Source organism: Methanothermus sociabilis, assembly GCF_055392295.1.
In genome coordinates, this window is the sequence record NZ_AP042467.1 from 57672 (window position 1) to 288357 (window position 230686).

Below are 230686 nucleotides of genomic sequence, written 5' to 3' on the forward strand. Positions count from 1 at the left end.
AAACACGCCATCTGCTCCTAATTGCATCATTAATGCAGCATCAGCTGGTGTAGCAATACCTCCAGCAGCAAAATTTACAACTGGTAATCTACCTAACTCAGCCGTCTCTTTTACTAACTCAAATGGGGCTTCAATTTTCCTACTGTATTCCCATAACTCTTCTTCATCTTTATTCATTATTTCTCTAATTTGTCCCATAATTATTCTCATATGTCTTACAGCTTCTACAACATTTCCTGTGCCTGCTTCACCTTTAGTTCTTATCATTGCAGCTCCTTCAGCTATACGTCTCAATGCTTCCCCAAGGTTTCTTGCACCACAAACAAAAGGTACTTTAAATTTTCTTTTATCTATATGGAATCTTTCATCAGCCGGTGTTAAAACTTCACTCTCATCGATCATGTCAACCCCTAATGCTTCCAGTATTTGTGCTTCAACAAAATGTCCAATTCTTACTTTTGCCATCACAGGAATTGAAACAGCATCCATTATTTCTTCAATTTTATTTGGATCTGCCATTCTTGCTACTCCTTTGCTAGCCCTTATGTCTGCAGGTACTTTTTCAAGTGCCATAACTGCAACTGCTCCGGCATCTTCGGCTATCATTGCTTGTTCTGCATTTACAACGTCCATTATCACTCCGCCTTTGACCATTTTTGCGAATCCTCTTTTGAGTCTCTCAGTTCCATATTTCATTTATTTACCTCCATCTTTGTTAAAAAGGGCCTAACTACAATAAAAATTTTATTTAATGGTTTTTATATATAATTTTCACAACAAAACATGTTTCTCATTTTGCATGCATGAAAGTTTATATAATGAATTTTCTGATACATAATTTGATAGCAAATTATTAAATTCATCTTCAATAGTGGTCTAAATGTTTGGAAAAAATGATAAAAAGAAAAAAGTTCCTGAACTCAAAAAAAGTGAAAAAAAGGAGGACAGCATTGTAAAGAGAATAAGAGGATTATTGAAACAAAGATCAAGTGAAGGAGCTGAAAAAAAGCCAAAAAGAACAATGCCCAAGCCAAAACCAAATAAAAAAGTAGATTTGAAGCCTAAACCATTACCACCAAGAAGACCACCAACAGGCATTCCTGAGGCAGATAAGAGGACATTAATCGGGGCTGCTGTAATAGCATGTATTATCATCTTTATTGCTGTATTAGGTTATTGGTTCTTATATTACCAACCATATCAGGAAGCATTGGAAAGTGCAAAAGCTCAAAAAATAGCTGAAGTTAATGCATATTATAAGGGACCATTAGCCACAGATCCTAGAAAACAGGCACTTCTTGCACAAATAGAAAGTGCTACTACACCTGAAGAAGTCCTGGCAATTGATGTACTTGGACCTGCTACCCAATCTTGGAGAACCTATCAACTTCAACAGATACAGGCAAAAAAAGATATGTTCAATAGAGTAATGATCGTGTATAGTGCAGGGAATCAGAGTACAACATTGCAAACAATACAAGGTGGAGAAGTTATTATGAGAGTCCCTGATGCGCAAAGATTTGTAAGTCAGGCAGATGCATCAGTATTATCAAATATAGAGATACAAACACCAGATACAGTTGCTATACCAATACTTATAAATCGTTTGCAAGCCGCTGGTGGACTTATAGGCGTTGGAAGCAGTGTTGATATATATCTAACAAATGTTACAAATATTAGCATGCCCGCAGGTAATGTGTCTGCACCAACTAACAGAACAGCAGGAGCAGAATATTCAAGTGATCTTCCTTTAGTTAGTGGAGCAACAGTTTTAGCTATATTGAGATCAGGAGAAAGTGGAAAATACGATGTAAATCTAACTAGTAGTAAATTTTTATCTTCTCCAGGTTCTTCTGTTGGTGTTTCAACTTCAAGAGGTGCAAGTGGTGATATTGAAAAGGCATTGCAAGCACTTTCAGCTGGAGGATTAAGTGAAAGTGATGTCTCACAAATATTACAACATTATGGAATTAGACTTTCTGAATATGAAAGAGTTTCAAACATAGGTGAATTTAATGCTACTTATTTATTGATTATAGAAGTTCCAAGAAAACATGCGCCTGTTATTATGATGAACATGGACAAAATTATGCTAGTGGTGCCAACACAAAAAGCTCCTGAATGGATGGCAGCTGAACTAAAAAAAGTATATAGTTAAATGTTATGGTTGTATCCACTTTAAGGGTCTATTACGCACCTCATTAATATCTTTTTCAGCATTTAATCCAGTTTTTATTGCATTTGCATATGAAACATAAACATATAGAGCAACAAGCACTACTGCAAGAGCTCCGCCAATCAATAGCATATATTCAGCTGCACCTTGACCTTTTTCATCTTTAAGGAATTTAAACATTAAATTCCACCTCCAAAAATTAAAAAAGGAAAAAACAAAACAACTGTATATAGTCATGATTTTATGGTACACCTGCCCATTGTTGGGTTTTATTACGTACAGTGTTTATGTCTTGACCACCCTGATTAGCTAATTGTCCTTTAGCACTGTTCATGTATTGAGCGTATATGAATAGAGCAACAAGCACTACTGCAAGAGCTCCGCCAATCAATAGCATATATTCAGCTGCACCTTGACCTTTTTCATCTTTAAGGAATTTAAGCATTAAATTCCACCTCCAAAAATTATTTACTAATAACAATTTTGTATAAATTCTATTTATAAATTTTTTGTTTTTAAACCTCAAACAAATTAATGGATTTTTTATTGGTGAGGTATAACAATGAAAATACTCATAGTCACAGGTAAGTTAGCTAGTGACGTAGTTAAATCAAATGTAAAAAATTCAAAACATCAGGTAGATGTTTATACTGTGAATACACCAATTGCAGCATTTTTAACTCCAGAGAGGATAGCAAAAGAAATAGAAGGTTTAAATTATGACATGGTAATAATTCCGGGATTAGTTAAAGGAAATGCAAAAAAAATAACTGAAAAAACAAATATTCCTGCATACAAAGGACCAACAGATGCTGCTGATTTAGGAATTTTATTAGATATAATTAATAAAGTAAAGCTTTCACCAAAAAAGCCTGCAAACAAGTTAATTGAAGAAGAACAGAAAAAAAGAGCATTGAATTTTATAAAAAAATTTGAAAAAAATGAAAAAATACGAAAGGAATTATTAAAAAAAGATGAAAACATTTTAGTTGGTAATCTTCCAGTAGGTAGAGATTTTCCAATGAGAGTTTTAGCAGAAATTGCAAATGCACCTTCGTTAACAAAAAACGAATTAAAAAGAAAAGTAGACTATTTTATAAAAAATGGAGCTGACATGATAGATATAGGGATGATTGCTGGTAAAGATTACTCTGATAAGATACCAACACTTATTGAAATTGTAAGAAAAAGGGCTAGAAAAGTTCCTATTAGCATAGATACATTAAATGTAAATGAAATTGAAACAGCGATAAAATGTGGTATAGATTTAGTACTAAGTCTTGATCATGGGAACTACAAAGATGTATTACCTCTTTTAGAGGATAATAACATACCTGCAGTGATATTACCTACAAACTACACTGAAGGATGGGTGCCTGAGAAGCCAGAAGAAAGAGTAAAATCCTTAGAAAATTTGAAAAAGAAATGTAAAGGTATAGATATCATTGCAGATCCAATACTTGATCCTATAAATAGTAAGAGCATTGTTGATTCTATATTAGCGTGTAAATTATATGCTGATAGAAATCCAGATCCTTTATTCTTTGGTGTTGGCAATGTAACAGAACTTCTAGATGCTGATTCTGTTGGTGTAAATGCACTTCTTGCTGGTATTGGCATGGAACTAGGAGCGAGTATTCTATTTACACCAGAAGAAAGCGAAAAAACAAGAGGAAGTGTATATGAGCTTGCTCTATCATCAATAATAATGTTTTTAGCAAAGAAGAGAAGGTCAATTCCTAAAGATTTAGGTGTCAATCTTTTAATTTTTAAAGATAAGCGAAGGTATGAGATGATAGATGAAAATGTAGATGTACCAGTAATAAAAGCAAAAGGAATGAAAAAATTCATCCCAGACAAAGCAGGAAGCTTTAAAATATCTGTTAAAGATGATCATATTGAAGTTATTCATTATAAATCTGGAAAACCCACAGTCAAATTTGTTGGAAAAAATTCAAAGAAAATATATGAAGAAATAATCAAAAGAGGATTAGTAAGTAGACTCGAACATGCAGCATATCTTGGTTCAGAATTACAAAAAGCAGAAATAGCCCTAATTACAGGGAAGAGTTATGTACAGGACAAAGATTTATTCAAAAAACCTTTGGATTTGAGGGAAAAAAGATGAGATGTATGAAGTGTGGATCCAAAGATGTAGTTTTTAGAAGGAGATATTCAAGCCAAAGATTATGTAAGGATTGTTTTATTGAATTTATACAAAGAAAAGTCCTCCGAAACATTAGATTAAATAAACTAATAGAGAAAGGTGATAGAGTTTTAGCAGGGGTTTCAGGTGGTAAAGATAGTGTAGCAATGCTAGATATTCTTAATATTTTGCATGAGAGAGGAATAATTGAATTAGAAGTTTTAACTGTAGATGAAGGCATTAAAAATTATAGAGAAAAAACATTGGAAATTGCAAAATATCATACTAAAAGACTTGGAATTCCACATCACATAGTTAAATTTAAAGATTGTTTTGGAATTACATTGGATGAGATAGTATCAAGTAATGTAGAGAGAGGTCCTTGCACATATTGTGGAGTATTCAGGCGTTGGATATTCAACAAAATTGGGAAAAAATTAGAAGCTGATAAAATAGCCATTGCTCACAATCTTGACGATGAAACAGAGGCAATCTTAATGAATTATCTTGAAGGGAATATAAAAAATTTAATAAGATTGGGCCCTATAAGTGAGAGTAAAGATTTTTTAACAAAAATAAAACCACTTAGAGAAATACCAGAAAATGAAATAATACTCTACACAAAATTTAAAGGATTGAAAACTTATCTAAAACCTTGCCCTTATGTGAGATATGCATTTAGGAGAGAAATATATAGGTTTATAAAGAGAATTTCCGCAAAACACCCAACAATCAGATATTCAATACTTAGAGGCTTTGAAAAAATAAAACCTATATTAAAAGAAAAATTTCAGGAAAAATATACATTTGATACATGTAAAATTTGTGGAGAGCCAGCATCAGGAAAAATATGTCAGGCATGCAAATTATGTAAAGAGTTAGGAATAAGCATGAGTTAAAATTTTTTAAGGTTTTTCCACAATTTTACATCCTAACTCCTTCATAACCTTTACAAAATCTGGAAATGAAATTTTATATGCCTCAGCATTTTTAATTTTAATACCTTTTTTTAAACCCAGGAGTGTTAAAGCCATCACTAAACGATGATCATTGTGTGAATCCACAATGCCACCTTTAATGTTTCCACCATTAATTATTAAGCCATCATCTAACTCCTTAACTTTTATTCCTAACTTAGACAATTCTTTTGCACACATAGCTATCCTATCAGTCTCTTTAAATCTTGCATGTCTGATTCCATATATTTTTGTTCTGCCTTTTGCTGCAGCCCCCAAAACTGCAACAGTTGGAAGAAGATCTGGAGAATTTTTTAAATTGACATCTATCCCATTAAGTTCTCCATCACTACAAACTATAATTTCATTTTTCTTAATTTTAATATCTACTCCCATTTCACTGATTATATCTAAAATTAATTTATCTGCTTGTTTTGAATCTTTAAATAAATTTTTTATACTTACTTTACCTCCTGCTATTGCAGTTGCACCTACAATATATGATGCTGAAGAAAAATCTCCTTCTATTGAATATTTACAAGATTTATAACCGTTAGGCTCCACATAATAAGTATTTTTTTCTCTTTCTATTTTAGCGTCAAACTTCTTCATAACTTCAACAGTCATGTCAACATATGGTTTTGATATTAATTCTCCAATAATTTTCAGTTTAAGAGGTTTAGATCCATATGGTCCTATAATTAAAAGTGCGGAGATGAATTGTGAACTTATATTTCCCGGTATTTCTGTATATCCACCTTCATACCCTCCTTTAACTATTATTGGTGCCCTACCATTATTTCTTGATGAAAAAGCAACTACACCTAAATCCCTAAGTGAATTAAGTAAAGGTTGCATAGGTCTAGATCTTATAGATTTATCCCCTGTAAGAATTGTATAATACTTTGCTAAACCTGCAACAGCTGTCATGATTCTCAAAGTAGTCCCAGAATTTCCAACATCTATAACATTCTCAGGAGTGATAACTTTACCATTAACACCTTTTACAATCCATGCATTTCTTTTTATATCTATTTTCGCTCCAAATGCCTCACATGCTTCAACAGAGGAACATGTATCCTTTGCAACTAATGGATTTTTAAGGTGAGATATGTTGTCAGCCAAAGAAGCTATTATTACTGCACGATGTGTATAACTTTTAGATGGAGGTGCTTTCACATTGCCTTCAATTCCTTCTGTTTTTTTAACTATTAAATCCATAAAATCATCCTACAGCAATCTCTAAAACAACGTCTACATTTTCAGGTTTTACTATTTCAACTTTTTCACCAGTCTCTCCTATAATTTCTTTTTCTACCCTTATATCATCCTTTGTTATAGTTTTACCATCAATTTCAATTCCTTCTTTCAATTTTTCAATTAATATTTCAGGATCTTCAGAATTTAGGTATTTAATCACTTTTGAAGTTTTATCTCTAAATTTAGGCCCTATTCTATCCATTAATGGCTCTATTCTAACTATTTTTTCTTTGACACTGGGCTTACCTGCCTTTATTTCTAAATCTTGAATTCTTATCGTACCCTTAATATCATCAAAAAATGGTTTTATTTTTTCAACGGTTTCTTCATCACCGTAAATTTTCACTTGCTTAATTTCTGCATTTAGAGGTATTCCCTTGTCTGATTTAAATCTACGTAACTCCCTAATTATTTCTACTGCAGTATCTCCACACTCCTCAATTTCTGGATCTATTAATTCATAATTAGTTGTAGGCCATGAAGTTAAATGTATACTTTTATCATCAAAATGTTGATACACTTCCTCTACAAAATGTGGCACAAATGGTGCAAGCAATTTTAAACAAGTTTTAAGGACTTTTTCCAGAGTTCTTTTAGCACCTTCTCTCATTTCTTTATTTTCGTCAGAATAAAGTCTATATTTCACAGCCTCTATATATTCATCACAGAAAACATGCCAAACAAACTGTTGAATATTTGTTATAGCATCTGCAAAATTATATTGATTTATGGATTTTGTAACATTCTCAACAAGACGATTTAATTTTGATAATATCCATCTGTCCATATAATTTAATTTAGCTTCAACTTCATTCTCTTCTTCCTTAAATATATGAATACTCATAAATCTAAATGCATTCCAAAACTTCCTTAAAAATTTATATCCATATTTCACATCTTTCCATGCAAAAGGCACATCTGAACCTGGGACACTATTTGCTGCCCATAATCTTAAAGCATCTGCACCATATTTTTCTAATACTTCCTCAGGTTCTATAACATTTCCTCGTGATTTACTCATTTTATGTCCATCTTCGCCAAAAACCATTCCATTTATCACAATTTCATCAAAAGGTTTTTCACCTGTTAATGCCTTACACCTTAATATTGTGTAGAACGCCCACGTACGTATTATGTCGTGTCCTTGTGGCCTTAAATTTGCTGGAAATAATTTTCTATAATTTTTTTGGGGCCATCCAGCTACAACAAGTGGTGAGATAGAACTATCCATCCAGGTATCCAATACATCTCTTTCTGGTATAAATTCATTGCAACCACATTCACATGTAAAATTAGGTTTTTCTTTTGTTGGATCTACAGGTAACATGTCTTCTGTTGCAACATGTGGTTTTCCACATTCTTTACAATACCAGACAGGTATTGGAGTACCAAAAATTCTTTGTCTAGATATACACCAATCCCATTCCATGGCATCTATCCAATTTAAAAGCCGAGTTTTCATATGTTCAGGATGCCATTTTATTTCATTTATAGTTTTTTTGACATCTTTTTTTAATTTATTTACATCTATAAACCACTGTTTTTTAACAAGGATTTCCACTGGTGTTTTACATCTCCAACATCTTCCCACATTTTGCTTTATTCTTTCTTTTTTGATTAAAAATCCTTTTTTATCCAAATCCTCTATAATTTTGTTTCTACACTCCTCTATAGACAAACCTTCATATTTCTTAGCTGCTTTAGTCATTCTACCTTTTTCATCTATAGCATTGATAATTTTTAGATTATGACGTTTAACCCATAAAACATCTGTTTTGTCACCGAAGGTACATACCATGACTGCTCCTGTACCAAACTTAGGATCTACATCTTCATCAGCTAATATTTCAACTTCTTGATTGAAAATAGGAACTTTAACTTTTTTTCCAACCATGTCTGTATATCTTTCGTCATCTGGATGTACTAAGACAGCAACACAAGCTGGTAACAATTCTGGACGTGTAGTTGCAATTACAATATCACTCTCTGATCCTTCAAACTTTATATAATTTAAATAAGTTTCTTTTTCTGAATATTCAACTTCTGCAAATGCTATAGCTGTTTCACATCTTGGACACCAATTCACAGGGTGAACACCACGATATATCAATCCTTCTTTATACATTTTTAAAAATGAGAGTTGAGTTTTCTTTATGTATTCAGGGTCCATAGTTATGTATTCTCTGTCCCAATCCTGACTAAATCCTAATGAAATCATTTGTCTTTTCATTCTTTTTATATTCTCAGTTGTAAGGTCAATACACATCTTCTTGAATTTTTCTCTAGGTACATCTCCTTTTTTGATGTTATGTATTTCCTCTACCTTAACTTCTGTTGGAAGTCCATGACAATCCCATCCCTGAGGAAACAAAACATTGAACCCATTCATTCTTTTGAATCTGGCAATTATATCCATATATACCCAATTTAATACATGACCCATATGTATAGAACCTGTAGGATAAGGTGGAGGTGTATCTATAACATAAGAAGGTCTTTTATCAGTTTCAAATGCATATATTTTGTCTTTTTGCCACTTTTTTTGCCATTTGCTTTCATTTTTTGGATCATAATCTTTTGGGATTTCAACACGCATGGTATCTCTCCATGGAAACCTTTTTATGTTACTGTATTCTATTAACATAAACATAAAATATGGTGTGTGGAAAATGGGCATCACATGGTTCTACATAGCAGTGTTTCTTGCAATTAGTGATGAAATACATACTAAAATAATGTGGGATATACTTTTAGACTTTTATATATTGTTAGCAGGCATTATAAAAGAAATTGTTTCATCAAACATACAAGTGTGGCTTATTCATGAAATTTTGGAAGCATTATTTCACTTCATAGTTTTATCATTGGTATTTTTTTCAGTAGAAATTGGTTTTTTGGCAGCTGTAGTGCACATGACTGTTGATATATTCCATGAATTGAGTGGTAGAGAATACAGCTGGTTACATCATAGAGCTTTACACTTCACAGTGGAGTCATTATTCTTTATAATGGTAGGTATTAGATAATTTATTTTTATATTTAAATAAAAACTTAAGCATGGTCATTTGCTTAAAGTAATTTTCATGAGGTGAATAATCATGCCAGTGATAACCATAAAATTTGATGAATTAAGAAAATTGGGAATTGAACTTAGCAATGAAGAAATCATTGAGACATTGCCTATGTTAGGTTGTGATATTGAAGATTATGATGATAATGTTCTTAAAGTAGAATTTTTCCCAAATCGTCCAGATAACTTTTCTGTTGAAGGTATTTCTAGAAGTTTAAAAGGATTTTTAGGGATGGAATTAGGCATACCTAAGTATACAATCAAAGATTCTGGTTTTAAAGTGTTTGTAGATGAAAAAATATCTAAAATTAGGCCATTTATCGCTGTCTGTATAGTGAAAAATTTAGAATTTAATGAAGACAAAGTAAAACAAATTATGGAGTTTCAAGAAGATCTACATTGGGTCATGGGTAGAGATAGAAAAAAAGTTGCTATAGGTCTCCATAATTATGATGTTGTCACGCCTCCCTTTTATTATAAGGCAGCTGACCCAGATAATGTAGCATTTGTTCCTCTTAACAGCCAGAAAAAGATGACACTTAGAGAAATACTTAATAAACATGAAACTGGTCGAAAATATGCGCATTTATTAAAACAATACAAAAAATATCCTCTAATTTTAGATGATGATGACAATGTCCTTTCAATGCCTCCAATAATAAATGCAGAACTAACAAAAATTGATGAAAATACGAAAAATGTACTTATAGATGTTACAGGTACAGATTTTAAAGCTGTAATGCAAACTGTCAATATATTATCAACCTCCTTTGCAGAAAGTGGTGGAAAAATTGAAACAGTTGAAATTATTTACCCTGATAAGAAAGTAAAGACTCCAGATTTAACTCCTAAAACCAAGTTGCTAAATGTAGAAAACGTTAAAAAAATTATAGGCCATGATATTAGTTTAGATGAAATAAAACATTCATTATTAAAGGCGAGAATGGATGTAGAAGAGATTTCAGATGATAAATTAAAAGTTTATATCCCTGCTTATAGGGTTGATATACTTCATGAAGTTGATATAATAGAAAATGTTGCGATACAATACCGTTTTAATAATATTAAGCCAAGATTACCAAAAGTTGCCACTGTTGGTGAAGAAGACCCATGGTATATTTCTGACAACGTATTAAGGAAAATTATGGTTGGTTTAGGTTTCCAGGAAATTATGAGTTTAATGTTGACAAATGAAGATACACATTACAAAAAAATGAGATTAAAGGAAGACGATAGGGTTCAGGTTTCTCAACCAATTTCAGAAGATAGAACCATGATAAGAAAAAGCCTTCTAGGAAATCTCATGGAATTTTTAAGGGACAATAGACATGCTGAATTGCCACAAAAAATATTTGAAGTTGGTGAAGCTGTATATATTGACAAAAAATCTGAAACAAAAGTAAAAAGTGTTAAAAAATTGGCAGGGGCAGTAATGCATTCAAATACTAATTTTACAGAAATAAAATCAATTGTAGCTACAATAATCAAAAACTTAGGTTATAAAATGGAGTTAGAGAAGACCAACCATCCTAGTTTTATCAAAGGTAGGGTAGCAAAGGTTAGAGCTAAAATGAAAGACAAGGCTTCAATAGATGGCGTTTTTGGTGAGATACATCCAGAAGTTATAATTAATTTTGATTTAGAGTATCCTGTTACAGCCTTTGAATTAGAATTTACTCACCAACAACCATAACATTTACAGTCCTTGTCCTTGGACCATCTAATTCCACGAAAAAAATTCTTTGCCAGGTCCCTAAATCTAATTTGCCATTTACAACTTGTAATGTTTTACTGGAATCTAGAAGAACTGACCTTTGATGAGAATCTGCATTATTATCTATTCTATTATGTTCATAGTTTCCATCAACAGGGACAATACGCTCCAATAATTTTTTAAAATCATTAATTAATCCTTTTTCATTTTCATTTATTAAAAGACCTGCAGTACTATGCCTGTTAAAAATGTTTACCAATCCTGTATCTATATCTAAGGAATTAACAAAATTTTCAACTTTTGAGGTAATATCAATGAATTCAACTCTCTCTTTTGTATTTATATTTATACTTTTCCTCCAAATATTCATATTTTAATCCTCCAAAAAAATTATACATAATAATTTTTGTTTCCAGGAGGTAAAATTTATGAAGAAATATGTAGTAATGATAATGTCCTTAATTTTAATTTCAAGCGTTAGTGCCCATATTTTAATTATAGCCGATACCCGTGGGGATTTTCCTGAAGCATATAATGAAGCGAAGGAAATTGCTAACAACCTTAAATCAAATGGATATAAAATTTTAGAATTATATAGGGAAAATGCCACACTAAAAAATGTGTTAAAAGGCATGTATCTTGCAGATGGAATTATATATATTGGGCATGGTGGATACATGGAAGGAAATTATGACAATGTTTCAAGAATTGCAAAACCACCATTTGGTTTAGTTTGCTATGATGGATTTATATTTGGAACTGATGACGGGAAATTAAAAATAAATGACACAAATATTACGTTTTATCCACCATTTAAGTCTGGCATACCTGTAATTTTAATCCATACTTGTTTTTCAACAGGTTGGGTTGATGATGTTGAATTAACAAATGCAATAGAAACCATATATCATTTTTCAAAAATGTTCACAAGTTCAGGAGCCAATTATTATGCCTCAGCATGGGAATATGGTGGTGGCATAATTGATGCATTTCTTCAAGGCGCAAGGACATTCAAAGAAGCAAATGAAATGAATTACGAACAGATAAAAGAATCACAAATATATAATGGAACTATAATTTGGAGAAACCAACATGGTTATGCATGTTTTGTTGGTAACTGGGATGGTAAATTCCCCATGCCCTCAGAAGTTACACCTTACAATGATATAGAAGCAGAAAAATGGTACAATAGATTGTTTAGTAACAGTAGCAATGAAAGTGTGGATTACCCATTATTCTCTATAATTTTGAGCAACGTTGGGAAGACAATACTTCCCATTAAATATTATGCAAGTGTTTATACAAATCCGGTTAATGGAGAAAAAGTGATGTATAGAGAGTATAGTTATACATTGCAACCGGGAAGTTATGTTAATATTACACTTGGAAGATTTCCAAAAAATTATGCAGTGAGTACAACAATTGTGACATACAATAAAAATACAAAAACTATAAATATGGAACTTCAGGAGAGGTTTGAAATTGAAGGAAGCAATGGTCAAAAAGTAGTTATAAGTAAATATTTAAGACCCAAATCTCTACTTACATATACCAGTAGATTTACAGATAAAGGCGGCATTGTTGATATATGGTAAACATAATTTTCCACTTAAATTATTTGTAAAAAAGTTAAATAATTCCTTACAAAATATTAAATATCTAAATGATCTACTAAAAAATAAGGTGATGGAAGTGAATAAACAAAAAAATATACAAAGACCATTAGACACGCTAGGTAAGTCTTTGAATTCTCCAGTTCTCATTAGATTAAAAGGTGAAAGAGAATTTAGAGGTATATTAAAAAGTTTTGATCTCCACATGAACCTTGTCTTAAATGACGCAGAAGAAATTGAAAATGGAGAAGTAACAAGGAAACTAGGAACTGTACTTATTCGTGGAGATAATATAGTTTACATCTCTCCATAGATACTTAAAAGTTAGTTGTTTTTTGGAGGTATCACAATGAAAGGTACGCCATCATTTGGAAAAAGGAATAAAACCTTACATATTCGTTGTAGAAGATGCGGACGTAAATCTTATCACGTAAAGAAAAAAGTGTGTGCAGCCTGTGGATTTGGTAGAACAAGAAAAATAAGAAGATATAGTTGGCAAAATAAAAAAGTTAATGGTCAAAGGTTGACATAAATGGAAGATAAACGTCCTATAGATGTAAGAATAATTGTAGAAGGGGCTTCTGATGTAGAGACAATTTCTAAAGCGTTACAAATGATTTCATTAGGTTCAGAATACCATGTAACTATTTCCTCAATAATACCAACGACAAGTGTAGAAATTGCACAAAGAGCTGTTGAAGGGGCAGACATAGTACTGATAGCAACTGATGTAGATCCTACAGGTAGAGAATTAGCAAAAAAATTTGAAAAATCTCTTAAAGACCATGTTGGACATGTGGAAAGAATAAAATTGCCTTATGGCCATGATGTGGAATATATAGATTCAGACCTCCTAAAAAAGGAAATAAAAAATGCGATTGTTAGATCAGGTTTATCTTCTCTACCCAACATTCGACATTGTAATCAATTAGAAGAAAAAATAGATGAACTTGAAAACCAAATAAAATCAATTTCTGAGGAAAATAAAAAATTAAAAAAGAGTAAAGATGAGCTAGAATCTGAACTAGAAAATTTTGAGAAAAAATATAAAGAATTAAAGGATAAATATAATGAATTAAAAGAAAGATATAAGAATATTGAAGAAAAATATAAGAGTGTTAAATCAAATTATGAGGAAATGAAAAAAAGAGGTTTATTAGAAGCTTTTTCTCTTAAAGAATTATGGGCAGAACTTTTTGGTGAAGAAGTAGACGAAGATAAAATTGTAAAAATCACGAACAATGTGAAGCCAAAGGATATCATTGTTGGTCAAGGATTAATTTGTGCCCCATCTAAGAAAAGGGCTATAGAATGGCTAAATATAATAAAGACAGCTTTGACAATTGTTGAATGATGGGGATCTATGTGAAAGACAAATGTGGGATTGTAGGTATCTACTCAGAAAAACCCGAGTCTGTACCATATTATCTATATTATTCTTTGTATGCTCTACAACATAGAGGGCAGGAATCTGCAGGAATGGCAACATACCAAGGCAAAATTGTAACTTATAAAAGTATGGGATTAGTATGTAATGTTTTTGATAAGAAAAAGCTTGATAGTCTCCGTAGTCATGTAGGAATAGGCCATGTACGATATTCCACTACTGGAAAATCAGAACCAAAAAATTCACAACCATTTACGATTGAATTTGAGGAAGGACAAATATCAGTGGCCCATAATGGAGATATAGTTAATTCAAGAGAACTGAGGAAAGATCTTAAATCAAGAGGATATAATTTTTATTCAACAACTGATTCTGAAATAATTGCTCATTTATTTTGTGATGAATATTCAAAAACTAATGATGTTTTGCAAGCAATAAAGGATGCATTGAAAAAAATTATAGGTTCATATTCACTTGTAATTCTTATAAATGATGATTTATATGCTATAAGAGATCCTTTTGGGATTAGACCTTTAGTATTTGGAAAAGATGATGAATCAAAAATTGTTGCATCTGAAACAGTTGCACTTGATGTTGTTAACATTGATTATAAAAGAGATATAAAGCCAGGAGAAATATTACATCTAAATACTGAAAAAAGTTATGAATTAGGAAAGGAAAAACGAAGAGCTCATTGTATATTTGAATATGTTTATTTTGCACGACCTGACAGTATCATAAATGGGAGAAAAGTATATAAAGTTCGTTTAAATATTGGCAAGGCTCTTTATAGGGAAGATCCTATTGATGCCGACATGGTTGCTCCTGTACCTGATTCAGCAATACCTGCAGCAATTGGATATTCAAGAGAATCTGGAATTCCTTATGGAGAAGCTTTCATAAAAAATCGTTACATAGGTAGAACATTTATAATGCCAACACAAAAAAGTAGAGAGTCAGCAGTGAAATTAAAGATGAATCCATTAAAAACTGAAGTTGAAGGAAAAAGAATAGTTCTTATTGATGATAGTATAGTTCGTGGGACCACCATCAAGCAATTAGTCAATGTTTTAAAAAATGCAAATGCAAAAGAGATTCATTTGAGGATAGGTTGCCCACCTATCAAACATCCATGTTATTATGGGATTGCAATAAGGTCTGAAGATGAATTGATAGCATCTAATAAGGATGTAGAAGAAATAAGAAAAATATTAGGTGTAAATTCGTTAAAATACCTCACAATCGAATCTCTAGTGAAATGTATTGGTATTAGTAAGAAAAATTTATGCACAGGTTGTCTTGATGGCGAATATCCAACTCTAACACCTGATGAAATAAGGAAGATAAAGCCAGATATATATCATTACTGATTTTTTGGTGAGAAGTATGGTAGAACTTTTAGCACCAGCTCGTGATTTTGCTTCATTATCAGCTGCAATAAAAAATGGTGCAGATGCTGTTTATATTGGCATGGAAGGATGTAATTTACGTTCAAATGTTTCTAATTTTACATTGGACGAAATAAATGATGCTACAAAATATGCTCACAAAAATAATGTTAAATTATATGTTTGTGCGAACACAATACTTTATGATTCAGATATATATGAATTGGAGAAAAAACTTCAAGAATTACATGAAAGTAATGTAGATGCAATTATAGTTTCAGATCTTGGTGGTATAGATTTGGCTGTTGAAAATGATTTACGAGTTCATGTTAGTGTTCAAGCTAATATATCCAATGTTAGAGCAATAAAGGTACTCAAGAAATTAGGAGCATCAAGAGTCATACTTTCAAGAGAACTCACATTAGACCAAATTAAAGATATAGCTTCAAAATCTCCACTTGAAACAGAAATTTTTATACATGGAGCTCAGTGTATGGCAATATCTGGAAGATGTTTATTGAGTTCTTACCTTACAGGGAAAAGTTCTAATAAAGGAGAGTGTTTACAACCTTGTAGAAAGGCTTGGAGAGTAATATCTGAAGATAATGAAGAATTTATAGTAGAAAGTGGTAATGGTAATATAAAAAGTTATATTTTTAGTCCTAAAGATTTGTGTATGATTGAGTACATTCCAGAGTTAATGGAATTAGGAGTTGATGCTTTTAAAATTGAAGGAAGAGCTAGATCAGCAGATTATGTTGCAACAGTTGTATCTGTTTATAGAGAAGCTATAGATAAATATTTAAATGGAAATTGGGAATTCAACAAAGAATGGTTAGAAGAGTTGAAAAAAGTCTTTAATAGAGGATTCGATCATGGATTTTATTTTGGACGCCCTAAACAAGGCAGTACTTATAATCAAGGATTAATAAAAAAAGATGTGGGTGAAGTTATAGAATATAACAATGAAAATAATTTGGCTAAACTAAGAATTTGGGATGAAATAAAAAAAGGCGATGAGTTAGTATTTCAAGGAAAGAAAACAGGTGCTATTATACAGCGAGCAAAGTCTATAAAATTAAAAGAAATAAAAGCAAAAAAAGGTAAATTGAGAAAAATAATAACTCTTAAAATGAAAAGTAAAGTAAATCCTGGAGATCTTGTCTATAAAAGGGTTAAAAGGTGCTAATTTTGAAAAAAAGGAAACAACGTAGAATAGCAATATATGGAAAAGGAGGGATTGGAAAATCAACCATAGTTTCAAACATTGCAGCTGCATATTCTGATAAGTATAAAGTTTTAGTAATTGGTTGTGATCCAAAATCTGATACAACACGGACATTGTATGGCTCCAGGATACCCACCGTACTACATATTTTAAAGGAAAAGAAAGAACCAAAAGTTGAAGATGTAGTGTATGTAGGATATAATGGTGTTAAATGTGTTGAATCTGGGGGTCCAGAACCTGGTGTTGGTTGTGCAGGTAGAGGAGTAATTGTAGCTATGAATTTACTTGAAAAACTCGGGGTATTTAGGGAATCTTTAGACATAATAATATATGATGTACTTGGAGATGTTGTTTGTGGAGGATTTGCTGTACCTTTACGTGAAGATTATGCAGATGAAGTTTATATAGTCACTTCGGGCGAATATATGTCATTATATGCCGCAAACAACATATGTAAAGGTATCAAAAGATTAAAAGGAAGACTTGGCGGTATCATTTGTAATTGTAGAGGTATAAAGAATGAAGTAGAAATTGTTGAAAAATTTGCAAAAAAAATAGGTAGTAAAGTTGTAGGTGTAATTCCTAGAAGTGATTTAGTCCAAAAAAGTGAAATAGAAGGAAAAACTGTAATCGAAAAGTTTCCAAAATCTGAACAAGCGAAAATATATAGAGATCTAGCGAAATCAATATATTTAAATAAAGATTTCGTTGAACCAAAACCTATGAGTATAGACGAGTTAGAAAAATTTATTAAAAATCTATATAATGTCTCATAGAGAAAGATTTTTTGCCTAAATTTTTAAATGCATTCTTAACACATGTTTTTGCTTTCTCAAAATTTTTAAAATAGAAAAGATGTGAAGGACAGTTACAATCAGAAGAACCAAAATTTTCAATGCTAACAGCATAGTTATTTAAATATTTAGCAATCTCACATTCTATTCTTTTATTGGAGATTGCAGCTATTATCTCTAATATTTTTGCATACATTAAAAAATAATCTATATGCCAATGTAATTTTTTATTGGAAGATAAATGTCTTTTCACTCTACTTTCTAAAGAATTAAGTGCTGAACCAACATACACATAATAACCTTTCTCAAAGTTTAACTTACCTAATTTTCCAACTTTTATTTTTGAATTATTTTTTAATTTCATTATTAGGCAATAACTACCTTTCATAATAAAAGGTGGAGATAATTATGAAATATGTTTTTTATGCACAAGGCCATCCAAATATAACATCAAAGCATAGAACAACATTTGAAATTACAAAAGACCCTGAAGTTAGTAAAACAGGAGATTGTATTGTAGGTGTCAAATCAACAAAAGCATTGAAAGATTTACCTGAAAATATAAAAAAAGCAATAGCAAATGAAAATTCTAAAATAAAAGTTATATTGGAAACCGAAAATGCTAAAGATGAAATAATTGGTTATGGACATCCTAATCTCACATTGAAACATCCTACAGATATTGTGTGTAGGAAAAGTAACTATATTTGCGATCGTACACTTATGATAAAAGCAAATAAAGCTGCCAAGGATCTTAATCCAAAACTCATAAAAGACTTAAAAAATGGGAAGAAACTGAAAATAAAATTAGTTGTTAAATGCAGGGGACGGGATTCGAACCCGCGAAGGGACTAACCCACCAGGCCCTCAACCTGGCGCCTTTGACCACTCGACCACCCCTGCATTTTCATTTACATGCTATAAATTCACTTTTATAAATAATTTTCGATTGGATAAATGGGCAGAAGGTGGAAGAATGGAAGCAATAATGAAAAAAGGTAGTGATGTATTGTTACAGATACATGTTATTCCATCTTCAAAAAAATTTGGTATAGAAAAATACGATTCATGGAGAAAAAGATTATATGTAACTGTTAAATCACCTGCAAGAAAAGGAAAAGCAAATAAAGAAATAATTGAAGAATTTTCTAAGCTTTTCAATAAAGAAGTTAAAATAGTTAAAGGCATAAAAAGTCGTGATAAAACTTTAGTTGTAAAAGATGTTGAATACAAAAAAATAATGGAAATTATAAGAGGAAAACTAAAATGACAGTAGTTATAGATCCTAGGACGGCAGGAATTAGCGGTAATATGGTAGTTGGGGCTTTAGTGGATATAGGAGCAAATAAGAAAAAAGTAATGAAAATAATGGAAGAAACAGGTTCTATTTTTGGTGATATTAATGTTGAAATAACTAAAACAACAAAGTCTGGAATTAAGTGTACTTATGTAAATGTGGAATCTAACGATTACAAAAAAATTAGTTATTTTGAGTTAATTGACAAATTAGAGAATTTAGAAATAAGTAAAAGAATATTAAAACTTGCAAAATCTATTTTTAAAGAAATAGCATTATGTGAGGCACGTATACATAACAAATCTATTAAAAATATAAAATTCCATAATGTTGGTGTTACAGATATTGTTGCAGATGTTTTTGGGGCTGTGTATTCTTATTTTTCTTTAGGTTTAGACAAAGAGAAAATATTTGGCCTCCCAGTGGCTTTAGGTACAAAAACTTCTTACCTTACTTTTGAATTATTAAAGAAGATCCCAACTTTTGAAAAATCTATAAATAATGAAATTTCAACGCCCACAGGTGTTGCATTGTTTAAAAAAATGTGTGATAACTTTAGAAAATCATTGCCATTAATAACTATAGATAAAATAGGTTATGGTGCTGGAAAACATGATCTAAAGGTTCCTAACATTCTAAAAATATTTAAAGGTAAAATGAATTATGAAGAAGATAATATTGCATTATTGGAAACAAACATCGATCATTTAAGTGGTGAGATTTTAGGAAATATTTTTGAAACATTGATAAATACTGGGGCTTTAGATGTTAGCATAATACCTTGTGTAATGAAAAAAAATCGTCCAGGACATATACTTAGAGTTTTATGTCGTCCAAAAGACGTGGATAAAATCTCTCAAAAAATTTTTGAAGAAACAGGAACATTGGGAATTAGAGTATTTCCTCATGTACATAGATATATAATTAAAAGAAAAAAGATTAATCTTGAAATTGATGTAAAAGGTAAAAGACAAGCTAATTTTAAGGTTAGCTTCTTAGGAAGCAAAATATTGGATGCAAGAATAGAATATGAGGATGCAAAACGTATTTCAAAAAAAACTGGCTTACCTTTAAAAGATGTGATGAGAATTGCAAATGAAGAATTTTATAGGAGGTATTCAAATGGTTAAAGCTCCAAGAGCAATTTCAATATTATCAGGAGGGTTAGATTCAGTTGTTGCACTTTTTGATTTTATCAAAAAAAATCCTAATGGAGAGGTACATGCTATAACATTTGACTATGGTCAAAAAAGTGCTGAAATGGAAATAAATGCATCAAAGAAAATATGTAAATATTTAGGAATTAAACATAGTGTTTTAAATGTAAAATGGTTAGGAAAGCTTGGAACTTCAGCATTAACAACTGATAAGGAAATACCAAAATTAAAAATATCTGATTTAGAAGATAAAGAAAAATGTGAAAAGACTGCAAAAATGGTATGGGTCCCTGCACGAAACATAGTATTTACAGCTATTGCATCAGCATTTGCAGAAGCTGAAAATGCTGAGAAAATAATAGTTGGATGGGATAGAGAAGAAGCATCCACATTCCCTGATAACTCTAAAGAATTTTTATCAGCTTTTAACAATCTTTTAGCTATAGGTACTATGAGCAATATAAATATTGAAGCTCCGCTGATTGATATGGATAAACATGAAATTGTTAAACTTGGTAAAAAATATGGTGTTCCATTTGAATTTACATATTCTTGTTATCAAGGCTTTGAAAAACATTGTGGTGTATGTGAATCATGTGTAAGGAGAAAAAGAGCATTTAAGTTGGCAAAAGTTGAAGATCCAACAGAATACATGAAATAAAATTATTTTATAGTCATTAAAGTGTCTCCTGGTTCAACATTGTCACCTTCTTCCACAAAAATTTTTTCTACAACTCCTGTACGTGGAGCTTGTATATCATTTTCCATTTTCATTGCCTCAATAACAGCAACTACATCTCCTTTTTTTACTTTATCCCCTTCTTTTACCTTTAATTTAGTTACCATACCTCGTACAGTGGAAACAACTCCTCCCTTAACCTTTTTAGGAGGCATTGGTTTTTCCAATTCTTCATGTGGTATATAACCTGTAGGAATAACTTTAACTTCATATTCATCTCCATCTATTTCTACATGGTAATGAGTAGGTATACTTAATTCTTTTTTCGGTGTTTTTTCTTCTTCTGGAGGTTCTAAAGGTTCTTCTTTTAATTCTCCTCTGAGAAATCTAGGAGCTATTGAAGGATATAAAGCAAATGTCAATACATCTTCCTCTTTTTTAATTATACCCATCTTTTCTCCATCTTTTTTATATTTTTCATATTGGGGCTCCAATAAATCTGCTGGACGGCAATCTATTGGTTTTTCATTGCCTATAACTTTTTTCTTAACTTTAGGATTTACAGGTGCTGGAGGTCTTCCATAAAATCCTCTGAAATATTCTTTTACTTCATTTGATACTAATTTATATCTTTCGCCACCAACTATATTCATAACTGCTTGTGTACCAACTATTTGGCTAGTTGGAGTAACTAATGGAGGGTAACCCATGTCTTTCCTAACTTTAGGTACTTCCTTCAACACTTCTTCAAATTTATCAAGCATATTTTGTTCTTTAAGTTGTGCAACAAGATTTGAAAGCATTCCCCCCGGTATTTGATATTTTAAAACATCTGTATCTATTCTCTCAGCGATTGGATCTATAAATTTTTTGTATTTGTCTCTGATTTTTTCAAAATACTTTTTTATTTCACTTAGGAGTTCCATATTCAATTTAGGGTCATATTTTGTATTTTTTAATGCTGCAGCGATACTTTCAGTTGGTGGTTGAGAAGCACCCCAAGATAATGGGGAAATTGCAGTATCTAATATATCCACACCTGCTTCACATGCAACATAATAACTTATTGGAGCCATTCCACTTGTACAATGACAATGCAAATTAACAAGTAAGTCTGTCTCTTCTTTTAAAGATTTAACTAATTTATATGTATCTTTTGGGGATATAAGTCCTGCCATGTCTTTTATAGCTATGGAGTCACATCCTAGGTCTTCTAACTTTTTTGCAAATTCAACATATTTATCTATAGTGTGATATGGGCTTATTGTGTAACATATTGTACCTTGTACATGCGCACCTTGTTCTTTAGCAACTTTTATTGCATGTTCCATATTACGAATATCATTAAGAGCATCAAATATTCTAAAAATATCAACACCATTTTCATATGCTTTCTCTATAAATTTTTCCACAATATCATCAGGATAATGCTTATAACCAACAAGGTTTTGTCCACGCAACAACATTTGAATTTTTGTCTTTTTTAAATTTTCCCGAATTTTTTTAAGTCTTTCCCACGGATCTTCATTTAAATATCTTATACAGACATCGAAGGTTGCTCCACCCCATGCTTCAAGTGCATAATACCCTACTTTATCCATTTTTTCAAGAATAGGTATCATGTCCCGCGTACGTAACCTGGTGGCCATAAGCGATTGGTGTGCATCTCTAAGCGCAGTTTCAACAATTTTGATACCCATGAGGATCCCTATCCTAACTTTTATTTCATGTATCTTTTCTTACTTCTTTAATAAATCTTGATAAGATTTTCTTTGGTGAAAGAGGTATAGTAGGCACTTTACTATTTCCAGGTTTCACTTTGATATGGACAAAAATTGGTCCATTACATTTTAGTACTTTTTTGAAATTTATCTCATCTTCAAAAAAGAATGTCTTTAATCCAACACTTTTTGCTATTTCACTAAGATTTACACACTTAGCATAAGTAGGTTGTGAACCAGTTGTTGAATAAGATTCATTGTCAAGGACTACAAGTATAAAATTACGTGGTTTTTGGCATGCAATAGTAACTAAACTATTTAAATTCATTAATATTGAACCATCACCATCCAATACAACAACCTTCTTATTAGGTTTTGCTAATGCTATTCCCAACCCTATTGAAGATGCCATCCCCATTGATCCAAGCATGTAAAAATTTTTACTTGAATCTTTAACATGATAAAGTTCCCTAGCAGGAAATCCTAAAGTACATACAACAATCTCATCTTTAATATCTTCCATTATTTTTTTAATGGCCTCTATTCTTTCCAAAATGACACCTCTAAAAGTATAGCTGTAGGTGTCTTATTTTCATATGCGATGTTCCAAGCCTCTACAATTTTATCTTTAGCTTCTGCAGCTGTTTCTGGTCTAAAAGTTGGAATTTTAAGAGAATGTAAAATTTTTGGTGTAGCATTTCCCATAGGCACTTGTGCTTCTATTTTTTCACCTTTTGTACCTCTATGACTTATAACCATCAATATAGGTATACCATAAAATAAATAAAGAGATGCAAGTACATTTACAGAGTTTCCCAGTCCAGAATTTTGCATCAGTATTGCAGTATTTTTTCCAGCAATGTAAGCTCCGGCAGCAATGCCAAATCCTTCTTCTTCTCTGTTTACCGGTATATGTGTTATATCTTTATCATTTTCTACTAATTCCAATACTTTAGATAAATATACACAAGGCACACTTACAACAAAGTCTATACCAGCATTTTTGATACCTTCATAGACAGCTCTACTAGGATTCAAAATTTTCACCATGTTAGTTCAATGTTGAGTTCGTCTGCTATTTCTTTCAACTTTTCAACAAGCTTTTTATCTAGCTCTATGCCTTCCTTCTCCCGTTTTTTGATATTCATTCGTTCTCGATCTCCAGGTATTAAAACATCTTTTCCTGTAGATTTTATTTCTTTAACAAATTCATCTACATTTCTTTTAAATTCTTCTATATCATAAAATTTTGAGGGATCTATAGCTATGAGTAAGTCTCCTTTTGTACACATTTGTGAAGGATCTACAGTACCTTTAACCTTAGATCCAAATTCTGCTTTAACAAGAGGACCTGCAAGAATTTCTATCATAAAACATAAAGCATATCCTTTGTGTCCTCCAAATGGTAAAATTGATCCATTTAACGCCTCATTTGGATCAGTAGTTGGATTTCCATTTTTGTCTACTGCAATACCCTCAGGTATTTTTTCATTTTTTCTTGCAGCTTCTAAAAGTTTACCTCTTGCAACCGCAGCAGTTGACATATCAACAGCAACATAATACTCATTTGATGGAATACTTATTGCTATAGGATTTGTACCTAATACTGGTATTTTACCTCCCAATGGAGCTACAGCTGGCTCTGTATTAGTCATAGTAATTCCAATCATGTCATTTTTCATTGCCATGTCTGAGTAATATCCTGCAATTCCAAAATGATTTGAATCATGTATGCCTACAATGCCGACACCAGTATTTTTAGCTTTCTCAATTGCTAATTTCATGCCTTTATATGCTACTACCTGTCCTAAGAGATGATTACCATTTATCAGTGCAACAGAGTCTGTTTCTTTTTCTATTTCAATGTTTCCTGATGTTTTTATAGTACCTAGCTTAATACCTTCAACATACTGTGGAAATCTTCCAATACCATGAGATGTAAATCCTTTCAGATCTGCATCAACAATTACATCTGCAGTTATTTTAGCATGTTCCTCAGATACTCCCAATGCATTTAGTATTTTTATTATGAGTGATCTTTCTTCTTCTGGACTTATTATCAATTTAACACCTCTTCTATACTATTGATAGCTCCAAATTAAATTGATATTATTTTGTCTTTAAATGTTTTTATTCTTAATATTTTATCTTCAGTGACTTTACCAATAATACTGGTATCTATATAATTGTTTAAAATGTTAAGAGCCTTAGAAGCATCCTTTTTCTTTACAATCACAATAAAACCTACTCCCATATTAAATACCTTATACATTTCATCCAATGGTACTCCTAATTTATAAATAGATTTAAAAATTGGTTGTGGTTCTGGTAAGTTGTCTAAATAATATCCAACATCTTCATTAAGCCTCTCTAGATTTTTAAAACCACCACCAGTTATATGCACAAGCCCATGGATCTCAACATCACTTTTTAATAATTTGAGTATTGGTTTTACGTAAATTCTTGTGGGTTTTAATAATTCATTTCCTATTTTGACATCAGGAAAACCAGGCAATGGATCATCAACATTTAAAGATTCTTCCTCAAAAAATACTTTTCTTGCCAAACTTAAACCATTACTATGAATACCATTACTTTTCATTCCAATTACAACATCGCCTACTTCTATTCTACTTCCATCAATAATCTCATTTTCGATTATTCCGATACCTGTTCCAGCAAGGTCAAACCCATTTATTATATCTGGTAAAGAAGCTGTTTCTCCACCAATTATGCCAATGTTTGACATTTTTGCTCCTTTTGCTAAACCTTTACCAATCTCTTCTGCAATTTTTGGGTCTGGTTTTTCAAATGCTAAATAATCGACCATGGCTACAGGTTTGGCTCCTACACATAGAAGGTCATTTACAATCATTGCAACACAATCTATGCCAATTGTATCATATTTTTTCATCATATTTGCAACAATGATTTTGCTACCAACACCATCCGTAGTCATTGCTATTTTTTTCTTATCAACTTCTATTACAGAAGCAAAATGACCATGTTTTCCTATAAATTTGACAAAATTAAATGTATCTTTAAGGTTTTTTGTCAATGCTAAAATTGTTTTTTCCTCTAGATTTATATCTACACCAGATTCTGAATATGTTACCACATTACCACCTCAACCAAAAACATAATTAAAACCAATTCGATTCAATATATACGTACAGCTTCTAAATTTAAAGGAGCTCTGGTTTCTATTCTGTATTTTTTGTAAATACTTGAGGCAAGATCTAATGATTTATAAGCATTGCCATGACACACTAGAATTTTCTCAGGCTTAGGTGAAAGATTATGTACATATTTCATCAATTGTTTTCTGTCAGAGTGACCACTGAATCCTTCAATTGTTTCTATTTGCATTTTGACTTTGTAAACCTTCATTTTACCATTTTCTTCAAAGGTGATATCTCTCCGATTTTTTTGTAGTCTTCTTCCTAACGAACCTTCAGCTTGATAACCAACAAAGACCAATGTATTCTTTTCATCTTCACATAACCATTTGAAATATTCTACAGAATTTCCTCCAGCTAACATTCCTGATGTTGACAATATAACACAAGGTTCTCCTTCTACGACATCTTTTCGTTCATCTGAACTACTTACCTTATTAAAAATCTCAGAAGTGAATGGATTGTATCCGTAATGAAATATTTGGTCGGAAAGAGTTTTACTGAGATATTCTGGCCTCGTTGTATGTATTGCAGTTGCTTCCCAAACCATGCCATCAACAAATATAGGTATCTCCTCTAATATTCCACTTTTAATATATTCATCAAGAACAACCATTAATTCTTGGGCTCTTCCTACAGCAAAAACAGGGATTAATACTTTACCTCCTCTTTTTATAGTATCATAAATAACTTTTATCAATCTTTTTTCTGCCATTTCTCTGCTTGGTTGAATATCTTCCTTTCCACCATATGTACTCTCCATCACAAGTGTTTCTAGTCTAGGAAAATCTGTTACTGCCGGTTCTAGTAATCTAGTTTTTTCATATTTAAAATCTCCAGTATATACAAGATTATGTTGTCCATCGCCAATATGTAAATGTAGAATTGCTGAACCTAATATATGCCCAGCATTATGCAATGTAAGTCTGATATCAGGAGTTATATCAGTAACTTCCCCATATTCAAGTGTTATAGTATGTTTCAAACATTTATTAACATCTTTGGCATTGAATGGTAATTCACGACCTTCTCTCTCAGCTATATCTATATGATCTAATTGTAGAAGAGCCATCAAATCTCGTGTTGGTGCACTACAGTATACTGGACCTCTATAACCATAATGATATAGATAAGGTACAAAACCTGAATGATCTAAATGTGCATGGGAAATTACAACGGCTTCTATTTCATCAAGAATGAACTCAGGGATATTTAAATAAGGATACGCATTTTTCTCATCATTTGCAGCTACATTGACGCCACAATCCAATAAAATTTTACTATTTGGGGTTTGTAAATATAGACAAGACCTTCCAACTTCTCTAAAACCTCCTAGAGCTGTTATTCGTGCCCAATCATTTTCATACTTGGGCTGTCTATGTATTCTACATCCTAAATTACGTAATATTTGTCTTCTTTTTTTACTTTCCCTTCTAAGTAATTTTCTAATTTTTTCAACAATTTTTGAAGGTATTGGAGGTGTTCTTAATATTTTTGGGACCCAACCAGTATGTTTTATTATACTTTTTGATGTTGAACCATGTTTGCCAATTACTAAACCAGGTTTCCTTGCTTCTACTATAACTTCACCAGTTACATCGTCAAAATATATGTTTGTAATTTTAGCTTCCTCTGGTACTATTTCTTTTATTTTTTCAATTGTCTTTTCAGGATCAAGAAGTGCTGATGCATCTGAACGTACAATTATTCTCTTTTTTAATTCTTTAGCCAATGTACGAATTAATCCACCATCTTCAGCTACTATCTCTGGATTTTTTGTGTAAACAACCAATTCAGGGCCTTCAAATTCAACTTTTGTAATTTCAACATTTTCAGGTATTTTACTTGCTATAACTTTTCTAATTTCTTTAAGAATCTCTGATGTCATAGAATCACTGGAAAATAAATTTTTAAAAAAAAGAAGAATTAGCAATCAATCTCCTTTATCTTAGATTTTATATATTTTTCATCAAACCTTTTGAATCCTTCCTTTTCAGTTACAACTGCTAATGAGATACCATCCCCAGAAAATGTATCTCTCTTTGTTGAAGATTTAATAGCACGTAAAGCAATGTTAATAGCATCTTCAACACTCATGTCTTTTTTATACCTATCTTCTAAAACCCCATAAGCTATTGGAGATCCAGAACCTGTTGAAACATATTTATCTTCAATTTTACCACCAGCAGGGTCGACAGAATAAATTTTAGGTCCGGTTTCATCTATTCCACCAATCAACATTTGAACAATAAATGGAAACATTCTACTTGCATGGAGAATATTAGATGCAATGCTTGCAGCTGCCCTAACAGTTGCAGGTTTTCCAGTCCTTAATTTATATAATCTTACTTCAGCTTTTAAATATTCTACTAATTTCTGGGCGTCGCCAACTGAACCAGCAACAGTAGTAGCAAGGTGCTCATCAATTTTAAAAATTTTATCTACAGCCTTATGGGCTATTAGGTTCCCCAAAGTTGCTCTTTTTTCACTGGCAAAAACAATGCCATCTTTGCATACTATTCCTACTGTTGTGGTGCCTTTAAAATTATTTCTATTACTCATATACACACCTCTTGATTCTATAAAAATAGAATACGCTGCATTAATTTTTTGGAAAATTCTTAACTTCTGACGCTCTCAGAATACCAATTTCCAAAATTTTAATCAGAAATGTTGTAGGTTTTTACAATAATATATATTTTATGTTTTCTTAGAGAATTGATGTTGACAACCTCCACAGAAAAAACTTTTCTGTTTCCAGCAATGAAACTACCTAACCATGTTTACAAAAATCTTATTCCAAATTAAAATTCTGTTCACAATAATAATTCTTTTAACAATTATAAAAAGTTTTCGGCTTTTTCCTTCGGAAATGAAATTCCTAATGAAATATTAAAAAAATTTGTAAAAAAAGCCTAAAAAAGATATTTTATGTGATCAATTCTGTTAGCATGTCTTTTTTCAATGCATTTTTAATTTCTCTAGCAATCCTTCGCCCCATGCTCATTCCTTCGCCATAAAGTAAGTAACTATATGGAGATCCATTCATAAATGTGTTTGTACCACCATCTGATCTTGCACTCATCTCAAAAGTTACTATTTCTAACTCATCAGTGCAAATCGTTTGAAGACAAAATGGTCCATTCATGCCAGGAGGCACAAGTTTTTTAGCAGCTTCTACAACTTTATCACCAATTTCAAATGCCTGAACTAATAAAGATTCCCTCATTACTACTGGATGGTTCCCTGTGATAACATAAGAAGGATTTATATCCATATCTAATTGATCTTTAGCAGGTATTCTCACAAGTCCATCAATATTTGATTCAAATCTTGAATCCATTCCTAATATTTCAACTTCATCTTTAAGTACGGAATAAAAATACTGAATACAAAAATTAGTACCTGTAACATATTCTTCAATGTGAGCTTTGGAAATATCGTCCTCACTAATCCAGTTTTTCTTTTTCATTATTTCTATTTTTTCATAAAATTCATCAGGTGAGGAAGCAATGAAATATCCTCTTCCTCCCCTAGCCCCTGGAAATTTAACTATCACAGGCCTATCTATTTTTTCTGGGTCATCGTATTTATATGGAATTCTTATTTTTGCTTCTTTCATCAATTTTCTTTCTAACTTTCTTTCTGATTCCCATCTTAATATCTTCCTATTTCCAAACATTGGTAAGTAAAAATCATTTTCAATGTTATCAAGGCCAGCATATGCAACAAAAGATCCATGTGGAATCACTATACTATTCATATCTCTCAATTTTTCCTGCACATTTTCATCATTTATTTCTTTAAATTCATTAACAATTATGAATTCATCTGCAACCCTAAATCTCTCATAAGGTACTTCACGACCTTTTTCACATACTACGGCAGTTCTAAATCCTTCTTTTTTTGCACCATGTAATATATGTAAAGCTGTGTGACTACCTAATGTAGCAATAGTTATTTTATCTTTCTCATATTCGTTTAATATTTCCACTATTTCCTCTTTTTTTATCATTCCTACCCAACCTAGTTTTTTAGGGTAGTTTTTTTATTTTTGATATAAAGATTATCTTTCTTGTTTATGAGAAGCAAAATTTAAATAATATATGTTACCATACTACTCATTTTGAATCCTAATTCACAATAAAATTGTTTTTACTCAACTATGAAATGGAAAAGAATTGGAGATATTTTAATATTAAACAAAAAGATTAATGATGTAGAATATTTTAAGAAAAAAGGCATTAAGACAATTGTAAAAATAGAAAAAATAGAAGGAAAAGTTAGAAAACCAGAAATAAAAATTTTATATGGCTCTGACACCGAAACTATACATAAAGAAAACAACTGTTTATTCAAACTAGATATTTCAAAAGTAATGTGGTCAAAAGGAAATACATATGAGAGAATGAGAATTGCAAAACTTGTTAATAAAGATGAGACAGTTGTAGACATGTTTGCAGGTATAGGTTACTTCTCAATACCTATAGCTGTTCATTCACAACCAAAGAAAGTATTTGCTATTGAAATAAATCCAACTGCATTTAAATATCTAAAAGAAAATATAAAACTTAATAAAGTTGAGAAGAAAGTATTTCCAATTCTTGGGGATTGCGGCAAAATAGCTCCAGAACTTGATGCAGACAGAGTAATAATGGGATATTTACCAGACCCATCCAAATATTTAGATTCTGCAATGCAATGCATATCTGATCGAGGAATTATACATTATCATGAAGCTGTACCAGATAAATTAGGTTTTAAACGCCCAATAAATAGAATAAAATCTGCAGCAAAAGATAAAGATGTTAAAATTTTACATAAGAGAGTTGTCAAGAAATATGCTCCAGGAGTTTCACATGTTGTTATTGATGCTTTAATTCATTGATTTTTTGTAGAATTTTTTTACTTAAAAATTCTTCTGAGATAAATTTAGGATAAACTGGTAATCTTTCTTTTAATTTAAATCCAGCCTCTTCAGTAAGGTTTTTTAGTTCATCAATTTCAGGCCATTTAGATTCTGGATTTACATAATCTTTTGTTATTGGTGATACACCTCCCCAATCGTCCGCACCAGCAAAAATGAATAATTGTGCAGTCTCCCTATTTAAATTTGGTGGTATTTGAACACTAACATCTGGGAAAATCAATTTTGTTACTGCAACGGTTCTTAACATTTCAATTAATGAAGGTTCTGGATAATTCTCCATCGGAGTTCCTGGTTTTGGTTTAAAATTTTGAATTATGATCTCTTGTATATGACCATATTTGTCATGAATCTTCCTTAATTTAAGCAATGATTCAATTCTTTCTTCAACTGTTTCACCAATTCCAATTAATAATCCGGTTGTAAACGGTATTTTTAATTTACCAGCATTTTCAATTGTTTTAAGTCTGAGTTTAGGATCTTTACCTGGACTATTTTTATGAGCAACAGTCTCCATTAATCTTTCACTGATATTTTCTAACATTAGACCCATCGATGCATTAACTTCTTTAAGTATTTTCAAATCTTTAAAGCTAAGTACGCCCATGTTTGTATGTGGGAGGAGAGATGTTTCTTCTAAAGTTTCATTGCATAAATAATATACATATTCCACCATGTTTTCATAACCTAGTCTATCAAGTATGTTATTCACAGGCTCAACAGAATCATCTATCTCACCCATTGTAAACAATGCTTCTTTACATCCATATTTTTCTGCTAATTTTAATTTTGACAGAACTTCTTTTGGCATCATCAAAGGTTTTTTATAATTTTCATTTCTAAAAATACAATACCCACACTTATTTCTACAAAAAGTAGTGACCGGTATAAAAACATTTTTAGAATAAGTTATGTATTTATCTTTTTTTAGAGAATAAGCTTTTCTCATTAGCTCTAATAAGTCTGAATAAAATAATTCTATTGCTTCCTTTTTATTCATGTTTTCATGCAAGGCTGGACACCACAACCTCTATGAAACATGGTCCTACATCTGCTTTATCTTTGTAGACAACAACAAATATACCTATATTATTTTTTCTTGCCAGCTTATATTCTACAATAAAATTCATTTGTTCAAAAGTCTCTTTAAGCTTTTCAATTCCCATAAAATCTGATTCAGCTTCTGGATCTATCTCTGATCTTATATTATTGTCCATCATAGCTAAAATATTTGAACCTTCTCCAGACATTAAATCTACTTCTTTAGCATCTAATTTTTCAAGTAATTTTTCTAACTCTTTTTTTATTTTTTCTCTATCCATTTTTTTACGAGATACCCCTCTGACAATTAAAATTTTTTGAGAATCAAAAAGTGGTTTTGAACCCTCAAAAGCATTGAAATGTAATAGTATCTCCTTTGCAACATTATGTATACCTATCACATAGACACCCATTAGTTATTGTTCTTTATTTTTGTTAATTTCATATCTCAATTCTTGCAATGTGGCAACTCTTTCTGCAAATGCATTGTGTTGATGTATACTTTCTTCATTTACTTGTCTAACTGTAACTATGGTATTATCTGGTAAATAGGAAAATTTTTCCACTATTTTATATAACATCTCCCTAACAGAATCCTCAACAAACATTGGTTTCTTATGTGCCATTTCTACAACTTTACTTTCATCAGGCCTTTTAAGTAACTCATAAACAGGTGAACTCATAGAACTCTCAATTATTTCTATTATGTCTTCTCCACGAACTTCATAATTTTCAGGGACTTCTATCATTATAGTGCCTCTACTTCTTTGGTTATGAGAAGCTACTGTAACATTCTTCATCACTTTTTCTACAGTATTTTCATCTAAAAACTTTAACAATCTCTGCTTATTTAATTCCTTTAGTAGTTCTTGTGCACATGGACAAACAGTTATTCCTGTTACTTCGGCACCTATCATTTTTCTTATTTTAACATCGTTTCCGTTTCTAAAACCAACAGCATTTGCTATTATTTTTACCATTTCTTGGCTCTTATTGTTTGTTACTGGTGTCCTTCTTACAATTGCAAAATCGCTTTCCATATTAACTTCTGCTCTTTGAGCATATTTGTGTTTTTTAAGTAATAAACTTGCAATTTTTGCACATAAAGACTCTAACTCTATATTTATACCATTTACAGCTTCTTCTATTACTTCACTGATTGCTTCTGGATTTCTAGACATATGAATTCCTCTTTTACTACTTGGAAGATCTACAAAAGCATTGAAAACTGGTAACATTATTATAGGTCTTTTATTTTTTCTTTCAATTTTTACAAGTTTTTTAACACCTGTAACCCCCACCCTTGTTAAAGATATGGGGATTTTGGGCAATTCGTTTTGTGTATCTGGGAAGCATGTGCTCAAAATTAACCACCCCAAAATTTAGATAATTTATGTAAGTCAATATCTTTAGGATCTTCACAGAACATGACTTCAGCATTGTATAATTCTTTAGCTCTCTTAGCTAAAAGTTTTCCACTTTTATCTTTCTGAACTACAACTAATATTTTTTCAAAATGTTTTATTTTACGTGATATTTCATTTTTAATGACTTTTATCCGTTTTTCAATATTTTTTAATGCATGTTCTGGGATGTTTGGATTTATTTCTTTCATGTCTTCTAAAGCTAAAGGTACTCCTGCAACTATTATTTGTCTTGGATCTACTCCAATATCTTGTAATCTTTTTTTAATTCTTGTATTTTGTGTAACTATCAAAATTTCTTTGGGTATTTCCTCTTCAACAGTTTTTATAACATCAAAATCTGATAATATTTTCTCTATTTTCTTTTTTACAAACATCAAATTATTACAAAATTCTTGAGCATCTTTACCTTTAATTTTTCTTGAAGGTAAAGTTTTATAAATAAAAGTTTCAGACTCTAACAACTTATTTATTGCATCATTGAGAGTTTCTATATCTATTTGACCTTCTTTAACTTTATTTATTGTGATTTTATCTTTGCTTTTTATTTTAGGTTTGGATTTGCTAGCTTTTTTAATTAATCTTTCGCATTGTTTTATTCTTATTCTATCCATCTTCATACCTCTATATTTTGAAAAAATTGGATATAATACTTTTTATTTCAGAATATAATTTTTTAACTCTTATTTTAACTTTTTTAGCTTCTTTAAATCCATCCAAAATTCTCAAATTTGAAAACTGATCCATCCCCAATAATTCAGGATTTGAATATAATATAAACATCAAATTTGAATATTTTAATGCTTTTAAATTATAGCCTCCCTCTAACACGCACATAATAGGTAAATTAAATTTTCTAAGGAATTTGGCGATCCATGCGTAAAATTTTTCAGTTAAATTAATACTACCTAAAGGATCCCTTTTGTGTGCATCAAAACCTGCCTCTATTAATATTATTTCTGGCTTAAAATCATCGATTATTGGTGGGATAATTTCACTTAATATCCATATGTAATCATTATCATCAGAGTTAGGAGGCATGGGGATATTTATATTATATCCCTCTCCTTCATTTTTACCAATTTCATCTATAAATCCGCAGCTAGGAAATATTGTTTTAGGATCTTGATGTATGGAAATGTATAAGACGCTAGGATCTTCATAATATATTTCTGCTGTTCCATTACCATAATGAAGGTCGAAATCCAATATTAAAAAATTTTTAAATTTATTTCTCAAATTTTCAAGTCCTATTGCCAAATTATTAAAAATACAAAAACCCATGGCCTTATTTTTTGTTGCATGGTGTCCCGGTGGTCTTGATATGGAATATACCCACTTTTTACCATTTATTATTAATTTTGATGCTTCTATTGCTCCACCAGCAGCCAGAGAAGCAACATCATATGTATAGGATGTGGCATATGTATCAAAGTCTAAATAGCCTCCTCCTTTCTTACAAAATTCCTTTATGTAATTAATATAATGAAGTTCGTGAACTTTTTTTAAGTCATCGATTTTTGCCCTTTTTGGTTTATATACTTCCAAATGCTTAATAATTCCCTTTTCATGTAAAATATTTAATATTGCCTCAGTTCTATTTTTATTTTCGATATGATTTGGATTGTTATGAAGATTATATTTTTTACTATATATTATTGACATTATGATCACTTAATTAAGACTATCAATCACTAACTATTGCCCTCCAATATTTCACATGAATTCATGTTTTCCTTTACAACATTTAGTACAATTTGTGTATATGTGCGTACAACTTTTGGCTCTTTAAGTAAATTTTTAATAAAATTATCTAATTCACTAGTATTTTTAAATCTAGCAATTATTACAACATCAAATTCTCCCGTGACATCATATATGCACAATATATTCTTATTAGATGAATATGATTTTAGATCCTCTAAAAACCCACTTTTTGCTTTTATACCTATAATCACTGTGAGATCATAACCTAATTTTGAATGATCAATAACTGGCATGAACTTCTTTATTACACCTTTATCCATCAGTTTTTTAATTCTGTTATGTACAGTGCCAACTGAAATATTTAATTTTCTTGATATTTCTCGGTAAGACATTCTTCCATCGTTATTTAGCAAATTTATTATTTTTTTATCTATCTCATCCAACATAACGTTGTTTTTATTTTTTGGAGACATTCCACCACTCTCTGAACAATTTATAAAATTATTTTTTATTTTATTTATTTGTTTAATTTAAGATAAATATTTAACATTATTTGTTTAAACAAAATATTGTTGTTTTTTATTTAATAATGAAAAATAGATAATAAAAATCTATATATAAAGTTAGCACAAAATATTCAACCAAGTCATAAGAACCACGGCTTTTTAAATATATTATTTTTTGTGGAGGAAAATGAATGCATGAAGTCTCAATGGCAAATGCTATTGTTGAAACTGTAATTAATTCTGCCAAAAAAAATAATGCTAATAAAATTTTAGAAGTGAAGATCGAAGTTGGTGAATTAACATTGTTAAATCCAGAACAGCTAAAATTTTGCCTTGAAACTTTAAGTAAGGATACTATTCTAGAAAATACAAAGTTTAAAATACAAAAAAATCCTGCAAGAATTTCTTGTAATTGCTGTGGTTATGAAGGTAAGGTAAAAATAGATGATAATTCAGATCACTATTTGGCATTTGTTTCCTGTCCTAAATGTGGATGTATGGATATAAAAATACTTTCAGGAAGAGAATGCAATGTAAAGAGTATAAAAATTGAGAAGGGGGATTAAATGCATAAAATAGCTGAGGTAGAGGTAGAAAAGGATATAATAATGGCAAATAAAAAATTAGCAAGGAAAAACCAACGTTTATTAAATCAAAAAAATGTTTTTGCCATCGATGTCCTAGGAGCCATTGGTTCTGGAAAAACAGCTCTAATTGAAAAATTGATAGAAAAAATGAACAAAAAAATCGCTGTTATAGCAGGAGATGTCGTAAGTAAATATGATGCCAAAAGAATTGAAAAACTTAATGTACCAGTAGTGGGTGTGAACACTGGTAAGGAGTGTCATTTAGATGCCCATTTAGTTGAACATGCACTAGAAGAAATACCTTTAGATGAAATTGAAGTATTGTTTATTGAAAATGTAGGAAACTTAATCTGTCCTGTAGATTTTGAATTGGGATCACATCTAAGAATGGTCGTGATAAGCACTTCTGAAGGAGATGACATAATAAAAAAACATCCTCATATATTTAAAGAGGCTGACATTGTAGTAATAAATAAGATAGATATCGCAGAATTTGTAGGTTCTGACATAAATAAGATGGTTAAAGATGTGAAAAAACTTAATCCTACTGCCAAAGTTATTAAAACTTCTGTAAAAACTGGTGAAGGTATAGATGATGTAAAGAATGCAATACTTGAATTTATGGGCAAATAATGGTGAAGAGATGAAAGTATGGATTGACATGACAAACACACCGCATGTAAGATTCTTCAAAAAAATAATAGAACATTTAGAAAAAAATGGAGAAGAAGTTATAATAACTACACGTAAACTTCATGGAATACATGAATTACTTAAAGAATTTGGCTTTGAATTTATATCAATAGGTAAACATAAAGCAACATTAAAAGATAAATTGATAGAAAGTACATATAGAGCTTATAGGTTATCAAAATTAATATCAAAATTAAAACCAGATGTAGCCGTGTCCAAACATTCTATAGAACTTCCAAGAGTTGCTTTTGGTCTTAAAATACCTATAGTATATGTACTAGATAACGAACATGCAATAAAAGCTAATAAACTTACTTTACCTCTTTGTGAAACTATAATACTACCTAAAGTAATAAATGTCTGGGATATAATAAAATGTGGAGCAGATCCTAATTCTTTAGTTAGATATAATGGAACTTCAGAAATTTTACATTTTGAAGATCATGAATATGATGAGAATATATTGGAAAAATTAGGAATAGAAAGAAATAAAGACCATATTATTTTAATGCGGCCAGAACCAATAAAAGCATCTTATTTTAAAGCTAGTCATGATACATCAATATTGATACCTGTAATTGAAAAATTAAGAGATTATGCTGACATACTTGTGTTGCCAAGATCTGAAAAACAAAAAAAGATGTTTGAAAAACAAGGCGTAGTGGTTTTAAAACCACCTATAGATACATTTAGTTTAATAAAAAAATGTGATCTGATGATCGGAGCAGGAGGCACTATGAACCGTGAAGCAGCTTTATTAGGTACTCCAGTAATTTCATGTTATCCAGGAAAAATATTAGCTGTAGATAAATTTTATATAGAAAAGGGGCTCATGTACCACTCTTTAGATCCTAAAAAAATTGTAGAGTTAGCATTAAAATTACTTGGTGACAAACCCAAAAAAATCAAATTGGAAACAGACAATCTCTTTAAAATAATAATAAATAAAATTTATGAAGCATGTGAAAATTAATGGACTGGCCGGGATTTGAACCCGGGGCCTTCGCCATGCCAAGGCGACGCTCTACCAAGCTGAGCTACCAGCCCATCAAAATATATGTAAATAAGACCTAAATATAAATATTACGTTTTTTTACTTTTAAATTTTTTGCGGTGTTTGTTGCTAAGATATGTGCCAATCTTACTGGTTCAGGTACTTTATACCTAATTAATTTTGAAATTATTTGTTCACAGGTCTTAAGAGACACTTTATGTCCTACACTCACATACACATCTCCTACTTTTACTCCTAAAACTTCACCTTGATAAAATATTTTATTATTCTTTACTTTTGCACCTCTTATCAATTTTTTTGCTACACCTATACTTGGGATATCTAATAAAACTCCAATATGAGAAGCAAGTCCAAAACGTCTTGGATGTAATATTCCATTTCCATCCACAACTAACGCATCAAAATTATTTTTTAATTTTTTAATTACAGATATTATAGCATCTGCCTCCCTAAATCCTAAAAAGCCAGAAATATATGGAAAAAATAAATTAGTTATTTCTGTCTTTTTTTCAATAATTTTTAAATCGTTAAAATCAACTATAACTGCAGCAGAAACTGCAAAATTATTTACAGGGAATGATACATCTACTCCGGCAACTGTATTAACTTCATCTAAATAATTTTTCCTTATAACCTTTTTTGAAAGATTGGACTGTATATTTGCTAACTCATCCAACAATCTATAACTTATCATCTTTAAGCTGCTTTCAGCCATTCTGAAGCTTTTCAACTATTTCTTCACAAGCAGGTACAAAAGGATCAACCACAGTTGACAATGGTGGTGCATAAGAAAATTCCATTTCACATAAATCGCTACATTTCAAATGTTGTGAAATTGCAATTGACATTGCATCTATTCTTTCTGAAACTCCCTCTTTTGCAATTACTTGGCATCCAATTATCTTTCCATCCTTATTACATACAATTTTTACATAAATCCTTTCAGCTCCTGGATAATATCTAGCCCTTGTAAGAGCTTTACTCATACCACATACAGTCTCTATATTATGATATTTAGCATTAATCTCTGTCATTCCAACTGATCCAAATTCTAGATTACCTATACGTGATACCATAGCATTCAATACTGGACGAAATCTACACTTCTTACCTATGATATTTTTGGCAGCTACTTTTGCTTGTCTAACTGCAGTTGATCCCAATGGAGATAATGTATTTTCACCTGTTATGAAATCTTTTACCTCAACACAATCTCCAACCGCATAAATATTTCTCACAGAAGTCTGCATTTTCTCATTTACTTTTATTCCCCATTTTCCTATTTTAATCCCTGCTTTTTTTGCTAAAGATATATTAGGTTTAACACCTGTTGCCAATAATACCATATCGGTATTAATTTTTTTATTATTTAATTTTACAGCGTTTACTCTTTTTTCACCTATTATTTTTTTTACGGTTTTACCAACTAATACATTTACTCCTAATTTCTCCAAATATTTTTGAATTATTTTTGCCATTTCAGGATCTAAAGATCTTGGAACAACTTGTGAAGCCATTTCTATAATATCAACTTCCGGTATTAAATGTTTTAATCCATATGCCATCTCTATTCCTATAAGACCAGCGCCAATTACTGTCGCATGTTCACAATTTTCTGCCCATTTTTTTATTTTAATTCCATCTTCAAGAGTTCTAACTGTAAAAACACCTTCTAGATTAACACCAGGTATTGGAGGGACTGCTGGAATTCCACCAGTAGCTATAACAAGATAATCATATTTTAGTTCTTTTATTTTTGTATCATCAAGTCTTTTATATTTAATTAAGTTCTTAGCAGGTGAAATTTCAATTACTTCTGTTTCAGTTAATATATTAATATCTTTATCCAAATAATATTCGATATCATGCATTATAATTTCATCAAAGCTTTTTATTTTCCCTGAGAGGACATAAGGTATTGCACAAGGAGAATAAGCAACATATTTATCTTTTGTGATAACTATTATTTCGATTTCTTTGTTGTATTTTCTTATATTAGAAGCTGTGGATAACCCACCTGCACCACTGCCAATTATGACCACTCTCATAACGTCACCTTACCTAAAAAATGATACCTTTTCCAATACTGAATGTAATATTTATAAGGACTATTAAAACCAATATTATGCCAATGCAATTTGTTATAGATTTTGCAACATCTTTTGAAATATTTAAATGTTTTAACAATTCTTCAAACATCAATCCACCATCTAAAGGCTTTATAGGTAGTAAGTTAAAAGATCCTATCCCTAAATTTAAAATTTGTATCCAAGAAAGTAATATACTAAACTCTAATAAAAATGAAAATAATGGTGCATAACTTTCAAGTCCTTTTTTAGGTACATAATTTTCCATACTTCTTATACCCATATATCCTCTTTTCGGATCTTCCGGTTTATGAGCCGTGACTAAAGTATATGTTCCTTTATCAGTCTGAATTTTTATTTTTTCACCTGGTTTTAATTTACTTACTACTGCAAAATAGCTTGAAAAATTATTTGTGGGGTGATCATTGATAGCATGTATAACCATCCCACTTTTTAAAACCTTCGATGCAGGGGATCCAGGTACAACATCTGTAATTTTCATTCCATCTGGATGAAGTGCTGCAGGAATTACAAAATTTCCAATTAAGAAGGCAATTGCTAAACATATTAATGCTAAAGTGATGTTTGCAACCGACCCTGCAGCATATATCCTAAGTTTAGATATTCTTTTAGCTTTTTTCATGTCATTTTCATCAGGCTCTACAAATGCTCCAGGAAGTATGGCTAAAAGCATTACTCCAATGGATTTTATTCTAACTCCTTCTACTCTGGCTAATATTCCATGTGCTAACTCATGCACTACTAAAACAGTTACTAATGCTATTATTCCATACCCTAAAGGCACATATATCTGTGATCCGGGCATGTCAACGCCAGGCACGACAACTGAAACTGCAGGTTTTTTAAATACTGTTTTTAATGAATAAAAAAGAAATACTGTTGTCACAACCATGGTAATAAATGCAACCACAATTCCAACATTCATATACCATTTCCAGAATTTTTTATGTCTTTTAGCGATTCTATCTATAAATTCTCTCATTCTTTTTGTTTTTCTCATCATTAATAATCCATGAATTTCAATTTTCAATTTGTCCCTAAAGATTATTCCAAATGTCCAAACAATGAGAAAAAATATCAGATAAAAATGCAAAGCATCCATTATTACACCCCTAATGTAAATGAATTAAATAATATTACATCACATTCTTCACCTTTATATATACCTTCAACATTTTCATCCACTACTATATAACAGTTTGCTTTCACCATAGATCTTATTATACCAGAGCCTTTACTTAAAATTGGTGTAACATATTTGTCATCTGCAATGCCTCTAACAAAAGTTGTTCTTCCCAGGCTTGATATTATCTTCTTCTTTGTTATTCTTTTAACTATTTGATGTTCAAAATCTATGCCTTGCATCCTAAGGAGGTAAGGTCTTACAAAAATATCAAATTGTACCATTGCAGCCACTGGATATCCTGAAAGCATGAAAATAGGTGTACCATCAATTTTTCCAAATGCCATGGCTTTTCCTGGTTGTATTGCAGTGCCATGGAAAAATACTTTACCAATCTCATCTACAGTGTCTACAACAATGTCACTTTCACTCACTGCGGTTCCACCAGTAGTTATTATTAAGTCATATTTTTCTTTAGCTTCTAAAAGCATTTCTTTAAGCTGGGTAGGGTTGTCATTACAGTGTTTAACATTTGGAATTGCATTAGTACTTTTTACCATTCCTAACATAATATACTTGTTGGAATTAATTATTTCTCCAAGTTTTAAACTCTCTTTGGGTTCTACTAATTCATCCCCAGTTACTATTATATTTACTTTGGGTCTTTTATATACCTCAATTTTAGAATAACCAGCAGATGCTAATGCTCCAAGTTCTTGAGATCTCAATATTTGCCCTTTTTTTATAACTTTATCACCACGTTTTATATCTTCTCCTTTCAAAGACACATTTTCTAAGGGTGTTACTCTTTTTGTGATGAGAATTTTATCATCATTTTTTTCTAAAACATATTCTTCCATTATCACTGCATTTGCACCAGGAGGTAGTGGTGCACCAGTATTAACTTTAATTGCTTCTCCAGAATTTATTTTTTTATTTGATGCACTTCCTGCAGATATTCTATCTATAACTTTCAATTCTACAGGATTATCTTCAGAAGCTTGAAAAGTATCTTCAGCTTTAACTGCATAACCATCCATTGCAGCTCTATCAAAAGGTGGTGAATCTAGTTTTGAGACAATGTCTTTAGCACAAATTCTCTTATATGCATTTTCTAATCTTACAACCTCCAAATCTAATATTTTTTGTTCTTTTTCTAGTATTTTATATACTTCATTAATTGAAAAAAGTTTTGTAAAAAACAATTAATCACCTCCATTAGTAAAAACTTTTTAACAAATTTAAAAATATTATTTTTGATGAAAGCTGTGGAACTTAAAGGCGTGAGTAAAAAATTTGGGGAAATTAATGCGCTTAATAATTTTACTTTAGAGATTGAAGAAGGAGAAATTATGGGAATAATAGGCCCCAATGGTGCTGGAAAAACAACGACTATAAGAATAATATCCGGTATATTACGTCCTGATGATGGAGAAGTACGTGTATATGGATATGATGTTACTAAAAATCCTTTAGAAGTTAAAAAACTGATTGGTTACTTACCTGAAGAACCAAATCTATATGAAAGATTTACAGTTTATGAGTTGCTTAAGTATTTTGGCGAACTTTATGATGTAGATAAGAAAAAATTAGAAATGCGGATAAAAAAACTTTTAAAATTAGTAAATATGGAAGATAGAGCAAATCATCGTATAAATACCTTATCTAAAGGAATGAGACAAAGAGTCGCGGTTGCAAGAGCATTAATACATGATCCAAAAATAGTAATATTTGATGAACCAACGATGGGTTTAGACCCTGGTACTGCACTTACAATAAGAAAATTCATTGCAAAACTTAGAGGTAAAAAAACTGTAATTTTATGTACACATTATATGGAAGAGGCAGAAATGTTATGTGATAGGGTTGCTATATTAAATAAAGGTAAAATTTTGGATATAGGAACTCCTGAAGAATTGAAATCTAAAATTCACAGTCCAATTGTCCTCCAAGTAAAATTGAATGACTTAAATGTATTAAGAAATTTAGAGATTCAAGGTATCAAAAAAATTGAAGTTAAAAAACACCACAATGTTGAGATTTTTCTAGAAAAAAGATCTGTAATCCCAAAAATAGTTGAAAAATTAGGAAAAAATATCCTATCTATCAATACAAAAGAAACATCATTACAAGACGTTTTTATAAAGATGGTTGGTGAGGATGAGTTTCATTAAACTTGCTAAATGGGAAATAAAAAATGTATTTAAAAGTAAAAAGTTTATGATTTTGTTTTTATTGCAGATTTTATCTCTTAGCATGATAATTTTTGTTTTCAGCATAGTATCACATAGTTTTGAAACTCGGGAAGTTACATTAAATCCTTCATTTACTTTTGTTACATTAGGTATAAATGATCCCACAGGGCTAATAATTAAAAATATTGATCAAAGTTGCTTAAAACTTGAAAAAAATAACTTATCAATAAATAACGTTAAAAACAATGATTTAACTGGAGTTTTAATTGTCAATTCTTCGTCTCCAATATCTCTGGATTTGTTTTTGAATGGAAAAGATCCAAAATCCATAGTTATTAAAGATGAAGTTTCAAAAGCATCGAACAGGACAGAAAGTATTATTTTAAATAAAATTGTAAATAAATTAGGAATTTCAAAAAAAATTCCAAATGCTCAAACCATATCAAGAGGAGAAGCTTTACCAGTAAAACTGATTAATAAATTTATGATCGCAATATTATTGTTCCTTCCAATTTTTCTTTTTGGAAATATTATAGTAGATAATATGGTGGGAGAAAAAGAAAGAAAAACAATAGAATTTCTTCTGGTTTTACCTACAACTAAAACATCAATAATTTTTTCAAAATCTCTTTCTGCTCTAATTGTAATTGGAATCCAGGTGTTTATATGGATAAATATATTATCACTCTTGGGCTTTAAAATTCCACAACCGCTGTTAGTTTATACCATAATTATTTTTACGGCGATTCCTATAGTTGGAGTAACAATGTTGATATCTGTTTTTGCTAAAAACTATGGAGAAGCTGGCATGGCAGTCACAATCACTTATATAATAATACTTGGAATATTAGTTATTCCCACAATTTTATACATAACAAATCCTAGGATAGTTATTTCACCAATGACGCTTGTGGTGAAATTACTTTCTTCTCAGTCCCTTACCTTAAGTGATTTAATCGTGCCTTTTTCTTTAATATTTTCCGTTGCTTTTATAAGTTATACATTGTCAATATACTTATTTGGAAAGGATGAAATAATATTTGGACCCAGACCTAGTGTATTTAAAATTATATGGGGGAGAAAATGAGCGTTATTCCTCTAATCAAAAAAGAAACAAAAGATATTATTTTTAATCGCCTTTATATTTTCATGGTGCTATTACAAATATTCATAATAGTAGGTGCCTTTCTACTTTCTCTTGCGTTTGCTGCAACTACTGATCCTCAAGTAATTGACAAAATAGGATTAAAAGATTTATTAAGCGTAGGATTAGCAGATTCATTACGTGGGTCTTCCTTAGATAATTATATTAAGTCACAAAATTTAAACACAATTTATTATAAGACATTAGAGGAAGGTAGAAAAGCATTAGGTTCTAAGATAATTGCATTTGTTTATGAAAAAAATGGTAACATTAATGTTGAATTGGATTACGGGAATGTATTTTCTCCTGTTGTGTCACAAAAAATCAATAAAGCAATAGAAAAATATAGAGTAGATGCAATGCTAAATAAATATAACATAAAATTAAAATCTGTAAGGCTAAACGAACATTATATTGACAATAATTCTTTACCTTTTTTACTACAAAGTCCAACTTTTGTTAAAATGATGTATGTTTTTATTATACCTTTAGTTCTTTTTCTTCCATATTTCATGGCATTAGATATTATAACTGACACGATAGTAGGTGAAAAAGAAAGAAAAACCTTTGAAATTTTACTGATGGCACCACTACCTGAATATAAAATTATTCTTGGAAAAATAACGCCAATATTATTATTTTCTACGGTCCAAGCATGTGCGTGGATGATTTTACTCCAAATTTTAAAACTTCCAATCTACAATCAATTTTATGTAATTACATTTTTGTTTATCTGTGGTATGGGACTTATAGGTGCTGGATTACTGATATCTATGGTTGTTGAAAGTACAAAGGAATCTAACACTGCCATGACATTATTATTATCTTTAATAACTTTTATATTTTTTATACCACTGTTTACAAAAGTGCCAGTTCTTTCTCAGTTTTCTGATTACATTCCTACAATAATTTTAATTAAAACTTTTTCAAATCCAACATTAAAAGAGGAAGTGATTTTTGATTCGATTCCAACTTTAATCTTTTCTCTTTTAATCATTATTATTTCAGTAGAAATTTTTAAACATCAAAAAGTAATAAGGTTGTGAGGTGATACTTTTGATAATAGGTGGTTCTGCATCACAAAAATTGGCTGCAGACATTGCAAACATTCTAAATGAAAAATTAGGTAACTTAGAGATTAAAAAATTCCCAGATGGTGAGAAGTACATACGATTTAATGATGATATTGAGGATGAGATAACAATTGTCCAATCTACAGGTTATCCTCAAGATGAAAACTTAATCGAATTATTTCTAATAGCAAAAAACCTTAAAAGTTTGGGTTGTAAAAAAGTTAGGGCAGTTATTCCATATTTGGCTTATAGTAGACAAGATAAAAGATTTAAGAAAGGAGAGGCCATTTCCATATCAATTATTGCAAACTTAATAGAATCATCAGGAATAGATGAAGTTATTACAGTAAATCTTCATGAAGAGAAAATAGTGGAATTCTTTAATATTCCAGTCAAAAATTTGTCTGCAATGCCTTTACTAGCTGAATATTTTAAAGATATTGTGAACAATCCTATTGTGGTTGCCCCTGATGAGGGCGCATTGCAACATGCCAAAGAAGTGGCTAAAATACTTGATTGCGAACATGATTATTTGAAAAAAAAGCGTATATCCCCGGATAAAGTTTCAACAGAAATTAAAGAAATAAATGTAAAAAATAAGGATGTGATATTAGTTGATGATATCATAAGTACTGGAGGTACTATTATCAATGCTTCAAAGATTTTAAAAAATGAAAAAGCTAAAAATATATTTGTTGGTTGTGTTCATCCTGTACTTGTTGGTGATGCATTGATGAAGATATATTTGAGTGGTGTAAAAGAAATTGTAGGTACTGATACGTTGTCATCCCCTATAAGTAAAGTATCAGTTGCTCCTCTTTTAGCTAATACATTAAAATAGTCAATGAGGGATAGCCTTTGTCATGTCTTTTGGAATAATACTACCAACTTTTTGCATTTTCTCTATTAATGTTTTTTTCTTTTTACCTACAAGCACATGTTCCAAGACTTCTCCAAGTGTCTCAACTGGTACAATTTCGACTTTATCTTCATAGTGTTTTTCAATCATTACATCTTTATAGTTAGATTTTGGAATTAATACTTTCTTAATACCAGCCTCAGCTGCAGCCTCTATTTTGCTAGTTACACCTCCAACAGGTAACACTTCCCCTCTAACACTTAATGATCCTGTAAGTGCAACTGACTGATCTACAGGTATATTTTCAAGAGCAGAAATCACTGCAGCTGCAACTGATACACTAGCACTATCACCTTCAACCCCTTCATAGGTTTGTAAGAATTGTATGTGAATATCATAGTTAGAAATATCTCTTCCTGTATATTTTTTGATGAGTGCACTAACATTTTGTACGGCTTCTTTTGCAATTTTGCCTAATTTACCAGTGGCAATTATTCTTCCTTCTTCTTTACTTTGTGATGGTACAGCTTCCGCAGCTATTGGTAATACTATTCCACTTCTATCACCTATTACAGCTAAACCATTTACACGACCTATTTCATAACCTTTAGATTTGAAAACACTGTATCTTTTTCTATTTTCTATGTATCTGTCAGCTATTTGCTGTTCTAATGTTCTGGCATGTTTTTTAGCTTTAATTACGTGTTCTCTTCTAACTAATTTTGAGTTTTCACTTCTAGCAACGTCTCCAGCTGCTCTTATTAAACCACCTAAATCTCTTAATTTAAGTGTTAGCATGCCTTTTTTACCTGCCCTTCTCCTTGCTTCTCTTATTATTTCATCAATTGCTCCTCTGTCAAAATGTGGAATTTTTCCATCTTTTTTAACTTCTTGAGCTATAAACTGAACGAGTTTTTTTCTATTTTCAGGAGTATCTGGCATTGTATTTCGCATATAAACTTCATATCCATATCCACGAATTCTTGAACGTAGGGCTGGATGCATTCCTTTTAATGCATCTAAATTACCTGCAGCAACTAACACAAAATCACAAGGTACTGCTTCTGATCTTACCATTGCACCACTACTGGTCTCACTTTGGCCAGTTATTGCATATTTTTTTTCTTGCATCGCTGTCAATAATTCTTGTTGTGTTTTCATTTTTAAAGTACTTATTTCATCAATGAAAAGAACTCCCTTATGTGCTCTATGAATCATTCCTGGTTCAACTCTTTCATGGGCTGGAGTACCTAAACCTCCGGATTGATATGGATCATGTCTTACATCACCTAACAATGCTCCAGCATGAGCACCCGTAGCATCTACAAATGGTGCTTTTTTTCTATTTTCATTATTAACCAATAATTTTGGCACTTGAACAGATTCTTTAGTTTTTATATGTTGCATGGCTAAAAATACTAATGCAGCAGCTATTATACTCGCTAAGAACTCTTTTGTTATTATACCCATGAATATGATTGTGATGATTAAAAATAACATGAGCGAGTTTTTCTTTTCTTCTTGAGCTCTTGCTCTTCTTTTATAATTCATTACAATCTTTTTTCCTTCACCAGCAGGTACCACGCTAACCTTTGGATTGTTTGGATCTTCGGGATTTGGATACACTAAAATGTCTTCTAATTGTTCACGTGGCAATAGTTCTGCCATGGCCTGCGCAAGCATTGATTTACCAGTTCCGGGCTCACCAATTAATAATACATTTCTTTTTTGTTTTGCAGCCTTTTTAATTGTCTCGACAGCTTCTTCTTGCCCTATAACCTGATCTATTAGCCTCTTAGGAACTTTAACATCTTTTGTTGTTTTATATTCAAATTCTGACATTTTTAGATCTATGCCTCCTACAATTTTTATCAAGTTTTATGGTGAGACAAATAAAAACTTAACATTAACTATAACTATTATGTAACATTCAAGTATTTATATATCATCTTTATGTTGGGGAGATATACAATGGCCAATAACCTTGCAAAGTGTTTAATGGTACAAGGCACATCATCAAATGCTGGAAAGAGCGTATTAGTTGCTGCATTATGTAGAATATTTGCAAGAAAAGGATATAGTGTTGCACCTTTTAAATCACAAAATATGTCACTCAATTCATATGCAACTGAAGAAAATTCAGAGATAGCAATGGCTCAAGCATTGCAAGCTGAAGCTGCCGGTGTGAAACCATCATATCATATGAATCCTATACTTTTAAAACCAAAAGGAGGTTTTATTTCACAAGTTATAGTGCATGGAAAACCTGTTGGAGATATGAGTTTTGATGAATACCAAAAAAAATTTCGAAAGAAAGCATTAGAGGCAATTAAAGAATCTTTGACATATCTAAGAAAACGTCATGACATAATAATAATAGAAGGAGCGGGTTCACCAGCTGAAATAAATATTCAAAAATATGATTTGGCAAACATGAAAGTTGCACAATTAGCAGACTCAAATGTTATTCTTGTGGCAGATATAGATAGGGGCGGAGTTTTTGCATCAATTGCAGGAACTTTTTTATTGCTGAATAAAGAAGATAGAAAAAGAATTAAAGGAATAATAATCAATAAATTTAGAGGAAATTTAGATATTTTAAAACCCGGAATAAAAAAAATTGAAAAAATTGTTAAAACACCAGTAATAGGAGTATTACCTTATAGTGAAGATTTGAGGTTACCTGAAGAAGATTCAGCATCCTTGGCTGAAAGAAAATATAAAAAGAAAGGTAAAATAAAAATAGGAGTCATTCATTTACCAAAGATATCTAATTTTACTGATGTAGATCCATTAGAATCAGAACCAGACGTTAGTTTAAAATTTATAGGTTTAGATGATTCTTTAGATAAATTAGATGCAGTGATATTACCTGGTACTAGAAACACTGCTAAAGATTTAATTAAAATTAGAGAACATGGATTGGATGAAGAAATTATAGAATTTTCTAAAGATTCTATAGTATTTGGAATTTGTGGCGGATTTCAAATGTTGGGTACAAAAATAATAGACAAATATCATAAGGAATCTAAATTTGAAGAGGTGGAAGGACTTGGACTCCTTGACTGTAAAACAAAATTTTCAATATCATCTAAAATAATATCTCAGAGCAAAGGTATAGTCCTTGGCGGCGGAATATTTAAAAATATGGAAAATGTCGTTGTTGAGGGTTATGAACTTCATGAGGGCACAACAATATTAAAAAATGTTAGGCCTTTTATCAAAATAATTAAAGGTCATGGGAATTTATTACATGGTAAATATGATGGTGCAGTTAATGAAAATGTAGCAGGTACATATTTTCATGGTATATTCCACAACCCGGAGTTTAGGACACAATTTGTAAATATATTGAGGAAAAAGAAAGGTTTAAAAACAAACAATCACATGAAAGATTACTACAAACAAAATAAAAAATATTCTCTAGATAAATTAGCAGATATTGTCCTTAAGCATGTAGATATTAATAAAATAGAAGAGATGTTAGGGTTGTAATAAAAAATTTCTTTTGATCAGGAATGGGAGGAACAATCTTGCATGAGAAAAGTAAGGAAATAGGGCTTAGGATAAAGGAATTAAGGAAATTATCAAACATTAGCGCAAAAGAAATGTCTAAATTTCTTGGCATACCTGTAGAATTATATAAAAAATATGAAAATGGAGAAGAAGACATTCCTGTAAGTTTACTTTTTGAAGTTGCACAAAAATTAAATGTAGATATGGGATTACTACTGACAGGTAAAGAAACAAGAATGCATATTTTTACAGTGACAAGAAAAGGTAAAGGTGTAAAAGTTAAAAGACGGGAAGATTATGAATATGAAAGCCTAGCTGAAAAATTTATCCATAAAAAAGCAGAGCCTTTTATTGTTACAGTTAAACCAGGGAAAGGAAAACCCAAAATGAATAGTCATCCTGGACAGGAATTTGATTATGTATTGAAAGGCACCCTTAAAGTTTATATTCACAATCATGAAATCATTTTAAATGAAGGAGATTCTATATTTTTTGATTCTTCCTACAAACATGCAATGGAAGCAGTTGGTGACAAAGAAGCAAAATTCTTGGCTATAATAATGTAAAGTGAGGTGTACTTATGGCATCTTTACTCAATGAATTTGTAAATAGAGTAAATTTTGAATCTTACGAAGATTTCAAGAAAAATTTTAAAATAATAGTTCCAGATAATTTCAATTTTGCATATGACGTAGTTGACAGATATGCTGAGGAAGTACCTGGAAAAAGGGCTCTTGTATGGTGCGATGACAACGGGAATGAAAAGATATTAAATTTTGCGGATATGAAATTACAATCAGACAAAGTTGCTAACTTTTTACGAAATTTAGGTGTGAAAAAAGGCGATAAAGTAATGCTAACTCTTAAAGGAAGATATGAATTTTGGTTTTCATTGTTAGCCTTACATAAAATAGGAGCTATAGCTGTACCTGCTACCCATATGCTCAGAGAAAAGGATATAGTATATCGTATAAAAAAAGCAGGTATAGACACAGTTATCTCTGTAGATGATAAAGACTTAATTGAGTCTTATGAAAGCGCTGAAAAAAAATTAGGTGTAGAACTCAAGAAAATTATAGTAGGAAATGAAAGAGATGGATGGTTAAACTTCAGGGAAGAAGTTAAGAAAACACCTTCAAACTTTAAAAAACCAGAAGGTGACAAGTATCCTTCAGGGAATGACATATCTCTTATCTATTTTTCTTCGGGTACTACTGGAATGCCAAAGATGATCCAACATGATTTCAACTATCCACTTGCACATATAATAACAGCAAAATATTGGCAAAATGTTCGTGAAGGTGGATTACATTATACATTGTCAGACACAGGTTGGGCAAAATCTGTCTGGGGACAAATATATGGTCAATGGATAGCCGGAAGTGCAGTATTTGTTTATGATTTTGATAGGTTTGATCCCCACAAAGTATTGAAGAAAATTGAAAAATATAAAATTAATACTTTTTGTGCACCTCCTACAGTATATAGATTCTTCATAAAGCAAGATTTATCCAAATATGATTTATCCAGTATAGAACATGCTGTAACTGCTGGTGAGCCTTTAAACCCAGAAGTATTTAAAAAATTTTATGAAGAGACTGGAATTAAAATCATGGAAGGGTTTGGACAGACAGAATGTACTTTATGTATAGCCAACTTCATTTGGATGGAACCAAAACCAGGATCTATGGGTAAGCCATCGCCACTTTACGATGTAAAAGTTGTTGACAAAGAAGGCAATGAAGTAGACATTGGAGAAGAAGGAGAAATAGCAATTGATACTTCTGATGGTAGGCCTTTAGGACTATTTCTAGGCTATTATAAAGATCCTGAAAAAACAAAAAAAGCATGGCATAATGATTTGTATCACACAGGAGATACAGCATGGGTAGATGAAGATGGATACTTTTGGTTTGTTGGAAGAAACGATGACGTAATAAATAGTTCAGGATATCGTATAGGTCCGTTTGAAGTAGAAAGTGCTATTATTTCACATCCTGCAGTTCTTGAATGTGCAGTGACTGGTTATCCAGATCCAATTAGAGGTCAGGTTGTAAAAGCAACTATAGTATTAACTGATGGATATGAACCATCTGAAAAACTAAAAAAGGAAATTCAAGAACATGTAAAGAAAGTTACAGCGCCATATAAATATCCAAGAATAATTGAGTTTGTCGATGAATTACCAAAGACTATTAGTGGTAAAATCAAGAGGGCCGAAATAAGGAAAAGAGACGAGATGAGATATAAAAAAGAACAACAAAAGAAATTATGATTTTGGGGATAGAGAATGGGTGTACAATTAGTTAGAGGGAATAGTGCAATAGTAATTGGAGCATTGTATGCTGGCTGTGATTGTTTTTTTGGATACCCTATTACACCTGCTAGTGAAATACTTCATGAGGCATCTAGATATTTCCCAATGCTTGGAAGAAAATTCGTTCAGGCAGAATCAGAGGAAGCTGCAATAAATATGGTTTATGGAGCAGCTGCCGCGGGACATAGAGCAATGACAGCGTCTTCAGGACCTGGAATGAGTTTAATGCAAGAAGGTATTTCATATTTAGCTGGGTCTGAACTCCCTGCAGTAATTGTAAATATTATGAGAGCAGGTCCTGGTTTAGGAAACATAGGACCTGAACAAGGTGACTATAATCAGATTGTAAAAGGCGGCGGACATGGTAATTATAAAAACATGGTTTTAGCTCCAAATAGTGTTCAAGAAATGTGCGATTTAACAATGGATGCATTTGACTTGGCAGAAAAATATAGAAATCCAGTTGTTATTCTTGCCGATGGTGTTTTAGGACAAATGGCAGAACCAATGAGATTTCCATCAAAAGCTATAAAACCAAATTTAAATAAAGATTGGGCAGTTCGTGGAACAAAAGACTCTCGAGGGAATCTTATAACATCTATACGTTTAGATTTTGACAAACTTGAAAAATTAAATAAAAAATTACAAAAAAAATACAAAAAAATGAAAGAAGATGTTAGATATGAAGAATATAAAACAGAAGATGCTGAAATTATTTTGGTTGCTTATGGCATAAGCAGTAGGATCTCTAAACATGCTGTAGATATAGCAAGAGATAAGGGAATTAAAGTTGGTTTATTGAGGCCTATAACTTTATTTCCATTTCCTGAAAATAAATTGAACAAGTTAAGTGAAGAAGGATGTAAGTTTGTAGCAGTGGAGATGAGCAATGGTCAAATGAAAGAAGAAATAGAAAGAATAACAAAGCAAAAGGTTCACATTGTCAGCAGAATGGGTGGAAACATTATAGAAGTAAGAGATATCCTTCAAAAACTTTATAAATTCTAGGAGGAGCAGCATGGGTAAAAAAATCTTAAAAAAACCAAATTCTCTTTACAATGTATTTCATAGAAAAGAATATGGGCCAAAAACTGCAACACATTATTGTCCTGGTTGTGGTCATGGGATTTTGCATAAGTTAATTGCTGAATGTATAGATGAACTTGGAATACAAGATCAAACTATTCTCATAAGTCCGGTAGGATGTGCAGTTTTTGCTTATTATTATTTTGATTGTGGTAATATACAAGCTGCACATGGTAGAGCTCCAGCTGTTGGTACAGGAGTGTCCCGAGCTGAAGATGATGCAATAGTGATACTATATCAAGGAGATGGAGATCTTGCATCTATAGGTTTGAATGAAACAATACAGGCTGCCAATAGAGGAGAAAGAATGGCTGTATTTTTTGTTAATAATACTGTTTATGGTATGACAGGTGGAGAAATGGCTCCAACAACATTAGTGGATGAAATCACGACAACAACACCCCAAGGTAGAGACCCAAAACTTACTGGTTATCCAATACATATATGTGAATTATTAAATAAACTTAAAGCTCCAGTTTTTATAGAAAGAGTCTCACTTTATGATGCAAAAAGTATAAGAAAAGCAAAAATTGCCATAAAAAAGGCTCTTAAAATACAAAAAGAAAGAAAAGGTTATGCATTTGTAGAGGTACTTTCACCATGCCCTACTAATTTTAACCATGAAATAACCGACGTTAAAAATTTCATGAAAAAAATGGAAGAAGAATTCGCTGTAAAAAATTTCAGAGATTTTAGTAAAGATGTTAAACCAATGCCAAAAATGAAAAGTGATTTTTCAAAAGAAAGTTTAGATAAAATCTTTAAAATAAATGAAAGATCTTTGCCATCTCCAAAACATGATAAAAGGTTTGAAGAAATTAAAATAAAGCTCGCAGGGTTTGGAGGTCAGGGAATTATCAGTATGGGATTCATTTTGGCTCAAGCAGGGTGCATTGAAAGAAAATATGTTACCTGGTATCCATCTTATGGTCCAGAACAAAGAGGAGGAATTTCTAGCTGTGATGTCGTTATTTCAGGAAGTGAAGTATCTTCTCCAGTTGTCCATGAACCTAATATATTGGTTGCATTTACTCAAAGTTCAATTGAAAAATTTAAAGATAAAGTAAAGGATGTTATTTTATATGATTCAACAACTTTCAGATTTGAAGAACCTACAGATTTAAACATTATAGCAGTTCCTGCATTAAAAATTGCAAAAAAAGAAGGTATTAAAAGGGCTGCCAACACTGCAATGTTAGGGGCTCTAACAGAATTAAATTTAATAAATATATCAAAAGATTCATTTAAATCAGCAATAAAAATGGCTTTTCAAGGAAAAGACAAAATAATCAACAAAAATTTAGAAATATTTGAAAAAGGTGCAAAATGGACAAGAGAAAATTTATCAGAAATTAATATCATCTAATAAAGAAAATTCATTTATATCCATTAATAATTCTGCAGACTTAATATTTACTTTAATTCCATTCTCTTTTAGGGCAGCAATTAAATTTAAACCACCAGGAGTAACAATTCCTACTCTATATCTTTCCACTTTTGCATTATATAAAATTTCATTCGTTTTGCCAACCTTCATAATTTGAAAATTGGCTTTTTTAAGTTTTTTAATTACCTTTAAAGCCTTGTTTCTTGCTAAGTATGGTATTTCTCTCAAACTTGCCAATATTGTGGAAGTTTTAGATGATCTATATATTTTTGTCATGTTCTTTGAAATATATATCTCATGAGGGTCAAAAGATGATCCACTATAATCAATAAGTTCTACAAATCTTTTTTTATTATTTTTTATTTCAAGTAAACCTCCATATCTTGGAACAGACATTATTCCATTGTTTATAAGTACGCCATCTATAGTCAAACTACATACAGTTGCTATATCTACTTTATTATCTCTTTCTTTTAATTTTATAGAAGGAAACACAGAATATTCTGGTTTTTCATCAATAATGGTTTGAAATATTTCCAATGCATCATTTAAGTATTTTTTATCTATAGTTGATAAATTTGCAATGACTTTTCCATCCAATTTTTTGATATCCAAGTCTACCTGTCCTATTAGATTCCACACTTTTGTTAATAAAGGCACGATTTTCTTACCTTTCTCTTTTTTACTCTTTTTTAGGATCGGATTTGTTTGTGTTATGGTTTTAAGATTTTTAAATTCTGTTAAATCCTCAGCAACTTTAATATCAATATCATATCCTGCTTCATGTACCGCACAAATTGGAGTAATGCCCCCAACTATTGCTATTCCAATCATTCCATCATCTACCGGTACTCCCAATACTTTTTTTTCTCCAATTTTTAGTAAACCATTTATACCTATTTTACGAAGTTTTTTAAATAGATTTATTGCTTTTTCTTTAGCAGACTTTGGTATAATACGAAAATTAGCAGGAATTTTCCCTTTACCTTCATTTACTACATCAAGAACTGAAGTTAATTCCTTTGTAGCAAATGCTTCTAATGGTGTCATCGAAGTTTTCTTATATTCAATCAACTCTGTAAACTTTATTGGACGGAAATCTTCAACTTCGACTAATCCTCCAAACTTAGGTATTACTGGAATTCCTTCATTTAAAAGCATTCCATCTACTGTGGTTCCACAAATAGTTTTTACTTCATATTTTCCATTTTTTTTATTTAATCCTACTTTAGGACTTACACACAACCCCATATGGAAAATCTTTTTCATCATGTTAAAAGCTTCAGATGGAATCACTGATATGTTTACAACAACTTTACCTTCACCTGTTTTTGGATTCAACGTTGTTTCATACATCATATTTTCGAATCTGGAAAATATGAAATCAACCTGATCATATACAAGGCCTCTTTCTACTTCTTTTAATCCTTTTTTTGTTATTTTCCTACCAGAATAACCTATACGTTTTGTAAGTCCTCTTTCGTCAAGTATACGCATGTGGTATCTTACAGCCCTTTCTCCAATATCATATCCTCTCTCTTTAAGTTCTCTTGCTACAGCTCTTGCCCCCAGAACTTCATTATGTTCGGCAAGAATTCTTAAAATTTCTAATAATTTTTTATCAAATTCTTTAAACATGAAAAACACCAACTGAAAAATTTAAAATTTAAAACTTATGATACACTAAAAACTTTTTTATTGAATCACTTAAAAAATTATATAGATAAATTATACTATTTGAGATTAACTATTTTTGCAAATTTTTATTAGAAGGAAGGAGGAGTAGTGTGAAAGTTAAAAAAGATGCAAAAAAAATATTAGATGAATTTTCTAAAGCATTGGAAAATATACCTAAATTAGATGAGACATACTACATTGTTGATAATACTAATAGAACACGCCCTGACGTTGTTTCAAAGACTAAAAATCCAACTAAACTTTTAAAAAATGCTAAAACTAATGAAAAAGGGGAAATAATAGTCGAAAGAGGTAAATGGGTCAAATGAAGGGAAAAATAATGCGAATGAATCTTGTTCTTGAGCTTCTAGATGTTCCAGGACAACTGTTTAATGCATTAAAACCTATAGCTTCTGCTGGTGCCAATATAGTAACAATAATACACGAAAGAGAAAAAAGCGCTAGAGGAAAAAAAGTACCAGTTTCAATAACAATTGAAGGTGATAAAAAAACTCTAGATTTAGCACTTGAAGGATTAAAAGCAGCAGGAATACCCATTGTCAAAATTGACGGTGTTACACAAAAAGAAGATACAACCTTAATATTCATTGGAAAAAACATGGATCAAAAAATCCAAGAAATTTTAAATAAAGTAGATTCTATTACTGAAACAAGAATTGTAGACTTATCTTTTAAAATTTCCCATAAACCAGGAACAGCTGCAGCAAAATTAGTTATAGAAACTCCAAAAAATAAAAAAGAAAGTGTAATAGGGAAAGTAAAGAAACTTGCATCGAAAAGAAATATTCTAGTGATATGTGAGGCAGGATAAGATGAGATTGTGTTTAGTGGGTTTTGGATCTGTAGGACAAGGAGTTGCAGAAGCATTGTTATTAAAAAATAAGTTTTTGAAAAAAAGATATGGTCTAAATGTTAAAGTTGTAGCAGTAGCCGATTCCTCAGGAGCTGCACTTAATCAAAATGGGTTAAATCTTGAAAAATTATTAAAAATAAAGCAAAAGACAGGGAAAGTATCAAATTATCCTAATTATGGCGTTGAAGGCGTTACTGCACTTGAAGTCCTAGATGAAATAGATTATGATTGCTTAGTTGAAATGACACCAACCAATATTACTGATGGTGAGCCAGCAAGAAAATTAACAATAAAAGCTATAAAAGATGGCAAAGATGTTGTGACCTCAAATAAAGGACATTTAGCTCTTTATTTCCCAAAACTTATGAAAATTGCCAAAAAGAATAATGTTAAATTTAAATTTGAGGCATCAGTAGGAGGGGCCATGCCAATCATAAATTTTGCAAAATATAATTTACCTTCATGTAGTATAGAATCTATCATAGGAATATTAAATGGAACAACAAATTTTATATTATCTAGAATGGCATCTGAAGGATCATCGTATGAACAGGCTTTAAAAGAAGCACAGGAACTAGGAATAGCAGAAACAGATCCAACATATGATGTTGAAGGTATAGATGCTGCTTGTAAATCTGTTATTTTGGCTAATTCAATTATGGAATTAAATTGTACTCTAGAAGATGTTGATATTACTGGGATAACAAATATAACCCCGGAAGCTATAGATTTAGCTAAAGATGAAGGATATTTAATAAAATTAATAGCAGAAATATCTAAAGATAGGATGGAAGTTTCACCAAGACTTGTAGATAAAAATTCACCATTAGCAGTCGATGGTACTTTAAATGTAGCAATGTTAAAAACAGATCTTGCAAAAAATATTACTGTTATGGGACGTGGAGCAGGTCCATTAGAAACTGCATCTGCAATACTTACAGACATCATAAATATATGGCGAGAAAAATGAAATATGTAATTCTAGTTGGCGACGGGATGGCTGATTATCCTATAGAGGATCTAGGTAATAAAACGCCACTACAAGTAGCAAATAAGCCTAATATGGATGAGCTAGCTAAAAAAGGTTGTAGTGGCCTTTTAAAAACTATACCTAAAGGTATGAATCCAGGTTCAGATGTAGCAAATTTATCTATTTTCGGATATAATCCCAAAAAATATTATACTGGAAGAGGTCCATTAGAAGCAGCAAGTCTTGGAATTAAATTGAAAAATGATGAAGTAGCATTTAGATGTAATTTTGTAACTGTAAATAATAATGTTATGGTAGATTTCAGTGCTGATCATATAACTACTGAAGAATCTAAAGAATTAATTAATGTTTTAAATAATAAAATAAAAAGTGGTAAGTTTTACGTTGGTGTAAGTTATAGAAATATATTCATATATCCTGATGGAAAAATCAATAAATTAAAAACTACTCCACCACATGACATAGTTGGTGAACGCATTGATAAATATTTACCAAAAGGTGAAAATTCGAAGAAGATTGTTGAGATAATGGAAAAATCTAGAGAGATTCTTAATAATCATCCAATCAACAAGCAGCGAGAAAAAAATGGTAAAAAGCCAGCGAACATGATATGGCTATGGGGACAAGGAAAAAGGCCAAAAATGGTACCATTCGAAAAGAGATTTAATATTAAAGGCGCAACGATAGCAGCAGTTGATTTAATAAAAGGGATTGGTAGTTATTTAGGTCTCAAAAATATAGAAGTCCCTGGTGCTACAGGCTATATTGATACAAATTATAAAGCTAAGGGTAAATATGCTATAAAAGCCTTAAATAATTATGATTTTGTTTATATACATGTTGAAGCTCCTGATGAAGCTGGTCATGCAGGTGATGTAGAAGAAAAAATTAAGGCAATTGAAAATATAGATTCTAAGATTTTAGGTCAAATTATTGACAATGTAAATATGGAAGAATTAACGATAGCAGTGCTCCCTGATCATTTCACCCCAGTTTCTGTGAAGACACATACATCAGAACCAGTACCGTATGTCCTTTATTCACCACGACTTAAACCTGATGACGTTTATAGCTATGATGAATTTTCTGCTAAAAATGGTTCACTTGGTATAGATAAAGGCTATAATTTAATAAAAAAGATGATGGGGTGATAAACTGGTAAAATATATCATTTTTACTGGTGGCGTAGTAAGTTCTGTAGGTAAAGGCATAACTTTAGCTTCAATTGGAAGAATACTTAGATCTTATGGTCTACGTGTAACAGCAATCAAAATAGATCCATATCTCAACTGGGATGCTGGAACCTTAAATCCATATCAACATGGGGAAGTATTTGTCACTGAAGATGGTATGGAAACAGATTTAGATATTGGACACTATGAACGATTTTTAGATGTGAATTTACCAGGTGAAGCAAATATCACAACTGGAAAAGTGTATCTATCTGTTATCAAAAAAGAAAGAGAAGGTAAATTTTTAGGATCATGTGTTCAAATTATACCTCATGTCACAGATGAAATAAAAAGAAGGATTAGGAATATATCAGAAAGAGATGATAATGACGTTGCATTAGTTGAAGTAGGTGGCACTGTAGGAGATATAGAAGGTCAACCATTTTTAGAAGCCTTAAGACAATTGAAAAATGAAGAAAATTATGAAAATGTGATGTTCATTCATGTAACTTATGTTCCTTATCTAAAGTCAGCTGGAGAACTTAAAACAAAACCTACACAACATAGTACAAAAGAGCTTAGAAGTATGGGTATAAATCCTGACATGATAATATGTAGAAGTGAAATTCCCATAGATGTTAACACAAAAAATAAAATTGCTCATTTTTGTGATGTAGAACCAAATGCCGTTATAAACGTTCCTGATGTAAGTTCGATATATGAAGTTCCACTAATTTTAAATAAACAAAACGTAGGGGAATATATAATAAATAGACTCAATCTAAAGCCAAGATCTCCTTTTGACATGTCTCGTTGGGAAAAAATTGTAAAAATGATGAAAGTAAAGAAACCTTCTGTTACTGTTGGCATAGTTGGAAAATATGTAGAACTAGAAGACTCATATATAAGTATAAGAGAAGCATTAAGGCACGCAGCCGCTAAAGTTGGTGTAAATGTTAATATTGAATGGATTAGCGCCGACAAAGATCTCAAGAAAGAAAATTTTGAAAATTTAGACTCTATACTAGTTCCAGGAGGCTTTGGTTCAAGAGGCGTTGAAGGGAAATTAAAGGTCATACGACATGCTATGAATAACAAAGTCCCAATTTTTGGAATATGTTTGGGCATGCAATGTATGGTTATTGAATTTGCTAGACAACATGGCCTCAAAAATGCTAACAGCACTGAATTTGACAAAAATACACCATATCCAGTTATAGATTTAATGGAAGAACAGAAAAAGATAAGAAAGATGGGAGGAACAATGCGACTTGGAGCTTATCCCTGTAAAATAAAGAAAGGCACAATTTCATATGATGCATATAAAAAAGATCTTGTATATGAAAGGCATAGACATAGATACGAAGTAAATAATGAATATAGAGACATTTTAGAAGAGGAAGGACTCGTAATAGCCGGAGTTTCTCCTGATAATTTTTTAGTTGAAATTATTGAACTAGAAGACCATCCATGGTTTTTAGGATGTCAATTTCATCCAGAATTTAAATCAAGACCCAACAGACCTCATCCATTGTTTGTTTCTTTCATTGAGGCATCATTGAATAATAAAAAATTAAGAGACAGGGATAAAAAATGATACCAACAATCTGCGTGATTATAGGTATAATCGTAACATTTTATGCAGCATATAGTGATTTTAAATGGGGTATTATTCCAAATAAATTAACATTTTCAACACTTCTCCTAGGATTGCTATTAAATACTGCTTGGGCAGTTATGATGTCTAATATTCCTTTTCTTACTAACATGCTTATATTTGTAGGTTCTGTATTTGCTATTTGCTATTTCTTCTATTGGATAGGGGCTTGGTCTGGGGGCGACGTAAAATTACTTACGGCATTGGCGGCATTGGTACCTTACAGATATTCTATAACAGATGTGACTGTAACAGCCCCATACCCTTTTCCATTTACAATTATAATAAATAGTATTATATCCCTTTTACCTTATTTAATGTTTTATACGACCTATATTGTTTTTAAAGAAAAAAAGCACTTGGTGAATGAATTATTAGAGCCAATACGGAATTATAAAAAAATTTTAGTAACATCTATAGTTTTGGTAGCTTCTATAAACTTTGCAAAATTTTTCACACATATATATCTTTATTCCATAGTCTTAACAGTCATATTTACATTTCTTATTTTTCTTTTCATTTCTAAGTTACAGAAATACATAAAGTTAGCTGTAATTCTATCAATAACCTTTTTAATTTTGTTTATACATCCTTACAATAATTTTATTTCCATTATTTCAATTTTTATAACATTATTAATTTTTAGCTTTCTCCTGAATTTTTTCACAAGAATTGTAACTGAGGCTTTGAGAGACGATGTGAAAGTTGAAGATCTTAAAGAAGGAATGATATTAGCATATGATCTTGTTGAGAAGAATGGAAAAATATTTTTTGATTCCAAACCTTTAAAAGAAAAAATAAAAGAATGTTTGAGAATGGGAAACATAGGTCCAATAATAAATCCTGGTAGAATATTGATAAAATCAATGGCGGCGGGTTTATCAGAAAAAGATATTAAACTCTTAGAAAAACTTGTAAAAGAAAAAAAATTAGAAAATAAAATAAAAATTAAAAAAGGCATTCCATTTGGGCCTGCAATATTTATTGGCTTCTTGATTTCTGTGTTATTTGGAGATATAATTTCTGCTATTTTAGAATTCGTGAACTACCCCTAACGAGTTAAAAATATCTATCTAAAATACCTTTTAGCATTTTAGCATGCCTAGCTTCATCTCTTGAACTTTCATCAAAAAAATCATGTGCTGGATCGATGCCAACTTCCTTTGCTTTGGTTGCAGCATCTTTTTTCTCTTTATTAGCTTTCAATTCTCCTTCTAACATCATTTCTATGTTTTTCTTTAGATCTTCATTAATTACACCATTCATTTCTGCGAAATGTGCTGCATGTTCTGCTTCTTCGAATGCAATTCTTTTAAAAACCTCTGCAACCTCTGGTAATCCTTCTCTTTGGGCTTGTCTAGCCATTGCTAAGTACATTCCTACCTCTTTGCATTCACCTTCAAAATTATTTTGAACTTCTTTTTCTATTTCTGTATTCTTGGTTATTCCAATTTTATGCTCATTAACAACTTTCATTTTTACATCTCCTTTACCTTTTTTGCCAGTTTTCTACCAATTTCGTAACACTTTTCTAATTCTTTTTCATCAGGTATATAAAATATTTCATATTCATCTATAACCTCAAAACCACATTCTTTAAGTTCATTTGCTATTATTTCTGGGGCTCCACCTTCTCCACCCATAGATCCAAATGTTATTGCTAATTTTTTAAATCCAGTCCTATCAAATCTTAAACCTTTAAGATAATATATAATATCTCCAAGTGTGGGATATGGTTTGTCATAAATAGTAGGAGTTCCAAAAGCAACGGCTTTGCTGTCTAGAATATCCTTAACAATTTCACTTCTCTCATCTTCATGAAGGTAGTACATCCTAACATCTACTCCTTCACTTATTATACCTTCAGCTATTGCATGTGCCATTTTTTGTGTTGAGTAATGCATTGTATCATAGATTATCGTTATTTTGTTTTTACATTTTCCTTCAGCCCAATCCTTATAGGCTCCAATTATTTTCATTGGATCTGTCCATATTTGTCCATGGGAAGGAGCTATCATTTTTATTTTATTTAAAAGCCCCAAATCCTCTATTTCTTTGAATTTCTTTAAGACTCTCTTTGATAAAGGTGTAATTAAATTTGCATAAAATTTTTGGGCAGCATCCATTAGCACATATTCGGGAATCTCATAATCATATCTTTGAGGATAACAGAGATGTTGTCCAAAGGCATCATTTGGGAATAATATACCGTCCTCAACAAGTAAAGTGAACATACTGTCTGGCCAGTGTAAAAGGAAAGCTTCCACAAATGCCAGTGTTTTATTTCCTAAATCTAATTTGTCACCTGTTTTAACTTCGATAAAATCTGCATTTTTAAGTTGGGGGTAATGCTTCTTTAAACCATCAACTGCTATTTCCGTACAGTAAATTGGAGCTTCTGGAAATTTTTTATGGATTTGTGGCAATGCTCCACTGTGATCTCTTTCAACATGGTTTTGTACTATTACATCAATTTTTTCTCTCTTTTCTTTTTCTAATGCATCTTTTATTCTTGCCCATAATTGGGTTTCAGTGCCAGGGTATGTGTTATCAATTAAACAAGTTTTATCTTCCCCAAAAACTAAATATGCATTATAGGTTGTGCCTTTAAGTGTATATCCGTGATATATTCTAATATCCCAATCTAAAACTCCAACCCAATATACACCGTCTTTTATTTTTACAGCTTTGGCTTTCATTTTATCACCATTTTGTTCTATAATATTCGAACAATATATATTTTTCGGTCATGATCGAACAATTTTATATAAAAATATAAATAAAATTAATTTAGGTGAAAAAATGCAAGAACTAAAAAGCAGTATATTTTCAACAAAAAAAGGCTTAAAGATTGTAAACAGTCCTACAAAATTGAAAATATTAAATTTGTTAATGGAAAATGGTGAAATGTATTTTAACGAAATTGTAAATGCCGTTGGAAAATCAAAATCAACAATATCTACACACCTAAAAGATTTAATTAATGAGGGCATTGTAAAATCGAAAGTTTCTCCAAGAAATCGTAGAAAAAAGATATTTTATGTAGAATCTAAATATTTAGGAAAAATAATGCAAAGAAGTCCATATAAATTTCATGAAAACATAGAAGATTTAAAAAAATTGTTAAAGGATGGAAGTAGAGGATTTTATAGACTCATGTTTCATCTAATTCGTGTTGAATTAATGAAAAAAGGTATAGATTTGGATCCTATCTTAAAAAATGTTGGAAAAAAACTTGGAAAAATAATTTATGATGAAGTAGAAGAAAAAAATTTTGAAAAGTTGTTAATTAAATTAGTTAATTTCTGGCAAAAATATGGTCTTGGAAAAATGGAAATAAAAAAGAAAAAACCTTTAGAGATTAAAGTATATGATTGTTTTGAATGTGGTACACTGCCAAATATTGGAAAATCAGCATGTGTGTTGGATTCTGGTATTCTCAGCAACATATTTCAATTATATACTGGTAAAAAGGTAAAGGTAAATGAAAAAAAATGTTACGCACAAGGCAACGATTTTTGTTTGTTTGAATTATCTTTTGAAGAATAAAATTTATTGAAAAAATAAATTTAATTAAAAACTATGAAGAGGTATGAGACATTAATAAAAAATATTAAAAAAGAAATAAAAAAAGGTTCAATAACTAGAGTTTTAGAATTACTTTATGAATTGCCTCATTTTGATTGGGTAGGAATATATTTACTCAAAGAGAAATCACTTGTTTTAGACAGATATAAAGGATTTCCAACAATACATAAAAGAATACCTTTAGGTAAAGGTTTATGTGGTACTGCTGCACTTAAACAAAAAACTATAATTTCTAATGACGTTTCAAAAGAAAAAAATTATATCCCTTGCGATGAAAATGTAAAATCTGAAATAGTTGTACCTATAAAGAAAAATGACAAGATTTTAGGGGTTATTGATGTTGACAGTAATCAACTTTCTGCATTTAATGATGCAGATAAAAAACTACTTGAAAAGATTGCAAAAATGATATCAGATGCTTTTGACCAACTGTTTTCCTCTTGAAAGTACGAGAATATCTGGACGAGGAGATTTACCTGAAAATTCCTTTTTACATCTATTACAAAGTTTTCTAGCTGTTAAACCAACAACCATTGAAGTACCAGGGAAATTCCTTGCATACACAATATCTACTTTCATAGTTATATTCTTTAAAATTTTTTTGATCATTTTTATTATGTGTTTGTGAAACACTTCTGCATCTTCAACCTCTAGGCCTCTGATGTCGGCAAGAAATCCCGAACATCCACAAGCCATTTTAAAAATTTTTACTTCAGGTACATAAACAAACTTACCAGTAAAATTTTGTAGGTCATTTTCTATTTTATTTCTAGCATCGCTCAACAGATTTAACTTCATTTACATCACATTTAACTACTTCTTTAGCTAGTTCATTACAAAAACCACAATCATGGCAAAATTTAGAACATTGTTTCCATTGTTCTATAACACCATCTAATTTATCATTGGGGATGTAAAAACGATCTCGAAGTTCATTTGGACAATCCAATATATCTAATAAATTTCCAACATATTTCCCCTTCATATAACTTTTAGCTGTATTTATAATCCATTCTACTGTGTTACTTCTGCCAGCTATTTTTACAGAATCTATTCCTAATTTCTTGTATTCTTTGATATCTTCAGGTCTAATCCAAGGAGATTTTATGATTAAGGAAGGATCTTGAACTCGGAGTGATATACACCTTTCAAAATAATAATCACCAAAAATAGGTTCTGGAGATGTAGTAACATGGGAAAATAAATTAAAATGGAAATACCGGAAAGGACATTTATAAATACATGCTTCATTAGCTATAACCTTTAATTTGCAATTTACACAATCTCTAATAGCTTCTATAATATCAAAATGTCTATTTATATTAGTATCAAGAGTTATTTCCGATGCTCCTAATTTTTCAAAAAATTTTGCTTTTTCTGGTGAATCAATATGTGCAATACAAGAAACACATACTTCAATGTTTTTAGTTTCTTTTGACACAAGCTCAACTAGATAGGGATCTGAAACTATTACACCATCTACACCAATCTCTTCTAATTTCTTGATATATCTGGCTAGGATTTTATATCCTTCAAAAGTTAGATGTTTTCCTCCAAAACAGGAAGAATTTAAAACTAAATTAAATTTTATGCCATGTTTATGGGCATAATTTACTTGTTCTTTAATATCATCGAAAAAAGGTGAATATAAGGCAGCCCTGCCACTACCTATAAATTCAGAGATTCCTGCCATATATACATCGTAATCTCTTTTAGGTAAATTCTTAAATATTTCTTTTTCAGAATCTAAAGTTCCAGGAAGAGGTATGCTAAACTTCATCATATTTTACTTTGTCATCGAGAATACAAAATATTTTCCAGATTAAAAGTCTCTAAACAATTATTATTTTGAGAATTTTTAAAACAAAAGTAATACGATAGTATTAATAATTAAAAATTTATTGCGAGGAAAAATATGTATATAGCATTCGAAGGAATTGATGGTTCAGGAAAGACAACTATATGCAAGTATATTTCTTCATATTTGAGAAGAAACGGTTATAAAGTCCTTACTGTTGGATTCCCTAGCAATAATGAAATTGGTAAATTAGCTAAAAAAATGTTAAAAGGTGAAATTAAATGGAACGAAATAGCCTTTGAATTACTTATAACTGCTGATATGTTACAATGTAATCACAAAATTAAAAAATTTTTAAAAAATGGAGGAATTGTTTTAAGTGATCGTAGCCCTTATTCAAGTATTGCATATAGGCCACATTTACGCAATTGGATAGAAAAAATACACAAACCTTTAATTAAACCAGATATTGTTATATTTTTAGATGTGAGCGTAGACAATGCATTGAAAAGAATATATAAACATGACAAATATGAAAAAAAGAAATACCTAGAGATAGCAAGAAGAACATATTTACGTCTTTCTAAAGAGTTAAATTTTGTTAAGATCAATGCAAATAAAAATTTTAAAAAAGTATTTTTGGATGTAAAACATATCATTGAAAGTTCAGTGAAAAATAAAAGACTATCACTCAGGCCTTCTCAATAGATATCCCACTGCTATTAATGCAATTAATATTATAACTCCGATTATTCCTGCAAATGGAATTCCTGGCTTTCCAATTCCTTTAGACACTGGTGTAATCTCATATGCTTTACCTGCTGCTCCAGCAGCTTGAGCTGCTCCTCTTGCACCAACTTCACCACCAACTCTACCTGAAGGACCTGAAATTCCTGGTGAAACTCCCCTTGTTGCTGCAGTTCCAATTCCTACTCTTCCTAATGCAGTTGGAGCTCCTAGTTGTGATGGTGCTCCTGGAATTGAAGGTTGTGGTGTAGTTGTTGGAATTCCAGGGATTGAAGGTTGTGGTGTTGTTGGAGCTCCTGGGATAGTTGAGGGAACTAAAACTTTTAAATATTCACTAGCCAAATTAAGTTGTTGAGATGTTAGCTGTACCATTCCACGAGAATAAGCTTGATAAATATATCTACAAATCATTTCAGCTGCGGAAGCATCAAATTTTCTTAAAATATCTCTATTTAAGTAGATAGACACCAATCTATTCCACATATCTTTATTTATAACTTTAACTAGCACATCTGTCGTAAATAAATCTCTAATTTGTAGTGCTACAGATGCATGTCCTGATGGTCCTTCATTTAGTTTTCCTTCGAGCCATTCTGGATTAAGCAAGGTTGTCACTATTGTATCATAATAAGATTCTTTTAAAGTGTTTACACGAGGAATTGCATAAGCAGTCTTTATAATATAACTTTCCATTTCCCTACCTGTTAAATATCTTACAGCGAAATTTATAAGTGCTGAAGCCCTGTAAAGACAAAGGCCTTCACCACTGCTCCTGTATGGCATTATTGCTATACTTGTTTCAACAGTTCTCGTTAATAACTTAAGTAAGTTAGGACTGTGAATACCATCTAAGTCTGCTCCATATACATATGAATAATAATTAGTATACATTTCTGCTAATTCTTTTGGTGTCCAATCATCCTTTGACCAAAGAACACGATCTACTGAAACTCCATGTGGATCTGAACCAGGAGGCAATCCAAATAATCTTGATCTAGCTAATCTTTCTGATAATCTCTCTGATTCTTCTTTTGCCAATCCTGAGGAAATGAACTCATTTAAGAGATCTTGTTTTATTGATAAATAATGTTTTCGTAAAAAGTTGAGAGAAGTTGGTTCATTTAAGCTTACAATTCGTTTTATAGCATTATCTATTACTTTCAGAGCATTTGGAACAAGACTTCTGAAATTGTGTAAATCCAGTATAAGAACATCGATTCTAGGCCTGCCAAGCTCTTCTAACGGTACTATATCAGCTCCAACCAATTTTTCATTTTCATATATGGGTTTCAATCCTATTAATTCAAAGATAATAGCTAAACTAAGTCCTTGAGTTGGTATTAAATCTGAGATATCAATGGCAACTGTTTCTGGATATTTACCATATGTTTCTTTATATCGCTTTAAAAATTCATTTACACATTTTTTAGCGAGTACTATTGCAGCTTTATCTGGTACAGCGTCAGGATCAAATGAATACATATTACGTCCAGTAGGCAATGCATTTAAGTTAGTTATTGGGTCTTTGGCTGGTACAGGATCAATAAATTCTCCATTTAAAGCTTTCAATACAGCGTTAATTTCATTTGAACAAGAGTCAATCAATAATTTTTTTACTTCATCACGATTTCTATGTTCAGGATCATATTCAACTATTACATCTATGAATTTCTCTAAAGTTTTGTTGTCAGGCAACTCACCTAATGTATGAAGTCCAAATGTTGTTAAAGTTTCTTGTAATTCTTTGAGATATTCATACAACTTATCTTTTAGTATAACAAAAGGTGTTTTTTCATTTGCCCCAATTCTATCTTTTAATCCAGGTATTTCATTGATTTTATTCTGGATTAATTTTTCTAATACTTCCATTCTCTCAGTATTATTTAATGACTGAGCAGATTCCCATGATTTTAAAAGTTCAGACAATTCTTTGAATTCTCCAAAAAGTTCAGTTTTTATTAAAGGTGGTGGGAGATATGACAAGGTGATACCATAAGCTCTCCTCTTTATAGGATTAATGACGGATTCCAAAGGATCATCCATTCTAAGCAGATGTATATATGGCAGATAACCTATCAAATTATTTGGCCAATCACTTTCTGTCATGCCACAAGGTCTACCAGGCAACAATTCGAGAGTCCCATGTTGTCCTATACAAACCAATGCATCTGCATGAAACTTATTCCTAATGTAAAGGTAAAATGCTATGAATTGATGAGTTGGTGGTAATGTATTGTTATATAAATTCTGAAGTGATCCTTTCCATTTCCACACAGGATTAGGTCCTAAAAATATTTTACCTAGGATAAATCCAGGAATAACAATTTTATTTTTATATACCATTACATTGCCTGGTGGAGGTCCCCACACAGCCTCTACTTGATCTCTAAGTATTTTTGGAAGTGTATTATACCACTTTAAATATTCTTCTACATCAATTGTTATACAACCATTCTTTATTAATTCTTCAATATATTGAATATTTGTTACATTTTTTGGATTTCTTCCACATCTATTTATCATTTCCATAAGAAATGTAGGTGAAATTGAAACATTTCCTAAATCATATCCTGCTAGCTTCATGGAATTTAATAAATTAGCTAAGCTTTTATATAAGTTTAAACCATTAGTTACAGGCATTTTTTCATCATGTGTATTATCAAAATATACAATTGCTATTTTTTTATCTGAATTATTCTTTTTCCTGAGATTTATCCAAGCTGTAACCCTATCTACCAACTGTTTAATTCCAAATTCGTATGGCATATATTTCTTTTCGGGATACCCTGTATTTTCATCTATATTTGTAATAATGTCTCCTCCAATGAGGATTGGCTCAATACGTCCTTGTACTTCAAAAATACAGAGCCAAAAGTATTCTAAACCTCTTAACCCCATTTTTTTGTTTTTTAAGTATTCATCAAGCGTTGTTTGTGAAAATACAGGTAACGGTCCCAAAACAGGTACATTAAGATCTTTATATAATTTTAAAGTTGCATTATCCGTCCAATATCCAAATTGAAGGCATGCAACAATTATATCCACTAATGGTTTTCCATCTTTCATGAAATATTTTCTTGATGAATTGATTGCATCATTTGTATAAAAGTAAGGTATTACATTAAGGCCTCGAGATTCAAGCTCTCCTATTAGTTTTTTATACACTTCCATGTTGTTAGCTACATAATATCTACCTAATATGGGTACTCCAACCCACGGTTGTCCTTCTTTATATTTTCCAGAACTCTTATACCAAGTTATATATGACTGTAAATCTTGAAAAATAGTCCCATAGGGAGCATCAGGATGATACAGAAAATCACTAGGTGGTGGTACAAATCTTGTTTCATTGAGAGTAATATTTATTACTCCCGCACGTCTTAATATTTCAAGTATGAGTCTTTTCATGTTTTCCTGACTTAACATTGGTGCTGCTATTCCAGCATAAGGTGGTGCTAACAGCTCAATTCCGATATCAGTTCTTGTAACATTTGGCTTCGTTGTCCCTAATACAAAAACTTTTGCACCAGATGGTAGTGAATTAATTATGTTCTGAAAATCTATAGGTGCATCAAGTTCTGTCCCATAGGTTAATCCAGTTACAGGATAACCAGGTCTTGTACATAAAAAGAATATATTAGCATCCTTAATATCCTCTTTAAATTTCATATAAACTGTAGAATTTAAGTTAATCAAATCCATAGTATATATTTTTAATGTGAAATTATAACCTTTAGGCTCTAACTCTTTTTTGTATGTTTCATACATAACTTTGTCAACAGTGCCTACAACACATCCAGTAACCAATACAACCATTTTAGTGTTTTGAAGTTTAGATTGTGTAAGATTTTCCATTTTTATATCTGATGAATTTGTTGAAAGGTTGTTTGCAAATACAAAATTACAACATCCAAATAATAACAAAATTAAAATTCCACAAAGGCAAACTTTCTTGTTTATACCCTTGCCTAGTTTCATAACTTTCACCAAATATGATAACTATTTGAAAAGTTATTATCCATTCTTGTCAAGGGGAAGTTTATAATTTTCCGTTTAAAAGAAAAACATAAATTTTATAAATAAAAAAAACAAAAATTTAAAGTTTAAAGAATTTTTCTGCATTTTTATAAGAAACTTTTGCAATTTCTGAATCATTGAAATCTTTGAGTCGCATTTTATGTACAGTTTTTGGAACTGAAAGAGGATCTGAAGGTGCAGAACTCATGTCAGAGTTTAACATAAATTTGTCAACACCATATTCCTCTAAAATTGTTATAGCCTTATCTATGGTTAATTTACCTGGTTGAATTGTGAGTCCAAGCATGCATTTTCTATCCACAACTTTGTCAACAACTTTATCATCAATATGGTCTATGACAGCTAAAGATTCATCTAAATTTTCGCTTAATAATGACAATATTGTGTCAATTACTTTTTCTTTATTTTTTCTAGGAGTGTGAATAATAACTGGAACTTTTAATTTATCAGCAAGTTTTATTTGTTCTTTAAAAATTTTTAATTCTTCTTTAGATCCTTTTTCAAGCCCTATCTCACCTATTGCCACAACTTTTGGATTATTCAAAATTGAAGGTAATTTATTTATCACTTTTTCATAGTCTGTGGGAATAGCTCTGGGATGTATACCTGCAGCCACATATAAATCAATTCCATTTTCTTGAGCTCTTTTAACATCAAGTTTTTGAAGACGAGAAATATGTTCTAAGGTTACAACAGCGGATTTCATTGGCAATGGATCATGGGCACAGGTTATAGCTTTTTCAATGCCAGAAATTGCCATCATTTCAAAATCTTCGTAAGGTCTTGTATCTGCATGTATATGACTATCAATCATCTTCTCACCTATAAAAACTTTTTACAATAATTTTTTATCTTTTGTTCAAAATATATATTTAAATTTTATGTAATGTATAAATTTAAATGCAAAAAACAAAAATTTTTTTAAGGATGGTAGTATGAAAAAAGAAAAACTTTTAAAATTTCTTTCAAGGATTGGAGTTGATACACGATTTATTACAATTATAGATTCATGTATATATATTAATAATTTAAGGTTTTCAAGATTTTCAAGGAAAAGAGAGAAGATTTTAAAAAAATACTTTCCAGGAATAAAAGTAATTAGATCAAAAATATTTCAAAGGATTTCTACAAGAAGTAAAAATATTTTAAGAGATGAATTAAAACCAAAGGATAGAGTATTAATCATGAAAACAGATAAAATTAGATACACTGCAGCTTATGCAGTCTTAGAACCATACACAAGAAAATATGGAATTAAAATAGTAGAAAAAAATCCAGATTGTATAGTAAATCCACTGACGTTGGATGACATAGTTATTAACGTGTTTAAAAAACTTTTATCAGGAAAAAAATTAAAAATGGAAGTAAAAAAAGATAACAAGAGAGTTATATATCCCCTCTCAAAAGTTCCATATTCTTGGATATGTAAATGGTTAAAAAAAGAATGTAAAATAGAATATCAAGACAAAATGGTAAATAAATTTATGGAGTTTTTCAATACAGTGGTCCCTGATTATAAAGAAAAAATTGCAAGTTCTATACTGGAACTTTCTAAAGTTATTAAAAACTAGGAAAGGAGTTTTAATTCTTTTAGGAATTTTACTTCATTTTTTTCAAAACCTGCAAAGCGTGATATTTCTTCTGACATTTTAGAATTTTGTAGAATAATTTTTAAATATGGTAAAAAGGTGAAAGCAACCTTTTTTGAGACATGTAATCTATTGGCTAATTTCTCTAAAATTGTATCTATTTTTTCTATTTTTTTTCTTGCACTTCTTCTTAACTTGAAGTATGAAGGACCACTATACCTAGTAAATTTCTTATATTTTTTATCTTTAGAAAATGCTACACCTAAAGTCATTAAATTAATTGCATATTTCCAATATCCATAATTTTGTGTTCTTTGAGCCCTTCCTAAATATACATCTGCCTTAGAAATCATGTCATAAGCTTTTTTAATTTCATGAGGCTTTTCATATTCTCTTGGTATATTTTCTGCAATAAATTCTAAAATATAGTTGGGGTCTTCATCCGTACTCCGCACTTTCTGCATGACATGAGACATGCTCTCACTTTTAAGAACAACAATAGATAGTTCAAGTATGTTAGAAAATTCATCTTTTGTTGCCAAATAATCTAAATATTCTGGCTTTATTTCTTTTTCACCTCTTGCTATAGCTTCCAACATATTTATAGCTTGTCTAACATCGCCAGAAGCCTTTTTAGCAATTTCCATAAGCACTGATCTATTAAATTTTATTTTTTCTTTCCTACATATTCTTCCTAACAATGCTACAATTGATCTAGCTGGTGGTCTTCTTAACTTCAAAACTTTGCATTTATTTCTGATCCTAGCAAGATGTCTAGTGTAAATATCATTTGCTGTTAATACTATTGGATGTTTACTAATGTCTATTATTTTTAAAATTGCGCTTGCACCGCCTCTATCTTCTATACTATGAATATTATCCACTTCATCTAACACAATAACTCGTTCATGTTTCCCAAAAAGACTACCTGATTTAGATGATTCCCCCACAATACGCATTAGTATTGAATATGATCTTTTATCACTAGCATTTAAGCTAATACTATCTGAAAACTTATTAGAAATTATTTGGGCTAACGCTGTTTTACCTACTCCAGTAGGACCTACCAACAATAAAGGAGGTTGTGGTTTACCTTCTTTCCAGTCTCTAATCCACTTTCTTACTTCTTCAACTACTTTCCTATTGCCTATAAATTCATCAAAATCTTTTGGATGATATTTTTCAACCCACTTCAAATGATCACCTTAGAGAAAATATTAGACAGGCCGTAATAAACTTGCAAGCAATGATTCTAGCTGTATTCTTGGATTTGCTCCTTCTCTTATCCTGAAATCATATTCACCAATTACATCTACAAATTTCACATATGTTTCTTCATCTACTTCTCCATCAATGGCTAACCTTGAAAATTCTCGATATATTTGATCTATTAAATCTTCTCCACTTACACCATATGATATCATTATTTCTCTCAGCATTTCTCTAGCTTTTAAAAACTCTCCATTTAATGCCTTTACTATCATTTTTCTAACATCTTCTGGTCTAGCCTTTGATACAACATCATATATGTCATCTTCAGTTATAGTTTTATCCAAAGCAGCTGCAGCTTGTAATATGTTGATCGCTTTACGAAGATCTCCTTCAGCAAAATAAACTATTGCATCAAGGGCTTTCTCTTCATAATCTACATTTTCTTTTTCACAAATGTATTTTAGTCTCTTTATAATATCCTTGGATTTAAGAGGTAAGAATCTAAAAACTACACATCTAGACTGAACAGGTTCAATAATTTTGGAAGAATAATTACATGAAAGAATGAAAGTTGCAGTTTCAGCATACATTTCCATTTCTCTTCTTAATGCTTGTTGAGCATCTCTAGTCATATTATCTACTTCATCTAAAAATACAATTCTAAATGGAGCATTAATTGGTCTTAATCTGCAAAAATTTTTTATTTCAGTTCTTACAGTATCTATACCTCTTGCATCAGAAGCATTTAACTCTAAAAAATTTTGTTGCCAATATTCTCCAAGTATTTCTCTGGCAAGTGCAAGTGCCACTGTAGTTTTACCAACGCCAGCAGGCCCTGCAAAAAGCAAATTTGGTAAAGTTTTCTTTTCTACATATTTTTTTAATCTTGAGACAACGTGTTTTTGATTTACAACGTCATCTAATACTTTAGGCCTATATTTTTCTGTCCATATACCTGTCATTATGATCACCAACGGTCATATTCATTTTTGACATATTTTTGGAGTGAAATTATAGATTTTTCAACAGCTTTTGGCGATGGTCCACCCACTATATTTCTCTGTTTTATACATTCAAATGGATCAATGACTTTCTTTAGTTCTTCATCCTTAATGTTTAATTTTTTACCGATTACTTTTTTACTAACTTCATCCAAAATTTTAGAATTAATTTCTGAAGGTTTGATACCTTCATCTATGCATTTACTTACTAATTTTCCAACTATTTTGTGTGCAACCCTGAATGGCAATTTCCTTTTTTTTACAATTAGATCTGCAATATCAGTTGCAACAGAAAAATTAGATTTAGCAAGCTCTATTCCTCTCTTTTTATTTATTTTTATACTTGATAACATTCCTTCCATAATGTCTATAATTTTTTCTATGGTATTAACAGAATTCCAGAGATGAGGAGTCACTTCTTGTAAATCTCTATTGTAACTATGTGGCAATGCTTTTAAAATACTCATAACAGACATTAAATCCCCATATAAATTAGAAGATTTTGCCCTTATAATTTCAGCTACATCAGGATTCTTTTTTTGAGGCATTATTGATGATGTAGAACAAAATTCATCGCCAATTTCAATTAATCCAAATTCATAGGTACTCCAAAGAATTAATTCTTCACATATTCTACTTATGTTTGTAGCTAGCATGGCTAAATCAAAAATTGTTTCGGCAATAAAATCTCGTGAACTTACAGCATCTATTGAATTTTCAAAATAAGATGAAAAACCAAGAATTTTTGTTGTAGTTTTTCTATTTATTGGAAATGTAGTGGTTGTCATAGCAGCTGATCCTAGTGGATTTATATCTATTCTTTTATAAGTATCTTTTAATCTTTCATAATCTCTTTTTAGCGAATTTGCATATGCCAACAAATAATGTGCAAAAGTAGTTGGTTGTGCATGTTGCAGATGTGTATATCCCACCATCACAGTTTCTTTATGTTTTGATGCTAATTTTGAAATCTTGTAAATTAGATTAAGTAATTTCTTACATAATTTTTCAATTTTGGATTTCAGTGCCAACCTAAGATCTGTAACCACTTGATCGTTCCTTGATTTCCCAATATGCATGAAACCTGCTTCTTCACCAATTTTAGAGGTCACATAATTTTCTATTGCCATGTGAATATCTTCTAATGATGGATCTAAATCTAAAGCTTTTATTCCTTTTTTTTTCAATTCTTTTAAAGTTTTTATTATTTTATTTGCAATCTCAACATCTATTATATTTTCTTCTGCCAACATTTGTACATGTGCAATATTACAGTCAATATCAGCTTCAAATATATAACGATCAAAATCTAAAGATGACAAAAATTTTGCAACATCTTTTTTCATGTCTTTTTTTAATCTGCTCCTAATATCCAATCTTTTTCACCTTTTTCTTTTCCACTTAGTATATCCACATTTACCACATGCGTATCTGTCACCATGGTCTGCCATAAACACACCACTTGAACATCGTGGACAAAATGGATTTTTGCGTATTATTTTGTCACCTTTTATTTCATATAATTTGTATTTAGCCATTTTTATTCACCTTCTTTAGCTTTACTTTCTCCAATTTTATTTTTCCTTATTATATGTTCTTGCTCTATTTCCTCTAAACTTTCTTTTGAATCATATATTTTAGCATATCCTACACATCTTCCTTCCCCATATCTTGGCTCGAGAGTATCTATCACTATCAATTCCTTATTAACATCCAATATACTACTCAATTTGTCTCTTACATCAACTCTTTTAGGTGTAGGTTCTCCTGAATGCAAACATTCAAATTTTATTTCTTTTCTTTTTAGTAGTTCGTTCCTTTTTTCTTCAGTTATATTTATTTCCATGCTCTCTCACCTCTTTGAATTCTTTAATAATTTTTTTTGCTTTGTTTTTGGATTTATCAGCGTCAACGACTACTACTCCCTCATTTGGTTGACCATACAAAATTAAAGCTTTACTGGAAAATAAAATTGCTGGCAAAACTGCTAAGTCTTCCTCACCAGATACATTTATTATTGTTTTTTCTTTTGATTTTAAAGCCTTTTTTATAGCGTTCATCAATGATTCAGTTATCGTACCTGGCGGATTACTAACATTCAATATTTTTGATTTATATTCTATTCTATAATAAGATTTTTTTCTCTGTATTTTTCTGTCTATTATAGCTACATCAGGATATATACCTCTATCTACAAGATTTTTAGTAGTTTCATCGCCAACAGAAATTATTTTGTATTCATTTGGTGGAAAATTTTTTATATCATCAATTGATTTATACAATTTTCCAAAGGGTTTTTTTAATTTTTTTCTTAATTTTTTTGGCAATATAAGCACTATCTAACCCTCAAAGCATATTCTCCAGGCAAATTAATGTTCAATTCTTTTGCCATCCTTGATTTATTAGGATCTATAACTATAAGTAATCCACTCCAATTTTCTGAGGTTGGAGCTTTACATACTGGGCACTGATCTTCAGATGTTATTCGTTTGCATTTTGTACAGGCTTTTTCTATCATTTTTTATTCTCCTTTTTTTCTTTCTTTTTCTTCTCTTTTTTCTTCTCTTCTTCAATCCATTCAAGTTTTCCTAATCCTGGTTGTCTCATTGTTAATCCAATATTAACTTTGAGAGGTAATTGTTTTGTACTTATTGCGACTATTCGTGCTCTTACTTTATCCCCTTCTTTTAACACTCTCTTAGTTTCTTTTCCTACCAAAATACAATTTTTTGGATCATAATCAATATAATCGTCAGTTATTTGAGATATATGGACTAGTCCATCTACAGGGCCTATTCTAACGAAAGCTCCAAATTCTGTAATTTCAATAACTTCCCCTTCAATAATTTCATGTAATTCAGGCTTAAAAAACAGTGCATTGAATGTTACATCATAATATGCTGCGCCATCTCCTATTATTACTTTACCAACGCCTATATCTTCTATATTTTTTATAGCTATCATGAACCCAAGTTTTTTGTCAAAAGTTCCAACTAAGGATTGTGTTAATATATCCATAACAACTTCTTCTAAAGGTTCTTCAAATCGTGATGGAGGTACTCTAACAGTATTAACCAGCTTAGTTAAATAGTACAAAGTGACACCTCATCCAAACTTCTTTTTATAAAGCTCTATAGAATGAATTATAGCTTTATGTGCGTATTTAACGTCTTTCCAACCCTTTACTTCAGTTTTCTTTCCTTCTAAACGTTTATATTCTGAAAAGAAATGAGCTATTTCATCTAGAATATGGGAAGGTATTTCATCAATATTTTTTATCTCTTTGTATCTTGGATCCTCTACAGGTACAGCGAGTATTTTATCATCTTGTTTACCTTTATCTATCATTTCCATCATTCCGATAGGCCTTGCTTCTATAATACAGCCAGGAAATGTAGGTTCTTCCATCATTACAAGTATATCTAGTGGATCACCGTCGTCATATAAAGTTTGTGGTATTATACCATAATCAGCTGGATACATAAAAGGAGAATAAAGTACTCTATCTAAACTAAAAGCTCCTAATTCTTTATTATATTCATATTTATTTCTAGAACCTTTTGGGATCTCTATTACAGCATAAACAATTTCAGGTGCTGAAGGACCTGGTTTTATATCTTTCCAAAGATCTACCATTTTACTCACCCCTCATCTAATGTAACCATCTATATCTAGATATTTTTTCTGTCTTAAATAAATAACAGGTATTCCTTTTTCTCTAGCCCTTTTTCTTAATTTTTTATCATTAGTACATAATATATCAGCTACCCTAAGCAATGCATCGTCTATTGTTTCACCTTTTTTAATATCTTCCTTTGAAATTTCAATTTCTTTTGAATTTTTAATAAGTTTTAATGCAAAATCCGCAGCAATTTTATCTTTGCCTTGTAAATTCTCCCTAACTCTTTTCAATTCTTCCAAAACAAAAAAATGGAACTATTATTTTACAATTAGGAACTAACTTTTTAATTTCTTCTATAATATCAACTTTAAATTGTATTGGTAAAAATAAAAAATTTGTGTCTAAAACAACATTCTTATTTGAGCACACCATATCCTATTAGCCTCCACCTGGCACCCAATCTTCGTGAAATTGCAGCCCTCTGACCAGGTTCAGCGCATACTGGTAATTTTAAGACTACTTCAACTTCATCGCCCTTAATGTGCCTAATGACACCAACTGTTGTCGCAGTTCCTATGTTTATCATTAAAGGTTCGTTCATTTTTAAAGGTTCTACTTTTCTTTCTTCTTCTGTACCAACTACTCTTTTTAGTAAATGCACCTCTAAATTTAAAGTATGTAAAACTTCTGGTAATGTACCAACTTTTCCAGCTACAGACCCTGATAATGAATCAGCCTTTGTTAGTGAAGGATCTAATTTTGTGCCTACTCCTATTAATCCCCCAGGCTTCACTTCGTCCATTGGTTCATTACCAGCAACAAGACTAACAATTTCTGAATATAAACTTTCCCATTTTTTTCTACCTTTTTTCTTAATTTCAATGCCTGGTTTTATTTCTATTTCATCTCCAACCGCCAATCGTCCTTGAATTAATGAACCACCTATTACTCCTCCCTTTAGTTTGTCGGGAGGCGTCCCTGGTTTATTTATATCAAAAGAACGTGCCACAAACATTCTGGCTGGCTTGTTAACAGGTCTTTTTGGTGTTTTAATTGTTTTTTCAATGGCTTCAATCAATACATCTATGTTAGCACCTTGTTGTGCAGATACTGGAATAATAGGTGAATTTTCAGCAACAGTTCCTTTTATAAATTCTTTAATTTCCTTATAATTTTCCAATGCTCTTTCTCTTGACACTGTGTCTATTTTATTTTGAACCACTACAATATCCCTGACACCTATAACATCTAATGCCATTAAATGTTCTTTGGTTTGCGGCTGGGGGCAGGGTTCATTAGCAGCTATTACTAATATTGCTCCATCCATTATTGCTGCACCAGAAAGCATCGTGGCCATTAATGTTTCATGGCCAGGAGCATCGACAAAAGAAACTTTCCTTAATATTTTTGTTTTTGATCCACAATGTTCACAAATTTTTTTCGTGGTATAGCATTTTGGCTCTGGACAATTTGGACATTTTCTAAATATTGCATCAGCATATCCTAAACGTATGGATATTCCTCTTTTAGCTTCCTCACTATGTGTATCTGTCCAAACACCGGATAAAGCTTTAGTTAATGTTGTTTTTCCGTGGTCTACATGACCTACCATTCCTATATTAACTTCTGATTGTAATTTCACAAATTACACCTATTCTTCCTTTTCCTTTTTACTTATAAGTTCTTTTATCGGTTTTTCTCCCTCTTTCACAACTACAGTATTTACTTGAACAATGTCTTCAGAAATTGTGTTGCCTCTTACACTTTTACGTCGTCTTTCCCCTTTACGTCTTGGTTTAAATCCTGGTCCACTGGATAAAAGCACTTTAACTCTTCTACTACCTTCTATATCTTTTCTCATTGGAAATCCATCTTTGTCACTGCCGCCTGTTATTTTTAATTTATAGCCAGGTAAGCCAATGATTGAACCATCAAATTCATCTCCAATTTTTAACCCAATGAGTTTGTCTGTATCTGTTTCTATTTGGTATGATTTATCTTTGTGTGAAACTACAACTTTAAACACGAAAAATCCCTCCCCCTAGCTCAATGAATATCCAGTACCATAGGTAGGATCTACTTTTCTTTTAATTTTTACAATTTCTTCAAGTGTTTCTTGTTCATCAGCTGTTAATTCATTTTTTAATTGTTTTGATAATATTTTGTAATCCTTTTCAGGTATATCACTGTATAGTATATCCCCTTCTTCAATATTTCTACCAATTATTCCACCTTTTATAGATATGGCAACTTTTTGTCCTTTTTTTGCGGATTTTATATTTTTACCTTTATCTTGAATACTACCGACTGTTCCTACAACGTTTCCATCTTCTCTGATTAGATTGTATCCAGGTTTCAATTTACCAGCGAGTACTTCTATTCCTGTAATAGCTGGTTTACTACTTCTAAAAACAAAACCTGGTAATATTCTTATTTTAACAGGCCTTATAATACTTTCCATTAATGATTTCTTCCTTCTTTCTTTAATTTCTTTCATCCAGTCAACATAATCTTCAATGAGCTTATATATCACATTATTAGAAAATACTTTTACACCAGATTCTTCTAAAATTGTTTTTGCTGATGGTAATATCTTAACATTGAACGCTAATATGACACCATAAATCTCATCTGTATTTTTTGAAACTTCAGCTTCTATGACATCTCTTTGAGATACATCACCTATGTCAGCTACTCTAATTGGAACATCAGTTTCTTCTTTTAGTAATTTTATCACAGCTTCTAAAGAACCTAATGTGTCTGCTTTAATGACAATTCCTGCCTTATCTGTTTCAATTTTAACTTCTTCTAATTCTTTTCGTATTTCGTTCCGTATATCCTCTAAGTTTTCATCTTTTGCAACTCGTAAAGGAGATCCAGGAATCACATCTTTAACTCCTGGAGCAACAATTTTAACACCAGAAGCAGCGACTACTTCCTTAACACGCTTAAATTCTGTTTTACTTTCTCTTATTTCCTCAAGAGGTTTTGGTTTTAATAATGATCTAATCCTAGTGACCACAACATCTTCTAAAGTTAACAAAACTATCTTATCATTTTGTTTTAAAACACCGTCATATATTATAGCATCTAAGGTTGTACCTAATCCCTTTTCTTCCTTTACTTCAAGTATTGTACCTTTTGCTGGAGAATCTGACTCAATAGTCAACTGATCTTTTAAATATTGTTGTGCTAATCCAATCAACAAAGTAAGTAATTCAGGTATGCCTTCACCTGTAAGTGCGCTGATTGGAACAATGCTTACTTGAGATGTGAAATCAGTGACTCTATCAAATCGTTCTGCATTGAAACCTTCTTCATGTAAACTACCAACTAACTCATATATCTTTGTTTCTAAAGATTGTTGAACTTTTGGAACTTGTTTTTCAAAAGTTTCTAAAAAAGAAGAATTTTTATGTGTTTTCCATCCTCTTATCTTGTCTATTTTATTTGCAGCCACCACAAATGGAGTTTTATACATCTTTAATATGTTTAGTGCCTCATAAGTCTGGGGCTTAAAACCTTCATTAATATCAACAATAAGTATTGCTAAATCTGCTAGAGATCCTCCTCTTTTTCTCAAAGTTGTAAATGCTTCATGTCCAGGAGTATCAATAAATAATAATCCAGGAATAATTCGTTGGATTGAATATTTTTCTAATAAACCTTTACAAATTTCTTCAATTACTTTAATAGGTATTTCGGTAGCTCCAATATGTTGCGTTATCCCTCCGGCCTCTTTATGGGCTATAGCAGTGCCTCTAATATTGTCTAACAATGTTGTTTTTCCATGATCTACATGACCTAATACAGAAACTATTGGAGACCTTATTTTCATTATATCACTCATATATTATATCAGCGTCTGGCATATTATACTCAAATATTTCAGAATTTTTAAAGAACAATTTAATTTCTCTTTCAGCAGATTCTGGCGAATCTGAAGCATGAATTATATTTCTACCAATTTCTAATGCGAAATCTCCTCTTATAGTACCTGATTCTGCTTCTTTAGGATCTGTTGCACCAACCATTTTTCTTACAACACTTATACAGTTTTTACCTTTAAGTACTAAAACAACGACTGGCGACGATGTTATGTATTTTATTAAATCTTTAAAGAATGGCTTATCTTTATGTTCAGCATAATGTTTTTTGGCCAATTCTTTATCGACATCTACCATTTTCATTGCAACTATTTGTAATCCTCTTTTTTCAAAACGTTGTATGATTTCTCCAATTAGCCTACGTTTTACAGCATCAGGTTTAATCATCACAAAAGTTTTTTCCATCATTTTTTCTTAACCCATTTGACTTTTCTTGGTTTTCTTCCTAATTTCAGCATGTTCTTTTCACATTTACTGCCACAAAAGAAATATATAGTCCCATCTCTCTTAACAAACATTTTTCCAGTGCCTGGTTTTATTTTTTCGCCACAGAAGGAACATACTCTCATTTATAAATCACCTATGGTGGCTTGATCTCTCTAGCTTCTCTTATTGTATCTAGTAGCATTAATATGTCTCCCTCTCTCACAGGTCCCATGACATTTCTGGTTAATATTCTCCCTTTATCACGTCCTTCTAGGATCCTACATTTCACTTGGATAACTTCACCTGTCATTCCAGTCCTTCCAACAACTTCAATTACTTCTGCAGGCACGGCTTTTTCTTCTTCTATTAAAGCCATATAAAACCACCATTATTTTTTAATGCTTTCAATTTTTTCTATAATTTCATTTGTGAGATCTTCAGCTTCACCCGCATCTATTATGGCTGCAGATGCAGCTGATACATTTATACCGGCAGCGGCTCCTAATTCTTCTTTCTTTGGTACGTATATATATGGTATTTCTTTTTCTTCTGAAAGAACAGGTAAGTGTGCTACAATTTCTGGTGGGTCTACATTTTCAGCTATAATTACTAATTTTGCTATACCTCTCTCAATGGCTTTTGTTGTTTCATTTGTTCCTTTGACAATTTTTCCAGTGTCTCTTGCTATTTCCACGGCTTCCAATGTTTTGTCAGCTAACTCTTTTGGTACATCAAATTTCACATAGAATGGTTTTGCCATATTTCATCACCTCCAACTCATTGGCTCAGTTTGTAATAAAAGCTACGACAACCAACAATATATACTTTCTCTTCCCTTTAAAATTTTGGAGAAATAGATGTACAAAAATTTTTACAATAGTTATATAAATATTTTTCGCAGTAAAAATTTTATGGTTGAAGGCCAAGACCACACATAATTGCAGATAAAAACAATAGTATAAGGAGATTACCTAAAATACCGATTGTTATTATGATTGCAACATCTTTTGTTTTTATTTTTTCTTCCATTTAAGACACCTCATCACTTTTACTATAAGAATGTTTTATTATTCATGTCCCTAAAATTAAACCATACCAAAAAGTATAAATAAGAAAAATTATAATGAAAGGATACAGATAGGGCCGGTGGTCTAGTGGCCTAGGACGCCTCGCTTACGACGAGGAGGTCGCGAGTTCGAATCTCGCCCGGCCCATAAGTGGGTCCGTGGTCTAGTGGCCTAGGACGCCTCGCTCACGACGAGGAGGTCGCGAGTTCGAATCTCGCCGGACCCACTCTAACTTCTTTTTAATTTTAATGTTTTAGAACTATAATTGTCATAAAAACCAGTAGTATTGAAGAAAAAAATATTATTGTTCCTCTAATAAAACCTGTTTTTCTATTTGTTGCATAAGATAGAGTATACGAAAAAATAAAACAGAATAAAAGTCTTAAAACCCCCAAAAGTTCTTTAGGTACGGATTTTGTCCATCGTATTGTTTCCATTAGTGTTAGGGCAGCGACATAAACAATTAATACTTGAAACAATAAATTTTGTGTTAAACTTTTAAACGATGATTTTTCTGGTTTTTTTCTTAAGTCTACATGTTTAGTTTTGATTTTTCTAGGGAATCTAAATCTACTTGAATTATAAGAGGGTGAGATATCCTCTATTTCATCTGCAATATTTCTTTCTAATTCAGATTTAGATGATAAAATTGATTCCTCATCTATGATACTAATGTTTTTTGCTTTTGCATATCTTATAGCCTGTTGTGTGAATCCAGAAGATGCAATGATAATTACTTTAGAAATTTTTAGATACCTTTTTATCATCTCAATTTCTTTGATAAAATCAATTCCAACTTTCCAATCTCTATACAATACTATTATTTTAATTTTTCCAAGTTTTGAGAGTGACATCTGGGCGTAAAGGTCAATACGATTACCTAAAACCTTCAAATTTTTACGAATTTTAAACCCTGAATTTTCTAAAATGTTGGAAACAAAATTGATAACTTCTTCTCTAGTTGTCATTGTCACTCTCCAAACTTTATCAAATTATGTTATAGCTTATATCATATAAAAAAATTAATGATCTTTAGTTGGGGGTATCTGATGGATATAGAAAAAGATGTAGAATTGATAAAAAAAGATGCTGATAGAGTACCTAAATTCAAAAAAATTAAAAAAACTACGAAAATTATTGCAGATTTTACAGAATATTCTCCATTACATAAAGGGCATAGGTATTGTATGTTTAAAGCTAAAGAAAAAGTACCTGACGGAATATTTGTTGCTGTGATTCCAGGACCTACAGAAAGAAGTGGTCGTGGATTACCATACATTATGAGTAGATATGCACGTGCAAGGGCTGCTATTGCAGTTGGAGCTGATATTGCAGTTGAAGGACCTCCAATGGGTGTTATGGGTTCTGGACAATATTCATTATGCCTAGCAAAAATGTTTAAGGCTTTAAATACAGATTACATCCCAAGAGGTTATAAACCAGCCCCAAATTTCAATAAAATTCTCAAAAGAATAAACGATGGACATATAATTGTCCCTAAACCATATAAAATAATTGACACGACAACAAATGAAATATTACTTGAAGATCCACTAGAGGAAGATAATTATGTTATAGTTTCATTATCGAAATCTTTAGGTAAGATTGGATTTAATTTTAAAAATAAATTTATTTTTGTAAAAAGGATTTCTGGTGTAAGTGGGACAAAAATTAGAAATGCTGTGTATAAAGGGAAGCTTGAATCTGTCAAAGATATGCTACCAGAAGAAACATATAAGGTATTAAAAGAAGAATTACGTGCTGGAAGAGCACCTTTGTATAGAAATGAGGAAAAGATATTAGAAAATGCCAATACATTAAATTATGAAGAGTTGTTGAATCTAAATTTAATTGATGAAAAAACTGCTAAAAAATTGATAGCTAACAGACCCTATAAAAGTATCAAAGAAATTGAAAAAGCCATTCCAGCAGGTTTTAGTACTCATCATAAACAAAGAATTTTATCTGTTTTAGAAGCAAAAATTGATAAGGATACAATTTCCAAGTATATAGAAAATTATCCAGCGACAATCCGCGTGCTGGGGTATAAAGATTCTAAGACATTTAGAGTATTTAAAAATAACGTACCACATAGGAGGATAGTGACATGACTGTGAAAAAGGGAGATTTCGTAGAATTAGAATTTGTTGGGAAAATCAAGGAAACAGGTGAAATTTTTGATACCACTGACCCAAAAATTGCTAAAGACGCAGGTATACTTAAAAAAAATACGGTGTATAGGCCATTAGTTGTAGTTGTTGGTAAGGGACAACTCATACCTGGAGTAGATGAAGCATTAATAGGGATGAAGGAAAATGAAGAAAAGAGTATAGAAGTACCTCCTGAAAAAGGATTTGGTAAACGGGACCCAAAACTTGTAAAGTTAATTCCAATTACTGAACTAAGGAAAAGAGGTATTAAACCAAAAGTAGGCATGAGAGTAACAATCGACAATGCGGTTGGAAGGATTGTTAACATTACTGGTGGAAGAGTACGTATTGATTTTAATCATCCCCTTGCAGGAAAACATTTAAAATTAGATTTAAAAGTCAAAAAAATAATAAAAGATGATAAAGAGAAAATTAAAGGAATTATTAGTATGTATTACCCAAATGCAAAGTTAGAAGATATAAATGTTGAAATAAAGGATGGAACTGTTTCTATTGAAGTAGATGATACGTTTAAATTTGATAATAGGCCACATTCTAACATTACATTGACACAAGCTAGGATAGCAAAAGAAATTTGGGATAATATTGAAGGTGTCAAAAGAGTTGAATTTATAAGTGCATTTGAAAAAACTAAGGCCAAGTCAACAACTTAGGAACTTTTGTTTTCTTTATTCTATTTTTTATTAATTTTGGCCAGTTTTCATATTCAAAACCTTTCTGTGATAAGAATCCATATACCCATCTTGTCACACCTAATCCTGTACATCCTGTCCATATTCTATCATTGTGTGCCTCTCTAATTGAAAAACCATCTACAAAATGAGTACCATGGACATTTGCAGACACCACTGCCACATCTTCTTTACCTTTAAGTTTCATCTCATATTTAGGAATTTCTGGAAATTCTAAATTTCTTTCTTCAAATTCACGTCCTTCTAAATAAAATGGGTCATCTCCAACTTCAGTATACCATTCTAATTCCAATTTATCTGCTAATTTTTGTGATAATTCAACAGTTTTATCTCTAATTTTTTCCACATCTTCAGGTGTACCTAACCATACCATCTCTATTCTTTGGAATTCATGAACTCTATCTAGACCTTTGGCACCTCCTGCTTCCCAACGATATGTCCATCCACTTCTATCAAAAAATTTTATTGGCAATTCGCTTTTGTCAACAACTTCATGACTTAAAAATTCATAAAATGGTTCACATTGCGCTGGTGCAAGAACATATGAAGGGTCTCTAAGTCCTTCTTTTAATAAATTTATAGGAATTTCCTTTTTGATTATTAATTCATTTTTAAATTTTTTGAACAATTCAGGATCTCGTTTGGGTGCACTACAATAATACATGCCTTCTGGTAAACCTTCGAGATATCTCATCTTATACATTATAGATAATGGGATAAGTTTTGGAAAAAGACATTCTTCAAATCCTAATGGTTCAACGACTTTTTCAATTAACAAGGATTCAAATGCTCTACAGAGTGCAGCCATTGGAGGAGTATAAAACCATTGACCTCTTCCAGGAAATTTTTTAATCCATCCTCTTTTTATTGCTTCCTCTGTAGGATCCCCATCGAATAATGCTTTTCTTTTTTCACTTTTTGCTACAATTTCTCCAGCTTTGGCCTTTACAATTTTTTCTGTTAAAGTTTTTCTTCTTGTTGCTTGTCTGATAACTCTGTCAACGACATGTTTTCTTAATTCAGATTCATCTAATTTTTCAAACTTTACAATAAGATTATCATTTTTAACTTCAACAGAAGCAACAAACGGTAGATCCTCTATTTCAGGATTTCCTCTAGGTATTATTGCTTTACATTCATCGACTTTAATTTTCCTAACACCAATATGATATTTTGGACCCAAAAGTTGGGATAATGGATTTTTTAATCTTAATATAGCGTCATGTGCCCTAATTTTTCTACCTGACTTTATTTTTATTTTTATAATATTGTCTTCCAACTTCCAATCAGTTATTTTGGCAGCTTCACTTTTATCCTTAGTTCCTTTTACCAATAATGTTTTATTTGCATCTTCTATAAAATTTTCCAAATCCTTTTTCATTTCTTTATTACTACCACTTAGTATTATTCTACCTTTTACTTCAAACTTCATTTAATCACCAATGATTTTTAAAATTTTTTCTGCTATAATTTCTGCTGCTATTAGGTCGTCTGCAGTCGCTAATGCACTTCTTACAGAATTATTCTTTATTTTGAATAAAATTTTATTATCTATGACAGAACTCTCAACAAAATTGTAGTTGTCAGGTTTTAAGGCATTATGGACAATTTCTGCCTCTCTTTTATTTTTGTATTTCATTGTTATTTTTATTTTTGTTTCCATACTTGTAACCTAATACCTATTTTTAATTTTTTCAGCAATTTTTTTAACAGCTGAAAAAGATTGAGATTTATATTTATATGGTGGTGTATTTGACATGTCGGCCTTTATGATATTTTTATCATAAGGTATTGTTCCTAAAACATCTAAACCTATTTCTTTTAACTTGTCTTCAATAACTTTTTTTTCATAAATATTTGATATTTTGTTTAATACTACTTCTATGTTTTTTATTCCTATATCTTCTGCAAGTTTTTTAATTCTTTTTGCAGTATTTATAGATTTTAAACTAGGTTCAACAACAATTATCATTAAATCTACAGATTCTGCAACCCTTCTTCCTAAATGTTCTATACCTGCTTCCATATCTAAAATCACTATTTCATCCCTTTTTAATATAAGATGTCTTAACAATGCTCTCAAAAACACAGAAGCAGGACAAATACAACCTTCCCCGCCTTTCTCAATTGTGCCCATGACTAAAAGTCTTAAATTGTCGTTGATTTTGTAAGAATATGAGTCAGGGATATCACTTACATAAGGATTGATTTTAAAAACTTCTCCAAATGTAGATCCTGGTTCTGCCCCAGTTCTTTCTTTAATTAATTTTTTCATCTCAGACAATGGTTTTATGTTATTATTAACTCCCATATTAGTTGCCAGATTCATATCAGGGTCTGCATCAATTGCAAATACATTATAATCTTTTGATAATATATAAGCTAACATGCTTGCCAGTGTAGTTTTACCTACGCCTCCTTTTCCAGTTATTGCCACTTTCATATTTTTTACACCAACTACATACAATTGATTAATGAACTATGAGTACTGGACATGTTGCATGTCTAGTTATTTTTTCACTTACGCTTCCAAGAAGCAATCTATCTAATCCTCCTTTTCCAGAAGCTCCCATAACTACCAGATCTATTTTATTTTCTTTAATATAATCTAAAATTGTATTCACAACATGTCCTTCCTTTAGTTTTGTTTTTACCTTTAAATCTTCATTGAATTCTTTTATAATTTTTTTAGTTTCATGTAAAATTTCAGATGCTTCCATTTCCATTAATTTTTTATATTGTATCATTGTATCTTCTAGACTTACACCTAACAACGTTGAAGTGTCAATGACGTTAAGTACAATTATTTCTCCTGAACTTTTTTCTGCTATCCATGCAGCATGTTTTGCAGCTTTTTTTGCATATTTTGACCCATCTGTAGGTAATAATATTTTTTTATACAAAATCACCACCTCTTTCTATACAATAATAATTATGAGATATATATTGTTATGCCTTCAACAGTATTAATACAAATTGGTCTTTCAATTAGCTAAATTTACTATTTTACCATCTTTTATGACATAATGGATGTCATGTGGCTCAAGGCGATTTATTATAGATAACCAAGGATTTGATGACAATTTTTTAACAATGAGTATGTCTGCACGATATCCTTCTTCTATACAACCTACATCGCCAAAAATAGGCAACGAATTTGTTGTTGCCATCTTAATTACTATTTTAGGATCTAAATATTTTCTTGAGAAACCCCTAGAAACTTTAAGTGTGTATTCCATCTCTCTTATCATATTTGGAGCATTAAACATTACATTATCACTTCCAAGGAGTAAATTTATATTTAAGTGTAGTAAGTTTGAGATAGGAGGTATACCAGTGCCTAAAATACCATTTGACCGTGGACACAAAACTACAGACACATCTGAATTCTTTAATAATTCTATGTCAGCTGATGTTGGATTTGTCACGTGTATTAACATGTCAAATCCTGTTTCTAGTGCCCTCTGAACTTCTGTTTTTCCAGTGTTTTTTAATGATATTTTTTGGGTTTTTACATCTTCAGCAACGTGAATTGCAGCTATTTTTTTATTTTTTTTGCATTGAGACACTACAATTTTAGCTATATTGTCATCTATTTCACCAAAGCCACTTAAACCAACTCCATCACAATAACTTAAAAGATTTTTTGTTTTTTTTCTAACTTCATTTCTTTTAGCATTGGGATTATAAAATATGGGATCACGACCTAAAAATTTACACTCAATAGGTAAGTCTTTAATTGCATCTCTAACAAGTTTAATACCTTCAATACCACCCTCTCTAAAATCTATAAATCTTGTTGTCCCAGTCATCAACATTTCTTTTACAGATCTTTTTACACTTTCAACTATTTTTTCTTTAGGAGTTTTCTCAAGTAATCTATGTTTTATTCCATTTGGAGGTTTTACAATTTCATCTAAACTTTTACCGTCCGCAATGTCTTTTGCAAAAGAATCTGCAATATGTATATGTGAATTTGTAAAAGAAGGAAGTACTATGCATCCTGTAGCATCTATTTTTTTTCCATGATTAAATTTATTATTAGTTATCTCAATGATTTTGTCATCTTCAATAACTAAATTAGTTCTGACAGGTTTCAATTCTTTACCTAAAAGTACTAATCCATTTTCAATAATTAACATAAACTTATTTTTTACATATAACTCCTATTTACACTTTCCTCATTGTTATTTTTGAACGATGACTTGTTTCCATACCTTGTTGTTAAATCTTTTTGCATTGCAGCTTCATAAGATCCATATCTTTTTATTATTTGATCTTCTATTGGAATAGCTCTCTTAATTGCTGCACGCACATGTTTTCTTCTTATATATTTGCTTCCTTCCATTACAGCTAAATCTCCAGCCATTCTTATTATTCCACTTAGATCACGTAATCGTAATGAAAGAGCATTATCTGTGTCATCAATTACACGTGCACGTCTTTTAGATTCTTCTATTAACTCTTCTACAGCTCCTCTTGTTGCATGGGGTATTTTACCATCTTTAACAATCTCCTGTGCAACAAATTGTGCCATTTTAGCCCTATTTTCTTCAGTATCTGGCATTGTAACATCTAACAATATTTCATATCCTTCTCCTTGTATTCTAGATCTTAATGGTGGTAAAATATATTGTAAATCTGAAACATTACAAGCAGCTATAAATATGAAATCACATGGTACATCTTCAACTCTTACAGAACTTCCAGCACTTTGTGGATTTCTACCAACTATAGGAAACTTTTTTTCCTGCATGGCAGTAAGTATAAAGCGTTGTAATCTTGCAATATGTGCTATTTCATCTATAAATAACACTCCTTCATGTGCTTCATGTATTGCTCCTGGTACAACTCTTTCATATGGATGAGATCCTAACTCAGGGTGACCACCATAGGGGTCGTGTCTCACATCTCCTAAAAGCTCTGTCTCACTAGCTCCTGTTGCCTGCACAAATGTTTTCCTATTTAGAGGTACTATAACATTTCTTTTCTCCCTTGAGAAACGACCTCTTCTTTCAAAACTTCTTGGTCTCAAAATACGGATTTTATTTCCACCTACTCTTTCATATATTACTACTTCTTCACGACCATTGATAATTTTAGTTGTAGTCACTCTTTTTTTAGGAAATGACGTGCTACTTCTTTTGTTAGAGTCAAACATTCCTAATAGTTCTCTAACGTGTCTTTTTTGAGAATTTAATTCAGCAAACTTATCACGACCACATTTTGGACATATTTTTTCATATGCGGAACTATATTCCTTACAATGTACACATCTAAAACCCAGTTTCTCTGCTACATTAGCTGGAACTTCTTTTGGATCTATTAATTTACCAGAAGATCCTCCAAATTCTTTTGATTCTTTCTCTATTTCTTTTCTTTTTCTTACTTCAACAATTGGTCTTTCAGGCCTTTCTGGATTATGTAAAACAGCTATTTCTTCATTTGGTTTGGGTAAGTATGAAGAAATTGCTTGTGCAATTAATGATTTTCCAATTCCAGGAGGACCAACAAGAAGTAAATTTCTCCTTTGTTTAGCAGCTATTTTAATAATAGGCATCACATCGTCATGTCCAATAACTCTATCAAGAGGATCTTCAGGTATTAATACATCTTCCGTAGTGTTTATGTCTTCCAAAAACTCTTTTCTCATATCAACATACATCTATAACCCTCTATTCGTAATTATATTAATTTCAACAGGTTTTTTTACTAACCCACCACTTCTTACAGCGACCAAATATTTAATACCCTTCTCTGATGCAATATCAACAATTCTTTGAGTTACAACACCATCAAAGACAACGGCATACGCATCATTATTTATATTTTTTAATTCATCATATAAATTTTCAACTCTTATTTCTTTCATTATATTCAGAGTTTCATCTAATATTTCTGCGTTTCCTGAGCCTATTAGTTTTTTAAGCATATTTTTAAGTATAGTTTTTTTATCCTTTCCTTTTGAAATTCCAAATTCTTGATAAAACTGTTCTGCAGGTATTTTATTACGAAGAGCCTCTATAATTTCATTTTTATCTAATTCTTCAACTTCTTTACCTTTTGGAGCCCTAGCAATGTAATCTACATCGGCAACCTGTAGTATTTCTTTTAATATTAATTCTCCTCCTCTATCACCATCAACAAAAACTGTAACTGTCTTTTCACGACTTAAATCTATAACAGTCTGAGGAATATTTACACCTTCAACTGCTATGGCATTTTTAATACCATGTTTCAATAAGTTTAAAACATCCGACCTACCTTCCACAACAATTATGGCGTCAGAAGTAGAAACATTTGGCCCTGCAGGTAATTTTTCTTTACCGTATTCTGTTATTTCATGACTACGAACGGCTTTTTTTACTTCTTCAATCATTTTCATACTTTCAGGAGCTACTTGCTCCATCATTTCAGCGTATATTTCCTTGGCACGTTCCACTACTTTTTTTCTTTTTACAGATCTTATGTCTTCAACTTTTTCAACTTTAATTTTAGCTTCACATGGGCCAACTCTATTTATTGTTTCCAATGCTGCAGCCAATATTGCTGTTTCAACTCTGTCAAGGCTGGATGGTACAATTATTTTTCCTTTAGATTTGCCATGACGAGATTTAATTTTGACTTTAATTCTTCCAATCCTACCTGTTTTTTGAAGTTCTCTCAAATCTAAATCATCAGTTAATAAACCCTCCGTTTGACCAAATATAGCACCAACAACATCAGGTTTTTCTACAACTCCATTTGCTGTGATTTTTGCATGAATAAGGTATTTAGTAGTATTTATTTCTTCTTTACCCATGATTAATCCTCCTGAAAATTATAACCATTTTCAAAATCTAATAAATAATCATTGTGCGATGTGTAGGGACATATCTCAAACTTTAGTCTGTCAAGATATTTTGGAAGATTCTCAATGTCTTTGATGTACCGTTTTGTCATTGCTTTAAGTTTATATCTTATCTTCGTGTTCACACGACAGCCCAAGCTCTCTATGTTTTTACGCAACTTATTAGCTAATTCTTCACCTTTTTCATCAAAATCCGTAAGTATTATAGCCTCTGATGCAGTTTCTGCCACTAGATATGCAATTTCAATTAATTTGAGCGGTGATCCAGAAATTTTGATAAAATTTCCATTTATCCCTAATCTTTGTAGGGCTTCTTCATCCTTTTTACCTTCTATAAGAATAGGAACGCCTTTTTCTGCATAAAATTTTAATTCTTTTAATTCCTCTTTTAAACAATGTAAAGTTCCCAGTGTCATTTTAAATCAAGGTTACAGTTATTGTTCTTATTATTAATCACAAGTAATATATAAAAATTAGTATTTGAAAAAATAAAAAGGTGATTCACATGTTAAAAACCAAGATTTCACCAAGAACATTGCTCAAAGGTTTTTCAAAAAAAATAGATTTAAGCTTAATTTCTACTCCTCAAGTTTCAGATGCTCTTTTTGATCTTACAGGTAAAAATTATGCTCTTCATAACATAAAACCACTAAATAATCTTAAAGTGTTTGGAAAAGTAGTGACAGTAAAAACCAAAGATTATGATTGGGGGACTTCAGTAAAAGCCATTGACATTGCAAATGAAAATGAAGTTATATTTATAGTAACTGAAGGTAATTCAAACGCTGTTTGGGGTGAATTAACATCGAAAGCTGCAAAAATTAAAAATATTGCTGGAACTATAATATGTGGAGCATGTAGAGACTTACATGCAATTAAAAATATAAGATACCCTGTTTTTGCTGAAAAGGTTGTCCCAAATGCTGGAAGTCCTCTATGTAAAGGCAAAATAAATGTAGAAGTAAAATACAATGGAATTAAAATAAAACCCAATGACTATGTCATTGGAGATGAGTGTGGGGTAGTTGTTATTCCAAATGAATTATTTGATAAAGTAATTGAAAAAACTAGAGAAATAAATGAAAAAGAAAAAGAAATAAAAAAGAAGATGTCTGAAGGTTTCTCTTTATCTGAAATATTAGAATTGTAATTTAATAGCAAAAATAATTAATAATATGGCTACTACATATTTTAAAACTTTTTTTGGATATTTATATGCCATTTTAACACCAAATCTAACAGACAATACCCCGGTAATGTTTATTATAAGTGATTGTAAAAGATTAACATAACCTATAGAATATGATAAGTTTTGAGCATTGGTAGAGAAGATATAAATTAAAATGCCACCTAATGAAGTAATAGTTACAACAAAAGTAGATGTTCCTATTGATTTCAATAAATCAAATCCAATAATTGTTAATAATGGAACAAGAATTATGCCACCTCCAATACCAAACATTCCAGAAAGAATCCCGGTAAGTATCCCTATAGGTATGAGATAACTAATATTATTGAGAAAAACATTTTTTTGGAAAGTTAAAGTTTTGGGATTTACATTCCTAATTAATTTTATAGCCAAAAAAACTAATAACAAGGCAAAGAATATTTTTAAAAATTTTACAGGTAAAATTAAATTTATGGTAGCTCCTATTATTCCACCAATAAATCCAAAAAAAGCTATTAATGTGCCTTCCTTCCACAAGACAGAACCTCTTTGTGCATGTTCATAGGCACTTACCATGTTTGGAATAAATGTAGATAAGCTAGTGGCTGTTGCCATTCTAAATGCAAAACTTTCATTAACTCCTAAAAAAATTTGATTTAAAAAGAAAAATATAGGAACTAGTATAAATCCACCACCAACTCCAAGCATCCCTGTTAATGTTCCAACGCCTATTCCAGTAATTATAAGTATTATTATGTAACCCAATATATCTATGCTCATACTTCAACCTATTAACTTTATCTAAGAGGTGAAATTTCTTGAAACTTAGAGTAATGGGATTGTTTTTCATAATTATGGCATTCCTCATGCTAAACCCGCATGTTAAAAATTTAGTGACACCGTTTACACATATATTCTTAATGGGATCTTCTGAAGGAAAAGATATTTTATTTTTTTCTTTGATGGGTTTGTCAATGATTTTAAGTCCTTTATCTGAAAATAGAATATTTAAAAAATTTAATAGAGAAGTTTACTTGTCAGTAGTTTTATTTTTAGCATTTCTTAGCTATCTTATTTCTGAAATTATTGAAATTTACATTCGTTATAAATTTTCAGTCTCGCCCTTCACAACTTTTGTTGTTTTATCACCAACGCCAACATCCACTAGCATTTTACATTCACATATTTTTAAAGCTTCTTTAAGTCCTATATTCCAAAAATTTGTAATTTCCAAAAATATTCATATAGGCACGTCTTTATTACATTACATTCCAAGTTGGCTGACAGTTTATGCAACTATAGTTCTCTTTTTAATATATTTTTTTGGTTTGTTATCTCTTAGCGAAAGAAAAATAATACAAAAAATCTTAATTATATTTGGATTATCTACTCTAATAATTGGAATTATTGATGGAGGGATATTTGCAACGCCCTCACTGGTAGGGTTATTTATTTTGTTTTATATGAAATTTGCCACCACTGATTCTCCAACTGGTAAAAATCTAATAAAACCTACATTAATTATTTTGATTATAATTTTTATAGGCCTTGCTCTTGATATAACTCATTCAAATACAAAATTTTACGAAGTAACGGCACTAAAAAATAACAACGAAAAGATATACTCATATATGCCAGGTAAATATAATGAAAGATGGCTTATAAATCACTTAACAAAAAAATTTGAAGGAAAGTACATAGCTTTCTTTATGAGTTGGAATTTCTTTTCATATTGGTGATAGTTATGATCAGAGTTAGCATAGTAATACCTACATACAATGAAGAAAAATTTTTACCAGCTTTGCTTGAGAGTATCAAAAGACAAAATTACAAAAATTACGAAGTTATAATTGCTGATGCAAATTCTACAGATAAAACTAGAGATATAGCAAAATCTTACGGATGTAAGATAGTAGAAGGTGGAACACCAGCAGTTGGTAGAAACAGTGGAGCAAAACATGCCAATGGGGATTTATTATTATTCTTAGATGCAGATACAATTTTGACACCTAATTATTTAGAAAAATTGGTAAAAAATTTCATGAAAGAAGACATAGGAATTGCTATCACCCAAATATCTCCAGTTTATGGAAATGTTTTAGAAAAAATTTTACATGAAATCGCAAATAAAGCTGTAAAAATGTTAGAACCCGTAAAACCTCACGGATCAGGAGGATTTGGCATTGCGACATGGAAAATTTTACATGATAAAATAGGAGGTTTTGATGAATCATTGGACTTTGGAGAAGATACAGATTATATTCAACGAATGTCTAAGATAACTAAATTTAAAGTCCTAAAAGAACCACGTCTTTTAATTTCAACTAGAAGATTAAAAAAAGAAGGTTTAAAAAATCTAACAGCAAAATACACAAAGAGTACAATACATCAATTTCTTGGAAAGAATGTAAGTGCAAAAGAATTAAATTATAACTTTGAGTATAGAGATGTAGATGCCCCATCAGTTAAAATTGTTGATGAAATCTTTGGTAAAAGGAAAAGAATACTTTATGGTGTATGTGGGGAAGGAATGGGTCATGCTATTAGGAGCGGTGTAATATTGGAAGAATTATCAAAAAAACACAGTATAAAAATATTGGCTAGTGGAAGAGCATACAAATATTTATCTAAAAAATTTGAGGATGTGTATGAAATAGGTGGTTTTAATACAGTTTATGAAAATAACAGGGTTAACACTATAAAAACATTCTTTGAATCTATTAGAAGATTTCCAAAACATCTAATATCAAATTTTTGGACAATATATCGCATAGTTAATGAATTTAATCCTCATATAGTAATTTCTGATTTTGAGTTTTATTCTAGCTTATTTGCAAATATAATGCGACTCCCACTTATAAGTATTGATAATATTCATGTGATATCTCGTTGTAAAATTAAATATCCTAGAAAATATTGGTGGGATAGGATAAAAGCAGAGATAGTTATACGTCTTTTTGTCATAAAGGCTAAAAAATATCTTATAACAACATATTATTTCCCACAGGTTAAATATCCTGAGAATACGAAATTATATCCGCCAATTTTAAGAAAGAAAATCATAAAATTAAAACCTAGTTATGGTGACCATGTTTTTGTATACCAAACTAGCAAAACTAATAAAAAATTACTCAATGATTTAAAGAAAATAAACCAAAAATTTATCATTTATGGTTTCGATGAAAACAAGGAAGTAAAGAATTTAAAATTTAAAAAATTCAATGAATCAGAATTTTACGATGATTTAGCTTCTGCAAAAGCTGTGATAACAAATGGTGGTTTCAGCCTAATTAGTGAAGCTTTATATTTAAAAAAACCAATACTTAGTATTCCAATCCAAGGACAATTTGAGCAAATATTAAATGCATTATACCTAGATAAATTAGGCTATGGTAAATTTATTGAAGAGAGTTCGGTTGGAAAAATTATGGAATTCTTAAATAACCTAGATAAATATCGTGAAAAGCTTAAAGATTACGAATATTGTGGAAATGATTTCTTAATTTCAGATCTTGAGGAAATTATTGATGAATATGCTAAACCTGAAAAATATTAGATTAGAATGTCACGCCTAAGTTTAATTTACTTGTTAATTCCCTATACCTGTTACGTATTGTTACTTCTGTTATTCCAGCTACTTCAGCAATTTCTCTTTGAGTTCTTCTTTCTCTAAGTAATACAGATGCTATATATAATGCAGCTGCAGCCACTCCAGTTGGACCTCTTCCTGAAGTAAGTCCTTTTTTCATAGCTTTTTTAATTATTTCGATAGCTTTTGACTGTACTTTACCTGAAAGTCCTAATTCACTTGCAAATCTAGGTACATAATCAATAGGTGATGTTGGTGGTAAACGTATATTTAATTTTCTAGCTAAAAATCTGTATGTACGACCAACACCTTTTTTCTTAACACCAGAAACTTCAGCAATTTCATCTAAAGTTCTAGGCACATTACATTTCCTACATGCTGCATACAATGCAGCTGCTACAACTTCTTCTATGCTTCTTCCTCTTATCAGTTTCTTTTTTACAGCATCTCTATAAATAACTGATGCAGTTTCTCTAACAGTCCTAGGTAAATTTAATCTTGATGCAATTCTATCTAATTCGCTTAATGCAAACGCAAGATTTCTTTCTGTTGCACCAGAAATTCTAATTTTTCTTTGCCATTTTCTTAATCTGTACCATTGAGCCCTACTTTTTGCAGGAATATCTTTTCCATAAATATCTTTATTTCTCCAATCAATCATTGTAGATAATCCTTTATCATGAATTGTATATGTGACAGGAGCACCAACACGTGTACGTTTTTCTCTTTGTTCGTGATCAAATGCTCTCCATTCAGGTCCCATGTCAATTAATTTTTCATCTATAACAAGTCCGCACTTCCTACAAACTATTTCAGCCCTTTCATGGTCTTCAATTAAGTCTTCAGATCCACATTCAGGACAAACTGAACCTTTAAGAACTTTCTTTTTCATTTTCGTTTTTCTCTCCTCCTTTTCTTCTTCTTTATAAATATTGTTGTTCCAACTCGTTTCTCAAGTTTTTTAGAATTAATTGCAGGGTCGATTGTAATGTATGGATTTTTTGTAGGACCAAAAACTCGTTTAACATTGCCTATTTTAATATTATCAGAAGAATAAACAGGGGATCCTATTGCTGGAGTCATTTTAACCTTTGCAACCAAAAACCCTTTATCAGTAATCTTCAATAATTTTCCTTTTATTGAAGCCATTTAATCACCTCTAATTAAAAAATTATATATGAATTAGTTTAAACTTATATTATAACTGAAAATTTTTGTATTTTTAATGATGAATTTGGCCACTTCTGATTTTCAATGATGAAAAGGCTAGACTCTGAATTTAGGAGGTTTTTACATTGTTCTGCATTAAGTGTGGAAATTCTCAAGTTTTTAAAAATGGATTATGTGAAAAATGTTTTTATAGAGAATTCAAAATGGCTAATATTCCAGAAAAGATTGAAACAAAAATTTGTGTGCATTGTCATTCCCATTTAAAACAAAATAAATGGGTTGATATTGGGTTATCAAGAGAAGAGGTTGTTCGTAAAGTTATTTTAGACAAGATATCTTTCAATCCTAAAGTTAAAAATCCAAAAACTGAAATAGACATAATACAAAGAAAAGGCACTTTGTATAAGTGTTTGGTAAAGATAAAAGGTGAAGTTTTTGGTAAAAAATTGCAAAAAGAATATTATTGCAATGTTCATTTACGTAATTCTGTCTGTACTTATTGTAGTAGGCGTGCGTCTGGATACTATGAAGCAGTAATACAACTACGAGCTGATAAAAGAGACTTAAAAAATAAAGAAATTAAAAAAATAGAGAAGATAATTTCAAATACTTTAGAATCATTATGGCCAAAAAATAGACTTGCTTATGTATCTAAAATTTCTAAATTAAAAGAAGGAGTTGATTATTATATAGGTTCTTATACTGCTGCAAGAAAAATTGTGTCAGCCATAATGAATAATTTTGGCGGTATAATAGATGAATCTTCACGAGTTGTAGGTAGAGATAAGTCTAAAGGCAGGGAAATATGTAGATACTGGATTTTATTAAAACTTCCATTTATTGAGGAAAAAGATATCATTGAATATAAAAATAAAATTGGTCAGGTGAAATCTATTGATGGTAGAGGAATACTAGTAAAAATATTCGATAATAACAAACATGAAAAGATTCCTTGGAAAGAATATGATAAAATAAAGTTAAAAGCAAAGCATTCAGAAATAGAAACAACCACTGTAGTTTCTAAATCTTTAGATAAAATTCAAATATTAGATCCTAAAACCTTTCAACCTATAGATTTAGACATGAAATCATGGTTCCAAAATTTAAACATTGGAGATGAAGTAAAAGTTATAAAAATTAATAAAAGGATTTACATAGTAGATTGACGCAACATATGGTGATTTCATGAACAAACAACTTGAATTAGCTAAAAAAGGCACAGTGGAAATAATTACAATTGAAGAACTTAAAGAAGTCCTAAAAAAGAAAAATCCTGTGGCATATATAGGTTATGAACCTTCAGGAAAAATACATCTCGGACATTTAATTACCATAAAGAAGATGATAGATTTACAAAAAATTGGATTTAAAATTAAAATTCTTCTAGCAGATTATCATGCATATCTAAATTATAAAGGAGAGTTAGACGAAATTAGAGAAATTGCAGAATATAATAAGCGTTGTTTTTTAGCTATGGGATTATCTAAGGATACAGAGTTCATATTAGGTTCTGAGTTTCAAACAGATGATGATTATGTTTTAGATCTATATAGGTTAGCACATATAACTACCTTAAATAGAGCTAAAAGGAGTATGTCACAAATAATAAGAGAAGCTGGTGAACATAAAGTTTCTGAAGTGCTTTATCCATTAATGCAAGTTATTGACATGGTTCATTTGGGAGTAGACGTTTCAGTGGGAGGGATGGAACAAAGAAAAATTCATATGTTAGCTCGTGACAACTTACCAAAAATTGGATACACGCCACCAGTGTGTATACACACACCTATAATCCATGGAACTGATGGATCAGAAAAAATGTCATCAAGTAAAGGGAACTTTATTGCTGTTGATGATCCACCTAAAGTTATAAAAGATAAAATAATGAAAAGTTATTGTCCAGCAGCTAAAATAGATGGAAATCCTGTAATAGAAATTGCAAAATATATTATTTTTGATGAAAACAAAAAAATTTTAATAGAAAGGCCTGAAAAATATGGTGGCAATTTAGAAGTTAATTGTGAAGAATTAATCAACTTATATTCTAGTGGAGAGTTACATCCATTAGATCTCAAGAATGCTGTTGCAAAATATCTTATAAAGATTTTAGAACCTATCAGAGAAAATTTAACTTCTAAAATGGGTGATTAAAAAATGAAAAAGTCACGTTTAAGGTTATTTAAAATTACTTCACTGACAATTTCAATTTTAGGACTAATATTAATAATTGGAACTGTTATGCTTTTTGCATATGTGGGTTTTAACCTTTTTATCAACAAAGTTGGTTCAGAATTTGAGAAAAAGAAATTATATGACCAAGTAGCAAAACTTGAAAATGAATATTATGGACTGAAAAATGAATATGAATCTTTAAAAGTAAATCTTGTTCAAGATGAAAATCTTAAAAAACGATGTATAGACGTTGAATTACAATTAGTAAGGGCAAAGTCTGCAATAGACGATGTTAAAAGTGCATTGGAATCAAACAAAGATATATCAGAAATTAAAGATAGGTTAGAAAATGCTAAATCACAAGTTCAAATTGCAAAAGAAAAAATAAATCAACTAAAGTCTTCACACTAACTTTTTTGAATTCAAGGTCCAACGAAATATTTTGCTACAACATAAATTTCTGCACTGGATTTTTCTGAAGATGGAGGCTTACTTGCTTTTACATACTTAAATTCATTTTTTAGTTCATCTAAAAGATTTTTAAATTCAGGACCCTGGAATACCTTAACTACAAGATTTCCTCCTCTTTTTAAAACATTTTTTGCAATATTTATCACAGACTTACACAACTCTATAGATCTTATATGGTCTAAATCTTTTATGCCTGAAAGTGATGGTGATGCATCAGAAATAATTACATCTACACCTCCTTCAGTAATTTCCTTTATCTTTTTTTGTATTTTAAGATCTGTAAAGTCACCCTGAATAAAACTGAAATTTTCGTATTTTAATGGTTTCATCTTCTTAATATCTACAGCTACAACTTTACCTTTGCTTCCAACTAATTTTATAGCTACTTGAGACCAACCTCCAGGAGCTGCTCCAAGATCTAAAACAACGTTACCTCTACGTATTAATTTAAATTTTTTATTTAGTTGAATAAGTTTATATGCAGCTCTTGAATAATATTTCTCTTTCTTTGCAAGTCTATAATAATAATCCTTTTTTCTTTGTCTCCACCATCTTTTACCCATTTTTTTACCTCTATTTCCCAGGTATGCATCTACTACTACCTACCTTTATAATTTCAGCTTCTATATCTTTTTCAGATATATTTAACAACATTACAGTTGGAACTGAAAAACGAGGCACTGTAGGACTTCCAGGATTCAACAATTTAATATTATCAACCTCTTCTATAAATGGATGATGAGTATGTCCTGACAACAATATATCCACACCCATTTCTAATGCTATATATTTCAATTGTTGTGTGTCTCCTCGTGGATAAACTTCTCCATGATTTAAACCTATCTTAAATCCTTTTAATTTAAATATCTTGCTCTTAGGTAGCTTTAATCCATAATATCTATCCATATTACCCTGTACACAATAAGTAGGTGCCAGAGATTCTAATTCTTCCTTAACCCTTACTTCTGTGAGATCACCACAGTGTAGTATCATATCTACATCGCTAAAAACTTTAAATACTTTTTTTGGGAGGCTTTTAGCTCTATCTGGGATATGTGTATCAGATATTACCCCTATCAGCATGTTTTTCCTCCATTAATATTTTTTTATTAACCTAAAAAAATATATGAATCACTAATATTGTTTGGAGGGAATGAATGCTACCATTAACAGAAGTTGAAACAGGGAAAAAAGTAATAATAAAGGAAATAGTTGCCGGAATTGGACTAATAAAACGTCTTGAATCACTAAATATACGTATTGGTAAAATTATTAAAGTAATATCTGCTACACCATTTCGTGGGCCACTAGTGGTAGATGTTGGTGGAAGCAAGGTTGCATTAGGAAGAGGTTTAGCAGAAAGAATATTCGTGGAGGTTTTAGATGAAAATACTTCTCATGGGTAATCCCAACGTTGGAAAAAGCGTAGTATTTTCAAGGTTAACAGGAGTTCATGTCATTTCATCAAATTATCCAGGAACAACTGTTGAATTTACAAAAGGATTTATGTATGTAGATGGTAAAAAAGCAGAAGTAATAGATGTGCCAGGCACCTATTCATTAGTTCCAACATCTGAAGCAGAAAAAGTCGCAAAAAAAATGTTTTTAAATGAAAATCCTGATGTTGTGGTTGTAGTTGTAGATTCCACAAATTTAGAACGTAATTTGTATCTTACCCTACAAATATTAGAGGCAGGAGTACCAACAGTGTTAGCATTAAATATGTGGGATTTAGCAAAAAGAAAAGGCATACATATAGACGTTGAAAAATTAAAAAAGGAATTGGGGATTGAAGTTGTTCCAATTGTTGCAATCACTGGTGAAGGAATAAAAGATCTTGTTTCTGCAATTAAAAAAACGATTGGAAAAAAAGTTAAATTTCCAAAAATGAAAGATGAGGAAAGGTGGGCATATATAGGTAATTTAATTTCAAAGGTTCAAAGCATAGAACATAAACATCCAGGAATTGTTGAGATTTTAGAAGATGCTACACTTCATCCCATTTATGGTATTATCATAGCATTAATCATCATGTATATAACAATAAAAATAGTTGTAAACTTAGGAGGATGGATAGGGGACAATATAATTGGATATTTTTTTGAAGAATACTATGGACCATTTATTAAAAATTTAATTGGAAATATTTTTCCTCATGGTATCCTGCATAACATTCTAATAGGTGAACATGGAGATTTCATGGAATCATTTGGCATCTTAACTACAGGGTTATATGTACCATTTGCTGTTGTTTTACCATATGTCCTACTTTTTTATTTGATTCTTGGATTTTTGGAGGATGTGGGGTACCTTCCAAGATTGGCAGTCATGGCTGACACAATCATGCATAAAATAGGGCTTCATGGAGCAGCAATAATACCGGCAATATTGGGGATTGGATGCAATGTACCTTCTATAATCTCCACAAGAATTCTAGAAAATAAAAAAGAAAGATTTATTGCTGCAACTTTAACTGCTATATCCATACCTTGTATGGCACAAACTGCAATAATAATAGGATTGCTTGGTAAATATGGATTAAAATATGTGGCTATTGTATATGTTACATTGATTATGTTATATCTTACATTGGGTTATGGATTAAATAAAAGTATGAGAGGAGAATGTCCTGAAATATTTTTAGAGATACCTCCATATAGGATTCCACACATCCCAACATTGTTAAAGAAAACATGGTTTAGAGTTTATAGTTTTTTAATTGAGGCTGTGCCTTTCATGCTTTTAGGAATAATTATAATTAATATACTTTATTATCTTGGTATTATTTCATTTCTTTCAAAACTTTTAGCACCTATCCTTTCAGGTTTATTTGGGCTACCACCACAAAGTGTGGAAGTATTAATCGTCGGTTTTCTTAGAAAAGATGTGGCAATGGCAATGTTGGCACCATTACATCTTTCACCTACACAACTAACAGTCGCATCAATAGTATTAGCAACATATTTCCCATGTGTTGCAACTTTTGTTATACTACTAAAAGAATTAGGATTAAAAGACATGTTAAAAGTTTTTGGCATAATGGTGCTTGTTACATTATCTCTTGGAACCTTATTGAATGTACTCCTACATTTCTTTATACCCTAGGTTCCAATCTTTTTACAATGAATATGAAATAAACAACTACCAGTGGTAGTAGTAGAAGATACAGGATTAAAATGAGAGGTGATGGTATTACCATCGTTGGCATGAAAATTGTTGCTATAATGAGTAATATTGGCAATACTGCAGGACCTACAATTCCTATAAACATATAAATCATCATAAAAGAATTTAGCTTTTGAGAATAGTCTCTAAATTTCATTCTTAATTCATATGCAATGTCTTCAGCTATTATCTCTAAGGCTTTGGCAACGTCACCACCACTCTCTAAAGACCTAACTATTTGTTGTATAGCTCTTTTTAAACCTGGTGATGGCACCCTAACACTAAGATTCATTAATGCACGCGTAGTTGATTCTCCATATTTTATTTCTTCCAATGTTCTTGCAAACTCTTCAGATAAAGCACCATAACCTGAAGTTGCCACAGATTTCATGGCATCATGGAAACCTAAACCTGCCCTAAGTTCGGTAGCCATTTGCCGTAATGCATATGGCAATTCTCTTGATATCTCATCTGCTCTACTACCTTCTCTAAGTTTGGGTAAAAATCTTGCAAATACAGAAACCATGAACATTACGAGTAAGGAAAGCAATGCAAATACAAAGCCAAAACCAAGCAATATTATAACCAATGCTAATATTGACCCTGTGATTATACCTGTTAAATATACAAACTTAGGATCAAGTTCTTTCTCTCTTTCTTCCAATAATTTACTTAATGATTCTGTTTCATAACGTTCTTTCTCTTCTGGTTTTTCTGATAATTTTTCTTTATAAGCTTCTGTTTCAACTAATCTTTTTAATATTTCTATTTCACTTTCACTCATTTTTGGTCTTCTAAAAAACCCAAAAGGAGATTTTCTTCGTGTAAGTACAGTAGATCCTCTAAATTTTCTAAGTTTAGGTGTAGGTTTTAAAGTGCTTATCTTTTTCACAGGTTTTTCAGCAGTGTGTCCTACTTTCTTAGATGATTTAATAGTCATGTCCCCAATTTTGTTTAAAAATCTTATTACGCCTCTTAATGCCAATAAAATCACCAATTATAAAACCTTTTCTAAAACTTCATCAGGGTCCCTATAGTAGTCTTTTATCCATTTTCCAACTTCGTTGAGTGATCTTATATTTCTTTCAGCTAAATATTCCAAAACTAATCTTCTCCTCTCAATTTCTTCTTCTATTTCCAATATATCCATTCCAGTATAATCTGCAATCTCCCTTAAAACTTGACTGGTTATCCCCACATATTCTAACTTATCCTCTTTTTGATTCCATACAAAGAGTTTGTTAAGCTGTACATTGCCTTCTTCCATCCCTGTTATTTCTACAACTTCCGTCACTCTTCGTATTGATTTGCCACCAGGCCCATACATCCTCTGCTGCATTATTATGAAGTCTAAAGCAGGTATCATGATCTCAGGTACATTCATTGGTGGATTTGTTAGTCTAGTGATAGTTTCTCTAGCACTATTAGAGTGTAAAGTACCAAAACCAGAGTGTCCTGTGTTTAAAGCTGTGAATAATGTTGTTGCTTCCTTACCTCTAACTTCACCTACAATTATTCTATCAGGTCTTTGACGCAATGCATTTTTAACTAGGGTGTCCATGTCTATCTCGCCTTTTCCTTCAATATTTGGAGGTCTTGTTTCCATGCGTACAACATGTGTATGTGGAAGTTGTAATTCTAATGTATCTTCTATTGTAATTATTCTTTCTCGTGGAGGTATAAAAGCAGCTATATTATTTAAAGTTGTAGTTTTTCCAGAAGCTGTCCCACCTGCTATTATAGCATTACAGGGTCTTATTCCAAATCCTTCAACGCAAACCCATAGAAATGCAGCAAGATGTGATGAAAGCGTGTTGAAATTTATAAGATCAACAATTGTAAAGGGATCTTTCCTAAATTTACGGATGGTTAATGTTGGTCCGTCTGGAGATACTGGAGGTATTGTCGCATTGACTCTTGAACCATCAGGCAATCTTGCATCAAGTATTGGCATTTGTTGATCAATTCTACGACCTACTTGTCGTGCCATTATATCTATTATATTTTTTAGCTCTGAATATTCCTCAAATACTAAATTTGTGACCATCATTCCTTTTTCTCTATGATATACAAATACAGGTTTATTGACACCTATAACCATTATATCTTCTAAGTCATCGTCCTTAATGAGCGGATCAAGTTTACCATAACCCAACATCTCTTGAGTTATTCTTTCTGCAATTTCATCTACATTGCGAATTATACCTCTACGTTTTAAAAATCTTTTAACTTCTTTTTTGAATGTTTTTTTATCAATTCTGAATTCTTCTTCCCTAGATAAAACTGTATCTACAAGCCTATCCCTTATTTCGTCCATTAATTCTTTTTCTTTTTTTGTAAATTCAGGAACTTTCACAATATATTTAGGTAAATCTTCAATCTCAGATTCTTCTTTAAACACTGTTGTACTTTTTTTATCTTTTGTAATTTCTGGTAAAGGTTTTTTTCGTTTTTCTTCACCTATTATGTCTTCATCAAAATTTTCACTTCCAAAATCACCGAGTATTTCTCTTAATTCTTTCAATGCGTCTTTTTTTCTTTTTTTCCTCATGAAAACCACAATTTTACTATTTTCAATATTAACTTATAAAGTTCATAATACAAAAATTTTTATTATGGTGGAAAAAAATTATTCTATTCTTTTTTAATAGAAATCAAATTTATAAAACATTAGTTTTAAAAATTTGGGAAATTATCATAAAAAATTTTATAAAGGTGTTTAGTAGTAGAGATAGAAATTACAAATTATTTAATTGGAGGAATAACATGAAACAAATTCAAATTACAGCGTCTGATGGAACTATTAAAGTTATATCAAAAAACAATAGAAAGGTTTCAGTTAAAGAAGTGGAATTAATGCCTCTATGGGCTTTCTGTATGCAGCACAACAGACCATATATAGATACTTTTTTATCAGTATTTGAAAAAGTTATTAAGGAGACAGTCTCTGAAGTTTTTCCACACAAAAAATTAGATATAATATATAGGATTGAATCAAATGATTCACTAGAGAATTCCAATGAAATAGAAATTATATTAGAAAATTTAAGGGCTGATAATGAAGAATTTGAAATTATTGGAGAAGTTCTAAGGTTAGAAGGAAACGACAAAAGAGATGTGTTAACAAAATTAACAAGTTTTCACCGCAGAGTTAATGCAACTGTCGAAAAAACTATATAGAGTCACGTCGAATACATGATAATACTTTAAATAAGGTATTTGTTGGATTATTTGATTTTACATGTATTTTTCCATTTTTGGAAAGGATTACAACTCCTGAATCTAAGTATATTTTTCCCTTTTTTATAACATATCTTTCTTTACAATCTTTTAAATTAATTTGGTATGGAAGAGTAACAATCAATTCGTTGTTCTTTTGTTTAATATTATATTTCTTCTTATAACCTTCTATATCCAATAATACTTTTTTAAATCCAAGTTTTTTCAATGATTTGCAAAGTTTTTCTAAGATTTTTTCATCAATATTAAATTTTTCAGCCTCAATCACAGCAATTCCATCAAGGTCCCTAACTCTGATATTTCCTGCAAAAAATTTCTTCACAATGTTTTCAGCCTTGTTTATTCTTTTTATTTTATTTTTAGTTAATTTTCCTTTTTTTACTCTTGTAGCAAGGCATGTTGTGTCTTTTAAATGCCTTATATTTTTATTTTTTAAATATTCTGCAGCTTCATCATGAGATATTTGGGCTTCAACTAATGGACTCTTAATATTTTCTTCATAATTTGCCACAATTCCTGGCCTATCTTCCAACATATCAGTGACATTTGTCCCATCAATAATTTCAAATTTTTCTCCCACGAAATTTTTAATTAATTTATACATTCTTTTTTTACAAAAATAGCAGCGATATTTCTCATGTTGAAACCATTCATATTTTAAAAAATTTTCTTTAATTATTTTATGTTTAACTCCAATCTCTCTTGCAATTTTCTTTGCCTCAGTGATTTGATTTTTTGGAATTGCACCTATATCAACTGTCACTGCAATAACTTCGTTAGAAACTTCTTTAGCAATTTTTAATAATAATGTGCTATCTACGCCACCAGAAAATGCTACAGCAATGTTTTTATTCTTTAATAATTCTTTTAGTTTTTTTATTTTTTTATCCAGCATTAAAAGCACCGGATTTAGCTCTCTGCCCAACTCTTTCTGGATCTACAGTGGAAAGCTCAAGTCCGGGTATTATTACACGTACAACCGGAACTCCTATTTCTCGTGTGAGATTTACTATAAATACATCTTTGAATCCTCTTTTTTTAAGTTTTTGTAAAACTATTTCAATATTCTTTTTTAAATTGTTTGAAGCTTCATTTTTTAGTTCTTCAATTCCAATAACGTCTTCAGGTTCTCTAAACCAATGATAATTAATTCTTTTCATTCTTTCATATCCAATTCTTTCAACAAACATTTTTCTCATTTTGCTTTCTTCTACACCATAAATTTCTGTTGCCCTACTTTGTGCTACTTCTGTTAATGCACGCATCACTGCAATTTCTGGATCTAAATGTGATCCAAAACCTATAGTTAAAAGTCGTGGATCTTTTAAATGTATATCATCTGCTACAGCTGCTACAGTATGTACTTTTATATCGGAAGTTATATCTAACAATTTAATATCAATTTTAGCTTTTTTAAACTTATTTAATAAATTTTCAATCATTTCATTTTCAACATTACTACAATCAATCTTTTTTGCCCCCCTCCTACGAATTTCAAATAAACTCCATGCATCTCTTTCAATCACTTCAAATATGCCATGAAGTATTGCCTCTTCTATTACATTTCCTGAAGCTAATCCATTAGTATTAGATCTAAATAACCTAACAGAATTTTTCCTGGGATTATATGGATGATAAACAGCATTTGCAGGCACATAATATTTTTTATTATTTCTTAAATTTAATGCAGCACACCATTCTAATTTTGAATCAGGTGAGATCCTTCCTGGCAAAATCAACTCATTGGGATCAATACATCTTTCAAGTTCTTCAGTTGTAGAAATTATTGTATTATCATTGCTTCTCATTTCAGCAGAATACCTTTCAATTGCTTCCATAATTACAGAAGCTTTCGCCTGTTCTTTGGTGACACCTTTACCTTTATATACATTTATTGCACCTTTTTTTACTCCTGACCTAAATGCTAAAAATACAGGTATGCCAACTCTATCGATATTGGTTATATTTTTTATTTTTTTCACTCCAATTTCCTTAACTTTATCTTTAGTATACTCAATTGTTTTAGATGGGCTTACAATCCTATAAGAGGTTTCTTTGTATTCTACATGTAATTCATGTATCATTAAACTCACCTATACAGATATTGCAAATATTGCAAACAGGAATAATACAAATGCGAAAACAATTGTAAAGAACCATATTATGAAATTCCAGCGAAAAACTTTTGAACCATCAAGTATACCAATTGGAAGTAAATTAAAAAATGCTAAGAAACTGTTTATTGCAAACCCAAGGTAAAATATTTCTCTAAAGAACCCTGTTTTAGTTAAAGCCAAAAACAATAGAGCTAAAAATATATTTGTTAAAGGTCCAGCTAAAGATATTTTTCCATCTTCATCTCGCCTTATATGTCCTCCATAAATATAGACAGCTCCTGGTGCAGCAAAAACAATGCCTAAAAATATTGCCATCACAATTGCAAGTACTAATCCCTCAAACCATAATTTATATTCTGCCCAAAAACCATATTTTAAAGCTACAATTTTATGGGCAATTTCGTGGAGTATAAACCCCAAACCCACAACAATTATCATTGCTGGAAAAATAGTTATCATGACATGCAAATTTTTATTACTCCAAAGATATGCAAAAATTGCTGCTATTACAATCATCGACAGAAGGAGTTCTTTAAGTTCTTGAGATGTGAATCTTATTTTCATCAATTATACCCCATTTTTACTTTCTAATCTTCTAAATCTTTCAGGTATTGTAGTTCTTGGAATATTTAAATAATATTCACTTGCCGTATCCACTATTTCAATTGATATATCAGCTATACGTTCAAACGCCTTAACAACGCGTGCTAGAGATATGTAATACGTTGATTCTTCTTTATTTATAAATTTTGTTTCTGCCATTTCTATGGCTATTTGGTTTAGAGCTTCTTTTTGTAGTTTGTGCATTCTATCTTCGAATCTCATGATTTTATTCTTAAATTCCAATTTTTCATTTAAGAAAGCTTCCATAGATAAATTAAGCATTTTATTTGCTAATTTAAACATGTCTTCCAAATATCCTCTTATAAATTCACCCACCGGTTTCTTCTCTTTTACAACGAAATCAGCAATTGTGCATGAGTGATCTCCTATTCTTTCAAGATCATATGCAATTTCAGCAAAAATCAATGTTTTGCTAAATTCTGAGTATGGATTCAGTGCTAGTGCTGTCTCAACAGATGATCTAATTTTTTCATGCATGTTGTTAGTTGTGTAATCCATTTTAAGAGATTTTTGTGCCAATTCTTCATCATGCTTTAACAATGACTCAAAAGAATTTTTTAATTGTTTAGAAACATGTTCTGACATTTTTCTTAGAATTTCTTTAATGAAAAAACTTCCTGGATGTTCATCTTTTGCTTTATCCTCTCCAAAGACTTTAGAGAATTCTTCAAACTTTCCAATGTCTAATATATATGCCTTTTTTACAACACCTTTATTTATTAGAGGTTGTAAAAGTTTTGTTACATATCTTCTACTAATCCCCAATTTTTTGGCAATTTCTGCCTGTGTTGATGGATTTTCATAAAGTATGATTTTTAATAATGATTTTAATGTAGCATTTTTAGTTCTTTTTTTCTTCATTTTTTTCTCCCTCATCTATCTTAATTTCCACAGATTCTTTGAGGATATGGATTATAAGATAAAGGAGTAAGAATATTATAATGAAGCTTAAATAAGGGTATGACAATTCAAGGAAAGTTTTGATAACATCTGAAATACTGCCTCCAACATCGCAAAATCCTCTTGTTAACATTATTAGTGAGACTAGTATAAGAAGATATCCATGTTTTTGTTTAATGTCACTCGGAAAAAACAGAAGATATAACCCCATAGCCAATAGTCCAATTCCAATAGACCTGAAAAGGTTCCAATTAGTTATTCCTTCAAGAAAATAGAAAATTTTTTCTGATTTCCAATAAAAGGGATGTAATACATATATTATTTCAATAGATAAAACTAAAAATAAGGGTATTGTATATACCACACTACTCTCTATCTTTTTTGTTCTTATGTTCTTCACAGGTTCTTTAAGAGGTTCTTTTATGTAATGTGACAAAAATTGATATAACATAGAACCTAAAGCAGCTCCTAAAACTGTACCACCTATACCTAGCTTTATAGTGGTAAATGTCACAATAGCTGATATTACTCCAGCCATCAATATATCAAATAATTTAGACAATTTAACCATTCAATTCACCTAGTAATAATAAACAATCTCAGCTTCTTCTTCTTTACTGATCCCATATTGCGCTATGGTTTTTTTGACATTATTTTCTGTATTTATGAGATTAACATGGATTTTTTCATCAGTAATTGTAAGTTCATTATAAGAAGGAAAACTCTCACCTCTTAATCTTCTAGTTGTCGCTGTTCCTGAATTTATGGTGGCCATTTTTTCAATCATCCATACGTTTGGTACATGTTTATGTCCATTTAAAACAAAGTCAACTCCGCAGTCAATAAGTAATTTTAATACATCCCCACAATCTAACAATATATTTCTTTCCCTACCAGTTTGTGGAATTGGCAGAAGATGGTGATGAAATGTAACTATCTTAATAAATCCGTTGGGTATGCGCTTAAGTTTATCATGCGCCCATTCCATTTGATCAATCCCTATTTGTCCATCATCTATATCTGGTTGGGATGAATCAAGGCCAATTATTGCAAATTCTCCACTTTTATCTATATGTAAAAATTTTCGATGTCCTATTAATTTTTCAAAATGTACTAATCCAACATTTCTTGCGTCATGATTGCCAGGAACAACATAAGTATCAGCAATATCGTTAAGCTCTTCTATAAATTCACTTGCTAATTCATATTCATATTTATAGCCATTTGTTGTTACATCTCCAGCAACTACAATAATGTCAGGGTTTATATTCTCAATCCCTGATGTCAAATTTCTTTTTAATTCAGAAGAAAAAGTTTTGTCACCAAAATGGATATCTGATAAATGAATTATTGTTTTATCCATAAAATCACCTAAATCAGTAATCAATGAAAATTTATTCAACTATGTTTTCCACTTCAATATTTAAATTTTACTTTCAAAAAAGTTGAGAAGTAGAAAAAGAAATTAAGCCTCGAGCGGGATTTGAACCCGCGACCTGTGCCTTACCAAGGCACCGCTCTACCCCTGAGCTATCGAGGCATACGATGCAGGGGAGGGGATTCGAACCCCCGAAGGCCTAACGCCAGAGGATCTTAAGTCCTCCCCCTTTGACCACTCGGGCACCCCTGCATACATTACTAGTGTTAAAAACTATTTTAAAAATTTTTGGAGATTCTCAAGCTAGTACAGTTATTTGTCAGTACTAATATTTAAATTTAACCCTCACAAAATACAAAAAAATTAAATTAAATATAAAATTTCTATTAACTTGAAAATACTTCTAAAATCTTTGACACGCCCTTTCCAAGTTCTATATCAAATCCTAGTTCTTTCAGGGCTAATTCAATTGCAGATATGGTCACTGTTAATTCTCTTTGTGTAATATTTCCCATATGACCAATTCTGAAAATTTTTCCTTTTAGATGGTCTTGTCCTCCTGCTAACTCCACACCATATTTTTTACGTATTAAACCTCTAAATTCTTTGTCACTTGTTCCCTTAGGTAAATGAATGGCAGTAACAGTATTTGAAGAAACTTCTTCATCTGGAAATATTTCCAAACCTAAGGCTTTAACAGCCTTTCTAGTAGCAATTGCGGCCATTTTATGTCTTTTTATCCTATTTTCTAAACCTTCTTCCTCAACAACTTTTAAAGCTTCATTTAATGCATATATTAAGGAAACTGATGGTGTATATGGAGTTTCAGGAGGTTTTAAACTTTTACTTTCTCTATATTTTTTTAAATCTAAATAATAAGTTTTAGAATCTGTAGACTCTACTACATCCCAAGCTTCATCACTTAAAGTTATTGCTGATAAACCAGGAGGCGCTGCTAAGCATTTTTGTGAGCCAGTTATACAAATATCTATGCCATAATTGTCTACTTCTACTTTATCGCCTCCGAGAGAAGATACAGCATCTACAATATACAATGCTTCATGATTATTCAATATTTTACCGATTTCTTTTATTGGATTTTTAACACCAGTTGAAGTTTCATTATGAACAACAGTTACTGCTTTAATATCTTCATTTTCTTCTAGTGTTTCCTTAATTTTTTCTATATCTGCAGCTTTACCCCATTCAAATTTTAAAGGTATTGAATTACCACCAAATGTTGTAGTTATTTGCATAAATCTTTCGCCAAATTTTCCATTAACTATGTTTAAAATTTTGTCTCCTTCTTCCAATATATTTGCTAATGCTGCTTCCATTGCTGCTGTACCAGATCCTGTAAGTATATATGATTCATTTTTTGTTTTAAAAATTTTTGACATCATTTCTGATGTTTCTTCTAAAATTTTACCAAATTCCTCTCCTCTGTGGTTTACAATATTTTTTAACATTGCCTTAAGAACTCTTTGAGAAACGCCAGTTGGTCCTGGAATCATCAGTAATTGATCCATATTTTTTACACCTCCGAAGGTATTTTGAAAAGCTAGATAAATTTTTGTAGTAATTTTCTTAATCAAAGAATTTAAATATTCCTCATCTAATAAAAGTTTTATGAAATGAAAATAAAAACATGGATGAAATGGTATAGAAAAATACTTAAAGATTTTGGATTTAAACAAGAGGAAGATGAAAAATCTGCAAAGTATCTAAATAAATTTTTGGAAAAACATTGTGCCTTAAACTTAGATGACTTGCCACACTCTAATACAGCCATTGTATGTGGAGCAGGTCCTTCAATAGAAAAACATGTTAAAATTGTTAAAAAAATTAAGAGCAAAGGAATTGTCATAGCAGCTGATGGTGCTACCACTGCATTACTTAATGAAGAAATAATCCCAGATATAATTGTTACAGATTTGGATGGATACATGCCGGATATAATAAAAGCCAATAAATTAGGATCAGTTGTTGTAGTACATAGTCATGGTGACAATTTAAAAAAATTGAAAAAATATCTTCCAAAACTAAAAAATATAATGGGTACAACACAGTCAAAACCTCTCAAAAACGTATATAATTTTGGTGGATTTACAGATGGTGATAGAGCCGTGTTTTTGGCAATCAAATTGGGTGCTAAAAAAATAATTTTGGCAGGTATGGATTTTGGCGAAAAAATAACGAAATATTCAAGGCCTAAACTTAGTAGAGATGTAGAAGAGGCCGATGAGATAAAAAAACTAAAATTAAAATATGCAGAGAAACTCATAGAGTGGATTGTTGATAATAAAAATGTTGAAATCAAAAAATTAAGGTGAATACATGAAGTTTGAATTTATTGATGTAACTGCTGATGCAGGTTTTCATGCATATGGATCTACTTTAGAAGAATTATTTGAAAACGCAGCCTTAGCTTTATTTGAAATAATAACTGATACTTCAAAAGTAAAGGATAAAGAATGTCGTAAAATTGAAATAGAAAGTGAAGACAAGATATCATTACTGCATGACTGGTTAGAAGAACTTTTAGTGACGCATGAAATTGAAATGATGCTCTTTTCAAAATTTAAAGTTGAAATTTCTGATTGTAAATTACGTGGAATGGCATGGGGTGAAAAAATAAATCCAGATATACATGAAATAAAATGTGAAGTAAAGGCTATAACTTATCATCTAATGAATATAACAAAAGAAAATGACAAATATAAAGCAACAGTAATTGTAGATATATAAAATGAGGGATAAATATGAATATAAGAGACATTTTAATTAAAAAAGATGATTATGTCTGGGAAGTACCTACAGATTATAAAGAATGCATGCAAGTTCCTGGAAGAATATTTGTGGATGAAAAAGAATTAGATAAACTAGAAAAAGGGGCTGTAGATCAGGTTGCAAATGTAGCGTGTCTACCAGGTATCCAAAAATTCTCTATAGCATTACCTGACATACATTTTGGTTATGGATTTCCTATAGGAGGCGTTGGTGCATTTAGTGCAAACACTGGAGTTATAAGCCCTGGTGGAGTAGGTTTTGATATAAATTGTGGTGTTAGAGTAATCCGAACAAACTTAACTGAAGAAGACGTAAGACCTAAGATAAAAGAATTAATAGACACATTATTTAGGAACATACCATCAGGAGTAGGTAGTAAAGGTAAAATAAGGTTAAAGAGTGGAGAAATAGATGAAGTATTAGAAAATGGGGCTGTTTGGGCTGTTGAAAATGGATATGGCTGGGAAGAAGACCTCAAATATCTTGAAGAAAATGGTAAGATGGAAGATGCAAATGCTGAGAAAGTAAGTGTAAGAGCAAAGAGAAGAGGAATACCACAGTTAGGAACATTAGGTTCTGGTAATCATTTTTTAGAAGTTCAAAAGGTTGAAAAAGTTTTTGATGAAAACGCTGGAGAAGTATTTGGACTTAAACCAGGACAAGTAACAATAATGGTTCATACTGGGTCACGAGGATGTGGACATCAAATATGTTCAGATTACTTAAAAGTTATGAATAAAGCTTATAGAAAGTATAACATAAATATCCCAGATCGTCAATTGGCATGTGCTCCTGTAGATACACCTGAAGCAGAAGACTATTTCCAAGCAATGGCGGCAGCCGCTAATTATGCTTGGGCAAATCGTCAAATGATTGTACATTGGGTTAGAGAATCCTTTGAACAGGTATTTGGTGAAGAAGCTGAAGACCTAGGAATGAAGATTCTTTACGATGTTGCACACAACATTGCTAAAAGAGAAGTACATAAAGTAAATGGAAAAAACATTGAAGTATATGTTCATAGAAAAGGTGCAACACGTGCATTTGGTCCTGGAAGAAAAGAAGTACCAAAAGAATATAGAGACATAGGGCAACCTGTCTTAATACCAGGAACTATGGGAACAGCATCATATATACTCCACGGAACTGAGATGGCAATGGAAGAAACCTTTGGCTCTACTGCACATGGTGCAGGTCGTAAGATGAGTCGAGCAGGTGCAAAGAGAGTTTATCGTGGAAATAGAGTCCAAAGAGAGTTAGGCAGTAGAGGGATTTATGTTAAGGCAGTTTCAATGGCGGTTGTTGCTGAAGAAGCCCCTGGAGCTTATAAAGATGTTGACACTGTGGTTGAAACCACACATAAGGCAGGAATATCAAAGTTAGTTGCCAAATTAACACCACTTGGCGTAGCTAAAGGATAAATTTTTACAAAAATTTGGGGATAGAATGATAGGAATCATTGGTGGGACTGGGTTATATACATTGGCTAAAGGTGAGAATGTAGAGAAAAAGACTGTTGAGACTCCTTATGGTATTTCTTCACCAATTTCAATTTTTAAACTTTATGACAAAAAAATAGCATTTATGCCTCGACATGCTGAAGACCATAATTATCCACCTCATAAGATTAATTATAGGGCAAATATTTATGCATTGAAAAAAATTGGTGTAAAACAAATTATTGCTGTTAACACTGTAGGATCTATGCAAGAAAATGTTAAGCCTGGAGAATTGCTCATACCAAATGATTTCATTGATTTTACGAAAAACAGACCAACCACTTTTTATGATGACAAGACAGTTCATATAGACATGACAGACCCTTATTGTCCAAATATTAGAGAGGTATTAATAAATAATGGAGAAGTTGATGTTATAGATAAAGGTATATATGTTTGTACTGAAGGACCAAGATTTGAAACACCTGCCGAAATTAGAATGTTTAAGAAATTAGGTGGAACTGTTGTTGGCATGACAGGCGTACCTGAAGTTATTCTGGCTAGAGAGTTAGAAATGTGTTATGCATCAATATGTGTAGTATCAAATTATGCTGCCTCAATTTCAAAGAAAAAATTGACTATAGATGAAGTTTTTGAAGTCCTTGAAAATAAAAAGCAAAAATTAATTAAAATAATTAAAAAAACTATCAAAAAATTAAAATATGATCCAAATTGTAAGTGTCAAAAAGCATTAGAAGGGGCTAAAATTTAAAATGTGGTGTTAACTTGAAAATAAAAGAAAAATATATGAAGTATTGTCCAAGTTGTGGAAAAAGTTATAATAAAAATGCTAATTTCTGTGAGGAGTGTGGAACACAACTTAAAGAAATAAACATTGTAAAAGATGCCGTCATTGCATCCGAAGAATCTGAAGATGTTATTGTAGTTTCATCCAACCATATACCTGGATATGAAATTGTTGAAACTATTGGATTTGTATACGGTCTCACTGTTAGAAGCAGAGGTTTGGGAGGTCAGATAGCTGCATTTTTAAGATCTTTGATTGGTGGTGAAATTAAAGAATATATTACTATGATGGAACATTCCCGTCAAGAAGCACTTGAACGTTTAATCGAACATGCAAGAAATATGGGAGCTAATGCAGTTATTAGTACACGTTTCGATTCATCAGAGATATCTAATGTAATGCAAGAAATTCTTGCATATGGAACGGCAGTTAAAGTTAAAAAGAAAGAAAAAGAAGAAAATGTTTCTGTTAATATTTGAACAATTCTTGCCATGACCTTCTAAGAACTCCACGTGCTGCAGCCTCACCTACCATGTTTATAAGTTCTTTTGTAAGGCTTTGTGACGCAACAAAGTGTGTAGGATTTATTTTACCTTTCTTTTTCATTTCATTGAATTCATCATTTATCGTAGACAAAGTTTTAAGTGCAGCTTTCAGTTCCTCTTGATCATCTTTAAGAAGCATTGATTTTGCGCATTTTACAATCATTTTTGGATCTAAAATTTTTATTAATCCTTCTATTCCTGAAGATTCTACTAGAGATGCAATAGTATTTAGTGTCATTATTATCTGTTTTTCCACCATTTCTTTAGGGGCAGGAATTATCTTTGTTCCTACAGTGTAATAATCAAGTATCCCAGCCAATGTAACAGCAGTTACAAGAACACCCATATCTCCAACAGCAGAAGACACATCTGCAGGAACTAGGAAAACTTCTTTACCACAACTTTTAGCAAGCTCAACACATTTCCTAACCTGATCTTCAGAAGCTATTTCAAGCCCAAATGTAGTTTTCCCAGATATAACATAATGTCCATGCTGAGGTGTCCCTGGAACTGCTGCAGGATGTAAAGATGAAATTCCTAGATCTTTCCTTTCCCTAAATTCCCTCTCAAATGTATAATAGATAACTAATGGCGAAGCTGTGCAAGTATTTGCAATAACAGACCCTTCTGGCAAATGTTTTATTATTTTTTTAACTATCTCATAAGTTCTTTTCCCAAATGGTGTGAAAAGTATTGCTACTTCAGCATCTTTCGCTGCTTCTTCATCTTTATCAGTTATTTCAACTCCAGCATCCTCAACTTTCTTCCAATGTTCCTCTTCCATCACCTCTCTATTCTTCTCAGCTAGAACTACATCATGTCCAGCTTCTGAAAATTCTATTGCCATTCTACTTCCGCCAAATGGTGGTTCTCCACCAAATCTCTCCTGCAGCTTTAATATCTTTGTATAGAGATTTTGATTTCCAGCTCCATAAATTGCTATTTTCATTTTTTACACCTCATGAAAAAACATGACAATTTATGAAAATTTTTTTAAGAAATCTACTAAAAAATTTTGTGTTTATTCTTCCTATGAAATCCTGATATTGATGGGTTTAGAAAGTATTGAGAACTCAAAAATTAGAAATATAAAAAACAATGAAAAATTTTGACTTATATATCTTTCTTGTAAATTTTACCTTCTTTCATCACTAATATTATGTTTTCTTTATCACTAAGTACAGATATATCATCAAGTGGATTTTTTTTGACAACTATTATATCTGCAATTTTATTCTTTTCTATCGTTCCTATCTTATCCTCAAGTAAAAGACATTCGGCTGCAACTTTAGTCCCAGACTGTATTGCCTCCATAGGATCCATTCCTATTTCGCACATATATTCCAGTTCCTTAAGGTTGTTACCATGTTTAACAACACCAGAATCAGTTCCCATTACCATTTTTACTCCTTCTTCATAAGCTAATTCCATATTTTCTTTATGTACTTTGCTAATTTCCTTTGCTTGTTTTTTCATATAATTAGGAATATCTTTGTTTTCCTTTGAGTTGTATCTTGTAACAAGAAAAGTAGGAACTAAATATATGCCTCTTTCAATCATAAGTCTACAACTTTTCCTGTCTATAAATGTTCCATGTTCTATTGAGTGTACACCTGCTTTAATGGCATTTAATATTCCCTTATTACCATGGGCATGGGCCATTACTTTTTTCCCTCTAAATTTCGCTTCCTCCACTATTGCTTGCAGTTCCTCAATAGAAAATTGGACATCTTTAGGATGATCATTTGGACTTAATACACCACCACTCGTGGCAATTTTAACAAAATCAGCGCCTGCACGAATTACTTCACGTACTCTTTTACGAACTTCATCTACACCGTCGCAAGTTGTCTTTGGCATTCCAGGATAGAAAAATGTTGTATCAATTCCTGATTTATAAGTACCATCAAAATGTCCACCTGTAGGTGAAAGTGGTGCAACAGTTATTAAAATTCTTGGTGATGGAAATAAATTTTTTTCAGCTGCTAATTTAACTCCAAGGTCTGCAAAACCAGCATCTCTAACAGTAGTCACGCCAGCATCTAATGTTGCACGCATATTATTAATTGCTTCATAAAAATATAATGATAAAGGTTTTTCTATTCTTCTTTCATCATAACCATTCATCATTAAATGTACGTGTGCATCTATGAAACCTGGTAGAGCATATCCATCGTCTAGGTCAATTCCTTCCATTTTTTTAGTTGTTATTTCTTTTATTTTACCTTTTGAAATTATAATTGACCCATGATATGGCTCTCTTCCTGTGCCATCGATTATATTTATGTTCGTTAGTATCATAGAGACCTCCACAAACAAAATTATTTTTTGATCATTTTAATTTTTCCATCTTTAATTTCAACTTCATGACATTTAGACAATTCTTCCATATCTTCTATTGTTATACCATCAACTAGAGGTATTTTAGCTATTATCGCACCAACTGCAACTATAGGTTCAGCTTTAATACAAATTATACCTGCAGGAGCTGTTTTATTTTTAGCTAGTTGGTAAAGCACATATGATCCGACTGTTGAACCTTTACCACCAGGTATAATTAAAATTTTATTTTTAATACTTTTGCCTTTTAATGGGTGTCGTGGATCAATCACTTTGCCCGTCTTTGGGTCAACGCCTCCAAGAAAACTCAGAGGTTCATTAGAAACGAGTGGTTTTCCTTTTGCATTTCCTTTTGAAATTACTCTAACATTCATATTACAACGCTCCAATTGAATTTAAGCTACATCTTTTTTCATGACTTCTCTTAGAACTGCAGTAGCATAACAACCCTTAGGGATTGAAAATTCGAGTAAAACACCATTACTTAAAGCTTCAACTTTTGTATCATATACTCTGAATCTTATCGGTCTTCTTATTCCATGTGTTCCTAACTTTGGTATTAATTCACACTTAAAGTCATTTAATTTTAAATTTTCTTCTTTTAAAACCTTTTTTTCTATTTTTCCAACCTTTCCACTAGCTAAAGGTACTTTAGTACCATAAAGAGGGGCTGTTGGATGTGCCTTGAATTCCTTTACTAATTTCTCAGCATTTTCAGCATTAATGATTCTGTTTTGATTATTAACTAAAATATCCCCTTCTACATACTTATTTATACCAAGTTTACATCTTTCACTAACAACTTTATTGAAGAGATATGATTGATAAGCATGGATAAACATTCGAGTTAGAGGTTTTGGGAGTGCCAAAATAGCTTTTAAATATGATTTATCGTCTAATTTTCCTTTTTTCTTATCTTTCAACAAAATTCTTAAAATTGTACGTTCATATTGTAATGTTTTTGGCATGGATTCGTAAGATTTCTCAATTTCACCTAAATCATATAATTTACGAGCTTTTTTAATTTTTTCAGGTTCACCAGGGAAAGGATTACCCACATAAAGATCTACAGCTTTTTTTAAATCATTCTTTATTAAAGCTTTACCAATTAAGTGAGTATTACTTCTTGGTTTTCCAAATCTTTGCCAACCATAATAATTAGGTACTCCAATTTCTGACAATGTTTTAAGCGTTTTTTTGGCATCTTTAGCGGCATTTTTAGGATTTTTGACATTTCTAACAATTATACGGAATTTATTGCCTATCAATTGTCCTAAACGCAATTTTTTTTCATGTCTTACAATTTTAAGAAATTTAACACCGCGAATTTTCAAATTTTTTATTTCATCCGGATCTATATTGCTAACACATATCCATTGTCTGGCTACAGCATACTTATCTTTCATCCCTGCAAATCCCATTCTTCTTCTGTCAATGTGCAACTTTTTTGCAATATCTATAACTACATCTAAAGTTGTTCTATTTCTCTTTTCTATCCATATCCATACATTTTGTCCTTTTCCACTAGGTTTAATTAGGGGGATTTCCTCTACATAAAAATCTTCAATTTTTTCTCTAATTTTCCCTCCAATTCCTCTAGTCTTTGTTACATATGTCTCAGCATTTAACATTCTACCCTTCCTAAAATTTTGAATTATTTAGTGGTCTGTTGTGTAAAAGACTGATGTCTGTTTGTTGATTTCCTTAAATAAATTTCACTGTAATTTTCTGTATTTCTCTGAGTTAAATTACTAGTTGAAGTATTTCCTTTTATTGTACTTTCTTTGTATTTTGGTTCTTTAATCATTACTGGAGTAAATGTCTTATCTTGAATTGGTATTATTTTATTTTCTCCACTTGTGGTTAATGGTATGAAACCTGGAAAAGTAAAATGTAAATATAAAGACAGAATTGAAGCCATTCCATATGCCAATAAAGATATTATCAAAATTGCGAATAAATTAGCACTTTTTTTCTCTTTCATTTTTTCACTTCCTAAAAATTTCTCTATAGTAGATTTTGTTCTTTAATATCAAAAAGTATTGATGCAATTAAAATCATGGAAATAGAAAATAAAGAAATAATGCACAAATTGATCCAGAATGGGAACACTGATCTGTGGAGTATTATAAATCTCAATGCATCAACACCATAAGTTAGGGGATTAGCATGTACGGCTCTTTGAAGCCATGTAGGCAATCCTGTTATGGGAAATAATGCGCCACTCAATAGGAAAATTGGCAAAACTATAAAACTCATCACAAGATTAAATCCTTCTGTACTTTCAGTTATTGCTGCAATCATAAGGCCTAAGCCACCAAAACCCATAGAAATTATAAAGGACAAAATAACACTGATGACAAATGATGTTAGAGTTATTTCAATATTTACTAAAAAAGACAGTGCCAATAAAATTACAGTTTGAATTACTGAGGCCGTACTAATCCCAAATGCTTTTCCTAAGATAATAGATGGTCTTGAAATTGGAGAAACTAATATTTCTTTTAAAAATCCGTATTGTCTATCTATAACAACTGAAACTCCTGAAAACACGCTAGTAAAAAGTATGGTTTGTGCTATTATTCCAGGAAAAATGAAAGTTCTATATCCTCCTGGAATATTTGTGAATTTCACTGACATACCAAGACCAGTGCCAAATATAATCAACCACAAGAGAGGTGTAACTATTGAGGTAAGTATTCTTGATTTATAACGTAAAAATCTCTTTACTTCTCTTAACCATACAACATAAATGCCTTCAATTTCAGACATCTCATCCTTCAGATATATATTTTTTAAATACTTCGTCGAGTGTGGGGCGTTCTATTTTTATCGATTTTATCTCAAAATTGTTCATATTTGCAAAATTCACTATTTTTGGTATGAGATTTTCTCCTCTCTCCACTATTATTTTTATAATTTTTTCATTGAGAAATGCTTCCTTTACTCCTTCAATGTCTTGAACTATTTTAACAAATTCTTTTGGCCTTTCAACTTTTGCAGTTATTGTATCACTTTTTAATTCATTTTTTAAACTTTCAGGAGTACCCACTTTTATTATCTTTCCCTTGTTCATTATAGCAACTTTGTCACACAGCTTATCTACCTCTTCCATATAATGAGTGGTAAGCAATATTGTGACTTTTTCTTCTTTGTTTAGGTATTTTATATATTCCCATATGCTCTCACGAGTTTGGGGATCTAACCTAAGTGTTGGTTCATCCAGAAACAATACTTTTGGATGATGTACTAATCCCCTTCCAATTTCTAATCGACGCTTCATGCCTTCTGAATATGTTTTTACATAATCATCTGCTCTCTCCTCTAAATCTATAAGTTCTAAAATTTCATTTATCCGTTTTTCTCTAATATTTTTTGGAACACCATACAATGCCGCATGCATTTCAAGATGTTCTCTACCAGTTAACATGTCGTCAAGAGATCTAGATTGAAATACAATGCCAATGGAAGATCTCACTTTAGCAGCTTCATTTATAATATCATATCCATTAACTTTCGCTGTTCCACTAGTAGGGCGAAGTATTGTACATAACATGGATATTAAAGTTGTTTTACCAGCTCCATTCGGACCTAAAATTGCATAAATACTTTCTTTAGGTATTTGGATGTTTACATTGTCTACAGCTGTAAAATTTCCATATTTTTTAGTTATATTTTTTGTTTTGATTATGAATTTCATTTTTATGAATCCTCCATTCTACTATCTATTTTTGTTGAATCTATCTATTAAATTTCATTAAAACGTCAAATCATCCAAAAAATTGTAATAATTGTAAAAAGAAATTGTATAAAAATACTTCACAAAAATTAGAGTATTAAAGATCTCTCATTACATGTGAAAAGATCGTTATTTAACAGTTCACAAAAAGTAATGTTTTAATTTGTAAATTTTGGCAGCATGAAAATCTATTTTATTTATAAACTTAACCGTAAAATTTAAATATAATTAGTATGTAATATTAATCTTGGCCGAGGTGAAGCCGAGGTAGCTTAGGGGCAAAGCGGCGGACTGCAGATCCGCTGACGTGAGTTCAAATCTCACCCTCGGCTTTAAATTTTTCTTGTGGGGACATGGTGTAGTCAGGCCATCATCTGGGACTCCAGATGATTGATGAAAGGCGCGCTTCTGACCTGTGATGAAGATCTGGAGTCCTGAGCAGGGGAGATCCCAGGACCTGGGTTCAAATCCCAGTGTCCCCACTTTTTCTTTATAACTGTTTTTTGGGGTCTAAATTGGACATAGAAGATATTATAATCATACCTGGCAAAGATTATGATTCAAATATTTATGTAATAGACAATACTATAATAGATACAGGCACTGGGCACAATAAAAACTATGTTTTTTCTAAAATGAAGAAAGCTGGAGTTGACCCTGAAGATATTAAATTGATCATAAATACTCATTGTCATTATGACCATATTGGTGGAAATTCTCTTTTTTCAGCTAAAATTGCAATACATAAAAAAGATTCTGAGGCTTTAGAGAAAGGAGACAAGATGGCAACTGTTTCATATTTATTTGGAGAAAAATGCCATCCCATGAAAGTTCATAAAAAACTAAAAGATGGGAATAAAATAGCTGGTTTTAAAGTTATACATACGCCAGGTCATACGCCAGGTAGCATATGCTTATTCTCAGATGGAATATTAATTTCTGGAGACACCATCTTTGCAAATGGAGGTTTTGGAAGTTGTGATTATCCTGGAGGCAATATGGAAGATCTAATAAATTCTATAAAGAAAATTAAATCTTATGATGTTGAATATTTGCTACCTGGTCATGGAGAAATTGTTAACAATGGAAATTTCCATATAAACTTAGCATTTAATAAAATTAAAAAACTATACAATTTTTTAAAGTAAGAATTTTGATTGCTAATTTATTAATAAATAATTTATAAATTGTTGGGATAAATTAATAAATGGAGATTTAAATGGGGTTTAGAAAAAAAGTTCTTTCTTCTTTAGATCTTGACTTAAGTGAAGGTGCCTGTGGAATATGTCATGAAGTACTTAAAAGAATTTGTGAAAATGGTGGATTTACAAGATCTATTGAACTACCTGAAGGATGTTTTTCAGAAGTGGTAGATGACTCCGGTGAAGTAATAGGGAAAGGCAAAGATATAACATGGGCGCCATCAATACTCAAAGCACAAATAGATGCAGAGTTGTTGCCATCAGATATTTCACACGATTTAAGTAAAGTATTAACTTCTAAGATTGATTTAAAAAAAGTCTCAGAAATGTTTGGTTATGGTAGAGTTGTAACTCCTGCATCAATTGTAATATCAAAAATTTGGGAAAAGGGTGGATATGTAGAAATAAAAAAGGAAGGATTAGGTATTAAATCATTGTTATATGACTCTAATGATAAATTAATATCAGAAGCTGTTTCTTCTTTTTGTCCGGTTTGTGCAATAAATATTTCGGCTGCTAAAAATAAAAAAATTAGGAAAGAAATACAGGAAAAACTTAAGAATAGTGTAAACACTGGTAAAATAAAATACCAAAGGAAAATGGTAAATATAATTGAATGGAAAAAAAGAAGAGTTTTTACAAGAATATTAGAAAAGGGTGAACAAATAGGATTGAATTGGGGATGTTGTATTGCTTATTCAACCGTTAGGGCTGAAATGGATGCTGGACTTGGCAGTAAAAAATTAAACAGACTTTTTCAGAATTATTGTGATAATTGTCCATTAAAGCATTGCTGGCTTGGAAAACCAATAAGTGCTATTGGAAACAAAGTTTTAGAAAGAATAAAGAAAATTAATGTTAAGGAAATCGTTAAATACAAAAATTATATTACTGTTGATCTGGTAGAGGACAATAAAATTATTGGACATGGCGTAGGAACTCTTTGTTCGTTAAGTGCATCTGCAAATGCATTATTAAGATCTGATGCAAAAATAATTCTCAAGCCAAGTCCAGCAAAAGGTTTTCCACGTAGGGAATGATATGAAAGACAAGCACATAATAGAAGCACTTGGAAAGACAAAAATTATTATTAGAGACGGAAATGTTGAATATGTTGGAAAACCATTAATTAAATATTGTCCTATTTTCTATAAATATAGAGGAATTAAAAAAATTACAAGAAAAGCCATAAAAGAAAATATTGAGTTTAGAATAAGGGATTTTGGGATGTGTACACCAAAAAGAAAGTTATATATGGAAAAATATTTATCTTATGGCACCTCAGAAATTATATCATCACTTCTACAAGATAAAATATTAGATTGTGCAGTAATGGTCTGTGATGGTGCAGGTACAGTAATTGTCAATGATCCCATGCTTGCCCAAGGTATAGGCGGACGAATTTCTGGTATAATATCTACAACACCAATTGAGACAATAATAAAAACTATTGGTGAAGATAACGTATTAAATAAAAAAACTGCAGAAATAGACCAGGTAAAAGGTGTAAAAAAAGCAATTAATAAAGGTTATAAATCAATAGCAGTTACGGTAACTTCTGTAAAAGAAGCAATTGAAATAAGAAAAATTGCACCTAGAGCATGCATATTTGCAGTGCATTTAACAGGAATATCTAAAAACGATGCAGAAAAACTATTTGAAGTTGCAGATATAATTACTTCCTGTGCTTCAAAATATATCCGTAAAATAGGGGATAAAAAAGCTTTATTAAAAGTTGGGAGATCTATACCAGTTTACGCGGCAACAAAAAAAGGTAAAAAAATATTGTTGAAGTTTAAAACAGCTAAAAAAGGATCTTCTAACAGCTATGGTCAACCATATCCATTAATCTAAATATTTTGCTACAGCACGTATTATACAACTTTGAGTTATGAGACCAACTAATTTGTTGTCATTGATAACTACTGGAATTCTTTGATAACCAGTTTCACTCATTATTTTACTGATTTCTTTTATAGAAGTATCAACTCCAACTACAACAAGATTTTTACTCATTAAATCCTTAACACGGAGGTTTAATGCCTCCTTACCAGCTAATAGTATATCTCTATGAGTTATAAGGCCTACAAGCTTTCCATTTTTGACTACAGGTAATCCTCCTACATTAGCTCTAACCATTTTTAATTTAGCAGCTGCCACAGTATCATCTGGATTAGCTGTCAATACATCTTTAATCATTATATCCTGAGCCTTAAGGTCCTTAAGTTTCTTTTTTGTAGTAGAAATCAATTTTGAGATCCTCCTAAAATAAAAAAATTTAAAAAACTTTGCTAAAAAAGATTTTCATTTGAAGTGCTAAGTGTCATGAACACTATCTATATCTATGATCTTAATCTTATAATAAGTTTAAGGTATAATCAAATCATGATTTTAATGATTAAGTAATCATTTCTCATTAATTTAAAAAAATAATAAAGTTTTGAGGGATGAAAGTGACATTAATGGAAGAAGCAGCAAAAGGCAACATAACTAACATTATGGTAAAATCTGCTAAAATGGAAAATATTGAGGTAGAAAAAATTGTTAGAGGATTAGCTAGGGGTGAAATAGTCATACCACATAATGTGAATAGGTCAGCCACGCCTTGTGCTATTGGAAAACATGCGTCAACTAAAGTAAATGCAAATGTTGGTTCATCTCCCGATCATGACGACGTTGATTTAGAAGTTAAAAAAGCCAAAATAGCTGTAAAATATGGTTCAGATACTGTAATGGATCTTAGTACGGGGAAATCTTTATCTAAAATCCGAAAAGCAATTTTAAAAAATGTTGATGTTCCTGTAGGTACAGTTCCAATTTATGAAGCTGGAGTTAAAGCAAGAAAGAAAAAAGGCGCTGTAATACATATGGATGAAGATGACATGTTAAAAGCAATTGAAACCCAAGCAAAAGATGGCGTAGATTTCATGACAATCCACTGTGGCGTAACAAAAGATATTGTAGACAAATTATCAAAATCCGAAAGGATTATGGGCATTGTAAGTAGAGGAGGAGCATTTATAGCTGCATGGATAAAGTATAATGAGAAAGAAAATCCATTATATCAAAATTTTGAGTATATTTTAGATATCGCATATGAATATGATGTCACTTTAAGTTTAGGAGATGGTTTAAGACCTGGATGTCTTTACGATGCTTCTGACATGCTTCAAATAAGAGAATTGATAAATCTAGGAGAGTTAGTAGCCAAAGCCAGAGAAAAAAATGTGCAATGTATGGTTGAGGGTCCTGGACATATGCCATTAGATCAAATAGCCGCAAATGTTAAGATCCAAAAATCTATATGCAAAAATGCTCCATTTTATGTTTTAGGTCCTATTGTAACCGATATATCACCAGGTTATGACCATATAACAGCAGCTATTGGTGGTGCCATAGCTGCAGCTGCAGGAGCTGACTTCCTTTGTTATGTAACACCTACAGAACATTTATCAATACCTGGAATAAAAGAAGTTAAAGAAGGTGTTATAGCAGCTAAAATAGCTGCACAAGCAGCAGATGTATCTAAGGGTTTATCTAAAGCATGGAGTAAAGAATTAAAAATGTCTGAAGCAAGAAAAGATTTTAAATGGGATGAACAATTTAAATTAGCTTTAGATCCTAAGAAAGCAAAAAAATATTATGAACCAAGTAAAGGAGCATGTTCTATGTGTGGAGAATATTGTGCAATTAAAATTTTAAAAGATTTATTTGAATGAGAGGATGATAAGTTGAAATATATAAAACTTGTGGAATTGTATGAAAAATTAGAATCAACAACAAAAAAGTTAAAAAAAATAGATTTGCTTTCTAAATTTTTATCAGAAGTAGATAAAGAGTTGCTTCCAGCTGTAGTTTTAATGACATTAGGCACTGTTTTTCCTGGATGGAGTGAAAAAGAATTAGGTGTAGGATTTAAATTACTTGTAAAGGCGATGTCAATTGTTTCTGGAATATCTGCTAACAAAATAGAAGAAAAAATTGCTGAAGAAGGCGATGTAGGGCTAGCAGCAGAAAAATTGTTCAAAAAAAGAAGACAAGTCACCTTTATTACACAACCACTTACAGTTGAGAAAGTCTATACAAATTTAAAAAAAGTTGCAGACATAACAGGAGAAGGTGCACAAACACGTAAAATAAATCTTATAACAGATATTCTTTCTTTGGCAAAACCAAAGGAGGCCAAATATTTAACAAGAATGATATTAGAAGAGTTGAGGGTAGGTGTAGGCGAAGGAATAATGAGGGATGCAATTGCTAAAGCATTTAAAGTAGATCCAAAGATTGTAGAACGAGCTCATATGTTAACAAATGATTTAGGTTTAGTTGCAAAAGTTGCATGTGAAAAAGGAGTCGAAGGCTTAAAACAACTTTCATTGAAGCCCGGCAGGCCTGTTAAACCTATGTTAGCACAAACAGCGCCAAGCATTAAAAAAGCCATAGAAGAAATGGGGAAAGCCTTTTGTGAAACTAAATATGATGGAATAAGAGTCCAAATCCATAGAAAAAATTCAGAAATAGTTGTTTTTACACGTAGACTTGAAAATATAACTAATGCAGTTCCAGATATAGTTGATGCTGTGGAAAAAGCATTGCCAAAAAAGGATTTCATCGTTGAAGGAGAAATAATAGGAGTTAAAAATGGTAGGCCAATTCCTTTCCAGTATTTATTACACAGAATTAGACGTAAATATGAAATTGAAAAGGCTATAAAAGAAATTCCTTTTACATTGTTCCTTTTCGATGTTTTATATTTTGAAAATCCATTAATAGATGAAAAATTCGAAAATAGAAGAAAAATATTAGAATCTATAACAAAAACTAAGGAAGGAAAGGTTGAACTTAGTCGAAAAGTAGAAGTAACTTGTGAAAATATAGATGATGCAGAAAAATTGTTTAAGGAATCAATAGAAGCTGGTCATGAAGGAATAATGATAAAAGATCCGAATGCTCCATATATTCCAGGAATACGTGGAAAAAAAATGTTAAAATATAAAGCAGAGCCAGAAACTCTTGATTTAGTAGTAATTGGTGGAGATTATGGTGAAGGTAAAAGAGCACACCTGGTGGGTTCATATCTTGTTGCAGCTAGAGATGAAGATACAGGGGAGCTAAAACCTGTTGCACATGTTGCAACTGGTTTAGATGATGATACACTTAAGAATTTAACTGAAAGAATGGAACGCATAATGGTAAATAAAAAAGGTAAAAAGATAGAAGTTGAACCCAAAATAATATTAGAAGTAGCATTTAGCGAGATTGTTAAAAGTCCAGAATATGAAAGTGGTTATTCCCTGCGATTCCCTGTCGTTAAAAGAATAAGAGATGATTTAAGTTTAGAGGATGTTGACACTGTCCAAAGAATAGAATCAATGTACAAGAAAAAATTTGGGTGAATAGTATGAAGGCAAAGCCAGTGATAAACATAGAAGAATGTAAAGGCTGTGGTAGGTGCATAGAAGATTGTCCAAAAAACGCTCTTGTAATGAGCAGTAAAATAAACAGTAGAGGCTACAATTATGTTGAATATATAGGTAAGAAATGTAATGGTTGTGGGAACTGTTACTATACATGTCCAGAACCATTGGCAATAGAAGTTCATATTTTAAAAGAAGGGGATCCATAATGTCATCAAAAGTTTCAGCCAAAAAAATTCTTGAAGAAGTAGGAGCCGAAGCTGGCGATGTAATTAAAATTGTAAAACCAAACATAACATATAAAGGTATCTTATTAGATAGACCTGAAACTTTTGATAAGAATTATATAACTTTAAAACTTGATAATGGTTACAATATTGGCATAGATATTTCAGATGCAAAAATAGAACTTATAGAAAAATCAACAAAATCAGAAATAAAGTTTGAAGGTTTAGATATCAAAGAAGATCCTAATCTACCTTTTATTTCAATCATTTCTACAGGAGGAACAATATCTTCAATTATTGATTATAGGACAGGGGCTGTTCATCCAAGATTTACAGCAAATGATTTATTGAATGCTTATCCCGAACTTTTAGATGAAGCTAACATAAAATGTAAAGAAATTTTAAATATTTTAAGCGAAAATATGGATCCAAAATATTGGGAGAAAATTGCTAGAGCCATATACAAAGAAATTAAAAATGGTGTCGATGGTATAGTTGTGACACATGGAACAGACACCATGCATTACACAGCTGCTGCATTGGCTTTCATGATAAGGACTCCTATTCCAATCATACTAACAGGTGCACAACGTAGTTCTGACAGGCCTTCCACAGATGCTCGTTTAAATTTAATTAGTTCAGTTGTCGCTGCTAAATCTGATATTGCAGAAGTTGCTGTGTGTATGCATGCCACACCTCATGATAGAGAATGTTATTTACATCGAGGAGTAAAAGTAAGAAAAATGCATACTTCACGTAGAGATGCATTCTTAAGTATTAATGATTTACCACTGGCAAAAATAAAGGATAACAAAGTAGAGATCATCAACAATAATTATATAAAAAGAGATACAATGGAACCCAAATTAAATAACAAATTAGAACCAAAAGTAGCATTAATAAAAACATATCCTGGCATGAATGCAGAAATAATAGATTTTTATGTAGAAAACAATTATCAAGGCATAGTTATTGAAGGTACAGGACTTGGGCACTGTGCAGAATCTCTAATTCCAAGCATAAAAAGAGCTAAAGATGCAGGAATTCCTGTTGTCATGACTTCTCAATGCATAAATGGACGTATAAATATGAATGTTTATAGTACTGGAAGAAAATTACTTAAAGCTGGTGTTATACCTGCCCAAGATATGCTACCAGAAGTTGCTTTAGTAAAACTGATGTGGGTACTTGGACAAACAAAAGATTTTGAAGAAGTTTCAAAAATGATGACTAAAAATTTAGTGGGTGAGATCAACAATAAATCATCGCTTATTTATTTCCCAGGTGGATATCATGGACTGGAAAAAGATAGGTCTTAAGGTTGGACTGGAAATACATCAACAACTTGATACCAAACATAAACTTTTTTGTCCTTGCAAATGTGAGCTAATCGATAAAGATCCTGAGTTTAAAATATTTAGAAAACTTAGACCTACGTTAAGTGAGTTAGGTAAATTTGATAGAGCAGCGCTCGAAGAAGCACGGAGAAAATTAAAATTCATTTACCAAGCCTATACTAATGAAACATGTTTAGTTGAGGCAGATGAAGAACCACCACATAGTATCAATAAAGAAGCTTTGGAAATTTCATTAACAATAGCTTTACTTCTTAACATGAACATAGTAGATGAATTTCATGTGATGAGAAAACAAGTGATAGATGGTAGTAATACTACAGGATTTCAAAGAACAGGATTGCTTGCAACTAATGGATATGTAAAGACTCCAAATGGGAAGGTTGGTATACAGACTTTATGTTTAGAAGAGGATGCTGCAAGAAAAGTAAAAAAAACAAAAGATGGTGTAATATTTAGGTTAGATAGGTTAGGAATTCCTTTGGTAGAGATAGCAACTGAACCAACAATGAATGATCCGGAACAAGTAAAAGAAGTTGCATATAAAATTGGCCAGATATTAAGAAGTACGAAAGTAAAGAGAGGTATAGGTACTATAAGGCAAGACCTTAACATCTCAATTAAAGATGGAGCTCGTGTTGAAATTAAAGGTGTTCAAGATTTAGATTTAATTCCTACAATAGTTAAAAGAGAGGTTCAAAGACAATTATCCCTCTTAGAAATAAAAAATGAATTACAAAATAGAAATGCTCAAGTTCCAAATAAAATATACGATGTTAAGGAAATATTTAAAAATACATCTTCTAAGATAATTGCTAATTCTCCACATGTCATGGCTATAAAATTATGTGGATTTGGAGGCTTACTTGGAAAAGAAGTGCAGCCAGGTAGAAGATTTGGAACTGAACTTTCTGATTATGCAAAAAAAAGAGGCGTTGGCGGCATAATTCATACTGACGAACTTCCTGCTTATGGAATTAGTAAAGAAGAAACTGAAAATCTTAAAGATTATTTAAATGTTAGTGATGAAGATGCAGTTGTAATGGTAGTTGGTGAAAAGGAGAAATGTATTGAAGCTTTAAAAGAAGTTCAAAAGCGTGCTAAGCTTGCAATAAAAGGAGTACCTGAAGAAACTCGTAGAGCATTAAGTGATGGTAATACTGAATATTTAAGACCATTGCCAACAGCAAGCAGAATGTATGTAGAAACTGATATTCCTCCAGTCCCTATAACCAAAGAATATATAGAAAAAATAAAATCTAATCTTCCAGAACTTCCAGAAGAGAAAATGAGGAGAGTTATGAGTGAATATAACATAAGTGAAGATTTAGCATCTCAATTACTTAAAAAAGATCGGATTGACATTTTTGAAAAAATTATGGAAAAAGTGAATTTAGAAGGTAAGATTGTTGGTGCCACTTTGGCATATTCATTAGATGAAATTAGAAGAGAAGGTCATGACATTGATAAATTAACTTTCAACGATTTATTAGATGTATTTAAATTATTAGAAAATAAAGAAATATCAAAAGATGCTATCAATGAAATATTGGCATACATGACAGATAAAAATTGTTCTGCAGAAGAAGCAGCAGAAAAATTAGACCTAAAACTACTTAGCGAGGATGAAATCAAATCGATCATTGATGAAATAATATCAGAAAATATTGAGTTAATTAAGGAAAGAGGAATGAATGCTATTGGACCAATAATGGGAATGTCCATGAAAAAACTTAGAGGTAAAGCTGATGGAAAAGTAGTAAATAAAATTGTTACTAAAAAAATTCAAAAGTTGGTATCATGAGATATGATATTATTGTAGTTGGAGCTGGACCTGCAGGTTTAACTGCAGGTTTATATGGAGGAAGACAGGGTGATAATGTCCTAATTTTAGAGAAAGGTCGTGTTGGTGGAAAAGGTTTGGAAATTCCATATATTGAAAATTATCCTGGTTATAAAAAAGTTAAAGGAATGGTTTTAATAGAAAAAATGAAAGAACAAGTTTCTCCACTTGTTGATATAAAAGAACTTGAAGAGGTTAAAAGTATTAAACATGAAAATTCAAAATTTATTGTTACTACCACAAAAAACAAATATTTAAGTAAGGCTGTTATTTTAGCAACTGGAACTACACACAGAGAATTAAATGTTCCAGGAGAAAAAGAATTTAAAGGAAGAGGTGTCAGTTATTGTGCTATATGTGATGGACCTCTATATATAAATAAAAATATTTTAGTGGTTGGTGGTGGGAATAGTGCTGTACAAGAGGCTATATATCTCAAAAGCATAGGATGTAAAGTTAAACTAGTACATAGAAGAAATAAATTAAGAGCTGAAAAATATTTACAAAAGAAACTTAAAGATTTAAATATTCCTGTAATTTGGGATTCAGTTGTAGAAAAAATAAGAGGCAATAATTCAGTTGAAGAGGTAGTTTTATACAATAAAAAAACAAAAGAAAAGAAAATTGTTGAAGTTGACGGTGTTTTTATAGCAATAGGTGAAATACCTCTCAATAAGTTAGCTAGAGATCTTGGAGTCAAGCTTGATAAAAGAGGATATGTAATGACTGATGAGTTTCAAAGGACAAATGTTCAACATGTATATGCTGCGGGAGACATTACACATACTCCAAATCAATGGATTGTAGCATGTTCTGAAGGTGCAATAGCAGCATTAACAGCACATAACGATCTTTTACGGGGACAAAAATGATTGTAATTATTGATAATTATGGTCAATACAACCACAGGATATATAGAACATTAAGATATTTAGGAATAAAGTGTAAATTGATTGAGAATAATACATCAGTTAAAGAGATCGAAAAAATGGATCCTTTGGGACTTATCATTGGTGGTGGACCATCTATTGAAAGATCAGGCAATTGTAAAGAATATATAAAGAAACTTGATATACCTATCTTAGGAATATGTTTAGGACACCAACTCATAGCATTAGTATTTGGTGGAAAATTACGTAGTGCAGAATTTGAAGAATATGCAATGGTAGAAATAGATATAATAGATGAAAATGATATATTTATTGGTTTAGGCCCAAAAATGAGAGTATGGGCATCACATAAAGATGAAGTAATAAAATTACCATCTAATTTTGAGTTGTTAGCAAGTTCTAAAATGTGTAAAATAGAAGCCATGAAACATTGCAAGAAACCTATTTATGGTGTACAATTCCATCCAGAAGTTCATCACACTGAAAACGGTGAAAAAATATTTGCAAATTTCTATGAAGTTTGTAAAAGGTGAAAAAATGTTTAAACCTCAAGAATTCATAGAAGAAGCTGTAGAAAATATCAAAAAAACTGTTGGGAAATCAAAAGCAATAATAGCACTTTCAGGAGGAGTAGATAGTTCTGTAACAGCTTTTTTAGCAAAAAAAGCATTAGGGGATAGATTGATTGCAGTATTTGTAAATCATGGATTATTAAGAGAAGGTGAAGCTAAAGAAATTAGAAAATTTTTTAAGGACAAACTGAATTTTAGGTATGTAGATGCTTCAAAAAGATTTTTAGATGCACTTAAAGGTGTTAAAGACCCTGAAAAGAAAAGAAAAATTATAAGTAAAGTATTCATTGAAATATTTGAAGAAGTCGCCAGAGAAGAAGATGCAAAATATTTATTACAAGGTACAATAGCACCTGATTGGATAGAAAGTAGAGGAAAAATAAAATCTCACCATAATGTTGTACTTCCTAGTGGTTTAGTACTAAAAGTTGTTGAACCTCTTCGTGATCTCTATAAAGATGAAGTTAGAATATTGGCAAAAGAATTAGGACTTCCTGAAAAAATAATTAAAAGACAACCATACCCAGGCCCAGGACTTGCTGTTAGAATACTTGGTGAAATCACTCCTCAAAAAATTGAGATATGTAGAAAAGCCAATAAAATTGTTGAAGAAGAGGTAATTAAGAGAAATTTACATGAAAAATTATGGCAATATTTTGCAGTGCTTACAGACACAAAAGTTACTGGTGTTAAAGGTGATAAAAGGGATTATGGATATCTTGTAGTTATAAGGATTGTAGAATCTTTAGATGCCATGACAGCCAAAGTTCCTAAATTACCATGGGACTTTTTAAAGAAAGTATCTCAGAGAATAACCTCTGAAATACCTGAAGTTACACATGTAGCTTTATCTATAAGTGATAAACCACCAAGTACTATAGAATTAGCATGATAAAATTAAAGTTTAGAAGACCATCGCCTGCAGCAAGGAAAGCTATGTGTGATGTAGCATCTAACTCTAAAACTTATTTGTATAAATATAGCTTAATATCCAAAGCTGAAGAATTAGTAAAAAAAATAACAGGTCATAAATATGCTAGGGTTGTTAATTCTGGAGATTCTGCAATAATGGCTGTGATGAATATATTGGAAGAGCCGTTTTTAATACCTGATGAAGGTGGATGGAAAGGATTTATAGAAATAGCAAAAATATTGAATAAAAAAATTTTGAAAGTCCCTACAAATTTAGGAATAATTGATCCTTCCTTTTTTGAGGAATATCTAGATAAATTAAATGATAAACCTTCTGCGCTTTTTGTCACAAGTTTTGCAGGTTATACAGCTGAACAGCCAATAAAAAAATTATATAAAATTTGTGATAAACATGATATTCTTTTAGTTGAAGATTCTTCTGGAAGTATTGGAGATCCAAAAAGAAAATTATGTAATGCATCACACAGCCATATCATTGTTGCATCTACAGGCTCCCCAAAAATTGTTAATGTAGGAAATGGAGGATTTATATCAACAAACGACAAAAAAATATTAAAGCAATATTTAATAAGAATGATTAGGGCAGATCCTATTACTTGTGCAGGGATGATCGAAGAGTTGAAAAGAGCCCCTGATGTTTTTGACAAAGTTGTAAATGCAGTGACTTACCTTAAGAAAAATATAGATAATGTATTTCATAAAAATAAAAGAGGAGTAAATATAATTTTACCATCAGATAATCCAAAAAAAGATAGATTTAAAATTAAAAAACATATAAACATCGAAAAAAATATAATCGTGACTTGCCCAAGATATGAAAGAATTAACAAGAAAGCCATATCTATTGAAATAAAAAATATAGAACCAAAATGTCTTTCTAAAGAAAACTTAGATAAGATTTTAGATTTACTTTCTAAACTTCAATTGTCAAAAGAGTAGTTCTTTCTATTAAGGCATTTTCAACTCCAACAACTTCAACTTCTTTTCCAAGATTATATAACTTTTTTAAATAACTTTCGTTGGGTTTCAATACTTCATTGTTCTTTTCAAATCCAAAATCTTTAATAAATTCTTCTATAATATCTTCATCGCATCCTAAAAATACAGCACAAAACTTTTCTGTATCATCTTTTATTCCAACAATGTCTAATGCTTTTGATATTTGCCTTTCTCCGGCAGTTCTAACACAAATTTCAATGCCTAAATCATTTGCAATGTTTTCATTTCTTTTCATGGCATTTAATGCATGTATCACAGCATGCTTAACATGTCTCTTGCCACCTATAGCTCTAGCATCCATTAATTGTATAACACAATCATATTTCTTTATTTTTTCAATTGCTGCGTCAATATCTTCAATTTTACCTTTAAGCCCTAATATTTTCATTCTCATAGACTTCCAGTAATAATCTGTTAGCACCACTTACAAATGCATCCACACTAGCCATGACAATATCTGGTTGCGTACTCCTTGCAGATATTATTTTGTCTTTATATTTTAATTTAACCATTACATCAATTAAAGCATCTGTTCCGCCAGTTATTGCATCTACATGATATTCCTCCAAGGAAATATCTGCAAAATAGTCTAAACATTTTTTCATAGCTTTTATTGCGGCATCTACTGGTCCTACTCCAGTGCTTGATTCAAGAATCTCCTTCCCGTTTATTTTGAGTTTAACAGAAGCTGTTGGAGTTACTTTATTTCCAGATACTACTGTTACCTCCTGAACTTCAACAATCTTCTTAGAAGGTATACCTAACACATCTTCTGTTATTGCCTGAAGATCCGCATCAGTTACACATTTACCTTTATCTCCCAACTCTTTAATTCTTTGAAATATTTCATTTAACTGCTTATCATTTACTTTAACTTTTAACCTTTCTAAATGTTTTTTTAATAAACTTCTCCCTATATGTTTTCCAAGTACAAATCTACGCTTATGTCCAACCATCTCTGGAGTTATTGGTTCATAAGTTTCTGCTTTTTTAATTACACCATTTGCATGTATTCCTGATTCATGTGCAAATGCATTTTCGCCAACTATTGCCTTGTTTGGCTGTAAATACATACCTGTTAATCTTGCTACCATTTTTGATGTTTCATAAAGCTCATTTATTTTGATATTAGTTTTAATATTGTAAAGTGAGTGTAATGCAACTACGACTTCCTCAAGAGCTGCATTGCCAGCTCTCTCACCTATACCATTTACAGTTACATGAACTTCATTTGCACCAGCTCTTATTGCTGACAATGAATTTGCAGTAGCTAATCCAAAATCGTTATGACAATGTGCAGCAAGAGGTACATCTAATTTACTTAATTTTTTGTAAAAATCATATGCCCTTTCTGGTGTTAAAACGCCAACTGTGTCACAAGCACATATTCTTTGTGCTCCTGCATTTATTCCTTCAGTAAATATTTTTTTTAAAAAATTGAAATCACTTCTTGTTGCATCTTCAGCTGATAACTCCACCACTAATCCATGCTCTAAAGCATATTCAACAGATTCGATTGCCTGTTCTAAAATTTCATTTTTGGTTTTTCGCATTTTGTATTGTATATGGATATCAGATGTAGGAATAACCAGATGTATACTATCAACGTCACATTCTATTGCAGAATCTATATCTTGTTTTAATGCTCGTGCAAAACTACATATTTCTGCAGAAAGTCCTTCTGAAGCTATTTTTTTAATGGCATCCCTTTCCCCTGCTGAAGTAATTGCAGAACCTGCTTCTATTATATCTACACCTATAGAATCTAATTTTATGGCTATTCTAAGCTTTTCTTCTGGTGTCAATGATACTCCTGGCGTTTGTTCTCCATCACGTAATGTTGTATCAAGTATTTTAACTTTCAATTTTCTCCCTTCTCATTATTTTTTTAGAACATTTATTATCCTTGTCAAGCTTTTATGTAACCTTATTTCATATCTTTCAAGGATTTTAAATTTTGTTTTCCCAATTATTTTATCAATGTCCACAAAGTGAGGGGATGCCATACATAAGATTCCATTGTCTTTAAGATTATCTTTTGCTGAAAGTAAAAATTCATAATAAAGTTTAGATAATTCCTCACCTTTAGTAGATGTAGATATACCATATGGTGGATCTGTAACTATTGCATCTACCTTTTCCTTTAATTTTATTTTTCTTGCATCTTCCTGGAACACTTTAAAATCTTTTATTCCAAAATATTTCAAATTTTCTATTGCTCCTTTAACCATTTTTTTATCAATATCACATCCAATTACTTTAATTCCTATCATCCCTGCTTCTATTAATACACCGCCAGCACCGCAAAATGGATCTAAAATTTTTTCACCTTTTTTAACTCTAGCAAGATTTACCATACACCGTGCAATTTTTGGATCTAATGAAGAAGGATGGAAAAACGGTCTTTTATGGGGTTTGGCAATATTAAAATGTTTTTTATTTATTTTACCAACCCTTATACCAAAAAAAACCTTTGAATCATTAAACACTACTCTGACAAAACTTTCTGGATTTTCGAGATTTACTTTTGAACTTGACAATCTATCGATTATACCACCTATCTTCACTTCCATCTCTCTAGAACTAATTTCAGAATTTATTCTTTTTACTCTTACTGCAAATGTTTGGCCAAGTATAGAATCCCAATCAACTTTTAATATTTTATCTTTTAAATTTTCAATATTTGTCATGAAAAGTAACTTAGATACTTCGTGTGCATAAGCAAGCCTATTTACAAGTATTTCACCAACATCTTCATCACTTGAAACTACCATTATACCATCTTTTTGATACTTTACGTTGTAGTTGTTGCATTCAACGTCCAAAACTGCCTTTACTTCAGAATATGGTATTTTTGGGTGCTCTCGGGATAAAATTAAAAGAAATTCCATGTTCTCTGCCACACAGATTCTGGAATTAATAATGATAGATTTTTTTTGATAACTTCTTTAAATAACTTTGAATATTTGTCCATATCACCATATTTAGATAATAATTCCTCAATATTATTTTCTTTAATTTTCCTGAATAGGTAATCTAGTTGTTTATCATTCATTAAACTTAAAATTTTTTTGATTAATAATTGTATTCTAAGTTCTTTACCATATTTTTTGTAATATTCTTCATGATATTTCTTTAATATTTTAGGATTATTTTCTTCAATGGCTTCTTTAAGTACTTCTGTAGCTATTTTTGCAGCTGAAAAACCCAATATTAATCCACCATAAGTTGTTGGTTTCACTTGTGATGCTGCATCTCCAATTAATATTGTTCTACCATTGTATATTTTTTTAAATTCTGGAGCAGGTACAAACCCTCTGTATTTTTCTAACACGCCTTTCACCTTATATTTATCCATTATTCTGTATAGATCTTTTTCATTTCCTGACAATAATCCTATTCTTGCCAATTTTTTTGATAAAGGTATCATCCATGCAAATCCTGGGAGTAATTTAGAAAATAAATGTATTTCCACACAATCTTTCTCGATATTATCGACTTCAACTAAATATTGAATGGCAGGGATTAGTTTTGAAACAGCCTTAGAATTATACCCACTTGCATCAACTACGAACTTTGCTTTCACAATTTTGTTTTTTACATATACTTTGGCATCATCATGATTTATTTTTTCTACTTTATGTCCCAAAAATACATCAACACCATTTTCAATGGCTTTGTTCAACAAATATTGATCATATTTTACTCTATCTATCACATATCCAACATAATCTTCTTTAGAAACATTTATAGATATATTAGATGGTGAATATGCTCTGGCTTTCCTAACCTTATTTATTATAACATTTTCAGGTAGGGGATTTAATTTTGATATTTTTCTTGATACTAATCCAGCACATTGGAGTGGAAGACCTACTTGTTTTTTCTTTTCATATATACAAACATTAAACCCTTCTTCGGCTAAAAATCTAGCAACTGTAGAACCTATAGGTCCAGCTCCAATTACAATGACATCATATTTCATTTTTACCAGCCTTATTTTTTTGATTCATAAGATGATATCAGTTGATTTATCTTTTCCTCAAATTCTTCTGGTCTTGGAATTTTTCTCAAAATAAGTGGTGCAATATCATGGCCACCTCTAATCTCCATGTCACCTACGTTGAACATCCTATCAATTATTCCTTGATGTATTGTTATATCCACTATTTTAGGATAATGTATGTAGGCCCTCTCTTTTCTAAGAAAACCACTCTCAACTATCAATCTATGATCTGTTAGTATATAGTTTGTGAATTTCCAAGATAGGAAATCTAAGAATATTGATAATATAAGAATAATACCAATGAATGCGAAAATATAAGTCAGCAATGTTATTAGAGGTAGAGGTATTAGTGTTTTCTCAATGTCATAAAGAAAATTCATAGCTAATGGAAATAAATATATTAAAATTAGAAGGAATATCAATTTCACTGGTAAATTTGTGTAAAGTATTATATTTGGACGTGTTTTATAAACAATATTCTCCATTGTTATCACCGGTGTCTACTTATGATCCATGAAAATATAAGGATAGAAGAGACAAACATAAATTTGATTACAGACATTGTTAATCATAATTTATATTCTTTTATTATATCTCAAAGAACAAAACTTAAAAACTACATTTATAGAAATCCGTATTTTTTAATTTCCTTTGAACCTGTTTCTATAGATGATTCGTCGCCAAAAATTGTTAAATTGATGGCAAAGGCTAGTAGGAAGGCAGGAGTAGGCCCAATGGCCTCTGTTGCTGGAACTATTTCACAACTCTCATTGGAATATCTAATTAGGAAAGGCTCTAGGCAAAGTATTGTAGATAATGGTGGTGATATAAGTTTAATAAATAAAAGGAAAAAGGTTATTGTAGGTCTTTATGCTGGAGATTCACCATTTTCAGGTAAAATAGGGTTCAAAATTAAAAAAAATAAAAAACCTTTGGGAATATGTACATCTTCAGGAACTGTAGGTCATTCAATAAGTTTTGGTAGAGCAGATGCAGTAACTGTTTTTGCAGAAAATGCTAGTGTTGCAGATGCAATTGCAACTTCAATAGGAAATTATGCAACAGGTAAAAAAGATGATGAAGCTTTACAGAATGCACTAGATAGAGCAGATGACCTTAAGGAACATTTTAAAGGTGTTTTGATAATTGTGGGTGAACATGCAGGCGTAGTTGGTAAAATACCTAAACTAGTCGCTACAAATAAAAAGGTTGTCTTAAGTGAATTATGGGAAATATAAGCCTCAGATCGCCCATCATTCATCACAATTCACTCAGAGCTCATAGGGATCATCATAGGGCTAAAAGTAATTGTTTATCCAAACATCACTCCAGTTTCTTTTCTGAAATCCTCTTTTCTTTCGACAGTTAAAATCTTATCAATAGCTTTAATGAAGTCACTCATGGTTACTTCTTCTCTTCCATCTCTAATTGCAAACATTCCTGCTTCAGTACAAATAGCCTTTATATCTGCACCTGATGAACCTTCAGTCATCTTAGCTAATGATGATATATCAACATCGTCAGCTAAAGACATGTCTTTTGTATGAATCTTTAATATCTCTTTTCTACCTTCCTCATCTGGTAGAGGTACTTCTATTAATCTGTCAAATCTTCCGGGTCTTAGTAGTGCAGGATCTAAAATATCTGGTCTATTTGTAGCTGCAATTATACCAACATTTCCTCTTGATTCAAAGCCATCAAGTTCTGCTAATAGCTGCATTAAGGTCCTCTGAACTTCTCTATCACCAGATGTGGAGCTTCTTAATCTTCTGGCAGCTACAGCATCTATTTCATCTATGAAAATTATACTTGGTGACTTTTCTTTAGCTAACTCAAAAACTTCTCTTACTAATCTTGCTCCTTCTCCAATATATTTCCTGACAAATTCTGAAGCAACCACTTTTATGAATGTTGCATTTGTTTCATGGGCAACAGCCTTTGCTAGCAATGTTTTTCCAGTTCCAGGTGGTCCATATAGGAGTACACCTTTTGGAGGTTCTATACCTACTTTTTCAAATAGTTCTGGTTTTTTAAGTGGTAATTCCACTGTTTCTCTAACTTCCCTAATTTGTTTTTTCAATCCGCCAATTTGATCATATCCAACTTCTGGTCTCTTTTCAACTTCCATTCCAACAACTGCAGGATCTTTCTCACTTGGTAGAACATCTACTATGTTAAATGTTTGTTGATTAAGGGCAACTCTTGTTCCAGGTTCTATTTTTTTACCATCTAAATTTTTTGGACGATTAACAACAAAATATGGTCCTGTACTACTTTTCACTGCCACTCTTTCGTCGTCCAATATTTCAGTGACAGTGCCTATTACTAATGGCGGTGTCCTAAGTCTTTCAATTTCACTTCTCAATGACCTAACTTCTCTGTCCAGTCTCATTTTTTCGTTTTCTATTAATAATTTATCCTTCTCTAGTTTCCTGATTTTCCACATTAAATTCCTTTTGATTCGTTTATTCTCCTCTCTGAGCATCCTTATTTCTTTTTTAAGATTTTCAATTCTTTTGAATAATTGTGCAGGAGAATCTCGCATAATTCTTTAACACTCCTATTAAAATTATCTATACATATTTTTTGTTTCACTAATATTTAAACTTTAATTCAATTTGTTCTATCTTTATACACAGATCTTTACAATATGAGAAAATAAAAATTTTTAACTAAAAACATGAATAGCAAATATAAAAAATTCATATTTTAAAAAATAAAAGCTAATTTAAAAAGGTGTGAAAATGAGTAATTTGAAAATAAATGTATCAAAATATCTCCTAATAATTCTAATGATAGCATTTTTCACAAGATTGATTCCAAGCAAGCTTACAATACTTGTAGGCAATGATGCTTATGTTCACAAGGATATTGTTATAAGATTAGCAAATGAAGGATTAGGAATTTTGTCATGGAACCTGAAATCTATAACAGGAATAAGTCAATATGGTTATCCTGTTCTTTTCCATCTTCTTTCTTTAGCAATTTATAAAATTTTTCAAACAAAACTAGTATTTTTCTTAATACCTCCTGTTTTAAGTATTTTCACAATATTTATATTTTATAAAATGGCATGTGAAATTTTCAATAATAAAAAGATAGGACTTGCATCTACATTTTTATTTGCTTTTGCTCCATCCTATTTTGTAAGGACGTCTATATTCATACCAGAATCTTTAGGACTTTTCTTCTTTATTTCTATACTTTATTTACTTGTAAAGTATATAAAATCCATAGAAGGGCATGAGAATTTAAAAAATTTTGAATTAAGAAACTTTTTTAAAATATTTACAGGAGAAAAAAAATTTATAGTTGCAGCAATAGCATTGTTTATATTATATGTTTTTACACATAGAGGGTGGGTATTCCTCCTTCTTACTTTACTTCTTTTACTCCTGGTTTTCTTATTACCATCAATTAAAAAAGAACCAAAATTATTGCCTATAATTGTCATATTATTAGCTTTATTTGGTTTTATATTTATTAAAAATGCAGAAAGGTTACAAACACAAACTGTAGCATTTTTAGGGTTTTTCAAATGGTTAGGTGCCATTCAATTAGTTTTAGGCGTATATGCAATTTTTAAATATTTTAAATCTAATAATCCAATTTATAAATTTATAGTTTTGTGGGCAATATTATTTATTTTTGCTGGTGCATATTCCTTTAGATTTAGGGATCCATATTTAGCAATTCCTATATGTATTTTGGCAGGTCCTATACTATTAAAATTTATAAATACTATAAAATCCTTCAAAATAAATAAAAAATTGAAACCATTTGTTTTATTATTGCTTTTATCAATAGTTGTTTTACAAGGCGTTGCCGTATCTTATTCAAGTGTCGCAAAACCAACAGAAAGGCATTTAGCTGCTTTCAATTTTATAAAAGACAACACGCCAAAAAATTCAATTTTCCTTGCTAGTAGGGACGATGCATATTTACTAGTAGGTGAGACTGAAAGAAAAGATATTATTTTACAAAAAAGTGTGTATCAAGGGTTATTTGATAAACCACCTTCACTTAATGAGGTACGTACTGTCCAAAACGATGTTAATGAAATGCTAAATTCTCCATTATTAAATGAAGTTTATTTCCTGTTAGAGAAATATAATGTTACATATATATATTTAGCTAAAGGAACTTACAATAATTCAACGTTAAGTAAATATATGGCATTTGATCCACATTTTAAACCATTATTCATCTCCAGAGATGCAATAGTTTATCAATATGTGGCAGAACCGAAACTAACAAGAAAAGAAAAATTAAACATCAATGAAAAAAGCATAAAATTTATTGAAGAATTTTGGAATGGATATTCATATTCTGATACAATAGGTACTTCTCTATACAATGACACATTGGATATCGAGTTTAGAGATGTTTTTCCAGGAAGTCCTGACTTGAATGCTATGATTTCTCTACTCTACAATAATCTCTCTGAAAAATACCCCGAGTTAAAAACAAGGTCAGAATATATAATAGATTGGTTAGCTTGTAAGCAATTAGATAATGGATCTTTTGTTGGTGGGACAAGTCCACCAGAAGAATATACGCTTACAACTATGAGTACAATATATCCTCTACTTCAATTTAATTCTGGGAATGAGAAACATAAGATAATAGTTAAAAAAGGAATTGAATATGTTGAGTCCCAGACATCGAAGGATTCTATTCAGGTTTCGAACTTTTATGAAAATTCCAATGATTATTTAAGTTTAAAAACAGATTCTCAAGTTAGTGGCATGTATCCAAAAAATAAAAAGGGAATTATCGAGAAAGTAATATCAAAACAAAGAGAAGATGGCTCATGGCATGATGAAACATATAAAAACATTGGAATTTTAAAAGGTTTATGTCTCTACTATAATTATACGAAAGATCCTAGGGTGTTAGATAGTATAAAAAAAGGTGCTAAATGGCTTAAATCACATCAAACAAACTTTGGTAAATTTAAAGATGATGGTAATCCAGAATATTGTATAAGTCAATATGCAGATGCCTGTATTGTATACCATGTTGCAGGCGATGAAAGTTCAATGAAAAAAACATTGAATTATATATTTTCAAAGAAAATAGAAGATGATCCAACACCTCTAAGATCCTATCTAACTTTAATTTATGATCTTAGCATGATTTATGGTAATGAAAAAGCATTGAATTTAGCAGAAAGAATAATATGATAAGTCTTGCAAAATACAGAGATAAATACTTTGCTGTCAGTACTTTAAGTGGTAAAGTTGTATCAAGTAGTTTAGGAAGAAAAAGGCCTGAATTAGCAATTAAAGACCTTAAAATAATTGTTGGTAATTTTTCTGAAGATAATTCTATCGCAATTAGATTAGGAAAAGCTTATTATGGTAAAAAAGTTAAATTTAAAATTTTAAATTTAACAACTGGCTTTCAAAGGAAAGTTTTAGAAAAAGTTTCAGAAATACCGTATGGACATGTAACGACATATAAAGACATTGCAAATTCACTTGAAACTAAAGCTTATCGTGCAATTGGCAATGCCCTCAGCCATAATCCTTTACCAATAGTCATTCCATGTCATAGAGTTGTAAGGAGTGATCACAAAGTAGGAGGATATCGTGGTGGAACCAGAATGAAAGAAGAAATACTTAAGAATGAAGGTATTAAAATAAAAAACCATAGGATTTTAAATTTTAAAAAACATTATGTGGAACTCTGTGTTAGGCAATAGCTTTCTTTTCTAGAAAATCTGGCAATTCTGAGGAATCTCTTGGACCAACCACAACTTTCCAACCAGTTTCATCTTCAATTTCACCACTAACTGATGCTGCAAGCCCTGGAATTATTAAAGTTCTATGTTTGACCTTTTCTTCTATCCCTGTTTCTTTGATTAAATCTGCTACTGCTTTTCCATTAAATTGACCTCCAGCCACCGAAACATCTACAGCTTTACCTCCAGTATCAAGTACTAACAAATAGCAATTAGCTTTACCTGATTTTAAGTCACCTTCAACAGTATAATATGTTAATGAAAAATTAGTTGTTATAATCACTGGTGAATTTTCGTCTACTTTACCAAACTCATATAAACCAGGATCTACAGCTTGAGGCTTTCTTGGGTCTGTGTAAATAGATTGTCTAAGTGTTAATACAGGTAACAATTCCCAAACTTCTGTGCCTCGTAGTATTAGTATATCAGCATATCTGTTGATTAGTGCAGCAGCTACCATGGCTTCTCTTATACCTTTCTCAATCTCATCAGTGCTGTACATTCTTGCTAATGCAGGTACACCCATAATTGGAAATCTGAAATCATCATCCTTTTCTTCTATAGCTAATCTCCTTATCATTGTAAAATTATCCAGAGTATCGCCTATTGCTTCACCAACCAATGTACCTGGATCTAGAATAATATCTTCAACTCCTAAATTTCTAAGTTTACGTGAAAGTTCTTTCATTTTTTCTAAATCTGATTGTATAAATAATACTAAAGGACAATCATATTTTTTAGCTAATTCTGCCATTTCATCTATATTTTCTTCTGTTGCAGCATAAATTATCGGTCTTTCATCCCCAACAACTTTAAGTGCAGCCTCCATTGACTTTGAGTTGAATGAGCAAAGAATTAATGGATATTTTGAATTTTTCAATTTTTCCGCGGCCTTAGCAAATTTTTCAGGATCATTTGATTTATTCCTTAATGCAATTGCATCTAATGTTAATTTTTCTCCAGTCCTTTCTATTTCAAATTTTTCTAATCTTTTTACCTTTTCCATAAAATTTTCTTCATCAGTAACATCGATAGCTAAAGCCGTTGGGTTATAAAAAGTTAGTTGATACCTATAAAGAACCTCATCGCCACCAATAGTAACCTTTTTCTTTCCTTTGCCAAATGTTATTTCTTTTACAGCAGGTGCTAAAAGTTCTTCAAGTTTCTCTTTTTCAGCCCCTGACAACAATGGACAATCTTCTATTTTTTTCTTTTTTTCCAATAATTTTGTTGCAAATGCCATACAAGATGATTCTCCACAACGACCACAATTAGTTTTTGGAAGTAACTTATAAATATCCATCGCTGTAAGTTCCATAACTATTGCCTCCAATAGCAGCTACTCAAGTTGAGTTATCCAATTGCTAATATCATCGTGATCTGCTGTGAGATATTCTTTTGTGAATGTATTAGCTACTTCACGTAATAATTTTACAGATAATGGATGTAACATCATAAAAAGGTCAACACCGCAAAGCATAGCTGTTAATCCAGTTATTATTTCCCAAAGAGGTCCTCGGTAATCAGTAGGTCCCCATTCATCTTTTTTCATCCATGCTTCCCTTGATCCCCAAGCATTCGTAGTTCCTGAAGACATAGGCATCTGTAAATCTGTATCACCTTTTAATGCAGATAATCTAGTTCTAATCATCACATCAATAGAGAATTCTATTCCATAACCAAGTGCACATGTTGTTGGATCCATCACAATATCTTCATGGCTCAATCCTTCTTTAAGTAAATATTTGTTCAGAGTTTTTTGCATGTTTATATCAGTAATGGCCCAAGATAATACAGCATGATCATATTCTATTGCAGCTTTAGCAACTCTTTTATAATCTAAATCAAGGTTTGCAGATGCTAAAAGACACCTTTCACCTTCTGCAGCTTCTGCAGCTTTTTCTAATACGATAGGATCTTTTTTTGGGTCTCCTGACCCTCCTATTACTAAAGGAACATCTACAGCCTGTAAAACTTCTTCTATATCTTTGGCAGCATCTTTAGGTGATTTATCCATAACTTTAGGGCCTGTACCAATTAAATGAATGGTAACCATGTCTGCTCCATATTCCTTCACAGCTTTTTTTGCCCATTCTCCGGGGTCGTCCATCACATCTTCAAAATGTTCTCTTATAGGCCGTGGAAGACCAGGCATTGGTATATCAAAAACATCGAATGTAACTACTGGTGGATTTGGTTGTGGTTCTTCAAACCTATATAATGCTTTTTGACCTCCTAATCTAATTTCTTTCCTATTCTTTCCGCCTCCTAATTTTACTTCATTTATTTTTCCAGGATATGATTTTATAGGTGGTTCAAATTCTATTTTTTCTTCTTTTTCAATTTTTTCTTTTCTTTCTTCAACAACTTTTTGAGCTTCTTTTATTACAGGCATTAGTTGAAGTTCAAGGCTGTCAACTTCAATCTTAAAATTTTCTAATTCAATTGATTCCACATCTTCAAGTAATTTTAAAAGTTTATTTATCTCCTTCATTTTAATTCCTCTTTTCATTTTCAATTGTTAATATTGAATTTAAAATTTTTTTTACAGCCTTTACAGATTTTGCATTTTCAGGTAACTCTATAAGTGGTTTACCTTCCATATCGTATTTTTCAACTAATGGATCCTCAGGTATTATTCCAATTACTTCTAATCCGCATTTTCTTGCTTTTTGTATTAGTTCATCTTTATATTCTTCCTTAGCACGGTTTATAATTAAAAAAAGTTTTTTAAATTTAATTTCAAGTTCTTTGGCTAATTCAGCTATTCTTTTTGCAGTCATTATTCCTCGTTGCGAAGAATCTGTTACAACTAACATTATATCTACGTCTTGCGTTGTTCTCCTACTTAGATGTTCTAAACCTGCCTCAGTATCAATTACTACATAATCATAATTGGAAGATAGTTCAGCTATTATCTTCCTTAGCATAGTATTAACAGCACAATAACAGCCACTCCCTTCAGGCCTACCCATTACAAGTAAATCAAAATTTTTTGTTTCAACTAGTACTTCCATAGTTCTATATTCCAAAATACTCCATTTATCAACGCCTGGTGGTATTTTACCAGTGGAAGTTTCTTTTTTTAATTCTTCTCTCACATCTCCTAAAGTTTTTTCGTAATTTACTCCCAATGCATCTGCTAAATTTGAATCTGGATCAGCATCGATTGCAAGGATATCTTTTCCAGTTTTAATTAAATGTCTAATTAAATGAGCAGCCACCATCGTTTTTCCAGTGCCGCCTTTACCACTAACTGCGATTATCATTAAATCCCTATTTTTTCTTTTTTATTATAATCTTTTCAGCATATATTTTGGCGTTCTTCAACACAATTCTTACCCCACCAGAGGTTGGCAACGCCAATTCAGGTGCATAAACAGTCGGAGTTTCTTCTGCTTCTTCTTTTTTTTCCTTTGTAACTTCTTTTTCTTCTTTCCACCTTTTTACAATTGGGTGTCCTTTCTCTTTTAAAAATTCTTTTATTTCTTCTATTGTAACAGCTTCTTCTTCTGTCGGTATTTTATCTCTCAATTCCTCTGGTATGAAATCAAATACCATTTCCTTGATTTCTTTTGGCATCCATACAATTCTTTCGTATCCACCATCAGCCCTTAAAAATTTTGGTGATCGCATATATTCAATAGATAAGCCACAAAAACCTTCAACTTGTTTTCCACCAGAACATTGACCGGCCATGGTTGAAAATGGTATACCTAATGGTGTTTCTCCTTTGTAATTCCTATGTACAATGCCTATACCATCCAATTCAGGTATGTAAAATGCTATTGCTTCAAAACATCCGCAAGAAGTATGAGGATATTCAAAAACACTGTGTAAATATACTTTTTCTATTGTACCTTGTGATTTTTCCAGTACTGCATCATTTGCACCACTATATTCACCCCTAATTTCATCTATAACTTCCCCCTTTTCTACTTCGAATATAGGACCCTCAGGATCTATTTTATGTGCGGCCCTACAATCAAACCAATTCATGGCACCACATAATGCAGGCCTGTCAGGAGTTACTATACAAACATGAGTGGGTGCAAAAGATTGGCACATCACACAACCATAAAATACATCTACATCTTCTTCTGAAAGTTCTCTTACTCGAGCATCTCTTTTTTCATATACTTTACGTGCCTCTTCTACAAATTCTTTCACTTTTTCTTCATCAGTGATTAAAGTTACAGATATTTTATCTATAATATTGAATTCTTCTTTGAATAATGCAATTAGTACTTCTCCTAAATGTTTCAATCTAAATCCAGCTTCCTTTGCCTCTACACTAACTCTACACCAAATTTGATCTCTCTGATTTAAATGCATAAATCCTTGAACATAATTGCATAATTCATGTATTTTTCTTTCTATAACTCCTTCAAGGTCTTCTTCAAGGTCTTTTCCAGCTATTTCAATTTTTATACCAAATGGATGCCTCTCACCTTGTTTCATTTCGTCAAGATCGGGGCCAATAACTTTTATTCTGCCATCTTCCACATCCTCTTTAACTCTTACAAGTTCTGCACCTATGGATTTTGGACCTGCCAGCTCAACAAACATGTTAGCTGATCTTATTCTTTCACCCTCGTATGCTGCTCCAACATTCACTGGTATGTTTTCAAACATTTAGATCCCCTAATTAGCTTTCTAATATTTTTTTAAGATATTTTAACCATCTTCTATTATCCATATTAGGAAAAGATGCATATGCATTTGGATAATAATGTTTACATATAGTAATAGTCTTAATATGTGGGGCAAAATGTTTTAATGATGATAAACATTGTAACAAAACATTGTAATTACATCCAATAAAAATCACTAGATTGTATTGACCTTTGCCATCTAAACCTTTCCATTGTTTGTCTTGAAGTAAATTCACAATTTCAACTAACCCATAGGCCTTTGCTTCAACATTTTTTTCGGCAAAAAATTTGTAAGTATTTGCAGTAGCAACTACAGGTAAATTCCATCGTTTTATTATATTAATCACTAAATCTAATACAGAATTTTCTATTACTAATGGACCTGCAACTAACAAAGGTCTATCAAATCTTTTTAACATCGATTTAAAAGTTTCAGGCTTCAATCTCATTGCATTTTTCCTAATGGTATACACCTCTCTTTATGGATACCTATAGTGTAAACATGAGGGTTCAGATGGTGCTTTACGTGGTTTCCAATTCTTTTTCTTTAAAAATTCCATTACTTCTTTCTTATGAACTATGGGTATATCTTTCTCAGTTCTGACAAATTTATGGACATCTGGTGGCATTCTACCGTAATGCTTTTTATATAAATCAATATAATTGTTCAATTTTGTCTGTCTTCCTCTTGGAGTATCATTTGGTCTTATACATAACTTTGCTATGAGTGGTTCAGCTTCTTCCCTAGTTTCTGCAACATAGAGTAAATGTTCTGGTGCAGGCTCTCCATCTATTTTCTTTTTTGACCTCAAATCGATTATTTGTCTAGATTCTTTATCATGTGTCCTTCCTAACAATATTCTTCTATATTTAAGTGAATGAGGGCCAAGTATTACAGGTATTCCCCATCTATTTAACCCTGTAAAAATAGCTGCTGCTTTTTGAGAATATGCACCCCAAGCAACGCCACATACACCTATTCTATTTAATATATAATCAGCTATTTCCTCAAAATTACCTTTTAGTGATTTTCGTGCAAATATATTGGCAATTTTTATAGCAGCTCCTGAAGCATGTGCATTAGAAATACAAGATCCAAGATTCACAAGCCCACCTGCTTCAAATCTTGCAGGATATTTTTCATACAATGTTTTGCCATCTTCGTCCTTAAACTCAGCAATTGACATTGCTGAACATCCAGTAGTTACAACTATGTAATTTCTTTTTAAAAATTCCTCGGCCATCAATGCAACATCTTTCCCACCTTTTGGATAATTACTACATCCAACAAATGCTATTACGCCAGGAATTTCTCCGAATACAATGGGTGCTCCAACTCTCCTTATCTCTACGTCCTGTACAGGACCTCTACCAGCTCTTATTTTAAATTTTTCCTTTTTTACGAATCTTTCTCCAGCCTTCGTTATCATTGAAACAATAGGAAGATTTCTTTTGCAGACTTGTTCACAACGTCCACAAGTGTAACATAATTCGATACATAATTTTTCTAATTTAGATAAATCACCTTTACTTGCAGAAACAATGGCATCCATAACCGGAAAATTATTTGGACATGCTTTATCACATAATCCACATTTTATACATTTTTTAGCTTTTTCAATAATCTCTTTTTCGTCAAGTAATCTTTTTATATTTTTTCTTAATTTAGATACTTTTATTGCAGCTTTAACTGCCACTTCGCCAACTTTCTTTGGATCAAGTATTAATGCACCTTTTATTTCTCTTTTAACTAATTTAGAAACTATTACATCCGGATCTTCCTTTGTCATATCTGGTAAGCCAAGACATATTTTATCTGTGGTAGCTATAACTAAAGAATCCTTTTTGAGGGCCTCATCTAGTATGTCAGCACGAACACATTGCTCATCAACTACAACTACATCAGCTATACCACTCCTTATAAATCTAAGTTGTTTAGATAATGGTCCAACAATTTTTGCACTGCTATTATATCTACTCATGTCAATAGCAGTGCAACATATCCCACAAACCTCTAATTTATCTTCTAAATTATTTTCCTCAAGGTAATCGATAATATCAGCGCCAGGAAGGACATTGTGACCTACACAAAGTATCACGGGTTTTTCTTTATCAATAGTTCCAAGTCCTAAATCTATAAGTTCTGTGTCTTCTTCTCCTTTTGGTAAATTTAAAGTGACTATTTGGCAGATATCAGCTACTTCTTTTGCAACTTCATCCATTAATCCTGCATGGAAAGCTTTTGACTCATAATCAAGATGATTTCCTTCTTGCCCAGTGTGGCATGCTGCTAATAAATGAGACATTTCTCTTTCAACATATTCAATAACTTTTTTAAGATCTCCCAAAACCTTTGGTTCTTTTCCATAAACAGTTCTAATGATGGGGGCCTCAACATTAATATTATTTCCAAGATCTATAGGGTGGTCATGTCCAAATTCTTCAATTAGATTATCTAGAAGATGCCTTGCATGTGCAGCGTGTGCAGCAGTACCCATAAGGCATGTCAGTAACATCATTCTCGCTTGTTGTGTTTTAGCATTTATTCCACATGCTCCTTCTTTTCCTAATAAATCACATTTTCCAAAAGTACATAAACAACATTCATCACAGAGTGGAGCATATAATGGTTTATAACGACTTAATAATACATAATCCCATTTCCTAAAATCAGCTAAATTAGGTTTGGGAGTAGGACCTTTTAAAATTTCTTCTTCAGCCTCCGTAATTATTTTTCCAATTGATATTTGAATATTATTAATTTTTAGTGCATTTTTTATGAGATTATTTTTTTCAGATGCCATATTCCTCACAATTTTTAATGATTTATAATGATTTATAATGCTGTTTTTACTTAAGTCATAACTATTATATGAAGTTATTGGTTCTAAATTTAGTAATATGTAAATTTAGTTGAGTATTACAAAGAATATGGATTTGTAAAACTTATCTTAAAATATAAAAATTGGTGATAATTTTGAAAGTTCTAAAAAGATTGATACATGTTTCTTTAGGAAGGAAAAACGCTGATTTGGTTTTAAAAAATTGTAATGTTTTTAATAGTTTTACTGGTGAATTTATAGAGGGAGATATTGCCATAACTTCTGGATATATAGCAGGAGTTGGTAAATATTCAGGAAAAAAAGAAATTAATCTTGATAATGCATATGTAACACCTGGATTTATTGATGGCCATGTACATATTGAAAGTTCGATGGTATCTCCACTAGAATTTGCTAAAGCAGTAGTACCTCTAGGAACATTGACAGCAATAATAGATCCTCACGAAATTGCCAATGTTTTAGGGGAAGAAGGTATAAAGTACATATTAAATTCAACAAAAGATCTACCAATGAATATTTATGTTATGTTACCTTCTTGTGTACCAGCCACATCATTAGAAACATCTGGATCAAGATTAACTGCAGAAAATCTGAAAAAATTTATTGATCACCCAAGGGTTTTAGGTTTAGGAGAATTAATGGATTATGAAGGTGTGTTAGAAACATCGGAAGAAATATTAAAAAAAATAGAAATCGCCAAAAACAAAATAGTCGATGGACATGCGCCTGGCCTTAAAGGGAAAAAGATAAATGCTTACGCATCTGCAGGAATAAAATCTGACCATGAATGTATCAATGTTGAAGAAGCAAAGGATAGATTACTTTGTGGAATGTATTTAATGATAAGAGAAGGATCTGTAGCAAAAAATTTAAAAGATCTTTTACCAGTTGTAAATGAAAATACTGTCCATCGATGTTTTTTTGTAACTGATGATCGCAATCCTGAAGATATCATTGAACTAGGATCAATAAATCATATGGTTAAAATTGCTGTAGATTATGGTATAGATATTTCTAAAGCCCTTCAGATGGCTACAATAAACGCTGCTAATTATTTTAGGCTTGATAAACTAGGTGCAATAGCACCAGGATATATAGCTGACATATTAGTTTTTGAAGATTTCAAAGAGTTTAAACCTAAAATTGTTTTTAAGGATGGTAAATTAGTTGCTAAAAATGGTAAAATTATTTCAAAAATTAAAACAAAGACAGAAAAAATTGGAAATACAATGAAAGTAAAGGAACCAAAAGAAAGTAAGTTAAAAGTGCCAGCAAAATCTGAAAAAGCATATGTAATTGGCCTTGTCCCTGGTCAACTTATTACTAAAAAACTTAAGATGAAATTACCAATCAAAGATGGCTATTTTAGACCTTCACCAAGTAAAGATGTTGTAAAGTTAGCAGTTTTTGAAAGACATAAATATACAGGAAATGTAGGTGTCGGATTCTTACATGGTCTTGGTCTTAAAAAAGGAGCAATAGCCTCTACAGTTGCACATGATTCTCATAACATAGTTGTGGCTGGAGTCAAAGATGAAGATATTTTATTAGCCGTAAAAGAATTAATAAGAATGAGTGGTGGGATAGTAGTAGTAGAGGAAGGAAAAGTTAAAGGCTCTTTGCCATTGCCAATAGCTGGATTGATGTCAGATAAAAAAATTCATAACGTTTACTCAAAATTAAAAAAACTAAAAAAATTATGCCTGGAGTTAGGAATTCATCATCACAACCCATTTATGGTGTTATCTTTCATGAGTTTACCAGTTATACCTGAAATTAGACTCACAGATAAAGGTTTAGTCGATGTAAATACCTCATCAATAATATCTGTGTCAGTCAAAGAATAAGATTTATTTTAGCTTTTCTTCAGCTTTTGCAGCACATGTAGTCATTCTATTCAATACATCTCTAATATTCTCTTTTACCATATCATAATTTTTTGAATTAAAATTCTCTAAACAACTTTCAATTTTTTCTGATGATTCCTCAAAATATTTTTCTGCCCAAGGTATTCCAGAACATATGTTCATACCTAATTTGATTTCTTTTTCACATCCTTTTATAATCTCTAACATAAGTCTTTCAAGATCTTTAGATTTGTTTAAATTAATGTATACATCAAATATTCTAAATAACTCCAACAAGAATGCTTTTGCTCTATCAGCATAATGAAAAACAAGTATCTCCTCTTTCATCTTATCCCTACTTATATTTTGTTACAATTCTTCTATTACTCCTGCCAGTTGTCTTAAAGTTCTAACTTCTTTAACTATGGCTCCCATCTCTCTATAATATGAAACACAACTATCTACAACATCCCATTTATTTTTTGGTTCTGGATTTAAAATTATCACGCCTTTACTTTTTTTACACATTTCATGTATTAGTTTTGCACTCATTGGAAAATTTTTTATTCTTGGACCTGCCCAATCACGACAATCACTGAGTATGATTATATATGATTTTTTATCGATTCTAACTTTTTTAAGGAAGTCTTTAAATGCTAGATACATGTTTGATATGCCATGTACCATCATGTTTTTCTGTCTTAAATCTCTTATTTTTGCGAATGCATCCAATATATTATCTTCTTTTAAAGCTTCTGTTGTTTCAATTATTTTATTATCAAAATCATAAAACTTTGACCTATAAAAAGTGTGTTGTGCAGCATAAATAATGCAGAAAAACCAACTACTTACCCATTCACAAGATCCACTTACATCACAAAGAAAAATATGCTGACTACGTTTAACACGAGGCTTTGATTTAACTAATTCTAACAATACTCCTCCATGTTTTATATTTTTACGTATACTTTTTCTTATATCTGGTTTACCTTGTTTATCTATCCTTAACCTTCTTGATCTTTTATTAGCGATTTTTATCCCTAATTTTTTACATAAATCAAATAATTTTGGATTAAATTGTAATGTTGTCACATCTCTATCTAAAAGAGATATTTCATCAGAATTAAAATCATTAATTTCTTCCAATCTAGGTCCAAATTCTATGATTTCTTCATCAGGTATATTTTCAGACGTATCTTTAATTTTTACTGTATTTTGTGTAAAAACGAATTCTTTAATAGTTTTTGAGTCTTTTGAACTTTTCTTTTCTTTTGAATTTAAATTTTCAAAAACTTCTTTAAATGCTTCTTCAAACAATTTTTCCTGACTTTTATCTTTTACATAAATTGCCTTCAATGCTTTCTTTAATAATCTTTTTTTTCTCTTAAAAATATTATAAGCTCTGTAAGCGTCCTTCGTACTTCTTATACTTACAGGAATTCCTTTTTCTCTTAATTTATTTGATAAATCAATAATTTTCATAGGATCTTAGCAAGATTTGATTTAACTTTTTCTTTATCACTTTTGTATTTTAAAAACACGCCTAAAATATTTTCAATTAAATCCTTGTCCAATTTTTTCTTATTTAATTTCAAAATGGTTTTTGTTAAATCTACTGTTGCCCTAATTGAGGGTTTCTTAATTAAGTTTAATTCTCTTATTTTTTGTATTATTTCTACTACTTGCTTAATTAAAGAATTTGGAGCTTCGGGAACATGAGATTTTACAATTTCCATTTCTCTTTCTGGTGAAGGATAATCAATATATAAATAAAGGCAACGATCTTTTGTTTCATCAAGTAAATTTCTTTGAGAATTTGACGTTAAAAATACCATTAAATCATTTTTTAATTCAAAGGTTCCTAAATCATTAATAGTTATTTGTTTTTCACCAAGAGCTTGTAATAAAAAACTTTCAACTTCTTCATCAGCCTTATCTATTTCATCTATTAAAACTACAGACGGTTTTTTGTTTAGAAATGCCAATAACAATGGTCTTTTAATAAAAAATTCATCACTAAATACATCCTCTTCTGTTCCATAAATTCTTGCCTTTTCTAAATGAAGTAGCTGTTTTTGATAATTCCATTCCCCAACAATTTGTTCAAAGGTAATACCGTCATAGCATTGAATCCTGAAAAAATCTCTATTAAGGGCTTGTGCAAATTTTTTTGCTAATTCTGTTTTACCTGTTCCTGGAGGACCTTCAATTAAAATAGGTTTATTTAATTCCATAGCCAAAAATAATGTTATTAGTATGTCTTCACTTGGTACATATCCTTCTTTTCTCAGCAACTTATTTAATTTTTCTAAAGATACTTTGTTTGACATTTTATTTGCCTCACATCATACACATTACTTCAATTTATTTTTTTGCTAATATATCATCCAATACCTCAACAACTTTATCTATTTCTTCTTTTTTAATGATTAATGGCGGTACCAGCCTTATTACGTTTTCAGCTGTACAATTTAACAATACACCTTTCTTCAATGCATCTAAAACTATAGAATCACATTTCTTTGAAAGTTCTACCCCAATCATCAATCCATGCCCTCTAACATCTTCTATTATTTCATGTTTTAATTTTTTTAATTTTTCTTTAAAGTATTTACCTAATTTTTTGGATCTTTTTGGCAGGTTTTCTTCTATTATTATTTCAATAGAAGTCTTAGCTGCTGCACAAGCTAAAGGATTTCCTCCAAATGTTGATCCATGGTCTCCTGGTTTAAATGCAGATGCAACATCTTCCCTAGCTAATATAGCACCTATAGGAAATCCCCCTCCCATCGCCTTAGCTAAAGTAACTATATCAGCCTCAACACCAAACAATTCTGAAGCAAACATTTCACCTGTACGTCCAAATCCAGTCTGAATTTCATCCAATATTAGTAATATGTCATTGTCTTCCGTTAATTCTCGTACTTGTTTTAAATAATCTTTTGGAGGTACTACAACCCCGCCTTCTCCCTGTATAGGTTCTAGTATGACTGCAGCTGTATCACTAGTTATTGCTTCAGCCATTGCATCTATATCACCAAATGGAACATGCTTAAATCCTGGAGTAAGTGGTTCAAATTCTTTTTTATATTTTTTTTGTCCGGTAGCTGATAAAGCTCCCAATGTTCGTCCATGAAATGAATTTTTAGCAGCTATTATTTCTTTTTTTCCTGTATATTTTCTTGCAAGTTTTATTGCACCCTCATTGGCTTCTGTGCCACTGTTGGCAAAAAATACTTTATCTAATGAAGATATTTTAGTTAATAATTCTGCTAGTTCAACCTGTTCTCTTGTGTAGTAGAAGTTAGAGCAATGAATCAATTTTTGAGCTTGGTGGCATATTGTCAAAACTAGTTTGGGATGTGCATGACCGATGTTGTTTACAGCAATCCCGGCAAAACAATCTATATATTCATTTCCATCAATATCCCATACCTTACATCCTTTTCCATGTGATAAAACGATAGGATATCTAGAGTATGTATTCATAATATATTTTCTTTCTAATTCCATGATTTCGCTTGCTTTCATTGACTCACCCATTAATTTTATACATCTTTATACATTTCAATGTCAAAAATAAATACTTAGGGGAAAGGTATCATGTTTTATACAAAGACATTCACAATAAAAACTGAAATAAGTCCTGCACATTATCCCAAATTTCTTGATTTCTTATACAAATATTATCTTTATCCCAACCCTAAGATCAATGTATTGGAATTTATGGATAATTTTTTGTTATTTAAATTTGATGATATTTATTGTAAGATTGTATGTGGAGAGGAAATAAATATTGAATTGTATTCTGAACATTTTGATGAAGAAAAAATAACAGAAATAGAAGAAGATTTGTTTATAGTAGTGAGATATTTTGAAGATAGCCTTAAGAAATATACTCTTTGTTTTTCTTGGGTTGAAGGCCAAGAAATAATACCAGAAAAACCTCCAACACGAAAAGAAGAATCTAAAGGTATTTTTGGAAATATTATATTGATATACATTTTGTTTTTTGGGATTAACATAGTTTTGTTTTTGCTTTTAGGATTTTATGCAGTTATTTTTATAATACTTCTCCAGTTCTTAATATTATTATTTTCAGGATATTTGTATCGATGGATTGGAGATTGGATAATAACACCAAAAAATCCATATGTCCATATTTTAAAATATCAATTATCGGAGGATGAATACAAAGAATTTGAAAAAAAATTTGGTAAAGAAGCCATTGTAGATATAAAGAAAGAAATTTATAACAAAACATTGGGTGCTGGAAAGCCTTTAAAACCTGAAATTGGTGAAAAGATCCTCAAAAAATATGGATTTCGTTGTACTCCTCTTTATGAAACATCGAAAACTATAAATGTTTACGAAATTGTTAAAAAAGCTGCAGAAAAATTTAAAATACCTATTCCAAAAATAGTAGTGTCAAATACAATGGTTGCAAATGCAGCTGCAACTGGACCTAACACTAAACATGGTTTAATCATAATAACTACAGGTCTCTTAGCACAATTAGAGCATGACGAAATATTGAGTGTAATTGGTCATGAATTAGGACACCTTGTTGGTAAAGATCCCTTAGTATTGTTAGTGATAGTCTCAACAGAGTTTGTTTTAAGATTAACAGTGCTACTGCCTATTGTTATGATATCTCCTCTACTCTACATATTCATAGCAATGGCAATGATATTTTTCATTGCAAAATTCTTTGAAGCAAAAGCAGATTTATTGTCGGCGATATATATAGGTAAGCCCAAATCTCTAGCACAAGCCCTTAGAAAAATAGGATATCAAAGATTAGCTCTTGAACGTGAGCCTCATAACAAAATTTTTGATTGGTTGAAATGGGATCCTCATCCTCCTCTCTATTTTAGAATAAAGAGATTAGAAAGTTTAAAAAACCCTAAGAAAATAAAAAATCCGTTAATAAAATCCATAAAAGATGTAATCAAAGGGTTTAAAGAATCATTTACAATGTAAGGGATTTATATGGATGGTTTTTACCCCACTAATCTTAAAAATGCTGTAATTTATGCTGTATTAATCTTAATATTGCTTTTTGTATATGGTATTTTTGGATCTATTTATATTATGCATTTAGGAGTTATTGATGCAATCTATTATACAATAACAACTGTCACTACAACTGGATTTGGTGATATTAGGCCAATTACTCCATCACAAAAACTTTTTACAGCCTCACTAGAATTAATAGGAGCTGGATTCTTACTTTATATTTTCACTTTAATGCTTTCGGTGATGTTTATGAGTTTTAGTGAATATGTTACAGGAGCTAAATTAAAAAGGAAAATAGCCTCAATGAAAAATCATTTTATTCTTTGTGGGTTTGGAAGAGTAGGATCAACAGCATTTAAAGAACTTAAAAAAAGAAAACAAAAAGTAGTAATAATTGAAAAAAATAAAGATTTGGTGGAAACAGAGTTATGGTCAGATCCTAACATAATTGCTATACCAGGGGACGCCACAAAAGAAAATGTATTAAGATATGCTGGGATCGAACGTGCAAAATGTATAATAATAGCAACAGGTAGCGATGTTGACAATCTTTTTATAACAATTGAAGCTAAAGAATTGAACCCAAAAATATGGATTGTAGCTAGAGCAAGTGAAAGAGAAAATATAAGTAGATTAAAAAAGGCTGGAGCAAATAGAATAATATCACCAGAATTCAGTGGAGGAAAAGACATTTATTTTGCAGCGATGGAACCTTTAATGATGAAAATAACTGTTAAACATGGCATAGAAAGTATAAAACGAGAGGCAGAAATAATATTTAAACATAATTGTACACTAGAAAACATTATGTATCATTTACCAGAATTTAGAGAACCTTTGAAAAGGAAAATAGAGGTTAGCGATCTTGATCACATAGAAAAGTTTTTATTTCAAGTTAAAAAAAATCCCCGCCTTAGAGAATCACTAAACAAAATGTATGAATCCACAAGTGGTGTACATTCACATTGGATTTCAGGTCCAAGCAAAGAAAACTTAGAAAAGGTAGTTGAAGATTTGAAAAAAGAAGGGATTTTATTAGGAGTTAATTTGGACGATGAAAAAATTAAAGAAATTACGAGAAAATATGGAATGTTGGCTGAAGTAATGGTAAAACCAGAAATCACAGTAGTAAATAAACATGGAATCGATGAAATAAGAGATGAGGCAGAGATAATACTAAAACATGGTTGTACAATTGAAGATATTGAATATTATATTCCTGGTTTTAGAGAACCTTTAAAGAGACATGTAGGCGCTGATTCTATAGAAGATATAGACAAATTTTTAAACACGTTAAAAAAAGATCCAAAAAAATATGATGCTATAGATAGACTCTACATGCTATCTGGAGGCGGTATACATAGTCATGTAATATCTGCTAGAAGTCTAGAATCTTTAAACAAAGTTGAAAAAGAATTAAAAGAAAAAGGGTTTCTTATTGGCATAAATATGAGTTTAGGTGAAATAAAAGAAATGATTCAAAAATCTGGCACTGTGGTAGATATCTTAGTGCAACATGATGTCAAAAATTTAGAAGATAAAAAAACTGTTGTCAAATATGGTGGTAGAATTTTAACATCTAAACACTATCTCCCAGGAATAAGATATGTACTGACTCGAAAATTAAATTTAAAAACAATGGAAGATGTTAAAAAATGTGAGAAAGAATTAGAAAAACCAAGGGCAAGGCGTACTTTAACAGCATTGTATGAACTTTCTGCCAATATCCATTCTCACACCATTGTTACACCTAGTGCAGAAATAACAAAAAAAATTGAAGAAGAATTAAAAGAAAAGGGAATATTGTTAGGCGTTAATTTTCCTGAAGAAAAAATATGGGAAATGGTGGAAAAGGAAGCTGTTGAACCTTTCTGCGTTGATTAATTTTCTAGAATAAATCATGTAGATGTAGCTTATATTTGCCTAATTTACCTCCATAATTACCAGCGCTGATTTTTTTGACCCCTGGTACCTTACATGCAGCCTCAATTCCTACTTTCATAGCTTTTTTAACAGATTCCTCATCAATACCATCAATAACTATTTCATAGATACCATTAACATCTTCAGGAACTTCACTATCTTCAATTTCATCTTTAAGTGTTACACACATTTTTTCGTTTGTGGAGGCATCTAAGAAATCATATTTTTTAGATCCAACTTTTGATCCAGAAGCTACTATTCCACCTGGAAATGGTGTCATAACGCCTTCAACGGATTTTATAGCATCAACAGCCATTTCAGCAGCTAATAATGCTGAGCCTTGGGTTTCTGCCATTATAAAGAAGTTCCCTCCTGCTACTCCACTTTTTATTCCAAATTTCTCTTCAACAATGAATTCACCAGACATTATTGGAATTATATGTACCTTTCTACCTTGGACTTCCCCTTCTTTTTCATAACCATCTCCGAAAAATTTCAATTTGAATCCTGTATTTACTTTTTCTTCAGCATTTTCTAATGCATCAAATGCTGCTGCGGTAGGTGCTGTCAATATTGTCATTCCTACTCTCTCTAATAATTCATGATCTAATTTCTTTTTTGATGGATTACAAATTATAATTGTAAATCCTGGTCTTTGGTCTGGGGTATTTTTAGGAGGTATATATGTATCTATACCTGCTTCTGCAGGACATCCAATAACTGATGTACCATATCCTGTAGCTTCTCTAGCAGCTATTTTTGCTAATCGTTTACTAGCAGCTGTTACTAATATTCTAGAAACTTTTATATCAAATGCTTCAGCAAAAGTGTCTTCAATTTCCACACCATTTACTTTCATTTTACATCCCTCCTGCCAATTTTTCTTACATTTACTTATTTAAATACTTTTCCAACCATGTCTGATCCAAAATATGGCAATGTTGCTACTCCTAAAAAAATCGTGAGCCAAAAAGATATTAAACGCTCAACTATCGTTATGGCAGCACTTAATGGCAATGGTACTCCAGCCATAGAATAAAATAATATCATGAGACCCTCTATTGCTCCTAAGCCACCAGGGAAAATTGGTACCATGCTAACTAAAGTTGCCACTATCATAACTTCTGCAATTATTATTGGTGAAATATATACACCAAATGCCCAAAATACTGCCCAAATTCTTATAATTTCCAAAAACCAAATTACAAAGGACAAGGGGAGAGCAACATATATAACATTTTTATTTTTTATCATGAGTCTAACAGCATCCTGATATTTGACAATTGCATCACTTATTCTACTTTCCAGCTTACTCAACTTCTTACTTTTATGTTTGTAAAATATACGTGCTATGCGCATGATACCTCTCTTAACTTTTTTACCTAATTCTGGTTTCACTGAAACATATAAAATGATGAAAAATGAAAATACTACAGCGAACAACGTTATTAATAAACCTATCACAAGCCATAAAGAAAATCTAAAAACTAAAATCATGTGAAATAGTGAAATTATTGAAAGTAAAATTAGTGGGAAAGTATCTAATCCCTTATCTATTAAAACTGTTGCAAAAGATGACTCAAAGGGTGTTTTTGAATATTTAGACAATAAATATGCTCTTAATGCCTCTCCACCACTTTTTGCTGGAGTAATATTATTTGTAGCTAATCCAAGAACAAGAATTCTGAAAAGAGGTTGATTTTTGGTTTTAATTTTTGCTGCAACAACTGCTATTCTCCACCTAACCATCCATAAATAAAGAGTAAGCATGTGAACAGCAACAGCCAAAGACAAATAGAGAGGATCTGCCTTCCTAATATCATTTACGATTTTTTCTGGCCCAATAAAAATTAACATTAATCCTAGAAGACTGATACTTATTATTATAAGTATTATTGATTTTTTATGTTTCATATTACTCTAACTCAATTATTTTGGGCTTTAAAGTGTCTGGATCCAAAATTGCAATAGTTTTCTTCCCTGAAACATAGCCACATGTTTCACCAGGATTTATTAATAAAGTATTGTTCACCTCATCAATTTTAGCTTCATGTGTATGTCCTCTTACAACAACATCAAATTCTCCTGATTTTAAAATACATTTTACAATCCTTTCATCGGTACCATGAAGTAATGCTATTTTTAATCCTTCAAAATTTATGATTTTAAAATCACTTAGATCACATAATTTATTAAATGCTTTTCTTAATCCATCCTTTTCTCCATCATTGTTACCAAATACAGCCTCAAATCTCATTTTAAGTTTTTCAAACCTTGGCGCTGTAAATGGCGATATTAAATCTCCAGCATGTAATACAATGTCCACATTTTGTCTATTGAAAAATTCAACAGCCTTATCTATTGCATCTAAATTATCATGAGAATCTGCCATGATGCCTATCATGTCCTTTCCTCCCCGAATTGAGCTACTCCCTACGGAGCTTCCTGCTTCATAGAGAAAACTTGCCCAGAGACTATATCCCTACAGGAAATAGTTCTGAGTAGAGGTTTTCTCTCAGGCAGGCTATCAGGGCTACCCCATCCCCTTAACAATATTCTACATGCTGATATATAATATCTTTTAACTTATTCTTATAGCTTAATCCTTTCGATGTTCCTCTTGGATTTACTTTCTTAACTATCTTACTAGCTCTTTCAGCCTTGTAATTGTATGGGAAGTCATCTCGTATGAAAAAAGTAGTATGAAGTATATATAGTTTTTTTCTAGGTATTATTGCATTGGAGAGAGAAAGAGTAAAAGAAGAGTTTGTATATTTTTAGAACAAGTGTTAGTTTTATATTTCATTTATATAATACTTTTCTTATTTCTCAATCCCTGATGGGGTGGAAATCTGTTTTTTAATTGCTATTTTCTTTTCATTTTTTAACAAAAATTCTGTTTATAAAAAAGAACAAAAAAAGAAATTAAAAAAATAAGAAAATCATTTCTCCGGCCTTCTCAATAGATATCCTGCTGCTATTAATGCAATCAATATTATAACTCCGATTATTCCTGCGAATGGAATTCCTGGCTTTCCAATTCCTTTAGACACTGGTGTAATCTCATATGCTTTTCCTGCTGCAGCACCTGTAATTCCTGCTTTACCTCCTGCTCCAGCAGCTTGAGCTGCTCCTCTTGCACCAATTTCACCACCAACTCTACCTGAAGGACCTGAAATTCCTGGTGAAACTCCCCTTGTTGCTGCAGTTCCAATTCCTACTCTTCCTAATGCAGTTGGAGCTCCTAGTTGTGATGGTGCTCCTGGAATTGAAGGTTGTGGTGTTGTTGGAGCTCCTGGGATTGAAGGAGCAAATGCAGCATTTTTTGTTGCTATATATAGCTGAGATCTTACTGAATTTAATAGATTTGGATTTACATAGTTTAATGCCCATCTTATCATAGCTATATTTCCACAACTGCAATCACAGCATGCTGGTCCATATCTGGCTATTAGAGTAGCCCATCTATTTGTAAGGAATCTAAGAGTTTCTGTAGATGGATGCCAGAAGCCTCTGTGGGCTGCTGTAAGTAATGTACCTATGATGCTTATCATTGCATATGCTCTATTTCCAGTTGATAGCCATTGTGATACTCCAATGTTGTATTTGTCTTTCACATATACATCTACAATTTCATTCCACATCCAATCTTGGACTAGGTGAGGTGTTGTTACTTGCCATCCCCATAAGTATGCAACAAATTTATTACTTATGTATCTTGCACCACTGTAACCTTCCTTCATCATTCCTTTAATCCATTCTGGATTAAGATATCTTGTTCTCATTTCTCTTAGCATAAATTGTTGTAGTGACATTATTTGTGGAACTGCTGGATTTGCATAATAAAGTACATTGAGCTGAGGTGCTTTTCCACCATTTACTTTTTCTATTGCCATACTTAGTCCGCCGAAGTAATCATAGTAATCATCATTGTCAAGAACTCCATAAAGATTTGTTGACCTACTATGATATGCAACACTGACACCCTTGAGTAATTCTTCAAATAAATCTTGCCTTGATAATCCCCAGACAGTGTTTGAATATGCATGTGACATTCTACGTAAGTATATATCAGCTAACTCACTTCTGTTTTGCCATGTCCATGCTTGTTCAACAGCGTGGGTAATTCCAGCTCCATAGTCACCTACAGGTGGTGCAAATATTCTTGTTATTGCTGTGTCACCGTCAAATCCTTTTTTAACGAGTTCTACCCAATGTTTTGCAACATAATTTAGCTCTAATGGTTCTTTAAGGTCATATTTATTTAGAAGGTCTGTTAAATTCTTTGCTTGGTAGAATTGTCCTATTATTAATGGTTCCAATGCTTTATTTAATTCATCTTTTAATTCAGGGTATTTCTCTGTTATAGTTGAATATGAAGCTGCTAATGCTATTCTAAATGCTAAATCCATTTTTGCTAAAAGGTTGGGGAATAGATCTCTGAACAATCCACTTGTAGTTGTGATTACGTCCACTCTTGGTCTCACTGTCACATTTGAAAGCCCCATTGATCGTCTAACTTTGTTTAAATCTTCAAGAAGTTTATTGAGTGGTGTTGGAACTAAATATTGTAAACGTCCTCCACCAAGCCATGTTTTATCATCAGGTTTTGGTTCTACACCCAACATCCTTAATACAAATGATGCCATTGCCCCATCATCTCTTGCTGTTTCTACACACCAAACAACTGCTGCTATTTTTTCCGGTATTTTTTCCATTTGTGCTAATGCCATATCTGCCAGTCTTTTACCAAGATCCCAGGCGACTGGTGTTGGTAATGTATTATCATCTTGAGCATAGAAGTTTCTTCCTGTTGGTAATGAAGATGATACTCTTACTGGATCCCCACCTTTTGCGGGTTCTATGTAGCCACCATTTAATGCATCTATAAGTGAATCCATTTCTTTACTAGGACTTATTTTTAATAATGAAACATAAGTCATTGCAAGTGTTAATTTATTTTTCATGGCTTCTCTTAGTTTAACATCTGTTATGTTGATTGTCAATTCTTCTGGAGTTTTGCCTTTGAGCAGTTCTTTTATTAATGAAATTGTTTCATTATTTAATAATTCTGCTTGTGTCAATGTTAATTTTTTCCAATTAAAGCCATGTAAATCAGAAAGTAAATGTTGTATTGACGGATCTGATTCGCTATCTGGTGACAACATTGAAGAAACTAGCAATGCAATTTCGTCATCTGTCCAATTTTCTCCAAAACTATGTAATCCATAAGGCATTAAAGTTGATTGTAAGTTTATTAGATAATCATGGACCTTATCAATGTCTTCATCGGTGATATTCTCAGGATTTAAACCTAAATCTGTTGCAAGATTTAATTCTTTAATTTTTTGTCTTATTGCTTTAGCGTATTCATCTTTTAGTGGATTCCCTTCAGGCACTTTTTCATATAAATCAACAAGCCCTGCCAATTCTTTTAATCCACTGTAAAGTTTAGTCGTTATCATTGGCGGTGTTAAATGATCTACTATCACTGAAAGTCCTCTTCTTTTGGCTTGCATGCCTTCTCCTACACCATCTACAATGTAAATATAAATGCTAGGAGTTTCACCAATACATATGTCTGGATAATCAAAGCTCGCTAATGCATATTGTTTTCTTGGTGTCCACTCATAGGTAGCATGTCTTCCAACATGAATCTGGGCATTTGCTTTAAACACATAGTTAACCCATGCATACCATGCTAAATAACTGTGTGGTGGCGGAACAACTGTTGAGTGATAAAGTTTTGATATGTCTTGATCCCAACCTCTCAATGGTTCTGGACCAATGAATATGTTTCCAAATAATATTCCTGGAATTATGAAGTATTTTGTGCCATTTTTTGTTACCACAAGAGGATTTTCCTCTGGTTGTCCCCATCCACAAAGTCCTGGTAATTTTAATGCTAGGAATGCATTCTTTGCATCATAGAATTTCTTCCAAGAATCTGTAGGATCTGTATTATTACTTACTTTATCTATAATTTCAATCAATGCGGAAGTCATTTTGTTTATTAAATCTATAGCCCTATCTGCTTTATCTGTGGTTTTAGCATTAGATATCATCTCTTGGTTCCATCTATTTATAACTTTGATTAATTCATCTTTAACCTTTGGATCTCCTTTCTTAATATATTCAACCGCTGCCTTAGTTAATTCCTCTATGTAACCAGTTGGTCCTTCAATTACTTCTTTCTGAGCTATTGGATTTAATTTCTTGAACCATTTTTTGTATTCTTCTAAAGGCCATAAAATTGTATTAGGATTGTTTGCAAGTTTCTCTATGAATCCTTTAGCCCAACTTGCAGTATTAATTCCACGCTCTAGCAATATAGATACTAGTTCATCTGCATTTTTTGGTATTCCACTTACGTTGTAACCTTCCTGTTTTAATCTTTTTAAAATATTTATTATGGTTTCTGGAACATTTAGATAACTTGCCCCTATATTTTGCTTTCCTGGTGGGTAATTGTAATAAACAATTGCTATTTTTTTATCTTTATTTGGTAAGTGCTTGAGTAGACACCAGTTATATACTCTGTTTGCTAATTTTTCTATTCTGTCAGGTATTGGAATTGTGACATCCCATTCAGCCCCAGTATCATTATCTCTATGAATCTCACCTACACCAATTGCTATTGGCTCTATTTGGCCCTGCATTTCTGGTTGTGCACATTGCCAATAAACAGCGGCCCAACTGAAACCTTCATCAGATACCAACCACTGGCCTAATGTTCTATATCCTCCTGTGGTAACCATTGCCCTAAATACAGGAACATTTGAATTATTGAAGAAATTGAGAACTTGTTTCCATGATGGTGAAGAACCTGTTAAGAAAGGTAACAAGTCTATTATTGCATCACACTTTACAGGATATTTCCAAGGTTCGAACTCATATTGCACTGTATTATTTGCGTCAGTTAAAAACTTAACTAATGCTGAATACACATTTGCTGGCTGAATATTACTTATTTTTACTTCTTTTACAACTCTACCATCTTTGTCAAGTATTTGGAATTCATACACCTTTGCTTTAGTATCAGTTCTAACACCACAAATTTTATCAGAATCTGTGTAATTTCCTATTCCTTTAACTGCTGTAAGTTTTAAATTTTGTCCTGGCTCAAGCAATGTTTTTGCCAACTCTGTAACTTGAGTTTCATTGAGAGTTAATATGTCTGACCAAGTACCAACAATAGGAATTACGTTCATTCCTTTCTCAACAAGCTTATCAATAATTTGTTGGAAAGCATTCTCTGCATATACTTCTCCTGAATAACTAAGATATGTCAATATAGCTACAGTAGGTTTTTTTGGATCTAGTGGGTATTTTTTGAAATAATCTTCCTTACTGAATATTTCACCATCCCTATACAGAAACTCTTTGCCAAATCCAAGTTTGACTGGTTCTGGCTCCCATTCTTGTGGGAATATCCATCCTCTTATTTCATATAATTTCTTTAATGCCCATTTCACCTGATTTATAAGGTTATCTTTTCCTTTAGCTGCATAATATACTGCAGCATCTATCCAAGCATGTAATCCTTTGTTATTTGGATATTTCTGTTTATAACTAAGTAGGCAATTTACATCGCCGTCATGACATGCTCCAATAAGAGATCCCACTGTGTCATATGTCCCAATGTCTTTATCACTTACATTCTCAAAACATTTAGTTTTCCCTATTTGACTTAATTTTACAAGTTTAGGATCACTTTCAAAAACTAAAAATATTTTATTATCTATTATTGAAGGATATTTCGTTACAACAGGATATAATGAATTACCAAGTTCTGTACCCCATTCTGCTAAAATAATATCTGATGAATTCACCAGATTCTTAATGTCAGTTTCTTTTAAGTTATTCATCTGGGTTGTTGATCTAATTTGAAACTTTACAGTACCATTTGTTTCATTAGTAATCGTTTTCGCTATTTCAACATAAGATTTACATGCACTAGAAGATCCAATCATGAATACTTGTACTTTTCCTTGTTGTTGTTGAGTCACATTTTCAGCAAAAGCCCCTGAAATCAATAAAAACACTGCAAACAATGCAATCACTAAAAACTTCCTCAACTTTTCACCTCCTTTTTGTTATTACTACATTAGGATTATTGAGTAATACTTATATAAAATTTTTCAAAACTTTCTAATTCAAATAATTTTGATGAAAGAAATATTCTTAATTGAAAAACTTTTAAAAATAAAAATCTAGTGCCAATAAAATTATGAATAAATAAGGAGGTAAAAAATCTTGAAAGTTAGGGCTCATATATTTATTAGCGGAAGAGTGCAAGGAGTATTCTTCAGAGCAAATACTAAAAAAGTAGCAGAAAAGCATGGTGTAAAAGGTTGGGTACGCAATCTCCCTGATGGAAGAGTTGAAGCAGTTTTAGAAGGAGAAAAAGAAGATGTAGAAAAAGTAATTGAATTTTGTAGGGAAGGACCACCTCTAGCAAAGGTTACAAATGTAGATGTAAAATGGGAAAAATACAAGGGAGAATTTAGAAATTTTGAAGTAAGATACTAATTTTCTTTTATAAATTTTTTTAATTAAAAGAAAATTTCATAGAGGGTCAATATCATATTCCTGATCATCTGATTTCTCTAAATCTTTTTCAATATAATCCTCAAAAAGAGGTATATAGATAGGAACAGCAAATTTTGTGAATATACTACTCACAATTGCTTCTCCCTTATCCAAACTAGCTATAGCTCTATCATCATCTGATAAATCTTGTGGAGAACTTCCAATTATTTCTGATCTTTCCGATGGCATTTCATTACCAAGAATTATTTTTGTATTCATATTTGCCAATATACTTTTGGGAATTGGTGTGACTAATTGAGTTATTGCTATTAGTCCAATGTTAAATTTACGTCCTTCCCTAGCTATTGTTGCATATATATTTTGTCCATCTTTAAGTACATCTTTGCCAAGTATTCTTGGAGCTTCTTCAACTACAATCCCTATCACAGGTTTTTTATTTAATTCACCTTCTGCCTTATATCTTTGGTATCTTCTAAAAATATTCTCTATTATTGCACTACCCACAAGTATTCCTGCTTCTTCACTCATTTGTGAAGTATCAATTATGACAATTTTACCTTTCTCTAAATTATTAACAATGTCTTCGATAACGTTTCTTCCGTTTTCAACAAAAACATCTTCATGGCTAAGTACATGATTCAGTTTTCTATTGGTTGCAGCTATTGTTGGCTTTTTTACACCGTGAATTTCTTCTCCAATTCTCTCCATCTCTTCTATTTTAATTATCCATTCATCTTTAAATTCTTTATAAAATTTGTGCATTGCCTGCCATTGGGCATCTGTAAAAGAAACAGTTCCTTGGAAATGTTTTGGTTTTAAATATTTTTTATTAATTTTTAATTCTAACCCACCTCTAGGAGGATTAGGTGAATAATATAATACTTCTTCATGTCTTGGATGATCTTTTAAACCTTTTGTATTTCCTCTTCCATAGTATTCATCATGTGGATCTAAAACAAGTATTCCAACGTTTTCATCAACTAAATTCCAAAGCATTACCTTTACTAAATTACTTTTACCTCTTCCTGTAGTTGCAGGTATGAGTATATGGTGAGGTATTGCATGCTTATAGTCAATATAAACAGGTAAATTTAATTTTTGAGAACCACTTCTCACCTCACCTAAATAAAGAGGATGTTTTGGCTTACTCAAAAATTTTAAATCTTCTTCTTTCACACGTCTAACTTTTTTAAAGAATGGAGGTAATGATTTTGGGGCTTTTGCATTTCTGGAATTATTATGTATATAAAGTAAAGGTTTTGCTTCAGCTATAATATAATTTCTAAGTTCTGGCTCAATAAATGTTGTACTTTCATCTTCATGTTCCAATTGAAGTCCTGATATCAATTCTCTTCTCTCTTGTGGTATTTGAGAACGATATTCAAGATTTTTAACTTGTAGTAAAATTTTATTACCATTATTTTCATCGGCAATTAATAAATCCCCAAGTTCAAGTCTTTTGCCAAATTTTCCTCTAACTAAAATTTTTGATGAATTTCCTCCTATTATTTGCCCTGCTACTTCATTATCATCCATAAAATTCACCACAACAATGAATTTTCATCAAGAATGTCATGCATGTCCACTGCCCTCATATCTGCAAGTATGTTTTCTTTTAGTTCACCATATTTGTGGATTAATTGCAATAATCTTGCCTTAAATATCTCAACTTCATTTTTTCTAACCCTTGCCTCTGAATCTACTTTAACTAGTCCATAAGGATATCCATGAATAAATGAATCCTGAGTATTTGGCACTATTGCTGATAGAATTTCCAAAATTTTTGATTTTGGACTATAAATGTCAAATCTAAAAATACGTGACTCAGGACTAAACTTAACAGCCCCTACAGTAATTTTATGATTATTTAGGTTATATTCTTCTAATGGATAATAACACCAGCGCTTTTTTCCAACTTTTTTTGAGCAATGTTGCAATGCCCTTATTAGTGGTACACCACTGTTTGTTATACGTCGACAAGTTTTTGAAATACCTAAGAAATATAGATTGTTTTTACTTGCTACATCCAGGCAAGACTCAAGATATTTATCCTCTTTAGAAAATGTTACCTGAAGAGAACCATCCTTAACCAAAATATCATCTTTACTTAGTTCTTTCTCTAATACATATTTTGAAAATGATAATTCAGCAAATCTTCTAGATATAGATTCAACCCTACTCAAATCATGAAAAGTAGTTGCTCTTTTTTTGGAAGTAAATGATAAATGTTCATCATGTGGTAAAAATCTTTTATATTCTTCTTTTAGTGGAAATAACTTTGTTTCGTAATGTATTTCTCCATTTTTTAATTCAGCACATGTTACTGATAAAAATTCAATTTTTCGTGGAATTTTGGAATTTCGTTTCTCATGTTCCTTTCCTTTAAAAATACTAAAACATATACGATTAAATTGTATTGAAATCTTTGGAGTTCCAATAATTTCTTGATTTCCACCATCTACAAATGCAATTCTACAATTTTTTGGAGCTTTAAATTCATGAAACTTATCAGTGGATATTTCAAAACTCTTAGATTTATCTCTAGATAAAGGTCTTACACCATCATCCACATTTGATTTATATTTAAGATAATCAACAAGCTTTGTTAAAGCTTTACAACGCATTAAATCACCTAAAATTTGCAACATTCTTCTTAGGTCCAGTAGTTACCTTCACATTATTAATATTTTGGGAAAAGCTTTTATAAAATTTATATTTATTTTGTTAGACAGATGAGTTAATCTTAAATAATTTACATTACAAAATTTTATTTGGTGGTTGTAATGAAAAAAATTGAAAAACAAGCAACATGTAGTGAGATATGTGACTACATTAGAGACAATGTAAAGGAAGGAGACATTGTCAGAATTTCTATTGGCATGGCATATATACCTGGAGAGGTTATATTAAACAATGATTGTGTTCTTCATATCAAACTTGAGAGTAAAATGTTTAGTGACTTGACAACTACAGTAGATGTAGAAAAATTCAAAGAAGAATTAATAGAACTTGAGCATGAAACTGAAGATGGAATATATGTTTTTGAGGCCATTGAAGATTAAGCTAAAGCTAGGAGGTCATAAATGGAAGAGTTAGAAATAATAACATTAGTTTTTTTCTTAACATTCATTTTTACAACTTTTTTATCTCACCTTCTTTCTAAAAAATAATTTTAAATTCTTTCTTTTAGTCAATTGAATCAATTCTACAACTCCCAAACCTATAATAATTCCAGGTATAATAGACATTATTAGAGATAATGGATTCATATCCCCTATCCTTGTTAAGCCTCTAGCAAATAAAAACATTAAAATTATCATAAAAACACTTCTAATTTCTTTCTTAATTTCATTCATAACCGTGAATATTATTGCAGATGCTATGCAAATAACCAAACCTCTACTTACAGTAACACCGCATGTTTCTGCAAGACTAATATCTTTAATTACATAGCTTAATTTTAAGATAAGTTGTAAAACATAGGGGATTCGTAAATATGTACCACTTCCTTCACCAGTCATTACAAATATTAAGAAATTTACAATTCCAAATGTAAAGGAAATTAATAAAAATAAGATAACAATGGTTGCAAGAGATATTCTCCAATTTATCTTTATTTTAGATCTATAAATAGCAAAACATGAAGCTATGAGTGCAACGAACATCCTAACGAGATTTCCACCACCAAGCCCTGGTATCAAACTTGCAGCGGTTAAACGATCTCTCGCATGTGAAATTATAGGCATACCAAATAATCTGCTTGTATAAAGAAATACTGCTTCTGTGATACAAATTATCCCAACTATGAATATTAATGAATTTTTTAAATTATTTTCAAGAGAATATTTAGTTATCCAAAAAGCTAAAACTCCAACCAAAATAAAAGATAATATAGCTTCTATTATTGCTGCTATTATAAATAAACTTGGGAAATTTAAAATACGGTGTTTATTTATTTTATTTTTGAGGTTTTCAGCGGTCTTTACAGGGTCTTTAGATAATATTACGTTTTTCTCGTTTTTAGACATTGTCATAATAGCTTTTCCAACTTCTCCTTTCCTATTATCATCAACAATAATGAATTTTTTGTCTGCTTTAATTACCTCCAAAGAATCAATTAAATTCTGCTTTCTCAGTTCATTTTTTGGTAAGTTGAATTTACCTAATATTACGACATCAAATTCTTGAGAGTATGCAGCATGTAAAAGATAAAATCCACCAACAATGTCTAAATCAGATATAGTATACACCTTATATCCAGGTATATTCATGTGTGTGACATTTTCATCTAGCACCAGAACTGTTGGTTGAGGATTTGGACCAAAAATTAAAGCTACCAATATCATTGTTATTATTAAAGTCCCAAATAATGAAGGAACACTTAGCTTTACATTCACTTTACCACCAATCGAGCTAAATTTTAGTAAATTGGCAATAAAATAATTTTTTACTTCTAAAATTTTTACTTATTTCAATTCTTGATAAAATTTTTCCTCTTATCATGAGATGTATTAAAGAAAATTTAATGTTGTTGTATGTACAAAAATATTACAAGCTAAAAAATATTGACAACCGGTGAGTTAAAAATGCTAATTGAAACTCCAAGGCATTTTGAAACTATTGGCGCTGTCAAACTTTATGATATACAACGAGTTATCAAATTGGATTCCGAATTATCTGATAATCCTTTGTTTTACACTTTTTCAAAATCAGATTTACATAAAGTTTTAAATGATCTTTCTATTGTAATTCCAATAAAAAACGAAAGAATTAATTTATTTGATGGTGCATTACGTTCAATCCCTCATAATTGTCCAATAATTGTAGTGTCAAATAGCAATGAAAAAAGATGTAAAGTTGAAAAGGAAGTTGTTAAACAATTTTACAATGTCACAGAACATCCTATAATGTATATCCACCAAAAAGACCCAAATGTTGCCCTAGCGTTTAAAGAATTAAAATATTATGATATACTCAATGGCAAAGGTGAATTTGTGAGAGATGGCAAAGGAGAAGGCATGATAATTGGTATTTTAGTGGCAAAAGCAATTGGAAGTAAATATGTTGGATTTGTAGATGCAGATAATTATCTACCATCTTCGATTTATGAATATGTTTTGGATTTTGCTGCAGGCATTAAAATGTCAAAATCTCCATATTCTATGGTAAGGCTTAGATGGAAATATAAGCCTAAATTAATAAAAAACAAAGTTTACTTTAAAAGATGGGGTCGTGTGTCACGAGTAACAAACAAATTCTTAAATAAACTCATAGGACATTATTTTGGGTATAAAACTACAATAATGAAGACAGCTAATTCTGGCGAACATGCTATGAGTATTGAACTTGCTAATAAACTAGCATATTCTTCTGGTTATTCTATTGAACCATTTGAAATTATTTATATTCTTGAGAATTTTGGGAAATCAGATGGAAACAAAATTGTTGAGATATTCCAGATAGAAACATTGAATCCACATATTCATGAAAACAAGGGGAAAGAACATATAAATAATATGATCCACGATTCTTTGTCAACGATATATCATAGTAAGCTAGCCAATAAAAACATAAAGCTTGAAATAATTGAAGAGTTGAAGAAAAGAAATGTATTGAAAGATAAAGAAGAACCAAAGAAAAATATTATGATGTCTCCAATAGAAACTTTAGATGAAAAATCTTTTATTGAAATTGTAAGGGATTCTGAAGGATTTATAGAATTAAGGTGATTATTTTGTATGTTATTTTTACAGATCTAGATAATACTTTACTTGACAGTAGGTATTCATATGAAGATGCAAAAGATGTATTAGAGATATTGAAGGAAAAAGAGATTCCTATAGTGTTTTGTTCTGCAAAAACTAAATATGAACAAGAAGTTATAAGGAAAAAAATTGGAATCAAGGACCCTTTCATTGTTGAAGATGGGTCGGCCATATACATACCAAAAAATTACTTTGGATCACGTAAGGGAAAAGTTATAGATGATTATGAGGTTATAGTGTTAGGAACTAAAATAAATAAAATACGAGAAGAAATAGAAAAACTTCAAAGAAAATATCATATAATCGGGTATCAGGACATGAGTATCAAAGAAATTTCAGAAGTTACAGGTCTTAATTTTAAAGATTCAAAATTAGCAAAAAATAGGGAGTTTAGTGAGACTATTGTAGAGGCTGAAAATAAAGCAATTGAAGAACTAAAGAAAAAATTTAATGTAGTAATAGGTGGAAAATTTATCCATGTATTTGGTAAAAACGCTGACAAAGGAAAAGCTGTTAAATTATTAACAAAATTCTATAAAGAAAAATATAGGGAAGTAAAAACGATAGGCATTGGTGATTCCTATACAGATGAACCTATGCTAAGAGTTGTAGACATTCCTGCAATAGTGAAGGGACAAGATGGTAAATGGGTAAATTTAAAAATTAAGAACCTATATAGAGCTAATGGCGTTGGACCAAAAGGATGGTCAAAAGTTATAAAAAAATTCATTTTGAGTGATAAAAATGTCTAATAATAAGTATGTTATCCATTTAGTTCCACATACCCATTATGATGCTGTGTGGGTTTTCACAAAAGAAGACTATTTCTACATTAATATTGACATGATTTTAAAGAAAGTTTTAAAATTGATTGAAAATTCTGAGGAATACAAATTTCTGTTAGAGCAGGTATACCTTCTTGAAGAAATTGAAAAAAGATATCCTAAGATGTTTAAAAAAATAAAGAAATATATAAAAGAAGGCAGGATAGAAATCGCAGATGGAGAATATTTAATGGCAGACACAATGTTGCCACAGGAAGAAACATTAGTAAGAGAAATAATGGTGGGTAAAAATTATGTAAAGGAAAAATTTGGTGTAGATGTTGATGTAATGTGGCAAGCAGATAGTTTTGGTCTCAATGCTCAATTACCTCAAATTTATAGGAAATGTGGATACAAATATTTAGCATTTCGTAGAGGTTCTCCTGAGAATAATCCATCTGAATTTTTGTGGGAAGGATTAGATGGTACACGAATTTTATCACATTTTATGCCACTTGGATATAGGGCTGGGTTAAATCTCGAAAAAATAGATGAAAACTTTAAAAAATTAAAGGAACTATCAGCAACTAATCACATATTGATGCCCTCTGGTAGCGGAGTTACAATGCCTCAAAAAGAAACAATTGAATTTGTTAAAAAGTGGAACAGAAGCCATAAAAATTCAAAAATAAAAATTTCTACACCTAAAGAATTTTTTAAGTCATTAGAGGATTTAAATCCTGATTTACCAATAAGAAAAGGTGAAATGTATAGTGGTAAATATTCCGAAGTATTTCCAGACGTTGCATCCAGTAGAATATGGATAAAAAAAGCACTAAGAAAATTTGAAAATTGGCTTTATACCTTTGAAAGATTCTCAACAATTAATTTTTTGTTAAATTCACATTATCCAGAGGAGCTTCCTGAATCATGGAAAAAATTGTTATTTATGGCATTTCATGATGTAGCTCCTGGAACTGGCGTAGATGTGTGTTATAATGAAGTTAAAGAAAATATAAAATCTTTAGAAAGATTATTAAATGATTTAACTCCACAAATTTTGATGTCAATAGTTGAGAAGGGAGATAAGGAAGGAGACGTTGTAGTATATAATCCATTGTCATGGGACTCAAAAAATTGGGTAGAAGTAGATTTAAAATTTGATAAAGGAGCTATAAAAGATATCAAGGGACTGAAATGTGGTGAAGAAGAAATAGATGTGGAAGTTATAAAATTTAGGAAGTATGACGATGGTTCTATAAAGACAGCCAAAATTGGTTTTATTGCAGAAGTTCCTGCCCTTGGTTATAAAATATATAAGATATTACAGCGACCCCCAAAATCAAAGACAGGTGTTCTGGAAGTTAGTGATAATAGCGTCCGCAATAAATTTTTTGAAATTAAATTCTCCCCAGATACTGGTTTGATTAAAATTGTGAAAAATGGCGAAGAAATATGTGAAGGAAATGAAATTGTGATTGAAGAAGAAATAGGCGATTTATACTATCATAAAGAGGGGATTAGTGGTCCATTAAAAACAGAGTCAGGTGAAGGTATAAAGTACGGTGCATTCAAAGTTAAAGACATTAAAATAACTGGATCGAAATTAAGAAAAATTATTAACATTGCTGTGGATTATTATTCTTTGAGATGGCCATATAGATTAACAAAAAAATGGAAACCAAGAATTTGGAGACATAAATTCCTGAAATGTAAGAAAAAAATTATTGTGTATAGAGATATTCCAAGGATAGATTTTGTTATAGATGTCGAAAATAGACATCCAAGGACCAGACTTAGAGTTAAGTTTAATACACCAATTGATGAACCAACATATAAATCAGATACTCAATTTGGTGCTATAACTAGAAAAACAAATCAATATTATTTTAATCCAAAAGATTGGAAAGAAAAACCTAGTGGTGTCTACCCAACACTTCGGTGGATAGATTATAGTAATGGGAAGATAGGTGTAGCATTAATCAATTTTGGGAACCCAGAACATGAAATAAGAGATAGGACAATATATCTCACATTATTGAGATCTGTAGATGTTCTTTCAACTGATGGAAAACCTGGTCCTGTAATCCCTGTCCCTGATGCAAGAGAATTTAAAAGATATGAATTTTGGTATTCCATTTATCCACATACAGGTAATTGGAAAGATAGTAAAGTCTATAAGCAAGGGTATGAATTTAATTATGGATTAATTGGATTTCAAATTAATAAAAAAGTTTCTGAAAACAAAAAATCCTTCCTAAAAATAGAACCTGATAACGTAATATTAACAGCGTTCAAAAAATCAGAAAGGGATGATTCTGTAATTATAAGATTCTACGAGGCTGCTGGCATTGAAAGCGATGTTAAGATTAAGCTATTTAAAAAACCTAAAAATGTAGAAACTGTCGACATGTTAGAAAGAAAAACTAATGAATTTAATAAAAATTTAAAAGTAGAAAATAATAAAATATACCTCAAAATTAAACCTTTTGAAATCATAACACTTAAATTGAAATTTTAAGGGAGGAAAAACATGGGGAAATTATTTGGAACATTTGGTGTAAGAAAAATAGCAAACAAAGGATTAACACCAGAATTTGCATCAAAGTTAGCTTGTGCCTATGGATCATTAGTTGATGGTAAAATAGCAGTTGGTGGAGATACAAGAACTTCTACAATCATGATCAAACACGCAGTAATAGCAGGTTTACTTTCTAGTGGTTGTGATGTTGTAGATCTTGGTATTTTACCTACACCAGCAGTCCAATATGCTGTAAGAAATTATTATGATGGTGGAGTTATTATAACTGCTTCACATAATCCTCCTCAATATAATGGAATAAAATTTGTAGATGAAGATGGAATAGGTATACCAAAAAATATGGAAGATAAAGTTGAAAATTTGTTTTTTAAGAACAAATTTAAGAGAGTTAAATGGGAAAACATTGGTAAGATAGAAAATGTGGATATACTTGATGAATACAAGAACGAAATCATAAAGAGAGTTAACAAAGATGTAATAGAGGATTCAAACATAAAAGTTGTAGTGGATGCTGGTTGTGGAGCTGCATCTTATGTAACTCCTTATGTCTTAAGAGAACTTGGATGTGAAGTAATTACTTTAAATTGTCAGCCAGATGGATTTTTCCCAGGTAGAAATCCAGAGCCTACAGAAGAAAATTTAAAAGATTTAATGGAGACTGTTAAGGCAGTTGGAGCAGATATTGGAATTGCACATGATGGGGACGCTGATAGGGCTATATGTATAGACGAGAATGGAAATTTTGTTTATGGTGACAAAACATTTGCACTAGTGGAAAAAAAGATGTTACAAGATAATGGCGGTGGATTGATTGTAACAACGGTTGCAACTTCATCGGTTATATATGATGTAGCAGAAGAGTATGGTGGAGAGGTTGTAACAACGCCTGTTGGAGATCTATTAGTTGCTAGAGAATTAAAAAGAAGAAATGGTTTGTTTGGCGGAGAAGAAAACGGAGGACTTATATTTCCAGACTTTGTATATGGGCGAGATGGAGCACTTTCAGCTGCTAAAATAGTTGAAATAATGGCAGAAGAGAAAAAACCACTTTCAAAACTTGTTGCAGAACTTCCACAATATTATTCAGAAAAAGAGAAAGTTGAGTGTCCAGAAGAAATGAAAGACGAGGTACTGAAAAAATTGTTGGAAAAGGTTGAAAATGACCCATCTGTGAAAAATATAGATACAACTGATGGTGTTAAAGTATTTAAGGATGAAGGCTGGGTAATCATGCGTCCATCTGGCACTGAGCCTATATTTAGATGTTTTGCTGAAAGTAAAAACAAAGAAGATGCAAAAAAATTAGTTAAATGGGGAATTAAATTAATTAAGGAATGTAAAACTTAAACAAATTTAGTTTTATTAGGAAAGCCGAAAGTTTTTTATACTACAAAAGTATTAAAAGGAATATACTTACTTAACAAATTTTAGAAAATTTTTTATTGAAAAATTCTGTGCAGGAACCTATGTAAACTACAAAAATTTTAGGTGAGTGGATGGATCAATATTTACCCCCAGATAAAATAATGATATTAATACTATCTTTTTTGGCATTTTTAACAATAATAATAGTTGCAATTCAATGGAGACGCGTTAGAGAAGCTGAAAATAATGTAAAATTATTGGAAAAGGAAATTGAATTAAAAAAAATAGCATTAGTTGAAAAAGACATTGAAGCAAAGAAATTAATGGAGTCAGCCATTACATTGCCTAAAGACCAGCAAGAGAAATTAGCAAAAATAAGAAAAGATACATCTAAATTAATGAAGCAAATCAGGTATCTACAAAATGAAATTGAAGTTAGATTATCTAGACTTGAAGCACAAACAGAATTTAAAAAATTACAAGAAATGCTTAAAAAGATAAAAAATAAAGAATCGGAATTAGAAAGAAGATTAAAGAAATTCTAGGAGTGAGATTATGAGTCCTGCAGAATTGTTGGCTGTTCTAATTTTGGCAGGTGCAATATTGCTTTTAATATATTATTACATAAATGAACCAAGGCAAATAGATGTAGTGAAGTCTAGAGTGCTTGGTAGGAGAGAAGGAGAAATGACTAAGAAGGCATATAAAATTGGTGACAAAATAATGTCTAAAGTGAAAGAAGTACCAATCAGTACAGATACAATATCAAAAAAAATAGATGCATTTTTAGAAGAGAAAAGTGATGAATTAATAAAAGATTGGTCACTAGCAACTAAAGACGACATTTCAAAATTAGAAAAGCGGTTAAACGCTGTTTTTAGAAACATAGATGAGTTAGAACATAGATTCAATGAATATAGAGAACATACAAATAGAAAGTTTAAATCTATTGAAGAAAGAATAAAAAGACTAGAAGAAAGTGTATTTAAAAAATGACTTGAGGTAAATGATGGATGACAGAGATATATCTTTAATTGCAGGAGTTGGTGTATTAGTAGGTATTATTGGGATAATCATTACTTCCAACATGTCACTGACACCTGAAGTTAAGATAGACCAAATAGGGCAGGAAAGTATTGGTAAAAAAATAAAGATCAGTGGTTTTGTTGAGAAGATTTCAAAGTCTAAGAGCGGTACATATTTTTTAACAGTTAGGGATTGCAGTGGATTAATACCTGTAGTAATCTTTTCGTCTCTTGCAGAAAAAATGAAAGATAATGGTATCATAATTGAAGAATTTAGCAAAAAATTTATAAATGTTGAAGGAAGAGTCTCTGTGTACAAAAGAGAACTCGAAATTATACCAGATTCTAAAACAAGTATAAGGAGTGCATATGAAAAAAAATGAACTAAAAATATTTATACCATCTTTACTGTATTTGCTTTTAGCATTAATACCAACTTTAAAATATCAATGGCCTTTAAGCTGGGATATATTTTATCATGTTCATGTGGCTAAACTTCAGTTAGAAAGCTGGCCAACTTTTTGGGATAATTTAACTTGTGCACCATATGGAAGACCAATTTATTATCCTCCATTATTTCATTATTTTCTTTCTTTTTTTGCATGGATTTTAAATTTAAACCCACTATTACTTGCAAAATTCTTACAACCTGTGTTTGCAGCTCTAACAATGTTATCATTTACATATTTTATAAGTAAAATATATGATGCCAGAATGGCAGTTTTATCTGGATTTATGTTATTTTTATCACCATTATTTTTCAGGATGATGTTACCAATACCAGAAACAATGGCAATGATTTTTGTGCCAGCTGCATTTTATTTTTATTTTAAAAACACTCAAAAAAGTAGTATAATTGCTGGAATATTTTTAGGTTTGAGTTTTTTAACACATCTTCTAACTGCAGGCATTACCTTAACAATTTTAACAATATTTACACTAGCAAAAAGAAGAAATAAAAATTATTGGATAATGCTTGTTGTTAGCACTATAATTCTGAGTATTTGGTTTATCCCACTTATATTAAAATATGGATATTTATTCAGACCTCCACCACCTGAAATAATACCTCCAACAAGATATCCAATGGTTCTTGGAATAATTCCATCCATCTTTGCATTGCCAGGTATTTACTTTGCATTTCAAAAAAGAAGAGAAAACAATGTTTTTATACTAGTTTGGCTGATAACAACGTTGTCAATTTCAATGCTTTACATCTTTGGTGTTAAATTACTTGTTGATAGAATACTCTATTTTGCAATTTACCCATTGGCTACTTTGGCAAGCCTCACAATTTTAAAAATTGAAAATAGAAAAATTAGACTGTTATTGATTTTGGCACTGATTTTTGCATCTATTATTTCTGGATATTCAACAATAAAATCTTTGAAGCCTGTAATTACTGAAAGCCAATATCAGGTTGTGAAATGGTTTGAAAAATATGGTGATAAAAAGAGTGTAGTTATAAGTGCTGATTATAAATTAGAACCAATGATAGTTTCGATTGCAAGGCAACCAGTTTCTGCTGGGGGATATGCACCTGGAATGGTTCGAACACTTTGTATAAAAAAATATTTGGAAAATAAATTTACTGAAGAAGATATAAAAAAGGACAAAGTGAAATATGTGGTTATAAGATCAAATATGAAAAAACCCAAGTTTGGAAAGCTAGTCTACCAAAATAAAGATTATAAAATTTACGTTCTTTCATTTCAGTAATTTAAGATTTCCAGTTATTTTGTCAATTTTTTTATCATCGTCAGGTCCTATGCCTAAACATGTTATTGTACCTGGTGGCAATTCTGTATGTCCTGCATCCTTCACAAGATAATGTGGTAGTCCAGAATTTTTTACAGCCTCATAAATTTTAAGTAATTCATCCAAAGTTTTTACTTTAAGAACAACTTTTTTTGCACCCTCAGATTCCCATTTTTTTATTTTATTTTTTTCTGCATTTTTAAATGATTCAAGTGATGCATGACATGCCTGAGCTATCAATTTACCTTTAGACATCTTAATGTCATCTCTAACAACTATAACTTGTTTCATCTTTACCTCCTCTAAAAATTTTATTGTGAATTTTCCAATCAAATAATTTTAATCACGTTCTAATATTTTTAGCTTTGAAAGCATATTTTTCCACTTATATACTTAAAATGGTTTAAGTTTGCATGATGTGTAAAACAACCTTTATTAAATAATTTTACAGAAGAAATTTTTTGATGACGAGGAAAATTAACTTTGAATTGTTTTTGTTCTATATTTTGGTGAAATTAAATTAGTTATAAAAAATATTGTGGCCGATATAAGTACTATTACTGCTCCACATGGAGTGTTTAGAAGATAAGAAAATATAATTCCTAAAAAACAAGATAATCCTCCAAAAAACCCTGCAACACAAAATAAATGTTTTAAATTATGTGTTACTTGATAAGCAGCTGCAGCTGGACATATTATTAATGTAGATACTAACAGTCCGCCTATTGACTCTAAATTGGCAGTAACTGTTAAGCCAATCAAAAAAATAATTCCATAATATATTAAACATGCTGGCAATCCTACAGAGAGAGCAATTTCACGATCAAAAATAATAGCTTGAAACTCTTTATAAAAAAGACTTGTACTACCTACTACTAATATAAACGAAGCAATAACAATCATTAAGGCATTTATATCCATCCCTATGGCATTCCCCCACATCAAATTCAGTGCTTCTGTTTTGGCTGATACCATTAGGCCCATAAGAAGAAAAGCTAAGCCATGTGCGATGGCAACAACAAATCCCATGACTGTATCAGGATTTAACTCCCTTTTATCACTTAATGGACCTATAATTGCAGATACTATAATACTACAAACGATTGCTCCAATTAAGGGGTTTATTCCAATGAAAAATGCAATAACACTGCCTAAAAATGCGGCATGTGCAATAGTTATACCAATCAAAGATAAACCCATTCCAACTACCATAACTCCTAACATCCCACATGTAAAACCTCCTATTGTTCCTATTAGGAGAGCTTGTCTCATGAAGTCATAGGAAAACATTTTAAACAAATCTAAAAAAATCATCATTTAGAACACCTTTTTTTAACTTCATTGATTTTAGCTTTTTTGAAAAAATCGCTTATTAAAAATATTATTGCAGAAATTGTAACAATAGATGCACCACTAGGGAGATTAAAAATATATGATAAAAATATACCTACCCAACATGAGAGAACTCCTAAAATTGCTGACATAATAAATAAGTCCTTTAAGTTGTCAGTTAAATTGTAAGATGTTGCTGCAGGAGTTATTATTAAACTAAATACTAATAACCCACCAATAGGCTGAATGGTGGCAGCAACGCTTAAACCTGTTAAAAATAGAATACCATAAAATAGCCAATATGCTGGCAATCCTACAGAGAGAGCAATTTCACGATCAAAAATAATAGCTTGAAACTCTTTATAAAAAAGAACAATGGTGGTTATTATAAATAAAGATGTGATTACCAAAACTATCAAATCAAAGTCTGTAACTGTTAAAATGCTACCCCAAATCAGTGAATATGACTCTGTTCTTTCAGCATAAGGCATCAAACCCATAAATAGAAAAGCAATGCCAATTGCAATGGCGAATATTATGCCTAACGAAGTATCTGGGCTAATTTCTCCTCTATCAATTAATGGACCTGTTAATGCCGCCGATAATAAACTGAACAAAAAAGCACCTATTAGTGGATCAATGCCTACAAACATGGAGACTATACCACCAGCAAATGCAGCATGTGAAATAACTGGCCCAATAAATGATAAACGTAAACTTGTCACTAGGACACCAATCATTGAGCATGAAACTCCACCCAAAAGTCCAACTAATAATGCGCGTAATATAAAATTAGATGTTAAGATGTCTAGTAGCATTAGTAATTTCCTCCAAGTTGACACCATAAACATTTCGGAGATTTTTTGGAGAGAATACTTTATTAGGGTGGCCTGTGGCCACTATCTCCCCTTTATTTAATAAAACTACTCTATTACAAATATTAAAGGTGTCTATAGGATCATGAGTCACAAATAATGTTGTTAAATTATATTTTTCATGTATCTCCTTTATGAGTCGAAGTATTTCTATACGAGAACGCCAATCTAAAAAAGAAGTAGGCTCATCTAACAATAAAATTGATGGTTTTTGTGCTAATGCTCTTGCAATAGAAACTTTTTGTTTTTCACCTCCTGACAGATGGCCAACTGGTTTATTTGCTAAATTCATTATTCCTATGAGTTTCATTACTTCATTAACTATATCCCAATCTTCCTTTTTTGGTCGTCTTCCTAGACCAATGTGACCATAACGCCCTATCATAACAGCTTCTTTTACAGAAATAGGAACTCGTGGGTCGATATTTAGTCCCTGAGGTACATATCCAATTTTTTTTCTTAATTGAGCTATCTTCCAGTCAAGGCGAAAATCTCTTCCTTTTTTTCCTGCTGACATTTTATATCCAAGTACTTTAACTTCTCCATGTACTAATGTAGCTAAACCATTGATTGCTGTAAGAAGAGTAGTTTTGCCGGCCCCATTGGGGCCAGCAATTCCAACTAATTCTCCCTGTTTTATTTTTAAAGTAACATCCCTCAGTGCTATTTCATCACGATACGAAACAGCGACTTTGTTTAAAGAAATCACTATATCTTTTTCCATATTATTCACAATTTCAGTGTTTTTTATGTATCTTTTGTAGTTGCATTATAATCAAGTCTACATTTTTAATGAAGGAATCTTTCCATGTACTTGTGCCTTCCATTCCTCCAGGATAGTTACTCAATGTTACCATAGGGATATTTAATTCTTTAGATATGGCGTTAGCTGCTGCTCTGTCAGGTGATTGTAGATTGTCTATCACTAATTCAGCTCCTTCTTGACGTCCTCTTTCAATTAATTGTTTTACTTTTCCCATAGGTATATCTGGAGGATAAACTGCCACTATTTCAAATCCAGCCCATTTAGCAAATCCTGTTTGGTATAATGCTACAATAACTTTTGTCTTATTGGCACCATATTGATTTAATCTTTTTTTCTGTTCTGCTGCTATTTTTTTAGTTTCCAATTTTAAAGCTTCAGCTCTTTGTTTATAATAATTGGCATTTTTAGGATCTATTTTAATAAGGGCATTAGTAACATTATCTATACCAACAATACGCATTGGTGGTGTCATAAATGTTGCATTCATCATTCCAACTGTAACAATTGTAACATTAGTATTTCCTGATGATTTTACTAATTTATCACTAAATTTTTGACTATCATAATCATGTCTTAAAAACAACTTGGCTTTTTTTAAAGTTTCCATTGTTTCTGGTTTAATATCAAAATGTCCAGGACATTGGGCAGGAGGAACAATATTTTGAACTTCTATTTTTTCTCCACCCACTGCTTTAGCTATGTCAGCTATGTCACTACTTGTTGTAACTACATATATTTTATTTGATTCGGGTTGTATTCCAAACTCATAGGCTATAATACCTCCTGCTATAACAAGCAGAAGAACAATACATCCGATTATCCATTTTCTTTCCATCTCAATGTCACCTCCAAATTTATCTTTATCATAATTTTATTAATAAATTTATTTAATAATAATTAATTTTATTTAAATTAAATCTTGTTTTAAAAATAAAAATTTATAACTCAAATTTTAATAGTTGTTCCAACTCCTGCTTTTATACATTCAAATTTTTTATCTAAAATCTTTTTATCTAATTCATCTGAGCAATGACAAATAACAATTTTTTTAACACCAATATCATGTAAAAATTTAGCTGCTTTCTCTGTTTCTAATGGACTATGAAGACAAAAACCACAAAATGCACAATTAATATCTTTTTTCATTGTCTCATAAGCTTTTTTTATAATTTTCAATGCTCTTAAAGGTGTCCTAGAAACAAAAATAGTCATGTTTTCATCTTCTGTAAATATGAGAGCCTGACTATTATCATAGTTTATAATAAATATGCCTTCATAGATCTTCTGGCAACCTTCGATTACATTATATGAATTACTCTGTAGTGCACTATATCTTCCTGGAATATAAACATTGGGGCTTGGATTGGTCTTTAATAAACCCCGCAGGCCTCCAATATGGTCACCATGTGTATGGGAGATAACTATCGAATGAATATCCTCCACATTTAAACCTAATTGATTAATATTATTAATAAGTATTTTAGAATCAGCGCCAGTGTCAAATAATATAGATCTTCCATGACTTCTAATAAAAACCGAGAATCCCCAAGAAGCTATTAAACCTTTTTCCTCTTTACCAATATTGTTGTCATATACTACCTTTGCATTTATCATTTTATCCCTTTTTAATGAAACTTTCCCACTCATTTATTTCTTGTATAAGCCTTTCTAAAATTTTCTCTACACAATTAAACTTCATATTTTTTACATAATATTCCTCTAGTTTACGATGGTATTTATAAGCTCTTCTAAAGTTCTTTATAGCATATTCAATAAGCTCTTCCATCTTTTTTTCTTCTGGCATCTGTAGAGGACCATTATTGATATTATAAACTTCTTCACATTTTTTATCAGGAATATCAGTATTGGATATAATTGCTAAATTTAAATCTGGGAAAATTAAATGTTCTATGTTGTAAGGATCGAGAGGATGATGACAATATTCAATGTTAAATCTATTTAATACGGCTTCTTCGCCAATTTTTTTTAGTATCTTTGTTATACAATATTCATTTCCAATAATTTTATAAATTGTATATCCTTTTACGAGCGTTTTGATGAATGTTTTATAGCCTTCTGGTGTGAAAGCACTTGCAAAAACATGTCTTTTAAGACCCAATTTTTTTGAATTTGAAGATGATACTAAAATATTTCTTTTGAGTTCTTTTACAACTTTATTAATTTCCAACAGGCTCTGATAGGTACAAGTAACATCTCTTATATTTTCAGCCATTAATTTAGCTGCTTTAAGATATCTACATGCTCTCTTCAAATTTCTTCGAACACTCTTGAAAAGGAAGATAATGTCGTTTTTATAGCAAAAAAGATTGGAAGCTTGAAGACACCTGTCAAGATTAACGATGCTCTCAACAACTCCTGGAAACTCAGGATCCATCACATGATGACCAGTAGTAGCAGCGACTGCTAAATTTAGGGAATGTATTACTGCTGCATCAAGAGAGTTACAATCTAGAGAACAAAATTGAAGTTCAACATCATAGCCTTTATTTATCATTTCATCAGCTACAGATTTTATAATCGTAGATTTACCATGCCCCGGGCCTCCTTTTAATATAAATATCCTTCCTTTATCCTTTTCTTTTAGAAAATTAAAAAAAGAACAAAATCCACGGGCAGTGTTACAACCAAAAAATATTTTTCTAATCACAATAATTCCTCCGTTTTTCAGCCACAATCATAAAAGCAGGTCCCCAGTAACCTCTTTTTATGTATTCTATCTTTCCTTGCAATCCTCTATAAAGAAAAGGATATATATCCGATATTACCTTTATTACTCTATATCCTAATGAGTTTAATATTTTTATATCATCCTCAGGACGTGTTAATCTGGCAGTAGGATATTTGTAGGATACCAACTCCTGCTTTTTATGGCGTCCAGGTTTTCGCTTTTCTGTAAGGTATATTAACCCCCATGCTAAAGAACGCCAAATATTTGCAGTAAGGGACTTACGATATCTAAACCAATTACCATCTATATTTATCAATCTTCCATTATTTTTTATGATATGATACCATTCTCTATATGCTTTTTTGAGATCTGGTAAGCACCATGTTAGATATCTACTAATAACAACGTCAAAATCTTCAGAATAAACGTCAGATAAATTCATAGCATCCTCTAATTTGAAATTGATATTTAAACCTCTTTGGATAGCTCTTTTTTTAGCAATGTTTAACATTCTTGATGAAACATCTATTGCTGTTACAGAATGTCCTAATTCTGCTAGAACTATTGCTAAAAATCCTGTCCCTGTACCTATATCTAAAACAGATAAATTATCTTCTTCAGGTAATACTTTTTTTAAAAGATTTTTCCAAGCGTCAAAAAGCCATTTTTTTTCCAATTCTCTTTGTACAACCGACTCATCAAAAATTTCTGCCCATTTATTCCACCATTTCGGATTTGCAGGATTCACACTCATCTTTTAACACCTTTTTTACCTTATTTTTTATATCGTCATCATTTAGCATGTAAAGCCCTTTATTTTTCATTCTCTGAAAATACAATCCTCCAGAAAAAGTGTATTTGTTCTTAAGATCTCCTGTTTTAACACGTTCATTTTCATATAAAATTATATCACCAACAGACAAAAGTGAAGGTAATTTCAAAAGTTTCTTTTTCTTTGAATAATTTACAGAATTATAACCTGCAATAAATCCTGTTGCCATTGCTTCAACGCAGCCTACAAAAAAACCTGATTTTTCACCTACACAAAAAAGATTTTTTATACCTTTGACTTTTAAAGCATTATTTCTTGGAGCCCTAGATAAAAATCTTATTGAATTAGAATCACTTCTTTGGGGATGTGCATACATCACATTTTCAAAGCCATCTAATTTCCTAAGCTCTTCAAGAGGATAAAAAGGTTTCATAAGTTTAGCATAAGTCCCTGTATCCAATAATATAATATTCTTTTTAAATATTGGCGATGCATATTGTTGACATGCTTTTATATCTAAGTAATTTATTTCTGTCCAATTGTTAGGATCTGGAATGATTAAAAAACCATTTTCTTCTAATTGGGATTTTAATTCTTCGTCTAAAGTTTCTTTGATTAGAGTACATGCGCCACTAAAAGCACCAAAGCCTTCATCTTTATTTCTTCTACTTGCTAATTCATTAATACCAGCTCTACCACTTATACTAACCCTTGGACCAAAAGAAGGACATCTTAGTACACAAATAGAACATCCATTTCCGTATTTTAGACAATTCCCCATTGGACCTGCAGAACCTGTGGCGTCAACGAATACATCTCCATCTATTGACATTTCATTAGAGAGAATTACTTCATTGATCTTTTTATTTTCAACTACCACGTCATCCGCTCTGCACCGGAAATATAAATTTACACCCATATTTTTAAGGATTTTACGAATTTGAGGCTCTACTTTTACTGGATCATATAATTTTGTATGATGATGTCCTGGAAGATCCACACTTTCATGTACTGTAGCATTGTTAATTGTATCTAATAATTCACCACAACCAAGATATTCTAATTCTTTTGTGGCAGTATATCTGCCATTGTTTTCTGTAATTCCAGCCGCTAAACCACATCCTAGAAGAGTATCTGATTTTTCGATTAAAGTAACTTCTGCACCTAATTTACTAGCTACAAATGCAGCAGTACACCCTGCCCACCCACCTCCTACTATAACAACCTTAACCATTACTGTCACCTAAATTGTACTTTACAAGATCTTAATTTATAACCAGATATTGTGATCTCACAACTTCCACAAATCCCTTCACCACAACATAATCGATTATTATTTGAAAATGCAACTTTAACTTTATTTTGACGTGCTTTTAAAAAATTAAAAATTCTATCTTGTAAATCTCGACATCCTCCTACATAGATAAAATCTATGTCTTTTAAATCAAGATCCTTTAGCCAATTATTTCCGTTTAAATTAATGGTTTGAATTTCTATCTTATTACTGTTTATATATTTTTTTATGAAAAACGGACATAATTTATCCTTAAAAATAAAAACAATGTTATTGTGTTTTAGCAATTCATTAATTAATAAAACAGCTGAAGTTTGTGCCATTCCACTTAAAATAAGAACGCACTTTGATTTATTCAGGTTTTCTATATTTTTTAATCCAATAATACCATTGTAATAAGGACCTCGTACCATTATACTGTTTTTTTCTAAAGATAATGCTTTTGTTTTTGGTCCTTTTATTTTTACTGCTAGTTCTATGTAATTATAAGTTTCGTTGACATACATCACAGCCACAGGTAAATCAAAATAAGGAGGCATAGAGGACGGTCTGACGAATACGTAAGATCCTGGTTTTTTCAATTCAATAAGAAATGTATGTGGAAGTTTTAACCTGAGAAATAGGATGTCATTCTTCATGTCTTTATTCAGTACTTTAGATGACACTGTCTTTCGCAACTTTATATTACCCGTGCTCCATATATATTCATAGTATTTACATATACCTCTCCATTTGCAGTCGCAAAACTTCTCACCTCTTAGAAGAGGACATTCATAACATTCCCCTAATTTAGCTAGGTAACAAGGACAGTATTCAGTGCCTGCATCAATACACTCAAATTTAGAGAAATTTTTATTTTTCATTAATTTCACCTTTTCTTAAAACTCTCAGTGTCGAGAAATCTTTTGCTAAAATGGTCAATAAAAGTGAAATTACAAGAAATATTATTATAACAATAATAGATGAACGCACTACAAGTTCAAATGCCTCTTTATTTAGTGGTAAAGGACCTTTGATGAATAATTTCATAAGTGAGATCACTATTGCCATTGCAATACTCATTCCTACTATTGAAGATGTTCCATATGTTCCAGCCCCCACGCCCAAAAATTCTCTTCCAACAGCGCTCAATACTAATTTTGTGTTCGCCGTGAAAAATAATCCAAAACCAATACCATATATAATAAGCCCCAACAAAATAAATTGATAGTTTAGACTAATTATAAAACTTAGCGAAAGAATTAGAAAAATGATACCTATTGAAGCTACAACTGCTGGATTTTTCTTATCAGATAACCATCCAGAAACAGGTGAAATTAATCCAATTATTAATGGAGCAATTGTCAATATGAACCCTGTTTTTGGGACTGGTAACCGTAAGAAATACTGAAGATACATACTCAATAAAAACTGGATAGGATACATCGCCATCATTGCAAAAAAGTAGGATAATAAATTATAACTAAATTCTTTTTTCTTAAATAGATGTATTTCAACTAATGGATTTTTTAACTTTTTTTCATGTACATAAAACGATGCCAATAATATCAAACCAAATACAACAAAAATAACATTTTCTACTTTTTTGATTGAAGACAAACCATAGACAATGAAAATCATTGAAAGTGCCATAAGCACTGCACCTTTAAAATCAAAAGGTTTTTGCTTTCCATACCACTCTTCCTGTGTCTTAACAATTAACATGAAACATATCAATGCAATAGGTACTACTGAGTAGAATACACTTTGCCATCCAAATTTTCCTGTCAAAATGCCACCTAAAAATGGCCCAAGAACCATTCCACTGAAACCACCCATACTTATCCATCCATATGCCTTACCTCTTTTAGTCATAGGGAGGGCTGAGCTAATTGTAGAAAGTACACCTCCAAATATCATCGCAGCTCCTATTCCTTGAAATGTTCTAAAAATTAAGATCATTTCGCAAGAGACCGAAAAGGCTGCAAGTATGGAGGAAATCAGGAATATTAAAATCCCTGTCAATAATATCTTTTTTCTTCCGTAAATATCTGCAATACATCCAAAAGGTATCTGTAATGCTGCTAATGCAAGAAAATATGCGGTAGGAATCCACGCAAGTATAACAGGGCTACCATGTAATATTTTTCCAATAGGAGGTAAAGCTACATTTAATGCATACATTAAAAAAGGCAACATAAATTGTGTTAATACAAGTGCAAACAACAACTTCTTTTGTTCCATATTTCCCACCTCCTTGTTTTAAACCTGAAACAACTATTGGCTGATGGTATTAATAAAATTTACTTTAAAAATTAGAAAGTAAATTTTATATATAAATAACATTCACTAGTGGCACTGGACAAAATTAAAAATTGGATTAAAAAAGTAAATAACATTAATAATTAATTTTGACCTAATTAGGCTGCTTCTTACAGATTATAATTTTTGAATCAAGAACATCTCCAAATTTATAAAGAGGTAGCCTACTGAATTTTTTGCTTTCAACTATATCAACAATAGAAAAGTATTTTTTTAGCAATTCTAAATAATCTTCGTAATAAAGGTCCCCTTCAAAACTATAAATCTTATCTTTCTTTTTTACACCTTCAAATTTCGTAAGATTCCATTCAAGATCCAGAAGTGGATCTTTAGAACCTTCACCTTTCTTGTAAAACGCATGTTTAGTTATGAAAATTCCTCCATCATTTAAAGCTTTGTGAATTTTTGGAACCAGTTTTGGGTTTTTTCCGCCTGGATTATATGAGAAAAATATAATATCATACCCACTACCTATATCATCTACAAAAAAGTTACCTTCAATTACCTTTACCCTATCTGCATTAAAAGTTTCAAGATACTTACGTGTATCTTTGATAACATTTGGAAAATCAAAAACATAAGCCTTTAAATTAGGGTTTAGTGTTGTAAATGCGATAGAATAAAGTCCATGACCACCTCCAAGATCTAATAATTTTCGAGCTTTCTGAAACTCTGGAAGCCTAGCAACTATATTTACAGTATCTTGAAGTTCGCCTGTAAGTATCTCTGCCGCAAGCGCATGAATAAGATTATCCTCAAAAAAATCTTCTTCATCAATATGTAACGGTCCACTCTTCATAATAGAAGGTAATCTTTCCCAAATTTTAAAACCATTATATAAGTTTTTGATAACTTCTATTTGAGAATAGTCAGAATCTGTTTTTAGGAAAAGTTCAGCAATTTTTGTGTTTTTATATTTATCCTTTTTTTTGTTCAATAATCCTATGTTTGAAAGTACTTCACATAAGATATGAGTTAAACGAGGATGTGTTCCTATCTTATCTGATAAATCTTTTGGTTTTTTAAACTCTTCAAGGTTATCAAAAAGATTGAGACTTGTTGCTGTGTATAATACACAGAAAAGTTTATAATACTTAGAAGATGATCCTAAGATATCATATAACTTTTTGACATCTGTAATTTTAGGTTTTTTAAGGAGAATATTCTTTTTAGTCACCAATAACACCTCTTGCATATACTAGGTTGTATTTTTCCAGTAGTTATAGCATAATACAGTGGTGAAGAAAGGATATCTTCAATGTTATTTCGTAAAATATTACCTATTGAATATTCCGGAAGAAAACAACAAGGAGTGACATCACCATCTACAGTAACAAAAATACTTTTTCTCATTACCTTACACGGATAAAAATGCTTTGTAGGTAAATATATTTTTATTTTTAATTTTTTTGCGTTTTTTATTAATTTATTAAATAAGATTGATTCTTTCTCTAATGGAATATACTCAATAGATGGGTTGTGAAGATTAAAGAGACGATGAAAAATAATTGCATCAACTCCTATTTTTTTGCCAAGATAGATAAACTTTGGAAGATCATGAAAATTAGTTTTTAAAATTGTAACGTCTAAATATGTTTTAATGTTTTCTCTTTTTTTGATGAATTCCTTTATAATTGGTGCTAAAATATTTAAAACATTGATATCATATACACCAATAGCAATTTCATCTAGGCCACTTGACAATAATTTATCCATTTGTTCATTTAAATAGAACCCATTAGTTGTGAGACTGACACAAAAACCAATATTTTTTGCGTGTTTAATCATTTTAGAAAGTTCAGGATTAAGTAAAGGTTCACCCCAACCATGCAATGCAACATAAGAAAAAATATTTGATGCCATGGCCTTGTCACAGATTTTAGAGAACTCATGGAAAGACATCAATTGATTCTGAGATTCACTGATATAAGGCCTCAAACAAATGGGACAATTTCTGTTACATAACCTGCTGATTTCTATTTGTAATGTCATATTATTAGCTAAAGTTGGAGGATAATTCATTAAGTTCCCTCAATGTAAATTCCAATTCCTGATATTCTGCAATAGTTTTTGCTTTATCAAAAACTTTTCTAGCCTTTTGTTTATTTCCAAGTAACATATAAGTAAGAGCTAAGTTTTTTAGACTCTCTGTTTTATAATGTGTATGAGCATGAGGATAATACTCTGGAGCTAATTTAGCTGCAGATTTAAAGTCATCCACAGCATTATCATATAAACCTAAATTCATATAAGCCAGCCCGCGCGTGTTATACACTGTATATTTAGGCTTCATTTGATGCGGATGCTTCAACAGTTCTGCAGATTTTTCAATACATTTTTTAAAATTGTTTGTGGCTTTTTCAGAATTTCCTTTTTTTCTATATGCTTCCCCTAATAATAACAATAAATCAGGGTCTTGAAATGGAGCAATATCTAATGCTCTGTGTAAATCATCAATAGCCTTGTCATAATCATGTAAAAGTATATGACATTTTCCACGAGTTTGTAATGCTCTATAGTCCCATGGTGCCTGATATTCTTTAGACATTACAGCATTTACTGCCTTATCAGACATTTTAATAGCTTTTTTTAACATTCCAGCTTGAAGATAAGCAGTTGCAAGATGCATTTTTGTCTGCCAAAGTTCATAATATTTTAATGATTTTTCGTAATCCTGTATACATCGAGATTTAAGAGTACGGTGGTAAGCTCTTCCCCTAGAAAAGTAAATTGATGCCAACGCCTCTTTCCCATTTTTTTCTTTGATTTCATCTTCATGTAAAAGTGATTTATTGTAATATTCTATAGCATCATCAAATAAACCATATCTGTCATGTGCGTTTCCCATGCCAGAATATGCAATATAAAATTGATTATTTAAAGTTAAAGACTTTTTAAAATCTGTTAATGATTTTAAAAACATGTTTTCTTGTTCATTGGTAAAAGGCCTAAAATAAAAATGTATAAACTGTAGTAAAGTGATCCCACGCATGTAATAAAATTCTGGAACATAAGGATTATCTTTTATTGCCTTGTTAAACGCTTTTAAAGCCATTTTAAGTTTAGAAACTCCCTCAGGATCAAATCTATCTTTTCCAACATTGTAAAGTGAAATTCCTTTGTTATAATAATCTTCACCTTCCAATTTTTGAGTACTCACACTGATAGGTACACACATAAGATGCTCACCACCACTTAAATTTTATTACCACTTAAATTTTATTAATGGATTTACATTATTTAATACACATATTTATATTTTTTTAAGATAATTTAAAGTAATTTAGAATTGGCAAAAAATTTGAGAATTTTGTGAATTTACACAAAAATTTGTATGTGGATTCTCATGCCAAATAGAAAATTAACCAAATAGCTTCTCTATATTAACTAAACATTAAAATCATTGGAATATACTTTATGTATGTAATGCTACAAATCTTTCTGATACTATACCATCACCTATGAGGTATTTTACCTAGTTTTCGTAAAATAAAGTAAAGGATAAATCCTATGATTGCTATCTCAGTTCCTACAAGACAAATATTCTCCAACCATGCTTGCTTTGTTAATTCGCCTATGTCTCCTAAAAATATAAATGAAAGCATAAAGAATACCAAAGGCATTGTAAATCTCTGCACAAAATACTTAAAGCTTCCTCTTTCAGCACCTTTAAAAATCTTTGATCCATACTTTCCCCAATATAAAGATAAAAATGCAAAGAAAATACCTGTTAGTGCAGAAGTTACACAAACTCCTAGCAGAATTACAAACATATGTGTTTTTGCCCAAAGTAACAAATTAGGTTTAAACTCAGCTATTATTGGCACTAACAATAAAATAAATAATATAGACACTAACATCGAAGCATTAGCTTTTGTAAGTTTACCTTGTTTCCACCAAATAAAGAGAGCTATCCCTATAATTAGCAAGAGAAATATATGTCCTACTACATTGAAGCTAGCTATCATTAACAATACTGCAAAAATAAAGAGTATGCATCCTAATATCCCACAAATGGCTTTTACAAATCTTTCTGATACCATACCATCACCTATGAGGCATTTTGTCTCGTTTTTCGTAAATAGGGTAAAGGATAAACCCTATGAGTATTATAGCACCAAGTATATTACTTCCTACATCACCTATATTCACCAACCATGCTTGCTTTGTTAATTCGCCTATGTCTCCTAAAAATCTAAATGAAATCCCAAAGAATACCAAAGGCATTATAAATCTACTAAAATAATACACAAAGCTTCCTCTTTCTCTTTCAGCACCTTTAAAAATCTTTGATCCATACTTTCCCCAATATAAAGACGCATGGTAGATACTTAGTGCGGCAGAACTTATACAACCTCCTAGCAGAATTACAAACATATGTGTTTTTGCCCAGGGCAGCAAATTAGGTCTGGATTTAACTATCCAATCTAATACTATGAAAAAAGTAAAGAATATGCCTAATATACAATAGGCCGCCTTTAATAATTTTAATCTTGATACCATTGACATCACCTATCAATAATATATCTAGTTCAGGTATTCTTAATCTTCTTTTTTGGAGTCATCCCAACATTATTTGATGACACAAACCTGAACAATGAAAGAGAATCACTCATGGAAATATTTGATGCGCCCACCATGGTGTCCACCAGGTTTCAAGGATAGCAGCCACAAAGAAGAGAACAATACTAATTTTAAGTAATCTCAACCCCCATTTAAAGGCCTCTTTAACCTCACCAAAATTTCCACGGATCCTACGAGTCCTCAAAACATCTATTATGGCTTTAAACATATAACGACTTACATTTGCACCTGCAATGATAGATAAAAACTGTGCTGGAAATTCTAAGTAGGCATGGAGTGATCCTAGCACAAGTAATGCTCCTTTCCAATGCCATGCACGAATAGGACTTACATAGTAATCTGCAATTAGTAATCCTCCACATGCCAACCTTACAAATGGTATAATTATTGTAAAACCTCCTATGAATTTTAATATGGCACAAATAGCATTGTGTAGGAATATGGATAAAAAATTGTTTAAAGGACCTGCATTAATACCTGTATCATAACCAAAACCTAAAAATTTTATGGTTTTAACACTAGTTTCATTGCTATAGCCCCAAACACAATTTATAGGATGCTTAAGAGGTTTTAATATGTTTACAGGCACCTTAAATACAGTTATTGCGCCGGCTATCATATATATTAATGCAATAGATGCTAAAGACATGTAAAACAATTTATTGTTTTTCTCAAATGCAGAATAGAGTGAAAGATATATGAATAAAGATGCCAAAAAAGCAATAACATTAAATCTACCAAGTATAATATATAAATTTCCAAGATAATTAAAGTGGCAACCATAGTAAAAACCTTTAATAATACTAACAGCAATGATAATTCCAATTGCTATACATCTTTTCGACTTAAGACTGGAAATCCATTGCAGCATATATTCCACCTAATTGTCTTTAAAAAGAAATTAAAGTTGTTAAATCAGGTGGTTTTCTGCTGAAACACAACTCAGGAATACTAAAAAACCAAGGGTTAGTAATATTGGGAAGAGAATTTTCCTTTTCGGAATCATCTATCCACACCCTCTCAACTATGTATCATCCAATAGTAATACAAAAATAGCTTATAAAGATTACTTCTTGCATAATGATGTACATGTGTATGTCGTTAAATATAGATTTAGCGACATATATGATTTCTAACCTCTACTTAGATGCGATGGGAAAATGCCTTAACTCATGATTAGAAAACGGTGGTTCGTTTAAATACATAGATTGTGGTGGATATTTTTTGATAACTTAGGGACAGCTTTATTCATGTTATTTTAGCATTGCATTGACAAAGTATATACCTTAATACATAACATAGTCATCCATATTTCATAAATTTTAAGATATAAACACAGGAGGGTGCCTAAATGAAGTCTAAAGCTGTATTAATCCTCTCAACATTGCTAGTTCTGTTGGCAATTTCTCAAGCATATGGAGTTAAAGAAGTTTATTCAGAGTATGGTACTCTTAAAGATGTAATAGAAAACGCTAATCCTGGAGAAACAATATTTCTGCATAATGGGACATATTATGTTTCAGGAATTGTGGTAGACAAGCCTCTAACTATTGTAGGTGAAGATAGGGATGGAGTTGTAATTGATGCTCAAAGAGAAGGTCCTATATTCTACATTGATGCCTATACAGATGTAAAGTTAATAAATTTAACATTGATCAATGGAAATGGAGCAGAAGGTGGTGCAATAAACAATAATGGACAGTTAGAGGTTGAAAACTGTGCTTTTGTGGATAATTATGCTAGCGAAAATGGCGGTGCCATTTTTAACAGTGGTACTTTAACAATAAATGGCTGCAGATTTGAAAATAACTATGTTGGATGTAATGATGGTGAATCAGGCGGTGCTATCTACAATTCTCATGAAGGTCAGGTTACAATAAATAACAGTGTATTTGTAGATAACAGCGCTGATTTTGGGGGAGCCATAGATAATGAAGGTTATTTAACAATCGAAAATTGTGTATTTGAAAACAACACCGCTGGTGCAAGTGGCGGTGCTATCCATAATGGCGGTGAGTTGAGAATAATGCATTCTACATTTACTAGTAACATTGCTAAAGAGGATGGGGTTGGCGGTGCCATTTCTAATGATGGTAATCGACTAATAATAGACAATTGCATATTTGATAGCAATGTTGCTACTTATGGTGGTGCCATAAGCACTTCAAACAACTTAAAAGTTACAAATTCTATATTTATGTACAATTATGCTGGAATGGATGGAGGAGCCATTGGTGTTGATCCAAGGGTAGAAGATGAAGCCATTATCCTTGTAGATAACTCTAATATCTTCATTGACAATCTCCCAAATGACTCCAACATTCCTCTCAATAATACTCTAAATTACAGTATAACCTTAACAAACACTGGAAAATCAACAATAACCATAAAATGTTACATCTCAATCTACACAAATTCAGTTAATGGAAAGAAAGTTGGCTATAAGGAAGTAACAATAACTCTAAAGCCAAAAGAAACAAAGAGAATATATCTTGGTAAATATCCAGCAGGACATATAGTATCTGGGACAATTGTTGTCAAAAATCCATCAAAGAAAAGAATTCAATTAAATCTACAGGTGAAATATGAAATTGAAGGATTCAATCCGGAAATAAGGAAAATAAGCAACTACATAGCTCCAAGAAAGGAATTTAAATACAATGTGAAATACAGAGTGAATGAATATGGGTCCATAGAGGTTAGCTAATATTATAGAGTTTCTCCACGCGAAATAACTCTCCTTAATTTAAAGAAAAAAAGGAAAACAGAAACAAAGTTAAATCAGGCTATATTTAAGGCTACAACTGTCTACGGCTGCAACATATCTCAGCTGCTTCTTTTGTTTTTTTGTTTCTTTTAAACTATTAAGCACTGCAGAATATGCAACTGATGCAGCCTTATCAAAATGCTTCTCCACTATACTAGGATCTCTAGTCTTTAACCACTTATACCAATCATTCTTTTCATTTTTCGCTGATGACATCAAAGTATAGAGATCTCCTGGAATATACTTGATCTGTGGTGTATAACCAATAACTTGAGACTCATACATCTCATGATCTTTTTTTGACTCTTTAGCTATATTATGTGGAGCACAGAAAGAATCAGATATATAGTGAGTTGCAACTCCAAAGCAATAACTTGCATACTTGTAATTTCCTTTCTTCCAAGCATCTTTACCTTTATTAAGCCATTTCTTAGCTTCATAATAAGCTGGAGGGAAATGGTGTTTTTTAAAGTCCTTAAATTTTAAGTCAGGGGCTGTTGAACCCTCCTTCATAGCTTCGAGGTCAATTTTGCTTTGATATTCAGAAGGTAGGTTATTGTAGATTAATTCAACTATATAGCGATGAGATTCTTCTTTCCATCCATAGCTAAAGCTAAATGTAAATGGCAAAGACAGAACTAAAGCTAATAGGAAGTATTTCTTGATGTTCAAGAAACACCCTCCTATTAGTAAATAACTCCAATATACAAATTAAAGAAATATAAATTTTTGGGTTGGATAGAAAGCTGCCTGTAATCTGTATTAGCTGCGTTAGTTATTTTATTTGGCTTGTTTTTTGTGGCAAAATATTGCTTGTGGCTGCTATCCTTGAAACTTGATAGACGCTATGGTAGTACAAACAAATATTTCCATGAGAGATTGACTCTATAATTATATTTTCTCAAAATTTTATTTGTGGTAATTAAAGTGTGAAAAATGAGTGAACATAATTTAACCTTAAAAGATATGAAATTAGAAAATTTTCACTACTTGTTTATCATCAAGAAAGAATATAAGCTACGGGTATCATAAAATAACATATGTTCAGATGTAGAGAAATTCTTAATAAAAAAATATTTAAGAATTGTGAAGATTGTCCTGATTTTATATTAAATAAATTGATACCTTTGAATAAACAGGTTGACATAAACAAAATTTCAGATTCCTGGAAAAGGTGTTCATGCGGCAAAAGACCTTTAGATGCTGTCATGGCACATATATTAAAAATAATGATAGATGAAAAAGATCTAAATAAAAATGCGTGCCTCAGAGATGTTGGATCACCATTATTAACACCCATGTATTATTTTGAGCATTATCCTTATTTACCAAAAGAATCTTTAGTTTTATTATCACCTCATATTTCAAAAGAAACAGCTGAAAGGATTGTCAATGAAGTTTCTGAAGTTAAAGGAGTAATTAAGGGCAATATCTCAGAACTAGGAAATTATAGATTGTTGTCAGGATCAGATGCAAGATGTGACATTGTTGAAACTCCTGTGGGATGTATTTCATTATTTAAAAAACAAAGTCAAATTCATATTGAATTACCAAAAAAACATGACCCTAAAATAGTCACACTATATAATCACATGAAAAATTTATCTGATTTTACAGTATTAGATGCGACATGTGGGGTTGGTACTCTTGGAATTTTTTCATTGAAGATGGGTGCTAGAAGAGTTATATTTAATGATATTTGGCCACCTGCTACATATATGACATTGAAAAATTTAGAAATAAATGGATTTAAAAATGGTTTTGAAATATATAATTTAGATGTGCTTAAACTAATCCAAATACTTAAAGAAAATTTTGATTTATGTATTTTAGATCTTTTTCCTGGGATGGATCCAAAAAAATTCATTTACAAAATGAAGAATTGTTGTAAAGAAATTATAGTATTGTAAATAAAATTTAAAAGATGATGAACCTGCGAAGGGTCTGACTTAAAATGATGAGAGTGCGGTTGTCTGAATAACTTATGATGAAAACGCCAGCGTCTGATTTTAATTAATTTTTTATATTTTTTATCAATTTTTAATAACTAGAAAAGTCTTTATATTTTGTAGAGACTACTAACTATTGGGCTTCTTTGGATTTTTAAATATGTAAAAATAAGTATTTGTACTGTGGCATAAAAATGATGAAAAAGCCCAAATCTGATTGATGATGAACGAAGGGACTTTCTGATTTGATTGGTAAGTTAATAAATTTTTACTCAATTGACGGTGATTATATGTATAAAGTATTGTTAGATGAAAAAGAATTACCAAAAAAGTGGTATAATATTACGCCAGACCTTCCTAAACAACTGTCACCACCAAAAGGAGATAGAGTAAAGGATTTACCAAAGATTTTTTCTAAGCATGTATTAAAACAAGAAACATCTACCAAAAGATGGATAAAAATTCCTAAGAAAATTAGAGAAATTTATAGAGAGATTGGGAGGCCAACTCCTTTATTTAGAGCCCGTAATTTAGAAAAAATGCTAAACACGCCCGCAAAAATATATTATAAAAGGGAAGATCTTTCTCCGACCGGTAGTCATAAATTAAACACTGCAATAGCTCAAGCATATTATGCAAAAAAAGACGGGGCAGAATATTTAACAACTGAAACTGGGGCAGGACAGTGGGGCTCAGCACTTTCCCTTGCATGTTCCCTTATGGATATTGGATGTAAAGTTTTTATGGTACGGGTTTCTTACCACCAAAAACCATTAAGAAAAATATTGATGCAGATTTATGGCGCTGAAGTTTTCCCTTCACCTAGTAAGAAAACTGAATTTGGTAGGAAAATGTTAAAAAAAGATCCTAAACATCCTGGATCATTAGGAATTGCAATTTCAGAGGCAATTGAAGTTGCATTGAAAAATGACAATGTATATTATTCTCTTGGAAGTGTATTAAATCATGTGCTTCTCCATCAAACAATAATCGGATTAGAATTGAAAAAACAATTGGAAAAAATAGATGAAAAACCAGATATTATTGTGGGATGTGCTGGCGGAGGTAGTAATTTTTCAGGTGCAATTTTTCCTTTTGTAAAGGAAAAATTAAATGAAAGGTTAGATTGTAAATTTATAGCTGTTGAACCAACAGCATGCCCCACTTTAACTCAAGGAGAATATCGTTATGATTATGGTGATACTGCTGGCATGACTCCTCTAATTAAAATGTATACATTAGGACATGATTTTGTACCACCTCCTGTACATGCAGGAGGTCTTAGGTATCATGGAATGGCACCACAATTATCTTTACTTGTAAAAGAAAAAATAGTGGAAGCTAGGGCTGTAAAACAGAAAGATATTTTTAAAAGTGGAATATTATTTTCTAAAGCAGAAGGGATTGTACCAGCGCCTGAAACTTGTCATGCAATAAAGGTAGCAATTGATGAAGCAAAAAAATGCAAAAAAAGTGGTGAAGAAAAAACAATCGTTATAAACTTTTCAGGCCACGGATTATTAGATTTAAAAGGATATGAAAAATATTTAAGCACAGAAGAATAAACAATGTCAATTATCATCATAATTAATTGAGTTTTTAGCAAAAAAGGGGTGGAATGAGGGATAAAATGTATAGAATAGGGGAAGCATTAATTGGAAAAGGAAACGAAGTTGCTCACATCGAACTAATTATCGGAAAAAAGGATGGAAAAGTAGGCGATGCATTTGTAAAAGGATTTACAAATGCATCTATTGGTCATGTTCCTTTATTATCAGTAATACGTCCAAATTTGATGACAAAACCCGCAACTTTAATAATACCTAAAGTTACTATTAGGGACATGGATGACGCAAATAAAATTTTTGGACCAGCACAAATGGCCGTAGGCAGGGCCATTGCAGATGCAGTAGAAGAAGGTATAATACCTAAAGAAAAAGTTGAAGAATTGGTTGTAATTGTAAGTGTTTTTGTTCATCCAGATGCAAAGGATTATAGGAAAATCTACCAATATAATTATGGAGCAACCAAATTAGCATTGAGAAGAGCAATAGAAGGTTACCCACCAATTGATAAGATATTATCAGAAAAAGATAGGAGTGTACATCCTATAATGGGCTTTAAAGTACCAAAACTTTGGAATCCTCCATATATACAAGTCGCATTGGATATGGATGATTTAAATGAAATGAAAAGAGTAATAAACGAATTACCTAAAAGAGAAAGATTAATATTGGAAGCAGGTACGCCATTAATTAAAAAATATGGTGTGCATGTAGTTAATGAAATAAGAAAATTAAGAAAAGATGCATTTATAGTAGCAGATCTTAAAACTTTGGATGTTGGAAGATTGGAAGTTAAAATGGCATCTGATGAGACAGCTGATGCAGTAGCAATTTCAGGTCTTGCAAGCATTGAATCAATTGAAAAAGCAATACATGAAACACAGAGACAGGGAGTATACTCAATATTGGACATGATGAATGTAAGTGATATTGAAGGCAAACTCAAAAAATTAAGATATAAACCAGATATAGTATTGCTACATAGAAGTGTAGATGTTGAAACTGTAAAAGCTGAACGTGGTGAAAAGATAGGTGAAGTTACAGAATGGGGTAATATAAAAAGAATAAAATCTATAACAAATGCATTAGTTGCGGTAGCTGGTGGCATAACACCAGATAATGTTCAAAAAGCAATTAAAAGTGGAGCTGATATAATCGTAGTTGGCAGGTATATCACTGGCTCTAAGGATGTAAGAAGAGCTTCACAAGAATTTCTTGATCAATTACCCCCAGATCCAGACACTATGAGATTACCTCTTGATGAAGATGAGTCTATATGATTTATTATATTTTTATTTTTAGGATTTGGAGGAATAGAATTGATACTCGGAATATGTGGTAGTCCAAGAAAACAGGCAACAGAATATGTATTAAAAAAAGCTTTGGAAATTGTAGAAAGAAGTCATGAAGTTAAATTCTTTACAGTGAGGGGAAAAACTATAAATCCATGTAGACATTGTGACTATTGCATAAAAAATAAGAAATGTATTATAGAAGATGACATGAAGTTTATTTATGAAACTTTGCCAAAAGCATCAGGAATTATTATGGCTACACCTGTATACAATGGAGGAGTTAGTGCCCAATTAAAAGCCATCATGGACAGATGTAGAGCTTTGGGAGCTCAAAATTTTAATTTTTTAGAAAATAAAGTTGGCATGGGGATTGCAGTGGGAGGAGATAGATCTGGAGGGCAAGAGTTAGCTCTCCTTCAAATTCACACTTTCTTTATTTTAAATGGAGCAATCCCTGTTAGTGGAGGTGCATTTGGAGCTAATCTTGGCGCATGTTTTTGGTCAAAGGATTCATTAAATGGTGTTAAAAAAGATAAAGAAGGCTTTAGAACTTTGAAAAAAACGCTTAAGAGATTTCTTTCAAAGGTGTGACTTTCACCATGAAATTAGGTTTTTCAACTCTTGCTCTTATTCCAAAACCTCTAAATCAAATTTTAAAAATTTTCTCAAAATCAAAATTTGAATTGCTTGAATTGTTATGTGACGGACCTTATTGGCCAAGAAATCTTCTTAAAAAAATTGATGAAATCATAGAAATTTTTTCATCCTATGACCTCAAGTTGTATGTCCATGCACCTACTGTGGATTTAAATATTGCAAGTTTAAATGAAGGTATTAGAAATGAAAGTAAAGTCCAAATAAAAGAATCAATACAACTTGCGGCAGAATTGGATGCAAAAGCTGTAACAATACATCCTGGCTACGTGAAGAGACCTGATAAACACTTAAGAGATCTTGCTGTTAAATATTCTAAAAATTCAATCCATGAATGTCAGGAATATGCTGAAGAAATAGGTATGAAACTTTGTATAGAAAACATGCCAAATCGCAATATATATCTTTGTAAAAATGTTAACGAGTATTTGGAGTTTATTGAGGAATGTAATTCTTGTGCCACTATAGATATTGGACATGCAAATACTTCAGGACAATTAAAAGAATTTATGAAAATTAAGGCATGTTATCACCATATAAATGATAATGATGGTAAGAAAGATCAGCATCTTCCACTTGGTGAAGGCAATATTGATTTAAAATATTTAAAATTTATTAAAAATGGTATAATCGAAGTTAACGATTATAAAAAAGTTTTAAAATGTAAAGAAGTCATTCAAAAATTTTTAAGAGGTGAAATAAATGGGAAAAAAAGATAAAAAGCGCCTCCCTCCTACTGGAGCTGGTTTAGTTAGATATTATGAAGAAGAAGAAAAAATGGGGCCAGCACTCACACCTGAGCATGTAGTTGTTATTACAATATTGCTTGCAATCTTTTGCATAGTACTTAGATTTTCAGGGTGAAATTAATGCCGATACATCCTATAGAATTCCGGTATGGAACAAAAGAAATGAAAAAAATTTGGGAAGCTGAAAATAAATTGGATAAGATGCTTAAAGTTGAAGCAGCATTAGCAGATGCAGAAGCAGAATTAGGTATAATACCAAAAGACGCTGCTAAAGAAATAAAAAGAAAAGCAAACACAAAGTTCGTTAAATTAGAGAGAGTGAAGGAAATAGAGAAAGACACAAAACATGACGTAGTTGCAATGATAAAGGCCTTAGAAGAACAATGTGTTGGGAATGCTGGTGAATACATTCATTTTGGTGCTACCTCAAATGATATTGTGGATACAGCACAATCACTACTTTTTAAAGATAGTATTAAGGTGTTAAGAAAAAGAATAATAAAACTTATAAAACTGCTTTTGGATTTGGCACAAAAAAATAAAAAAAGAGTATGTATTGGACGAACACATGGACAGCATGCTTTGCCAACTACATATGGAATGAAATTTGCATTATGGGCAGATGAGCTGTATAGACACCTCGTACGTTTAAACTCTTGTGAAGATAGATTGTGTGTTGGAATGATAACAGGGGCAGTTGGAACCTTCGCAGCATTAGGTAAAAAAGGATTAGAAGTAAATAAAAGAGTTTCTGAAAAATTAGGATTGAAACCTGTTTTAATATCAAACCAAATTATACAAAGAGATAATCATGCTGAATTCATAATGGTTTTGGCAAATATTGCATCAACACTGGATAAAATAGGCACTGAAATAAGGAATTTACAAAGAACTGAGATATGGGAAGTCTATGAAAAATTTGACATTGAAAAACAAGTTGGAAGTAGTGCAATGCCTCACAAAATGAATCCAATTACTGCAGAAAGAATATGCGGATTATCTAGAGTCATTAGATCATATGTAACCTCTGCATTGGAAAATAATGTTTTATGGCATGAAAGAGACCTCACAAATTCTTCTCCAGAAAGAATAATATTTCCTGAAGCTTGTATACTTACAGATTACATACTTGAATTAACATTCAAAATTTTGAAAGATTTGAAGTTTAACGACAAAAACATAGAAAAGAATCTTAATTTAACAAAAGGATTGATAATGGCCGAAAGAATTGTGTCTAAACTTGTAGAAAATGGCATGGGGCGACAAACTGCATATAAAATTGTCAGAGATTGTGCAATTAAGTCAATTAAAGAAAACTTACCATTTTTCAAAATTGTAGAAGAAAATCCAGAAATTAAGAAATATTTAAGTTCAGAAGAAGTAAAAGAATTAATGGATCCTCACACATACATAGGACTTGCTCCAGAAATTACTGATAAAGTTGTAAAAACCATTAAAGAGAAGTTAAAAGAGTTTATGTAAAGTTGTTGATAGTTTGTTCCAATTTTTTCTGTAAAGGATAAATATCAGTAGGGCAGAGGACAATAGAGAAAATAAAAGTTGAAATAATGGTTCTGGCAATTCTGCACTGATAAATATTGAAGGCAGTGGCATATAATATGAACTGCTTACAATAACTTCTGAAAATAAATTATTTGCTGTATGAATTCCAATGACAGCCTCCAAACCTCCATCAGTTAATGTAATTATGGAAGCTATCAATGCATAAATCAAAGTGTCAATAAATATATCCAAATTTGCAACCAATGATGTTCCATTGCCCCAATGCCCAGTAGCAAATATTATTGAAGTTATAATAACTGGATAAATACGTTTATTTGTGATCAGGTTTATTGCTTGGAGTGCATAACCTCTAAAAAATATCTCTTCAAATCCTGCCTGTATTGGAGTTGTAGCTAAGGAAACAAGAAACAACATTAAAAATTCAGGCATTTTAAAATTTAATTTATATGAATGCGGGTCAAAATATAGGTCGATTAAAAGAAACAATGTAAGTACAAGTGACCATGCGAAAAACCCTGAGAAAAATCTTTTAAATCTAAACTTTGAGTGACTTGTAACAACAGTTTTAAACTTTCTATTATGGAAAATTCGCAAGGAGATATAAAAACTTAATAACAAACAACAATAATAAATGTTGGTTCCCAAAAGGCTAAATACGCCTTCCATACCTGTTCTTGGAGAAACAATATCTAATCCAAGGATTGAAAACAAAATATATATTGGGATGAATAAAAAAGCAGGCAAAAATAATATGAAAAATAATGAAATGAGGTATCTCCACCAATCGTTTTTTCCTTTCTTTGCCAAATCTATGAATTCTGTCAGCTTTGACACCTACATAATTTCAATATTAATCATTTTTCTTTTTTTCAATCCGACGACATTTAAATATTACAGTACCACCATCAGTGTATGGTTCACCAGGGTCTACACATTGCATATACGCATGATCAGGATCATCTTCTTTTGTTAATCCTAATTCAACAGGACACCATTTTTTCTCCAAAATAGTTGTGTAATGTAGAATTGTAGATAAGGCATGTGTGCAAAGAGCATCTGTTTTTTCAAGTACGATCTCTGGATCATCTATAATTATTTTATCTCCTTCTTTGTAGACAGGACATTTACCTATTATTTTATGTACAGTAATTTCAAGCATTGATTACACCTTCATTATTTTTTCATAATTTATTTTAAATTTATAAGTACATTACTATTGCAGGGATTATTAAACATCCCATTAAATAAGATTTGTTTATTTTTAGCGAATGTGGTAGAATCCCCAGAAAAATTGATGTAAAATAACAAAAAGAAACAAGAATTACATTGGCATTTTCAAAATATGATAAAAGATAAACAAAAGAAGTTATAATTACAACAATGAAAATTGTCATTAATTTATAATTTAATTCTGCGATGTTTTCAATCATCCATTCACCGATTTTTATACAGATAAAAAATGAAAGAGAAACTGAGGTAATCCCAACGAAAATAAAAAGTAATATTTTCATTAAATCTATCTCTCCCAAAAATTGTGAAATATAGACTGCAATACCACTGCGTGCATTTCCAATTAAATAAACAGTTAAAAGCGAAAACAAAGAATCTGATACATTTACACTACTTATGGCAGTTATTAAACTTTCATACTCATTTTTATTTTTTCCACAAAATTCTTGTGCAATTACACTTCCCTGTGCAGGTCCAAAACCAGGCAAAAATGCTAAAAATATACTTGCAAAGGTTCCTGAAATTATTCCTCTAATGATGTTACCATTCACTTTAAAATTATGGATTTCGCTTTGATAAGGTATGTATGAATTTTCTTTTAAGCTATAAAGCATCGTACTTACTCCAAAAAGACCTAAAAACATCGTAGTAAGTAAAACATTTGATGAAAATGGTAATTTTAATACTAATATTCCAAAAATTCCTGAAACTAAAAAAATAATTGTAGAAATCAATGTTGATCTGACACTTCTATTTAAAGAAATAAGAAGATAAATTGATGCTAAAATTAAAATAATGCAAATATAAGGTTTCAAAATTTTTTCTAGAATAGGTAGAAGTATGGAAAGAAGTGGAAAAAGAAATGCAAGAATAAGTATGGATGAAAGTCCACCAACAGCCACCAATCTGATAGTTTTCTTCCCATATCCTCCCAAAATCATTTTATGTGCTGGATGTACAACAAGTGCTGTAGATTCCTTTGGAACTCCAAGCAACATTGAAGGAATAAATTCCAATAAAGCATGTGAGACAGATAAAGAAAGAAGAAATACAGATAATACTTCTGGAGAAAAATTTTTAAGAAAATAAGCAGAAAACACAAAAATTAATGCTCCAACATTATTTACATGTAAACCAGGAATTAACCCTGTTATAACACCACATAATACTCCAATAAAACATGCAATCAATAAATCAAAAATTTAATCACCTATTCAACTAATCGCCTGAGGTCTGTTACTTCAACAGTGCTTACATTTTTTATTTTTGATAACTTTTCTTCAACTTTGTCTGTCCCTCCTTTTGCATCATCAACAACAACCATAACATTTAAAGCTACTAACCCAAAGGCTATTGGATCTTCCTTGATATCATGCAATTCTTCCCCTAACTCCTTTTGTATGTTGTTTTTAATTTCATTTAAATCAACATTGGGGTCTGTAGGTGTTAATCTTATGGTAGCTAATACTTTTCCCATTTTTCCACTTCCTTATGGTCCTTCAAACCCACATTTACATCTATATACGTTTCCAAATGTTCTACATTTCTCACATCTTACTATTTCTTCATTACAGAGAGGGCATTCAAATTTTACATATTTTTCTCCAAGTGGTATTTCTCTTTTACATGATATGCATCTAACCATTTAATCACCCCTAATAATTGTACATTTTTTACCTTTACCTTCAAGTATAGAGACTATCCTATCTGGATATTTTCCATTGGCAACATAACAAGTAGTTTTGTATTTAAGAAGTAATTTTGCAAAAGATTTATCAACAGAAGTTTCACCAAAAGACAGCAATTTTTTTGCATTTATCTCCTTAATAAATTTTGCGTCTTTATACAATGAAGGATCTTTTGTATATATACCATCAACATTTGTTGCTATTAAAAGTTTTGAATTTAATAAATGTGAGAAAAACAAGGAAATTGAATCTGAGGTAACACTCCAAGAATGTTCTAATGGATCTAAATAATGTAATATTTTTGATGGAAGAATTATAGGTATTCTTTTATTTTTTAATAATTTCCTAGCGTCTCTTAAATTATCTACGGCCTCTGCTTTATCAACTAAATCCGCTAATAACATTCCAATAATATCCATACATAATATTGCTGCATCATGAGCCGTAGTTTTTGAAAACTTTAATTTTGAATCATATTCACGTATTTTATCTGAAAGTTCGCCTCCACCACATATAACCATTACATCCTTCCCTACTAGAGATTCTAGCAATTTTAATGCATATTTTGGAAATAGACTACCTCCAATTTTTACTAACCACATCTTATCACAATTCTTATCAATGAATATTATAAAAAAATTTCACATTATATACTTTATTATCAAATTTTTGTTCATACAAATTTTACAGTTCTCAAAAAATAAGAAAAATTAAATAACAATATTAAAAATATTTTGGACATTGTTTTCAAGCTTCAGAGAATTTTAGGTAAAAACATTTATTTTATTTAGAAAAAAATTATTCCTAATTCATTTTTTTAAGGAGGATTCAAAAATGAGCATGACAATGGCAGAAAAAATACTTGCTAAAGCATCTGGGAAAGATAAGGTAGAAGCTGGAGAAATTGTAATGGCTAATATAGATGTAGCTATGGTTCATGATATAACAGGTCCTCTAACTGTAGAAAGATTTAAAGAAATAGCTGAAAATGTTTGGGACCCTGAAAAAATTGTGGTTGTGTTTGATCATCAAGTTCCTGCAGAAAGTATAGAATCTGCTGAAAATCACATCATAATGAGAGAATTTGTAAAGGAACAAGGTATAAAACATTTTTACGATGTAGGAGAAGGTATCTGTCATCAAGTTTTACCAGAGAAGGGTCATATAGTGCCTGGAGAAGTTGTAGTTGGTGCAGATTCACACACTTGCACTCATGGCGCATTAGGTGCATTTTCTACTGGTATAGGATCTACAGACATGGCAATGGTTTTTTCAGAAGGAAAATTATGGTTTAAAGTCCCCGAAACACTTAGATTTGAAATCAATGGTTCTCTAGACAAATATGTTACTGCAAAAGATGTTATATTAAAAATAATAGGTGAAGTTGGAGTTGATGGAGCTACATATAAAGCATGTGAATTTTCTGGAGAAGTTGTGAAAAATATGAGTATATCCGAGCGTATGGTATTGTGTAATATGGCAATAGAGATGGGTGGTAAAACAGGACTTGTTGAACCTGATGAAAAAACTTTAAACTATATTAAAAAACGTACAACTAAAAAATTTGAAATTTTTAAAACAGATGTTGATTCTCCATCACTTGAGACAATGGAAATAAATGTTGAAAATTTAGAACCACAAGTTGCTTGTCCGCATAATGTAGACAATGTTAAGCCAGTTTCTGAAGTTGAAGGTGTTGAAATTGATCAAATATTCTTAGGTTCATGTACAAATGGTAGATTAAAAGATTTAAGAGATGCTGCAAAAATAATAAAAGGACATGAAATAGCAGACAATGTAAGAATGCTTGTAATACCTGCATCAAGAGAAATTTATAAAAGAGCTTTAAATGAAGGGCTAATAAAGATATTCTTAGAAGCTGGTGCAGTTGTATGTAATCCTTGTTGTGGACCATGTCTTGGAGGACATATAGGTGTACTAGGACCAAATGAAGTGTGTTTATCCACATCTAATCGTAATTTTAAAGGTCGTCAAGGTAGTACTAAAGCTAAAATATATTTATCATCGGCAGTAGTAGCTGCAGCTTCTGCTATAACTGGAAAAATAACTGATCCTAGAAGCTTAGAAAGGTGAGAGAATGAAAGGCAGGGTTTGGAAATTCGGTGACAATATAGATACAGATCTTATAATTCCTGGACGATATCTGACAATAAGAGATCCAAAAAAATTAGCAAAACATTTGATGGAAGGAATAGATCCTAACTTCCATAAAAAAATTAAGAAAGGAGATTTCATAGTCGCTGGTAAAAATTTTGGATGTGGATCATCAAGAGAACATGCACCACTTGCAATGAAAGGTGCTGGTATTGGTGCTGTAATTGCAGAATCGTTTGCAAGAATATTTTATCGAAATGCTATTAATTTAGGTATTCCAGCTATAGAAGCTCCAAATGTTTCTAAAAAAATTAAAAATAATGAAGTTATAGAAATAGATTTAAAAGAAGGAATCATAAGAAAAGAAAATGGTGAAATTATAAAATTTAAAAAGTTGCCAGAATTCATGTTAAAAATAATTGAGAAAGGTGGCTTAATACAATATTTAAAAGAAAAAAAGAAATGATCGGAAAAGAGGCGTCGAAAGATGAAAATAGCTGTAATTCCGGGTGATGGAATAGGTAAAGAAGTTACAGAAGCTACCATACATATATTAAGTGCTTTAGATCTTCCTTTAACTTACGAATTTGGGGAAGCAGGAGATGAATGTCTTAAAAAAGAAGGTTCTGCATTGCCTGAGGATACATTAAAACTTGCAAAAAAATCTGATGCTGTTTTATTTGGTGCAGTAGGAGAATCAGCTGCTGATGTCATTGTTAAATTAAGAAAAGAACTAGACCTCTTCGCAAATGTAAGACCAGTTAAATGCTATCCTGGAATAGAATGTATTAGGAAAGATATAGACTTAACAATAGTGAGAGAGAATACAGAGTGCCTATATTCTGGAATAGAGAGATATACAGATGAAGGAGCTGAAGCTGTTAGAGTTATAACTAGGAAAGCATGTGAAAGGATTTGTGAGTTTGCATTCAAAATTGCAAATGAAAAAGTTACTGCTGTACATAAAGCAAATGTCCTTAAGAAGACAGATGGGTTGTTTAGGGAAGTATTTTATGAGGTTGCTGAAAGATATCCAGAGATTGAAGCTGAGGATGTTTATGTTGATGCAATGGCCCTCTACCTAATAACAAAACCACAAGATTTTGATGTTTTGGTCACAACAAATCTATATGGGGACATACTTTCTGATGAGGCTGCTGGTTTAGTTGGTGGTCTTGGATTGGCACCATCTGCAAATATAGGTGAAAAAAATTCGCTTTTCGAACCTGTACATGGATCTGCTCCAGATATTGCAGGTAAAGGGATTGCAAATCCAACTGCAATGATCCTATCCTCAGTTATGATGTTGAGGCATCTTGGATTTGAGAGAGAAGGTGATTTGGTTGAGAATGCTTTGATTGAGGTCCTTAGGGAGGGAAAGGTAACTCTTGATCTTGGTGGAAATCTTAAGACTATGGAGATGGCTGAGGAAATAAGAAAATATGTACTGGAGGCTAAATAAGGTGGAAATTAATAAAATTAGGGAGGATTTCCCTCTACTAAAACATTGTGTTTATTTGGACGCCGCCAGTACAACACCTACACCAAAATGTGTTGTACAAGCAATGAATGAATATTTCTATACATACAATACTAATGTGGGACGTGGTGTATACTCATTAGCAGTTAAAGCTACAGAAAAGGTTGAAGAAGTAAGGAAAAGATTAGGAGATTTTATAAACTCTCCTCCTGAAAATATAGTATTCACAAAAAATACTACTGAGGCTATAAATTTAGTTGCTAATGGTTTAAAATTTAAAAAAGGCGACACTATTATAGTGCCTAATATTGAGCATCATTCAAATTTTTTACCATGGCTAAGGCTTCGAAAAGAAGGTGTAAATGTTAAAGTAATAAAAGCAGGGAAAAACGGCATTGTCGATCCTTCAGTTATTGAAGATAAAATTGATGAAAACACAAAGTTAATAACTGTAAGCTATATCTCAAATGTGTTGGGAGTTGTACAAGACATCGAAGAAATAGGTAAAATTGCTAAAGACAACGATATTCTATATATGGTAGACGCTGCTCAGGCAATTGGACATATAAAAGTGGATGTAAAAAAAATTAATGCTGATTTTGTTGCTTTTCCTGGACATAAGGGATTGTTGGGTCCAGTAGGCACTGGATTTTTATATTCAAAGTTGCTACACAAGCTAGAACCATTTAATATTGGTGGTGGAACTGTAATTGATGTTTCAGAAAATAAATATAAATTAGAAAAACCTCCTGCAAGATTTGAAGCTGGTACTTTAAACATTGCTGGAATCATTGGACTGGGTTCTGCAGTAAGTTATTTAGAATCAATAGGTATCAAAAAAATTGAAAAATATTGTATGGAATTAACAGAAGAGATGTACAGTAAATTATCAGAGATTGATAAGGTAATATGTTATGGCGACATTGAAAATATTCATGGAATTGTTTCATTTAATGTAAAAGGAAAAGATCCTAACAAAGTTGCAAGATTGTTGGACAAAAAAAGTAAAATTTGTGTGAGAAGTGGACATCATTGTGCCATACCTCTAATCAAACACATAGGTGCAAAAAAATATGGAGGAACTGTTAGAGCTTCAGTACACTGTTACAATAATTTTATGGACATCGAAAAACTTATAAATACTATAAAGGAGGTTAGTGTATGAGTAGGGCAAGAATAATAGCAATAATATTTATTTTGATTATGGTGCTAAGTAGTATAGCTGCTGCAATTTTAGCATTAGGATAGGTGAGAAAATGGTAAAGCTAGGGATTGTAGTATCAGAATTTAACTATGATATCACACAAATGATGCTAAAGTTAGCTAAAGAACATGCAAAATTTTTAGAAGCAGAAGTAGTTAGGGTTATACATGTGCCTGGAGTTTTTGAAATACCATTAGCAGTAAAATTCCTTTTGGAGAATGAAGATGTTGACGCAGTTGTGACACTTGGTGCTGTAATTGAGGGTGAAACAGATCATGACCAGGTTGTAATGCAACAAGCTTCACGAAAAATTATTGATCTCTCTCTTGAATATAATAAACCAGTAGCATTAGGAATTTCAGGTCCAGGAATGAGTAGACTTGAGGCTCATGAAAGAGTCAAATATGCTAAAAGGGCTGTAGAGGCTGCTGTCAAAATGTGCAAGCGATTGAAAAGCTAAAAGGGATTTCTAATGGAAATTTATACCCCCAATGAATTAAGAAAAAAATTTAAAGATCCATGGGTAGCCCCATACAAAAAAATAATTACAATGGTGGATGATCAGATTGTAGAACTGGTTGAATATCATCCATGTATTTCAGGTTCAGAATGGATGATCTACCAGTATAAACGGACAAGTAACTTAGTTTTAGATGCATATAGAGATGGAAACAAACATGTCTATATAGTTAAAGTAGGTAAAGAAAAATTAAATTTGAAAGCCAGTTTTAGTGCTGCAGGGATCGAAGAAGTGAATGTAAAAGATGATGAAGTCAGGATTGTACATGCAGGTCTTGCTGGGGCAGGTGTTGGTGCAGCTATTTGTAGAGGAATGGCAGAGGGTGTAAAAAGAATAGAAATATATAGTTTAGGCGGCGGATCCAAATTAGGAAAAGCAGCTGTAATAACTCCTTTGATGAAGAAAATCGTAATTGGGATAGATGATACAGATACAAAAGAACAAGGTGCAACTTGGACTTTAGCACACAATCTTGGGACAAAATTGAAAGAAAAGGGGTATGAATATATTGATCATGTAATAGTACAGCTTTACCCAAAGAATCCTAATAAAACACAAAACTGCGTTGCAGTAGCACTAACGTTTGCTGTTAGGCCAGGAATGGAGGAAAAACTCGTTAATAATGCAGTGAAATTCCTTGAAAAAGCAACGCTTTCTGATAATACTGCAATAGCTGTTTTTGAAGGTATTAAAATCCCTGAAGAACTTATAAAATATTCAATAAAAGCTAAAACTAAAATGGTATCTTTAGATGAATGTTTAACCACTGCAAAAAAATTAGGTATCAGTCTGATAGATGTGACTGGCGAGAAAGGTAAGATAGGTGCATTAGCTGCCATAGGATTGCATAACAATGTTAAGGAGGCTGTGAAACTTTATTGCTGAATCATTGTTAAGATCATGAAAAGTTTTGCCTTTTTTCTATTACTTGTTTTTTAGATTTCTCTGCTAGATCTTGAAGTCCGGAAACAACGCTTTCAGGTAAAATGTCGTTCCCATTTTCAAAGATTATTTTTGATATTATTGCTGAGAGAACAAATATAGCGCACTTGTGTTCAATCTTTGTTCTGTGAATATGGTGAGGACTTATGTTAAGTGATAAATATTCTTTAGGTTCCTCATTTACATTCTCAACAGTTTTTAAGTATTTTAAAACGTAAACTAAAAATTGATGTAATTGTATCAATTCATCTTTATACATTTTATCCTCCCATTAAAATCACAAAGATTTTATGCTAGAGATTATTACTCCTTAATATACTTTTTTGGTTCAATGCAATAAAAAATGTATTTATCATAATAATTTGATTCCCAATATTATTACTTATAGGAGAAAGATAGGATGGAAGTTGTTGTGTTTAAAAAAGAAAAAATAGGGAATTTAATAAAAAGATCTGAAATTGATATAAGCACTGTTATACCGAAAGTTAGTGAAATAATAAGGGAAGTAAAAGAATGTGGGGATGAAGCACTAATAAATTTAACTCGAAAGTTTGATGGAGTAGAAATTGATAAAATTAAAGTTACAAAAGATGAAATAAAAAGAAGTTACAAACGATTAGATGATAGCATTATTCATGCATTAAAAAAAGCTTCAAAAAATATTAAAAAATTTCATGAACGACAAATTCCAAAAGAATGGTTTATAAATAATGATATTTATGCTGGACAAATAATTAGACCAATTGAAAGTGTAGGGTGTTACATACCAGGAGGTAGAGCTGTATATCCATCTACAGCATTGATGACAATAATTCCTGCGAAAGTTGCAGGAGTAAAAAGAGTTGTATGTTGTACACCTCCACAAGAAAATGGATTTGTTGATGATGCAACTTTAGTTGCTGCAGATATTGCAGGAGCAGACGAAATATATAAAGTGGGTGGAGTCCAAGCGATAGCTGCACTAGCTTATGGTACTGAAACAATAAGGCCTGTCAATAAAATTGTTGGGCCAGGAAACATATTTGTCACTGCTGCAAAAAAACTTGTTTATGGAGATGTAGACATAGATTTTCTTGCTGGACCTTCAGAGGTTTTAATAATTGCTGATGAAAATGCTAAAGAAGAATACATTACTGCTGAAATGTTGGCACAAGCAGAACATGATCCACAAGCTTCATCAGTTCTTGTTACCAATTCAACGAAAATTGCAAACAACGTTAGATCCCTGATTAAAAAGAAAATTAAAAAATATAAAAGAAGAGAAATTATTGAAAAATCATTAAAAGAAAATGGTAAAATTGTAATAACTAAAAACATTAGAGAATCTATTGACTTTGCTAACAAATATGCGCCTGAACATCTAGTATTAATGGTTAAAAATCCAGAAAAATATTTAAAGTATATAAACAATGCAGGTTCAATATTTTTGGGTGATAATACACCAGTATCAGCTGGAGATTATGGATTAGGAAGTAATCATGTTTTACCAACTGGAGGATTTGCAAAAGCATGTGGAGGTCTATCTACAGAATCATTTATTAAAAAAATAACTGTGCAAAAACTTTCTAAAAAAGGACTACTTTCCCTAAAAAATATCGTAATTCCACTTTCAGAATATGAAGGTTTGGACGGACATGCAAAATCTTTCAAGAAAAGACTAGAGGTGTTAAAAAGTGAGCATGATAAATGTTAAAAAAAGAACACATTACTCTGATGAAATTACGCCTGACATGGATGGAAAAAAAGTATCATTGGTAGGTTGGGTACATGAAATAAGAGACTTGGGAGGTATTGTATTTTTACTTTTAAGAGATAGAGAGGGAATAATTCAAGTTACTGCACCAAGTAAAAAAGTGGATAAAGAATTAATGGATAAAATGAGAAAATCTGGAAAGGAATCTGTTATATTTGTGGAAGGCACTGTAAAAGAATCTTCAAAAGCTCCAAATAATGTTGAGATTATACCAACAAATTTTGAAATAATAAATAAATCAAAACAGCCACTTCCGCTTGACACAACAGGGAAAGTAAAGGCAGAATTGGATACCAGGTTAGATGCTAGATTTTTAGATTTAAGAAAATTAAATGTAAATGCAATATTTAAAATAAGAAACAAAATGCTTAATTCTGTAAGAAAATTTTTTGAAGAAAATGGATTTATAGAAATTAATACACCAAAACTTGTTGCTTCTGCAACAGAAGGTGGAACAGCCTTATTCCCAGTTACATATTTTGAAAGAGAGGCTTTTTTAGGGCAAAGTCCTCAACTTTACAAACAGATGATGATGGCTGCAGGTTTTGAAAAAGTTTATGAGATTGGACCAATTTTTAGGGCAGAAGAACATGATACATTAAGACATTTGAATGAAGCTATATCTATAGATATTGAAGTTTCATTTGCTAATCATGAAGATGTTATGAAGATTCTTGAAAATCTCATTGTTAGGGTTATTGAAGATCTAAACAAAAGTTGTAAAAAAGAATTAAAAATATTAAATAAAAAATTAGAGGTTCCTGAAACTCCATTTGAGAGAATAACATATGATGAAGTAATTGAAATTGTAAATTCTAAGGGAGTAGTACTGGAATATGGAGAAGATCTATCAAGGGCTGCTGAAAAGGCCCTTGGTGAAGAAATGGATAATTATTACTTTATTATAGATTGGCCAACCTCAATAAAACCATTCTATGTTATGCCAAATGAAAAAAATCCAGAGAAATGTTATGCATTTGACTTGATGTATAAAGATTTAGAGATATCTTCAGGAGCTATGAGAATTCATGATCATGATTTATTAGTAAAAAGAATTAAGGAACAAGACCTAAATCCTGAATCCTTTAAATATTATTTAGATGCATTTAAGTATGGAATGCCACCACATGCTGGTTGGGGTCTCGGAGCTGAAAGATTTATGATGGCATTAACAGGTGTAAAAAATATACGTGAAACTATTTTGTTTCCAAGAGATAGAAGAAGATTAACTCCGTGATTTTTGATGATGGGTGCATCAACAAAACAAGGTTATGAAATTGCAAAAAAAAGTCGTAAGATAGTGAGATTACTTATTGAAGATAAAATAAAAAATTTTTCTAAAGAGGAAAGAAAAATAATTGAGAGGGTTGTCCACTCTACAGCTGATTTAGATTTCGCTGAGTTAATCGAAATTCATCCAAATTTTGTAAATAAAAGTTTGGAAGCTTTAAATAATAATGAAGATATTTTTGTAGATGTAAAAATGGTTAAGGTTGGAATAAATAAATACCCTGGGAATATATTATGTTATATCGATGATAAAGACGTAATCAAATTAGCTAAGAAAAAACAAATAACAAGAGCTGCAGCATCTGTTGAACATCTTGTGAATACAAATTTTAATGGAATTGTTGTTATAGGTAACTCCCCAACTGCATTATACAAAATAATTGAATTTCATAAAAAGAATAAATTAAAAGTTAAGAGTGTAATTGGTGTACCAGTTGGATTTGTATCTGCAGAAGAAGCAAAAGAAATGTTAAAAGATTCAGGTATTCCTTATTTAATAACTAGAGGTCCAAAAGGAGGTACGTCTGTAGCTGTAGCTGCAATAAATTCACTTATAAATATGAGGGATAAAAAATGAATTCTAAAAAATTATTTGAAGAAGCTAAAAAATTTATGCCTGGTGGTGTTAATTCCCCAGTGAGAGCTTTTGAACCCTATCCATTTTTTGTTGAAAGAGGTAGAGGATGTTTTATTTATGACATCGATGGAAATTCATATATTGATTATTGTTTAGCATATGGACCACTAATACTTGGACATGCTCATCCTTCGGTTGTGGCTGCTGTATATAAACAAGCTGAAAAAGGAACAACTTATGGGACACCGACAGAAAAAGAATTAAAGCTTGCAAAATTTGTTGTAGATAAAGTTCCATGTGCAGAAATGGTTAGATTTGTTAATTCAGGTACTGAAGCAACTATGAGTGCTATAAGATTGGCAAGAGCATTTACAGGCAAAGAGAAAATTGTAAAATTTGAAGGTGCATACCATGGTGCACATGATTATGTTTTAGTTAAACCTGGTTCTGGTGCTACGACATTGCCAGATTCAGTAGGTATTCCAAAAGAAACAACCAAAAATACAATATTGTGTACATACAATGATGAAGAATCTGTAATAAATGCCATTGAAAATCATGATGTAGCTGCAGTTCTTGTTGAACCTGTTATGGGAAATATAGGATGTATAAAGCCAAAAAAAGGTTATTTAAAATTTTTAAGAAAAATAACAAAAGAAAATGATATATTATTAATATTTGATGAAGTGATAACAGGGTTTAGATTGGCTGAAGGTGGAGCACAAGAATATTATGGTGTGACACCTGATTTAGTAACTTTAGGTAAAGTCTTAGGTGGGGGACTTCCAATAGGTGCACTAGCAGGGAAAAAAGAAATTATGGAAAATATAGCGCCTAGTGGGGATGTATATCAGGCAGGAACGTTTAATGGTAATCCAATGACAATGTCTGCTGGATTAGCAACTCTTAAACATTTAGATAAAAAATTTTACAAGGAGCTGAATAAAAAAGGTAAATATCTTACAGAAGGAATAAATGACATAGTTGAAGATGTAGGTATTGGATACCTATCATCTGTTGGATCAATGTTTCAAATTTATTTCACTGAGGGAAAAGTACTTAATCATAAAGATGCTAAAAAATCAAATGTGAAAGTTTTTAATAAATATTTCAAAACATTGTTGAAGGAAGGAATTTTTGTTCCACCGTCACAATTTGAGTGTTGTTTTATATCTGATGCTCATGACTACAAAATTCTTGATAATACACTTGAAAAAATTGAGACTTCTCTTAAAAAATTAAAAAATGAATAACATGGTTTCAATAGCTATTGGTGTTGGAAAAAATAAAAATGTAGAAAAAGCAGTTAAAAATGTAAATTTTGATGTTTTATTAGCCCATTCTGAAGATGAGCTAATTGAAATGATAGAAAATAATGAAGCCGATGCTTATGTAAGAGGTTCTTTATCTTCATCAATAATTCTCAAACTTAGAAAAATGGGTGAAATTCATAGAGCATCCTTAATAGAAACAAATGGAAAAAGATTCTTTTTAACACCAGTGGGTATCGATGAAGGTAGAACTCTCAAAGAAAAGCTTAAAATAATTAAAAAATGTTATAATTTTTTTAAAAAAATAAATTTAAAACCTAAGATAGCTATACTTTCAGGTGGTCGTAAGGAAGATGTGGGAAGGTCAATAGAAGTTGATAAATCCATAGAGGAAGGTGAAAAATTAGAAAAACTTGCAAAAGATATGGGTGCCAAACATTACTATATATTAATAGAGAAAGCAATAAAAGATGGATGTAATCTTGTCGTTGCACCAAATGGTATTTGTGGAAATTTAATTTTTAGGTCTTTAGTGTTAGTAGGTTCAGCTAAAAGTTATGGGGCAATTTCTTTGGGAATAGATCCTATATTTATAGATACATCAAGATCTCAAACTGTAGAAGGATATATGAGAGCTCTAAAATTTGCAAAATATCTTGCAACAAAATTTAAAAAGGAAGGACAATGTCATTAACAAAACCTATTTATAAACTTTATGAATGGCACTTAAAAAGAAATTTAGACAAAAACAAAATACCGAAGCATGTAGCTATAATTATGGATGGTAACAGACGATATGCTAGATTAATAGGTAGTAAAGATCCAACAATTGGTCACAAGAAGGGTGTTAAAACATTGGAAAAACTACTTGATTGGTGTATAGAACTTGGAATAAAGATTGTAACTGTTTATGCTTTTTCAACCGAAAATTTTAAAAGACCAAAACATGAAGTCAAAAAGCTAATGAAACTTTTCGAGGAAAATTTCAAAAGGATAAAAACTGATAAAAAAATTCATAAAAATAAAATAAGAGTAAAAGCTATTGGAAAATTAGAATTATTACCTAAAAATTTGAGGAAAGCTATAAAAGAAGCAGAAGAAGCTACAAAACATTACAAAGAAAGGTTGTTAAATGTTGCTATTGGTTATGATGGTCGCCAAGAAATTGTTGATGCAGTGAAAAAAATTGCTAAAAAAGTTAAAGAAGGTAAACTTTCACTAAATGAAATAAACGAAGAGGTTGTTGATAAACATCTTTATACAGCGGAAGTAGAGGATCCACAATTAATTATAAGGACTAGTGGAGAAGAAAGATTGAGTGGTTTCTTGCTATGGCAGTCCTCCTATTCTGAACTTTATTTCTGTGATAGTTTATGGCCAGAATTCAGGAAGGTAGATTTTTTGAGAGCTATAAGATCATATCAACAAAGAGAAAGAAGATTTGGTAGGTGAAAAAATTGATAGACATTCATTGCCATCTTGATTTCAAAAATTTCAATAAGGATCGTGAAGAAGTCATAAATCGTGCAAAAAAGAAATTGACAGCTGTTATTAATTCTGGAGCATCGTATGAAGGTAATAAAAAAACTTTAAAACTTTCTAAAGAATATGAGGGATTCATATACCCAACACTTGGTTTTCATCCAACAAATAATGAGCCTATAGATAGAACCATCGAAGAAATAGAGAAAAATGTAGAGTATATAGTTGGTATTGGTGAAGTTGGAATGGACTTTTATCGTGTGGAAGATCCTGAAGAAAGAAAAAGACAAGAACATATTTTTAAAAAATTTATAGAGCTTTCAAATGAATATGAACTCCCTCTGGTTATTCATGCAAGAGAATGTGAAGATCGCGTGTTTGAAATAGTTAAGGAACTTAAAGATGATTCAAATGTTGTGTTTCATTGTTATAGTGGAAGTGTAGAGCTTGCTAAAAAAATATTAGAAGAAGGATATTATATTTCTGTTCCAACTCTTGTATGTTTTTCAAAACATCATCAAAATATTGTAAAAAATTTACCTCTGGAAAAAATTTTAACAGAGACTGATAGTCCATTTTTATCCCCTTATAGAGGTAAAAGAAACGAACCATCATTTGTTGAAGAAGCTGTTAAAAAAATAGCTGAACTAAAATCCATGAGCATAGAAAAAGTAGATGAAATAACAGATAGAAATGCTAGAAAAGTTTTTAATATTGGGTGATCACTTGAGACCTTATGTGATTCTAAATGCTGCAATGACTCTTGATGGTAAAATTGCCACTAAAACCTATGACTCTAAAATTTCAGGTGAGGAGGATCTCATCAGAGTCCATAAATTAAGAAAAGAATGTGATGGAATAATGGTAGGTATAAATACTGTCATTATAGATGATCCAAGATTAACCGTGCATAAAATAAATTCGAAGCCATCTGATAATCCTGTGAGAGTTATTGCTGACAGTAGAGCAAGAACTCCATTGAATGCAAGAGTATTAAATAATGAAGCACCTACAGTAATCGCTGTTAGTGAGAAAGCTAAAAATGAAAAAGTTGAAAAGCTTAAAAAAAGAGCAAAAGTGTTAGTACTTGGAAAGGAAAGAGTTGACCTCGTGGCACTAATGGAAAAACTCAAAGACATGGGAATAAATAAATTAATGTTAGAAGGAGGATCTACATTAAATTTTTCCATGTTATCCAAAGGTTTAGTTGACGAGGTTAGAGTTTGTGTAGCTCCAATGATTGTTGGTGGTAAAGATGCAAAAACCTTAGTTGATGGACCTGGCTTTGAAAAAATGGATGAAGCAATAAAATTAAAATTAAAGAAATATTATACACTTGGTAAAGATTTAATTTTAGAATATAAAGTTATCTATTGATTATTCTTTTCGGATATTTATCTAAAGCTTTTTTTGCAATTTTTTTTGGTAATCCTGAGCCTATTGCTAATTTATAAGCAAAATTGTAATCTATGAGATCTTCAGGTGAATGTGCATCACTGTTAACAACAACGGGAATATCTAACTCCACTGCTATTTTTGCAACATGACCATTTGATAAACAATGTCCAGCCCTAGAGGTTATTTCAAGTGCCACATCATTTTCTTTGGCTATTTCAGCATCTTCATAGCTTATTAATCCCGGATGTGCTAATATGTCAACTTCAGGACATTCCACCGCAGCATGGTTTGTGCCCTTTGCAACAGGTTCAACTAAAGATTCTCCATGAACTAATATTATTTCTGCGCCTAAATTTCTGGCTTTATTTGCTAATTTTTCTATCACTTCTGGAGGTACATGTGTTATCTCTACACCAGGAATAACTTTAATTTCCCAATTTTCTTCGATGTCATCCACAACTCTAATAATATTCTCAACACAATATATATTTGAGTGATCAACATGATCTGTTATTGCAATAGCTTCATGTCCTAAAAATTTTGCGCGACGGGCTATTTCCGAAGGTATAAGATCTCCATCACTAAATATACTATGAATATGCAAGTCTATCCTCTTCATTTAATTCCCTCCTAAAAAGTGATTAACATGGTTTCGGTATTTGTCCCATCTCATATAACAGGATTTTTCCAAGTGGTAGATCATAATAATCCTCTCAAAAAAGGGTCAAGAGGTGCTGGTATAGTAATAAATAGAGGAGTGACAACTACAGTAAAGTCTTCTAATAAGACTAAGATAGATGGTTTGGAGACAATTGCTAAAAAAGTTATTGAAGTAATGAAAAGATATTACAACATTGGAAATATTAAAGTTAAACATGAGATTGACGTACCTATTGGATGTGGATTAGGAGTTTCAGGTGCATGTGCTTTAGGCACCGCCATTGGAATTGCTAAAGAATTAAAATTACCTATAACTCTCAACCAAGCAGCTGATTTCGCACATTTAGCAGAAGTTGAGCTCAAAACAGGTTTGGGGGACGTTATTGCAGAGTTGTCTGGCGGGTTAGTTATAAGAACTAGAGAAGGTGCTCCTAGTTATGGAAAAATAGATAAAATAATTGTTCCATCACTTTATGTTATAATAAAGGTATTGGATAAGATAAATACACCCTCTATTTTAAAAGATAAGTTATATTTAGAAAAAATAAACAAGATTGGGGAAAAAATGTTGAAGAAGATATTGATACAACCTTCACTAAAAAATTTTCTAAATTTATCTTCTAACTTTTCTAAAAAGATATCTATAGTGACACCTGAAATTAAAGATATAATGGATATTATGAATGAAGAAACAATTGGGTCTTCTGTAGCAATGTTAGGTAAAACAATATTTGGAATATCTGAAACTCCAGAAACTTCATTAGATGATGTAATAATTGCAAAAATTGATTTTACAGGCGCTAGAATCTTATAATAATAAATCCTGGGGGCAAATCCTATGATAGGTAAAAAAATTAGGATGGAACGAATATTTGATAGAGAAAGTAAAAAAACTGTTATAGTACCCATGGACCATGGAGTGTCTCTTGGTCCAATAAAGGGTTTAAAAAACATGCCTAAAATAATAGATGAAGTAGCAAATGGGGGAGCAAATGCTGTATTATTACACAAAGGCATGGTTGAAGCTGGTCACAGAGGATATGGAAGAGATATTGGACTTATAGTGCATCTTTCAGCTAGTACTTCTTTAGGACCAGATCCAAACCACAAAGTACTTGTAACAACTGTTGAGGAAGCTATAAAGCTTGGAGCTGATGCAGTATCAGTACATGTCAATGTAGGATCTGAAGAGGAAGCAGAAATGTTAACAAAATTAGGCATGGTTGCTGAAGCATGTAGAGAATGGTCAATGCCATTATTATCTATGATGTATCCTAGAGGCAAAAAAATTGAAAATGAGCACGATGTTGAAGTTGTTAAATTAGCTGCTCGTGTTGGAGCTGAATTAGGATCAGATGTTGTAAAAACAAATTATACAGGAGATCCAGATAGCTTCAAAGAAGTTGTAAAGGGTTGTCCAGTGCCAGTGGTTATTGCAGGAGGACCCAAAGTTGAAACAGAAGAAGAATTTTTAGAAATGGTAAAAGGTGCTATAGAAGCAGGAGCATCTGGAGTTGCAATTGG

At 31.2% G+C, this 230686-nt stretch carries 238 protein-coding genes, 8 tRNA genes and 1 pseudogene (2 of these 247 only partly in view); 112 read left to right on the forward strand and 135 right to left on the reverse strand.

Annotated features, from left to right (window positions below; all coding sequences use genetic code 11):
* A protein-coding gene (gene pdxS, locus ACZ5LY_RS00325) for a pyridoxal 5'-phosphate synthase lyase subunit PdxS (protein WP_013413443.1) crosses the window boundary here: on the reverse strand, positions 1-696 show its 5' portion. Its footprint begins 186 nt before the window's first position; the window shows 696 of its 882 coding nt (coding positions 1-696); the start codon lies at positions 694-696; its stop codon lies off the left edge, out of view.
* A gap of 184 nt (positions 697-880) precedes the next feature.
* Between pdxS and ACZ5LY_RS00330 the strand changes: the two genes are divergently transcribed.
* Complete coding sequence (locus ACZ5LY_RS00330) at positions 881-2158, forward strand: DUF515 domain-containing protein (protein WP_464577596.1); 1278 nt, start codon at positions 881-883, stop codon at positions 2156-2158.
* 3 nt (positions 2159-2161) lie between these two features.
* On the opposite strand, the gene ACZ5LY_RS00335 is transcribed toward ACZ5LY_RS00330, so the two are convergent.
* Both ACZ5LY_RS00335 and ACZ5LY_RS00340 read right to left on the reverse strand, forming a co-directional pair.
* Entirely contained in the window at positions 2162-2356 is a 195-nt protein-coding gene (locus ACZ5LY_RS00335) for a class III signal peptide-containing protein (RefSeq protein WP_464577597.1), read from the reverse strand.
* A gap of 61 nt (positions 2357-2417) precedes the next feature.
* A complete protein-coding gene (locus ACZ5LY_RS00340) occupies positions 2418-2621 on the reverse strand; it encodes a class III signal peptide-containing protein (protein ID WP_464577598.1) in 204 nt (67 codons plus the stop codon).
* Between the two features lie 117 nt (positions 2622-2738).
* Here ACZ5LY_RS00340 and ACZ5LY_RS00345 point away from each other — a divergent pair, with 117 nt between their 5' ends.
* Entirely contained in the window at positions 2739-4304 is a 1566-nt protein-coding gene (locus tag ACZ5LY_RS00345) for a dihydropteroate synthase-like protein (protein ID WP_464577599.1), read from the forward strand.
* A complete protein-coding gene (locus tag ACZ5LY_RS00350; protein WP_464577600.1) occupies positions 4301-5221 on the forward strand; it encodes a TIGR00269 family protein in 921 nt (306 codons plus the stop codon). Before ACZ5LY_RS00345 ends, ACZ5LY_RS00350 begins: the two co-directional genes overlap by 4 nt.
* A 6-nt stretch (positions 5222-5227) precedes the next feature.
* Here the strand turns inward: ACZ5LY_RS00350 and aroA are convergent, their stop codons facing one another.
* Both aroA and ACZ5LY_RS00360 read right to left on the reverse strand, forming a co-directional pair.
* Positions 5228-6499 carry a 3-phosphoshikimate 1-carboxyvinyltransferase gene (aroA, locus tag ACZ5LY_RS00355; RefSeq protein WP_464577602.1) on the reverse strand — a complete coding sequence of 424 codons (1272 nt, stop codon included), beginning with the start codon at positions 6497-6499 and terminating at the stop codon, positions 5228-5230.
* A gap of 4 nt (positions 6500-6503) precedes the next feature.
* On the reverse strand, positions 6504-9134 hold the full coding sequence (locus ACZ5LY_RS00360; RefSeq protein WP_464577604.1) for a valine--tRNA ligase: 2631 nt from the start codon (positions 9132-9134) through the stop codon (positions 6504-6506).
* A 73-nt stretch (positions 9135-9207) separates the two neighbouring features.
* Between ACZ5LY_RS00360 and ACZ5LY_RS00365 the strand changes: the two genes are divergently transcribed.
* Positions 9208-9564 carry a hypothetical protein gene (locus tag ACZ5LY_RS00365; protein WP_048060541.1) on the forward strand — a complete coding sequence of 119 codons (357 nt, stop codon included), beginning with the start codon at positions 9208-9210 and terminating at the stop codon, positions 9562-9564.
* Between the two features lie 72 nt (positions 9565-9636).
* A complete protein-coding gene (gene pheT / locus ACZ5LY_RS00370; RefSeq protein WP_464577606.1) occupies positions 9637-11301 on the forward strand; it encodes a phenylalanine--tRNA ligase subunit beta in 1665 nt (554 codons plus the stop codon).
* Here pheT and ACZ5LY_RS00375 read toward each other — a convergent pair.
* The gene (locus ACZ5LY_RS00375; RefSeq protein ID WP_464577608.1) at positions 11282-11692 is read right to left on the reverse strand and encodes a secondary thiamine-phosphate synthase enzyme YjbQ; all 411 of its coding nucleotides are present in this window, start codon (positions 11690-11692) and stop codon (positions 11282-11284) included. The genes pheT and ACZ5LY_RS00375 overlap by 20 nt on opposite strands.
* Positions 11693-11750: 58 nt before the next feature.
* Here ACZ5LY_RS00375 and ACZ5LY_RS00380 point away from each other — a divergent pair, with 58 nt between their 5' ends.
* From ACZ5LY_RS00380 to cfbC, 7 genes are all read left to right on the forward strand, one after another.
* On the forward strand, positions 11751-12917 hold the full coding sequence (locus ACZ5LY_RS00380) for a PKD domain-containing protein (protein WP_464577610.1): 1167 nt from the start codon (positions 11751-11753) through the stop codon (positions 12915-12917).
* 91 nt (positions 12918-13008) lie between these two features.
* On the forward strand, positions 13009-13248 hold the full coding sequence (locus tag ACZ5LY_RS00385; RefSeq protein ID WP_083790805.1) for an LSm family protein: 240 nt from the start codon (positions 13009-13011) through the stop codon (positions 13246-13248).
* A 36-nt stretch (positions 13249-13284) separates the two neighbouring features.
* Positions 13285-13467 carry a 50S ribosomal protein L37e gene (locus ACZ5LY_RS00390; protein WP_013413456.1) on the forward strand — a complete coding sequence of 61 codons (183 nt, stop codon included), beginning with the start codon at positions 13285-13287 and terminating at the stop codon, positions 13465-13467.
* Complete coding sequence (locus ACZ5LY_RS00395; RefSeq protein WP_013413457.1) at positions 13468-14289, forward strand: toprim domain-containing protein; 822 nt, start codon at positions 13468-13470, stop codon at positions 14287-14289.
* 11 nt (positions 14290-14300) lie between these two features.
* Positions 14301-15692 (forward strand): amidophosphoribosyltransferase, encoded by a 1392-nt coding sequence (gene purF / locus ACZ5LY_RS00400; protein ID WP_464577613.1) that lies wholly within the window; start codon positions 14301-14303, stop codon positions 15690-15692.
* A 16-nt stretch (positions 15693-15708) separates the two neighbouring features.
* On the forward strand, positions 15709-16899 hold the full coding sequence (locus ACZ5LY_RS00405) for a peptidase U32 family protein (protein ID WP_464577615.1): 1191 nt from the start codon (positions 15709-15711) through the stop codon (positions 16897-16899).
* Between the two features lie 2 nt (positions 16900-16901).
* Complete coding sequence (cfbC, locus tag ACZ5LY_RS00410) at positions 16902-17714, forward strand: Ni-sirohydrochlorin a,c-diamide reductive cyclase ATP-dependent reductase subunit (protein WP_013413460.1); 813 nt, start codon at positions 16902-16904, stop codon at positions 17712-17714.
* Here cfbC and ACZ5LY_RS00415 read toward each other — a convergent pair.
* Positions 17689-18120, reverse strand: a complete 432-nt coding sequence (locus ACZ5LY_RS00415) for a GIY-YIG nuclease family protein (protein WP_013413461.1) — start codon at positions 18118-18120, stop codon at positions 17689-17691. The genes cfbC and ACZ5LY_RS00415 overlap by 26 nt on opposite strands.
* 20 nt (positions 18121-18140) lie before the next feature.
* Between ACZ5LY_RS00415 and ACZ5LY_RS00420 the strand changes: the two genes are divergently transcribed.
* Positions 18141-18587: a DUF371 domain-containing protein gene (locus ACZ5LY_RS00420; RefSeq protein ID WP_013413462.1), complete on the forward strand. Its 447-nt coding sequence runs from the start codon at positions 18141-18143 to the stop codon at positions 18585-18587.
* On the opposite strand, the gene ACZ5LY_RS00425 is transcribed toward ACZ5LY_RS00420, so the two are convergent.
* Positions 18552-18635 (reverse strand) — tRNA-Leu (locus ACZ5LY_RS00425). The genes ACZ5LY_RS00420 and ACZ5LY_RS00425 overlap by 36 nt on opposite strands.
* A gap of 73 nt (positions 18636-18708) precedes the next feature.
* Between ACZ5LY_RS00425 and ACZ5LY_RS00430 the strand changes: the two genes are divergently transcribed.
* The 3 genes from ACZ5LY_RS00430 to queC are packed head-to-tail and all read left to right on the forward strand — an operon-like array spanning position 18709 to position 20847.
* Positions 18709-19002: a DUF167 domain-containing protein gene (locus ACZ5LY_RS00430; protein WP_013413463.1), complete on the forward strand. Its 294-nt coding sequence runs from the start codon at positions 18709-18711 to the stop codon at positions 19000-19002.
* Complete coding sequence (gene larC2 / locus ACZ5LY_RS00435; RefSeq protein ID WP_464577618.1) at positions 18999-20159, forward strand: nickel pincer cofactor biosynthesis protein LarC2; 1161 nt, start codon at positions 18999-19001, stop codon at positions 20157-20159. The genes ACZ5LY_RS00430 and larC2 overlap by 4 nt, the downstream gene beginning before the upstream one ends.
* On the forward strand, positions 20152-20847 hold the full coding sequence (gene queC, locus ACZ5LY_RS00440) for a 7-cyano-7-deazaguanine synthase QueC (protein WP_013413465.1): 696 nt from the start codon (positions 20152-20154) through the stop codon (positions 20845-20847). The genes larC2 and queC overlap by 8 nt, the downstream gene beginning before the upstream one ends.
* A 2-nt stretch (positions 20848-20849) precedes the next feature.
* Here the strand turns inward: queC and oadA are convergent, their stop codons facing one another.
* The 8 genes from oadA to ACZ5LY_RS00480 all read right to left on the reverse strand — a co-directional run bounded on the left by oadA (position 20850) and on the right by ACZ5LY_RS00480 (position 29780).
* Entirely contained in the window at positions 20850-22565 is a 1716-nt protein-coding gene (gene oadA, locus ACZ5LY_RS00445; RefSeq protein ID WP_464577620.1) for a sodium-extruding oxaloacetate decarboxylase subunit alpha, read from the reverse strand.
* 25 nt (positions 22566-22590) lie between these two features.
* Entirely contained in the window at positions 22591-23139 is a 549-nt protein-coding gene (gene comE / locus ACZ5LY_RS00450; protein WP_013413467.1) for a sulfopyruvate decarboxylase subunit beta, read from the reverse strand.
* Positions 23127-23636 (reverse strand): sulfopyruvate decarboxylase subunit alpha, encoded by a 510-nt coding sequence (comD, locus tag ACZ5LY_RS00455; RefSeq protein WP_464577622.1) that lies wholly within the window; start codon positions 23634-23636, stop codon positions 23127-23129. Before comD ends, comE begins: the two co-directional genes overlap by 13 nt.
* A complete protein-coding gene (gene comC, locus ACZ5LY_RS00460) occupies positions 23630-24649 on the reverse strand; it encodes an L-sulfolactate dehydrogenase (protein ID WP_013413469.1) in 1020 nt (339 codons plus the stop codon). Before comC ends, comD begins: the two co-directional genes overlap by 7 nt.
* 35 nt (positions 24650-24684) lie before the next feature.
* Positions 24685-25704, reverse strand: a complete 1020-nt coding sequence (purM, locus tag ACZ5LY_RS00465; RefSeq protein ID WP_464577624.1) for a phosphoribosylformylglycinamidine cyclo-ligase — start codon at positions 25702-25704, stop codon at positions 24685-24687.
* Between the two features lie 41 nt (positions 25705-25745).
* Positions 25746-27653 (reverse strand): beta-CASP ribonuclease aCPSF1, encoded by a 1908-nt coding sequence (locus ACZ5LY_RS00470; protein ID WP_048060646.1) that lies wholly within the window; start codon positions 27651-27653, stop codon positions 25746-25748.
* A 38-nt stretch (positions 27654-27691) separates the two neighbouring features.
* Complete coding sequence (psmB, locus tag ACZ5LY_RS00475) at positions 27692-28327, reverse strand: archaeal proteasome endopeptidase complex subunit beta (protein ID WP_013413472.1); 636 nt, start codon at positions 28325-28327, stop codon at positions 27692-27694.
* A gap of 367 nt (positions 28328-28694) precedes the next feature.
* Positions 28695-29780, reverse strand: a complete 1086-nt coding sequence (locus tag ACZ5LY_RS00480; protein WP_013413473.1) for a formate--phosphoribosylaminoimidazolecarboxamide ligase — start codon at positions 29778-29780, stop codon at positions 28695-28697.
* Positions 29781-29930: 150 nt separating this feature from the next.
* Between ACZ5LY_RS00480 and ACZ5LY_RS00485 the strand changes: the two genes are divergently transcribed.
* Complete coding sequence (locus ACZ5LY_RS00485) at positions 29931-30653, forward strand: class I SAM-dependent methyltransferase (RefSeq protein WP_464577627.1); 723 nt, start codon at positions 29931-29933, stop codon at positions 30651-30653.
* On the opposite strand, the gene cofG is transcribed toward ACZ5LY_RS00485, so the two are convergent.
* From cofG to ACZ5LY_RS00515, 6 genes are read right to left on the reverse strand one after another with little or no spacing between them, the layout of a single operon-like run.
* The gene (gene cofG, locus ACZ5LY_RS00490) at positions 30631-31692 is read right to left on the reverse strand and encodes a 7,8-didemethyl-8-hydroxy-5-deazariboflavin synthase subunit CofG (protein ID WP_013413475.1); all 1062 of its coding nucleotides are present in this window, start codon (positions 31690-31692) and stop codon (positions 30631-30633) included. The genes ACZ5LY_RS00485 and cofG overlap by 23 nt on opposite strands.
* A gap of 4 nt (positions 31693-31696) precedes the next feature.
* Positions 31697-32134 carry a DUF2120 family protein gene (locus ACZ5LY_RS00495; RefSeq protein WP_464577629.1) on the reverse strand — a complete coding sequence of 146 codons (438 nt, stop codon included), beginning with the start codon at positions 32132-32134 and terminating at the stop codon, positions 31697-31699.
* A gap of 15 nt (positions 32135-32149) precedes the next feature.
* Positions 32150-33097 (reverse strand): GTP cyclohydrolase MptA, encoded by a 948-nt coding sequence (gene mptA / locus ACZ5LY_RS00500; protein WP_013413477.1) that lies wholly within the window; start codon positions 33095-33097, stop codon positions 32150-32152.
* A gap of 2 nt (positions 33098-33099) precedes the next feature.
* Positions 33100-33771, reverse strand: coding sequence for a DUF2100 domain-containing protein (locus ACZ5LY_RS00505; RefSeq protein ID WP_013413478.1), 672 nt, complete (start codon positions 33769-33771; stop codon positions 33100-33102).
* Positions 33772-33781: 10 nt separating this feature from the next.
* The gene (locus ACZ5LY_RS00510) at positions 33782-34822 is read right to left on the reverse strand and encodes a histone deacetylase family protein (RefSeq protein ID WP_464577632.1); all 1041 of its coding nucleotides are present in this window, start codon (positions 34820-34822) and stop codon (positions 33782-33784) included.
* A gap of 29 nt (positions 34823-34851) precedes the next feature.
* A complete protein-coding gene (locus ACZ5LY_RS00515; protein WP_464577634.1) occupies positions 34852-35337 on the reverse strand; it encodes an Lrp/AsnC family transcriptional regulator in 486 nt (161 codons plus the stop codon).
* Positions 35338-35561: 224 nt separating this feature from the next.
* On the opposite strand from ACZ5LY_RS00515, the gene hypA reads away from it, so the two are divergent.
* Genes hypA through ACZ5LY_RS00530 form a run of 3 tightly spaced genes read left to right on the forward strand, consistent with a single transcriptional unit; the run spans position 35562 to position 37623 of the window.
* Entirely contained in the window at positions 35562-35936 is a 375-nt protein-coding gene (hypA, locus tag ACZ5LY_RS00520) for a hydrogenase maturation nickel metallochaperone HypA (RefSeq protein WP_013413481.1), read from the forward strand.
* Entirely contained in the window at positions 35937-36590 is a 654-nt protein-coding gene (gene hypB / locus ACZ5LY_RS00525; protein WP_013413482.1) for a hydrogenase nickel incorporation protein HypB, read from the forward strand. It begins immediately after the preceding gene.
* A 10-nt stretch (positions 36591-36600) separates the two neighbouring features.
* A complete protein-coding gene (locus ACZ5LY_RS00530; RefSeq protein WP_464577637.1) occupies positions 36601-37623 on the forward strand; it encodes a DUF354 domain-containing protein in 1023 nt (340 codons plus the stop codon).
* Here the strand turns inward: ACZ5LY_RS00530 and ACZ5LY_RS00535 are convergent.
* The 5 genes from ACZ5LY_RS00535 to ACZ5LY_RS00555 all read right to left on the reverse strand — a co-directional run bounded on the left by ACZ5LY_RS00535 (position 37624) and on the right by ACZ5LY_RS00555 (position 42101).
* Positions 37624-37697: transfer RNA gene (locus ACZ5LY_RS00535), tRNA-Ala, on the reverse strand.
* 23 nt (positions 37698-37720) lie between these two features.
* Complete coding sequence (locus tag ACZ5LY_RS00540) at positions 37721-38380, reverse strand: endonuclease V (RefSeq protein ID WP_464577639.1); 660 nt, start codon at positions 38378-38380, stop codon at positions 37721-37723.
* Positions 38373-39713 carry an NAD(P)/FAD-dependent oxidoreductase gene (locus ACZ5LY_RS00545; protein WP_464577641.1) on the reverse strand — a complete coding sequence of 447 codons (1341 nt, stop codon included), beginning with the start codon at positions 39711-39713 and terminating at the stop codon, positions 38373-38375. Before ACZ5LY_RS00545 ends, ACZ5LY_RS00540 begins: the two co-directional genes overlap by 8 nt.
* Positions 39714-39726: 13 nt before the next feature.
* Positions 39727-40875, reverse strand: coding sequence for a site-2 protease family protein (locus tag ACZ5LY_RS00550; RefSeq protein ID WP_464577643.1), 1149 nt, complete (start codon positions 40873-40875; stop codon positions 39727-39729).
* Between the two features lie 2 nt (positions 40876-40877).
* A complete protein-coding gene (locus ACZ5LY_RS00555; RefSeq protein WP_013413487.1) occupies positions 40878-42101 on the reverse strand; it encodes a molybdopterin molybdotransferase MoeA in 1224 nt (407 codons plus the stop codon).
* Positions 42102-42155: 54 nt separating this feature from the next.
* On the opposite strand from ACZ5LY_RS00555, the gene ACZ5LY_RS00560 reads away from it, so the two are divergent.
* The 4 genes from ACZ5LY_RS00560 to ACZ5LY_RS00575 are packed head-to-tail and all read left to right on the forward strand — an operon-like array spanning position 42156 to position 46149.
* Positions 42156-43070, forward strand: a complete 915-nt coding sequence (locus ACZ5LY_RS00560; RefSeq protein WP_013413488.1) for an ABC transporter ATP-binding protein — start codon at positions 42156-42158, stop codon at positions 43068-43070.
* On the forward strand, positions 43057-44178 hold the full coding sequence (locus ACZ5LY_RS00565; RefSeq protein WP_464577645.1) for an ABC transporter permease subunit: 1122 nt from the start codon (positions 43057-43059) through the stop codon (positions 44176-44178). Before ACZ5LY_RS00560 ends, ACZ5LY_RS00565 begins: the two co-directional genes overlap by 14 nt.
* Positions 44175-45281 carry an ABC transporter permease gene (locus ACZ5LY_RS00570; RefSeq protein ID WP_013413490.1) on the forward strand — a complete coding sequence of 369 codons (1107 nt, stop codon included), beginning with the start codon at positions 44175-44177 and terminating at the stop codon, positions 45279-45281. Before ACZ5LY_RS00565 ends, ACZ5LY_RS00570 begins: the two co-directional genes overlap by 4 nt.
* Before the next feature lie 10 nt (positions 45282-45291).
* Positions 45292-46149: a ribose-phosphate diphosphokinase gene (locus tag ACZ5LY_RS00575; protein ID WP_464577647.1), complete on the forward strand. Its 858-nt coding sequence runs from the start codon at positions 45292-45294 to the stop codon at positions 46147-46149.
* On the opposite strand, the gene lonB is transcribed toward ACZ5LY_RS00575, so the two are convergent.
* On the reverse strand, positions 46150-48009 hold the full coding sequence (lonB, locus tag ACZ5LY_RS00580; protein WP_083790780.1) for an ATP-dependent protease LonB: 1860 nt from the start codon (positions 48007-48009) through the stop codon (positions 46150-46152).
* Positions 48010-48138: 129 nt separating this feature from the next.
* Between lonB and cobQ the strand changes: the two genes are divergently transcribed.
* From cobQ to ACZ5LY_RS00605, 5 genes are read left to right on the forward strand one after another with little or no spacing between them, the layout of a single operon-like run.
* Complete coding sequence (cobQ, locus tag ACZ5LY_RS00585) at positions 48139-49662, forward strand: cobyric acid synthase CobQ (protein ID WP_464577649.1); 1524 nt, start codon at positions 48139-48141, stop codon at positions 49660-49662.
* A 23-nt stretch (positions 49663-49685) separates the two neighbouring features.
* On the forward strand, positions 49686-50249 hold the full coding sequence (locus tag ACZ5LY_RS00590) for a helix-turn-helix domain-containing protein (protein ID WP_222831923.1): 564 nt from the start codon (positions 49686-49688) through the stop codon (positions 50247-50249).
* A 14-nt stretch (positions 50250-50263) separates the two neighbouring features.
* On the forward strand, positions 50264-51958 hold the full coding sequence (locus ACZ5LY_RS00595) for an AMP-binding protein (protein ID WP_013413495.1): 1695 nt from the start codon (positions 50264-50266) through the stop codon (positions 51956-51958).
* A gap of 15 nt (positions 51959-51973) precedes the next feature.
* Entirely contained in the window at positions 51974-53008 is a 1035-nt protein-coding gene (locus ACZ5LY_RS00600; protein ID WP_013413496.1) for a 3-methyl-2-oxobutanoate dehydrogenase subunit VorB, read from the forward strand.
* Between the two features lie 10 nt (positions 53009-53018).
* Positions 53019-54452, forward strand: coding sequence for a 2-oxoacid:acceptor oxidoreductase family protein (locus ACZ5LY_RS00605; protein WP_464577652.1), 1434 nt, complete (start codon positions 53019-53021; stop codon positions 54450-54452).
* Here ACZ5LY_RS00605 and ACZ5LY_RS00610 read toward each other — a convergent pair.
* Positions 54432-56111, reverse strand: coding sequence for an NrpR regulatory domain-containing protein (locus ACZ5LY_RS00610; RefSeq protein ID WP_464577654.1), 1680 nt, complete (start codon positions 56109-56111; stop codon positions 54432-54434). The two genes, ACZ5LY_RS00605 and ACZ5LY_RS00610, sit on opposite strands and share 21 nt — an antisense overlap.
* Before the next feature lie 149 nt (positions 56112-56260).
* Between ACZ5LY_RS00610 and gatC the strand changes: the two genes are divergently transcribed.
* Genes gatC through ACZ5LY_RS00640 form a run of 6 tightly spaced genes read left to right on the forward strand, consistent with a single transcriptional unit; the run spans position 56261 to position 61899 of the window.
* Entirely contained in the window at positions 56261-56479 is a 219-nt protein-coding gene (gene gatC, locus ACZ5LY_RS00615; RefSeq protein ID WP_013413499.1) for an Asp-tRNA(Asn) amidotransferase subunit GatC, read from the forward strand.
* Positions 56476-56982, forward strand: coding sequence for an amino acid-binding protein (locus tag ACZ5LY_RS00620; protein WP_464577656.1), 507 nt, complete (start codon positions 56476-56478; stop codon positions 56980-56982). Before gatC ends, ACZ5LY_RS00620 begins: the two co-directional genes overlap by 4 nt.
* Before the next feature lies 1 nt (position 56983).
* The gene (locus tag ACZ5LY_RS00625) at positions 56984-57994 is read left to right on the forward strand and encodes a homoserine dehydrogenase (protein ID WP_013413500.1); all 1011 of its coding nucleotides are present in this window, start codon (positions 56984-56986) and stop codon (positions 57992-57994) included.
* Positions 57991-59166, forward strand: a complete 1176-nt coding sequence (locus ACZ5LY_RS00630; RefSeq protein ID WP_464577658.1) for a cofactor-independent phosphoglycerate mutase — start codon at positions 57991-57993, stop codon at positions 59164-59166. The genes ACZ5LY_RS00625 and ACZ5LY_RS00630 overlap by 4 nt, the downstream gene beginning before the upstream one ends.
* A 4-nt stretch (positions 59167-59170) precedes the next feature.
* Positions 59171-60784 (forward strand): CTP synthase, encoded by a 1614-nt coding sequence (locus ACZ5LY_RS00635; RefSeq protein WP_013413502.1) that lies wholly within the window; start codon positions 59171-59173, stop codon positions 60782-60784.
* The gene (locus ACZ5LY_RS00640) at positions 60781-61899 is read left to right on the forward strand and encodes an A24 family peptidase C-terminal domain-containing protein (RefSeq protein ID WP_464577660.1); all 1119 of its coding nucleotides are present in this window, start codon (positions 60781-60783) and stop codon (positions 61897-61899) included. The genes ACZ5LY_RS00635 and ACZ5LY_RS00640 overlap by 4 nt, the downstream gene beginning before the upstream one ends.
* Before the next feature lie 4 nt (positions 61900-61903).
* Here ACZ5LY_RS00640 and ACZ5LY_RS00645 read toward each other — a convergent pair whose 3' ends face one another.
* Positions 61904-62320 carry a ferritin-like domain-containing protein gene (locus ACZ5LY_RS00645; protein WP_013413504.1) on the reverse strand — a complete coding sequence of 139 codons (417 nt, stop codon included), beginning with the start codon at positions 62318-62320 and terminating at the stop codon, positions 61904-61906.
* A 2-nt stretch (positions 62321-62322) separates the two neighbouring features.
* A complete protein-coding gene (locus tag ACZ5LY_RS00650; RefSeq protein WP_013413505.1) occupies positions 62323-63543 on the reverse strand; it encodes an FprA family A-type flavoprotein in 1221 nt (406 codons plus the stop codon).
* Between the two features lie 103 nt (positions 63544-63646).
* Between ACZ5LY_RS00650 and ACZ5LY_RS00655 the strand changes: the two genes are divergently transcribed.
* Together ACZ5LY_RS00655 and ACZ5LY_RS00660 are read left to right on the forward strand one after the other, a co-directional pair.
* Positions 63647-64393, forward strand: a complete 747-nt coding sequence (locus ACZ5LY_RS00655; RefSeq protein ID WP_464577663.1) for a V4R domain-containing protein — start codon at positions 63647-63649, stop codon at positions 64391-64393.
* 33 nt (positions 64394-64426) lie between these two features.
* The gene (locus tag ACZ5LY_RS00660) at positions 64427-64876 is read left to right on the forward strand and encodes a GAF domain-containing protein (protein WP_013413506.1); all 450 of its coding nucleotides are present in this window, start codon (positions 64427-64429) and stop codon (positions 64874-64876) included.
* Here the strand turns inward: ACZ5LY_RS00660 and ACZ5LY_RS00665 are convergent.
* Positions 64844-65230 (reverse strand): DUF5402 family protein, encoded by a 387-nt coding sequence (locus ACZ5LY_RS00665; protein ID WP_464577666.1) that lies wholly within the window; start codon positions 65228-65230, stop codon positions 64844-64846. The genes ACZ5LY_RS00660 and ACZ5LY_RS00665 overlap by 33 nt on opposite strands.
* Positions 65202-66212, reverse strand: a complete 1011-nt coding sequence (locus tag ACZ5LY_RS00670) for a peptidase U32 family protein (RefSeq protein ID WP_148217882.1) — start codon at positions 66210-66212, stop codon at positions 65202-65204. The genes ACZ5LY_RS00665 and ACZ5LY_RS00670 overlap by 29 nt, the downstream gene beginning before the upstream one ends.
* Positions 66213-66347: 135 nt before the next feature.
* Between ACZ5LY_RS00670 and tmk the strand changes: the two genes are divergently transcribed.
* Complete coding sequence (gene tmk, locus ACZ5LY_RS00675; protein WP_013413509.1) at positions 66348-66938, forward strand: dTMP kinase; 591 nt, start codon at positions 66348-66350, stop codon at positions 66936-66938.
* Here the strand turns inward: tmk and ACZ5LY_RS00680 are convergent.
* Positions 66918-70955 (reverse strand): cobaltochelatase subunit CobN, encoded by a 4038-nt coding sequence (locus tag ACZ5LY_RS00680; RefSeq protein ID WP_464577668.1) that lies wholly within the window; start codon positions 70953-70955, stop codon positions 66918-66920. The genes tmk and ACZ5LY_RS00680 overlap by 21 nt on opposite strands.
* A 118-nt stretch (positions 70956-71073) precedes the next feature.
* Positions 71074-71829: a TatD family hydrolase gene (locus tag ACZ5LY_RS00685; RefSeq protein WP_464577669.1), complete on the reverse strand. Its 756-nt coding sequence runs from the start codon at positions 71827-71829 to the stop codon at positions 71074-71076.
* A gap of 121 nt (positions 71830-71950) precedes the next feature.
* Between ACZ5LY_RS00685 and ACZ5LY_RS00690 the strand changes: the two genes are divergently transcribed.
* Positions 71951-72586: a hypothetical protein gene (locus tag ACZ5LY_RS00690; RefSeq protein WP_464577670.1), complete on the forward strand. Its 636-nt coding sequence runs from the start codon at positions 71951-71953 to the stop codon at positions 72584-72586.
* Here the strand turns inward: ACZ5LY_RS00690 and ACZ5LY_RS00695 are convergent.
* The 18 genes from ACZ5LY_RS00695 to rpl7ae are packed head-to-tail and all read right to left on the reverse strand — an operon-like array spanning position 72583 to position 83512.
* Entirely contained in the window at positions 72583-73800 is a 1218-nt protein-coding gene (locus tag ACZ5LY_RS00695) for a replication factor C large subunit (protein ID WP_464577671.1), read from the reverse strand. The two genes, ACZ5LY_RS00690 and ACZ5LY_RS00695, sit on opposite strands and share 4 nt — an antisense overlap.
* Positions 73801-73821: 21 nt before the next feature.
* On the reverse strand, positions 73822-74778 hold the full coding sequence (locus ACZ5LY_RS00700; protein ID WP_464577672.1) for a replication factor C small subunit: 957 nt from the start codon (positions 74776-74778) through the stop codon (positions 73822-73824).
* A 5-nt stretch (positions 74779-74783) separates the two neighbouring features.
* Positions 74784-76193, reverse strand: coding sequence for an argininosuccinate lyase (gene argH / locus ACZ5LY_RS00705; protein WP_013413515.1), 1410 nt, complete (start codon positions 76191-76193; stop codon positions 74784-74786).
* Positions 76194-76199: 6 nt separating this feature from the next.
* The gene (locus ACZ5LY_RS00710; protein ID WP_013413516.1) at positions 76200-76355 is read right to left on the reverse strand and encodes a 30S ribosomal protein S27ae; all 156 of its coding nucleotides are present in this window, start codon (positions 76353-76355) and stop codon (positions 76200-76202) included.
* 2 nt (positions 76356-76357) lie between these two features.
* Positions 76358-76663 carry a 30S ribosomal protein S24e gene (locus tag ACZ5LY_RS00715; RefSeq protein WP_013413517.1) on the reverse strand — a complete coding sequence of 102 codons (306 nt, stop codon included), beginning with the start codon at positions 76661-76663 and terminating at the stop codon, positions 76358-76360.
* Positions 76644-77153, reverse strand: coding sequence for a GTP-dependent dephospho-CoA kinase family protein (locus tag ACZ5LY_RS00720; protein WP_464577673.1), 510 nt, complete (start codon positions 77151-77153; stop codon positions 76644-76646). The genes ACZ5LY_RS00715 and ACZ5LY_RS00720 overlap by 20 nt, the downstream gene beginning before the upstream one ends.
* Complete coding sequence (gene spt4 / locus ACZ5LY_RS00725; RefSeq protein WP_013413519.1) at positions 77153-77335, reverse strand: transcription elongation factor subunit Spt4; 183 nt, start codon at positions 77333-77335, stop codon at positions 77153-77155. The genes ACZ5LY_RS00720 and spt4 overlap by 1 nt, the downstream gene beginning before the upstream one ends.
* Positions 77332-77913, reverse strand: coding sequence for a DNA-directed RNA polymerase (locus ACZ5LY_RS00730; protein WP_013413520.1), 582 nt, complete (start codon positions 77911-77913; stop codon positions 77332-77334). The genes spt4 and ACZ5LY_RS00730 overlap by 4 nt, the downstream gene beginning before the upstream one ends.
* A 9-nt stretch (positions 77914-77922) precedes the next feature.
* Positions 77923-78453, reverse strand: coding sequence for an inorganic diphosphatase (locus tag ACZ5LY_RS00735; RefSeq protein WP_013413521.1), 531 nt, complete (start codon positions 78451-78453; stop codon positions 77923-77925).
* Positions 78454-78465: 12 nt separating this feature from the next.
* Positions 78466-78729: a PIN domain-containing protein gene (locus tag ACZ5LY_RS00740; protein WP_013413522.1), complete on the reverse strand. Its 264-nt coding sequence runs from the start codon at positions 78727-78729 to the stop codon at positions 78466-78468.
* The gene (locus ACZ5LY_RS00745) at positions 78716-78871 is read right to left on the reverse strand and encodes a PIN domain-containing protein (protein WP_013413523.1); all 156 of its coding nucleotides are present in this window, start codon (positions 78869-78871) and stop codon (positions 78716-78718) included. Before ACZ5LY_RS00745 ends, ACZ5LY_RS00740 begins: the two co-directional genes overlap by 14 nt.
* Positions 78855-80081 (reverse strand): translation initiation factor IF-2 subunit gamma, encoded by a 1227-nt coding sequence (locus ACZ5LY_RS00750; RefSeq protein ID WP_464577674.1) that lies wholly within the window; start codon positions 80079-80081, stop codon positions 78855-78857. The genes ACZ5LY_RS00745 and ACZ5LY_RS00750 overlap by 17 nt, the downstream gene beginning before the upstream one ends.
* Before the next feature lie 9 nt (positions 80082-80090).
* Entirely contained in the window at positions 80091-80465 is a 375-nt protein-coding gene (locus tag ACZ5LY_RS00755; protein ID WP_013413525.1) for a 30S ribosomal protein S6e, read from the reverse strand.
* 15 nt (positions 80466-80480) lie between these two features.
* Positions 80481-82277, reverse strand: coding sequence for a translation initiation factor IF-2 (infB, locus tag ACZ5LY_RS00760; RefSeq protein WP_464577675.1), 1797 nt, complete (start codon positions 82275-82277; stop codon positions 80481-80483).
* A 4-nt stretch (positions 82278-82281) separates the two neighbouring features.
* Positions 82282-82734: a nucleoside-diphosphate kinase gene (gene ndk, locus ACZ5LY_RS00765; RefSeq protein ID WP_013413527.1), complete on the reverse strand. Its 453-nt coding sequence runs from the start codon at positions 82732-82734 to the stop codon at positions 82282-82284.
* A complete protein-coding gene (locus ACZ5LY_RS00770; RefSeq protein ID WP_013413528.1) occupies positions 82731-82895 on the reverse strand; it encodes a 50S ribosomal protein L24e in 165 nt (54 codons plus the stop codon). Before ACZ5LY_RS00770 ends, ndk begins: the two co-directional genes overlap by 4 nt.
* Before the next feature lie 11 nt (positions 82896-82906).
* Entirely contained in the window at positions 82907-83128 is a 222-nt protein-coding gene (locus ACZ5LY_RS00775; protein WP_013413529.1) for a 30S ribosomal protein S28e, read from the reverse strand.
* Positions 83129-83140: 12 nt separating this feature from the next.
* Positions 83141-83512: a 50S ribosomal protein L7Ae gene (gene rpl7ae / locus ACZ5LY_RS00780; RefSeq protein ID WP_464577676.1), complete on the reverse strand. Its 372-nt coding sequence runs from the start codon at positions 83510-83512 to the stop codon at positions 83141-83143.
* A gap of 380 nt (positions 83513-83892) precedes the next feature.
* Between rpl7ae and ACZ5LY_RS00785 the strand changes: the two genes are divergently transcribed.
* Positions 83893-83966 (forward strand) — tRNA-Val (locus ACZ5LY_RS00785).
* A 5-nt stretch (positions 83967-83971) separates the two neighbouring features.
* A tRNA-Val gene (locus ACZ5LY_RS00790) sits at positions 83972-84045 on the forward strand.
* A 19-nt stretch (positions 84046-84064) separates the two neighbouring features.
* On the opposite strand, the gene ACZ5LY_RS00795 is transcribed toward ACZ5LY_RS00790, so the two are convergent.
* Entirely contained in the window at positions 84065-84787 is a 723-nt protein-coding gene (locus ACZ5LY_RS00795) for a restriction endonuclease (RefSeq protein WP_013413532.1), read from the reverse strand.
* Positions 84788-84868: 81 nt separating this feature from the next.
* Between ACZ5LY_RS00795 and ACZ5LY_RS00800 the strand changes: the two genes are divergently transcribed.
* Positions 84869-85930, forward strand: coding sequence for a nucleotidyltransferase family protein (locus tag ACZ5LY_RS00800; RefSeq protein ID WP_464577677.1), 1062 nt, complete (start codon positions 84869-84871; stop codon positions 85928-85930).
* The gene (locus ACZ5LY_RS00805) at positions 85927-86643 is read left to right on the forward strand and encodes a peptidylprolyl isomerase (RefSeq protein ID WP_013413534.1); all 717 of its coding nucleotides are present in this window, start codon (positions 85927-85929) and stop codon (positions 86641-86643) included. The genes ACZ5LY_RS00800 and ACZ5LY_RS00805 overlap by 4 nt, the downstream gene beginning before the upstream one ends.
* Here ACZ5LY_RS00805 and serS read toward each other — a convergent pair.
* The 8 genes from serS to ACZ5LY_RS00845 all read right to left on the reverse strand — a co-directional run bounded on the left by serS (position 86621) and on the right by ACZ5LY_RS00845 (position 93948).
* The gene (serS, locus tag ACZ5LY_RS00810; protein WP_013413535.1) at positions 86621-88114 is read right to left on the reverse strand and encodes a serine--tRNA ligase; all 1494 of its coding nucleotides are present in this window, start codon (positions 88112-88114) and stop codon (positions 86621-86623) included. The genes ACZ5LY_RS00805 and serS overlap by 23 nt on opposite strands.
* Entirely contained in the window at positions 88115-88345 is a 231-nt protein-coding gene (locus tag ACZ5LY_RS00815) for a KEOPS complex subunit Pcc1 (RefSeq protein WP_013413536.1), read from the reverse strand. It abuts the gene before it with no gap.
* Positions 88346-88354: 9 nt separating this feature from the next.
* Positions 88355-89125, reverse strand: a complete 771-nt coding sequence (locus ACZ5LY_RS00820; protein WP_464577678.1) for an ATP-binding protein — start codon at positions 89123-89125, stop codon at positions 88355-88357.
* 28 nt (positions 89126-89153) lie between these two features.
* Positions 89154-89585, reverse strand: a complete 432-nt coding sequence (locus ACZ5LY_RS00825) for a universal stress protein (protein WP_013413538.1) — start codon at positions 89583-89585, stop codon at positions 89154-89156.
* 81 nt (positions 89586-89666) lie between these two features.
* Positions 89667-90824, reverse strand: coding sequence for an amidohydrolase family protein (locus ACZ5LY_RS00830; RefSeq protein WP_013413539.1), 1158 nt, complete (start codon positions 90822-90824; stop codon positions 89667-89669).
* An 11-nt stretch (positions 90825-90835) separates the two neighbouring features.
* Positions 90836-92347: an ATP-binding protein gene (locus tag ACZ5LY_RS00835; RefSeq protein ID WP_013413540.1), complete on the reverse strand. Its 1512-nt coding sequence runs from the start codon at positions 92345-92347 to the stop codon at positions 90836-90838.
* On the reverse strand, positions 92348-93484 hold the full coding sequence (gene dnaG / locus ACZ5LY_RS00840; protein ID WP_013413541.1) for a DNA primase DnaG: 1137 nt from the start codon (positions 93482-93484) through the stop codon (positions 92348-92350).
* A gap of 2 nt (positions 93485-93486) precedes the next feature.
* Positions 93487-93948 carry a toprim domain-containing protein gene (locus ACZ5LY_RS00845; protein WP_013413542.1) on the reverse strand — a complete coding sequence of 154 codons (462 nt, stop codon included), beginning with the start codon at positions 93946-93948 and terminating at the stop codon, positions 93487-93489.
* Between the two features lie 89 nt (positions 93949-94037).
* Here ACZ5LY_RS00845 and ACZ5LY_RS00850 point away from each other — a divergent pair, with 89 nt between their 5' ends.
* The gene (locus tag ACZ5LY_RS00850; RefSeq protein WP_464577679.1) at positions 94038-94682 is read left to right on the forward strand and encodes an RraA family protein; all 645 of its coding nucleotides are present in this window, start codon (positions 94038-94040) and stop codon (positions 94680-94682) included.
* Here the strand turns inward: ACZ5LY_RS00850 and ACZ5LY_RS00855 are convergent.
* Entirely contained in the window at positions 94671-95480 is an 810-nt protein-coding gene (locus ACZ5LY_RS00855; RefSeq protein WP_013413544.1) for a sulfite exporter TauE/SafE family protein, read from the reverse strand. The genes ACZ5LY_RS00850 and ACZ5LY_RS00855 overlap by 12 nt on opposite strands.
* 38 nt (positions 95481-95518) lie before the next feature.
* On the opposite strand from ACZ5LY_RS00855, the gene ACZ5LY_RS00860 reads away from it, so the two are divergent.
* Both ACZ5LY_RS00860 and ACZ5LY_RS00865 read left to right on the forward strand, forming a co-directional pair.
* Complete coding sequence (locus ACZ5LY_RS00860) at positions 95519-96439, forward strand: hypothetical protein (RefSeq protein ID WP_013413545.1); 921 nt, start codon at positions 95519-95521, stop codon at positions 96437-96439.
* A 5-nt stretch (positions 96440-96444) separates the two neighbouring features.
* Positions 96445-98256: an MJ1255/VC2487 family glycosyltransferase gene (locus ACZ5LY_RS00865; protein ID WP_245526743.1), complete on the forward strand. Its 1812-nt coding sequence runs from the start codon at positions 96445-96447 to the stop codon at positions 98254-98256.
* Position 98257: 1 nt separating this feature from the next.
* On the opposite strand, the gene ACZ5LY_RS00870 is transcribed toward ACZ5LY_RS00865, so the two are convergent.
* A complete protein-coding gene (locus tag ACZ5LY_RS00870) occupies positions 98258-99181 on the reverse strand; it encodes a transcription initiation factor IIB (RefSeq protein WP_013413547.1) in 924 nt (307 codons plus the stop codon).
* Positions 99178-99438 carry an H/ACA ribonucleoprotein complex subunit GAR1 gene (locus ACZ5LY_RS00875; protein WP_013413548.1) on the reverse strand — a complete coding sequence of 87 codons (261 nt, stop codon included), beginning with the start codon at positions 99436-99438 and terminating at the stop codon, positions 99178-99180. Before ACZ5LY_RS00875 ends, ACZ5LY_RS00870 begins: the two co-directional genes overlap by 4 nt.
* Positions 99439-99584: 146 nt before the next feature.
* On the opposite strand from ACZ5LY_RS00875, the gene ACZ5LY_RS00880 reads away from it, so the two are divergent.
* The 3 genes from ACZ5LY_RS00880 to ACZ5LY_RS00890 are packed head-to-tail and all read left to right on the forward strand — an operon-like array spanning position 99585 to position 102042.
* Positions 99585-100625 (forward strand): 60S ribosomal export protein NMD3, encoded by a 1041-nt coding sequence (locus tag ACZ5LY_RS00880; protein WP_013413549.1) that lies wholly within the window; start codon positions 99585-99587, stop codon positions 100623-100625.
* A gap of 19 nt (positions 100626-100644) precedes the next feature.
* Positions 100645-101610, forward strand: a complete 966-nt coding sequence (locus ACZ5LY_RS00885; RefSeq protein WP_013413550.1) for a tyrosine--tRNA ligase — start codon at positions 100645-100647, stop codon at positions 101608-101610.
* A gap of 3 nt (positions 101611-101613) precedes the next feature.
* Positions 101614-102042 carry a hypothetical protein gene (locus tag ACZ5LY_RS00890; RefSeq protein WP_013413551.1) on the forward strand — a complete coding sequence of 143 codons (429 nt, stop codon included), beginning with the start codon at positions 101614-101616 and terminating at the stop codon, positions 102040-102042.
* Positions 102043-102053: 11 nt separating this feature from the next.
* On the opposite strand, the gene ACZ5LY_RS00895 is transcribed toward ACZ5LY_RS00890, so the two are convergent.
* The gene (locus tag ACZ5LY_RS00895; RefSeq protein WP_464577680.1) at positions 102054-102665 is read right to left on the reverse strand and encodes an RlmE family RNA methyltransferase; all 612 of its coding nucleotides are present in this window, start codon (positions 102663-102665) and stop codon (positions 102054-102056) included.
* A 10-nt stretch (positions 102666-102675) separates the two neighbouring features.
* Positions 102676-103185 carry a metallophosphoesterase gene (locus ACZ5LY_RS00900; RefSeq protein ID WP_013413553.1) on the reverse strand — a complete coding sequence of 170 codons (510 nt, stop codon included), beginning with the start codon at positions 103183-103185 and terminating at the stop codon, positions 102676-102678.
* 74 nt (positions 103186-103259) lie between these two features.
* Between ACZ5LY_RS00900 and ACZ5LY_RS00905 the strand changes: the two genes are divergently transcribed.
* Both ACZ5LY_RS00905 and ACZ5LY_RS00910 read left to right on the forward strand, forming a co-directional pair.
* Entirely contained in the window at positions 103260-103508 is a 249-nt protein-coding gene (locus tag ACZ5LY_RS00905) for a FeoA family protein (RefSeq protein WP_013413554.1), read from the forward strand.
* On the forward strand, positions 103486-105207 hold the full coding sequence (locus tag ACZ5LY_RS00910) for a FeoB small GTPase domain-containing protein (protein WP_464577681.1): 1722 nt from the start codon (positions 103486-103488) through the stop codon (positions 105205-105207). The genes ACZ5LY_RS00905 and ACZ5LY_RS00910 overlap by 23 nt, the downstream gene beginning before the upstream one ends.
* Here the strand turns inward: ACZ5LY_RS00910 and ACZ5LY_RS00915 are convergent.
* On the reverse strand, positions 105197-106261 hold the full coding sequence (locus ACZ5LY_RS00915) for a type II secretion system F family protein (RefSeq protein ID WP_464578017.1): 1065 nt from the start codon (positions 106259-106261) through the stop codon (positions 105197-105199). The two genes, ACZ5LY_RS00910 and ACZ5LY_RS00915, sit on opposite strands and share 11 nt — an antisense overlap.
* Positions 106262-106264: 3 nt before the next feature.
* Positions 106265-107818 carry a CpaF family protein gene (locus ACZ5LY_RS00920; protein ID WP_013413557.1) on the reverse strand — a complete coding sequence of 518 codons (1554 nt, stop codon included), beginning with the start codon at positions 107816-107818 and terminating at the stop codon, positions 106265-106267.
* A 215-nt stretch (positions 107819-108033) separates the two neighbouring features.
* On the opposite strand from ACZ5LY_RS00920, the gene ACZ5LY_RS00925 reads away from it, so the two are divergent.
* Complete coding sequence (locus ACZ5LY_RS00925) at positions 108034-108447, forward strand: hypothetical protein (RefSeq protein ID WP_013413558.1); 414 nt, start codon at positions 108034-108036, stop codon at positions 108445-108447.
* Here the strand turns inward: ACZ5LY_RS00925 and larE are convergent.
* The 9 genes from larE to ACZ5LY_RS00970 all read right to left on the reverse strand — a co-directional run bounded on the left by larE (position 108440) and on the right by ACZ5LY_RS00970 (position 115055).
* Positions 108440-109402 carry an ATP-dependent sacrificial sulfur transferase LarE gene (gene larE / locus ACZ5LY_RS00930; RefSeq protein ID WP_464577682.1) on the reverse strand — a complete coding sequence of 321 codons (963 nt, stop codon included), beginning with the start codon at positions 109400-109402 and terminating at the stop codon, positions 108440-108442. The two genes, ACZ5LY_RS00925 and larE, sit on opposite strands and share 8 nt — an antisense overlap.
* Entirely contained in the window at positions 109392-110591 is a 1200-nt protein-coding gene (locus ACZ5LY_RS00935) for a YcaO-related McrA-glycine thioamidation protein (RefSeq protein WP_013413560.1), read from the reverse strand. The genes larE and ACZ5LY_RS00935 overlap by 11 nt, the downstream gene beginning before the upstream one ends.
* Before the next feature lie 9 nt (positions 110592-110600).
* Positions 110601-111188 carry a zinc metalloprotease gene (locus ACZ5LY_RS00940; RefSeq protein ID WP_013413561.1) on the reverse strand — a complete coding sequence of 196 codons (588 nt, stop codon included), beginning with the start codon at positions 111186-111188 and terminating at the stop codon, positions 110601-110603.
* 3 nt (positions 111189-111191) lie between these two features.
* Positions 111192-112109, reverse strand: a complete 918-nt coding sequence (locus tag ACZ5LY_RS00945) for a phosphate signaling complex PhoU family protein (RefSeq protein ID WP_013413562.1) — start codon at positions 112107-112109, stop codon at positions 111192-111194.
* The gene (locus ACZ5LY_RS00950) at positions 112090-112719 is read right to left on the reverse strand and encodes a hypothetical protein (protein ID WP_464577683.1); all 630 of its coding nucleotides are present in this window, start codon (positions 112717-112719) and stop codon (positions 112090-112092) included. Before ACZ5LY_RS00950 ends, ACZ5LY_RS00945 begins: the two co-directional genes overlap by 20 nt.
* Before the next feature lie 9 nt (positions 112720-112728).
* On the reverse strand, positions 112729-113511 hold the full coding sequence (locus tag ACZ5LY_RS00955) for a metallophosphoesterase family protein (RefSeq protein WP_048060544.1): 783 nt from the start codon (positions 113509-113511) through the stop codon (positions 112729-112731).
* Positions 113512-113616: 105 nt separating this feature from the next.
* Positions 113617-113688 (reverse strand) — tRNA-Thr (locus ACZ5LY_RS00960).
* Positions 113689-113694: 6 nt separating this feature from the next.
* Positions 113695-113778: transfer RNA gene (locus tag ACZ5LY_RS00965), tRNA-Leu, on the reverse strand.
* 134 nt (positions 113779-113912) lie between these two features.
* Complete coding sequence (locus ACZ5LY_RS00970; protein WP_464577684.1) at positions 113913-115055, reverse strand: pyridoxal-phosphate-dependent aminotransferase family protein; 1143 nt, start codon at positions 115053-115055, stop codon at positions 113913-113915.
* Positions 115056-115160: 105 nt separating this feature from the next.
* On the opposite strand from ACZ5LY_RS00970, the gene ACZ5LY_RS00975 reads away from it, so the two are divergent.
* From ACZ5LY_RS00975 to ACZ5LY_RS01000, 6 genes and pseudogenes are all read left to right on the forward strand, one after another.
* Complete coding sequence (locus ACZ5LY_RS00975) at positions 115161-115859, forward strand: 6-hydroxymethylpterin diphosphokinase MptE-like protein (protein WP_013413566.1); 699 nt, start codon at positions 115161-115163, stop codon at positions 115857-115859.
* Positions 115860-115863: 4 nt separating this feature from the next.
* Positions 115864-116274: an archease gene (locus ACZ5LY_RS00980; RefSeq protein ID WP_013413567.1), complete on the forward strand. Its 411-nt coding sequence runs from the start codon at positions 115864-115866 to the stop codon at positions 116272-116274.
* A gap of 14 nt (positions 116275-116288) precedes the next feature.
* Positions 116289-117737, forward strand: coding sequence for an RtcB family protein (locus ACZ5LY_RS00985; protein WP_013413568.1), 1449 nt, complete (start codon positions 116289-116291; stop codon positions 117735-117737).
* A 25-nt stretch (positions 117738-117762) separates the two neighbouring features.
* Positions 117763-118527, forward strand: coding sequence for an S-methyl-5'-thioadenosine phosphorylase (mtnP, locus tag ACZ5LY_RS00990; RefSeq protein ID WP_013413569.1), 765 nt, complete (start codon positions 117763-117765; stop codon positions 118525-118527).
* A gap of 35 nt (positions 118528-118562) precedes the next feature.
* Positions 118563-118607: pseudogene (locus ACZ5LY_RS00995) on the forward strand (hypothetical protein); the annotation flags it as partial.
* Between the two features lie 87 nt (positions 118608-118694).
* On the forward strand, positions 118695-119042 hold the full coding sequence (locus ACZ5LY_RS01000) for a heavy metal-binding domain-containing protein (RefSeq protein ID WP_464578019.1): 348 nt from the start codon (positions 118695-118697) through the stop codon (positions 119040-119042).
* Here the strand turns inward: ACZ5LY_RS01000 and ACZ5LY_RS01005 are convergent.
* From ACZ5LY_RS01005 to ACZ5LY_RS01035, 7 genes are all read right to left on the reverse strand, one after another.
* On the reverse strand, positions 119032-120057 hold the full coding sequence (locus tag ACZ5LY_RS01005; protein ID WP_464577685.1) for a H(2)-dependent methylenetetrahydromethanopterin dehydrogenase-related protein: 1026 nt from the start codon (positions 120055-120057) through the stop codon (positions 119032-119034). The genes ACZ5LY_RS01000 and ACZ5LY_RS01005 overlap by 11 nt on opposite strands.
* Before the next feature lie 164 nt (positions 120058-120221).
* Positions 120222-121409 carry a metal-dependent hydrolase family protein gene (locus ACZ5LY_RS01010; protein ID WP_464577686.1) on the reverse strand — a complete coding sequence of 396 codons (1188 nt, stop codon included), beginning with the start codon at positions 121407-121409 and terminating at the stop codon, positions 120222-120224.
* A 20-nt stretch (positions 121410-121429) separates the two neighbouring features.
* Positions 121430-121822 carry a DUF126 domain-containing protein gene (locus ACZ5LY_RS01015; RefSeq protein WP_464577687.1) on the reverse strand — a complete coding sequence of 131 codons (393 nt, stop codon included), beginning with the start codon at positions 121820-121822 and terminating at the stop codon, positions 121430-121432.
* A 21-nt stretch (positions 121823-121843) separates the two neighbouring features.
* Positions 121844-123079, reverse strand: a complete 1236-nt coding sequence (gene truD, locus ACZ5LY_RS01020; RefSeq protein ID WP_464577688.1) for a tRNA pseudouridine(13) synthase TruD — start codon at positions 123077-123079, stop codon at positions 121844-121846.
* Between the two features lie 23 nt (positions 123080-123102).
* Entirely contained in the window at positions 123103-123432 is a 330-nt protein-coding gene (locus tag ACZ5LY_RS01025; RefSeq protein ID WP_013413575.1) for a hypothetical protein, read from the reverse strand.
* A gap of 23 nt (positions 123433-123455) precedes the next feature.
* Positions 123456-124220 (reverse strand): ABC transporter permease, encoded by a 765-nt coding sequence (locus ACZ5LY_RS01030; RefSeq protein WP_464577689.1) that lies wholly within the window; start codon positions 124218-124220, stop codon positions 123456-123458.
* 1 nt (position 124221) lies between these two features.
* Entirely contained in the window at positions 124222-125148 is a 927-nt protein-coding gene (locus tag ACZ5LY_RS01035) for an ATP-binding cassette domain-containing protein (protein WP_464577690.1), read from the reverse strand.
* A 300-nt stretch (positions 125149-125448) separates the two neighbouring features.
* Here ACZ5LY_RS01035 and ACZ5LY_RS01040 point away from each other — a divergent pair.
* The 5 genes from ACZ5LY_RS01040 to ACZ5LY_RS01060 all read left to right on the forward strand — a co-directional run bounded on the left by ACZ5LY_RS01040 (position 125449) and on the right by ACZ5LY_RS01060 (position 128243).
* Positions 125449-125519: transfer RNA gene (locus tag ACZ5LY_RS01040), tRNA-Cys, on the forward strand.
* A gap of 15 nt (positions 125520-125534) precedes the next feature.
* Positions 125535-125669, forward strand: a tRNA-Trp gene (locus ACZ5LY_RS01045).
* Positions 125670-125702: 33 nt separating this feature from the next.
* Entirely contained in the window at positions 125703-126335 is a 633-nt protein-coding gene (locus tag ACZ5LY_RS01050) for an MBL fold metallo-hydrolase (RefSeq protein ID WP_013413578.1), read from the forward strand.
* 71 nt (positions 126336-126406) lie between these two features.
* On the forward strand, positions 126407-127429 hold the full coding sequence (locus ACZ5LY_RS01055; RefSeq protein WP_464577691.1) for a hypothetical protein: 1023 nt from the start codon (positions 126407-126409) through the stop codon (positions 127427-127429).
* Between the two features lies 1 nt (position 127430).
* Complete coding sequence (locus tag ACZ5LY_RS01060; RefSeq protein WP_464577692.1) at positions 127431-128243, forward strand: methanogenesis marker 8 protein; 813 nt, start codon at positions 127431-127433, stop codon at positions 128241-128243.
* Here ACZ5LY_RS01060 and ACZ5LY_RS01065 read toward each other — a convergent pair.
* On the reverse strand, positions 128235-128639 hold the full coding sequence (locus ACZ5LY_RS01065) for a CBS domain-containing protein (RefSeq protein WP_013413581.1): 405 nt from the start codon (positions 128637-128639) through the stop codon (positions 128235-128237). The genes ACZ5LY_RS01060 and ACZ5LY_RS01065 overlap by 9 nt on opposite strands.
* 203 nt (positions 128640-128842) lie before the next feature.
* Here ACZ5LY_RS01065 and thiC point away from each other — a divergent pair, with 203 nt between their 5' ends.
* From thiC to ACZ5LY_RS01110, 9 genes are read left to right on the forward strand one after another with little or no spacing between them, the layout of a single operon-like run.
* Positions 128843-130108 carry a phosphomethylpyrimidine synthase gene (thiC, locus tag ACZ5LY_RS01070; RefSeq protein ID WP_013413582.1) on the forward strand — a complete coding sequence of 422 codons (1266 nt, stop codon included), beginning with the start codon at positions 128843-128845 and terminating at the stop codon, positions 130106-130108.
* 12 nt (positions 130109-130120) lie between these two features.
* Positions 130121-131785 (forward strand): ATP-dependent DNA ligase, encoded by a 1665-nt coding sequence (locus ACZ5LY_RS01075; protein ID WP_013413583.1) that lies wholly within the window; start codon positions 130121-130123, stop codon positions 131783-131785.
* Positions 131786-131790: 5 nt separating this feature from the next.
* Positions 131791-132015, forward strand: a complete 225-nt coding sequence (locus tag ACZ5LY_RS01080) for a 4Fe-4S dicluster domain-containing protein (RefSeq protein WP_048060545.1) — start codon at positions 131791-131793, stop codon at positions 132013-132015.
* Complete coding sequence (gene gatD, locus ACZ5LY_RS01085; RefSeq protein ID WP_013413585.1) at positions 132015-133352, forward strand: Glu-tRNA(Gln) amidotransferase subunit GatD; 1338 nt, start codon at positions 132015-132017, stop codon at positions 133350-133352. Before ACZ5LY_RS01080 ends, gatD begins: the two co-directional genes overlap by 1 nt.
* Positions 133327-135192, forward strand: coding sequence for a Glu-tRNA(Gln) amidotransferase subunit GatE (gene gatE, locus ACZ5LY_RS01090; protein ID WP_464577693.1), 1866 nt, complete (start codon positions 133327-133329; stop codon positions 135190-135192). The genes gatD and gatE overlap by 26 nt, the downstream gene beginning before the upstream one ends.
* Entirely contained in the window at positions 135189-136103 is a 915-nt protein-coding gene (trxB, locus tag ACZ5LY_RS01095) for a thioredoxin-disulfide reductase (protein ID WP_013413587.1), read from the forward strand. Before gatE ends, trxB begins: the two co-directional genes overlap by 4 nt.
* Positions 136100-136654: a GMP synthase subunit A gene (locus tag ACZ5LY_RS01100; protein ID WP_013413588.1), complete on the forward strand. Its 555-nt coding sequence runs from the start codon at positions 136100-136102 to the stop codon at positions 136652-136654. Before trxB ends, ACZ5LY_RS01100 begins: the two co-directional genes overlap by 4 nt.
* A 4-nt stretch (positions 136655-136658) precedes the next feature.
* The gene (guaA, locus tag ACZ5LY_RS01105) at positions 136659-137585 is read left to right on the forward strand and encodes a glutamine-hydrolyzing GMP synthase (protein WP_013413589.1); all 927 of its coding nucleotides are present in this window, start codon (positions 136659-136661) and stop codon (positions 137583-137585) included.
* Positions 137582-138565, forward strand: a complete 984-nt coding sequence (locus ACZ5LY_RS01110) for a DegT/DnrJ/EryC1/StrS family aminotransferase (protein WP_464577694.1) — start codon at positions 137582-137584, stop codon at positions 138563-138565. The genes guaA and ACZ5LY_RS01110 overlap by 4 nt, the downstream gene beginning before the upstream one ends.
* Here ACZ5LY_RS01110 and cgi121 read toward each other — a convergent pair.
* From cgi121 to ACZ5LY_RS01135, 5 genes are read right to left on the reverse strand one after another with little or no spacing between them, the layout of a single operon-like run.
* On the reverse strand, positions 138540-139013 hold the full coding sequence (gene cgi121 / locus ACZ5LY_RS01115) for a KEOPS complex subunit Cgi121 (RefSeq protein WP_464577695.1): 474 nt from the start codon (positions 139011-139013) through the stop codon (positions 138540-138542). The genes ACZ5LY_RS01110 and cgi121 overlap by 26 nt on opposite strands.
* The gene (locus ACZ5LY_RS01120) at positions 138994-140490 is read right to left on the reverse strand and encodes a 2-isopropylmalate synthase (RefSeq protein ID WP_013413592.1); all 1497 of its coding nucleotides are present in this window, start codon (positions 140488-140490) and stop codon (positions 138994-138996) included. Before ACZ5LY_RS01120 ends, cgi121 begins: the two co-directional genes overlap by 20 nt.
* 15 nt (positions 140491-140505) lie before the next feature.
* A complete protein-coding gene (locus ACZ5LY_RS01125; RefSeq protein ID WP_464577696.1) occupies positions 140506-141516 on the reverse strand; it encodes a TIGR01177 family methyltransferase in 1011 nt (336 codons plus the stop codon).
* Entirely contained in the window at positions 141501-142610 is a 1110-nt protein-coding gene (locus tag ACZ5LY_RS01130; RefSeq protein WP_464577697.1) for a geranylgeranyl reductase family protein, read from the reverse strand. Before ACZ5LY_RS01130 ends, ACZ5LY_RS01125 begins: the two co-directional genes overlap by 16 nt.
* Positions 142611-142621: 11 nt before the next feature.
* A complete protein-coding gene (locus ACZ5LY_RS01135; protein ID WP_013413595.1) occupies positions 142622-143116 on the reverse strand; it encodes a PH domain-containing protein in 495 nt (164 codons plus the stop codon).
* 21 nt (positions 143117-143137) lie between these two features.
* Here ACZ5LY_RS01135 and ACZ5LY_RS01140 point away from each other — a divergent pair, with 21 nt between their 5' ends.
* The gene (locus ACZ5LY_RS01140; protein WP_013413596.1) at positions 143138-143869 is read left to right on the forward strand and encodes a UPF0280 family protein; all 732 of its coding nucleotides are present in this window, start codon (positions 143138-143140) and stop codon (positions 143867-143869) included.
* A gap of 74 nt (positions 143870-143943) precedes the next feature.
* Here the strand turns inward: ACZ5LY_RS01140 and ACZ5LY_RS01145 are convergent, their stop codons facing one another.
* Entirely contained in the window at positions 143944-145176 is a 1233-nt protein-coding gene (locus ACZ5LY_RS01145) for a proteasome-activating nucleotidase (RefSeq protein WP_013413597.1), read from the reverse strand.
* Positions 145177-145375: 199 nt separating this feature from the next.
* Between ACZ5LY_RS01145 and ACZ5LY_RS01150 the strand changes: the two genes are divergently transcribed.
* Together ACZ5LY_RS01150 and ACZ5LY_RS01155 are read left to right on the forward strand one after the other, a co-directional pair.
* A complete protein-coding gene (locus tag ACZ5LY_RS01150) occupies positions 145376-147817 on the forward strand; it encodes a hypothetical protein (RefSeq protein WP_464577698.1) in 2442 nt (813 codons plus the stop codon).
* A complete protein-coding gene (locus tag ACZ5LY_RS01155) occupies positions 147814-148338 on the forward strand; it encodes a methylated-DNA--[protein]-cysteine S-methyltransferase (protein ID WP_464577699.1) in 525 nt (174 codons plus the stop codon). Before ACZ5LY_RS01150 ends, ACZ5LY_RS01155 begins: the two co-directional genes overlap by 4 nt.
* Here the strand turns inward: ACZ5LY_RS01155 and acsC are convergent.
* From acsC to cdhA, 6 genes are read right to left on the reverse strand one after another with little or no spacing between them, the layout of a single operon-like run.
* Complete coding sequence (acsC, locus tag ACZ5LY_RS01160; RefSeq protein ID WP_464578020.1) at positions 148328-149695, reverse strand: acetyl-CoA decarbonylase/synthase complex subunit gamma; 1368 nt, start codon at positions 149693-149695, stop codon at positions 148328-148330. The genes ACZ5LY_RS01155 and acsC overlap by 11 nt on opposite strands.
* 21 nt (positions 149696-149716) lie before the next feature.
* Entirely contained in the window at positions 149717-150871 is a 1155-nt protein-coding gene (gene cdhD / locus ACZ5LY_RS01165) for a CO dehydrogenase/acetyl-CoA synthase subunit delta (protein ID WP_464577700.1), read from the reverse strand.
* A 1-nt stretch (position 150872) separates the two neighbouring features.
* Complete coding sequence (locus ACZ5LY_RS01170) at positions 150873-151646, reverse strand: ATP-binding protein (RefSeq protein ID WP_013413602.1); 774 nt, start codon at positions 151644-151646, stop codon at positions 150873-150875.
* A gap of 7 nt (positions 151647-151653) precedes the next feature.
* Complete coding sequence (gene cdhC / locus ACZ5LY_RS01175) at positions 151654-153012, reverse strand: CO dehydrogenase/CO-methylating acetyl-CoA synthase complex subunit beta (protein ID WP_464577701.1); 1359 nt, start codon at positions 153010-153012, stop codon at positions 151654-151656.
* Between the two features lie 13 nt (positions 153013-153025).
* Positions 153026-153481, reverse strand: a complete 456-nt coding sequence (gene cdhB, locus ACZ5LY_RS01180) for a CO dehydrogenase/acetyl-CoA synthase complex subunit epsilon (RefSeq protein WP_048060546.1) — start codon at positions 153479-153481, stop codon at positions 153026-153028.
* A 30-nt stretch (positions 153482-153511) separates the two neighbouring features.
* Complete coding sequence (gene cdhA / locus ACZ5LY_RS01185) at positions 153512-155836, reverse strand: CO dehydrogenase/acetyl-CoA synthase complex subunit alpha (RefSeq protein WP_464577702.1); 2325 nt, start codon at positions 155834-155836, stop codon at positions 153512-153514.
* 164 nt (positions 155837-156000) lie between these two features.
* Between cdhA and ade the strand changes: the two genes are divergently transcribed.
* The gene (gene ade / locus ACZ5LY_RS01190; protein ID WP_464578021.1) at positions 156001-157722 is read left to right on the forward strand and encodes an adenine deaminase; all 1722 of its coding nucleotides are present in this window, start codon (positions 156001-156003) and stop codon (positions 157720-157722) included.
* A gap of 3 nt (positions 157723-157725) precedes the next feature.
* On the opposite strand, the gene ACZ5LY_RS01195 is transcribed toward ade, so the two are convergent.
* Genes ACZ5LY_RS01195 through ACZ5LY_RS01210 form a run of 4 tightly spaced genes read right to left on the reverse strand, consistent with a single transcriptional unit; the run spans position 157726 to position 161253 of the window.
* Positions 157726-158070 carry a hypothetical protein gene (locus ACZ5LY_RS01195; protein WP_013413607.1) on the reverse strand — a complete coding sequence of 115 codons (345 nt, stop codon included), beginning with the start codon at positions 158068-158070 and terminating at the stop codon, positions 157726-157728.
* A 21-nt stretch (positions 158071-158091) separates the two neighbouring features.
* Positions 158092-159204, reverse strand: coding sequence for a vWA domain-containing protein (locus ACZ5LY_RS01200; protein WP_013413608.1), 1113 nt, complete (start codon positions 159202-159204; stop codon positions 158092-158094).
* Positions 159201-160052 (reverse strand): AAA family ATPase, encoded by an 852-nt coding sequence (locus ACZ5LY_RS01205; protein ID WP_013413609.1) that lies wholly within the window; start codon positions 160050-160052, stop codon positions 159201-159203. The genes ACZ5LY_RS01200 and ACZ5LY_RS01205 overlap by 4 nt, the downstream gene beginning before the upstream one ends.
* 34 nt (positions 160053-160086) lie before the next feature.
* On the reverse strand, positions 160087-161253 hold the full coding sequence (locus tag ACZ5LY_RS01210; RefSeq protein WP_464577703.1) for an acetylornithine transaminase: 1167 nt from the start codon (positions 161251-161253) through the stop codon (positions 160087-160089).
* 72 nt (positions 161254-161325) lie between these two features.
* Here ACZ5LY_RS01210 and ACZ5LY_RS01215 point away from each other — a divergent pair, with 72 nt between their 5' ends.
* Entirely contained in the window at positions 161326-162705 is a 1380-nt protein-coding gene (locus tag ACZ5LY_RS01215) for a M48 family metallopeptidase (RefSeq protein ID WP_013413611.1), read from the forward strand.
* Between the two features lie 9 nt (positions 162706-162714).
* Entirely contained in the window at positions 162715-164625 is a 1911-nt protein-coding gene (locus ACZ5LY_RS01220) for a 3H domain-containing protein (protein ID WP_464577704.1), read from the forward strand.
* Positions 164626-164629: 4 nt separating this feature from the next.
* Here the strand turns inward: ACZ5LY_RS01220 and fhcD are convergent, their stop codons facing one another.
* The 4 genes from fhcD to ACZ5LY_RS01240 form a co-directional block, all read right to left on the reverse strand.
* On the reverse strand, positions 164630-165523 hold the full coding sequence (gene fhcD, locus ACZ5LY_RS01225) for a formylmethanofuran--tetrahydromethanopterin N-formyltransferase (protein WP_013413613.1): 894 nt from the start codon (positions 165521-165523) through the stop codon (positions 164630-164632).
* Positions 165524-165558: 35 nt separating this feature from the next.
* A complete protein-coding gene (locus ACZ5LY_RS01230; protein WP_013413614.1) occupies positions 165559-166578 on the reverse strand; it encodes a UPF0104 family protein in 1020 nt (339 codons plus the stop codon).
* Between the two features lies 1 nt (position 166579).
* Positions 166580-167068, reverse strand: coding sequence for a metallophosphoesterase (locus ACZ5LY_RS01235; protein ID WP_013413615.1), 489 nt, complete (start codon positions 167066-167068; stop codon positions 166580-166582).
* 538 nt (positions 167069-167606) lie between these two features.
* Complete coding sequence (locus ACZ5LY_RS01240; RefSeq protein ID WP_464577705.1) at positions 167607-172742, reverse strand: cobaltochelatase subunit CobN; 5136 nt, start codon at positions 172740-172742, stop codon at positions 167607-167609.
* Between the two features lie 178 nt (positions 172743-172920).
* Here ACZ5LY_RS01240 and ACZ5LY_RS01245 point away from each other — a divergent pair, with 178 nt between their 5' ends.
* Positions 172921-173196 (forward strand): acylphosphatase, encoded by a 276-nt coding sequence (locus ACZ5LY_RS01245; RefSeq protein WP_013413617.1) that lies wholly within the window; start codon positions 172921-172923, stop codon positions 173194-173196.
* 36 nt (positions 173197-173232) lie between these two features.
* Here the strand turns inward: ACZ5LY_RS01245 and ACZ5LY_RS01250 are convergent, their stop codons facing one another.
* On the reverse strand, positions 173233-174753 hold the full coding sequence (locus ACZ5LY_RS01250) for an ATP-binding protein (protein ID WP_464577706.1): 1521 nt from the start codon (positions 174751-174753) through the stop codon (positions 173233-173235).
* A 5-nt stretch (positions 174754-174758) separates the two neighbouring features.
* A complete protein-coding gene (locus ACZ5LY_RS01255) occupies positions 174759-175841 on the reverse strand; it encodes a DNA double-strand break repair nuclease NurA (RefSeq protein ID WP_048060550.1) in 1083 nt (360 codons plus the stop codon).
* Positions 175842-176000: 159 nt separating this feature from the next.
* On the opposite strand from ACZ5LY_RS01255, the gene ACZ5LY_RS01260 reads away from it, so the two are divergent.
* Positions 176001-176279 (forward strand): DUF2097 domain-containing protein, encoded by a 279-nt coding sequence (locus ACZ5LY_RS01260; RefSeq protein WP_013413620.1) that lies wholly within the window; start codon positions 176001-176003, stop codon positions 176277-176279.
* An 81-nt stretch (positions 176280-176360) separates the two neighbouring features.
* Here the strand turns inward: ACZ5LY_RS01260 and ACZ5LY_RS01265 are convergent, their stop codons facing one another.
* Positions 176361-177614, reverse strand: a complete 1254-nt coding sequence (locus tag ACZ5LY_RS01265; protein WP_013413621.1) for a hypothetical protein — start codon at positions 177612-177614, stop codon at positions 176361-176363.
* A gap of 189 nt (positions 177615-177803) precedes the next feature.
* On the opposite strand from ACZ5LY_RS01265, the gene mpgS reads away from it, so the two are divergent.
* The 8 genes from mpgS to ACZ5LY_RS01305 all read left to right on the forward strand — a co-directional run bounded on the left by mpgS (position 177804) and on the right by ACZ5LY_RS01305 (position 186397).
* Positions 177804-178946, forward strand: a complete 1143-nt coding sequence (mpgS, locus tag ACZ5LY_RS01270; RefSeq protein ID WP_464577707.1) for a mannosyl-3-phosphoglycerate synthase — start codon at positions 177804-177806, stop codon at positions 178944-178946.
* The gene (locus ACZ5LY_RS01275; protein ID WP_464577708.1) at positions 178943-179734 is read left to right on the forward strand and encodes an HAD-IIB family hydrolase; all 792 of its coding nucleotides are present in this window, start codon (positions 178943-178945) and stop codon (positions 179732-179734) included. Before mpgS ends, ACZ5LY_RS01275 begins: the two co-directional genes overlap by 4 nt.
* Positions 179727-182267 carry an alpha-mannosidase gene (locus tag ACZ5LY_RS01280; RefSeq protein WP_464577709.1) on the forward strand — a complete coding sequence of 847 codons (2541 nt, stop codon included), beginning with the start codon at positions 179727-179729 and terminating at the stop codon, positions 182265-182267. Before ACZ5LY_RS01275 ends, ACZ5LY_RS01280 begins: the two co-directional genes overlap by 8 nt.
* Before the next feature lie 12 nt (positions 182268-182279).
* Positions 182280-183635 (forward strand): phosphoglucosamine mutase, encoded by a 1356-nt coding sequence (glmM, locus tag ACZ5LY_RS01285; RefSeq protein WP_464577710.1) that lies wholly within the window; start codon positions 182280-182282, stop codon positions 183633-183635.
* Positions 183636-183784: 149 nt separating this feature from the next.
* Entirely contained in the window at positions 183785-184198 is a 414-nt protein-coding gene (locus ACZ5LY_RS01290) for a hypothetical protein (RefSeq protein ID WP_013413626.1), read from the forward strand.
* 10 nt (positions 184199-184208) lie between these two features.
* Positions 184209-184649 carry a hypothetical protein gene (locus tag ACZ5LY_RS01295; protein WP_013413627.1) on the forward strand — a complete coding sequence of 147 codons (441 nt, stop codon included), beginning with the start codon at positions 184209-184211 and terminating at the stop codon, positions 184647-184649.
* Between the two features lie 13 nt (positions 184650-184662).
* Positions 184663-185061 carry an OB-fold nucleic acid binding domain-containing protein gene (locus ACZ5LY_RS01300; protein WP_464577711.1) on the forward strand — a complete coding sequence of 133 codons (399 nt, stop codon included), beginning with the start codon at positions 184663-184665 and terminating at the stop codon, positions 185059-185061.
* On the forward strand, positions 185048-186397 hold the full coding sequence (locus ACZ5LY_RS01305) for an ArnT family glycosyltransferase (protein WP_464577712.1): 1350 nt from the start codon (positions 185048-185050) through the stop codon (positions 186395-186397). Before ACZ5LY_RS01300 ends, ACZ5LY_RS01305 begins: the two co-directional genes overlap by 14 nt.
* Here ACZ5LY_RS01305 and pth2 read toward each other — a convergent pair.
* From pth2 to ACZ5LY_RS01390, 17 genes are all read right to left on the reverse strand, one after another.
* Entirely contained in the window at positions 186386-186727 is a 342-nt protein-coding gene (gene pth2 / locus ACZ5LY_RS01310; RefSeq protein ID WP_013413630.1) for an aminoacyl-tRNA hydrolase, read from the reverse strand. The genes ACZ5LY_RS01305 and pth2 overlap by 12 nt on opposite strands.
* 186 nt (positions 186728-186913) lie before the next feature.
* The gene (locus ACZ5LY_RS01315; protein WP_464577713.1) at positions 186914-187753 is read right to left on the reverse strand and encodes a metal ABC transporter permease; all 840 of its coding nucleotides are present in this window, start codon (positions 187751-187753) and stop codon (positions 186914-186916) included.
* On the reverse strand, positions 187750-188586 hold the full coding sequence (locus ACZ5LY_RS01320; protein WP_464577714.1) for a metal ABC transporter permease: 837 nt from the start codon (positions 188584-188586) through the stop codon (positions 187750-187752). Before ACZ5LY_RS01320 ends, ACZ5LY_RS01315 begins: the two co-directional genes overlap by 4 nt.
* Positions 188561-189367 (reverse strand): ABC transporter ATP-binding protein, encoded by an 807-nt coding sequence (locus tag ACZ5LY_RS01325; RefSeq protein ID WP_464577715.1) that lies wholly within the window; start codon positions 189365-189367, stop codon positions 188561-188563. The genes ACZ5LY_RS01320 and ACZ5LY_RS01325 overlap by 26 nt, the downstream gene beginning before the upstream one ends.
* A 13-nt stretch (positions 189368-189380) precedes the next feature.
* Entirely contained in the window at positions 189381-190244 is an 864-nt protein-coding gene (locus tag ACZ5LY_RS01330) for a metal ABC transporter substrate-binding protein (protein WP_013413634.1), read from the reverse strand.
* 110 nt (positions 190245-190354) lie between these two features.
* The gene (locus tag ACZ5LY_RS01335; RefSeq protein WP_013413635.1) at positions 190355-191023 is read right to left on the reverse strand and encodes an MBL fold metallo-hydrolase; all 669 of its coding nucleotides are present in this window, start codon (positions 191021-191023) and stop codon (positions 190355-190357) included.
* Between the two features lies 1 nt (position 191024).
* Positions 191025-192077, reverse strand: a complete 1053-nt coding sequence (locus ACZ5LY_RS01340; protein ID WP_464577716.1) for a hypothetical protein — start codon at positions 192075-192077, stop codon at positions 191025-191027.
* Positions 192070-192852, reverse strand: a complete 783-nt coding sequence (locus tag ACZ5LY_RS01345; protein ID WP_013413637.1) for a class I SAM-dependent methyltransferase — start codon at positions 192850-192852, stop codon at positions 192070-192072. The genes ACZ5LY_RS01340 and ACZ5LY_RS01345 overlap by 8 nt, the downstream gene beginning before the upstream one ends.
* Entirely contained in the window at positions 192815-194104 is a 1290-nt protein-coding gene (locus tag ACZ5LY_RS01350) for an FAD-dependent oxidoreductase (RefSeq protein ID WP_013413638.1), read from the reverse strand. The genes ACZ5LY_RS01345 and ACZ5LY_RS01350 overlap by 38 nt, the downstream gene beginning before the upstream one ends.
* 5 nt (positions 194105-194109) lie before the next feature.
* Positions 194110-195027, reverse strand: coding sequence for a sulfide/dihydroorotate dehydrogenase-like FAD/NAD-binding protein (locus tag ACZ5LY_RS01355; protein WP_464577717.1), 918 nt, complete (start codon positions 195025-195027; stop codon positions 194110-194112).
* Positions 195017-196387 (reverse strand): MFS transporter, encoded by a 1371-nt coding sequence (locus tag ACZ5LY_RS01360; RefSeq protein WP_013413640.1) that lies wholly within the window; start codon positions 196385-196387, stop codon positions 195017-195019. Before ACZ5LY_RS01360 ends, ACZ5LY_RS01355 begins: the two co-directional genes overlap by 11 nt.
* A 172-nt stretch (positions 196388-196559) precedes the next feature.
* Complete coding sequence (locus tag ACZ5LY_RS01365; RefSeq protein WP_222831925.1) at positions 196560-197642, reverse strand: methyltransferase; 1083 nt, start codon at positions 197640-197642, stop codon at positions 196560-196562.
* A complete protein-coding gene (locus tag ACZ5LY_RS01370) occupies positions 197639-198487 on the reverse strand; it encodes a radical SAM protein (protein ID WP_013413642.1) in 849 nt (282 codons plus the stop codon). The genes ACZ5LY_RS01365 and ACZ5LY_RS01370 overlap by 4 nt, the downstream gene beginning before the upstream one ends.
* Complete coding sequence (locus ACZ5LY_RS01375; protein WP_013413643.1) at positions 198462-199643, reverse strand: tetratricopeptide repeat protein; 1182 nt, start codon at positions 199641-199643, stop codon at positions 198462-198464. The genes ACZ5LY_RS01370 and ACZ5LY_RS01375 overlap by 26 nt, the downstream gene beginning before the upstream one ends.
* 277 nt (positions 199644-199920) lie before the next feature.
* Complete coding sequence (locus ACZ5LY_RS01380) at positions 199921-200508, reverse strand: hypothetical protein (protein WP_464577718.1); 588 nt, start codon at positions 200506-200508, stop codon at positions 199921-199923.
* A 4-nt stretch (positions 200509-200512) separates the two neighbouring features.
* Entirely contained in the window at positions 200513-200968 is a 456-nt protein-coding gene (locus tag ACZ5LY_RS01385) for a hypothetical protein (RefSeq protein ID WP_464577719.1), read from the reverse strand.
* A gap of 109 nt (positions 200969-201077) precedes the next feature.
* Entirely contained in the window at positions 201078-201920 is an 843-nt protein-coding gene (locus ACZ5LY_RS01390) for a stage II sporulation protein M (RefSeq protein ID WP_464577720.1), read from the reverse strand.
* A 480-nt stretch (positions 201921-202400) separates the two neighbouring features.
* Between ACZ5LY_RS01390 and ACZ5LY_RS01395 the strand changes: the two genes are divergently transcribed.
* Positions 202401-203756, forward strand: a complete 1356-nt coding sequence (locus ACZ5LY_RS01395) for a right-handed parallel beta-helix repeat-containing protein (RefSeq protein WP_464577721.1) — start codon at positions 202401-202403, stop codon at positions 203754-203756.
* Between the two features lie 69 nt (positions 203757-203825).
* Here the strand turns inward: ACZ5LY_RS01395 and ACZ5LY_RS01400 are convergent, their stop codons facing one another.
* Positions 203826-204488, reverse strand: a complete 663-nt coding sequence (locus ACZ5LY_RS01400) for a zinc dependent phospholipase C family protein (RefSeq protein WP_464577722.1) — start codon at positions 204486-204488, stop codon at positions 203826-203828.
* Between the two features lie 368 nt (positions 204489-204856).
* Here ACZ5LY_RS01400 and ACZ5LY_RS01405 point away from each other — a divergent pair, with 368 nt between their 5' ends.
* The 7 genes from ACZ5LY_RS01405 to purB all read left to right on the forward strand — a co-directional run bounded on the left by ACZ5LY_RS01405 (position 204857) and on the right by purB (position 211510).
* Positions 204857-205726: a 50S ribosomal protein L11 methyltransferase gene (locus ACZ5LY_RS01405; protein WP_013413647.1), complete on the forward strand. Its 870-nt coding sequence runs from the start codon at positions 204857-204859 to the stop codon at positions 205724-205726.
* Between the two features lie 329 nt (positions 205727-206055).
* Positions 206056-207330: a TrpB-like pyridoxal phosphate-dependent enzyme gene (locus ACZ5LY_RS01410; RefSeq protein WP_464577723.1), complete on the forward strand. Its 1275-nt coding sequence runs from the start codon at positions 206056-206058 to the stop codon at positions 207328-207330.
* 65 nt (positions 207331-207395) lie between these two features.
* The gene (locus tag ACZ5LY_RS01415; RefSeq protein WP_464577724.1) at positions 207396-208610 is read left to right on the forward strand and encodes a bifunctional 5,6,7,8-tetrahydromethanopterin hydro-lyase/3-hexulose-6-phosphate synthase; all 1215 of its coding nucleotides are present in this window, start codon (positions 207396-207398) and stop codon (positions 208608-208610) included.
* A 39-nt stretch (positions 208611-208649) separates the two neighbouring features.
* Complete coding sequence (locus tag ACZ5LY_RS01420; protein WP_013413650.1) at positions 208650-209216, forward strand: flavodoxin family protein; 567 nt, start codon at positions 208650-208652, stop codon at positions 209214-209216.
* Between the two features lie 8 nt (positions 209217-209224).
* Entirely contained in the window at positions 209225-209998 is a 774-nt protein-coding gene (locus tag ACZ5LY_RS01425) for a sugar phosphate isomerase/epimerase family protein (RefSeq protein ID WP_013413651.1), read from the forward strand.
* The gene (locus ACZ5LY_RS01430) at positions 209982-210143 is read left to right on the forward strand and encodes a preprotein translocase subunit Sec61beta (RefSeq protein ID WP_013413652.1); all 162 of its coding nucleotides are present in this window, start codon (positions 209982-209984) and stop codon (positions 210141-210143) included. Before ACZ5LY_RS01425 ends, ACZ5LY_RS01430 begins: the two co-directional genes overlap by 17 nt.
* A gap of 5 nt (positions 210144-210148) precedes the next feature.
* Complete coding sequence (purB, locus tag ACZ5LY_RS01435; protein WP_464577725.1) at positions 210149-211510, forward strand: adenylosuccinate lyase; 1362 nt, start codon at positions 210149-210151, stop codon at positions 211508-211510.
* Here purB and ACZ5LY_RS01440 read toward each other — a convergent pair.
* Genes ACZ5LY_RS01440 through ACZ5LY_RS01465 form a run of 6 tightly spaced genes read right to left on the reverse strand, consistent with a single transcriptional unit; the run spans position 211493 to position 215072 of the window.
* On the reverse strand, positions 211493-212386 hold the full coding sequence (locus ACZ5LY_RS01440; RefSeq protein ID WP_464577726.1) for a CPBP family intramembrane glutamic endopeptidase: 894 nt from the start codon (positions 212384-212386) through the stop codon (positions 211493-211495). The genes purB and ACZ5LY_RS01440 overlap by 18 nt on opposite strands.
* Before the next feature lie 16 nt (positions 212387-212402).
* On the reverse strand, positions 212403-212711 hold the full coding sequence (locus ACZ5LY_RS01445; RefSeq protein ID WP_013413655.1) for a TIGR04076 family protein: 309 nt from the start codon (positions 212709-212711) through the stop codon (positions 212403-212405).
* A gap of 40 nt (positions 212712-212751) precedes the next feature.
* Positions 212752-213972, reverse strand: coding sequence for a tripartite tricarboxylate transporter permease (locus ACZ5LY_RS01450; RefSeq protein WP_464577727.1), 1221 nt, complete (start codon positions 213970-213972; stop codon positions 212752-212754).
* A gap of 20 nt (positions 213973-213992) precedes the next feature.
* Positions 213993-214259, reverse strand: coding sequence for an elongation factor 1-beta (locus ACZ5LY_RS01455; RefSeq protein ID WP_013413657.1), 267 nt, complete (start codon positions 214257-214259; stop codon positions 213993-213995).
* Positions 214260-214271: 12 nt separating this feature from the next.
* Positions 214272-214427 carry a zinc finger domain-containing protein gene (locus ACZ5LY_RS01460; RefSeq protein WP_013413658.1) on the reverse strand — a complete coding sequence of 52 codons (156 nt, stop codon included), beginning with the start codon at positions 214425-214427 and terminating at the stop codon, positions 214272-214274.
* The gene (locus ACZ5LY_RS01465) at positions 214428-215072 is read right to left on the reverse strand and encodes an amino acid kinase family protein (protein WP_013413659.1); all 645 of its coding nucleotides are present in this window, start codon (positions 215070-215072) and stop codon (positions 214428-214430) included.
* 232 nt (positions 215073-215304) lie between these two features.
* Here ACZ5LY_RS01465 and hacA point away from each other — a divergent pair, with 232 nt between their 5' ends.
* The 6 genes from hacA to mmp11 all read left to right on the forward strand — a co-directional run bounded on the left by hacA (position 215305) and on the right by mmp11 (position 220674).
* A complete protein-coding gene (gene hacA / locus ACZ5LY_RS01470) occupies positions 215305-216564 on the forward strand; it encodes a homoaconitase large subunit (protein WP_464577728.1) in 1260 nt (419 codons plus the stop codon).
* Positions 216565-216568: 4 nt separating this feature from the next.
* Positions 216569-217051, forward strand: coding sequence for a 3-isopropylmalate dehydratase small subunit (locus ACZ5LY_RS01475; RefSeq protein ID WP_013413661.1), 483 nt, complete (start codon positions 216569-216571; stop codon positions 217049-217051).
* Positions 217052-217072: 21 nt separating this feature from the next.
* The gene (locus ACZ5LY_RS01480) at positions 217073-218047 is read left to right on the forward strand and encodes an isocitrate/isopropylmalate family dehydrogenase (RefSeq protein WP_464577729.1); all 975 of its coding nucleotides are present in this window, start codon (positions 217073-217075) and stop codon (positions 218045-218047) included.
* A 1-nt stretch (position 218048) separates the two neighbouring features.
* Entirely contained in the window at positions 218049-219230 is a 1182-nt protein-coding gene (locus tag ACZ5LY_RS01485) for an aminotransferase class V-fold PLP-dependent enzyme (protein WP_464577730.1), read from the forward strand.
* 91 nt (positions 219231-219321) lie between these two features.
* A complete protein-coding gene (gene ribH / locus ACZ5LY_RS01490) occupies positions 219322-219729 on the forward strand; it encodes a 6,7-dimethyl-8-ribityllumazine synthase (protein WP_013413664.1) in 408 nt (135 codons plus the stop codon).
* A 12-nt stretch (positions 219730-219741) separates the two neighbouring features.
* On the forward strand, positions 219742-220674 hold the full coding sequence (gene mmp11, locus ACZ5LY_RS01495) for a methanogenesis marker protein 11 (RefSeq protein WP_013413665.1): 933 nt from the start codon (positions 219742-219744) through the stop codon (positions 220672-220674).
* Positions 220675-220687: 13 nt separating this feature from the next.
* Here mmp11 and ACZ5LY_RS01500 read toward each other — a convergent pair whose 3' ends face one another.
* On the reverse strand, positions 220688-220990 hold the full coding sequence (locus ACZ5LY_RS01500; RefSeq protein WP_013413666.1) for a UPF0058 family protein: 303 nt from the start codon (positions 220988-220990) through the stop codon (positions 220688-220690).
* Between the two features lie 141 nt (positions 220991-221131).
* Here ACZ5LY_RS01500 and hisD point away from each other — a divergent pair, with 141 nt between their 5' ends.
* The 8 genes from hisD to ACZ5LY_RS01540 are packed head-to-tail and all read left to right on the forward strand — an operon-like array spanning position 221132 to position 228481.
* Entirely contained in the window at positions 221132-222424 is a 1293-nt protein-coding gene (hisD, locus tag ACZ5LY_RS01505; RefSeq protein WP_464577731.1) for a histidinol dehydrogenase, read from the forward strand.
* Positions 222411-223721 carry an aspartate--tRNA(Asn) ligase gene (gene aspS, locus ACZ5LY_RS01510; RefSeq protein WP_048060557.1) on the forward strand — a complete coding sequence of 437 codons (1311 nt, stop codon included), beginning with the start codon at positions 222411-222413 and terminating at the stop codon, positions 223719-223721. The genes hisD and aspS overlap by 14 nt, the downstream gene beginning before the upstream one ends.
* Before the next feature lie 6 nt (positions 223722-223727).
* Complete coding sequence (locus ACZ5LY_RS01515) at positions 223728-224351, forward strand: cobalt-precorrin-8 methylmutase (RefSeq protein WP_464577732.1); 624 nt, start codon at positions 223728-223730, stop codon at positions 224349-224351.
* Positions 224348-225604, forward strand: coding sequence for a glutamate-1-semialdehyde 2,1-aminomutase (hemL, locus tag ACZ5LY_RS01520; protein ID WP_464577733.1), 1257 nt, complete (start codon positions 224348-224350; stop codon positions 225602-225604). Before ACZ5LY_RS01515 ends, hemL begins: the two co-directional genes overlap by 4 nt.
* 1 nt (position 225605) lies before the next feature.
* On the forward strand, positions 225606-226316 hold the full coding sequence (mtxX, locus tag ACZ5LY_RS01525; RefSeq protein WP_013413671.1) for a methanogenesis marker protein Mmp4/MtxX: 711 nt from the start codon (positions 225606-225608) through the stop codon (positions 226314-226316).
* Positions 226307-227074 (forward strand): polyprenyl diphosphate synthase, encoded by a 768-nt coding sequence (uppS, locus tag ACZ5LY_RS01530; protein WP_013413672.1) that lies wholly within the window; start codon positions 226307-226309, stop codon positions 227072-227074. The genes mtxX and uppS overlap by 10 nt, the downstream gene beginning before the upstream one ends.
* A 5-nt stretch (positions 227075-227079) precedes the next feature.
* Positions 227080-227826: a TatD family hydrolase gene (locus tag ACZ5LY_RS01535; RefSeq protein ID WP_464577734.1), complete on the forward strand. Its 747-nt coding sequence runs from the start codon at positions 227080-227082 to the stop codon at positions 227824-227826.
* Positions 227827-227830: 4 nt separating this feature from the next.
* The gene (locus ACZ5LY_RS01540) at positions 227831-228481 is read left to right on the forward strand and encodes a 2,5-diamino-6-(ribosylamino)-4(3H)-pyrimidinone 5'-phosphate reductase (RefSeq protein WP_048060558.1); all 651 of its coding nucleotides are present in this window, start codon (positions 227831-227833) and stop codon (positions 228479-228481) included.
* Here ACZ5LY_RS01540 and ACZ5LY_RS01545 read toward each other — a convergent pair.
* Complete coding sequence (locus ACZ5LY_RS01545) at positions 228471-229121, reverse strand: histidinol phosphate phosphatase domain-containing protein (RefSeq protein WP_464577735.1); 651 nt, start codon at positions 229119-229121, stop codon at positions 228471-228473. The two genes, ACZ5LY_RS01540 and ACZ5LY_RS01545, sit on opposite strands and share 11 nt — an antisense overlap.
* Positions 229122-229148: 27 nt before the next feature.
* Between ACZ5LY_RS01545 and ACZ5LY_RS01550 the strand changes: the two genes are divergently transcribed.
* Positions 229149-229976 (forward strand): pantoate kinase, encoded by an 828-nt coding sequence (locus ACZ5LY_RS01550; protein WP_464577736.1) that lies wholly within the window; start codon positions 229149-229151, stop codon positions 229974-229976.
* A 24-nt stretch (positions 229977-230000) separates the two neighbouring features.
* Positions 230001-230686, forward strand: the 5' portion of a protein-coding gene (locus ACZ5LY_RS01555) for a 2-amino-3,7-dideoxy-D-threo-hept-6-ulosonate synthase (RefSeq protein ID WP_013413677.1). 109 nt of this gene lie beyond the right edge of the window; 686 of the gene's 795 nt are visible here — the first part of the coding sequence; it begins with the start codon at positions 230001-230003; its stop codon lies beyond the right edge, outside the window.

Bases quoted from the DNA above. Each gene is read 5' to 3' on its own strand.
- ACZ5LY_RS00330 (WP_464577596.1), top strand. From the start codon at position 881: ATGTTTGGAAAAAATGATAAAAAGAAAAAAGTTCCTGAACTCAAAAAA.
- ACZ5LY_RS00335 (WP_464577597.1), bottom strand. From the start codon at position 2,356: ATGTTTAAATTCCTTAAAGATGAAAAAGGTCAAGGTGCAGCTGAATAT.
- ACZ5LY_RS00340 (WP_464577598.1), bottom strand. From the start codon at position 2,621: ATGCTTAAATTCCTTAAAGATGAAAAAGGTCAAGGTGCAGCTGAATAT.
- ACZ5LY_RS00345 (WP_464577599.1), top strand. From the start codon at position 2,739: ATGAAAATACTCATAGTCACAGGTAAGTTAGCTAGTGACGTAGTTAAA.
- ACZ5LY_RS00350 (WP_464577600.1), top strand. From the start codon at position 4,301: ATGAGATGTATGAAGTGTGGATCCAAAGATGTAGTTTTTAGAAGGAGA.
- aroA (WP_464577602.1), bottom strand. From the start codon at position 6,499: ATGGATTTAATAGTTAAAAAAACAGAAGGAATTGAAGGCAATGTGAAA.
- ACZ5LY_RS00360 (WP_464577604.1), bottom strand. From the start codon at position 9,134: ATGCGTGTTGAAATCCCAAAAGATTATGATCCAAAAAATGAAAGCAAA.
- ACZ5LY_RS00365 (WP_048060541.1), top strand. From the start codon at position 9,208: ATGGGCATCACATGGTTCTACATAGCAGTGTTTCTTGCAATTAGTGAT.
- pheT (WP_464577606.1), top strand. From the start codon at position 9,637: ATGCCAGTGATAACCATAAAATTTGATGAATTAAGAAAATTGGGAATT.
- ACZ5LY_RS00375 (WP_464577608.1), bottom strand. From the start codon at position 11,692: ATGAATATTTGGAGGAAAAGTATAAATATAAATACAAAAGAGAGAGTT.
- ACZ5LY_RS00380 (WP_464577610.1), top strand. From the start codon at position 11,751: ATGAAGAAATATGTAGTAATGATAATGTCCTTAATTTTAATTTCAAGC.
- ACZ5LY_RS00385 (WP_083790805.1), top strand. From the start codon at position 13,009: ATGGAAGTGAATAAACAAAAAAATATACAAAGACCATTAGACACGCTA.
- ACZ5LY_RS00390 (WP_013413456.1), top strand. From the start codon at position 13,285: ATGAAAGGTACGCCATCATTTGGAAAAAGGAATAAAACCTTACATATT.
- ACZ5LY_RS00395 (WP_013413457.1), top strand. From the start codon at position 13,468: ATGGAAGATAAACGTCCTATAGATGTAAGAATAATTGTAGAAGGGGCT.
- ACZ5LY_RS00405 (WP_464577615.1), top strand. From the start codon at position 15,709: ATGGTAGAACTTTTAGCACCAGCTCGTGATTTTGCTTCATTATCAGCT.
- ACZ5LY_RS00415 (WP_013413461.1), bottom strand. From the start codon at position 18,120: ATGAAAGGTAGTTATTGCCTAATAATGAAATTAAAAAATAATTCAAAA.
- ACZ5LY_RS00420 (WP_013413462.1), top strand. From the start codon at position 18,141: ATGAAATATGTTTTTTATGCACAAGGCCATCCAAATATAACATCAAAG.
- ACZ5LY_RS00430 (WP_013413463.1), top strand. From the start codon at position 18,709: ATGGAAGCAATAATGAAAAAAGGTAGTGATGTATTGTTACAGATACAT.
- larC2 (WP_464577618.1), top strand. From the start codon at position 18,999: ATGACAGTAGTTATAGATCCTAGGACGGCAGGAATTAGCGGTAATATG.
- queC (WP_013413465.1), top strand. From the start codon at position 20,152: ATGGTTAAAGCTCCAAGAGCAATTTCAATATTATCAGGAGGGTTAGAT.
- oadA (WP_464577620.1), bottom strand. From the start codon at position 22,565: ATGGGTATCAAAATTGTTGAAACTGCGCTTAGAGATGCACACCAATCG.
- comD (WP_464577622.1), bottom strand. From the start codon at position 23,636: ATGGTGAAAATTTTGAATCCTAGTAGAGCTGTCTATGAAGGTATCAAA.
- ACZ5LY_RS00470 (WP_048060646.1), bottom strand. From the start codon at position 27,653: ATGACATCAGAGATTCTTAAAGAAATTAGAAAAGTTATAGCAAGTAAA.
- psmB (WP_013413472.1), bottom strand. From the start codon at position 28,327: ATGAGTAATAGAAATAATTTTAAAGGCACCACAACAGTAGGAATAGTA.
- ACZ5LY_RS00480 (WP_013413473.1), bottom strand. From the start codon at position 29,780: ATGATAAAAAAAGAGGAAATAGTGGAAATATTAAACGAATATGAGAAA.
- ACZ5LY_RS00485 (WP_464577627.1), top strand. From the start codon at position 29,931: ATGAAATGGAAAAGAATTGGAGATATTTTAATATTAAACAAAAAGATT.
- cofG (WP_013413475.1), bottom strand. From the start codon at position 31,692: ATGAATAAAAAGGAAGCAATAGAATTATTTTATTCAGACTTATTAGAG.
- ACZ5LY_RS00505 (WP_013413478.1), bottom strand. From the start codon at position 33,771: ATGGATAGAATAAGAATAAAACAATGCGAAAGATTAATTAAAAAAGCT.
- ACZ5LY_RS00510 (WP_464577632.1), bottom strand. From the start codon at position 34,822: ATGTCAATAATATATAGTAAAAAATATAATCTTCATAACAATCCAAAT.
- ACZ5LY_RS00515 (WP_464577634.1), bottom strand. From the start codon at position 35,337: ATGTCTCCAAAAAATAAAAACAACGTTATGTTGGATGAGATAGATAAA.
- hypA (WP_013413481.1), top strand. From the start codon at position 35,562: ATGCATGAAGTCTCAATGGCAAATGCTATTGTTGAAACTGTAATTAAT.
- hypB (WP_013413482.1), top strand. From the start codon at position 35,937: ATGCATAAAATAGCTGAGGTAGAGGTAGAAAAGGATATAATAATGGCA.
- ACZ5LY_RS00530 (WP_464577637.1), top strand. From the start codon at position 36,601: ATGAAAGTATGGATTGACATGACAAACACACCGCATGTAAGATTCTTC.
- ACZ5LY_RS00540 (WP_464577639.1), bottom strand. From the start codon at position 38,380: ATGGCTGAAAGCAGCTTAAAGATGATAAGTTATAGATTGTTGGATGAG.
- ACZ5LY_RS00545 (WP_464577641.1), bottom strand. From the start codon at position 39,713: ATGAGAGTGGTCATAATTGGCAGTGGTGCAGGTGGGTTATCCACAGCT.
- ACZ5LY_RS00550 (WP_464577643.1), bottom strand. From the start codon at position 40,875: ATGGATGCTTTGCATTTTTATCTGATATTTTTTCTCATTGTTTGGACA.
- ACZ5LY_RS00560 (WP_013413488.1), top strand. From the start codon at position 42,156: ATGAAAGCTGTGGAACTTAAAGGCGTGAGTAAAAAATTTGGGGAAATT.
- ACZ5LY_RS00565 (WP_464577645.1), top strand. From the start codon at position 43,057: ATGAGTTTCATTAAACTTGCTAAATGGGAAATAAAAAATGTATTTAAA.
- ACZ5LY_RS00570 (WP_013413490.1), top strand. From the start codon at position 44,175: ATGAGCGTTATTCCTCTAATCAAAAAAGAAACAAAAGATATTATTTTT.
- lonB (WP_083790780.1), bottom strand. From the start codon at position 48,009: ATGTCAGAATTTGAATATAAAACAACAAAAGATGTTAAAGTTCCTAAG.
- cobQ (WP_464577649.1), top strand. From the start codon at position 48,139: ATGGCCAATAACCTTGCAAAGTGTTTAATGGTACAAGGCACATCATCA.
- ACZ5LY_RS00590 (WP_222831923.1), top strand. From the start codon at position 49,686: ATGGGAGGAACAATCTTGCATGAGAAAAGTAAGGAAATAGGGCTTAGG.
- ACZ5LY_RS00595 (WP_013413495.1), top strand. From the start codon at position 50,264: ATGGCATCTTTACTCAATGAATTTGTAAATAGAGTAAATTTTGAATCT.
- ACZ5LY_RS00600 (WP_013413496.1), top strand. From the start codon at position 51,974: ATGGGTGTACAATTAGTTAGAGGGAATAGTGCAATAGTAATTGGAGCA.
- ACZ5LY_RS00605 (WP_464577652.1), top strand. From the start codon at position 53,019: ATGGGTAAAAAAATCTTAAAAAAACCAAATTCTCTTTACAATGTATTT.
- ACZ5LY_RS00610 (WP_464577654.1), bottom strand. From the start codon at position 56,111: ATGTTTAAAGAATTTGATAAAAAATTATTAGAAATTTTAAGAATTCTT.
- ACZ5LY_RS00620 (WP_464577656.1), top strand. From the start codon at position 56,476: ATGAAGGGAAAAATAATGCGAATGAATCTTGTTCTTGAGCTTCTAGAT.
- ACZ5LY_RS00625 (WP_013413500.1), top strand. From the start codon at position 56,984: ATGAGATTGTGTTTAGTGGGTTTTGGATCTGTAGGACAAGGAGTTGCA.
- ACZ5LY_RS00630 (WP_464577658.1), top strand. From the start codon at position 57,991: ATGAAATATGTAATTCTAGTTGGCGACGGGATGGCTGATTATCCTATA.
- ACZ5LY_RS00640 (WP_464577660.1), top strand. From the start codon at position 60,781: ATGATACCAACAATCTGCGTGATTATAGGTATAATCGTAACATTTTAT.
- ACZ5LY_RS00645 (WP_013413504.1), bottom strand. From the start codon at position 62,320: ATGAAAGTTGTTAATGAGCATAAAATTGGAATAACCAAGAATACAGAA.
- ACZ5LY_RS00650 (WP_013413505.1), bottom strand. From the start codon at position 63,543: ATGAAAGCCAAAGCTGTAAAAATAAAAGACGGTGTATATTGGGTTGGA.
- ACZ5LY_RS00655 (WP_464577663.1), top strand. From the start codon at position 63,647: ATGCAAGAACTAAAAAGCAGTATATTTTCAACAAAAAAAGGCTTAAAG.
- ACZ5LY_RS00660 (WP_013413506.1), top strand. From the start codon at position 64,427: ATGAAGAGGTATGAGACATTAATAAAAAATATTAAAAAAGAAATAAAA.
- ACZ5LY_RS00665 (WP_464577666.1), bottom strand. From the start codon at position 65,230: ATGAAGTTAAATCTGTTGAGCGATGCTAGAAATAAAATAGAAAATGAC.
- ACZ5LY_RS00670 (WP_148217882.1), bottom strand. From the start codon at position 66,212: ATGAAGTTTAGCATACCTCTTCCTGGAACTTTAGATTCTGAAAAAGAA.
- tmk (WP_013413509.1), top strand. From the start codon at position 66,348: ATGTATATAGCATTCGAAGGAATTGATGGTTCAGGAAAGACAACTATA.
- ACZ5LY_RS00680 (WP_464577668.1), bottom strand. From the start codon at position 70,955: ATGAAACTAGGCAAGGGTATAAACAAGAAAGTTTGCCTTTGTGGAATT.
- ACZ5LY_RS00685 (WP_464577669.1), bottom strand. From the start codon at position 71,829: ATGATTGATAGTCATATACATGCAGATACAAGACCTTACGAAGATTTT.
- ACZ5LY_RS00690 (WP_464577670.1), top strand. From the start codon at position 71,951: ATGAAAAAAGAAAAACTTTTAAAATTTCTTTCAAGGATTGGAGTTGAT.
- ACZ5LY_RS00700 (WP_464577672.1), bottom strand. From the start codon at position 74,778: ATGACAGGTATATGGACAGAAAAATATAGGCCTAAAGTATTAGATGAC.
- ACZ5LY_RS00710 (WP_013413516.1), bottom strand. From the start codon at position 76,355: ATGGCTAAATACAAATTATATGAAATAAAAGGTGACAAAATAATACGC.
- ACZ5LY_RS00715 (WP_013413517.1), bottom strand. From the start codon at position 76,663: ATGGAAATAAATATAACTGAAGAAAAAAGGAACGAACTACTAAAAAGA.
- spt4 (WP_013413519.1), bottom strand. From the start codon at position 77,335: ATGATAGAAAAAGCCTGTACAAAATGCAAACGAATAACATCTGAAGAT.
- ACZ5LY_RS00735 (WP_013413521.1), bottom strand. From the start codon at position 78,453: ATGGTAGATCTTTGGAAAGATATAAAACCAGGTCCTTCAGCACCTGAA.
- ACZ5LY_RS00745 (WP_013413523.1), bottom strand. From the start codon at position 78,871: ATGGTGTGCTCAAATAAGAATGTTGTTTTAGACACAAATTTTTTATTT.
- infB (WP_464577675.1), bottom strand. From the start codon at position 82,277: ATGAAAATAAGGTCTCCAATAGTTTCTGTATTAGGTCATGTAGATCAT.
- ndk (WP_013413527.1), bottom strand. From the start codon at position 82,734: ATGATGGAAAAAACTTTTGTGATGATTAAACCTGATGCTGTAAAACGT.
- ACZ5LY_RS00770 (WP_013413528.1), bottom strand. From the start codon at position 82,895: ATGAGAGTATGTTCCTTCTGTGGCGAAAAAATAAAACCAGGCACTGGA.
- ACZ5LY_RS00775 (WP_013413529.1), bottom strand. From the start codon at position 83,128: ATGGCTTTAATAGAAGAAGAAAAAGCCGTGCCTGCAGAAGTAATTGAA.
- rpl7ae (WP_464577676.1), bottom strand. From the start codon at position 83,512: ATGGCAAAACCATTCTATGTGAAATTTGATGTACCAAAAGAGTTAGCT.
- ACZ5LY_RS00795 (WP_013413532.1), bottom strand. From the start codon at position 84,787: ATGACAACTAGAGAAGAAGTTATCAATTTTGTTTCCAACATTTTAGAA.
- ACZ5LY_RS00800 (WP_464577677.1), top strand. From the start codon at position 84,869: ATGGATATAGAAAAAGATGTAGAATTGATAAAAAAAGATGCTGATAGA.
- ACZ5LY_RS00805 (WP_013413534.1), top strand. From the start codon at position 85,927: ATGACTGTGAAAAAGGGAGATTTCGTAGAATTAGAATTTGTTGGGAAA.
- serS (WP_013413535.1), bottom strand. From the start codon at position 88,114: ATGAAGTTTGAAGTAAAAGGTAGAATAATACTAAGTGGTAGTAATAAA.
- ACZ5LY_RS00815 (WP_013413536.1), bottom strand. From the start codon at position 88,345: ATGGAAACAAAAATAAAAATAACAATGAAATACAAAAATAAAAGAGAG.
- ACZ5LY_RS00820 (WP_464577678.1), bottom strand. From the start codon at position 89,125: ATGAAAGTGGCAATAACTGGAAAAGGAGGCGTAGGTAAAACTACACTG.
- ACZ5LY_RS00830 (WP_013413539.1), bottom strand. From the start codon at position 90,824: ATGTTAATTATTGAAAATGGATTAGTACTTTTAGGTAAAGAATTGAAA.
- ACZ5LY_RS00835 (WP_013413540.1), bottom strand. From the start codon at position 92,347: ATGTATGTTGATATGAGAAAAGAGTTTTTGGAAGACATAAACACTACG.
- dnaG (WP_013413541.1), bottom strand. From the start codon at position 93,484: ATGGGTAAAGAAGAAATAAATACTACTAAATACCTTATTCATGCAAAA.
- ACZ5LY_RS00845 (WP_013413542.1), bottom strand. From the start codon at position 93,948: ATGACACTGGGAACTTTACATTGTTTAAAAGAGGAATTAAAAGAATTA.
- ACZ5LY_RS00850 (WP_464577679.1), top strand. From the start codon at position 94,038: ATGTTAAAAACCAAGATTTCACCAAGAACATTGCTCAAAGGTTTTTCA.
- ACZ5LY_RS00855 (WP_013413544.1), bottom strand. From the start codon at position 95,480: ATGAGCATAGATATATTGGGTTACATAATAATACTTATAATTACTGGA.
- ACZ5LY_RS00865 (WP_245526743.1), top strand. From the start codon at position 96,445: ATGATCAGAGTTAGCATAGTAATACCTACATACAATGAAGAAAAATTT.
- ACZ5LY_RS00870 (WP_013413547.1), bottom strand. From the start codon at position 99,181: ATGAAAAAGAAAGTTCTTAAAGGTTCAGTTTGTCCTGAATGTGGATCT.
- ACZ5LY_RS00875 (WP_013413548.1), bottom strand. From the start codon at position 99,438: ATGGCTTCAATAAAAGGAAAATTATTGAAGATTACTGATAAAGGGTTT.
- ACZ5LY_RS00885 (WP_013413550.1), top strand. From the start codon at position 100,645: ATGAACAAACAACTTGAATTAGCTAAAAAAGGCACAGTGGAAATAATT.
- ACZ5LY_RS00890 (WP_013413551.1), top strand. From the start codon at position 101,614: ATGAAAAAGTCACGTTTAAGGTTATTTAAAATTACTTCACTGACAATT.
- ACZ5LY_RS00895 (WP_464577680.1), bottom strand. From the start codon at position 102,665: ATGGGTAAAAGATGGTGGAGACAAAGAAAAAAGGATTATTATTATAGA.
- ACZ5LY_RS00900 (WP_013413553.1), bottom strand. From the start codon at position 103,185: ATGCTGATAGGGGTAATATCTGATACACATATCCCAGATAGAGCTAAA.
- ACZ5LY_RS00905 (WP_013413554.1), top strand. From the start codon at position 103,260: ATGCTACCATTAACAGAAGTTGAAACAGGGAAAAAAGTAATAATAAAG.
- ACZ5LY_RS00910 (WP_464577681.1), top strand. From the start codon at position 103,486: ATGAAAATACTTCTCATGGGTAATCCCAACGTTGGAAAAAGCGTAGTA.
- ACZ5LY_RS00920 (WP_013413557.1), bottom strand. From the start codon at position 107,818: ATGAGGAAAAAAAGAAAAAAAGACGCATTGAAAGAATTAAGAGAAATA.
- ACZ5LY_RS00925 (WP_013413558.1), top strand. From the start codon at position 108,034: ATGAAACAAATTCAAATTACAGCGTCTGATGGAACTATTAAAGTTATA.
- larE (WP_464577682.1), bottom strand. From the start codon at position 109,402: ATGCTGGATAAAAAAATAAAAAAACTAAAAGAATTATTAAAGAATAAA.
- ACZ5LY_RS00935 (WP_013413560.1), bottom strand. From the start codon at position 110,591: ATGATACATGAATTACATGTAGAATACAAAGAAACCTCTTATAGGATT.
- ACZ5LY_RS00940 (WP_013413561.1), bottom strand. From the start codon at position 111,188: ATGAAAATAAGATTCACATCTCAAGAACTTAAAGAACTCCTTCTGTCG.
- ACZ5LY_RS00945 (WP_013413562.1), bottom strand. From the start codon at position 112,109: ATGAAGAAAAAAAGAACTAAAAATGCTACATTAAAATCATTATTAAAA.
- ACZ5LY_RS00950 (WP_464577683.1), bottom strand. From the start codon at position 112,719: ATGGTTAAATTGTCTAAATTATTTGATATATTGATGGCTGGAGTAATA.
- ACZ5LY_RS00955 (WP_048060544.1), bottom strand. From the start codon at position 113,511: ATGGATAAAACAATAATTCATTTATCAGATATCCATTTTGGTGACAAA.
- ACZ5LY_RS00970 (WP_464577684.1), bottom strand. From the start codon at position 115,055: ATGGATCAATTACTGATGATTCCAGGACCAACTGGCGTTTCTCAAAGA.
- ACZ5LY_RS00975 (WP_013413566.1), top strand. From the start codon at position 115,161: ATGAAAATAAAAACATGGATGAAATGGTATAGAAAAATACTTAAAGAT.
- ACZ5LY_RS00980 (WP_013413567.1), top strand. From the start codon at position 115,864: ATGAAGTTTGAATTTATTGATGTAACTGCTGATGCAGGTTTTCATGCA.
- ACZ5LY_RS00985 (WP_013413568.1), top strand. From the start codon at position 116,289: ATGAATATAAGAGACATTTTAATTAAAAAAGATGATTATGTCTGGGAA.
- mtnP (WP_013413569.1), top strand. From the start codon at position 117,763: ATGATAGGAATCATTGGTGGGACTGGGTTATATACATTGGCTAAAGGT.
- ACZ5LY_RS01005 (WP_464577685.1), bottom strand. From the start codon at position 120,057: ATGAAAATAGCAATTTATGGAGCTGGAAATCAAAATCTCTATACAAAG.
- ACZ5LY_RS01010 (WP_464577686.1), bottom strand. From the start codon at position 121,409: ATGATACTAACGAACATAAATATAATCGATGGCACAGGAAGAGAGCCA.
- ACZ5LY_RS01015 (WP_464577687.1), bottom strand. From the start codon at position 121,822: ATGAATGTTAGAGTAATTTCAAAAGGAAATGCAAAAGGAAAACCACTC.
- truD (WP_464577688.1), bottom strand. From the start codon at position 123,079: ATGTTAAATGCTGAGACATATGTAACAAAGACTAGAGGAATTGGAGGG.
- ACZ5LY_RS01025 (WP_013413575.1), bottom strand. From the start codon at position 123,432: ATGAAAGAGAAAAAAAGTGCTAATTTATTCGCAATTTTGATAATATCT.
- ACZ5LY_RS01030 (WP_464577689.1), bottom strand. From the start codon at position 124,220: ATGTCTGAAATTGAAGGCATTTATGTTGTATGGTTAAGAGAAGTAAAG.
- ACZ5LY_RS01035 (WP_464577690.1), bottom strand. From the start codon at position 125,148: ATGAAATTCATAATCAAAACAAAAAATATAACTAAAAAATATGGAAAT.
- ACZ5LY_RS01055 (WP_464577691.1), top strand. From the start codon at position 126,407: ATGGGGTTTAGAAAAAAAGTTCTTTCTTCTTTAGATCTTGACTTAAGT.
- ACZ5LY_RS01060 (WP_464577692.1), top strand. From the start codon at position 127,431: ATGAAAGACAAGCACATAATAGAAGCACTTGGAAAGACAAAAATTATT.
- ACZ5LY_RS01080 (WP_048060545.1), top strand. From the start codon at position 131,791: ATGAAGGCAAAGCCAGTGATAAACATAGAAGAATGTAAAGGCTGTGGT.
- gatD (WP_013413585.1), top strand. From the start codon at position 132,015: ATGTCATCAAAAGTTTCAGCCAAAAAAATTCTTGAAGAAGTAGGAGCC.
- gatE (WP_464577693.1), top strand. From the start codon at position 133,327: ATGGACTGGAAAAAGATAGGTCTTAAGGTTGGACTGGAAATACATCAA.
- trxB (WP_013413587.1), top strand. From the start codon at position 135,189: ATGAGATATGATATTATTGTAGTTGGAGCTGGACCTGCAGGTTTAACT.
- ACZ5LY_RS01100 (WP_013413588.1), top strand. From the start codon at position 136,100: ATGATTGTAATTATTGATAATTATGGTCAATACAACCACAGGATATAT.
- guaA (WP_013413589.1), top strand. From the start codon at position 136,659: ATGTTTAAACCTCAAGAATTCATAGAAGAAGCTGTAGAAAATATCAAA.
- ACZ5LY_RS01110 (WP_464577694.1), top strand. From the start codon at position 137,582: ATGATAAAATTAAAGTTTAGAAGACCATCGCCTGCAGCAAGGAAAGCT.
- cgi121 (WP_464577695.1), bottom strand. From the start codon at position 139,013: ATGAAAATATTAGGGCTTAAAGGTAAAATTGAAGATATTGACGCAGCA.
- ACZ5LY_RS01125 (WP_464577696.1), bottom strand. From the start codon at position 141,516: ATGGAATTTCTTTTAATTTTATCCCGAGAGCACCCAAAAATACCATAT.
- ACZ5LY_RS01130 (WP_464577697.1), bottom strand. From the start codon at position 142,610: ATGAAATATGATGTCATTGTAATTGGAGCTGGACCTATAGGTTCTACA.
- ACZ5LY_RS01135 (WP_013413595.1), bottom strand. From the start codon at position 143,116: ATGGAGAATATTGTTTATAAAACACGTCCAAATATAATACTTTACACA.
- ACZ5LY_RS01140 (WP_013413596.1), top strand. From the start codon at position 143,138: ATGATCCATGAAAATATAAGGATAGAAGAGACAAACATAAATTTGATT.
- ACZ5LY_RS01145 (WP_013413597.1), bottom strand. From the start codon at position 145,176: ATGCGAGATTCTCCTGCACAATTATTCAAAAGAATTGAAAATCTTAAA.
- ACZ5LY_RS01150 (WP_464577698.1), top strand. From the start codon at position 145,376: ATGAGTAATTTGAAAATAAATGTATCAAAATATCTCCTAATAATTCTA.
- ACZ5LY_RS01155 (WP_464577699.1), top strand. From the start codon at position 147,814: ATGATAAGTCTTGCAAAATACAGAGATAAATACTTTGCTGTCAGTACT.
- acsC (WP_464578020.1), bottom strand. From the start codon at position 149,695: ATGGAACTTACAGCGATGGATATTTATAAGTTACTTCCAAAAACTAAT.
- cdhD (WP_464577700.1), bottom strand. From the start codon at position 150,871: ATGAAGGAGATAAATAAACTTTTAAAATTACTTGAAGATGTGGAATCA.
- ACZ5LY_RS01170 (WP_013413602.1), bottom strand. From the start codon at position 151,646: ATGATAATCGCAGTTAGTGGTAAAGGCGGCACTGGAAAAACGATGGTG.
- cdhC (WP_464577701.1), bottom strand. From the start codon at position 153,012: ATGTTTGAAAACATACCAGTGAATGTTGGAGCAGCATACGAGGGTGAA.
- cdhB (WP_048060546.1), bottom strand. From the start codon at position 153,481: ATGAGATTGAAGCCTGAAACTTTTAAATCGATGTTAAAAAGATTTGAT.
- cdhA (WP_464577702.1), bottom strand. From the start codon at position 155,836: ATGGCATCTGAAAAAAATAATCTCATAAAAAATGCACTAAAAATTAAT.
- ACZ5LY_RS01195 (WP_013413607.1), bottom strand. From the start codon at position 158,070: ATGAAAGAGGAGATACTTGTTTTTCATTATGCTGATAGAGCAAAAGCA.
- ACZ5LY_RS01200 (WP_013413608.1), bottom strand. From the start codon at position 159,204: ATGAAAATTATTGATTTATCAAATAAATTAAGAGAAAAAGGAATTCCT.
- ACZ5LY_RS01205 (WP_013413609.1), bottom strand. From the start codon at position 160,052: ATGTCAAACAAAGTATCTTTAGAAAAATTAAATAAGTTGCTGAGAAAA.
- ACZ5LY_RS01210 (WP_464577703.1), bottom strand. From the start codon at position 161,253: ATGAAAGCAAGCGAAATCATGGAATTAGAAAGAAAATATATTATGAAT.
- ACZ5LY_RS01215 (WP_013413611.1), top strand. From the start codon at position 161,326: ATGTTTTATACAAAGACATTCACAATAAAAACTGAAATAAGTCCTGCA.
- ACZ5LY_RS01220 (WP_464577704.1), top strand. From the start codon at position 162,715: ATGGATGGTTTTTACCCCACTAATCTTAAAAATGCTGTAATTTATGCT.
- fhcD (WP_013413613.1), bottom strand. From the start codon at position 165,523: ATGAAAGTAAATGGTGTGGAAATTGAAGACACTTTTGCTGAAGCATTT.
- ACZ5LY_RS01230 (WP_013413614.1), bottom strand. From the start codon at position 166,578: ATGAAACATAAAAAATCAATAATACTTATAATAATAAGTATCAGTCTT.
- ACZ5LY_RS01235 (WP_013413615.1), bottom strand. From the start codon at position 167,068: ATGATAGGCATCATGGCAGATTCTCATGATAATTTAGATGCAATAGAT.
- ACZ5LY_RS01250 (WP_464577706.1), bottom strand. From the start codon at position 174,753: ATGGATGATAATGAAGTAGCAGGGCAAATAATAGGAGGAAATTCATCA.
- ACZ5LY_RS01255 (WP_048060550.1), bottom strand. From the start codon at position 175,841: ATGCGTTGTAAAGCTTTAACAAAGCTTGTTGATTATCTTAAATATAAA.
- ACZ5LY_RS01260 (WP_013413620.1), top strand. From the start codon at position 176,001: ATGAAAAAAATTGAAAAACAAGCAACATGTAGTGAGATATGTGACTAC.
- mpgS (WP_464577707.1), top strand. From the start codon at position 177,804: ATGCTAATTGAAACTCCAAGGCATTTTGAAACTATTGGCGCTGTCAAA.
- ACZ5LY_RS01280 (WP_464577709.1), top strand. From the start codon at position 179,727: ATGTCTAATAATAAGTATGTTATCCATTTAGTTCCACATACCCATTAT.
- glmM (WP_464577710.1), top strand. From the start codon at position 182,280: ATGGGGAAATTATTTGGAACATTTGGTGTAAGAAAAATAGCAAACAAA.
- ACZ5LY_RS01290 (WP_013413626.1), top strand. From the start codon at position 183,785: ATGGATCAATATTTACCCCCAGATAAAATAATGATATTAATACTATCT.
- ACZ5LY_RS01295 (WP_013413627.1), top strand. From the start codon at position 184,209: ATGAGTCCTGCAGAATTGTTGGCTGTTCTAATTTTGGCAGGTGCAATA.
- ACZ5LY_RS01300 (WP_464577711.1), top strand. From the start codon at position 184,663: ATGGATGACAGAGATATATCTTTAATTGCAGGAGTTGGTGTATTAGTA.
- ACZ5LY_RS01305 (WP_464577712.1), top strand. From the start codon at position 185,048: ATGAAAAAAAATGAACTAAAAATATTTATACCATCTTTACTGTATTTG.
- pth2 (WP_013413630.1), bottom strand. From the start codon at position 186,727: ATGAAACAAGTTATAGTTGTTAGAGATGACATTAAGATGTCTAAAGGT.
- ACZ5LY_RS01315 (WP_464577713.1), bottom strand. From the start codon at position 187,753: ATGATGATTTTTTTAGATTTGTTTAAAATGTTTTCCTATGACTTCATG.
- ACZ5LY_RS01320 (WP_464577714.1), bottom strand. From the start codon at position 188,586: ATGCTACTAGACATCTTAACATCTAATTTTATATTACGCGCATTATTA.
- ACZ5LY_RS01325 (WP_464577715.1), bottom strand. From the start codon at position 189,367: ATGGAAAAAGATATAGTGATTTCTTTAAACAAAGTCGCTGTTTCGTAT.
- ACZ5LY_RS01330 (WP_013413634.1), bottom strand. From the start codon at position 190,244: ATGGAAAGAAAATGGATAATCGGATGTATTGTTCTTCTGCTTGTTATA.
- ACZ5LY_RS01335 (WP_013413635.1), bottom strand. From the start codon at position 191,023: ATGATAAATGCAAAGGTAGTATATGACAACAATATTGGTAAAGAGGAA.
- ACZ5LY_RS01345 (WP_013413637.1), bottom strand. From the start codon at position 192,852: ATGAGTGTGAATCCTGCAAATCCGAAATGGTGGAATAAATGGGCAGAA.
- ACZ5LY_RS01350 (WP_013413638.1), bottom strand. From the start codon at position 194,104: ATGGTTAAGGTTGTTATAGTAGGAGGTGGGTGGGCAGGGTGTACTGCT.
- ACZ5LY_RS01355 (WP_464577717.1), bottom strand. From the start codon at position 195,027: ATGAAAAATAAAAATTTCTCTAAATTTGAGTGTATTGATGCAGGCACT.
- ACZ5LY_RS01360 (WP_013413640.1), bottom strand. From the start codon at position 196,387: ATGGAACAAAAGAAGTTGTTGTTTGCACTTGTATTAACACAATTTATG.
- ACZ5LY_RS01370 (WP_013413642.1), bottom strand. From the start codon at position 198,487: ATGAATTATCCTCCAACTTTAGCTAATAATATGACATTACAAATAGAA.
- ACZ5LY_RS01375 (WP_013413643.1), bottom strand. From the start codon at position 199,643: ATGTGTGTACCTATCAGTGTGAGTACTCAAAAATTGGAAGGTGAAGAT.
- ACZ5LY_RS01380 (WP_464577718.1), bottom strand. From the start codon at position 200,508: ATGGTATCAGAAAGATTTGTAAAAGCCATTTGTGGGATATTAGGATGC.
- ACZ5LY_RS01385 (WP_464577719.1), bottom strand. From the start codon at position 200,968: ATGGTATCAAGATTAAAATTATTAAAGGCGGCCTATTGTATATTAGGC.
- ACZ5LY_RS01390 (WP_464577720.1), bottom strand. From the start codon at position 201,920: ATGCTGCAATGGATTTCCAGTCTTAAGTCGAAAAGATGTATAGCAATT.
- ACZ5LY_RS01395 (WP_464577721.1), top strand. From the start codon at position 202,401: ATGAAGTCTAAAGCTGTATTAATCCTCTCAACATTGCTAGTTCTGTTG.
- ACZ5LY_RS01405 (WP_013413647.1), top strand. From the start codon at position 204,857: ATGTTCAGATGTAGAGAAATTCTTAATAAAAAAATATTTAAGAATTGT.
- ACZ5LY_RS01410 (WP_464577723.1), top strand. From the start codon at position 206,056: ATGTATAAAGTATTGTTAGATGAAAAAGAATTACCAAAAAAGTGGTAT.
- ACZ5LY_RS01415 (WP_464577724.1), top strand. From the start codon at position 207,396: ATGTATAGAATAGGGGAAGCATTAATTGGAAAAGGAAACGAAGTTGCT.
- ACZ5LY_RS01425 (WP_013413651.1), top strand. From the start codon at position 209,225: ATGAAATTAGGTTTTTCAACTCTTGCTCTTATTCCAAAACCTCTAAAT.
- ACZ5LY_RS01430 (WP_013413652.1), top strand. From the start codon at position 209,982: ATGGGAAAAAAAGATAAAAAGCGCCTCCCTCCTACTGGAGCTGGTTTA.
- purB (WP_464577725.1), top strand. From the start codon at position 210,149: ATGCCGATACATCCTATAGAATTCCGGTATGGAACAAAAGAAATGAAA.
- ACZ5LY_RS01445 (WP_013413655.1), bottom strand. From the start codon at position 212,711: ATGCTTGAAATTACTGTACATAAAATAATAGGTAAATGTCCTGTCTAC.
- ACZ5LY_RS01455 (WP_013413657.1), bottom strand. From the start codon at position 214,259: ATGGGAAAAGTATTAGCTACCATAAGATTAACACCTACAGACCCCAAT.
- ACZ5LY_RS01460 (WP_013413658.1), bottom strand. From the start codon at position 214,427: ATGGTTAGATGCATATCATGTAAAAGAGAAATACCACTTGGAGAAAAA.
- ACZ5LY_RS01465 (WP_013413659.1), bottom strand. From the start codon at position 215,072: ATGTGGTTAGTAAAAATTGGAGGTAGTCTATTTCCAAAATATGCATTA.
- hacA (WP_464577728.1), top strand. From the start codon at position 215,305: ATGAGCATGACAATGGCAGAAAAAATACTTGCTAAAGCATCTGGGAAA.
- ACZ5LY_RS01475 (WP_013413661.1), top strand. From the start codon at position 216,569: ATGAAAGGCAGGGTTTGGAAATTCGGTGACAATATAGATACAGATCTT.
- ACZ5LY_RS01480 (WP_464577729.1), top strand. From the start codon at position 217,073: ATGAAAATAGCTGTAATTCCGGGTGATGGAATAGGTAAAGAAGTTACA.
- ribH (WP_013413664.1), top strand. From the start codon at position 219,322: ATGGTAAAGCTAGGGATTGTAGTATCAGAATTTAACTATGATATCACA.
- mmp11 (WP_013413665.1), top strand. From the start codon at position 219,742: ATGGAAATTTATACCCCCAATGAATTAAGAAAAAAATTTAAAGATCCA.
- ACZ5LY_RS01500 (WP_013413666.1), bottom strand. From the start codon at position 220,990: ATGTATAAAGATGAATTGATACAATTACATCAATTTTTAGTTTACGTT.
- hisD (WP_464577731.1), top strand. From the start codon at position 221,132: ATGGAAGTTGTTGTGTTTAAAAAAGAAAAAATAGGGAATTTAATAAAA.
- aspS (WP_048060557.1), top strand. From the start codon at position 222,411: ATGATAAATGTTAAAAAAAGAACACATTACTCTGATGAAATTACGCCT.
- ACZ5LY_RS01515 (WP_464577732.1), top strand. From the start codon at position 223,728: ATGATGGGTGCATCAACAAAACAAGGTTATGAAATTGCAAAAAAAAGT.
- hemL (WP_464577733.1), top strand. From the start codon at position 224,348: ATGAATTCTAAAAAATTATTTGAAGAAGCTAAAAAATTTATGCCTGGT.
- mtxX (WP_013413671.1), top strand. From the start codon at position 225,606: ATGGTTTCAATAGCTATTGGTGTTGGAAAAAATAAAAATGTAGAAAAA.
- uppS (WP_013413672.1), top strand. From the start codon at position 226,307: ATGTCATTAACAAAACCTATTTATAAACTTTATGAATGGCACTTAAAA.
- ACZ5LY_RS01545 (WP_464577735.1), bottom strand. From the start codon at position 229,121: ATGAAGAGGATAGACTTGCATATTCATAGTATATTTAGTGATGGAGAT.
- ACZ5LY_RS01550 (WP_464577736.1), top strand. From the start codon at position 229,149: ATGGTTTCGGTATTTGTCCCATCTCATATAACAGGATTTTTCCAAGTG.